Source organism: Salipiger marinus (assembly GCF_900100085.1).
GTDB classification, from domain to species: domain Bacteria; phylum Pseudomonadota; class Alphaproteobacteria; order Rhodobacterales; family Rhodobacteraceae; genus Salipiger; species Salipiger marinus.
The window spans coordinates 1-226573 of the sequence record NZ_FNEJ01000007.1; the positions used below are offsets into that span (position 1 = coordinate 1).

The following is a 226573-nucleotide window of genomic DNA, read 5'->3' on the forward strand; positions in this document are numbered from 1 at the left end:
ACTAAAACGACACCTGCGGTGAACTCTTCGCCCTTAGATATGTCCGGTAAGGCAAGATTACCGGACATATCCAAGGGCGGCAAGTCGCGGCGGTTCATTGCTGACAGACTGGCGCAAAGCGCCGCTGCATGCTAGGGATCTGCGCATGACCCCGCGCGGCCCGCGTCCCGTTCCTCAGCCCCCAAGCTTGCCTCCCGTGCCGCTGCGCGGAGCCTCTGGCGCTGCGGACACGCTGGAGGATCATGCCTTCTGGTCGGGGGCGGCGCTTGCGCATCTGCATCTGGTGCTGGCGCAGCCCGACCTGCCGCAGCCGCTGCTGCGCGACCGGCTGGCGCTGCGCGCGGCAGAGGCCAGCGTCGCCTTTCAGGGCCGCCGGGAAAGCGCGCGCGAGCTGCGCGATGCCCTGCACCTGTTGCGGCCCGGCGATCTGCCCGGCCCGGCGGGCGACAGCTATCAAAGCTGGCGGCGCGCCGTTACGCGCCCCATTTCGGTCGCGGCGCTTCACCGGGCGCTGCCCGATGTCGCGCCCGACCAGCTTGCCGTCTGGCTGGATGCCGGTCAGGGCGGCCCCGTTCCGCGCGCGGCGCTGGTGCTGGAAACCGTGCTGGCCGAAGCGCCGCGCGCGGAAGGCGCCGCGCTGATCCTTGCCGATGCCGCGCTGGCGCAGGCTCTGGGCTGGGATCATCTGCTGCCGCTCTTGGCCGCGGGCCTGACCGCTGGCGATCTGCGCAAGACGGGCGAGCCGCTGCGGCGCGCCTGCCATCGCGCGGTGACCGCCTCGGCGCAGGAGGCGGCGCGTCTGGCGCAGGAGGTCACGCGCCGGGCCGTGCGGCTGCGGGCCGTGGCGCCGAAGCTGCGGGCGAAGCGGGCGGGGGAGGCGGTGGCGCTGTTCCTGGCCCATGACGCGCTGGCGCCCGCTGCCCTGCCGCTGCCGGACCGCGCGGCGCGACGGCTCTGCGACCGGCTGGTGCAGCTTGGCGCGGTGCGGGAACTCACCGGGCGGGACAGTTTCCGCCTTTACGGGCTCTGACCATGGCGCCAGAGGAGCTTGACCGCGACCTGAGCGACCTGCCGGCGGCGCTGCGCTGGCGGGAATGGATGCGCCGGATCGAGGCGGTGCTGTTCGCGAGTGCCGCCCCCGTCGCGCGCGAGGATCTGGCACGTGTCGTGGGGCAGGGGGCGTCCGTCGATCTGCTGGTCGAGGATCTGGCCGCCGATCTGGAGGGCCGGTCGTTCGAACTGGCCCGCGTGGCCGATGGCTGGGTGCTGCGCACCCGGGCGGCCAATGCCCCGGCGATCCGCGCCGTGACCACCGCCCGCGACCAGCTGCCGGATCTGAGCGAGTTCGACCTCGCGGTGCTGGCGGCCATCGCCTATCACCAGCCGGTCAGCCGCGACGGGCTGAAGGACATTTTCGGCAAGGAAATCAGCCGCGACCTGATCGGGCGGCTCTCCGCGCGCAACCTCATCGGCACCGGTCCGCGTGAACCGCGTCGGGGCGCGCCCTATACCTTCGTCACGACGGACCGCTTCCTGATGGCCTTCGGGCTGGAAACCCTGCGCGACCTGCCCGACCCCGAACAGCTGGCGGAGGCGGGGCTGTCGCGCGCCTGAGGCGGGTCAGGGCCGGGCCGCGCGCACGCTGCCGCGCCCCACAAATTCGCCGCTGATCAGCACCTTGGTGGCGGGTTCTGGGCGGGTGGCGATCAGCATGTCATCCAGCAGACGGATCGCCATGGCGCCGATGCGCCGCTTCGGCACCTCTACCGTACTGAGCGCCGGATCGCTCATGGCGCTCATCGGCAGGTTGTCGAACCCGGCGATGGACACGTCATCGGGGATGCGCAGGCCGCGCTCGCGCAGCGCTTTCATGAAGCCGAAGGCGATCATGTCATTGGCGCAGAAATAGGCCTCCGCGACCTCGCGCCCCTCGGCCAGCTGCCGCAGCCCGTCCTGATAGGCGCCCTCCAGCGTCGAATCCACCGACAGGATCAGCGCCTCGTCCGGGGCGAGGCCCAGTGCCGCCATGCCGCGCAGGAAGGCGCTGCGGCGCAGGGCGAAATTGGTCACCTCGGTGTGGCTCGCCACCATGCCGATGCGCCGGAACCCCTGCCCGGCCAGATGGCGCAGCACCGCGAACACCGCCTGATCGTTGTCCATGTCGACAAAGCTGACATCAAGCTGCGGATGATAGGTGTCGATGAACACCATGGGCAGCGGCACCCGGGCCAGCACCTGCACCTCCTCCTTGGTCAGTTCGGTGCCAAGGATGACCGCGCCGCGCACGTCGCCCGCGCGCAGCGTGTCGGCGATGCGGTCCACCTCGGTGCCCTCAAAACTTTCGACCTGCAGCGAATAGTCCCGCCGCGTCGCCTCATAGGACATGCCGTCGATGTAATCGGCGATGAAATGGCTGTGGTCGCGGTTCACCGTGTGGCCATGGCGCGCGATCTTCAGAAAGCGCAGCGTGTTGACGGCATCGGGCCGGCTCCGGTCGGTGCGGGGCTTGTATTTCATCTGCCGCATCGCGCTCAGCACGCGCTTGCGGGTTGCCTCTGAGATGTCGCCCTTGCCGTTCAGCACCAGCGAGGCGGTCGCCGCCGAAACCCCGGCCTGTTCCGCCACCTGCCGCAGCGTGACCGGCTTTTTCGCGTCTGTCGTCATGGCGTGCTGCAGATCCCGTGCGGCGTTTGGTGTTTAGTAAACATCTGGCCAAACGCGCCAAAGCGCAAGCAGGAACCCGGCGGAGATGAGACCAGAAAACCTGTTGAGTGCCGCAAAATTGTTTGTTATCGATTTAGTAAATCAAGAATAAGTTTACTAAATCCCAGGGGAGGAGAGGATGCGTAAGCTTGATGGCCGTCTGGTCATTCTGTCCGTGCTTGTGCTGGTCCTGCTGGGAGCGGGCGGCCTTGTGTCAGGCGGCACCTATCTTTCGCTCTTCAACCTGCAATCCATGGCGACTCAGGTGCCCGAGATCGGGCTGCTGGCCATCGGGGTCATGCTGGCCATGTGCGCGGGCAATGGCGGGATCGACCTGTCGGGCATCGCCCTCGCCAATCTGGCGGGGGTGGCGTCGGGCGTGGTGGTCACGCAGTTTGTGTCGGCGACAGAGGCGCCTTGGCTTTTCACGCTTGCCTTTGCCGCCGGGGCGCTGGTGGTGGGCGCGCTTGGCGGGCTGCTGAACGGGATCATCATCGCGCGGCTTGGCATCACGCCGATCCTCTGCACGCTGGGCACGCAGATGCTGTTCACCGGGCTTGCGGTGGTGGTGTCGGACGGGCGGTCGGTGACCATCGGCTCGCCGGATCCGATGTATGAACTGGGCAATGGCGTGATCCTTGGCGTGCCCTACAGCTTTCTGATTTTTCTGGCCGTGGCGCTGGTGCTGGGGGCGGTGCTGCGCTTTACCCCCTTCGGGATGCGGCTGATGCTGACCGGGGCCAATGCCAAGGCCGCCGATTTCAGCGGGTTTCCGAAAAAGACCATCTTCACCGTGACCTATACCCTGTCCGGCCTGCTGGCGGGCCTGTCCGGGGTCATCATCGCCGCGCGCAACGTCAACGTGAAATGGGATTACGGCACCAGTTACCTGCTGATCGCGATCCTGATCGCGGTGATGGCGGGGGTGCGGCCCGAAGGCGGCTATGGCCGGATCGTCTGCGTCGTGCTGTCGGCGGTGGTGCTGCAGCTGCTGTCCAGCCTGCTGAACTTTATCGGCCTGTCGAATTTTGTGCGGGATTTTGCATGGGGGGCCCTGCTGCTGAGCTTCCTTGCGGTGGGGCGGTTCGGGCTCATCGAAAGCCTTGCCGCCGCAGTTACCTCGGCGCGGTCCCCTCGCGCGTCGAAGGGCTGAGCACGAGGGAACTCTAGGGAGGAGTTGACCATGAAGAAAACCTTGAAACTGGGTGTCGTGGCGGCGCTGCTGGCCTCGGGCGCCACGGCGGCGCTGGCCGAGGGCACCATCACCACCGTCGTCAAGATCAGCGGCATTCCGTGGTTCGACCGCATGGAAACCGGGGTGGAGCTGTTCGCCGAACAGAACCCGGACATGTCCATCAGTCAGGTCGGACCGGCCTCTGCCGACAGCGCGCAGCAGCTGCAGATCGTGCAGGATCTGGTCGCCAAGGGCACCGACGCGCTGGCGGTGGTGCCGATGGATCCGGCGATCCTTGAGGGCATCTTCAAGCGCGCGATGGACCGGGGCACGATCATCGTGACCCACGAGGCCGACAACCAGATGAACACGATGGTCGACGTGGAGGCGTTCGACAATGCCGAATACGGTGCGGCGCTGAACGCGCGTCTGGCAGAGTGCATGGGCGGCGAAGGTAAGTGGACCACCTTCGTGGGCTCGCTGGGCAGCCGCACCCATATGCAGTGGGTCGGCGCGGGCGAGGAGAACGCCAAGCAGCATCCGGGCATGGAACTGGTCGATCCGAATAACGAAAGCTTCGACGACGCCAACGGCACCTATGAAAAGGCCAAGGAGATCCTGCGCAAGCATCCCGACATCAAGGGCTTCCAGACCTCTGCGGGCAATGACGTGCTGGGCGTGGGCCGCGCCATCGAAGAGGCGGGGCTTGCAGGCAAGGTCTGTCTGGTGGGCACCGGCCTGCCGAACCCCTCGGCGTCCTATCTGGACAGCGGCGCCATCACCGCCATCGGCTTCTGGGATCCGCAGAAGGCGGGCATGGCGATGAACGCCGTGGCCAAGATGCTGCTGGAGGGCAAGGAGTTGACCGACGGCATGGATCTGGGCGTGGAGGGCTATAACAGCGTCACGCTCAAGGACGGTCCCGGCGAGGGCAAGCTGCTGATCGGCAACGGCATGGTTCTGGCCGACAAGGACACCTACAAGGACTACCTGTTCTGAGGCTGTCTTATCGTGCGGGGGTGCGGCGTGCCGCGCCCCCGGTCTTTCCGATCAAGAGGCGCATTTCCCCGTGACCCAGAGCGATCTTATGGACCATCCGTTTCTTGAACTGCGTGGCATCCACAAGCGGTTCGGCGGCGTGCATGCGCTGCGCGGCGTCGATCTGACCCTGCGCGCGGGCGAGGCCTATCATCTCTTGGGCGAAAATGGCTGCGGCAAAAGCACGGTCATCAAGATCATGTCCGGCGCCCATGCCCCGAGCGAGGGCGAGATCCTGCTGGACGGGGTGCGGCACGCGGCGCTGAGCCCGATCATGGCGCTGCAGGCCGGGATCGAGACAGTGTATCAGGATCTGTCGCTGCTGCCCAATCTCAGCGTGGCGGAAAACGTGGCGCTTGGCGAACAGCTGGTCGGCGGCGGCGGGCGGATGCTGCGCTGGCTCGACCGGGGCAGGCTGGGCCGGACCGCCGCGCAGGCGCTGCACGAAGTCGGGCTGGAACCCACGCGCGCACTGCTGGCAACGCGGGTGTCCGATCTGCCGCTGGCGCTGCGCCAGCGCGTCGCCATCGCCCGCGCCATCGCGCAGGAAGCGCGGCTGGTCATCATGGACGAACCCACGACCTCGCTCACCCGCCACGAGGTGGAAACGCTGATCGAGGTGGTGGGGCGGCTGCGCGCGCAGAATGTCGCGGTGCTGTTCGTCACCCACAAGCTGGAGGAATGTTACCGCATCGGCGGGCAGGCCATCGTGTTCCGCGACGGGCAATGCGTGGCGCAGGGGCCGATCGCGGGCTACAGCCGGTCGGAGCTGAGCGAACTGATGACCGGGCGCGAGATCGAGGCGCGGCGCTACCGCACGGGCGCGCCAGAGGGTGGCGAGCTGCTGCGGCTGGAGGGGCTGGGTTCGGGCGAAGCGTTTCAGGATGTCAGCGCCGCGCTGCACCGGGGCGAGATCCTTGGCATCACCGGCCTGTCGGATTCGGGGCGCAACGAACTGGCGCTGGCGCTGGCCGGGCACCGCCAGATCACCGAAGGCCGCGTCAGCATGGATGGCGGCCCCGTGCGGCTCGACACGCCCGCGCAGTCCATCGCCCTTGGCATCGGTTATGTGCCCGAGGACCGGCTGGGCGAGGGGCTGTTCATCGAGAAATCCATCCTCGACAACGAGGTGCCGCTGATCCTTGACCGGCTTCTGGGTCCGCTTGGCACCATCGACCGGTCGAAGGCCCGCGCCGCGGCACAGGACATCTCGGCAGAGATGACGCTCAACACCTCCGACATCGACCTGCCTGCGGGGGCGCTCTCGGGCGGCAACCAGCAGCGGGTGCTGATCGGGCGCTGGCTGAGCATCGCACCGCGGCTTCTGGTGCTGCACGGGCCGACGGTGGGCGTGGATGTGGGATCGAAGGACACGATCTATCGCGCGATCCAGTCCATGGCCGAACGCGGCATCGGGCTGATCATCGTGTCCGACGACCTGCCCGAACTGCTGCAGAACTGCGACCGCATCCTTGTGATGACCGCCGGGCGCATCGCCGCCGAGGTGCGCGGCGACGCGGCCTCCGAAGATGACATCTATCAGGCAATGCTGGCCTCCCGTCCGGAGGCTGCGGAATGACCATGACCCGATCCGATCCCCAGACTGCCGCCCGTCCCGGGCTTGCCGAAACCTTCGCCCGCCGTCCCGAACTGGTCAGCCTCTGCCTGCTGGTGGTGATCTGCGTGGCGGTGGCGGTCATCAACCCCGCCTTCCTGTCGCCGGGCTCGCTCATCGACATGGGCCGCGCCTCGGTGGTGACTGGGCTCTTTGCGCTGGGGGTCTTTGCCATCCTCGCGGCGGGGGGCATCGATGTCAGCTTTACCGCCATCGCGGCGCTGACCATGTATGCGCTGACGCTTTTCGTGCTCAACGTCGCGCCGGGCCTGCCCATGGCGGTCATCCTGCTGATCGCGGTGGCGGGCGGCACGGTGCTGGGCGCCATCAACGGCTGGCTCGTGCACACGCTGCGCGTGGCCGCCCTGATCGTCACCATCGGCACGCAATACCTGTTCCGCGGCATCCTGCTGGCCTTCATCGGTACGGTCTGGCTGATGGAACTGCCGCCGCAGATGACCGCCTTCGGCAAGGCCTCGCTGCTGGACTTCACCACCGCCAATGGCGCCACCGTGACGCTGCCGTGGTATTTCCTGACCTTCCCCGCCGCCGCCGTGCTGACATGGCTCATCTTCAACCGCACGCTGATGGGCCGCGCGATCTTTGCCACCGGCGGCAATCCCGAGGTGGCGGCCCGGCTTGGCTATGACCAGCGCACCGTGCATCTGTTCGTCTTTGCCTTTGCGGGCGGGCTCGCCGGGCTTGCGGGCATCGTGCATGTCTGCGCCAACCGCATGGCCAATCCTTTTGACCTCGTGGGCACCGAAATCGGGGTCATCGCGGCGGTGGTGCTGGGCGGCGCGCGCATCACCGGCGGCACCGGCTCGGTCTTCGGCACCGTCACGGGCGTGCTGCTTATCACCGTCGTCAACAACGTGCTGGTGCTGGTGGGCATTCCCTCCACATGGCAGCGCGTCGTTGTCGGTGCCTTCATCCTTCTCGCGGCGGCCTTCTTCGTGACGCGCCGCCGCAAACTGCAACCCCAGATCCGGAAGCAAGCGATATGAAAAAATTCCTCAACACGCCCGAAGCCTTTGTCGACGAGATGCTGGAGGGCATCTACCGCGCGCATCCGCAGGTGACCCATGCCGCAGGCGACCTGCGCTGCTACGTCACCGCCAATCCGGTGCCGGGCAAGGTCGGCATCGTCACCGGCGGCGGGTCGGGGCACCTGCCCACCTTCCTTGGCTTCGTGGGCGAAAACATGCTGGACGGCTGCGCCGTGGGGGGCGTGTTCCAGTCGCCCAGCTCTGACCAGATCCTCGAAGTGACCAAGCATGTCGATCAGGGCGCGGGGGTGCTGTATCTTTACGGCAATTACACCGGCGACATCATGAATTTCGACATGGCGGGCGAACTGGCCGAGCTGGAGGACATCACCACCCGCACCGTCATGGGCAATGACGATGTCGCCTCTTCGGTGGTGGGCGAAGAACACAAGCGGCGCGGCGTGGCGGGGATTTTCTTCCTCTACAAGGCGGCCGGGGCCGCCGCCGCCGAGATGCTGCCGCTCGACGAGGTGGCGCGCATCACCGACAAGGCCCGCGCCCGCACCCGCACCATGGGTGTCGCCCTGTCGCCTTGCATCGTGCCGGAAGTCGGCAAGCCCAGCTTCACCATCGGCGAGAACGAGATGGAGATCGGCATGGGCATCCATGGCGAGCCGGGCATCTCGCGCGAGCCGCTGAAGCCCGCCGACGAGGTGGTGGACGTGATGATGGCGCGCATCTTTGCCGAAACCGACTACAAGAGCGGCGACGAGGTGGCGGTGCTGATCAACGGGCTGGGCGCCACCCCGCTGGAAGAGCTGTATATCCTGTTCCGCCGGGTCTCGATCCTGATGGAAGAGCGCGGCGTGACCATTCGCCATTGCTGGCTGGGGGAATTCGCCACCTCCATGGAAATGGCGGGGGCCTCGATTTCCGTGCTGCATCTGGATGACGAGCTGGAGCCGCTGCTGGCCAAGCCGGTGAACACGCCGTTCTTCAAACATATCAAGGTGTAAGCCATGGCGATGACCGCAGAGCAGACCCGCGCCTTCTATCCCGCATGGGCGGAGCGTTTTGCCGCCGAACGCGAGGCGCTGATCGCGCTGGATGGCAAGGTGGGCGACAGCGATCTGGGCATCACCATGTCCAAGGGCTTTGCCGCCGCGCGTGACGCGGTGGCAGCGCTGGAGGAGGCCACGATCGCCGGACAGATGAAGGCAGCAGGGGCGGCGCTGGCCAAGGCCGCGCCGTCGACCATGGGCACGCTGATGGCGACCGGGTTCCTGCGCGGCTTCAAGGCGCTGGAAAGTGCCGGGCAGTTCGGCACGCCCGAGGCAGCGACCTTCTGGCGCGCCTATGCCGAAGGTGTCGCGCAGCGCGGCAAGGCGCAGCTTGGCGACAAGACCGTGCTGGACGTGCTTGATCCCATCGCCGCAGCGCTGGAGGCCAGCGGCTCCCCGCTGCCGCAGGCGCTGGACGAGGCGGTGACGGCGGCAGCCGCAGCGCTGGAGGCGACCAAGGACATGGTGGCCCAGCATGGCAAGGCTGCCGCCTTTCAGGAGAAATCGCGCGGCCTTCCCGATGCGGGCGGCACCGTTGCCGTGATGCTGGTGGAAGTGATGCGCGACGTGGCCCACCGCCCGTAACGCCGACACGGCACAACGCAACTGCCATGAACGCGCGGGCCGCAGGGTCCGCGCGTTTTGCCATGTGCTGCAGCCGCAGCGGCGCCCATGCTGCATGTGCGAAAAGCCTCATCATATGATCTGATTCGCTCATGCGGAGGGCCGGAAGCGCGCCTGCCGCCCTGAATCCGCGCGGTGACATCTACCTAATGCCCTGAAATTACGCAGTTTTATGTATGATGTGAGTTTTTGTTTGCAGAAAGATGAAATTACATCATTCTGGCGCCAAAGAGGGGGAGTCCGATGAGCGAAGCGCACCGCCATCATGCCATTGCCAATCTGCTGGAAGAGCGGCCCTTCGTTTCGGTGAAGGAGCTTCAGCTGATGCTGCGCGTCTCTGCCGCCACCGTGCGCCGCGACATCGACAAGCTCGACGATGCCGGCGTGGCGCGGAAGGTGCATGGCGGGCTCGCGGCGCTGGAGGGCGGGCGCCAGCGCAAGGCGGTGTCGCTGCCCTTTGTCGAAAACCGCGACATCGCGGTGGAGGCAAAGCGCGCCATCGCGGTGGAGGCGTCAAAGCTGGTGCGCGATGGCAGCCTGATCATCGTGCATGGCGGATCCACCTGTTTCGAATTCGGCACCCGCATCGCCAACCGCAACCTGCGCGTCTTCACCAATTCCATGCCGCTGGCCGCCTATCTCAGCGAACAGGGCACCTGCCAGTTGACGGTGGGCGGCGGCGATCTGCACCGCGAACCCGGCATTCTTTATGATCCGGCGCGGGGCGGCTATGAATTCTACGCCGCGCAATTCTATGTCGGCGCGCTGGGGGTCAGCCAGGACGGGCTCTTGGAAAACCATCCGCTGCTGGTGCGCTTCATCAACGACATGTGCGGGCTGGCCAACGAGATCATCGTGCTGGTCGACAGCCGCAAGTTTTCCGAACGCCCGTCCAGCGTGGCGCTGCCGCTCAGCCGGGTGACGCGGCTTATCACCGATGACGGCCTGTCGGACCGCGACGCCGCCATGCTGGAAGAGGAAGGCGTGGCCTTCAGCATCGCGCCAACGGCACGGGGGGCGGCATGACCGAGGCTCAGGGAACCCCGCTTCTGGAAATGCGCGGCATTTCCAAGACCTTTGGCCCGGTGCGGGCGCTGGCCGACGTGTCGCTGACCGTCTGGCCCGGCGAGGTGCACGCCCTGATGGGGGAAAACGGCGCGGGCAAGTCGACGCTGATGAAGGTGCTGTCGGGCGCCTATGTCGCCGACCGCGGCGGCGAGGTGCGGGTGGATGGCGTGCCGGTGCCGACGGGGGATCCCAAACAGGCCCGCGCGCGCGGCATCGCGGTGATCTATCAGGAACTGTCGCTGGCCCCGAACCTGAGCGTGGCCGAAAACATCTTTCTGGGGCGCGAACCCTCTGCTGGCGGGCTGGTGAACCGGGCGCGCATGTATGACCGCGCCCGCCCGGTGCTGCGGCGGCTTGGTGTGGATTTTGGCCCGGAAACCCGGGTCGCGGGCCTGTCTCTGGGCGAACGGCAGCTGGTGGAGATCGCCCGCGCGCTGGCCTCGGACGCGCGGATCATCGTCATGGACGAACCCACCACCTCGCTGTCCAGCCGCGAGACGGAAAAGCTGTTCGAGGTGATCACGGCGCTGACCGGGCAGGGCATCGCCATCATCTATATCAGCCACCGCATGGACGAGGTGTATCGCCTGTCCGACCGCTGTTCGGTGCTGCGCGACGGCAGCTATGTCGGCACGCTGGACCGCGACGAGCTGTCGGCGCGCAAGCTGGTGGCGATGATGGTCGGGCGCGATCTCAGCTCGTTCTACAAGAAGGACCATGTGGCCAGCGAAGGCGCCCGCAACGTGGTGCTGAAGGTGGAGGGCATGTCGGATGGCAGGCTGGTGAAGGACTGCAGCTTCGAGGTGCACGAGGGCGAGGTGCTGGGCATCTCGGGCCTTGTCGGGTCGGGGCGGACCGAACTCGCGCGGCTGATCTATGGCGCCGATCCCGCCAGCGCAGGCCGGGTGTGGCTGAACGGCACCGACGTGACGCCGCGCAGCCCGCGCGCGGCGCTGGATCACGGCATCGTCTACCTGACCGAGGACCGCAAGTCGCTGGGCCTGTTTCTGGACATGACGATTCAGGAAAACATCTCCATGTGCGTTCTGGAAAAGGATGCAGGGACGGCGGGCACGCTGAATTTCCGCGCAGCGGCCAGCCGCGCGGCCTCGGCCATCAAAAACCTCGCCATCAAGACCCCTTCGGCGAAGCTGCCCGTCGGGGCGCTGTCGGGCGGCAACCAGCAGAAGGTGCTGCTGGCGCGCCTGCTGGAGGCGAAGCCCCGCGTCGTGATCCTCGACGAGCCGACGCGCGGGGTCGATGTGGGCGCAAAATCCGAGATTTACCGGCTGATCGACCAACTGGCCCGCGAGGGGCTGGCGGTGGTGATGATCTCGTCCGAACTGCCCGAGATCGTGGGCGTTGCGGACCGGGTGCTGGTCATGCGCGAAGGCCGGATCGTGGGCGAGGTCCGCGCCGCCCCCGGTCGTCCGGTGGAACAGGAAGAGATCATGACGCTGTCGACGGGAGCCGCCGCCTGACGGCAGCCCCGCGACCGCAAGGGAGGAAAGAATGAGCGACGCGCAAGAGGGAACCGGGGCGGCCAGGTCCGGCGGCACCGCCGCCCGGATGAAAGGCGCCGTCATGGCGATGGGGATGCTGCCGGTGCTGATCCTGCTGGCCATCGGCTTCGAGCTGATGACCGGCAAGTTCCTGTCGGTGAACAACCTGTCCATCGTGACGCAGCAGGCCTCCATCAACGTGGTGCTGGCGGCGGGCATGACCTTCGTCATCCTGACCGGCGGGATCGACCTGTCGGTGGGCGCGGTGCTGGCGGCCTCGGCCATGGCGGCGGTCAGCATGTCGCTGATCCCCGATCTGGGGCTGCTCGGCATTCCGGCGGGGCTGGCCGTGGGGCTGGTCTTTGGCCTCGCCAATGGCTGCCTCATCGCCTTTCTCGGCCTGCCGCCCTTCATCGTCACGCTGGGCTCGCTGACCGCCGTGCGCGGCGTGGCCCGGCTGATGGGGGATGACACGACGGTGTTCAACGCCGATCTGCCCTTTGAATTCATCGGCAACGGCACGCTGTTCGGGGTGCCATGGCTGGCGATCTTTGCCCTGATCACCGTGGTGGTGTCGTGGTTCATCCTGCGCCGCACCGTGCTGGGCACATGGATCTATGCCGTGGGCGGCAATCCCGAAGCGGCGCGCCTGACCGGCATCAAGGTCAGCCTCGTGCTGCTCTTCGTCTATGCCATGTCGGGCCTGCTGTCGGGTCTGGGCGGGGTGATGTCGGCGGCCCGGCTTTACGCGGCCAACGGGTTGCAGCTGGGTCAGGCCTACGAGCTGGACGCGATCGCGGCGGTGATCCTTGGCGGCACCTCCTTTGTCGGCGGGGTAGGGTCGATCTGGGGCACGCTGATCGGTGCGCTGATCATCGCGGTGCTGTCCAACGGGCTGATCCTGACCGGCGTTTCCGACATCTGGCAGTTCATCATCAAGGGGCTGGTCATCATCGCCGCCGTGGCGCTGGACCGCTACCGGCTCAAAGGCGGGGCGCGGACCTGACCGGTCGGCCCCCGGAACACGCTCACGCATCACAGGGAGGAAACCATGCGTAAGATCACCACATTGCTGACGACCGCGACCTGCGCGGCGCTGCTGGCCGCAGGCGGCGCGCAGGCTCAGGACAAGAAACTGGAAAGCATCGGCATTTCGGTCGGCCTGCTGGGCAACCCGTTCTTTGTCGCCACCATCAAGGGCATCGAGGACCGCGCCCGCGAGATCAATCCCGACGTGCAGGTGACCTCGGTCTCGGCGGATTACGACCTGAACAAGCAGGCCAGCCAGATCGACAACTTCATCGCGGCGGAGGTGGACATCATCATGCTGAACGCGGTGGATGCCAATGCCATCGCCCCGGCGGTGAAGCGTGCCAAGGCGGCGGGCATCGTGGTCGCGGCCTTTGACGTGTCCGCCCCCGGTGCCGATGTCACCGTGATGACCGACAACGTCGATGCCGGGCGCAAGGCCTGCCAGTATATCGTCGACAACCTCGAAGGCGGGGCGGGCGACGTGGTCATCATCAACGGGCCGCAAAGCTCGTCGATCATCGACCGGGTGGCGGGCTGTCAGGAGGTGTTCAGCGCCCATGACGGCATCAACGTGCTGTCGGACGACCAGAACGGGCAGGCCTCGCGCGATGGCGGGCTGGACGTGATGCAGGGCATCCTGACCCGCTACGACCATATCGACGGCGTCTTCGCCATCAACGACCCGACCGCAGTTGGCGCGGCACTGGCGGCCAAGCAGCTGGGGCGCGACGAGTTCATCATCACCGGCGTCGACGGCGCCCCGGTGATCGAGGACGAACTGTCCAAAGGCGACGGCTCGCTCATCAAGGCCTCCGCCTCGCAGGATCCGTATGTGATGGCGGGCGAGGCGCTGAAGATGGGCTATGACGTGTTCATGGGCAACACCCCGGCAGAAGACACCGTGCTGCTGGAGCCGGAACTGATCACCGCCGACAACCTTGAAGGCTATCAGGGCTGGACCGACCCGCGCTGACCGCTTCCCCGGACGGTGCCCTGCGGGGCGCCGTCCCTCTCCGGACAGAGGTCCGGACCCCCGGACGTGACAAACCACGAGGAGCAGCGATGACGCTTGCCGCACTCAGACAGGCTGTTCTTGATGCCAATCTCGCCACCGTGCAGCACGGGCTGGTCAAGGCGACCTTCGGCAATGCCAGCGGCATCGACCGCGCCTCGGGACGCATCGCCATCAAGCCGTCGGGCGTGCCCTATGACGACATGACGCCGGACCATATGGTCATCACCGATCTGGACGGCGGCACGCTGGACAACAGATACCGCCCGTCTTCGGATCTGGACACGCATCTGGTGCTTTACCGCGCCTTTCCCACCATCGGCGCGATCATCCACACCCATTCCACCTATGCCACGATCATGGCGCAGGCCCGGCGCCCGATCCCGCCGCTTGGCACCACCCATGCCGATTACTTCCACGGCACCATCCCGGTGACCCGCGACCTGACCCCCGAAGAGATCACCACGCGCTATGTGGAGTCGACGGGCGAGGTCATCGTCGAGACGGTGGGGGCGGGCGATCCGCTGGCGATCCCGGCGGTGCTGGTGGCGGGGCATGGTCCCTTTGTCTGGGGCCGCGACCCCGAAGAGGCGGTGCTGAACGCGCTGATCCTTGAAGAAGTGGCAAAAATGGCGTGGCATGGCGCCGCGCTGGACGCGTCGCCGCCGCCGATCTCGCAGGCGCTGCTGGACCGCCACTTCCTGCGCAAACACGGGGCGAACGCCACTTACGGGCAGTAGACGCTGCCACAGATGTCAAGGGAGGAGCCGTCGATGCCACTGGTCGCCGGAGCAGATTTCGGCACGCTCAGCGTGCGGGTCACCATCATGGACACCCAAAGCGGCGAGATCCGCGGATCCGCCTCTGCGGGCTACCCGCTGCACCGCGATCCCGCCGATCCGCTGGTCGCCCGGCAGTCGCATGACGACCAGATGGAGGCGCTGTGCCGCGCCATGCGGCAGGCCATCGACGCGGCGGGGATCGAGGGCGGGCAGATCGCCGCCTTTGCCGCCGATACCACCGGATCGAGCGTGATCCCGCTCGACGAGCGGCTGCAGCCCTTGGCGGACTATTACCTGTGGTGCGATCACACCGCCCATGCCGAGGCCGCCGAGATCACCGCCCGCGCTCGCGAGGACGGGATCGAGGCCATCGACTGGTGCGGCGGCACCTACAGCCACGAATGGGGCTATTCGAAGCTGCTGCATTTCCTGCGCCATAACCCCGGCCTGCGCGGCCGCGTGGCCACGGCGGCGGAAAACTGCGACATGATCGCGGCCACGCTCTGCGGCATCACCTCTCCGGCGGACATGCCGCGCAGCATCTGCGCCATGGGGCATAAATGGATGTGGGGGGAGCGCTGGGGCGGGCTGCCGCCGCAGGAGTTCCTGTCCCGCGTCGATCCGCTGCTGGACGGGATCAACGACCGCATCACCGGACGCTGGGGCCATTCGCTGCAGCAGGCCGGGCGGCTTGGCACGGACTGGGCCGGGCGGATGGGGCTGGCGGCGGGCATTCCGCTGCCCTTCGGCGCCTTTGACGCGCATTGGGATGCGGTCGGCACCGGCTGTGCTGCGGGGGATGTGGTCAATGTGGTGGGCACCTCCACCTGCATCATCGCGCTGGCCGATCCGGCCAGCGGTCCGGTGCCCGGCATCTGCGGCGCGGTGCCCGGCAGCGTCGTGCCCGGGGTCATCGGGGTCGAGGCGGGGCAGTCCGCCACCGGCGATCTGTTCGAGGCCATCGCGCGGCGCGCGGGCACCGATGTGGCCAGCCTCTGCGCGGGGCTGGAAGACTACGGCCCCGGCGCCAGCGGCCTGATGCGCCTGCCTTGGGACAATGGCGACCGCACCGTGCTGGTGCGTCCCGATCTGGGCGGCATCACGCTGGGCTGGGATCTGGCGCATGGCCCCGCCGACGAGATGCACGCGGCCATCGAAGGCATGGCGCTGCATGTCAGCCTCATCATCGACCGCATGCGGTCGGGGGGTGCCGAATTCACCCGGGTGATCAACGCGGGCGGCATTCCGCAGAAAAATGACGTGCTGAACCAGATCTATGCCGATGTGCTGCAGCGCGAGGTGCATGTGCCGCAGCGCTCGCCGGTGGGGGTGGGGGCCTGCATCTTCGCCGCCATGGCGGCAGGGGCTTTCCCCGATCTGGCCACGGCGCAGGCCGCCATGTGCCCGCCGATGCGCGTCTTTGCACCCCGGCCCGAGCGGGCGGCGGCCTATGCCGAGCTGTCTGGCATGTTCCGCGACGTCTATCAGGCGTTTGGCGCGGGCGAGCCCTGCGATCTGGGCCGGGTGCTGCCGACGCTGCGCCGCTTCCGCCTGGGCCACTGAGACCGGGGCGCGCGGCGGCGGTCAGAGCAGGGCGGCCTTTTCCGGCACGGCGTTCCAGTAGCCGTCCTGTATGACGCGGCGCATCGCTTCGCGCGCCTCCTGCGGCGCGCCAGAGGCGATGGCGGCCACGATGGCGCGGTGGCTCTGCGCCACCTTCTCGCGCCGGTCCGACAGCGCCGCCCCCTGATCCGACAGGAACAGCGAATAAAGCGCTGTCTGCACCAGATCGCCCAGCGACTGCAGGAACCGGTTGCCCGAGAGCCGCAGCACCTCCTTGTGGAATTCGTAATCGGCCAGCGCAAAATCGGCGCGGCTGTCGGCGCGGGCCAGATCGTCGCACAGCTCGTAAAGCTGCGCGCAGGCGATGCGGTTGGTCCGTGCGGCGGCCTGAGCGGCGGCGGCGGGTTCAAAGATCATGCGGATCTCGAACAGTTCCTCGTAGAAGCGCGTCGGGTTCTTGACCGTGGCATGCCAGCGCATCACGTCCTGATCGAACATCGTCCATTCATTGGCGGGCCGGACATGGGTGCCGACCTTGGCCTTGGACTGGATCAGCCCCTTGGCGATCAGCGTCTTCTTGGCCTCGCGCACGACGGTGCGCGAGACGCCGAACATCTCGCACAGGTCGGGATCCAGCGGGATCATGGTTTCCGGCGGGTATTCGCCCGCGACGATGGCGCGGCCCAGCTGATCCACAACAAAGGCCGTGTGGTTGGAGGCGCGTTCGCCCCCGCCCCCCGCCTGCACCAGCGTCATGAGGGAGCGGCGGAGCCAGTCGCTGTTCGTCGTCTTGCCTGCGTTGCCCAAGTCAGCCCTTTCTGGAGGAGGATGAACGCGAAAAGCAGCCCTCCGATCACGATCTTTGTCCACCAGCTGGACAGTGTCCCGTCGAACACGATGTAGGTCTGGATCAGGCCCATGATGAGGATGCCGAAGAAGGTGCCCGCCACAAAGCCGTAACCTCCGGTCAGCAGGGTTCCCCCGATCACCACGGCGGCGATCGCGTCCAGCTCCACGCCAACGGTGGCCAGCGAATAGCCGGCGGAGGTATAGAGCGAGAAGACGATGCCGGAAAGCCCCGCCAGCCCCCCCGAAATGGCATAGGTGCAGATGGTGGTGGAGGCGAGCGGCACGCCCATCAGCCGCGCGGTCTGTTCGCCGCCGCCAAGCGCATAGACGTTCTGGCCGAAGCGGGTGCGATGCGCCACCACGATGCCCACAAGGAAGGTCAGCACCATGACTCCGCCGATCAGCCGGAACCGCCCGCCCGACGGATCGCGCCAGTACAGCCCCTGCAGCGTGTCGTAGAATTCATGGGTGATGGGCACGGATTCCGTCGACAGCACATAGGCGGCGCCGCGCGCAAGGAACATGCCCGCCAGTGTCACGATGAAGGGTGGCATTTCTAGGTAATGGATCAGCGCCCCCATGATCGCGCCAAACACGGTGGCGATGACCAGCGCCAGCGCAAAGGCCATGAGCGGGTGCATCTGCGTGTCCCGCAGCACCACGGCAAGGAAGACGCCGGTAAAGGCGATGACCGATCCGATCGAAAGGTCAATGCCGCCCGACAGGATGACAAAGGTCATGCCGACCGCCGCGATCCCCAGAAAGGCATTGTCGGTCAGCAGGTTGGCCACCACGCGGGTGGACAGCATCGCCGGATAGGCCGAAGCGCAGAGCGCGAAGGCCAGCACGAAGGTGGCGAGCGTGACGAGAAGCGGCAGATGGGTCGAGCGGATCATCGCGCCGCCTCCTTCTTGCGTTTGGGCAGGGTGTCCGCGGTCCCGGGGCGCGGCTGCGGCTGCGGACCCGCCGCGCGCAGCATGTACAGCAGATAGCCGATGCGCGGCGACTGGATGACGAGGATGGCGAGGATCAGCAGCGCCTTGATGACAAGGTTGAATTCCGGCGGCAGCCCCGACAGCAGGATGACCGAATTGATGCTCTGGATGATCATGGCCCCCAGGAGCGAGGCGAGGATCGAAAACCGCCCCCCCAGCAGGGAATTGCCGCCGATCACCACGGCAAGGATGGCGTCAAGCTCCAGCCACAGCCCGGCATTGTTGGCATCCGCGCCCTTGATGTCGGCGGCCACGATGACCCCCGCCAGCGCCGCGCAGAGCCCCGACACAAGATAGACGCAGATCAGCAGCACCCGGCTGTTGATCCCCGCCAGCCGCGAGGAGCGTTCGTTGATGCCGATGGCCTCGATCAGCATGCCAAGTGCCGTGCGCCGCACGAGCGTGATGGCCACGGCGCCCAGCGTCACCCAGATCAGGATCGGCGTGGGCATCCCCAGCACCGTGCCCGCGCCCAGATGGATCAGGCCCTCGTTCATGAAGGTCAGGATGCGGCCTTCGGTGATCAGCTGCGCGATGCCGCGCCCGGCCACCATCAGCACCAGCGTGGCGACGATGGGCTGGATGCGCAGCACCGCCACCAGCACGCCGTTCCAGAGCCCGCACATGCCCCCGGCCAGCAGTGCTGCCAGCAGGGCGGTGCCCCAGCCGTGCCCCTCCACCACCATGGAGGCGGCGACGGCCCCCGCCACCGCCATCACCGTGCCCACCGACAGGTCGATGCCGCGCGTGGCGATGACCAGCGTCATGCCGATGCACAAAAGCGCCACCGGCGCGCCCCGGTTCAGCACGTCGATCAGGTTGCCGAAAAGACGGCCATTGCGGAAATCGATATGGAAGAAATCCGGAAAGATCAGCACGTTCAGCAGCAGGGCAATGGCAAGGATGACCAGCTGCGGGGCGATCCGGCGCAGGATCGCGGATTTGGGACCGGGCATCAGACAGGCTCCGCATGGGGGTGGGGATCGTCGGCGATGGCCTGCACGATCGTGTCGGGGGTGATCTGGTCGCCGGTCAGTTCGCAGATCTGCACGCGGTCGCGCAGCACCACCACCCGGGTGGAATAGGCCACCAGCTCTTCCAGTTCGGAACTGGCGACCAGCAGCGCCATGCCATCGGCGCGCAGCTGGTCGATCAGCGCGATGATCTCGGCATGGGCGCCCACGTCGATGCCGCGCGTGGGCTCGTCAAGGATCAGGAAGGCCGGGTTGGTGGCCAGCCAGCGCGCCAGCAGCGCCTTCTGCTGGTTGCCGCCCGACAGCAGCCGGATCGGCGTGTCGAGGCTGGCGAGCCGGATGTCCAGCGCGCGCACGTAGCGGTCGGCGATCTCGGTGACCTTGGCGCGGGGGATCGGGCGCATCCAGCCCTGCCGCGCCTGCAGCGCAAGGATGATGTTGTCGCGCACCGACAGGTCGCCGACGATGCCTTCGGACTTGCGGTCCTCTGGGCACAGCGCAAAGCCATGCGCCACGGCATCGCGCGGGGTGCGGATGGTGATGTCGGTGCCGCGCAGGCGGATCCGGCCCTGATCGGGCATCACCGCGCCAAAAATCAGGTTGGCGGTTTCGGTGCGGCCCGATCCCAGCAGCCCGGCCAGCCCCACCACCTCGCCTTCGTGGATGTCCAGCGAGAAGGGTTCGATCATGCCGCGCCGTCCCAGATCCGCAACCTGCACCAGCGGCTTGCCGACCGTGCCGGTCTTCTTGCTGTGCACCCGCGCTTCCAGCTGGCGGCCCAGCATCATGGTGATGACCTCGCGGCGGGACACCTCGGCCAGCGCGCAGTCGCCCACCACCCGGCCATTGCGCAGGATCGTGGCGCGGTCGCAGATCTCGAAGACCTGATCCAGAAAATGCGTGATGAAAACGATGGCAAGCCCGCGCGCCTTCAGCTGCCGGATCACCGAGAACAGCAGCGCCACCTCGTCGCGGTCAAGGCTGGCGGTGGGTTCGTCAAGGATCAGCACCTTGCCCGACATGTCCACCGCGCGGGCGATGGCCACCACCTGCTGCACCGCCACGGAATAGGCGGTCAACGGTTCGGTCGGGTCGATCTTCAGCCCGTAGCCCGCCAGCGTCTCCCGCGCCATCGCGTTCATCCGGCGGCGCGAGACGAAGCCGCCGCGCAGCGGCTGACGGCCCAGAAACAGGTTCTCCGCCACCGTCAGGTTGGGCAGCAGGTTCACCTCCTGATAGACGGTGCCGATGCCCAGTTTCTGGCTGGCGGCGGTGGAGGCGGGATTGATCGGCGCCCCGTCCAGCAGCAGCGTGCCCGCGTCGCGCTGATAGGCGCCGGTCAGGCATTTGATCAGCGTGGACTTTCCCGCGCCATTTTCGCCCAGAAGGGCGTGCACCTCGCCGGGGTTCAGCCGCAGCTCCACGTCATCCAGCGCGATGGTGCCCGGAAAGAATTTCGATATGCCCCGCGCGTGCAGCACCGGGCGGACAGGATCTGTCATGATATACCCTCACCGGATGGGGCTTGCAGGCAGAAGAACAACGGCCCGGCGGAACCGGGCCATCGGGCCGGAGGCGAGTGCGCCCCCGGCCCGGACGGGCCTCAGTAGCCCAGGTTCTTCTTCTCTTCATACACCGCCTGATTGTCGTCGGCTGCGGTGTAAAGCTTCGACTCGGTCTGGATCCATTTGGCGGGTTCGGTGCCATTGGCCAGATACGCCTCCAGCGCGTCCAGCGCCGGGCCCGCCATGTTCGGCGTCAGTTCGATGGTGGCGTTCATCTCGCCATTGGCGATGGCCAGATGCGCGTCGGGCACCGCGTCGATGGCGACGATCTTGATGTCCTCGCCGGGCTTCAGCCCTGCTTCCTTGATCGCCTGAATGGCGCCAACGGCCATGTCGTCGTTATGCGCGTAAAGCGCGCAGATCGTGTCGCCCCCCTCGGCCTTGAGGAAGCTTTCCATCACGACCTTGCCCTGCGCGCGGGTGAAGTCGCCGGTCTGGCTGCGCACGATTTCCAGATTGTCCTGCCCGGCGATGCCTTCTTCGAAGCCCTTCTTGCGGTCGATGGCGGGCGAGGATCCGGTGGTGCCCTGCAGCTCGACGATGCGGCAGTCTTCGCCTGCCATTTCCTCGGCCAGCCATTCGCCCGCGACCCGGCCCTCATGCACCAGATCCGAGGTGACGGCGGTCAGATACAGATCTTCGGGCGCGTCCACGGTGCGGTCCAGCAGCACCACGGGAATCTCGGCGTCCTTCGCCTCTTCCAGCACCTCGTCCCAGCCGGTCGCGACCACGGGCGCCAGCAGGATCGCATCCACGCCCTGCGCGATGAAGCCCCGGATGGCCTTGATCTGGTTTTCCTGCTTCTGCTGGGCATCCGCGAATTTCAGCTCGATGCCCCGGCTCTCGGCTTCCTGCCGCGTCACCGTGGTTTCGGCGGCGCGCCAGCCGGATTCCGACCCGATCTGGCTGAACCCGATGGTCATGTCCGCAGCCAGCAGCGCGCCGGGCGACAGGACGAGCACGCTCGCCAGCAATGTTGCTTTGAGTGTCATGTTTTTCCTCCCTGACGGAGCAACCTCCCGCTCCATGGAGTTCATTAAGTAATACTTTATTAGTTTTGTAAACGCTCTTGTCACAGATCCGTGCAAGCGCCCGGAAAGCAATGGCTTGCCGGGCCGCCCGGGCAGGGCAGCGGCGAATCACGGGGGAGTATGGGAGGGGAAAAGGGCGCTCAGGCCCCGGCGATCAGCAGGATGCCATCGGCGATCAGCGCGGGCTTGGTCTGGTCCTCGATCTCGATCACCGACTGCAGCGCGATGCGGGCGCCCCGGCCCTTGGGCGTGACCTCGCCCACCTGCTGCCGCAGCCGGATCCGGGCGCCGACCGGCACCGGCGCGGTAAAGCGCACCCGGTCATAGCCATAGGTGAGCCCGGCGCCGCGCGCCTTGATCCGGAACAGCTGCCGCTGCAGCTTGGGGATCAGCGACAGCACGAACAGGCCATGCGCGATGGTCCGGCCCCCGGGCTGTTCACGCGCCGCCCGCGCGGCATCGACATGGATCCAGTGATCGTCGCCGGACAGATCGGCAAAGGCGGTGATCTGGGCCTGCGTGATTTCGGTCCAGCCGGTCACGCCAAGGCTCTGGCCCCGGTGCGCGGCCATGTCCAGCGGGGTCTCTACGACGATCATGGGGTTTTCCTTCCTAAAAGATGAAAGAATCATATTTACAATTTTTACCTTGCACAAGCCTCTCCCCTTGTGGATGTCCGGGCCGGAATCGAGGGAGGAAGCAGGATGACCGGAAACCTTGGACATCTCCGGGTGCTGGATCTGAGCCGCGTCTTTGCGGGGCCATGGGCCGCGCAGATGCTGGCGGACTTTGGCGCCGATGTCGTCAAGCTGGAACATGTGGCGGGCGGGGATGACGTGCGCCGCATGGGGGTGCCGCATCTGGGGCCGGACGGCGTGCCGTCGGGGGAAACCTCCAGCTTTCTGGCGATGAACCGGGGCAAGCGGTCGGTCGCGCTGGATCTGAAATCCGCCGAGGGGCAGCAGATCGCGCGCCAGCTGATCGCGGGCGCCGATGTGCTGATCGAGAATTTCAAGACCGGCACGCTGGCCCGCATGGGGCTGGATTACCAGAGCGTCGCGCAGCTGAACCCCCGGCTGATCTACTGTTCGATCACCGGCTTCGGCCAGACCGGCCCGATGGCGCATCTGCCCGGATATGACCCGATCTTTCAGGCCATGAGCGGCCTTCTGAGCATGACCGGCAGCCCCGAGGACCAGCCCGGCGGCGGGCCCGCGCTGGTGGGCTATTCCATTTCCGACATCACCGCCGGGCAATATGCGGTCGCGGCCATCCTTGCCGCACTGGCGCATCGCGACGCGGTGTCGGGCGAGGGGCAGTTCATCGACATCGCGCTTCTGGACACGCAGATCCACGCGGCCTCGCATATGGCAATGAATTACCTCTCCTCCGGCAGGCTGCCGCATCGCAACGGCACCGCCTCGCAGATCACCTGCCCGTGGCAGGCCTTTGACTGCGCCGACCGCCCGATCATGATCGCCATCGGCAATGACCCGCAGTTCCGCCGCTTTGCCGAGTATCTGGGGCTGGAAGGCGTGGCGGATGACGCGCGCTATGCCACCAACCTTGCCCGGCTGCAGAACGCCGACAGCCTGATCCCGATGATTGCGGCGCGGCTGGCGGAGAAATCCGCCGATGCCGCCCATGCCGAGCTTGAGGCGATCGGCATTCCCGCTGGGCCGCTCAATTCCATCGAGGACATGCTGCAGATGCCGCAGGTTCAGGCGCGGGGGCTGCTGAAACAGATGGACCACCCCACCGCCGGGCGCATGTCCTATATCGACAATCCGGTGCGCTTTTCGGGGGCGCCCCCCGCCGACCGCCGACCGCCGCCGCTATTTGCCGAACATACCGACGAGGTGCTGCGCGATCTGGGTCTGACCGAGGACCGCATCGCCGATCTGCGCGCGCAAGGCGCGATCCGATGACGGGGGCAGGCATGGACGACTGGATCGACAACAGCCGCATGATCCTTGACAGCGCGCGGGCCATCGTGCCCGCCGACGGATCGCTGGCGCGCATCCGCGGGCTGCGCGGGCAGGGGCCGGGCTTTGATCCCGCGATGGTGGCAGAGGCGGGCGGGCTCGGGCTTTACCTGATGCGCGTGCCCGAGGCGGCGGGCGGGCTGGGGCTTGGCCTGCGCGAAACCTGCGCGCTGATGCGCCTGCTGGGGGAGGGGCTGGTGCCCGAACCGATTGGCGCCACGATCATGGCGGGCGCGCTGCTGGCGGAGGCGTTCCCGGAGCAGGCGGCCAACGGTGATGCGGTGATGGTCACCGCATGGCAGGACAGTCCCGGCACGCTCGACTGGCAGGGCGGCGCCGTGGGCGGGCGGCTGTCGGGGCGCAAATGCGCCATTCCGGGGGCAGGTGGCGCCGATCTGATCGCGGTGCTGACCGGGGCGGGCGTGGCCGTGGTGCCGCGCGACGCGCCCGGCGTCACGCTGCATCTGGAAGAGACGCTGGATGGCGGGCAGATGGCCACGCTGCAGCTCGACGGGGTGCGGGCCGACTTGCATCCCTGTCCCGGCGCGCAGGCGGTGGTGCAGGATGCGGCGCTGGCCCATGCCGCCTATCTGCTGGGCCTGTCGGAGCGCGCCTTTGCCCTGACGCTGGATTATCTGCGGATCCGCGAACAGTTCGGGCGCCCCATCGGCAGCTTTCAGGCGCTGCAGCACCGCGCCACCGATCTGAAAATCCGCATCGAACTGCTGCGCGCGGCCGTGGAAGCGACCGCGGCCCGCATCGATCTTGGCGCGGATCCAACGCTCCGCGCCCGCGACACCGACCGCTGCCTGCTGCGCGGGGCGGAAACGGCGCTGCTGGTCTCGCGCGAGGCGGTGCAGATGCATGGCGCCATGGGCATCACCGACGAGGCCGATATCGGCCTTTTCGTGCGCAAGGCAATGACGCTGGCCCATCTGTTCGGAGCGCCTGCCGCGATCCGGGCCCGGCTGGCGCAGGGACTGGAGACTGCGGCATGACCCCCGATTACACTGCGATGAGCGATGCGGAGTTCCGCGCCCTGATCCGGGATTTTGTCGAGACGGAGTACCCCGACATCCCACGCTTTCCGCTGGAACGGCTGCACTGGGACGTGGTGAAACCGTGGTATCTGAAGCTGTCGCAGCGCGGCTTTCTGTGCCCGACATGGCCGGTGGACCGGGGCGGCATGGGGCTGACCGCAGCCAAGCACCTGATCATGGTGGAGGAACTGGAACGCTTCGGCGCCGCCCGCGTGCATGACATCGGCCCGGTCATGCTGGGCCCATTGCTGCTGAAATATGGCACCGAAGCGCAGAAGGACCATTTCCTGCCGCGCATCCTGTCGGGCGAACATGTCTGGGCGCAGGGCTATTCCGAACCGGGGGCGGGATCCGATCTTGCCGCCGTGCGCTGCGAAGCGGTGCAGCAGGGCGAGGACTGGGTCATCAACGGCCAGAAGACATGGACCACGCTTGGCATGGATGCCAACTGGATCTTCATCCTCGCCCGCACCGACAAGACCGTGAAGAAACAGGCCGGGATCAGCTTCCTGCTGGTGCCCATGGACGCGCCCGGCGTCAGCACCCGCAACATCCTCAACCTGTCCGGCGAGGCGGAGTTCTGCGAGGTGTTCTTTGACGACGTGCGGGTGCCGCTGGATCACATCGTGGGCGAGGTCAATCAGGGCTGGACCGCCGCCAAGGCGCTGTTGGGGCATGAACGGGTCTTCATCGGCGCGCCGCGCCTGTCGGCCAGCGCGCTGGCGCGGCTGGAACATCTGGCCCGGCATATGGGGCAGTGGTCCGATCCGGTGTTCCGCGACCGTTTCGTGGCGCTGCGCTGCGACGTGCTGGACTTGGGCGATCTGTTCCAGACCTATCTGGACCGGCTGCGCGACGGCACCGAAATCGGGGCGGATGTTGCCATGCTCAAGGTCTTCCAGTCCGAACTGTATCAGCGCATCTCGGATCTGACGATGGAGGTGGCAGGCCCCGCCTCTGGCCTGCGCCATCCGCCACAGGGCGACCGGCGGCTGCATGCCGCCGCCACCTATCTGTCGGCGCGTCCGGTGACGATCTTTGGCGGCTCCACCGAGATCCTGCGCAACGTGCTGGCCCGGGCGGTTCTGGGCCTGCCGGGCTGACACAAGTTTCATTGAATCATAGAATTGACTTTTCAATTCATATGACCCAGCATCGGATTTGCGCGACCCTGCCGGGGTCGCGCCCATTCCGGGCAACGGACGTAAAGGGAGGATCTCGTTTGTTTCGCTCAACCATCCTGAAGACCGCGGCACTGGCCGCGGCTCTGGTCTGTGGTCAGGCAGCTTTCGCGGAGGAGGTGACGCTGCCACGCACCATGATCTGGACATCCTACGATCTGGGATCCAGCGGCTATGTCGAGGCTTCGGCCATGGCGGATGCGCTGGACAAGCAGTTCGGCACCACCATCCGCCTGACGCCATCTGGCACCGCCATCGGGCGGCTGCTGCCGCTGGTGCGCGGGCGCGCCAGCTACGGGCTGATGGGCAATGAAATCCTGTTCGCCTCCGATGCGAGCTATGAATTCGCGGCGCGCGACTGGGGCCCGCAGGATCTGCGCGTGCTGCTGGGACGTCCGGCAGGTGTGGGGCTGGTCGCGGGCGGGGATACCGACATCGAGACCCCGGCGGATCTGCCCGGCGTCAGCGTCGGTTTCGTGGAGGCGAGCCCCTCGACCACGCTCAACACCGAGGCGGCGCTGGCCTTTGCCGGACTGACGCCCGATGACGTGGAAAAGATCATGTATCCCGGCTATGGCGCCATGCTTGCGGCCTTTGTCGCGGGCGAGGTCGATGTGGTGCCGGTGACGCCCGCCGTGGCCGCGCTGCGCGAGGCCGAGGCGGGGCGTGGTTTCCGCTGGCTCGACATGCCGGGCGAGGATACCGAAGGCTGGGCCCGCATCAGCGACCGTTCCAGCCTGTTCCAGCCGCGGACCATCACCGTGGGCGCGGGGATCTCCGAAGACAATCCCGCCCAGCTGATGGGCTACAGCTATCCGCAGATCACCACGCTGGCCACGGCGGACGAGGACGAGGTCTATAACCTTGTGAAGGCGCTGGATCTCAGCTTCCCGGCCTACAAGGACGCCAATGCCGACATGCCGCTCTGGGTGCTGGAGGAGTCGGGCACCACGCCGTCTGGCGCGCCCTTCCATCCCGGCGCGATCCGCTACCTGCGCGAGCGCGGCATCTGGGACGACCAGGATGACGCGTGGAACGACAAGCGGATTGCCGCCATCGAGACGACCAAGGCGCTCTGGGCCGAGGCCGTCAAGGAGGCCGATGCCAGCGGCGTGTCCAATGACGACTGGCCGGCCTTCTGGGAAGATTACCGCGCCAGCCACGCCCGGTAATCCCGGATCCCGGGGACGCAGGCCCGGCCCGGTCCGGGCTGCGTCCTGACCGGGCCGCGCGCCCCCGCACCGCCTGTCTTCCGACACTTGCCCACAGGATATGGTCATGTCCCCCGACGCTTCCCCCCACGCCCCGCAGGTCGCCAGATACTGGCGGGCCACGGACACGCGCCTTTCCGGACCCGCGTGGTTCGCGGTGCTGGCCCTGTCCGCCACCGGCATCCTGTTGATCATCAACCAGATCTTCAATCTGCAGGTGCTGGGCTTCCGCCCGATCAGCACCGCCTATTACTACATGGTGCTGGGCCTGTTCATGCCGGTCGCCTTTCTGGGCACGCCCGCGCGCGCGGGCGATGCGACCCGCGTCCGCTGGTATGACTGGGGCCTCGCGGCGCTGGCCTTCGCGGTCTGCATGACCTTCGCGTGGAACACCGATGCCATCCTCTATCAGGGCTGGGAATTCGAGGCGCCGCCCCTCATCATCGTCATGGCGACCGCGCTTGTCCTGCTGTCGCTGGAGGCGGTGCGGCGCTGCGCGGGCCTGCCGCTTTTCATCATCTGCCTGATCTTCGCGACCTTCCCGCTTTATACCGGGCATCTGTCGGGCTTCCTGTGGGGCGCGCAGATGAGCTTCAGCGAGACGGTGCTGAGCCATGCGCTGGGGGTCGAAAGCATCATCGGCATCCCGCTGCGGGTGATCGCGGATCTGCTGATCGGCTTCATCCTGTTCGGCGTGGCGCTGACCGTGTCGGGGGGCGGCACCTTCTTCATGGATCTGGCCAGCGCGCTGATGGGCCATGCCCGGGGCGGCCCGGCCAAGGTGGCGATCCTGTCCTCGGGGTTTTTCGGCTCGCTGTCGGGCAGCGTCATCTCCAACGTGATCTCCACCGGGTCGATGACCATTCCGACCATGAAAAAATGCGGCTACCCGCCCACCTATGCGGCGGCGGTGGAATCCTGCGCCTCCACCGGCGGGGCGCTAATGCCGCCCGTCATGGGCTCCGTGGCCTTCGTCATGGCCTCGTTCATGAACGTGCCCTATGCCGACATCATGATCGCGGCCACGGTTCCGGCGCTGCTGTTCTATCTGGTGCTGCTGATCCAGACCGACTGCTATGCCGCGCGCAACGGGCTGAAGGGCCTGCCGCGCGACGAGCTGCCGAAGCTCTGGCACGCGCTGCGGTCGGGCTGGATCTATCTGGTCAGCCTTGCCGCGCTGGTGGTGCTGCTGCTGGCCACCAATGCCGAGGCGAAGGCGCCATTCTACGTCACCGTGCTGCTGCTGGTCACGGCACTGGTCCGCGCCCGCAAGGACGGGATGCTGGCCCCGCTTGTCGCCATGGTGCTGGAGGTGGGCGCCACCATCGGCATGCTGGTCGGCGTGCTGGCAGGCGTCGGCATGATCGTGGGGGCGCTGGCCATCACCGGGGTCGGCAACGCCTTCAGCCGCGAGCTTCTGCAATATGCGGGCGGCAACCCCTATCTGCTGCTGCTGCTGGGGGCGCTGACCAGCTTCATCCTTGGCATGGGGATGACAGTGTCGGCCTGCTACATCTTCCTTGCCGTGGTGCTGGCGCCCGCGCTGGAACAGGCGGGGTTCAGCCAGATGGCCTCGCATCTCTTCATCCTTTACTGGGCGATGCTGTCCTACATCACCCCGCCCGTGGCCATGGCTGCCGTGGCCGCCGCCTCCATCGCCAAATCTCCGGCGCTGCAGACCGGGGTGCTGGCGATGCGGCTGGGGGCGATCCTGTTCGTGCTGCCTTTCCTCTTCGTGCTGAACCCCAACCTGATCCTAGAGGGCGAGCCGCTCAACATCGCCATCGCCGTGTCGACTGCGGTGCTGTCGATCCTGATGCTGGCCGCCGCGTCGGAGCGCTGGATCTATCTGCTGAACCGTCGCGCCAAGGGCTGGGAGGTGCTGGTGCTGCTGGCAGGCGGGCTGTGCCTGCTGGTGCCCGAACGGCTGACGGATCTTGCGGGGCTGGCGGCGCTGGCGCTGGTGATGGGCGCGGGCTTCGCCACCCGCGCCCCGGCCCCCAAGACCCCCGCAAAGGAGACCGTGCGATGACCCATCCGTTTCAGGTCACCCGCCCCGATGGCTGCCGCCTGCAGGCCCGGCTTGACGGACCCGAGGAGGCGCCCTGCGTGGTGCTGGTGAATTCCGTGCTGACCGATCTTACGGTCTGGGATGCGCAGATCCCCGCGCTTGCCGAGCGCTACCGGGTGCTGCGGTATGACCAGCGCGGCCATGGCGGATCCGACGCGCCCGAGGGGGCGATGGATTTCGACCGGTACGGCGCCGATCTGCTGGCGGTGATGGACGGCGCCGGGGTGGACCGCTGCGCCGTGGTCGGCCTCTCCATGGGCTGTCCCACGGCGCTTGCCGCCACAGCCGCCGCCCCCCACCGCTTCGCCGCGTTTGTGGCGGTGGACGGCGTCGCCAGAAGTGCCCCGGGCCGCGAGGCGTTCTGGGCCGAACGGCGCGACACCGCGCGGCGCGACGGGATGCAGGCCATTGCCGACAGCACCGCGCCGCGCTGGCTGCCCGGCCTTGCCCCGGAGGCGGAGCAGAGCCAGCGCCTGCGCCGGATGATCGCCGCCACGCCGGTGGCGGGCTTTGCCGCCGCGACCCATGCGCTTGGCGCCTATGACCACGCCGCCGCTGCCGCAGCGCTTGCCTGTCCGGTGCTGGCCATCGCGGGGGCCGAAGATGGCGCCATGCCCAAGGCCATGGCCCGGCAGTTCGGAGGACTTCCCGGCGCGCAGACCGCCGTGATCCCCGGGGCAGGCCACCTGCCCAATTTCCAGACCCCCGACGCCTTTACCCGCGTCCTGCTGGCCTTCCTTGACGGCAAGGCCTTCCAGACCACGAAGGAGCCCGCCTGATGTCAGGTCCGCTGTCCCATATCCGAGTTCTTGACCTGAGCCGCATCATGGCCGGTCCATGGAGCGGCCAGACCCTTGCCGATCTTGGCGCCGATGTCATCAAGGTCGAACGCGCGGGCGAGGGCGACGACACCCGCCGCTGGGGCCCGCCCTTTCTGAACGATGCCGAAGGCAGGCCGACGCAGGAGGCGGGCTATTACCTGTCGGTGAACCGGGGCAAGCGGTCCGTGGCGCTGGATCTGAAATCCGAAGCAGGCCGCGAGACGGTGCGCGCCCTTGCCGCGCAAAGCGACATCCTGCTGGAGAATTTCAAGACCGGCACGCTGGACCGCATGGGGCTGGGTTATGACGATCTGCAGAAGGTCAACCCGCGGCTGATCTACTGTTCCATCACCGGCTTCGGGCTGACCGGGCCGCGCGCGGGCGATGCGGCCTATGATTTCATGATTCAGGGCATGGGTGGGCTGATGAGCGTGACCGGCGCCCCGGATGACACCCCCGGCGGCGGTCCGCAGAAGGTGGGGGTGCCCATCGTCGACATCATGACCGGCATGTATGCCTCCATCGGGGTGCTGGCGGCGCTGGCGCAGCGCGACCGCACCGGCAAGGGCGATCACATCGATTTGGCCATGCTCGACGTGTCGGTGGCGATGCTGGCCAATCAGGCGATGAATTACCTTGTGTCGGGGCAGCCGCCGGTGCGCCGCGGCAACCGGCATCCGAACATCCAGCCGCAGAACGTCTATCCGGTGGCCGATGGCCATATCGTGCTGGCCGTGGGCAATGACGGGCAGTTCCGCAAGTTCGCCGAGGCCATCGGCCGCCCCGACCTGCCCGATCTGCCGGAATTTGCCACCAATGCCGGGCGGGTGGAAAACCTGCCCGCGCTGGAAGAGATCCTGATCGAAGCGCTGGCGCGGGGCACGGTGGATCACTGGGTCGCCCTCTTTGCGGCGGCGGGCGTGCCCTCGGGGCCGATCAACACCGTGGACCGGGTGTTCGAGGATCCGCAGGTGCGCCACCGCCAGATGCTGCGCGACATCCCCCATCCGCTGGGGGGCGATCTGAAACAGGTGGCAAGCCCGCTGAATTTCCGCAACGCGCCGCTGGCCTATGACCGGGCGCCCCCGCTTCTGGGACAACATACGGAGGAGGTACTGGACATGCTCGGACTGAAGGAGCGCCAGTCATGAACGACCAGATCAGGACCGGCCCGGCCCAGACCGGGGGCCGCATCAGCTTTCCCGCCCCCGCCGAGATGACCGCAGCGCAGCGCGAGGTCTATGACCAGATCGTGTCCGGACCCCGGGGCGTGCTGGTGGGGCCGCTGCGCGCGGCGCTGCACAACCCCGTGCTGGCGGACCGCTGGCAGCGTCTGGGGCAGGTGCTGCGCTTTGAAACCTCGATCCCGGCGCGGCTGAACGAACTGGCCATCCTTGTGACCGCGCGGCGCTGGAACAGCGATCTGGAATGGACGATCCACGAACGCGACGCCGCGCGCGCCGGGCTTGATCCGCGCTTCGCGGCGGCGATCCGCAGCGGCGGCGCCCCCGATTTCGGCGAGGATGCCGCCGCGCGCGAGGTCTATGAATACACCCGCCAGTTGCAGACGCATGGCAATGTCACCGATGCCGTCTATGATGCCATCGTGGACCGCTGGGGCGAGGTCGGCGTGGTCGAACTGACCGCGGTGATCGGCTATTATTCCATGGTGGCGATGACCCTGAACGTCCACCGCATTCCGCTGCCGGACGGGGCGGGCGACACCCTGCCCGGACCGCATGACACGCTGAGCGCGCTGGCGCCCGCGCGGGAGGGCTGAGCATGTTCTACGATCCCCGCAGCGAAGATCACGGTCTGCCGCATAACCCATGGCTGGCGCTGATCGTGCCGCGCCCCATCGGCTGGATCTCCACCACGTCGGCGGCGGGCGTGCCGAACCTTGCGCCCTATAGCTGTTTCAATGCGATTGCGGGCAGGCCGCCTTTTGTGATGTTTTCGTCTGACAGCCCCAAACACAGCGTGACCAATGCCGAAGAGACCGGGTTTTTCTGCGTCAACATCGCGACTTACCCGCTGCGCGAGGCGATGAACCGCTCCTCCGCGCCCTATCCGGAGGGCACCGATGAATTTGTCGAGGCGGGGCTGACCGCCGTGCCCTGCCGCAACATCCCTGTGATGCGGGTGGCGGAGTCGCCGGTCTCCGTCGAATGCCGCCTGTCGCAGCTTGTCACCCTGACCCCCGCCACCGGCGCCGCCTGCGCCAACCGCATCGCCATCGGCGAGGTGGTGGGCATCCATATCGACGAGAGGGTCCTGCGCAACGGGCTGGTCGATGTGGAGGCGCTGCAACCGCTGGGGCGCATGGGCTATATGGAATATACCGTGCCGCCCCGGTCCTTCACCATGTCCCGCCCGGTGCTGGACGCGCAGGAAAAGGCCGCAAAATGACCGCCACTTTTGACACGCTGACGCTGGAGATCCGCGATCTGGTCGCCACGGTGACCTTCAACAGGCCGCCGGTCAACGCGCAGAACAACCGCCTGCGCGAAGAACTGGCCGAGGTGATCGACGAGCTGGGCGACCGCTCCGACGTGCGCGCCATCATCCTGACCGGGGCGGGCAAGACCTTTTCCGCCGGGGCCGACCTGTCCGAACGCCCCACGCAGGATCCGGGCCGCTACACCGCCCATAACCGCCGGGTGCGCGCCAGCTTCGACTGCCTGCTGGAATGCCCCAAGCCGGTCATCGCCGCCATCAACGGCGCCGCCATCGGCGCGGGCTGCGTTGCTGCGCTTTGCTGCGACATCCTCGTGACCTCGGAGCGGGGGTTTCTGCAGATGACAGAGGTGACGGTGGGTCTGGCGGGCGGGGTCGCCCATGTGCGGCGGCATTTTGGCGAATCCGACGCGCGGCTGCTGATCTACACCGCCCGCCGCATCTATGGCCCCGACCTGCTGCGGATGAACGTCGCCTCTGCCTGCACCGCGCCGGAGGATCTGCTGGACGCGGCATGGACCATCGCTGCAGACATCGCCCGCGCCAGCCCTTCGGCGGTGCGCGCGGCGAAACGGTCGTTTCAGGTGACCGAAGGCATGTCGATCTATGACGCCTACCGGTTCGAGCAGAACCAGACCAAGGCGCTGTCCACCTCCGAAGACAGCGCCGAGGCGATGGCGGCGTTTCGCGAAAAGCGCGCGCCGGTGTTCCGCAGCTGAGCGCGCGCCCCCGGTCGCCGGACCGGGGGTCAGCGCAGCTTGACCTCGATCTTCATCATGTCGCCGCGATAGATGCCATTGGCCAGCAGGATGATGTCGCCATGCTGGTCCACCGCGATCCGCTGCACCTTGGCCACCGGATCGCCGATCGACACGTTGAGCTGGCTGGCGGTTTCCAGATCGGCGGATCCGATGGTGACGATCTGCACCGCATCTTCCACCGTGTGGCCGGGCAGTTCATGCGCCAGCCGCATCGCGGTCAGCCGGGTATAGGCGTCGTCCGGGATCAGCGGGCAGAGCCGTTCGTCCACATAGACATCGCCCAGCAGGAATGCGGTGCCCGCACGGCTGTGACGGCGGCGCAGGTGCCGGTAGGTGGGCGCGGGCGTGCCGATGGCGCTTTCCCGATGCGGCAGCGAGGTGCCGCGTTCATCGCCCAGGATCTCGATCAGCGCATTGTCCCGCGCGATCAGCAGGCCGGACCAGTCGGTCTTGACCTCGCACCACAGGTCGCGGCTGGGGCGTTCCACCACGAAGGTGCCCTTGGCGCGGTAGCGCTCGATCAGGCCTTCACCCTCGATGATGTCCAGCGCCTGCCGGATCGTCATGGTCGCCACGCCGCATTGTTCGGCCAGTTCCTTGACCGTGGGGATCTTGGCGCCCACCTTCCACTCGCCAGTCTCGATCCGCTGCCGGAACAGGCTGGCAAGCTGGATGTAGCGGGACACGTTGCTTTTCTGAAGCGCCCTGACCGTTGCGTTATCTGCCCTCACGGGTGGCATGGGTTGCCCCTTGTTGATCTCTGTCCCCAAGATATAGCCGCCCGGGGCCCCGGCATAAAGCCCAAACCCTAGGTTTTTGACACTTGTGCCGCGCATCGGCGCCTATCCTGCGGAAAACCGGAGCTGGCCTGCGGTGACATCCACCGCGTCGGGCTGGTCGTCCTGCACCATCGTGGCGCTGACGGAATGGCGTGCCTGCCATGCCGCCGCGACCCCGGCAAGCTGCGGGAAATGGCCGCGCCAGTCCGCATCGTTCCAGCGGAAATCAAGCTGCCCCAGCGCGCAGACCAGCGCGATCTGGCCAATGCCGAACGGGGCCCCGGCCAGATCCTGCGCCTCTGTCTCCAGCGCGGTCATGGTCGCCTGAACCTTGGCCTGCCAGCCGGAGGTGATGCCCTGCCACGGCCCCGCCTCGCGCAGAAGTTCGGTCCGCCACAGCAGCAGCATCTCCAGCAGCCCGTCGCCCATGGCCTGCCAGCGCAGCTGCCGGAGGCGCGCGGCGGGCTCCGCCGGAAAAAGCCCGGCCTTCGCCCGCAGATCCAGATATTCGCAGATCACCCGGCTGTCGAAAAGCGCCGGACCGTCGCCGGTGACCAGCGCCGGGATCTTGCCCAGCGGGTTGTCGGCCAGCACCGCCGCATTGGGCGGCAGATGCAGCGCCACGACCGACCGCTGCAGCGCCACCTCCGGCAGCAGGCCGGTTTCGTGCAGGGTGATCATCACCTTGCGGACATAGGGCGACCGGGGCGACCAGTGCAGGGTCATGGTCATCGGCGCGGCCTCCGTGCAGGTTGGTAAGTCATCTTGCGTCAGCCTTTCTGTTCGGTCCTGATCTGGTCCAGCACGCGGGCGACCGGGCCCACGCAAAAGCCGTGGCCCACCGCCTGCCGCAACGCGTCCTGATCGGCCGCAACGGCGGCCTCCTGCTGCGCTGCAGCCCAGTGAAGCGGCCCGCCGCGCCAGCGCGGAAAGCCATAGCCGTTGGTCAGCGCCACATCCACATCCGACGGGCGCTGCGCCACGCCTTCGTCCAGCAGCAGCGCCGCCTCGTTGACGATGGCGGCCAGAAGCTGGCGCTGGATCGTCGCCGCATCCGGCACCTTGGGCGCAATCCCGGCCTCCTGCCGCGCGGCGCCGATCATCGCCGCTACCTCGGAGGAAGGCATGGGGGCGCCGTCGGGGTAGTCATACCAGCCCGCGCCGGTCTTGCGGCCCAGCCGTCCGGCCTCGCAGAGCTGATCGGGAATGGCCACATATCGCGCCTGCGGGTCGCGCTGCGGCGCCTGCCGCTTGCGCATGGCCCATGCGATGTCCAGCCCCGACAGGTCGGCCACCGCAAAGGGCCCCATGGCAAAGCCGAAGTCTGTTGCTGCCGCGTCGACCTGCTCCGGGCTTGCGCCATCCAGCACCAGCAGTTCGGCGCGGCGGCGATAGGCGGCATAGATCCGGTTGCCGACAAAACCTTCGGCCACCCGCGCCACCACCGGCTGCTTGCCAAGATCGCGCGCCAGCCGCAGCCCGGTGGCCAGCGCCACGTCAGAGGTGGCCTGCGCCCGCACCACCTCCAGCAGCGGCATGACATCGGCGGGGCTGAAGAAATGCAGCCCCAAGAGCCGCTGCGGATCGGTAAGCGCCGCGCCCATCTCGTCAATGTCGAGATAGGAGGTGTTGGTGGCCAGCACCGCCTGCGGCGGCAGCGCGGCTTCCATGCGCGCCAGCACCTGCTGCTTGACCGCCATATCCTCGAACACCGCCTCGATGCCCAGATCGCACCCGGCAAGCGCGCGCTCCTCCAGCGCGCCGGTCAGGGCGGCGCGGCGCCCGGCGGCCTCGTTTGCGGAGAGGCGCCCCTTGGCCACGGCCTTGTCCAGATGTGCGGCCAGCCCGGCCATGGCCCGGTCCAGACTCGCCTGATCGCGTTCGACCAGCACGACCGGCAGCCCGGCGGCAAGGAAAGCCCGCGCGATGCCCTGTCCCATGGTGCCGCCGCCCACCACACCCACGCGGCTGATGCGGCGGGCCTGCGCCATATCCAGCCCGTCCACCGTCGCCGCGCGGCGTTCGGCAAAGAACAGATGGCGCAGTGCCACGGCATCCTCCGCCAGCCGCAGGCGCTGGAACACCGCGCGCTCTTCGGCGAGCGCCGCCGCCGCATCCTGCCCGGCGCTGGCGCGGACCAGCCGGATCGCCTCCGCCACGTTGGGGCGGCCTTTGCCGCGCCGCAGCGCCCGCGTCGCCGCCGCTTCGATCCGCTCCGGGGCCTCGGCGGGCGGGGTCAGGTCCAGCGCCCGCCGCTTCGGCTGTGGCGCCTCGGCAAGAAAGGCCAGCGCCCCCTCCAGCAGATCCCCGGTCACGATGCGGTCGATCAGCCCGTCCTCCTGCGCCACGTCCACGGGGATCCGCGCGGCGCTGCAGATCAGCTCGATTGCGCGTGCGACCCCGGCCAGCCGGGGCAGGCGCTGCGTGCCGCCCGCGCCGGGGACAAAGCCCAGCCCCACCTCGGGCAGGCCGACCTGCGTGCCGGGCGCGGCCAGCCGGTAATCGCAGCCAAGCGCCAGTTCGAACCCGCCGCCAAGCGCCACCCCATGCAGCGCCGCCACGACGGGAAAGGGCGCCTCTTCGATCAGGCGGATCACCTGCGGCAGGTCGGGCGGGGCCAGCGGTTTGCCGAATTCGCGCAGATCGGATCCTGCGACAAAGCAGCGGCCCGCCCCGATCAGCACGGCGGCGGTGGCCCCCTGCCGGGTGGCGCGGGCGATCCCCTCGGCCAGCCCGGCGCGGACGGCATGGGATCCGGCATTGACCGGGGGATTGTCGATGTGCAGCACGGCGGTGCTGCCGATCATCTTGAACCGCACGCCGGGGGCGGCTGCTGTCTCTGGCTGCATGTCCACCGCGTCTGTCTCCTTCGGGTCCGTGGGTGCCGGGTCCGGACCTTAAGTCACATTAAGCTAGTTGTATAGTTCAAATTCTTGGCGCATCCTTCGGGCAACGCCATTTCCGGAAAGGACTGCCATGAGACCCTTCGAGCGGCTGCGCGTCATCGACGCCACCCATGTGCTGGCGGGGCCCTTCGCCGCCTATCAGCTGGCGGTGATGGGCGCCGATGTCATCAAGATCGACCGTCCGGGCGAGCCCGATCAGGTGCGCCTGCAGGGGCCGGATGCCGACCTGAGCGCCGCCGAGATGGGCACCACCTATCTGGCGCAGGGGGCGAACAAACGCTCTGCCGCGCTGGATCTGAAAACCCCCGGCGGGCAGGAGGCGCTGCGGGCGCTGCTGCGCGACGCCGATGTCTTTGTCGAGAATTACCGCCCCGGCGCGCTGGCCTCGCTGGGGCTGGGCTATGACGAGATCGCGCGGATCAACCCCCGGCTGGTTTATTGTTCTGTGTCGGCCTTCGGGCAGGACGGGCCGCGCGGGCCGGAAACCGGCTATGACTTCGTGTTTCAGGCGGTGGCGGGGCTGATGGCGCTGACCGGCACCGAAGAGACCGGGCCGCTCAAATCCGGGGCGCCGGTGGTCGATTACGCCACCGGCTACATGACCGCCTTTGCGATCAGTGCCGCGCTGTTTCACCGCGAACGCACCGGGCGGGGGCAGCATATCGACCTTGCCATGTTCGACGCCACGCTGATGCTGATGAGCACCCATGTCACCGCGCTGACCGCAGGCGGCAAGGCGCCCCATCCCGAGGGCAACCGGTTCAACGTGGCGGGGGTGGGCGCCTATGACACCGCCGACGGGCTGCTGATGCTGGGCGCCGCCAACATGCGCCAGCAGAAACGCCTGTGGGAGGCGCTGGACCGGCCCGACATGGTCAAGACCCGCCACGCCGACCGCATCCCCGCCCATGCCGCCGAGGCGGCGGTGCTGCGCGAGGTGATGCTGACCCGCACCGCCTCCGAATGGGAGGCGTATCTGCGCGACCATGGTGTGCCCGCAGGCAAGGTCCGCCCGCTGGAGGAGGCGCTGGCCGATCCGCAGCTGGCGCATCGCGGCGTGCTGCAGCCGCTGCCGCAGCCATTGGGCCGGGCGGGGGAGTATCGCGTGCCAGTGGCGCCCTTCCTGATGTCCGAAGGCAGCCCCAGCGTTTCGACACCGCCGCCGCATCTGGGCGCCCATACCACCGAGGTGCTGGCCGAGGCCGGTTTTGATCCCGAGCGCGTCGCGGCCCTGCTGTCCGAAGGGGCCGCCGTGCAGGGCCGCGCGCCCGGGGCGGATCAATAAAGTTGAAGAATCATATTTATGATTTATAAATCCCCTCACCCGTGCCGACCGGCGCGGGGCGTGACGGAGGAGGAGAGATGATGAAAGCGATAGTTGCAGCGATGGGGCTGACCCTTGCCCTGACCGGGGGCGGCATGGCGGAGACCGGGGCAGTGGAAAAGACGGTGATGAACGGCGAGACGCAGGTGGGCTATTCGGTCCGTGGCGAGGGGCCGCTGGTGGTGATGATCGCCTCCACCGGGCGGGGCGCCGCCGAATTCGGCCCGCTGGCCGACCGGCTGGCCGAACGCGGCTACAAGGTGGCGCTGCCGGAGCCGCGCGGCATCGGGCAGAGCACCGGCAGGCTGGAGGAGGTGAGCTTTCACGATTTTGGCGATGATTTTGCCGCCGTGATCACCGAGGAGGGCGGCGATGCGATCGTGGCGGGCCATGCCTATGGCCAGTGGATCGCCAAGACCATCGCCTCGGACCATCCCGATCTGGTGCGCGGGCTGGCGCTGGTGGCGGGGGGCGCCAAGTCCTGGCCTGCCGAGCTGTCCGACGCGATCACCATGATCAACGACCCCGCCTCCAGCCGGGCGCAGCGCATGGAGGGGCTGATGCTGGCGTTTTTCACCGACGAGCAGACCGCCGAGCCATGGCTGGAGGGCTGGCATCAGGACGTGACGCAGAGCCAGCGCGCCGCCCGCAAGCTGACCGAGCGCGACAGCTACTGGGCCGGGGGCAGCGCGCCGATCCTTGACCTGCAGGCCGGATCCGATCCGTTCCGCCCCGAAAAGTCTCGCAACGAGGTCCGGGACGAGCTGGGCGCCGACCGCGTCACGGTCAAGGTGATCGAGGGCGCGAGCCACGCGCTGCCCGCCGCAAAGCCGGTGGAGACCGCGGATGCCATCGCCGACTGGGCCGATACGCTGCCCCGGCGCTGACAGAGTCCCTGCGGGGCGGGAACGGGGTCTGCGCCCCGCTGTCCTGCCCCGGACAGGTGGCACACAGGGTCACGGACCGGACGGGCGCCCCGGCAGGATCACGGGGCGACCGATCCCTGTTTTGCAGAGCTTCTGCAGATTTTCCGTGACAGACCTGTCTAGTCCTGTCTAGCCTTGCTGAGCAGACAGGGGACAGCATGGCCCAGCCCGAACCCAAGACCAAATCCGAACGCATCGCCCGGGTGCTGGAGGCCGAGATCCGCTCCGGCTTTCTGCATGACGGCGCGGCGCTGTCGAGCGAGACGGCGCTGGTCGCGCGGTTTGCCGTGTCGCGCGCGACGGTGCGCAAGGGGCTGGGGGTGCTGGCGGCCAAGGGGCTGATCCGCACCAAGGTCGGCATCGGATCCTTCGTGACCTATGGCGGTGCTGTGATCGACAACGGTCCGGGCTGGAGCCTTGCGCTGTCCGAGGGCGAGACCCGCATGGGGGTGCGCATCCTGAGCATCACCCGGCAGCCGATGGATCTGGACGCGCCGCAGGTCGCGGCGGCCGAGGTGCTGGCGGTGGACCGGCTGCGCTTTCGCGAAAACACCGGCCGGGCGCTGACGCTGGAACGGTCCCGCGTGCCGTGGCGCGAGGATTTTGCCGCCCTGCTGCGCACCGGGCTGGAGCAGGGCTCGCTCAGCCGCGAGCTGGAGCTGCGGGGGCTGTCGCCCGCCTCGGGGGAGGAATGGGCCAATGTCCTGCCCGCGCTGTCGGTGGCGGATGCGGCGCTGATGGGCCGCAGCGCGGGCGAGCCTATGCTGCGCCTGCGCCGCCTGACCCGCACCGCCTCGGGGCGGGTGGTGGAATATGTGGAAAGCCTGCTCGACCCCGAGCTTTTTGGACTGCACATGGAGTTCTGAGCATGGATGACGCAGCCTTCCTTCGCGCCCGTGCCACGCTGCTGGGTCTTGCCATGGGCGATGCGCTCGGGATGCCCGCGCAGACCCTGACCCGGGCGGAGATCCGCGCGCGCTATGGCCGGATCACCGGCTTTGTGGCGCCGTTTGCCGGGCATCCGGTGTCGCACGGGCTGCGCGCCGCGCAGGTGACCGACGACACCGAACAGACCCTGCTGCTGGCGCGGCGGCTGATCGCCGATCCGGTCGGGTTCGACGAGGCGGGCTGGGCCCGCGACCTGCTGGACTGGGAGGCGGGGATCCGCGCCAAGGGGCTGCAGGATCTGCTGGGGCCCTCTTCGCGCGCGGCGATCGAGGCGCTGCTGGCCGGCGCTTCGCCAGAGGTGACGGGGGCGCGCGGCACCACCAATGGCGCCGCAATGCGCATCGCCCCCATCGGCATCATGACCCCGCCCGAGACTGCCGCGCTGGTGGCGCGGGTGGCGCGGACCTGCCGGGTGACCCACAACACCGGCGAGGCCATCGCCGCTGCCGCCGCCGTGGCCATGACGGTCAGCTGCGGCCTTGCCGGGGCGGATCTGGATGCGGCGCTGGATCCGGCGCTGGCCGCCTGCCGGGCCGGGCAGGCGCAGGGCAATGCCGTGGGCGAGCCCGACATGGCGGGGCGCATCGCGCTGGCGCTGCGGCTGGCAGAGGGCGGCGACGAAGCGGCGCTGATCGCGGGCATCGGCAGTTCCGTGGCCAGCCGCGACAGCGTGCCCATGGCCTTTGGCCTGCTGCGGCTGGCGCGGGGCGATCTGTGGCGGGCGCTGGAACTGGCCGCCAATGTGGGCGATGACACCGACACCATCGGCGCCATGGCGGGGGCGATGGCGGGGGCCTTGGGCGGCAGCGTGCCCGAGGCGGCGGCGGCGGAGCTGCACGCGGCCAATGATCTGGATCTGGACGGGGTGGCGCGGGGCCTGCTGGCGCTGCGCGCAGCCGCCGAGAGGCAGCCATGAGCCTGCTTCTGCAGATGACCGGCCCGGTGATGGATCTGACCTATCACCTGCGCGCGCTGCCCGTCTCGGGCACCGAGGCGGAGGTGACCGGCTTTGCCATGGCCCCGGGCGGAGGCTTCAACGCGATGGCGGCGGCGCGCGCGGCGGGCATGGCGGTGCGGCTTGGCGGCACGCTGGGCAGCGGCCCCTTTGCCGGGATCGTGGCGGCGCGGCTGGCGGATCTGGGCATTTCGCCCGCGCGCCCGCCGCGTGCGGGACTGGATCAGGGCTGCTGCACCGTGCTGCTGGAACCTGATGGCGAACGCAGCTTCATCGCCTTTCCCGGCGCGGAGGGGCATGTTGCGCCCGGGGATCTGGCGGCCATAGATCTGGCGGGGGTCAGCCATGTGCTGCTGTCCGGCTACACGCTGCATTACCCGCAGGCGCGTGCGGCGGTGGCGGAGTGGGTGGCGCGGCTGCCGCGCGCCGTGGTGCTGGTTTTTGATCCCGCGCCGGTGGTGGCGCGGCTGGCGGAGGAGGTGCTGCGCCCGGTCATGGCGCGGGCCGACTGGATCAGCGCCAATGCCGCAGAGGCCGCCGTGCTGACCGGCGAGCCTGACCCCGAGGAGGCCGCGCGTGCGCTGGCCGCAGGGCGGGCAGGGGCGGTGCTGCGTCAGGGCGCCATGGGCTGTCTGCTGGCGACCGGTGGCACGCTCTGCGCGGTGGCGCCGCACCGGGTCACCCCGCTGGACACCAACGGCGCGGGCGACTGTCATATCGGCAGTTTCATCGCGGAACTGGCCCGTAGCGGCGATGCGGCGCGGGCCGCGCGCTATGCCAACGTGGCGGCGGCGCTGTCGATCACCCAAGCGGGGCCCGCGACCGCCCCGGCACGGGAGCAGGTGCTGCCCCTGCTCTGACTTCCCGACACCCGGGCATCCGCACCGGATCCCATCGACCAACACGGAGGACCACCCCATGAAACCAGCACTGCTTTCCCTTCTTGCCCTCGCCGTGACGACGGGGGGCGCCGTGGCGGAGGAGATCCGCGTGCTCAACTGGCAGGGCTACGGCACCGATCAGGAGTTTGCCACCGCGCCTTTTGCCGAGGCCACCGGCCACAGCATCGTGCATGAATATTTCAACTCCGAACAGGAGATGCTGACCAAGCTGCGCACCAATCCCGGCGCCTATGACGTGGTGCTGGTCAATGCGGTCTACACCCAGCAGGCGGTGGCGGAGGGGCTTCTGGCGCCCATCGACACCTCGGGGATGGAGAACTACGCGGGCGTGCCCGACAGCTTTGCCCAGAACCCCATGCTGGTGGAGGAGGGCACGGTCTATGGCGTGCCGTGGACATGGGGCCTGACCTCTTTCGCCATCAACAGCTCGGTCATCGACACCGCCCCCGACAGCATTCAGGCGCTGTGGGATCCGGCCTATGCGGGCCGGGTTTCCATCCGCGATGACGCGGTGGAGGCGCTGCAGCTTGCGGCGCTGGCCACCGGGCAGGACATCAACGACATCCCCGATCTGGAGGCGGCGGAGGCCAAGCTCGCGGAGCTTCTGCCCAACCTGCGCACCTTCTGGAGCAGCGAGAACGACTGGAACCAGTTCATGGCGGCGGGCGAGCTGGACATCGCCAGCTACTGGTCGGGCTCGGCCAGCCGCTCGGCCTCGCTGGGGCTGCCGGTGGAGTTCGTGGTGCCGCAGGAAGGCGCCATCGGCTGGCTCGACGGGCTGTCGGTCCCGGCCACCTCCGAACACAAGGAGGCGGCGCAGCAGTTCATCGACTGGATGATCGATCCCGAGTTCTACGTGCGCTGGGATCAGGACGGCGCCCCCGCCTCCGCCAATGCCGAGGCTGCGGCGGCCCTGCCCGAGGAGGCGTTCAACAAGCGCGTTCTTGGCGATCCGGAAGTGGCGGCGCGCGTCACCTTCCAGACCCCGCTCAGCAACGACCGGCGCGAGACCTATCTGGAGATCTGGCAGCGCCTGAAGGCCGCGCAGTAACCCCGCCGGGCCGGGCCTGCGGGCCTGGCCCCCGCCCCGCAACCGGACGCGAAGGAGACCGGCATGGCCGACCTTGCCGCCGCGATGGATCGCAGGCGCCTCGTCACGCTGCTGAGCCCCGCCTATCTGTGGCTGCTGGTCGCGGTGTTCCTGCCGCTGTCGGCGATGCTGTTCTTCAGCCTGCTGACCGATCTGCCGCAGGATGCGCCGGACTGGGGGCTGACGCTGGACAATTACGGCCAGTTCCTGACCAATCCCACCTATGCGACGCTGCTGTGGAAATCGCTGAAGCTGGGGGTCATGGTCACGCTGGCCTGCATCCTGATCGGCTATCCCTGCGCGCTGGTGCTGGCCCGCACCATCAGGGGCCGCGCGCGCGAGACGCTGTTCCTGCTGGTGATCCTGCCGTTCTGGTCCAATTCGCTGGTGCGGATCTTTTCATGGGCGATCGTGCTGCGCGGCAATGGCGTTCTGGAGCGCAGCCTTGACTGGCTGCTGCCCTTCGACATCCGGCTGAACCTGATGTTCACCACCCCCGCCGTGGTGATCGGACTGGTGCACAGCTATCTGCCTTATGTCATCCTCACCTCCTATCTGGCGCTGCAGGCCATCGACGACGACATCATCGAGGCGGCGCGGTCCATGGGCGCCTCGCGCTGGACGATCCTGCGCCGTCTGCTGTTGCCGCTGTCGCTGCCGGGGCTGCTGGCGGGGGCTGTGCTGGTCTTTGTGCCGGTGGTGGGGTCGTTCATGGAACCGCGCATCCTTGGCGGGCGCATGGGCACCTATTACGGCACGGTGATCGAGGACCAGTTCATCGCCGTCTACAACTGGCCGCTGGGGGCGGCGCTGTCCTTCATCCTGCTGGCCGTGGTGCTGCTGATCATCGCGCTGGCCAGCCCCGTGCTGAAAAGGGCCCGGACATGACCCGCGCCGCACTCCCGCTGCTGGGGCGCCTGTGGCTGGCGCTGATCCTCGTGTTCCTTTACGCGCCGATCCTCGTGATGGCGGCAATGTCGTTCAACGCCTCGCCCTTCTACCAGCTGCCCTTCGAGGCCTCGACGGTCTGGTATGAAAAGATGAGCGCCAACCCGCAGATCCTTGCCGCCGCGCTGCGCTCGGTGCTGATCGCGCTGGCAACGACGCTGATCGCCACGACGCTGGGCACCATGGCCTCCATCGCGCTCTTCCGCTATGACTTTCCCGGCAAGCGGGTGCTGCAGGTGCTGCTGTTTCCCCCCATCGCCATTCCGTGGCTGATCACCGGCACCGCCATGCTGATCTTCTTCTTCGCCGTGGGCATCGGGCGCGGCACGCCCGCCGTCATCATCGGCCATGTCGCGCTGGCGCTGCCCTATGTCATCGTCACCGTCACCGCCCGGCTGTCGAGCTTCGACATCACGCTGGAAGAGGCGGCGCGCTCCATGGGGGCGGGCGCATGGACGGTGCTGCGGCGCGTCACCCTGCCATGGATCGCGCCGGGGGTGGTGGCGGGGGCGCTTTTCGCCTTTGCCGTCAGCTTCGACCAGTTCGTGGTCAGCTATTTCCTGTCGGAACCGGGTGACAGCACGCTGCCGGTCCTGATCTATACCGCCATCCGCAAGGGCTTCACCCCCGAAATCAACGCCATTTCCACGCTCATCATCACGCTGTCGATGACGGTCATGGTCCTTGCCGCCCGCTATTCCAGACTAGGAGGAGACCGCTGATGTCCGGGGTCGAGGTGCAGAACATCACCAAACGGTTCGGTCGCGCGCTGGCGCTGGACGATGTGACGGTCAGCTTTCCCGATGGCGGATTCTTTGGCCTGCTGGGGCCGTCGGGATCGGGCAAAACCACGCTTCTGCGCACCATCGCGGGCTTTCACTATCCCGAGGCGGGGCGCATCCGCATCGGCGACCGCCCGGTGGAACAGGTGCCGGTGGAACAGCGCGACATCGGCATGATGTTCCAGAATTACGCGCTGTTTCCCAATATGAGCGTGGCCGACAATGTGGGTTTTGGCCTGCGCGTGCGCCGCGTGCCCGCCGCCGAGGAACGCCGCCGCATCGCCGAGACGCTGGATCTGGTGCAGCTTGGCGGGCTGGCCGACCGGCGCCCGGCGCAGCTGTCGGGCGGGCAGCGGCAGCGGGTGGCGCTGGCGCGGGCCATCGTCACCAATCCCAAGGTGCTGCTGCTTGACGAGCCGCTGTCGGCGCTGGACAAGTCGCTGCGCGTCGACATGCAGATCGAACTGAAGCGCATCCAGCGCGACATCGGCATCACCACGATCTTTGTCACCCACGATCAGGAAGAGGCGCTGACCCTGTCGGACCGCATCGGCATCCTGCGCGCCGGGCGGATCGTGCAGGTCGGCCCCCCGCGAGAGGTCTATGACCGCCCCGTCGACGCCTTTGCCGCGGGGTTTCTGGGCGAGGCGAACTGGATCCCCGACAGCTGTCTCGCCGGGCTCGATCTGCCCGCCTCCCCGCAGGGGCACCGCTTTGCCGTCCGCCCCGAGGCGCTGGCGATCGGCACGGCGCCAGACCTCGCGCGCAATGCGCTGCGGGGGCGGCTGGTGCAGCGCGTCTTTGCCGGGGCCATGGCCACCTGCCTGATCGAGGTGGAGGGCAGCCCGTGGAAGCTGGTCGCGCGTGACCGCGACATTCCCGATCTGCCTGGCGCGGGGGAGGTCTGGCTCAGCTGGGCGGCGCGCGACACCATCGCGGTGCCGGCATGACCGGCTGGCTTCTGGTCATCGACATGCAGCCGGGCTTTGGCCACCCGGAGAGCCCGTGGTTCACCCCCGGATACGAGGCCTGCGCAGCCCGGATCGACGCGCTGCTGCCCCGCTTTGCCGGGCGCGCGCTCTTTACCCGCTTCGTGCCGCCCGCCGAGCCGGAGGGCGCGTGGCGCGCCTATTACGCCCGCTGGCCCTTTGCCATGGCGCCGGAAAATGCGGGGCTTTGGGCGGTGGATGCGCGCTGGCGGCATCTGCCTTCGGTTGCAAGCCTGCGCTTTTCCAAATGGCGCGAGGCGGAGGCGCTGCTGCCGCCGGAGGTGCCCGTGACGCTTTGCGGTGTGGCCACGGACTGCTGTGTGCTGGGCACCGCGCTGGAGGCGGTGGATGCCGGGCGGCGGGTGGATCTGGTGCAGGATGCCTGTGCCGCCGGATCCGACGCGCTGCACGCGGCGGCGCTGGCGGTGATGGCCGACCGCGCGCCCATGCTGCGGCTGGTCACCACCGAGGCGCTGCTGGCGGGCAGCTAGTCCGCGCGCCGCAGCAGCGGCACCTGCGTCAGCCCCGAGGCATCGGGTCCGCCGCTGCCCGCAAACGGGGTGCCGGCGTAAAAGGCATTGGCCATGGTATTGGCCACGTCGATGCGCAGAAGATGCGCCCCCGCCGCCACCCGCCCGAGGTCAAACCGGAACGGCGCGGCAAAGCGCTGGCCCAGATCGCGCCCGTTGAGCCAGACGCGTGCGGTGCAGGCGACGCCGGGCAGATCCAGCACCAGATCCGCCGCCTCTGCCAGATCAAGCGCCCGTTCATACCGTCCGATGCCGGACACCTCCGCCGCGCCCTGCGCCTGCCAGCCGCGATCCACCCGCACCGGGCGGGCTTCGTTCCCCAGATGCAGGGTCCAGCCGTCCTCCAGCCGCTGCAGCACCGGCCCCGGCGCCCTCCGCATTGGGGAAAGCCGGGCGCTGTCCTGCCGCGCGGGCGCGGGGGTCAGGGTCAGGCAGCGCAGGTCCTGCGGGTCCAGCGGCACGGCGATCCGCCGCGCGGCGCTGTCCATCGCACCGCAGGCGAGCCCGGTCCGCGACAGGATCTCTGCCACAAGGGGCGCGGCGCTTTCGTTGACCAGCACCACGCGCCAGTCGCCCGCCGCATCGCGCCCCGCGACCAGCGCGCGCAGCCCCGGCACCTCTGGCACCACCGGGGCTGCGGCGGACAGGATCTCCGCCAGATCGGCGGGGGGTGCGGTCCAGACCGGCAGGCCAGTGTCGCGCAGCCGCGTCGCAGTCTGCGGTTCGGCAAGGCTAACCGGGCCGGGCAGCGCCACGCCCACTGCGGCACCGGGGCTGTCCAGCGCTGCCAGCCCCGCCTCGTCACAGATCAGCGGGCGGTGCCCCAGCGACAGGATCGCCCGGCACCACGCGCCAAAGGCGGTGGCATGGCCATGCCGGGGCCCTTCGCGCAGGGCGGTCTCGTAGGGATAAAGCAGTAGCACCCGTGCGGGCGGCGTGGCGGCTTCGACAGAGGCGGCAAGCTGCGCCATCTCCTCCGCGATTGCACCCAGCACCGGCCACCATGGCTGCAGGTTGTAGCCGGGCGGGAAATCGAACCGCAGATTGTCCAGAACCGAGGCGCGGCTGTCGCCCGGCCCGGCATAAAGCGCGTGCAGGATGATGCGGCTGGCGCCCAGCAGATGCAGCCGGATCAGCTGGCCGCGCAGCGCCTCTGGCGTCAGATCCCACTGACCGGCGGCCCGCGCTTCGGAGCGTTCCGAGGTGAGGTAAAGCTCGCACCACGCGCCGCGCCGACCTGCGGCCTGCGCCACGCTGTCCCCCAGCAGCGGCGCCAGCTGCGCGCCCAGATTGTTGGCATCCACCGCCGTCTCGTCGCGCCAGCGGTCGATGCCGAAAAAATCCGCCGCTAGCGCGACGCGCGGATCGATGGCGGAAAACCCGCCATTGAGGTCGAAGCTGGCGACATGGGGCAGGATCTCGTGCCCGGTCAGCCGCAGACCAGTGCGGTCGCAGAAGGCGCGCAGCGGGCCAAGAAAGGCCTGCGTCATCATCTGGGTCAGGGTGCGGTAGACCGTGGCACGGATCGGGCCGGTGTCCGGCCCGGTGTCGCGCAGCAGCGCGGCAAGCTGCGGGGCAAGCGGGCCGCTGCGGCGCAGGGCGCGCGCGAGCCCGTCGCTCCATGGCAGGCTGTTGCGCAGGTTGCCCTGCCGTTCCGCCCAGTCATAAAGCCCCGGCGCGGGCTGGTCGAAGAACAGGCAGTCCACCGTGCGGCCCAGATGCGGGCCAAGGGCGTCGGCATAGGGCTCCAGCCCCTGCTTGACGAAGCGCGCGCCCGCCTCCGGCATCAGGTAGTTGATCAGCCGCGACCGGGTGGCGCGGGCGCGGGCAAAGACGGTCCAGCGCGCGCCCTCTGGCAGCGGACAGGTCAGGCGGAAGCTGGCCCCCGCCGGGCCGGTGCCGGTCAGGCGCACCGCCTCCGTCACGTCCACCGGCGGGCCGCTGACCGGCCAGATCACCGCCGCCACCACCGCCCATGCGCCAAATCCCGGCGTGCCGCCGTCATGGATCCAGTGCCGCACCGCCGGGCCAAGGGCTGCGGCCAGCGTGGCGGTGATGCCGCTGATCTGTGCCTCGGGGCCGGGGCTTTCGGCCCAGAACAGATGCTCTTCGCGCAGCGCATCGGCCCCCGCCACGCTGCGCCCGCCCGCCTGTCCGCTGGTCCATGCGTAATCGTCGTAAATCCCGGCGGTCAGGCCAAGCTCGGCCATGATCGCCACCGCGCGGGCATAGGTGGCAAGATAGGCGGGCGACAGATAGAGCGCCCGCGGCATCGACAGCCGCGCCTGAATGAAGATCCGCCCGAAGCCCTGCGCGCGAAACTGCATCAGCTGGCGGCGCAGCTCTGCCTCGGGCGGCAGGTGGTCCCAGAACCAGTAGGCATCCAGCCGGGTGGAGGAAAGCCGCGACATGGGCGCGCTCCGTCAGAAGATGTTGATGCGATGGGCCAGCCGTTTCCAGTCGCGCAGGCGCTGGGGAATGTCGCGGCCCGGGGCGGTGGCGGTGGCATGGATCAGCAGGCTGGTGGCGGCGTTGAGCCCAAGGATGGATTCCAGAAACAGCCCTGTCTTCGACGGCGTGTTGATGACCGCCTCTGTCACGTCATGCGCCCAGTGGCAGTATTCATCGGTGACCACCACCACCGACCGGCCCTGTTCCCGCGCCAGCCGCGCCAGCGTCTCGCATTCGGCGGCATAGGGGATCACGTCGATGATAAGCAGGCAGCTTGTGCCCGGCGCGGGCGGGTCGAGCCATTCCGACAGCATGCTGTCATGGCCTGACAGAAACCGCACGCGGGGCCGCGCCAGCGCCAGCCGCCGCGCCACATCCTCGGCCAGACCGCGCACGGTCTGGAACCCGGTGACATAGACCTCTTCGGCCTCGCGCAGATGCCGTTCGGCGGCCTGAAAGGCGGGGGTGTTGATCTTGGCATAGACCGTGCGCACCGCGCGCAGTTCGGCATTCATCTGCTCCTGCCAGTCGGGGGGCAGATCGGCGCCGTCATCGGGAAAGCTTTCGGCGCTGACCGAATAATGCTGCAGCAGCATCGCCTTGAACTCTTTCATGCCCGCGCAGCCAAAGCGGCGCAGCATCCGGCCCACGGTGATCTCGGCCACGCCCGCCTTCTGCGCGATGGACTTGCCGGTCTCGAAGGAAATCGACGGCAGGTTGAGCAGGAAATACTGCGCGACCTTGGCCTCCTGCTTTGGCAATCTGGGCAGCCCGGCCTCGATCCTGCCTACAAATTCATCAAGTCGGGCCTCCGCATAGGAGGCAAAGCCCTGTGACATGCGCAAACTCTCCATGACAGAAAACTAACATTTGACGAAAAAGACAGTATCGCATCATTTTCTCGACTCAAGGAAAAACCGCAAAGGCCACCTGACAGGGAGACGACCATCATGAAACCGACCCACCTTGCCCTAACGTCCGCGCTTGTGCTTGCCCCCATGGCGGGCGCCGCACAGGAGACGCTGTCGCTTTACAACTGGGGGGATTACATCAACCCCGAGGTGCTGGACGCCTTCACCGAAGAGACCGGCATCGCGGTGACGCTGGACACCTACGGATCGAACGAGGAGATGCTGGCCAAGATTCAGGCGGGCGCCACCGGCTATGACATCGTGTTCCCGTCGGTGCACATGCATGACATCCTGTTCCAGCTGGGCCTGCTGGCCAAGACCGATATCGGGCAGGCGCCGGGTTTCGAGAACATCGACCCGCAGTTCATCCGCGCCAAGACCGACCCCGAGGCCGAATACTGCCTGCCCTATGCCTGGGGCAATGTGGGCATCGTCTACAACAAGGCGCTGGCGGGCGAGATCAGCAGCTGGGAAGAGTTCTTTGCGCTGGGATCCGAGGGCCAGAAGATCACGGTGCTGGACGATCTGCGCGAAACCATCGGCATTGGCCTGATCATGACCGGCAGCCCGGTCAATTCCACCGATCCGGCGGAAGTCGAGGCGGCGGCGGATTACATCGTGGACCATCTGCAGGGCGTCACCGCCTTCACCTATGACAGCGTGCCGCAGGTGATCTCTGGCGATGTGGCGGCGGCGCATTGGTATGTGGGCGCCAACATCTTCGTGGCCGACAATTCCGACACCATCGCCTATGTGATCCCCGAAGAGGGCGCCACGCTTTATCAGGAGGATATGTGCGTGCTCACCTCCGCCCCCAATCCCGAGGCCGCGAAGAAATTCCTTGAATTCTATCTGCGCCCCGAGATTGCCGCGCTGAACGTCAAGCAGCAGATGAACGGCACACCCAACATTCCGGCACAGGATCTGATCCCCGAAGAGATCGCGTCGAACCCGACGATCTACCCCCCGCAGGAGGTGATCGACAGGCTGCAGATCTTCGAGGATCTGGGCCGCGACCTGCAGCTTTACAACACGGAATGGACGCGGATCAAAACCGCGCAGTAACCGGCCCCGCCGGGTCACAGGACGGAAGATCATGGCCGCACCTCTGGAAATCATCAACGCCTGCAAGGTGTTCCGCACGCCGGAAGGCGGCACGATGACGGCGCTGGATGGCGTCTCGCTGAAACTTGCCTCGGCGGAATTTGTCACCCTGCTGGGGCCTTCGGGCTGCGGCAAGACCACGCTGCTGCGCACCATCAGCGGTTTCGAGACGCTGGATGACGGCGACGTCCTGATCGACGGCGCCGCCGTGACCCAGCTGCCCGCCCACCGGCGCCCGGTGAACACGGTGTTCCAGCGCTATGCCCTGTTCGGCCATATGAGCGTGGCCCGCAACGTGGGCTACGCGCTGGAGATCGCCGGGCGCGAGCGGCGCGAGATCGACAGCCGCGTGGGCGAGATGCTGGATCTGGTCGGCCTGTCGGGCATGGGCCAGCGCCGCATCTCGCAGCTGTCGGGCGGGCAGCAGCAGCGGGTGGCGCTGGCCCGCGCGCTGGCGGGCAAGCCCAAGCTTCTGCTGCTCGACGAGCCGCTGTCGGCGCTGGACAAGAACCTGCGCCAGAAGATGCAGCAGGAGCTGAAGGCGATCCAGCGCGAGCTGGGGATCGGCTTTGTCTTCGTCACCCACGATCAGGAAGAGGCGCTGACCATGTCGGACCGCATCGCCGTTCTGGCGCATGGGCGGATCCAGCAGATCGGCGCGCCGTCGATGCTGTATCAGAGCCCCGCCAACCTCTTCACGGCGGAATTTCTGGGCGAAAGCAACCTGCTGCCCGTCACGCTGGAAGGCGGCCATGCGCGGCTCTCTGATGGGCAGGGCTTCGCCTGTGCCCACGCCCCGGGCCGCGCCACGCTGCTGCTGCGCCCCGAAGCGCTGGCGCTGACCGCCCCGGAGGGGCCCGCGCTGCGCTTCAGTGGCACGCTGCGCGAGACCTATTACACCGGCAAGGATCACCAGATCGCGCTGGAGACGCCCGGCTTCGGCATGATCCGCGCGCTGCTGCGCACCGGCGGCACGCTGCCCGAACCGGGATCGCCGCTGACCCTGCACGCGCCCGCCACAGGCCTGCATCTGATCGACGAGGTGGCGCCGTGACCCTTGCCCGCCGCAAGCTTCTGCAGCTGATCGGCCTGCTGGGGGTGCCATCGGTCTTTCTGCTGGTGTTCTTCCTGTGCCCGCTGGTCATCATGCTGATCTATAGCGGGCTGACGCCCGGACTTTACGGCGGGGTGGACTGGGTGTTTTCCCACCTCAATTATGGCCGTATCCTTGGCTGGGCCGATACGCGCTACGAAAAATTCGATCCCGTCTATCTGGCGATCTTCCTGCGCTCGCTGCGGCTGGCGGCGCTGACCGTGCTGGCAAGCCTGCTGATCAGCTATCCGGCGGCGTTCTGGATCAGCCGCATGCGCCCGGCGCGGCGGGATTTTGCGATCTTCCTCGTGACGCTGCCGTTCTTTGTCAGCCTGATCGTGCGGCTTTTTGCATGGGTGCTGATCCTGCGGCCCACCGGCTTTCTCAATCAGGGGCTGATGGGGCTGGGGCTGACCTCGGCGCCGGTCGAGTTTCTTTATACCGATTTCGCCGTCATCCTTGGCATGACTTACGTCTTCATCCCGTTCATGTTCCTGCCGCTTTACGGATCGCTCGAAAAGCTGGACATGACCCAGATCGAGGCCTCCGCCGATCTTGGCGCGTCGCGGCTGCAGACCTTCCGCAAGGTGGTGCTGCCCGCCACCCTGCCGGGGATCATCGGCGGGTCGATCATCACCTTCATCCCGGCCTTGGGCAATTTCATCGTGCCCTCGGTGCTGGGCGGGGCCAAGGTGCTGATGATCGGCAACCTGATCGAACAGCAGTTCCTGTCGGCGCGCAACTGGCCCTTCGGCTCGGCGCTGGCGATGCTGGTGATGACGGCGGTGCTGGTGCTGCTGGTGGTGCAGCTGCGCCTTGCCCGGCGGGAGGGGATGTCCTGATGCTGCGCCGTCTTCTGGGGCTTTATGGCCTGCTGTTCTTTGCCTTCATCTATGCGCCGATCCTGCTGGTGGTGGTCTATTCCTTCAACGCCAACACCGTGAACATGATGGTCTGGGACGGTTTCACGCTGGACTGGTACCGCCAGATCTTTGGCCTGCAGACCACCGTCACCGAAAGCGCCACCTATGTGGACAGTTCCGCGCAGCTTTACGCGGCGGTGCGCACCAGCCTTGTGGTGGCGGTGACCACCTCCGTGCTGTCCACCGTGTTCGGCACGGCGCTGGCGCTGGCGGTGGCGCGCTACCGCTTCCGGCTGGCGGGACTTTACCGCACCGCGATGATGGTGCCGATGATCATGCCCGACATCGTGCTGGGGCTGGCGCTGCTGATCTTCTTCATCACCATCGGCATGAACCTGTCGCTGCTGACCATCATCATCGGCCAGTCCACCTTCCTGATCTCCTATGTCTTCGTCACCGTCTCGGCCCGTCTGGCCGAGGTCGATACCAGCGTCGAGGAGGCCTCTGCCGATCTGGGCGCCACGCCCGCGCAGACCTTCCGCAAGGTGACGCTGCCGGGGATCGCGCCGGGCATCCTTGGCGGCTGGCTGCTGGCCTTCATCATTTCCATGGATGATCTGGTCATCACCTATTTCATCGCGGGCACCGGCGACACGACGCTGCCCGTTCACATCTGGGGGATGCTCCGCCGGGGCATCAAGCCGGAAATCAACGCCATTGCGACCCTGATGCTGCTCTTCACGCTGGGGGTTGCGGCCATCGGGCTTTACTTCAGATCGAGACGCCAGAAATGACCCTGCCCTGCAAACCGCGCGCCCGCGCGCTTGGCCTGCCGCTGCCCGGCACTCCCGGCCCGCTCAACGCCATCACCGACGTGCCCGGGGTGGAGGTGGGCACGACCGAGCTTCTGTCCTCGCGCGAGCCTGCTCTGGCCCGGCGCGGCATTCAGGTGCAGACCGGCGTGACCGCGATCCTGCCCCGGGGCCGCGATCCGGTGCCCCGCCCGGTCTGGGCGGGACAGTTCAGCCTGAACGGCAATGGCGAGATGACCGGCGCGCACTGGATCCGCGATGGCGGCTGGCTGGCCGGGCCGATCCTGCTGTCCAATTCCCATGCCATCGGCCCCTGCCATGGCGCGGCGGTGCGCTGGATGATCGACACCTATGGCGCCACATGGGAGGACAATCACCTTTGGGCCATGCCGGTGGTCGCCGAAACCTATGACGGGGTGCTGAACGACATCAACGGCCTGCATGTGACCGAAGACCATGCCCGCGCGGCCCTTGACGCCGCCCGCCCCGGCCCGGTGGCGGAGGGCAATTCCGGCGGTGGCGCCGGGATGATCTGTTACGAATTCAAGGGCGGCACCGGCACCGCGTCGCGCCGCGTGCCGGTCGAGGGGCAGGAGTTTACCCTTGGCGCGCTGGTGCAGGCCAATCACGGGCTGCGGCCATGGCTGACCGTGGCGGGGCGACCCGTGGGCCCGCAGATGCCGGAGGACCGCATCACCGGCATGACGACCGAGCGCGGATCGATCATCGTGATCCTCGCCACCGACCTGCCGCTGGGGCCGGGGCAGCTGGAACGGCTGGCACGCCGCGCCGCGCTTGGCATCGGGCGGGGCGGCACGCCGGGGGGCAACAATTCCGGCGACATCTTTCTGGCCTTTTCCACCGCCAATGCCATGCCGCTGCCGCAGCTGTCGGGACCGTGGCGGCAGATGACCACGCTCAATGACGAACGGCTGGATCCGGTCTATCTCGCGGCGGTGGAGGCGGTGGACGAGGCGGTGCTGAACGCGCTCTGCGCCGCCGAAGACGTGCCGCTGGCCCGTCCCGCCACCGGCATCTGCCGCGCCATCGACACCACGCGGCTGCAGGCGCTGGTCGCAGGCTGAGACGGGGAAGGGGGGCGCGAGGCCCCCCGCGCCCGCGTCAGGCCTTGACGCGGCGCTTGTCCAGAACCTCGGCAGCCGTGGGCGTGGGCCAGTCGAAATAATCCAGCGTCCCGGCATAGCCATTGCCGCCCATGCGCCCGATGGCATCAAGCCGCGCGTGATCGGAATACTGGGTCGCGGGGTCAAGGATGTCCTCGCGCACATGCGCCATGACGATGCGGCCCAGAATGATCTCGCGCGCGGAACTGACCTCGATGGCCAGATAGCGTTCGCATTCAAAGGCCACCGGCGCCTCGGCGATGCGGGGGCTGGCCACCTTCACGCCCGGAATGGCGGTCAGCCCCGCCATCTCCAGCTCGTCGACCTCGGGGGCAAAGGCGGCAGCGGTGACGGCCATCGCCTCGACATTGGCGCGGTCGACGATGTTGACGGTGAAACATTCCGTCATGCGGATGTTCCACGCGGTGTCCTTGAAGCTGCGGTCGGGCTTGTTTTCCACCCCCAGCGCAAGGATCGGCGGATCGGCGGAAAGGCAGTTGAAAAACGAATAGGGCGCGGCATTGACCACGCCGTCGGGCGACACCGTGGTGACCCATGCGATGGGGCGCGGCACGATGGTGCCGATCATCACCTTATAGGCCTCGCGCGGGGTGAGGGCGGAAAAATCCAGTTCGTGATGGGTCTTGCTCACGGGGCAAGCTCCTTTCCGTAATGTGACAGGATCTCCTGAACGCTTTCGGCTCTGGGAGACAGTTCCGCCCGCCCGGCCACCGCGCCAAGATGATGGCCCATGATCTCGATCGCGCGGGACTGGTCGCCGCTGCGGATCGCTTCGATGATCTGGGAATGCTCGTCCACCGCGCAGTCGGACGAATGGCTGCGGGCATAAAGCGACATGATGAGCGAGCAGCGCAGCACCACCTCGCGCACGTAGCGGGCCAGCACCTCGTTGCCGGTGAGTTCGGCAAGCAGGATGTGAAATTCCCCCGCCAGCCGGATCGAGACCGGGCCATCCTTGCCGCGCGCGGTGTTTTCGCTGCGCACATGCGATTCCAGCTGGTCGAAGCCGCTGCGCGGCATGCGCAGGCACAGCATCCGGATCACCTCGTTTTCCAGACAGCGGCGCACCTCGAAAATCTGCTGCGCCTCCTCGCGCGAGGGTTCGGCGACAAAGGCGCCACGGTTGCGGCGGGTGACCACCAGCCCTTCGTTTTCCAGCCGGACAAGGGCGTGGCGCACGATGGTGCGGCTGACGCCGAACTGGTCGCCCACCGTATCCTCGGGCAGGCGCATGCCGGGTTTCAGCGCCTGTTCGATGATCGCGCGGCGGAGCAGGTCATGCACGGCATCGGTCAGGGTCGTCTTGCTGTCAGTCATGTCGCTCGCTGCTCATCAAAGGTGCGGTCGTCATATCGCATACAGATTTTTCCGTCAATTGGATACAATTTGCTTGATTCAGCGTATCCGGTCCCGCATCAAACTTGCATCGTATCCAATCACAGCGAATCTAAGATACAATCCTCAGGGAGAGGGAGACATGCAGATGAGACGGATTTTGCTCGCATCCGCTGCCATTGCCGCTTTTGCGGGCACGGCACAGGCGGAGACGGTGCTGAAATGGGGCGCCAACCGGGACATCGGATCGCTGGATCCCTATTCCTACGGCGACAGCTTCACCATCAACGTGCTGAACCACGTCTATGAAGGGCTGGTGCGCTACAACCGCGATCTCAAGATCGAACCGGCGCTGGCCACCAGCTGGGAGATCCTAGAGGATCAGATCACATGGCGGTTCACGCTGCGCGAAGACGTGACCTTTCACAACGGCAATCCCTTCACCGCCGAGGATGTCGTCGCCTCGCTGGAGCGGGTCAGCCACGAGACCTCGCCGCTGAAGGGCAATCTGCCCGCCTATGTCAGCGCCGCCGTGGTCGACACGCATACGGTTGATGTCACGCTGAACGGCACCTATCCGCTGCTGCTGAACGACCTGACCAACATCCATATCTTCGACAAGGAATGGATGACCGAGCATGACGCGCTGCTGCCCACCGACATTGGCGCGGGCACCGAAGGCTATGCCACCTACAATGCCAACGGCACCGGGCCCTTTGTGGTGGAAAGCCGCCAGCCCGACGCAAAGACGGTGTTCGTGGTCAATCCCGACTGGTGGGACGAGGCGCAGCACAATCTGGACCGGATCGAACTGACCCCGGTGACCTCTGCCGCGACCCGGGTGGCGGCGCTGCTGTCGGGCGAGATCAATTTCACCAATGACGCGCCGGTGCAGGATCTGCCGCGGCTGGCGGCAGCCCCCGACGTGCAGGTGCTGGAAGGCGTCGACCTGCGCACCGTGATGATCGGCTTCCCCTTCCGCGAGACGCTGAGCACCGGCGCCCCCAATCCGTTTTCCAAGCGCGAGGTGCGCGAGGCGCTCTATCGGGCCATTGATCTGGATCTGATCCACCAGCGGGTGATGCGCGGCAAGTCGCGGATCGCGGGGGCCACGGTCGCGCCCGAGATCCCGGGCTATGTGGAGGCGCTCGATACGGTGCCGGGCTTTGATCCCGACGCGGCGCGGACGGCGCTGGCCGAGGCCGGGGTGCCCGAGGGGCTGGAATTCGAGTTCAACTGCCTGAGCGACGGTCTGGTGAACGAGGAGCAGGTCTGTCAGGCCATCGCCTCCATGTGGTCGCGGATCGGGCTTGCGCCCAAGCTCGACGTGGCGCCGCGCGCGGTGCAGACGCCGAAGCGCACCGGCGGCACCACGGATGTCTATACGCTGGGCTGGGCCACGCTGCCGATGCTCGACGCCTATTCGCCGCTTCTGCAGATCTTCCACACCAAGGAAGGCAATTCGGGCGTGTTCAACTGGGGCGGCTGGTCCTTTCCCGAGCTTGACGCGCTGGTGCAGGCCGCAGGCAGCGAGCTCGACGTGGAGAAGCGCCTGAGCCTTGAGACCGAGGCGCTGCAGATCGTCAAGGACCAGCACATCATGATCCCGCTGCACCAGCAGCCGATGGCATGGGCGGTGACCGGGGAGGTGGCGGAGATGCCGCTCTTTCCGGACAACAAGCCGCGGCTGTGGTTCGCGCGGGTGACCCCCGACGCCTGAGCGCGGCGCTGCGGACCGCCACTGGCGGTCCGCCGGCGAGGGGTTTCGGATCGCCAAAGGCGATCCGACTGGGAAGAGGGGTTTCGGATCGCCTTTGGCGATCCGACCGGGAGAGGAGTTTCGGATCGCCTGCGGCGATCCGACCGGCCGGGGGATTTCATCCCCCGGACCCCCTGAGAGTTTACTTGGCAAGATGAAGGGGCGCGGGCGGCCCAGGGCGTAAGCCGGATCGGAGACAGAGATGATTGCCTTTCTCATCAAGCGCATGGCCAATGCGGCTTTTGTGATGCTGGCGGTGGCCCTGCTGGCCTTTGTCATCTTCCGGTTCTTCGGCGACCCGGTGGAGATGATGGTCAACGAGCAGGCGACGCAGGCCGACCGGGCCGAGCTGCGCGAGCGGCTGGGGCTGAATGACGGATTTGCCACGCAATATGCCCGATTTGTCACCAATGCCGTGCAGGGCGATTTCGGCATCTCCTATCGCAACCAGCAGGATGTGATGGTGCTGATCAAGGACCGCTTTCCCGCCACGTTCGAGCTGGTGCTGGTGGCCACGGTGATTTCGCTGGTGGTGGGCATTCCGCTGGGGGTGATCACGGCGGTGCATCGCCGCTCGCGGCTGGCGCAGGCGCTGCAACTGGGATCCATCGTGGGCGTGTCGCTGCCGAGCTTCGTGGTGGGGATCCTGCTGATCCTTGGCTTTTCCGTCTCTCTGGGCTGGCTGCCCGCCTTTGGCCGGGGCGAGACGGTGCAGATCGGCTGGTGGTCCACCGGGCTGCTGACGCCTTCGGGGCGGGCGGCGCTGGTGCTGCCTGCGGTGTCGCTGTCGACCTTTCAGATCACGCTGGTGATGCGGCTGGTGCGGGCCGAGATGCTGGAGACGCTGCGCAGCGATTACATCAAGTTCGCCCGGGCGCGCGGCGTGCCTGCGGCGCGGGTGCAGTGGCGCCATGCGCTGCGCAACTGCCTGATGCCGGTCATCACCCTGACCGGCATGCAGATCGGCAATCTCATCGCCTTCGCGCTGGTGACGGAGACGGTGTTCCAGTGGCCGGGCATGGGGATGCTGTTCATTCAGGCGGTGACCTTTGTCGATATCCCGGTGATGGCCGCCTACCTGCTGCTGGTGTCGCTGATCTTTGTGGTGCTGAACACCGTGGTGGACATCACCTATGCCTGGGTCGACCCGCGGCTGCGCGATGACAGCGCCCGATCCGGAGGCGCACATGGCTGATCAGGAGAGCCCGATGGACCACACCGCATCCCCCGCCGCCCCGGCGCGGCCCGAGACCGCCGCACGACCGTCGCGCCTGACCCGGCTCAGGGACAGCGACCTTGCGCATTCCTTCCGCGCGCATCCCTCTGCGATGCTTGCCGCCGCGGTGCTGGCGCTGGTCGCGCTGAGTGCGGTGCTGGCACCGCTCATCACCCCGCAGAACCCCTATGATCTGGCGGCGCTGGAGCTGTGGAATTCCGAGATCCCGCCGATCTGGCAGGCGCAGGGCCAGTGGCCCTATCTGCTGGGCACCGACACGCAGGGCCGCGACATCCTGTCGGCCATCCTTTATGGCTCGCGGATTTCGCTGATCATCGGTTTCGCCTCGGTGCTGCTGGCGCTGAGCGTCGGCCTGTCGCTGGGGCTGGTCGCGGGCTATCTGGGCGGCTGGGTCGACAATGTGATCATGCGCGTGGGCGACGTGCTGCTGTCCATGCCCTTCATCCTGATCGCGATCCTGATCACCGCCATCGCCACCGCCTCGCTGCCCGCCGGGCTGCGCGACGTGCTGGCGGCGCCGATCCTGATCTTCGCCATCGCCGTGCCCTCCTGGGTGCAATATGCCCGCACGGTGCGCGCCTCGGCCATGGTGGAGGCGAAGAAGGAATATGTGCAGGCGGCGCGGCTGATCCGGGTGCCGGCGTGGCGGATCATGCTGCACCACATCCTGCCCAACTGCCTGACGCCGATCATGGTGGCGGCGACGCTGAATTTCGGCCTTGCCATCCTGTCCGAGGCGACGCTGTCCTTTCTGGGCGTGGGCATGCCGCCGGACCAGCCAAGCCTTGGCACCCTGATCCGGATCGGCAACCAATACCTGTTTTCCGGCCTGTGGTGGATCGTGGTCTTTCCCTCGGTCCAGCTGTGCCTGATCGTCCTGTCGGTCAACATGATCGGCGACTGGCTGCGCGACGCGCTCAACCCCAAACTCCGGTGATGTGATGACTTCCCTGACCCTCAAGAATGTCCGCCCCATGGCGGGCGCCCTGACCGACCTTTACATCCGCGATGGCCGTTTCGCCGACAGCGCCCCCGAGGGGGCGGAGGTGATCGACGGCGGCGGGCGCATCGTGATCCCCGGTCTGGTCGAGGCGCATACCCATCTCGACAAGTCGCTGCTGGGACTGCCGTGGTATCGCAACGAGGTGGGGCCGCGGCTGATCGACAAGATCACCAACGAGCGCGAGGTGAAGGTCGCTCTGGGGCTCGATCCGCAGGTGCAGAGCGAACGGCAGGCCATCCTGTCCATGAGCCACGGCACCACGCAGATCCGCAGCCATGTGGATGTGGACACGCATCACGGGCTTGCCGGGATCGAAGGCGTGATGGCCACCCGCGAAAAGCTGGCCGGGCTGGTGGAGATCGAGATCGTGGTCTTTCCGCAATCCTCGATGATGCCGCGTTTGGGCACGCTGGAGCTGATGGACGAGGCGCTGGCGCTGGGGGCCGAGGTGGTGGGCGGCATCGATCCCTGCGGCATCGACCGCGATCCGAAGGGGCATCTGGATGCGGTCTTTGCGCTGGCCGAGAAACACGGCAAGCCCGTCGACATCCATCTGCACGAACGCGACGCGCTTGGCGGCTTTTCCATGGAGGAGATCATCGCCCGCACCAAGGCGCTTGGCATGCAGGGCAAGGTGACCATCAGCCATGCCTTCTGTCTGGGCGCGCTGGACCGGGGCTATGTCGCCGGGCTGCAGGACCAGCTGGCCGAGCAGCGCATCCATATCGTCACCACCGCCCCCGCTTCGGCCCCGGTGCCGCTGGTGAAGGAACTGCGTGCGGCGGGCATCCTGACCGGGGCGGGATCGGACGGCATCCGCGACACATGGGGCCCCTATGGCAATGCCGACATGCTGGAACGGGCGATGTTCATCGGGCTGCGCAACAACCTGCGCCGCGATGACGAGGTGGAGCTTGCGCTTGACATCTGCACCTTCGGCGGCGCCGCGATCATGGAGACCGAAGGCTACGGGCTCGGGCCGGGCGACCGCGCCGACTGCGTGCTGGTCGAGGGCGAGACGCTGGCCGAGGCGGTGGCGCTGCGCGCGCCGCGCCCGCTGGTGCTGAAGGGCGGGAGGGTCATCGCGCGCAACGGCACCTGCGTGATCGAGGCGCCGTGATGGGGCGGCGCATCCTGCTGACCGCGCGCTGGGTGATCGGCCATGCGGCGGGCGCGCATGTGATCCACGAACAGGGCGTGGTGGTGATCGAGAACGGCGCGGTGCTGCATGTGGGGCCGTCCTTCGATGGCGAGGTGGCCGAGCGCATTGATTACGGGCAGGCGGTGATCTCTCCGGGGTTTGTCGATCTGGATGCGCTGGCCGATCTGGACACGACCATTCTGGGCTATGACAACGGCCCCGCGTGGAAAAAGGGCCGGGTCTGGCCGGAAAGCTATGTCGCGCGCGGCCCCTACGAGATGTATGGCCCCGAGGAACTGGCCTTTCAGAAACGCCATGCCTTCGCGCATCTGATCCGCAACGGCATCACCACGGCGCTGCCCATCTCCTCGCTGTTCTACCGCGAATGGGCGGAGACGGTGGCGGAATTCGACGCCGCCGCCGACGCCGCCGCCGATCTGGGGCTGCGGGTCTATCTGGGCCCCGCCTATCGCAGCGGCGGGCAGGTCACCGACGATCAGGGCCGCATCACCGCGCTTTATGACGAGGCGCGCGGGCTGGCCGGGCTGGAGGAGGCCGCAGCCTTTGCCGCCCGGATCGAGGGGCGCGCGGGCGGGCTGATCCGTGCCATGTTCGCCCCCGACCGGATCGAGACCTGCACGCCCGCGCTTCTGCAGCGCACCGCCGCTCTTGCCGCCGAACTGGGCGCGCCGGTGCGCCAGCACTGCTGCCAGTCGCCCACCGAACTGCGGCTGGTGCAGGAGCAGCACGGCACCAGCCCCATTGTCTGGCTGGACCGGCTGGGGGTGCTGGGGCCGCGCTGGCTGCTGCCGCATGGCACGCAGGCGACGGAGGCCGATTTCGACCACCTCGCCGCCAGCGGCGCGGCGCTGGTGCATTGTCCGCTGGTGAGCGCGCGCCATGGCAGCGTGCTGCGCAGCTTTGCCCGCTGCCGCGACCGTGGCATCGTGACCGGGCTGGGCACCGACACATTTCCGGCGGACATGATCCTGAACATGCAGGTGGGCATGATGATGGCGCGCATGGTCGATGGCACAGAGGCGGTGCGGTCCGAGCATCTGTTCGACGCGGCGACCCTTGGCGGGGCGCAGGCGCTGGGGCGGTCCGATCTGGGCCGTCTGGCCCCGGGGGCGCGGGCGGATATTGCCGTGATCGACCTGCGCCATGTGCTGCAGACCCCGGACCCGGTGCAGACGCTGATGACCTCCGCCTCGGGGCGCGACACCCGCGATGTCTGGATCGACGGGCGGCGGGTGATGCGGGACGGCGTGATCCCCGGCGTGGACGCGCTGGCCGATGCCGCCCGCGCGCAGGCGCAGTTTGACGGGCTGGTGACGAAATACCCCGACCGCACTGCGGGCCATCCGCCGGTGCAGGACATCTTCCGCCCGAGCTATGAAAGGCGCGACGCATGAGCGACATCGTTCTGGACATCCGCAATCTGCGCGTCGAATTTCCCACCCGCAAGGGGGTGCTGACCGCCGTCGATGACATCTCGCTGCAGATACGGCGCGGCGAGATCCTTGGCATGGTGGGGGAAAGCGGCGCGGGCAAGTCGATGACCGGCATGGCCATCCTTGGCCTGCTGGAACCGCCGGGCCGCATCGCCGCCGGATCCATCCACCTGTCGGGCGACCGGATCGACGGGCTGGACGACCGTGCCCTGCAGGCGATCCGGGGCCGCCGCATCGGCGCGGTCTTTCAGGATCCGCTGACCTCGCTCAATCCGCTGTTCCGGGTCGGCGACCAGCTGGTGGAAACGATCCGCCTGCATACCGGCCTGTCGCGCAGCCGCGCCCGGGCGCGGGCGAAGGATCTGATGCACGAGGTGGGGATCCCGGCGGTGGAGGAACGCATCGACAGCTACCCGCACCAGTTTTCCGGCGGCATGCGCCAGCGCATCGTGATCGCGCTGGCGCTTTGTGCCGAACCGGAACTGATCGTGGCGGATGAACCCACCACCGCGCTCGACGTGTCGATTCAGGCGCAGATCACCGCGCTGCTGCGGCGGCTCTGCCGCGAGCGGGGCACCGCCGTGCTGCTGGTCACTCATGACATGGGGGTGATTGCGGAAACCGCCGACCGGGTGGCGGTGATGTATGCCGGACGGCTGGCCGAACTTGGCCCGGTCGACGAGATCGTGCGCCGCCCGAACCATCCCTATACCAGCGGGCTCATGGGCTCGATCCCGTCGCTGCGCAAGGATGTGGACGAACTGCAGATGATCCCCGGATCCATGCCCCGGCTTGACGCCATCCCGCCCGGCTGCGCCTTCAACCCGCGCTGCACCCATGCGGGCCCCAGATGCCGCCGCGAGACACCGCGGATCGACAGCCCCGGCGCCGCCTGCTGGCTTGCGCTTGAAGGAGAGGTTGCATGACCCAAAGATCCGGAGCCATTCTGGAGGTCGACGCGCTGGAGCGGCGGTTCGACGTCTCCGCGCCATGGCTGAACCGCCTGCTTGAAGGCAGGCCGCGCCGCACGCTGCGCGCGGTGGACGGGGTGGATTTCACCATCCAGCGCGGCCAGACGCTGGCGCTGGTGGGAGAATCCGGCTGCGGCAAAAGCACCATCGCCAAGCTGGTGACCGGGCTGCACGCGCCCTCGGGCGGGGCGATCCGCTTTCACGGCGACCGCGACCGGATGCAGATGATCTTTCAGGATCCCTTTGCCAGCCTGAACCCGCGCTGGCGCGTGGCGCGCATCGTGGCCGAACCGCTGCGGACCCTGCGCCCCGACACACCCGAGCCGGAGGTGACGGCGCGGGTGGCGGATCTGCTGCGCACCGTGGGGCTGAGCCCCACGGACGGCACCAAGTTTCCGCACGAATTTTCCGGCGGCCAGCGGCAGCGCATCTCCATCGCGCGGGCGCTGGCCGGAGAGCCGGAGTTTCTGGTCTGTGACGAGCCGACCTCCGCGCTTGACGTGTCGGTGCAGGCGCAGGTGCTGAACCTGATGAAGCGGCTGCAGCGCGAGATGGGGCTGACCTATCTTTTCATCAGCCATGATCTGAGCGTGGTGCGTCACATGGCCGATGTCATCGCGGTGATGTATCTGGGCCGCATCGTGGAAATCCAGCCGACCGCCGACCTGTTCGCGGCGCCGCTGCATCCCTATACGCGGCTGCTGCTGGACACGATCCCCGATCTGGAGGCGCCCGACCGCAACCGCATCCCCATGGGCGGAGAGGTGCCTTCGCCGGTATCGCCGCCGCCGGGCTGCAGCTTTCACCCGCGCTGCCCGCTGGCCTTTGACCGCTGCCGGACCGAGCGTCCGGAACGCCGCGCCGATGTGCATGACCGCCGCGTCGCCTGTTTTGCCTGCGAAACGCCCGCTGACGGAGCCGCTGCCGATGTATGACGAAACCTTCCTGCGCCACGCCATAGCGCTGTCGGCGCGGGCGATGACCCTGCCGGGCACGGAACCCTTTGGCGCTGTGGTGGTGCGCGAGGGCCGGATCGTCGGCACCGGGCTCAACCGGTCGCGGCTGCACAGCGATCCCACCTCCCATGGCGAGACCGAGGCGATCCGCGATGCCTGCCGCAGGCTGGGCACCGTCGATCTGCGGGGCTGCGCGCTGTATTCCAGCTGCGAACCCTGCCCGATGTGCGTGGCGGCCATGGGGATCGCGGGGATTTCCGTGCTGTATTATGCGGCGGACATGGATCAGGCGGGGGCAGCGCTTGGCGATCTGCCCGAAGCGGCACGGTTTCCCGTCGACGTGGCGCGTCTGGTGCAGGACTGCGGCAGCGACGTGACGCAGCGGCAGATGCCTGCCCATCAGCACCTTGCCGCAGAGGCGGCAGAGGTGCTGACCGGCTGGGCTTCCATGGCGCGCGACAGGGCGCGGACCGGGGGCTGAGCCCCGGCCCGGCCATCGTTCAGATCTGGCCGCCCAGTTCATCCTCGATATGGATGCGGATGATCTCCTCGAACGAGGATTCGGCCCGGAACCCCAGCGCCTCGGCGCGGGCGGTGGTGAAATCGCGGGGCCAGCCTTCGACGATGGCCATGATCGCGGGATCGGGTTCGGGACGGATCAGCGCCACCGCCTTGTCGCCCGCCACCTTGCGCAGCGCCTCGATCTGTTCGCCCACCGTGGCCGAGAGCCCGGGCATCGACAGCGCCCGCCGCGCCCCCAGCGGCGCCAGATCCATGGTCGCGGCATGGATCAGGAAACCCACGGCGGCACGCGGGCTGGCATGCCAGTGCCGCACGTCCTCGGGCACCGGCAGCACCGCTTCCTTGCCCGCCAGCGGTTCGCGCAGGATGTTGGAGAAAAAGCCCGAAGCCGCCTTGTTGGGCAGGCCGGGGCGGATGCAGATCGTCGGCAGCCGGATCGCAATGCCGTCCAGAAAGCCCTTGCGCGAATAATCCGACAGCAGCAGTTCGCCCACCACCTTCTGCACGCCATAGCTGGTGCGCGGGGTGCAGAAGAATTCGTCGTCGATCTTGTCGGGGAAGGGCGCCCCGAACACCGCGATGGAGGAGGTGAAGACCACGCGCGGCCGGTAGCCTTCGGCCTGATGCGCGGCGCGGATCGCCTCCAGAAGCTGCCGGGTGCCATCAAGGTTGACCGCATAGCCCTTGTCGAAATCCACCTCGGCCTCGCCCGAGACGATGGCGGCCAGATGGAAGATCACGTCGGGCCGGTCGGCCACCAGCCGGGGCGCCGTGGCGGGATCGGCGATGTCGGCGGCATAGCGGGTGCAGGGGCCGGAAAACCCGGCAGGCGCCGCGGGTTCGATCACGTCGACCAGCGTCAGCGCGGTGATGGCGGCGCCGCCCAGCTGTCCCTCCGCGACAAGTCGGGCGGTCAGTTTGCGGCCCACCATGCCAGCGGCGCCAAGGATCAGGATATGCATGTGGTTTGGTCCTTCATTGTCTCAGAACGCGCCCAGAAGGCGCAGCACGGAATAGGCATCAAGGCTGATCCCGGCATCGGGCACCGGGGCCAGCCTGTCAAGAAAGCCCGGATCCTCGGCCGCCTCGGCAAACTCCGCCGCCGACAGGCACGCCATCTGCCGCGCCCCCTGCGGCAGGTGCAGCCGGACCGGATCGGCGGTGAGGTTGGCAAGCCAGATCTCGGTCTCGCCGGGGGTGCCCACGGCCAGACCCAGCACGCGGGCGGGATCGGAGCTGTCGACGCGCCGCAGCGGCTGGCCCCGAAGCCGGGCCAGCCCGCGCAGCGGATGGAACAGCGGATAGAGCCCGCCATGATCGTCATACCATGGCTGCGGGAACCGGGTCGGGACATGGACCGCGCCAAAGGCGCCGACCGGCGCACCAAGCGCCACCGCTTCGGCCCCGCCGGTGGCGAACTGCGCCAGCGCGCCCAGCGTCCATGCCGCCCCCAGCAGGCCGCGCTGGCGCGGATCGTTGAAATTCATCGCCTGCCGGATGTTGTCGGGGTTGTCCTTGGGGGCGGCGCCATAGGGATTGGCGCGCATCCCCATGGCCGAGGGCCCCACCGCAAAGGGCAGCGGGCGGGCGATCTCTGCCGCGCTGCGGGCGATGGCGGGCAGCGCTTCAAGGCTTTCCATCACCGACCGGTCGTCCCCGGCATGCACCATCGCCGAGGTGGTGAAGCTGACCAGATCAAGCGCGTCCACCGGCGGGCGCTTGCGGTTCAGTTCGGTGAAATAGCTGAACATGCCGCCGCCAAGCCGCGCGCCGGGAAAGGCCTGCCGCGCCACCTGCGCCAGCGCCGCCGCATCGGGCGCCTCGGGCCAGACGCTGCCCGGCAGGGTGCATTTCAGGTCGGGCGCGGGCGACAGCAGCACGGTGGCAAAAGGCGCGCCAAGCCCGGCCACGGTGGCGCCAAGCGCCGTCACCTCGGCCTCGGCCCCGGCATCGTCGGTGGCGGCGATCACCGCCTCCAGCCACGGCTCCGCCCCAAGGGCCTGCGCCACGTCCAGCTGTGCCTGCAGGCTGGCGCGGTCATGGCCCCGGCGCGGATCGTGATGGCAGAGCAGATGCGCCGGGCCAAGCGCGCGCAGCGGATCGGCGCAGGTCAGCGCCGCCGCCGCATCGCCGGGATCAAGCCCCATGCCAAGCGCGGGCATCCGCCCCGCCTCCCTGCCCAGATCCAGCGTCACGCCTTCGGCGCGGGTGGCGGCGCCCGCCGCCCCGGTGATCCGCAGGGTGATCTTCTGTTCCAGTCGCGCGCCCGGCTCCAGCTCATAGGGCCATGGCAGCGCCAGCGGGCGGACATAGGTCTTGTAGGAGGCATCGGTCCAGTTGCGCTGGTCCTCCATCTCGAAGGTGTCGCCTTCCATCAGGCAGTGCACGCGGTGGCCTTCGGGGCTGACATGCTCCAGCGCGCGCAGATCCATCATGGGCTGCACCGGGTCGATGAGGTCGGGGAACCGCCCCTCCACCTGCCGCCCGTCCACATGGGTCAGCGTCACCGGCCCGCCCGCCACGCCCGCGATGGGATGCAGGATCACAAAGCCGGTGCGGTTGGTCAGGAACGGCGTTTCGGCGGCGCCGCTGCCGGTGAAGGTCAGCGTGCCATCGGCCCGGCCTTCGATCCGCGCCTCATAGGCGAAGGCCTGCCCGGGCTCCGCGACGCGGGCGCGGTAGGTGACCACGAAGCGGTCGGGCTCCTGCTGCACCTCCAGCGCGTCAAGGGTGGGGCTGTAGGTGCCCCAGTCCTTGTCGCGCACGATGTAGGACACGGCGCGCAGCACCTCTGCCCCGGCGAAGCGGATGTCGCGCAGGTTGCCCGCCTCCAGTTCGGCGCTCAGCGGTCCGGCGGTCAGCAGGCGGGGCGGCGGCACCTGTTCTTCGGTGCCATAAAGCGCCACGGCGCGGGAGGGGGTCGGGGTCATGGGGGATCTCCTTGTCTGCGGGCGCGGCCTCAGCGGGCCGAACGCCAGTTGAACAGCCGCTCCGCCAGCAGCGCGAGAATGATGATGGAACCGATGGCCGTGCCCTGCCAGAACGGCGAGACCCCCATCAGGTTCAGCCCGTTGCGGATCATCACCATGATCAGCACGCCGATCAGCGTGCCGATGATCGAGCCGCGCCCGCCGTAAAGGCTGGCCCCGCCGATCACCACGGCGGCGATGGCATCAAGCTCCATCTGGTTGCCCGCCAGCGGATCGGCGGACAGGATCTGTGCGATGGAAAAGGTGATGGCCACCGCCGCCAGCGCGCCCGAGATGACGTAAGGCAGGATCGAATAGCCCAGCACGTTCAGCCCCGCCGCCCGCGCCGCCTCGCGGTTCGATCCCACGGCATAGATGGTGCGCCCGCCCTTGGTGTAGGTCAGATAGGCCCATGCCGCGAGATAGAGCAGCAGCAGGAAGATCACGTTGGCGGGGATGCCCAGCACCGTGGTGTAGACGATGGCCGACAGGCTTTCGGGAATGCCGGAAATCGCGGTCTGCCCGGAAAAGATATAGGCCAGACTGCGCCCGATCGCCATCATGCCCAAGGTCACCACAAAGGGCGCAAGCCCGAACACCGCGACCAGCACGCCCGAGATCAGCCCGATGAAGGCCCCCGCCGCCACCGCCGCCGCGATGGCCAGCGGAATGGGCAGGTCGCGCAGCGCCAGCCCCAGCACGATGCCGGTCAGCCCCGCGACCGACCCCACCGACAGGTCGATGCCGCCGGTCAGGATCACGAAGGTCATCCCCACCGCGACGATGCCGATGACCACGGACTGGTCGAGGATGTTGAAGATGTTGTTCTGGGTCAGGAAATAGGGCGACATCAGCGACAGCCCCACCGCGATGACAAGCGCAAGGCCCAGCATTCGGACTTCCAGCGTGCGGATCAGGCGGCCCGGCAGGGCAGGGCGGGCGGCGGTGGGTGCGCTCATGCGGCGTCTCCTTCGATGTCGTCGCTGTCCCGGGTCAGGCGGCGCACCTGCGCCGCGATCTGTCCGGGGTCGGGCAGGGGGGTGTCGGCGGCGGCGGTCAGACCGATCCAGCCCAGATCATGGCCGCGGGCATTGCGCAGCGGCACCAGCAGCGTGGCAAGCGCGCCGTCCGTCACGATGCCCTGCGCGCGCGCCGCAAGGGCGCGGGGGATGGGGGTGTCCCGAGGGTGCAGCGCCTCTCCGGCGCGCAGGTCAAGCGGGGGCGCCGTGGCGGCGGCGGCGGTGCCAAGGCAGATCAGCGAGTCCTCTTCCAGAAGCGCCCACCACGCGAAGGCGCCATGCTCCCGCGCCAGCGTTTCCAGCAGCGCGCGGTTGCGGGTGGTGGAACTGCGCGGCGCGGCCAGCAGGGTCAGCTTTTCCTCGGTCAGGATCGGCGTCGGCAGATCGGCGATGGTGATGCCGTCGCTCATCACCACCACCCGTTCGGTGACGCCCAGCAGTTCCTCGAAATCCGAGGAGATGACCACCACCGCCACGCCCTGATCGGCGATGTCGCGCAGGATGCGGTAGATCGCGCTGCGGGTGCCGATGTCGACGCCCTTGGTCGGCTCGTCAAGGATCAGCACCTCGGGGTCGATCAGCAGCCAGCGCGCCATGATGATCTTCTGCTGCATGCCGCCGGAAAAGGTCAGCAGGCTTGCGTCCATCCGATCGGTGGGCAGGCCAAGCTGGGCCAGAAGCGTGTCCACCCGGTCCTGCCGCTGCCGGTAGCCCAGACCAAAGCCGCGATGGCGGCCCAGATGCGCCAGCATCAGGTTCTCGCGCACGCTGAGATCGGGCACGATGTTCTGCGCACGGCGGTCTTCGGCGACAAAGCCGATGCCCTGCCGGATCGCATCCACCGGCCTGCGCAGCGCGATCTCGCGCCCCTTCAGCCGGATCGTGCCGCCGTCGCGCGGACGCAAGCCGAACAGCGCCTCCATCGCTTCGGAGCGGCCCGCGCCCACCAGCCCGCCAATGCCCAGAATCTCGCCCCTGTGGACGGTGAAGCTGACATCGCGCACGATGGGCCGGGCGGAGAGGTTCGTCACCTCCAGCACCGGGTCGCGCGCGCCGCCGCGCCGGTCGAGCCCCGGCGTGGCATAGATCGCCCCCAGATCGCGCCCGACCATGTGGCGGATGATGTCGGTCTGGGTCAGCCGCGCGGTGTCGAGGCTGGCGGCGACGGTGCGGCCTTCACGCAGGATGGTGACGCGGTCGGTGACGGTGAACACCTCCTCCAGCCGGTGCGAGACAAAGATCAGCGCATGGCCCTGTTCGCGCAGCCGCGCGAGGATGTCGAACAGCCGGTCCACCTCCGACGGCGACAGCGAGGCGGTGGGTTCGTCAAAGATCATCAGATCGGCGTCAAGCGCCAGCGCCTTGGCGATCTCGACCAGCTGGCGCTGCGCGGCGGAGAGGCGCCGCACCTCCTGATCCAGCGGCAGCGCGTGGTCGCGCCCCAGCCGGGCAAGGATGTCACTGGCGCGGCGGCGCATGTCGGGAAAGGACAGGCGGCCCGGACGGCCCAGTTCTGGCAGGAAGATGTTTTCCAGCACCGACAGATCGGGCGCGAGGCTGGTTTCCTGCGCCACCAGCGCGATGCCGGAATCCAGCGCCTCGCGGGTGGAGCGGGGCGACAGCGTGCGGGCCCGATACAGCAGCTCGCCGCTGTCGCGTCCGACATGGCCGCAGATGATCCGCGACAGCGTGGATTTGCCCGCGCCATTTGCCCCCAGCAGGCCATGCACCTCGCCCGCGCGCACCTCAAGGCTGGCATCGGACAGCGCCTGCGTGCTGCCGAACCGCTTGGCGACCGACCGGGCGACCAGCGCCGGGCCGCTGTCCGGGGCGGACATCGGATTGCTCATGCTCGTCTCCGTGGAAAGGTCCGGCACCGGGGAAGCCGGTGCCGGAACGGCGTCGCTCAGCTGTCGCCCAGCTCGCCTGCAAAGACGGTTTCGGTGATGGTCGGCAGCATCTCTTCGATGTTCTGGTCGGTCACCACCACGATCGGCACGAGGATTTCCTTTTCAGGCGTTTCGCCGTTCAGATGGGCGAACAGCGCCTTGGCGGATTCCTCGCCCATCAGATGCGGCTGCTGCATGCCGGAGGCGACGATTTCCCCCGATTGCAGCATCGGCACAAATTCCGGAATGCCGTCAAAGGCCGCCACCAGCACCTCGCCCTGACGCCGTGCCGCCTTGATCGCGCGCAGCGCGCCGATGGCGGGCTGGTCGGTCTGCACAAAAATCCCGCGCATGTCGGGATTGGCGGTCAGCATGTCCTGGGTAAAGCGGAAGGTCTCGTCGGCGGTGTAGGACTGCATCTGCTGCAGGCCCGCCTCCTTGGCCACCCCGGCTTCGGTCATCGCGTCCTTGAAGCCCTTGGTCCGGGCCTGTCCGTTCAGCCGCGCCTGACTGATCGCCACGATGCCGACCGAGCCGTCTTCCCAGCCGCGTTCCTTCATCGCGGCGGCCAGCGCCTCTCCGGTGCCATGCGCGCCTTCGTAATTGTCGGAGATGATGAAGGACACATAGGTGCCGCTATTGGTGCCGATATCGGCGATCACCACCGGGATCCCCGCCTTTTCCGCAAGGCTCAGCACGCTGGGGGCGGTGGAACTGTCGGTCGGCGACAGCACGATGCCTGCCACCCCGCGCGCAATGGCATCCTGCGCGTTCTGAAGCTGCTGCTGCGCGTCATTGTGCGAATCCAGCGCCTGAAAGCCGTAACCTTCGGCGGTGGCCACCTTTTCGACGCCCTTGGACAGGTAGCGCCAGAACGGCAGGTCAAGGCCGGGTGTCAGATAGACGACCTCCTTGTTCTGCGCGGCGGCGGGCATGGCCCCGCCCAGTGTCAGGCTCGCCGCGGTCAGGGCCGCTGTGGCGACCCCCAGAATATGACGTCTCTTGAACATGGTGTCTCCTCCCGTGGTGGCCCCTCCTCCAAAGGGCCCGTGATGGCGGCCTTGTGGGGCCTGCCTCTGGGTGCGCCGCCTGCGGCGCGCCCGGTGTCAGGATCCCGCCCCCGGCGACGCGTCGCGTTCGGAAAGCAGGGATCGTGTGGTGGTGTAGATGCGGTCCTCGTGCCGGGCAAAAGCGGCGCGGGTGCGGGCGGCGTCGCGCGCCTCCAGCGCGGCAAGGATCTCGGCATGGTCGGACAGGCTGCCCGCGATGGCACCGGGCCGCGACACGATGCGGCGGCGATACTCCATCATATAGGTGTAAAGGTCGGTCACCACGTCGCTCAGCAGGCTGTTGCCGCTTTCGCGATAGATGGCGACGTGAAATTCGCGGTCCGCGATCAGAAACCGCAGCGGATCCTCCAGACAGCCCTGCTGCGTGACCAGCGACCGGCGCAGATCCTCCAGCACCCGGTCCGAGATCCGCGCCGCAGCCTCCCCCACCACCTGCTGTTCGATCAGCAGCCGGGCCGCGTGCACCTCATCCACGTCATAGCGGTTGACGTCGATCTGCCGCATCATCCCCACGGCCATGGCGCCGATGTCATCGGTCAGCACCTTGGTGCGCGCGCCCTGACTGACCGCAAGGATGCCGCGCGCGGCCAAGGTCTGGATCGCCACGCGCACGGTTTCGCGGCTGACCGACAGGGCGGCGGCAAGGTCGCGTTCGCTGGGCAGTTCATCGCCCGGCGCCAGCAGCCCCGAGCCGATCATCGCGGCGATCTTTTCCGCGATCACGTCTTTCATGGTGAGCCGCCGCATGTCGCGCCCGATCTCGCTGGCACTGTCGAGCAGCAGCTTCTGGACATTTCGCACTGCCGCACTCCCCCCTGCCGCGCAGATAGACAACTGGTCCGGTCACCATGCCAGCTAAGGTGAGTCTGCTGCGGCTGTCAATTCCGCAGCGTTGCGGGGACACGCAGCGGTCAAGCTGCGCCGGCGCGAACGACAACAGCCCCAGCCCATCGGGCCGAGGCTGTTGCACAGAGATGAAAGCGGGCGTTACTGCGCGGCGCGGATCGCCGGATAGGCCTGCCGGAACCTTTCATAGGCGGCGTCGAACTCCGCCCGCAGCGCGGGGTCCGGCGCGATCTCCTCGCGGATGGCGGGCTGGGTCATCACCTCTTCGATGGTGCCGTCGCCCACCGCCAGCATCGCCAGCCGCGCCGCGCCAAGGGCTGCGCCAAATTCGCCGCCGCTTGGCAGATCCAGCGTGACGTTCAGCGCCGTGGCGATCAGTTTCAGCCAGTAGCGCGATCCGGTGCCGCCGCCGATGGCCATCAGCCGGTCCAGCCGCAGCCCGGTGCCCGCCAGCGCGGCCTGACTGTCGCGCAGCCCGAAGGCGACACCTTCCAGCACCGCGCGGGTCAGATCGTCGCGCGTGGTCTCGGCCCCGAGCCCGGTGAAACTGCCGCGGATTTCCGCATCATTATGCGGCGTGCGCTCTCCGGAGAGGTAAGGCAGGAACCGCACCCGGCCCGGCGCGCGCAGCGTGTCCCCCAGCGAGGCGGTCAGATCCTTGGGCGGCGTGCCGGTGATCCGCGCCAGCCAGTTGAGGCTGTCCGTCGCCGACAGCATGACCCCCATCTGATACCAGCGCCCCGGCACCGCGTGACAGAAAGTGTGCAGCGCCGTTTCAGGCGCGGGCCGGTAGCCGTTGCGCGCCGCCAGCAGCACGCCCGAGGTGCCAAGCGAGACAAAGCCCTGCCCCTCGTCCATGGCGCCGATGCCGCAGGCGGCGGCGGCATTGTCCCCCGCCCCGGCGGCCACCACCACGGGGCCAGTCAGGCCCCAGCGCGCCGCAAGCTCGGGCTTCAGTTCGCCGCCGGGCTGGCAGCCCTCCAGCAGGTCGGGCATCTGGTCGCGGCGCATGCCGCCTGCGGCCAGCAGCGCCTCGGACCAGTCGCGCGCGCCGGTATCCAGCCACGAGGTGCCCGCGCTGTCGGACATGTCGGCAAAAAAGCCCCCCGTCAGGTAGAAGTTCAGATAGGCCGCAGGCAGCAGCACCTTGGCGATCTTGGCAAAATTCTCGGGCTCGTACCGCCGCAGCCAGTCAAGCTTGGGCGCGGTGAAGCCCGGAAAGACGATGTTGCCGGAAATCTGGCGGAAGCCTTCGGCGGCGTCCAGCGCCGCCGCCTCGGCATGAGAGCGGGTGTCGTTCCACAGGATGCAGGGCCGGATCACCGCGCCCTCCGCATCCAGCAGCGTGGCGCCGTGCATGTGGCCCGCCACCCCGATCCCGCGCAGGTCGGCAAAACGCGGATGCGCCGCGCGCAGATCCCCGATCGCGCCGTCCAGTGCGGTGATCCAGTCGCCCGGATCCTGTTCGGACCAGCCCGACCGGGGATGATCCGCCGTATAATGCCGTTCGGCAGCGCCAATCGGCGCGCCTTTTTCGTCCATCAGCAGGGCGCGCAGCCCCGATGTTCCCAGATCAATGCCCAGATAGACCATGTCTTTTCCTCCCGGCGGCAAGCTCAGCGCGGCGCATGCCGCAGGGCGCTGAGGGCCGCATACATGTGTGACATGTCCGCGAGCACCTCCTCCGCGCCCGCCTGTCTGAGGGTATCTGCGTGCACCTCGCGCCGTCCGTCAAGATGCGTGCCGCCGGTAAAGCCGATGGCGCGCATTCCGGCGGCGCGGGCGGCCTTTACCCCATGCGGGGAATCCTCGATGACCACGCAGATTTCTGGCGGCACGCCAAGCTCGCGCGCGGCCAGAAGAAACAGATCCGGCGCGGGCTTGCCCTGCGCCACCTGATCGGCGCTGAAGCCGCGGTCCTCGAAATAGGGGGCAAGTCCCGACAGGCGCAGCGTCGTGGCAAGGCGCAGCAGCGATCCCCCGGTGCCGATGGCCATGGGCACCCCTTCAGTGTGCAGCTGCTGCAGCAGGTCGGGCACGCCGGGAATGCAGCTGAGCCCGGTTTCATAGGAGGCAAACAGGCGGCGTTCGAAATTCGCCGAAAACTCCGGCGGGCAGGGCGCGCCGGACCGGCGTTCCACATAGTCATGGATGACGCTGATCGACACGCCCAGAAACCGCGCGCCGATCTCTTCGGGGGTGGCATCCGCAATCCCCAGCGCCCGCATCTCGGCGGCGACCGCCGCCAGAGACTGCGGTTCGCTGTCCACAAGGCAGCCGTCTAGATCGAAGATGATGGCCTGCGCCTGCGTCATTGCCTGTCCTTTGCCTGTCTCTGCCCTGCCGCGCGCCGTCTCAGATGCGCTGTTCGGTCTCGCGGTCAAAAAGATGCACGTTCACCGGATCGATCAGGAAGCCGATCTCGGTTCCGGGCCGCACCATGATGCGGTCCTTGACCACGGCGTCAACCAGATCGGTCCCTGCGCGGGCAAAGATCTGCGTCTCTGACCCGGTGGGCTCCACCACCACCACGCGCACCGGCACGCCACCTTCGCCCACGCCGATATGTTCGGGGCGGATGCCATAGGTCACCTTCTGCCCGTCCTGCGCAGAGGTCTCCGGCAGCGGCAGGACCAGCCCGCCCTCCGAGACGAAGCGCTTTGCCCCGTCGCGCATGGCGATCTGGCCATGCACAAAATTCATCGACGGCGAGCCGATGAACCCCGCCACAAAGACGTTCCGGGGCCGGTCATACAGATCCAGCGGCGCGCCGATCTGTTCGACCCGGCCATCGCGCATCACCACGATCTTGTCGGCCATGGTCATGGCCTCGATCTGGTCATGGGTGACATAGACGATGGTGGTTTTCAGCCGCTGGTGCAGTTCCTTGATCTCGACCCGCATGGTGACGCGCAGCTTGGCATCAAGGTTCGACAGCGGTTCGTCGAACAGGAACACCTGCGGATCGCGCACGATGGCCCGGCCCATGGCGACCCGCTGCCGCTGCCCGCCCGACAGCTGCTTGGGGTAGCGGTCCAGATAGCGGTCCAGATCAAGGATCTTGGCCGCCTTGGTCACCTTGGCGTCGATTTCGGCCTGCGGGCGCTTGGCCATCCGCAGGGGGAAGCCCATGTTTTCCGCCACGGTCTTGTGCGGGTAAAGCGCGTAGCTCTGGAACACCATGGCGATGTCGCGCTCCTTGGGGGGCACGTCATTGACCACGCGCCCGCCAATGGCGACGGTGCCGCCGCTGATCTGCTCCAGCCCCGCCAGCATGCGCAGCAGGGTGGATTTGCCGCAGCCCGACGGGCCCACCAGCACGACAAATTCGCCGTCCTCGATGTCGACGCTGACGCCATGCATGACCTGCAGGCTGCCGTAGCGCTTGACGACATTGTCGATCTTGACCTCTGCCAATGTCCTGTTCCCCTATTGCGGCAATGCGATCTGCATCTTCACGTCGGCCGGCGGCGCGGATGCGGCGATTTCGAAGGCGCGGACGCTGTCCTCGAAATCAAAGGTTCTGGTGATGAGCGGTTTTACGTCGATGGCGCCAGAGGCCAGCATCGCCACGCAGCGCGGAAAGGCATGGGCGTAGCGGAAGATGTTCTCGACCCGCGCCTCGCGCACCATGGCAGCGCCCGCGTCATACAGGATGGGATCGGGCTGGCCGCCGATCATCACCACGCAGCCGCCGGGGGCCAAGGGCTCGAACACGCCCGCCGCCGCCTTGGGCGAGCCTGTCGCCTCGAACACGATGTCGGCGCCCCAGCCTTCGGTCTCGGCGCGCACCTGTTCGGCAAGCCGGCCCGGCTGTGCCGGAACCGGCACGATGGCCCGGCTGAGCGAGGCGGCGATCTCCAGCTTCTTTTCGGAAAGGTCGGTCACATAGACCCGCGCGCAGCCTGCGGCCAGCGCCGCCAGCGCCGTGACCAGCCCGATGGGCCCCGCCCCCAGCACCACGGCGATGTCGCCCGGACGGACCCGCGCCTTGGTCGCGGCATGCACCCCCACGGCCAGCGGTTCGACCATCGCGGCCTCGGCAAAGCTGACAGTGTCGGGCAGCTTGAAGGTGAAGGCGGCGGGATGCACGCAGGTCGGGCGCAGCACGCCATGCACCGGCGGCGTCGCCCAGAAGCGCACGGCGGGATCGACGTTGTAAAGACCAAGCCGGGTCGCCCGGGAATTGGGATCGGGGATGCCCGGCTCCATGCAGACGCGGTCGCCCACGGCCAGATCCTGCACCTCTGCCCCGGTTTCGATCACCGTGCCGGAGGCTTCGTGGCCAAGGATCATCGGCGCCTTCACCTCGAACTGGCCGATCTTGCCATGGGTGTAATAATGCACGTCCGATCCGCAGATGCCCACGGTGTGCAGCTTGATCCGCACGTCGCGCGGACCCAGCACCGCCTCGGTGCGGTCGATTTCGGGGAAGTCGCGCAGCGACAGCTCGTCTTTGCGTTCGAGAACGAGAGACCTCATGGGTTAGCCTTTCGTGATGATAAGGACGGCCACCGCAAGGGCAATGGCGTTGGAAATCCAGATGGAGGGGCCAAAGGGTTCGATGAAGCGGAACCAGACCAGCGACAGGGCCACCCAGATCACCACGGAAATGAACAGCCGGTCAAACCAGTTGGTCTGGATCGGCAGGAAGCCGGTCTTCTCCTCCTCGGGGGGGGGCGGCTCGCTGTCGCGCAGATCCAGCTTTTCGTCCATGTCGGGGGGAATGGTCATGATCTTATCCCTTCACGGCGCCAAAGGTCAGGCCCGCCACGATATGTTTCTGCACCAGACCGAAGACGATCAGCGCGGGGATCAGGGTAAAGACCGAAATCGCCGCCATGATCCCCCATTCGGTGCCGGTGGTGGTGACATATTCCGACAGGCCGGTGGTCAGGGTGCGGGCGTTGAAATTGGTCAGGGTCGCGGCCAGCAGGTATTCGTTCCACGCAAAGACCCAAGTCAGGATCAGCGTGACCGCAAGGCCGGGCCGGGCCAGCGGCAGCACAACTTCGGTGATCACCTTCCACGGGCTTGCGCCATCGACATAGGCGGCCTCGTCCAGCTCCTTTGGGATGCCGTCCACGGTGGGGCGCAGCGTCCAGATGGCGAAGGGCAGGTTGAAGGTGCAGTAGACAAGGATCATGCCGATCCGCGTGTCCAGCAGGCTGAAATCGCCGATGCGGTAGACCTGCGTCATCAGCAGGAACAGCGGCAGCAGGAACACCGCCGGGGGCGCCATGCGGTTGGTGATGGTCCAGAAAAAGATGCTTTCCTTGCCGCCCATGTCGAAGCGCGACAGCGCGTAGCAGGCGAAAAAGCCCAGCACCGTGCAGAGCACCGCATTGCCGGTGGAGATCACCAGAGAATTGACCATGTAGCCGCGCAGGGTGCGGTCGTTCAGCACGTCGATGTAGTTCTGCCAGTAGAAGCTCTTGATCAGGATGTCAGGGGTCGAGAACAGGTCGACCGCCGGTTTCACCGAGATCACGAACAGCCAGTAGATCGGGAACAGCGTCAGAAAGCTGACCACGATCCAGAACAGCGAGTAGAGCCATGGGCGGTTCTTGCGCATCGTCTCAGGCTTTCTTGTTGCGGGGTGCGATCAGGCCGACATACAGCAGCCAGCACGCCACGATGGTGAGGTAGAGGACGACAACCGAGATGGCCGAGCCATAGCCGTAATTCGTCCGCGGAAAGACCTCCTTGAAGATGTGCACGCCGACATAGCGGGTCGCGGATCCGGGGCCGCCGCCGGTCAGCATCAGCACCTCGTCGACGGTGCGCAGCGCGTCCATCAGCCGGATGAAGACGGTGGCGAGGATGGCCGGGCGGATCATCGGCAGCGTGATGTGCCAGAAGATCTGCCGCTTGTTGGCGCCGTCGATCTGCGCCTGTTCGAACGGGTCGGGCGGCAGCGACACCAGTGCCGCGATCAGCGTCAGCGTCACCAGCGGCGTCCAGTGCCAGATGTCCATGATGACGGTGGTCACGAAGGCGGCGATGGCGCTTTGCCCGATGTTGAGATCATAGCCGAACCAGTTGTCGAGCAGGTTGGGCAGGATCCCGATGGAGGGCGTGGTCATCAGCTTCCAGATCGAGCCCACGATGATCGGCGCCATGATGAGCGGCAGCGTGTGGATGGTGCGGAAGATCGCCTTGCCGGGGAAGTCCTTCATGAAGGCCTGCGCCAGCATGTAGCCGAGGATCAGCTCGGAGATCACCGCGAAAAAGACGAAGGCTGCCGTCACCCCGAGCGAGGCCAGAAACTGCGCGTCGAAGACCACGCGGCGGTAATTCTCGGCCCAGTTGAACACCATGTCGGGATTGACCGCGAACGGGTTCCACTGGTGGAACGAGACATAGAGCACGTAGATGAAGGGGAGCACGCCGAAGAAGAACAGCACCAGCAGCGTCGGTGCAAGCAGCAGCCATCCCAGTTTGGTGGAATGCATCGGATGGTCCTTGTGTGGCAAAGGGGTGCGGCGGTCCTGTGTCCCGGCGCCCGGATGCGGCGGGGAAACGCGGGCCGCCCGAAGGCGGCCCGGCTGCGGCATGCCCCTGCGGGCGTGACGTTTACTGACGATATCCGAGGTCGGTCAGTTCCTGCTCGGCCTTTTCGGCCATCTGGTCGAGCCCGGCATCGGGTTCGATGCTGCCGGTCAGGATCTCGTAGAAGATCGGGGCGACCGCCTCGCGCAGCTGCGCATGGAAGGGATAGGCGGGCGCACCGGCGAACAGACGGCCCTGATCCTTGAGCATGTCGTAATAGCCGCCCAGTTCGGTGTTCATGTCCTGAACGCCGGCATCGTCATAGGTGGCGGTATGGGTGATGCGCGGGGCCGCGACCGCCCAGCCGGGCTGCACCGATTCCTGCCCGATATACTGCAGGAACAGCAGGGCGGCATCGCGGTTCTTGGACGTGACCGGCAGGCCGAAGGCGCCGCCGTCGTAATAGCCGATATAGCCTTCGCCGGACTCGGCGGCCTCCATCACGCCATCCTGCAGCGGCGGCAGTGCCACACCGACATTGCCCACCACGCGCGACTTGGTGTCATCCGAGGCGATCCACGCGGCGTTTTCGCCATAGACCAGCCCCTGAGCGGCGCGCCCGGCGGCGAAGGTGGTCGCCACCTCGGTCCATGTCGACTGCACCGATTCCGGCGGCGCGATGTCGCGCATGTGCAGCCACCATTTCAGCGCGGCCTTCGCCGCGTCGGAATTCATCGCCCCGCCGTTTTCCACGGTGGCGGCATAGTTGTTGTCGGGATCGATCCCCCAGCCATAGACGCCGAAGGTCGGGGCGACGGATTCCACATATTCATACCACGAAGCCGGATGGCCGGTATGGGCCTGCGCCGTCGTGCCCCACAGATCCATGTCGTGATCCTCGCCCCACTGGGTGAAGAACTCGGCAATCGCCTGATAGTCCTCATGGGTGGTGGCGGGGGCAAGATCCTTGCCGGTCTTTTCCTTGTAGGCCGCCTGAACCTCGGGATCGCTGAACAGATCCGTGCGGTAGAGGTAGATCTTGATGAAGGCTTCCATCGGGATCCCGTAAAGATCCCCGTCATCGCCGCGGAAATAATCGGCGAAGGTGGTGAAATCGGCCTCGTCGAAAGACGGCGCCTTCAGGTCCGGGTTTTCCTCCAGCGCCTGTGTCACGTTCACCAGAAAATCGCGGGCCAGATAGGCGTAAACGATGTCCTGCTCGATATAGACCATGTCATAGATGCCGGTCCCGGCCTCCATGTCCTTGATGGCCTTGTCATACATCTGGTCCCACGAGGTGGTTTCGATCTCGACCCGGATGCCGGTCTTTTCCTCGAATTCGGGGGCCAGCACGTCGCTGATGTAATTGGATGGCGGCGTGGCCTCGGTCACCCCGCGCAGGGTCACCCCTTGGAACTGTTCTCCGGCCTTGGCCCAGAATTCATCATCCTGCGCAAAGGCGCTTCCGGCCGCAACGGATAGGGCAAGCGCCGACACGCCCAGCCTGACTGCAAAGCTCATGGTTATCCTCCCTAAGAAATTCGGTTTGGCGCCGCCCTCCGCAGCAGCTGCGGCTCCTCTCCGCGATGCCTCTCCCGACGTCACCAATACAAATGTATGGGCTCCCATTCAAGTGAAATATTCATATGTAAATCATACGAGACAGATGTATTGTCTGGTGATGCCGTCAGGGATGCTGCTAGTCTGGACGCCGCTCGAATGATGGGAAGTCGGAATGCTCAAGGAAAAAGAGGACGAGGCGTTCTCGTTCGTCAGCGAAGTTTGCTGGCATTATTACATCAACGGCATGACTCAGGCCGAGATCGGCACGGCGCTTGGCGTCACGCGGCTGCGCGTCAATCAGGCGATCCAGAAGGCCAAGGCGCTGGGGATCGTGAAGGTGCAGATCGAATCCCCCTTCCTGCCCCGGGTTGAACAGCAGAACGACCTGCGCGCGGCGCTGGGGCTGGATCAGGTGCTGATCGCGCCCGCCAACCGCGACCAGTATGATTTCCACACGCCCGTCGGCGCGGCGCTGGCCTCTTTCCTGTCGCGGCATCTGGAAACGGCGGGCTGGCAGAAGATCGGCGTGTCCTGGGGCATGACGCTGCAGCGCGCGATCACCCACATGGCGCGGCAGAATTTCCCGGATCTTGAAATCATCTCGATGATCGGCGGCACGACCAAGGGCGCGATCTTCAACTCCTTCGGCATCGCCTCGGGGTTTGCCGAACGGCTGGGGGCGAGCTATTCGCTGCTGGCCGCGCCCATCTTCCTGTCCGAAGGCATCGACCGCGAGGCGTTTCTGGGGCAGGAAATCTTCCGCGAACATCTGGCCAAGTTCGAACAGCTTGACGCGGCGATCCTGACCGCCAGCGACATTTCGGCCCGCTCCTATCTCGTGTCCTCGGGCCTGCCTTCGACGGACCATGCCGAACGCCTGCTGCAACTTGGGGCGATCGGCGATGTGGTGGGGCGGTTTCTGGATGCCGAAGGCCATAGCGTCACCAACGATCTGGACGCGCGCACCATCGGCATCACGCTCGACACGCTGGCGGCGATTCCCGAAAAGATCCTCGTGGCCGCCGGTCCGCACAAGGTCAACGTGATCCGCGCCGCCGCGCGGCACGGGCTGGTGACCATGCTGATCACCGATGACGTGACCGCCGATCTGCTGCTGGCCACCGCCTGAACCCGCGCAAACCCCCGTCCTGCAAGGGCTCTGACCTGTGCCCCGGGTCAGAGGTGGGCACCTGTGCCCGCGCCTTCCAAAAACCTGCCGCGCGTAAAGAAATCATTTGTAAGTCCTGCGATGCACTTGTAACCTTCGCTGTGTTCGGGGTGTCTCTGCCTGCCCCGACCCTGCCCCCGTGGGCAGATCCCCGGTTGGGAGGCCGGGGCCGCAGATGGAGCCACAAGGGAGGAGCTGCATGGGACAGCTGGGGATTCACTCGTTCGTCTGGACGGGTGGCCAGACGCAGGACGATCTGGAACGCGCGCTGGAAAAGACGGCGGAACATGGCTACCGCGCCATAGAATTTGCCTATCTGCGGCCCGAACTCTTTGACCTTGACCGGCTGGCGCAGCGGGCGCAGGCGCTGGATGTCGCCATCGGCGTGACCATGGGCCTGCCCGCCGACAAGGACGTCTCGAGCGAGGATCCGGACCGGGTCGCGGCGGGCAAGGCGATGCTGCGCGACGCGGTTCAGGCGGTGCGCGACATCGGCGGCACCAAGCTGGGCGGCATCCTGTTTTCCGCCCACATGAAATATGACCGCCATCCTACCGAAACCGGCTGGAAGAACAGCGTCGAGGCCATCGCCGAAACCGCAGAGATCGCCAAGGCCGCAGGCGTCGATCTGGTGCTGGAAATCGTCAACCGCTTCGAAAGCAACCTGCTCAACACCACGGCGCAGGGGCTGGCCTTTCTTGACGCCACCGGCTCCGATCATGCGCGGCTGCATCTTGATACGTTCCACATGAACATCGAAGAGGCGAACCCCGCCGCGGCGATCCGGCTGGCGGGGGACAGGATCGGCTATTTCCATATCGGGGAAAGCAACCGCGGCTATCTGGGCTGCGGCACCATCGATTTTCCGCTGATCTTCGACGCGCTGCTGGAGATCGACTACCAGCGCGACATCGTGTTCGAGAGTTTTTCCAGCGCCGTGGTGGATGGCGCCCTGTCGCGGGCCTGCGCGATCTGGCGCGACACGTGGACGGACAGCGATCCGCTGGCGGCCCATGCCAAGGGCTTCATCGAACGCGGCCTTGACGAGGCACGCCGCCGCCGCGCCACCACCGCGCAGGCCTGACATGAGCTTCCCTGCCCCGGACAGCCTTGGCCCCACGCTTTGCGTCGGGGAGATCCTTGTGGAGATCGTCGCCACCACGCCGGGCTGCGGCTTTCGCGCGCCGCAGCCGCTGATCGGGCCCTATCCCAGCGGCGCCCCGGCCATCTTCATGTCGCAATGCGGCAGGCTGGGCGGGGCTGCGGCGCTGGTGGGCTGCGTCGGCGATGACGATTTTGGCCAGCTCAATCTGGACCGGCTGCGGCAGGACGGGGTCGAAACCGGCGCCATCGGCATCGATCCGGAGTATCCCACCGGCAGCGCCTTCGTGCGCTACCGACCAGACGGGCAGCGGGATTTTGTGTTCAACCTTGCCAAATCCGCCGCCGCGCGCTTCGGCTGGACCGCCGGAACCGAAGCGCTCTGCGACCGCGCCGGGCATCTGCATGTGATGGGCACAGCACTTGCCATGGCAAGCGCGTGGGAGGTGATCGACCGCGCCCTGCCCCGGATCAAGGCGCGGGGCGGCAGCGTGTCCTTTGATCCCAACCTGCGCAAGGAACTGCTGCGCGACCCCGACATCCTGCCGCGCTTCGCGCGCATGGTCGCGGAGTGTGATCTGCTGCTGCCCTCGGGCGCCGAACTGCAGCAGGCGGCAGGGGTGGAGGATGCCGAGGCGGCGGTTGCGGCCCTGCTGCAGGGCGGCGTGGCCGAAATCGCGCTCAAGCAGGGCGAGGCGGGCGCCACCGTTTACCGCCGGGACGCGCCCCCGGTCCATTCCCAGGCCTTCGCGGTGGAAGAGATCGACCCCACCGGCGCGGGCGACTGTTTCGGCGGGGCCTATGTGACCTGCCGCAGGCTGGGCCTGCCGGTGGCCGAGGCGCTGACCTATGCCTGCGCCGCCGGGGCGCGCAACGTCACCCGGCGCGGTCCGATGGAAGGGGCAGGCACGCGCGCCGAACTGGATGCGTTCATCGCCGCCACGGGGTATCGGGCATGACCGCGCTGGCGCTGACCGATCTGGCGCGGCTGCGCGGCCAGCGCGGCCTGACCTCGGTCTGTTCCGCCCATCCGCTGGTGCTGCGCGCGGCGCTGCGGCTGGGGCGCGCCACCGGCGAGACCGTGCTGATCGAGGCGACCTGCAATCAGGTGAACCATCGGGGCGGCTATACCGGCATGACGCCGCACGATTTTGCCGGGCTGGTGCGGCGTCTGGCGGCAGAGGAGGCGCTGCCTGCGGAGCGTCTGCTGCTGGGGGGCGACCATCTTGGCCCCAATCCGTGGCGCGACCGCCCCGCCGCAGAGGCGATGGAGGAGGCGGAGGCGATGGTTGCCGCCTATGTGGCGGCGGGCTTCGGCAAGATCCATCTGGATGCGTCGATGGGCTGCGCGGGCGAACCCGACGCGCTGGATGACGAGACGACGGCGGCGCGCGCCGCGCGCCTTGCCGCCGCCGCCGAACGCAGCGCTGCCGCCGCAGGCCTGCCCGCCCCGCATTACGTGCTGGGCACCGAGGTGCCGCCCCCCGGTGGGGCCGATCACCTGCTCGACCGGGTCGACCCCACCGCCCCCGAAGCGGCACACCGCAGCATCGCGGTGCATCGCCGGGTCTTTGCCGAGGCGGGGCTGCAGGCGGCCTTTGACCGCGCCATAGCGCTGGTCGTCCAGCCCGGGGTGGAATTCGGCAACCGCAACGTCATCCGCTATGCGCCCGACCGCGCGCAGGCGCTGAACGCGGTGCTGCGCGCCGAGCCGCAATTCGTCTTTGAGGCGCATTCCACCGATTATCAGGGCCCCGAGGCGCTGGCAGCGCTGGTGCGGGACGGCTACGCGCTGCTGAAGGTCGGGCCAGAGGTCACCTTTGCGCTGCGCGAGGCGCTTTACGCGCTGGATCTGATCGCCTCGGATCTGCTGCCCGGCTATGGCGCCCGCCCGCTGCTGGCCGCGATGGAGGGGGCCATGCTGGCGGCACCCGGACCCTGGCAGCGCCATTACGGCACCGGGGCAGAGGCGCGCCTGCTGCGGCATTATTCGCTGTCCGACCGCATCCGCTATTACTGGCCCGCGCCACAGGCGCAGCACGCGGTGGACCGGCTGCTGGCCGCGCTGCGCGGCCAGCGCCTGCCGCTGCCGCTGCTGCGCCAGCACCTGCCCGCAGCCTTGCATCTGGCCGATGTGCCGCTGGATCCCGAAGCGCTGCTGATCGACCGCGTCATGGCGGCGCTGCGCCCCTATTCCGCCGCCTGCCTGCAGCGCGGCGCCCCCCTTCCGGCCTGAGGCCGGATCACCAGACGGAGGAAAATCCATGTCTCTCGACCAGTTCCGCCTCGACGGCAAGACGGCCCTGATCACCGGCGGCAACCGTGGCATCGGGCTTGCCATCGCGCGGCTTTTTGGCGAGGCGGGCGCCACCTGCGTGCTGACCAGCCGCAGCCAGACCCCCGGCCTTGCAGCCCTGCTGGAGGCACATCCCGACCGCTACCGCTGGGTGCAGGAGGATGTCACCGACCCCGAGGCTGGTGCCCGTCTGGTCGCCGCCACCTGCGAAGCGTTTGGCAGGCTCGACGTGCTGGTGAACAATGCCGGGGTCGCCGCCAATGGCAATTTCCACGAATTCGACGACGCGCAGCTTGACTACATCATGGGCACCAACCTGATCGCGCCGTTCCGCATCGCCCGCGCCGCCGTGGCGCAGATGCTGGCGCAGGGCGGCGGCGGCACGGTGGTCAATGTCGGCTCAATCTCGGGCTATGTCGCCAACAAGCCGCAGCTGCAGGTCGCCTACAACTCCTCCAAGGCGGCGATCCACCAGATGACCAAGACCATGGCCTTTGAATATGCCGCGCGGGGCATCCGGGTGAATGCCATCGCACCGGGCTATGTGGTTTCCGACATGACCAAGGGCGGCATCGCCAATCCTGACTGGAACCGCATCTGGACCGAAAACACGCCCATGGGCCGCTTTGCCGAACCCGAGGAAATGGCCACCTGCGCGCTGTTCCTCGCCGCTCCCGCCTCCAGCTACGTGACCGGGGCAATCCTCGTCGCGGATGGCGGCTACACCACGCATTGACCACACAACGCGGGGCCGGACCGGCCCGCCAGAGGGAGGATTGACATGACACAACTGGACGGAAAGGTGGCCGCCGTCACCGGCGCGGCCTCGGGGATCGGGCTCGCCTCGGCGGAGGCGATGCATGCGGCGGGGGCGACCGTCGTGCTGGTCGACCGCGACGCCGCCGCGCTGGAGCGGATCACGACCCGGCTGGGCGCGCGCGCCATCGCGCAGGTGACCGATCTGCTGGACCCCGAAAGCTGCGACGCGATGGTGCCGCAGGTGCTGGAGAAGGCGGGGCATATCGACATCCTGCACTGCAACGCGGGCAGCTATATCGGCGGCGATCTGACCGAAACCACCACCGCCGCGATCGACCGGATGCTGAACCTCAACGTCAACGCGGTGATGAAGAACGTGCACGCGGTCGTGCCGCACATGACCGACCGGGGCAGCGGCGACATCGTGGTGACCTGTTCCGTCGCGGGGCATTCCGCGATCCCGTGGGAGCCGGTCTATTCCGGGTCGAAATGGGCGATCACCTGTTTCGTGCAGACCATGCGCCGCCAGCTCTTCCGGCACGGGATCCGCGTCGGGCAGGTGTCGCCCGGTCCGGTGATCTCTGCCCTGCTGGCGGACTGGCCCGAAGAGAACCTGCGCAAGGCCAAGGAGAATGGCAGCCTGATCGAGCCCGAGGAGGTGGCAGAGGCGGTGATGTTCATGCTGACCCGCAAACGCACGGTGACGATCCGCGACGTGATCGTGCTGCCGACGAATTTCGACATCTAGGGGGTGGGCATGTCTGATCTTTCAGGGCTCACCGCCCTCATCACCGGGGCGGCGGGGGGCATCGGCACGGCCATGGCCGAAGGCTTCGCCCGCGCCGGCGCGCGTCTGGCGCTGGTGGATCTGCGCGACACCTCCGATCTGGCCGCAAGGCTGGGGCCGGAGCATCGCGCCTTCACGCTGGATCTGGAGGATCCGGAGGCGATTGCCTCGGTCTGTGCCGGGATCGGCGCGGAAATGGGCATCGACATTCTCGTCAACAATGCCGGGCATGGCGTGATCTTTGCCGCCGCAGATCCGCAGGTAGAGGTCTGGGACCGCACCATGCGCATCAACCTGCGCGCGCCGTGGCTGCTGTCGGCGGCGGCGCTGCCCTATCTGCAGCGGTCGGGGCGCGGGCGGGTCATCAACATCTCGTCGCAGGCCGGGGTGGTGGCGCTGGACGAACATGCCGCCTATGGCGCCAGCAAGGCCGGGCTGATCCTGCTGACGCGGGTGCAGGCCTTTGAATGGGCGCGGCACGGGGTGACGGTGAACGCCATCGCCCCCACCGTGGTCGACACGCCCATGGCGGTGATCGGCTGGTCCGGCGAAAAGGGCGACAAGGCGCGCGCCGAAATCCCGGTGGGCCGCTTCGCCAAACCGCGGGAGATCGCGGCGGCGGCGCTCTATCTTGCTTCCGAAGATGCGGCCATGGTCACCGGCGAGACGCTGATGGTCGATGGCGGCTATACCATGCGCTAGGCCGGGTCCGGGCCCGCGTCACGCGGGCTCGGTCCTCCGGGCCTCCAGATCGACCCGCTGTTCGGCGCTGTCGAACAGATGCAGCCGCGCGCGGTCGGCCCACAGATCCAGCGCATCCCCCGGGCGCCCGTCAAAGCCGCCATCGGTCTGCACCACCAGCCCGGTGCCATCGGGCAGATCCACATGCAGGTTGCTGAGCCCGCCCAGCCGTTCGATCAGCCGCAGCGTGCCGGACCACGCGAGCCCGCCGGGACGGGCGGGCCCCAGCGCGATATGTTCGGGGCGCAGGCCCAGCACCATGCCCTCGGCAGCCTGCATCCCCGGCAGCACGGAGCCGCCCGGCAGCCGCAGCGCGCCGGATCCGGCCTGCAGCGGCAGGAAATTCATCTTCGGCGCACCGATAAAGCCCGCAACGAACATGTTGGCGGGGCGGTTGTACAGGTCCATGGGCGCGCCCACCTGTTCGATCCGCCCGTCGCGCAGCACCACGATCTTGTCGGCCATGGTCATGGCCTCGGTCTGGTCATGGGTGACGTAGATCATCGTCGCCTGCAGCCGCTGGTGCAGGCGCATCAGTTCCAGCCGCATGTTCACGCGCAGCGCCGCATCAAGGTTGGACAGCGGCTCGTCAAACAGGAAGATTTTCGGATTGCGCACGATGGCGCGCCCGATGGCGACCCGCTGGCGCTGACCGCCCGACAGTTCGCGCGGGCGGCGGGACAGAAGATGGCCCAGTTCCAGCACCTCGGCGGCCTCCCGCACCATGCGGGCGCGGTCCTCCTTGGGCAGTTTCGCCACCCGCAGGGCAAAGCCCATGTTCTCTTCGACCGTCATGTGCGGATAGAGCGCGTAGCTCTGGAACACCATCGCCAGCCCGCGATCCATCGGTTCGCTGTCATTCTCGCGCTGCCCGTCGATGAGCAGATTGCCCGAGCTGATCGGCTCCAGCCCGGCGATCATCCGCAGCAGGGTGGATTTGCCGCAGCCCGACGGGCCGACGAACACCACGAATTCGCGGTCCCTCACCGTCAGGTCGACGCCCTTGATCACCTCCAGCCCGCCAAAGCTCTTGCGCAGGCCCTTCAGCTCCAGATCAGCCATGTCGTCTCTCCCTCCCGCTGTCCGGCGCAGCCTGCCGGACGATATGCGCCATGCCCACCAGCCCCGCCGCATCCCCCAGCGCCGCGCGCAGCAGGGGCGTGTCGCGGTAATCGGGCATGGCGGACTGCGCGATTTCCGCACGGATCCGGGGCGCGAGCAGGTCAAAGCCATTGGCCAGCCCGCCGCCCATCACCAGCATGTCCGGCGCGTAAAGATGCAGCAGATTGGCAAAACCCCGGCCCAGCCAGCGCGCATGCCCCGCCACCAGCCGCAGCGCCAGCCGGTCGCCGCCGCGCGCCGCCTCGATCACGTCGCGCCCGGTGGGGGGCGCCGCACCTTCGGGCGCGCCGCGCCGCTGCTCTGCCGCGCGCCGCCCCAGTGCCGAGCCGGAGGCCAGCGCCTCGAAACAGCCGCGCGCGCCGCAGGCGCATTCGGGGCTGTGTTCGGCGATCTTCATATGGCCGATCTCTCCTGCCAGACCGCCGCGCCCGCGCAGAATATGGCCATCAACGATCACGCCACCGCCAATGCCGGTGGAGACGGTGATGAACACCAGCGACTGTGCCCCCTGCCCCGCCCCGAACAGCTGTTCGCCTAACGCTGCGGCATTGGCGTCATTCTCCAGCAGCACCGGCAGGCCCAGCCTTTCCCCCAGCAGCGCCGAGGCGGGCACGTTGCGCCAGCCCTGCAGCGTTGGCGGCGCCAGCATCACGCCGCGCGCGGCATCCAGCGGGCCGGGCGCGCAGAGCCCCGCCGCGCGCGGCGCCGGTCCCTGCGCCAGACAGGCGGCGGCCAGAGTGCAGAGCCCGTCCAGCACCGCGCCGACCCCGTCCCGCGCCGGGGTCGCGCCTTCGGCCATGGCCAGCACGGATCCATCCCCGGCCACCAGCGCCGCACGCATCCGCGTGCCGCCAAGGTCAAAGGACAGGACGGGCGCGGCGGTCATGCCTGCTGCACCCCGAGCCCGCGCAGCCAGCCGAACCGCGCGGCAAGGTCGTCCGCGCCAAAGGCGAGCGAGCCCATCACCACGGTGTCGGCCCCCGCCGCGCGCAGATCCGGCACGGTGGTGTCGCGGATGCCGCCATCGGCGGCCACCCGCACCCGCCCCAGCCCCTGCGCCGCCAGCGTCTGCCGCAGCGCCCGGATCCGGGGCACGGCCTCGGGATCGAGCCCCGCGCCCTTGATGCCGATGCGCGTGCCCATCAGCGTCACCATGGCCACGCGGGGCAGGAACGGATCCAGCGCCGCCAGCGGCTGGTCCAGCGTCAGGGCCACGCCCCCCGCCGTGCCGCGCGCTGCCAGCAGATCCAGCGCGGCCAGCCCCTCGGCGCCGGTTTCGGCATGGACGGTGACCAGATCGGCGCCCGCCTCGGCGAACTGGCGGGCCTGATCCACCACGATGTCGCCCTGCGTCATCAGATGCACATGCACCGGCGCCTGCGCCACATCGGCGATGCGGGCGACGAGATCGGGAAAGAACAGGAACCCGGGGGTGAAGCGGGCATCGGCCACGTCGACATGCAGGATGTCGCCATAAGGCGCGATGCGGGCCATATCCCGTTCAAGGTTCAGCAGATCGGCGGACCAGAGCGAGATCTCGGCCAGAAGCCGGGTCCGGGGAAGCGTGTCGAGAAACAGGGTCATGACCGTCCTTCAGTCAAGTTGGGCAAGAAACTGCGCGATGGCGCGGGCGGCGGCCTGCCGGTGCGCCTGTGGATCGGCGGCCTTGTCGGGCAGGGGCGCCAGCGTCGCGCGCGGCAGGCGGCGGGCCAGATCCTCGGCCAGCGCGGCGGGGTGGATCAGGTCGCGCGGCGCACACAGCACGAGGGCGGGCAGGTCCAGCGCCGCAATCTGCGCCCCGGTCAGGCCGGGATCATCCGCCGCCAGCGCGGCCAGAACCTGGGCAAATTCCGCAGCATCGGGCCGGGTGAAATAGCCGCGCAGCGAGGCGAGATTGTCCGGAGAGGCGGCCATGTCGCGGGCAAGCCTGCTGTCCTCGAACCCCTGCCCGGCAAGCAGAAGCCGCGCCGCCTCGGCCACGGGCGCCATGTTCGCCGCCATGGGGCCCACGCCCCATGCCGGACGCAGCAGGATCAGCCCGCGCACCCGCCCCGGATCCGCCACCGCCAGCCGCAGCGCCAGCGCCGCGCCCATCGACACGCCGCCCAGCACCAGCGGCGCCCGCGCCTCGCGCGCCAGCAGCGCCTCAAGATCGGCGGCGAACTGCGCGAAACCCCAGCCGCCTAGGCCCTTGGGCGAGGGGCCATGGCCGCGGCAGTCCAGCGTCAGCCGGGTGGCGGGCAGGCTGTCGGGCCAGAGCGCCGCCACCTGCCCCGCATCGCCGCCCAGCCCGTGCTGGACCAGCGCCAGCGGGCCGGATCCGGCGCGGTGCACGGCCAGCGGCAGGCCATCGCGGCAAAGCGGCGCGGTCATGCCAGCCACGCGGTCAGGCGCCGCGCGGTCTGCGCCACCTCGGCCTCGGCGATGCCATGGGTGACCAGCGCGCCGTCATAGCCTGCCGCCGCAAGGCGCCGCACAAAATCCGGAAAATCCACCGCACCATCGCCGGGCGGCACCACGCGGCCCTCGGGCGTGCGGTCCTTGGCATGGGCAAGGCCCAGCATCGGCGCGGACTCGTCCACCGCGCGGGCCACGATCTCGCGCACCTCGGCGGGGGAGCCGTGGTCAAAAAGATTGGCGGGATCAAGGATGAGGCGCAGCCGGTCGGTGCCCAGATCCTGCGCGAGCCGCAGCGCGTCCCCGACGCTGCGGACCACATTCGCCTGCTCCGGCTCGATCCCCAGCACCACGCCCGCGTCTTCGGCCATCTCGGCCAGCTCAGCCATGGCGGCGCGCATGTCGCCCCATGCCTCGGGGGTGGTGTTGTCGGGATGGGGCGCCCATTGATCGGCGGCATTGCGACTGCCGGTGCAGAGCGTCACCATCGGAATGCCCGCCGCCGCCGCGCAGCCGATCACGCCGCGCAGCCGGGTCACGCCGGACTGGCGGGTGGCCGGATCGGGATGGGCCAGATTGCAGGTGCCCGAGAGCGCGGGCAGCGCCACGGCACAGGCCGTGGCCGCCGCACGGAGGGAGCCTGACACGCCCTCGGGCACCACCTCGGGCACCGGGTCCAGCCCGGCGCAGGCGAGGTTGAACTGCGCGGCGGCAAAGCCTGCCGCGCGCACCTGCATCAGCACGGTGTGCGGATCGTGTCCGGCAAAGGTCTTGGCAAAGATCCCCGCCTGCATCACACCGCCCCCGTCACATCGGCCAGCGCCACCCGTGCGCCGCCCTGCCGGACGGAACTGGCAATGGCCACCATGGCGCGGATCGAGGCGATGCCGTCTTCGACGCCTGCGCCGCGCATCGGCGCGCCCTGCAGGATGGTGTCGGCAAAACCTTCAAGCTGGCGGCGGAAGAAATGCCCGTCGGCGGCCAGCGGCATGCGGGTGGTGGCGTCTTTCTCGTGAAAGATCTGCACTTCGGACGACCGGAAATACCACGGGTTGAAGGTCTTGGCGAGGATGGAGCCATGTTCGCCATACATCTGGAAGCCCTCGTGCCAGTCCATGCGCACCGCCACCGTCAGGTCGAGATGCCCCAGCGCGCCATTGGCGAATTCCGTCTCGACGAACCAGCACCACATCCCCGCCCGTTCCAGCAGGCGCGCGGTGACGGCGGTGATCTCGCCACACATGAACCGCGCGGTGTCCACCAGATGCGACCCATGGGCCAGCATGTAATACTGCCGCTTGTCGGCCTTGGGGTCACCCGCAGGCCTGCGCGCCTGCGCCGACAGGATCGGTTTGGGCTGCACGGCATCGGTGTTGGTGTAGCGGTGGGTGCTGTCGCAATACCATGCCTTCAGGGCGATGATCTGGCCCATCTCGTCGCGCACGAAATCGCGCGCCGCCTCCAGCGCGGGATCAAAGCGTTTCATGTGGCCCACCTGCAGGATCCGGCCACTGGCCCGCACGGCGGCGGCCAGCGCCTCGCCCTCTTCCACGGTCACGCCGATGGGCTTTTCGCAGAGCACATGTTTGCCCGCCTCCAGCGCGCGCAGGGCGGCGGGCACGTGAAACGCGTCAGAGGTGGCAATGATCACCGCATCCAGCGCGGGATCGGCCAGCATCTCGTCATAGTCGGCAAAGGCATGGCCCGGCTGGTAGGTGGCGCGCATCCGCTCCAGCAGGTCGGGGGCGGCATCGCAGATCGCGTGCAGGCGGGCATTGCGCGCCTTCACGCAGGATTCGAAATGCGCGAACTGCGCGATGGGGCCGCAGCCAAGGATCCCGACATGAAGCTCGGTCATCACAGGCCCTCCGCCGCCAGCATCTGGCGCAGCACGCGGTGATTGGTGGCCACCGCCGCGGCGGGATCGCGGCCCGCCGTCTCGGATTCCTCCTCCAGCACCAGCCAGCCGGTGAAGTGGGGCGCGCGGGCGGCAAGCCGCGCCACCTCGGCCACGTCAACGACCCCCTGCCCCAGCATCGCCCAATCACCTGCGGCATCCACGTCCTTGAGGTGGACGTAGCGGATGCGGTCGCGCCAGCGGGTCATCGCCGCCGCCACGCTCTGGCCGCCGCGCAGGATATGGCCGGTATCGGGCACCCAGCCGACCCGCGGATCCATCCGGTCAAACAGCGCGGCATAATCGGCCTCGTCAAAGATCAGCGTGTCATGGTGCGAACTCGGATGCACCGCCAGCGCCACGCCCTCTGCCGCGGCCGCCTCGAAACAGGCGTCATAGACCTGCGCCGCGATGTCATGCTTTGCCGCGCGCGGGCCGGGGGACATCACCGTGGCCGATCCCATCGAGATCAGCGCGCCTGGAAAGCGCGCCACGAAGCGCGCCGTCTCGCGCATCCGCGCCACATCCGCCGCGACCTGCGACGCCTCGCAATAGCCGCTGGCGGAGGCTGTGGCATAGGCGACCAGCGTCAGCCCCGCGCGGTCAAGTGCGGCGGCAAATCCGGCGGGATCGTCGATATAGTGCCCGATCATCTTGTCGGTGATCTCGATCCCCGTATAGCCCGCCGCCGCAATCGCCGCGAGCAGGTCATCCGGCCCGCCGGTCCAGCCCGCCCCGAGCATTTCCCATGTGAAGGTCTGGCAGCCCAGTCTGAAGTCTTGTCCCATGATCATTCCTTGATCCCGCCTTGGGTCAGCCCTTCGATGATGTGCCGCTGGAAGATCAGCACAAGCAGGATGAGCGGCGCGGTCACGACGGCGGAGGCCGCCGCGATGTCGCCCCAAGGCACGAAGTAAAGATTGGTGAAATTCGCGATCCCGACGGGGATCGTCTGGTGGTCGATGTTCGAGGTGAAGGCGAGCGCGAACAGGAATTCGTTCCACGCGGTGATGAAGGCCAGCAGCCCGGTGGTCACAAGGCAGGGCAGCGACATGGGCAGGATGATGAACCAGTAGGTGCCAAGCGCGCCCAGCCCGTCCATCCGCGCCGCCTCGTCGATCTCGCGCGGCAGGGTTTCGAAATAGCCATACATCACCCATGTGACCAGCGGCAGCACCAGCGCGAGGTAGACCAGCACAAGGGCGGCGTAGGTGTCGAGAAGCTGCAGCGTGGAGGCGAGGATATAAAGCGGCCCGACAAGGGTGATCTGCGGAAACATCGACACCGACAGGATCACCAGCAGCAGCCCGTAGCGCCCGCGGATGTTGAGCCGCGACAGCGAGAATGCCGCCAGCGAGCCGAAGGCAAGGCAGAGCGCGGTGGTGGACAGCGACACGATCAGCGAATTCAGCACATAGCGGTGCAGCTGCTTTTCGAAGAAGACGTTGTAATAATGCTCCCATGTGAAGGGATCGGGGATCAGGGTCGGCGTGCCCGAGGTCAGCGCCTTGTCCAGCTGGAACGAGGTCGCGAACTGCCACACGAAGGGCGAGGCGGACCAGAGCAGGATCATGAGCGCCGCCAGATACAGCCCGGCGCGGCGCAGCAGGGCGGAAGGGGAAGTCAGGGTCATGTCACCCTCCGGATCGTGCGCACCAGCCACAGGCACAGGATGCCCGCTAGCACCGCCTCGGTGAGGAACATCGCGGTGGACACGGTGGAGCCATAGCCGAATTCCAGCGTGGAAAAGAGCTCCTTGTAGGCCAGCGTCGACAGCGTCTCGGTGCTGTCGGCGGGGCCGCCGCCGGTCAGCACATAGACCAGATCGAACACCCGGAACGCGTCCAGCGCCCGGAACAGCCCCGCGATCAGCAGCGTCGGCATCAGCAGCGGCAGGCGGATCGACCAGAACACCGTCCAGGGCCGCGCCCCGTCCATGCGCGCCGCCTCGGTCAGGGATTTCGGGATGGTCTGCAGCCCGGTCAGCAGCAGCAGCGCCATGAAGGGCGCGGTTTTCCAGACATCGGCGATGATCAGCGTGGTCAGCGCGGTGTCGGGATCGCCATACCAGTTCACCTTGGCGTCGATCAGGCCAAGCTGCAGCAGGATCCAGTTCACCACGCCGTTCTGCCCGTCAAAGAGCCAGCCGAACATCTTGGAGGTGACCACCGTCGGCATCGCCCATGGCACCAGCATCGCCGCGCGCACAAGACCCCGGCAGGGAAAGCGTTCGTACAGCACCAGCGCCATGCCAAGCCCGATCAGCGTTTCCAGAACCGTGGAGGCGAAGGTGAACCAGACCGTGTGTCCCCATGCGTTCCAGAAGCGGCTGTCGGACAGAAGCCCCGCGTAATTGTCGAACCCGACAAAATCCGACTGCCGCGTGATGAGCGAGGTGTTGGTGAAGGACAGCCGCAGGCCTTCGAGGATCGGCCAGAAGGCGACCGCCCCGATGGCGACAAAGGTCGGCAGCAGCAGCAGCCACGGCCAGACCCAGCGCGGCAGGGCCGGGCCGGGGCGGGCAGACAGGTCTGCCCGCGCCACGGAAGATCGCGCCACGCCCACGGGATCAGCCGACAATCTTGTCCAGCTGGTCCGACAGCGCGGCCATTTCCCGCTCGACCTCGCCATTGACCAGAGCCTTGGACAGGCCCGACTGCAGCGCCAGCGTCACCTTGGCATATTCCGGCGTGACCGGGCGCGGCGTGGCGCCGGTGAAGACCGGGCGCAGCGTCGCCATGAAGGGCTGCTGTTCGTTCAGATCGGCATCATCGAACAGCGCCGGGCGGCTTGGCCCAAGCCCGAAATTCAGCGCGATGCGCTTCTGCTGCTCGGGCGCCGACATCCACGACATGAATTCCCATGCCGCGTCACGCTCCTTGGTGTTGGCGTTGAGCCCCAGCTGGTAGCCGCCAAGGCAGGAGGCGCTTTTGCCGCCCGCAAAATGCGGCAGCGGCCCGGCGCCGACCTTGCCCACGATCTCGGAGACCGAGGGATCCTGCGCGATGGGCCAGACATAGGACCAGTTGCGCAGGAACATCGACCGCCCCGCCGTGAAGGGCTGGCGCGACGGCTCCTCGTCCCAGCTCAGCACGTCGGCCGGGCTGATCCGCGCGGTGTTGATGGAGTCGTAAAGGAACTGGATGGCCTCGATGGCGGCGGGCTCGCCAATGCGGGCGCTGCGCCCGTCTTCCGCAAGGATGCCGCCCTTGTTGGAGGCGATGGCCTCCACCGCGTCGCAGACCAGAACCTCCGCCTGCTTGCCCTGCCACAGGAAGCCGAATTCGGTATCGCCCGCCTCCATCGCGGCCTTGCCGATGCGGGCCATCTCGTCCCATGTGGCAGGCACCGTCTCGCCATACTGGTCCAGCAGATCCTTGCGGTAATACAGCATGCCGGTGTCCATGAACCACGGCAGCGCGGTCAGCTTGCCATCCCATGTGCAGGCGGCGAGCGTGCCCTCGAAATATTTCGAGGTCATGTCGGCATCGACGAATTCATCCAGCGGCAGCGCCCAACCGGCAGCGGCAAATCCCGCGATCCAGATCACGTCCTGCGAAAACACGTCCGGCGTGCCGTTGCCCCGCGCCAGCTGCTGCACCAGCCCCTGATAGACCTCGGTCGAGGAACTGGGCGGCGGCAGCTCGATATAGCGGACCATCACCCGGTCCTGGCTTTCGTTGAAGCTGTCGACCAGATCGCCAAAACTCTCGCTGCCGAAGAACGAGGCGGTGGCAAAGCTGATCTCCTTGCGGCCTGCGGCGCGGGCCCGGCCCGGCAGACCCAAGGCTGCGGCCCCCAGACCGGCGGCGCCGGTCGACAGAAAGCTGCGGCGGTCAAATCTTGTCACATGGGCAGGCCCGGAACGGCCCCCCGACGGCGGGTTCGAAACTGTCATCTCATTCCTCCCAAAGCGATGGCCTCCCAACCATCGATTTACTCACGTTTCTAAATTTTTTGTCGCGCGTCAACAAATAAAAATCTACAAGACAAGAAGAGCGCCGCAGATGCGGCAGCAGGTTCTGGCCACGAGGGAGGAAAGCTTGGGTCTGACAGAGCAAAAAGAGCTGCGCATCGGCGTGGTGGGCTGCGGCAACATCTCGGCCATCTACATGAAGAACGCGAGCCTGTTCCGGCGCCTGCGCATGGTGGCCTGTGCCGATCTGCGGCCAGAGGCGGCAACGCTGCGCGCCAAGGAATTCGGGCTGCGCGAGATGCCGCTAGAGGCGATCTTTGACGCGCCCGACATTGACCTTATCCTGAACCTGTCGGTGCCCGCCGCGCATCACGAGGTGTCGATGCGCGCGATCCGGTCCGGCAAGCACGTCTTCACCGAAAAGCCGCTCTGCGCCTCGGCGGCAGAGGCGCGCGCGCTGCTGGATGCGGCGCGGGCGGCGGGGCTTGTGGTCGGGGCGGCGCCCGACACCTTCCTTGGCGCTGCCGGGCGCCGCGCGCGGCAACTGATCGACAGCGGCGCGCTGGGGCAGGTGGTGACCGGCACCGCCTTCATGTTAGGGCGGGGCATGGAACACTGGCATCCGAACCCTGCCTTCTATTACCAGCCCGGCGCGGGGCCCGTGCTGGACATGGGGCCCTATTACCTGACAATGCTGACCTATCTTCTGGGTCCGGTGCGGGCAGTGACCGCCGTCACCTCCTTTGGCGCCAAGACCCGGACCATCACCGCGCCGGGGCCGCTGCAGCACAGCACGTTCGAGGCGGGCACCCCCACCACCGCGCTGTCGCTGCTGGAATTCCGCTCCGGCGCCATCCTCAGCTTCGGCGCCTCGTGGGACGTGTTCCGCCATTCCAGCGCGCCCCTCGAACTGCATGGCACCAGCGGGTCGCTGCGCCTGCCTGATCCTGACAATTTCGGCGATGTGGTGGCGCTGTCACCGCAGGGCGCGGACTGGGTCGCCCATGCTTCCGAAGGCACGCCCTTTGGCACCACCAATTACCCGGTGGAGGCGCCGGACCGCGCCAATTACCGCGCGCTGGGTCTGGCCGAGATGGCCGAGGCCATGGAAATGGGCCGCCCGCCACGTGCCGATGGCGCGCTGGCCTTTCACGTGCTGGAAGTGCTTGAAAGCATCCTGCATTCGGGCGAGACGCGCCGCCGGATCGAGATCACCTCCTGCCCGGACCAGCCCGCGCTGCTGGACGAGGCGGCGGCAGAGGGGCTGCTGCGATGAGCCGCCCGCCGCTCTCCCCCGGCGCGCGTGCCACGCTGGCCGCGCAGGCGCAGATGCCAAGCCCGCCCTTCGAGCAGATGTCCGCCCCCGAGGCCCGCGCCAGCTTTGACGCAGGCTGGCCCGCGCTGCAGCTGCCGCCCGATCCGGCGCTGGCCGAAGGGCCGGTGCCGCTGCTGCTGGCCGACCGTCCCGCGCTCTGCTGGCGCGGCGCCGGGGCGCCCGCCACCGGGGCCCGCGCCATTCTTTATCTGCATGGCGGTGGCTGGGTGGTGGGCAGCCCCGCCTCGCATGCCGCGATCTGCCAGCGGCTGGCGGCGGCCTGTGGCGCGGTGGTGATCTGCCCGGACTACCGTCTGGCGCCCGAACACCCCTTTCCGGCAGCGGCAGAGGATGCCATCGCCTGCCTTGCCGCCCTGCCGCAGGTGGCGGCACAGCTTGGTCTTGCCCCCGACCGGATCATCGTGGCCGGGGACAGCGCGGGCGGCAATCTGGCGGCGGTGGCAGCCCTGGCCGCCGCCCGCGATCCCGCGCTGCCGCAGCCCCGGGCGCAGCTGCTGTTCTATCCCAACACCGATGCGGGCCAGACCCATCTCAGCTATCGCCGCTTTGCCGAAGGGTTTGGCCTGTCCGCGCGCACCATGCGCTGGTTCCGCGATCACTATGCCCGGCCCGAGGATCATGCCGACTGGCGCCTGTCGCCGCTGCGTGCCGATCCTGCGGGCACCGCTCCGGCCTTTGTCGCCTTGGCCGGGGCCGACATCCTGCATGACGAGGGCCGCGCCTATGCCGAGGCGCTGACCGCCGCTGGCACCCCGGTCGAAACCCGGCTCTGGGAGGGGCATCTGCACGGCTTTCTCAGCCATTGCCGCCATGATCCCGCAGCCCTTGAGGCACTGGCCGCAGCGGCGCAGTGGCTTGACCGGCAAGGCATCTGACCGCGCTCAGGCCGAGGCGCGCATCACCAGTTTGGCGGGCAGCTGGGTGGAACTGACGGTGCCGCGCGGTGTCTCACCGGACAGCAGCGCCAGCAGATGCGCGCTGGCGGTGCGCGAGATGCCTTCGTAATCCTGCGCGATGGTGGTCAGCGACGGCGCGCTGTAACGGCTGAGCGGGTGGTCATCATGCCCGGCCACGCGCAGGTCATAACCTTCGCCATGGCCGACCCGCAGCCCCGCCTCATGCGCTGCGGCGATCACGCCAAAGGCAAGCCGGTCATTCGCGCAAAGCAGCGTGCGCCCGGGCAGGCCTGCGGCGATCAGCGCCTGCATCCGTTCGAACCCGACCCGTTCCAGATCCCATGGCGTTTCGGTCTGGCTTTCCAGCACCAGCGGCGTGGCGCCATGGGCGCACATCGCGGCCAGATAGGCGGCACAGCGTTCGCCGGTGCCGGGATTGACGGGGGGCGTGTTGATATAGACCGGCGCCTCTCCGGAGCGGCAGAGGTAGTCCACCATCGTGCCGATGCTCTGGCGGTTGTCATTGCCCACGAAAGAGGCCATGCCGCCGATGGCATTGTCCAGAAAGATGCACGGGGTCGCCTCGACGAAGCGCTGCATCGCCTCGGCATCCGAGGCAAAGCCAAGCGGCGCGATCAGCGCGCCGCCCACCCGCAGCGACTGCAGCGTGCGCAGCGCCTCCACCTCCAGATCGGGCTGGCCATGCGGCGAGATGGTCAGCGGCCAGTAGCCTTCGGCGCGCAGCAGCAGTTCCAGCCGGGTGACCAGCTGGGCATAGAACGGGTCGGTGATGGCGGGCACCACGATGCCGATGGTCCGCGTGCGCTTGCGGTTGAGGTTGCGCGCGTACAGGTTCGGCTGGTAGTCGGTTTCCTCCAGCTTGGCGGTGATCAGCGCCCGGGTGGAGGGCTTGACGCTTTCCGGATCCTCGAAGAATTTCGACAGGGTCGGGCGCGACACCCCGCAGGCCCGGGCAAACGCCTCCATCGTGCGCGGTGGGTCCTCCTTCATCCGGTCTCTTCTCCGCGTGGCTTGGGCGTTGAAGTTACCGTAAAGAAAATTTTCAGGCGCGCGTAAAGATCTTTCGTCCGGGACCAAGGATTTCCCGGGATGCAGGATCAGGCCGCGCCCAGCTCCAGCGCGTCGCGCCAGCCGGTGCGCGCGGCAAGCGCCAGACAGGCCTCGAGGCTTTCGACCGCGCCATAGGTGTCGACGGAGCGCAGCGAGGCGGCGGCGGCGGCATGGGCATAGGCCAGACAGTCGCGCAGCGCCACGCCCCGGTGATGGCCGCAGAAGAACCCGGCGGCAAAGGCATCGCCCGCGCCATTGGTGCCCTTCACCTCGGTCTGCGGAAACCGCGTGGAGGGATGGGACTGCACCCCGCCGCTGCGGTCCAGCGCCACGGCACCGCCGGGGAAATGCGCCACCGCGATTTCCATGCTGCCAAGCTCCATCACCCGGCGCAGCGCCGCGATCACCCCCGGCACCGAGGTGGCCCCGCCCTGCACCGTCTGCAGATCGGCGAAGGCGCCGATTTCGTAATCATTGACCACAAGGTAATCCAGATGCGGCAGGCAGGGCAGGATCAGCCGCCGCAGATCGTCGCGCGGGATGCTCATCACCTCCATGTTGGTGCGCAGCCCGGCGGCGCGCGCCTTTTTCAGCACGCTGACCCAGCCGCTGGGATCGCCCTGCCACGGACCGTCGAGCCTCGCATGGGTGCCGGGCAGCCCCAGATGCAGCATCCGCGCCGTCACGCCGTCAAAATCGAAATGGTCGGGCGTCAGATGGTCGCTGGCATCGGCTTCAAAGATATGGGTGCGCCTGCCGTTTTCCGCAGAGGTAAAGGCCATGGTGCGATGCGTGCGCAGGGCGGGATCGACGTGAAAGCGCGAGATGTCGATGCCGTGGTCGGTGGCGACGCCGCGCAGCAGCCGCCCGTCCGGATCCTCGCCGCAAAGGCCCACCGTCGCCACCGGAATCTCTGGCGCCAGCCGCCGGATGTCGACGGCAAAATTGCACCCCGCCCCGCCGCCCTGCGCATTGGCGGACAGGATCCGCGTTGCCGTCTCCTCCTCCGGCCAGCGCGGCAGCACCATGTTGTGATCGACGCACCATGTTCCGCCGGTGATGAACCCGCTGCGACTGCTGCTCATGGTCTCTTGCCTCCTTCCCTTGTCCTTGTCCGCTTGGGGCGGGACGCCGCACCGGGCGCCCCGCAGCCGCGCTCAGGCGGCGCTTTTCAGCACGGCTTCGGTGATCTGGCCGTCTTGGTCGAGCGGGCGGCTCGGGGTGATGCCCTTGGACTGCAACGTGCCGTGATAGGCGCGGGTCGCCTCTTCGGAGCCGATCTCGCCATCGGCCACGGCGCGCATCATGCGCACCATCTCGCGCGGGTCGTCGGCAAGGTTGATCTTGCGCCCGAACAGCGCCACCCGCGCGCCGTAGCGTTCGATCTGCGCGATCAGTTCCAGACAGTCGCGCGTGGTGCCCGCGCCGCCGCCCAGCACCCCCACGATGACCGAAGGGTCATAGCTGACCAGTTCCTCCAGCGCCTTGGGGCCGTTATAGGCGATCTTGAGGAATTCGGGCCGCTCGCGCCGGGACAGGCCCGCCATGCAGCGCATCATCGCGTCATTGACGTAACCGGGGATGTCCTCTGCAGACAGGCCGCAGTCGACATTGGGATTGAACACCTCAAGGAAATAGCGGAACCCGTTGGACTGCGCATCGGCGCGGAAGGCGGCGAAATGCTCCAGCGACAGGTAATCCGCGTCCAGATCGTTGTTGAAGGTGATGGAGTAAAGCCCCAGATCGCAGCCAAGCCGCTTCGCCTCGGCAAGGTTCGCGCTGCGGAACGGGCGCGAGGGCTGGCTGGCATAGCGCGCGCCCCGGAACACCCAGACATCGGTGGTGTCATTGGCCCGGATCGCCGGGGTGACGCGGCTTGATCCGTAGACGCCGCGCTCCTGCAGCGCCTCGAGGTTCGACACCGAGGTCAGCATCACGTCGACCACATCCTGCGCCACGATCGCCTCGATGCTGTCAAGGAATTCGGGCCTTGTGCGGAAGGCGCCGGGGCTGCCATCGGCGTTGCGGTGCGGACCGCAGGATTTGATCGACGGGCCCATGTCGCCGTCCTTGGCATCGGCGATGACAAAATCGCCCTTGCGGTAGTCGCAGCTGCGGATGCGCGCCAGTTTCTCGTCCAGTCTCAGCATGTCTTGGTCCTTGAAAGGTTGGGGGTTAGCGGTCCTGCCGCCCGGCGGGCGGCTCCATGGCGCCGGTCATGATCGCCACGGCGTCGGACATGGACATGTCCGATGGCCGGACCACCGCGACGCGGCGGCCCAGCCGGTGAATGTGCACCCGGTCGGCAATCTCGAACACATGCGGCATGTTGTGCGAGATCAGCACGATGGAGATGCCGCGCGCGCGCACGTCCCGGATGAGGTCAAGCACCTTGCGGCTTTCCTTGACGCCAAGCGCTGCGGTGGGTTCGTCAAGGATCACCACCTTGGATCCGAAGGCACAGGCGCGGGCCACGGCCACGCCCTGCCGCTGGCCGCCCGACAGCGTTTCGACCACCTGATCGATGTTCTGGATGGTCATCAGCCCCAGTTCCGACAGGTGCCGCCGCGCCTCTTCGCGCATCCGCGCCCGGTCCAGCAGCCGGAAAAGGCGGCCGCGCAGCCCGGGCACGCGGTATTCGCGCCCCAGAAACAGGTTGTCGACGATAGTCAGCGCCGGGGCCAGCGCCAGCCCCTGAAACACCGTCTCGATCCCCCGGGCGCGGGCGTCCATCGGGCTGTGAAAGCTGACCCTTTCGCCGCCGAGATAAATCTCTCCGGCATCGGGGCGCACCGCGCCCGCAAGGGCCGAGATCATCGTGGATTTGCCCGCGCCATTGTCGCCGATCACCGCCAGAATCTCGCCCGGCATCAGGTCGAAATCGGCCCCGTCCATGGCCACGACCCGCCCGAAGGATTTGACCAGCCCGCGCGCCTTCAGCGCAGGCTCCGTCGCGGCGGAAGCTGTGGGTCCGGTCATGTCGAGATCCTCCGCAGCCACTGGTCGAAGGACACCGCGATGATGATGAGGAAGCCGATGGTGAATTCCTGCCACAGCACGTCGAGCCCGGCGAGCGCCAGCCCGTTGCGGAAAAAGCCGACGATCAGCGCCCCGATCAGCGTGCCGATGATCGACCCGCGCCCGCCGAACAGGCTGGTGCCGCCGATGACCACGGCGGTGATGCTGTCAAGATTGGTCATGGCACCCCCCAGCGGGCTGATCGCGCCGATCCGCCCGATCAGCAGCCAGCCCGCAAAGCCGCAGATCGCGCCCGCAATCAGATAGACGGTGAACAGCACCCGGCGCGTGCCGATGCCGGAAAGGCGCGCGGCGTTGGCATCATTGCCCACGGCATAGATGTGGCGGCCATAGGCGGTGCGGTTCAGCACATACCACAGCAGCCCCGCCAAGAGCAGCATCAGCAGCGAGCCGATGGTGAGGCGCGCCGCCCCCATGCGCAGCGACTCGCCGGTCCATTGCAGGATCGGGGCGGCGGCCTCGATCTCCTGCTGGCGGATGGTTTCGCCCCCCGACCAGAACTGGATCAGCGCGTTGAACACGCTCCATGTGCCCAGCGTGACGATGAAGGGCGGCAGGCGGATCAGCGTGACGAAAAACCCGTTGAGCGCGCCGCAGGCCGATCCCACGGCGATGCCCAGCGACAGCGCCAGCCCCGGCGGCAGATCCTGATCCATCGCAAGCCGCCCCATGGCGACGGAGCTCAGCACCACGATGGCCCCCACCGACAGGTCGATCCCGGCGGTCAGGATGATCAGCGTCTGCGCCAGCGCCACGGTGCCGATGATCGTGACCTGCTGCAGCACCAGCGACAGGTTGAAGGGATGGAAAAAGCGCTCTCCGACCACGGACGAAAACACCGCCAGCCCCAGCACGAGCACGAAGAGCGGAATGATCGTCGGATTGCCGTGCAGGACGTTGATCATCCGGCGCGACAGGCGGGGGTCGGTGGTCGCGAAGGTCGGCAGGTCATCGCTGGCCATGTGAGGGATCCCGGCTTGTGGAAAGGGGTGCGGGCCCGCCGTGGCGGACCCGGCGGCGCATCAGCCCCAGCAGAGCGCGAGCGCGTCCTCGCTGGGGATGGAGTCGAGCCCCTCCACCGGCCTGTCGGTCACCAGCGTGACCCCGGTATTGTAGAAATCGAGCCCTTCGGACGGCGCGGGCAGGGTGCCGTTGCGCGCATGGTCCACCACCGCCTCGACCCCCAGCGCGGCCATCAGCAGCGGAAACTGCATGGAGGTGGCGCCGATCACGCCATCCTGCACGTTGCGCACGCCCGGACAGCCGCCATCGACCGAGGTGATCAGGACCGATCCGTCATCCTTCCCGGCCCCCTTCAGCGCCTCCCACGCGCCTGCGGCGGTGGGTTCGTTGATGGTGTAGACCACGTTGATGTCGTAGTCCTTCTGCAGCAGCGTCTCCATGCCGTCGCGCCCGCCCACTTCGGAGCCGCCGGCCATCTCGTGCCCGATGATGCGCGGATCCTCCTCGTCGCCGCGCCGGTCGGGGTTCTTGATGTCGATGCCGAAACCCTGCATGAAGCCCTGATCGCGCTTCACATCCACCGTGGGCTGGCTTTCATGCGCGTCGAGAAAGGCAATTTTCGCCTCCTGCGCCGCCGTCTCTCCCAGCGTGCCCAAGGCCCATTGCCCGATCATCTCTCCGGCAAGGAAATTGTCGGTGGCAAAGGTGGCATCCGCCGCGTCGATCGGTTCCAGCGGCGTGTCGAGCGCGATCACCAGAATCCCCGCATCGCGCGCCTTCTGCACGGTGGGCACGATGGCCTTGGTGTCGCTGGCCAGCAGCAGGATGCCGTCCGCCCCGGCGGCGATCAGGTTTTCGATGGCGGTGATCTGCGTGTCGTTGTCGCCGTCATACTTGCCCGCGAAGGCCTGAAACCTGACGCCCAGCTCCTCCGCCTTGGCGGCTGCCCCCTCGCGCATCTTGGCAAAAAACGGGTTGGTGTCGGTCTTGGTGATGAGCCCCACGAGAATGTCGTCATCCTGTGCCCAAGCGGTCGGGGCAGCAAGCATCAGGGCTGCGGCGGACCCTGCGGCCCCCAGCCAATTCAGCGTTTTCATGATGTCCTCCCAATGTGCGCAACTCCTCCTTGCGCCTCATCAGTGGGCAGAGCGAGATAACTTCTGTCAATATGAATCCATATATGGCCTTACTTATGTAAAGTGTTTATCATAAGAGGCGGATGCCAAAATCCGGTTCGCTGTCAGGTGGTTAAATGGACAAGATCGCACGGGATCCGATGTATCGCCTGCTGCTCGACGGGCCGCCGCGCAGCAGCCGCGAGCTGGAACAGGCGCTTGGCCTGTCGCGCGTCACCGCCGCGCAGAGAATCAGGGCGCTCGCCTCTGAGGGGCTGATCGTCGAGGATGGCACCATGGCCTCGGGCGGGGGACGTCCGGCGCGGACATGGCGGATCAATCCGCATTACCGCAACCTGCTGGGCGTCGATATCGGCGAGGAGATGGCCCGCGTGGTGCTGTTCGACTGCGGCTGCGGCGTGCTGGACGAGGCGCTGCTGCCCGTCGATCTGCGCGCCGATCCGGCACAGACGCTGGAGGCGCTCGCCCGCGTGGCGGACCGGCTGGCCCGCAGCCCCAAGGCCACCGCAAAGGTGGCGGGGCTGGGCATGGCCCTGCCCGCCCCCATCGATTATCGGCAGGGTCGCGTCGCCAAACCTTCGGTCATGCATGGCTGGGACCAGATCGACCTGCGGGCGTTGCTGTCGGCCCGGCTGGGCCTGCCTGTGGCGCTCGACAATGACGTGAACCTGATGTGCATGGCCGAACAGCGGCTGCACTGGCCCGACGCGCGGCATGTCGTGTTCATCAAGGCGGGCACCGGCATCGGCTGCGGCATGATCACCGACGGGCATCTGCTGCGCGGCGCCTTCGGGACATCGGGCGATATCGGTCATATCCAGCACACGCCGCAGCCGCACCAGCTTTGCCGCTGCGGCAAGGAAGGCTGCGTGGAGGCCCATGCGGCAGGCTGGGCCATCGCCCGCGACCTGCGCGCGCTTGGCCATGACTGCCACGACGCGCGGGATGTCATGCAGCTTTACGCCCGGGGGGCGCCAGAATGCCGGGCGCTGGTCAATGCCAGCAGCCGGATCATCGGCACGGTCAGCGCCGATCTGGTCGCGGTGCTGAGCCCGGAACTGCTGGTGCTGGGCGGCACGCTGGCCGGGGCAGGAGAGGCGATGCTGGCGGGCATCCGCGAACGGGTCTACCAGCGCTGCCTGCCGCTCGCCACCGAACGGCTGCAGATCTGTCTGGCGCGCGGCGATGCGCGGCTTGGCACGCAGGGGGCGGCGATGCTGGTGCGGCAGATCCTTACCGACCCCCGCTGAAGCGCCTGCCGTTCAGAACAGTTCGGCCAGCCGCCGCAGCAGGGTCTGGCTGACCACCGGCTTTGCCAGATGCGGCGCGTCGCGCAGCGGCGGCTCGGTGGCGGCACGGTTGCTATAGCCGCTGATGACCAGAAACGGGATGCCGCGCTCCTGCAGCGCCGCAGCGATGCGCAACGAGGACTCGCCGTTCAGATTCATGTCAAGCGTGGCCGCATCCAGCGCCTCGCCCTCGACAAGCGCCAGCGCGCGCGGAATGTCGGGCACCGGCCCCAGCACCACGCAGCCTTCATCCTCGAGGATCATCTGAAGCTCCATGGCCAGCAGCATCTCGTCCTCCACGACGAGGATCCGCCGCCCGGAGAGCGCGGACAGGTCTGTGGCTTTGTCGGTCATCGGGTCATCCCTGTGGAAATCTGATAAGGGCGACGAAACCGGCGGGCTCTGGCAAAAGTTCCACCGATCCGCCCAGTTCATAGGAACAGGCCTGCCGGATCAGGCGGCTGCCAAAGCCCTTGGCCACCGGGGCGGTGACCTTGGGGCCGCCGGATTCCGTCCAGACCAGCCGCACCTCCTGCCCGGTCTCGGTGGGCTGCAGGCGCCATGTCACGTCAAGCTGGCCATTCTCCACCGACAGCGAGCCGTATTTCGCGGCATTGGTGGCCAGTTCATGCAGCACAAGCGCCAGCCCCAGCCCCTGCTTGGGCGTCAGCAGCAGCTCGGGGCCGTCGATGACCAGCTTGCGCCGCCCCTGCCCGCCATAGGCCGACAGGGACTGACGGGCCAGCACCGCCAGATCGGCGGAGTGCCAGTGCGTTTCCAGAAGCTGGTCATGAGCATGGCCAAGCGCCTGCAGCCGCCCGATGAACCGGTCGCGGAACTGCTGCACCGTCATGTCGGCGGTGCCGGGCTGCCGCGCCAGCGCCTGCACCACGGCAAGCGTGTTCTTGACCCGGTGGCTCAGTTCATCGGTCAGAAGCTGGCGCTGCGCCTCGGCATCCTTGCGGGCGCTGACATCGCGGAACAGGACCCCCAGACGCGGGCCGCCCTTGGCGCCCACCGGAAAGGCATAGACATCGAAATAACGGTCGAGCACGTCCGACGGCGCCTCGAACCGTTCCGCCTGTCCGCTGCGCGCCACGCGCCCGTAATAGTCGAACCAGTGCGGCTCCAGATCGGGCACCAGCATGCGGGCGGTCTTGCCCACCACGTCGCGCAGCCGGGTCTGGCGTGCAAAGGCGGCGTTGACCCCGACGATGCGGTAATCGACCGGCCTGTCGCCTTCGAAGATCATGTCGATGATGGCAAAGCCTTCGTCGATGGAATCGAACAGGATCTGGTAATTCTTCTGACTTTCCCGCAGCTCGCTTTCCATCCGCCGCCGCGCGGTGATGTCCACGAAGGTCAGCACCACACCGTCGATCCGGTCCTCGACGGTGCGATAGGGCCGCAGCCGGATGATGAACCATGTGCCGTCCCCGCTCTGCACTTCGGTTTCCAGCGGCACCAGATCCTCCAGCACCCGGCGCGCGTCGCGGTCCAGCGCGTCATAAAGCAGGCGGCTGGTGAAATCGGTGATGCTGCGCCCGATATCCCTGTCGGTGATGGTAAAGAGGCCCGTAAGCGGCGGGGTGAACATGCGGATGCGCAGCGCGGTGTCCAGAAACAGCGTGCCGATATCGGTGGCGGCGATCAGGTTGCGCAGGTCGCCATGCGCCTCCGACGTGCTTTCCAGCTTGCTTTTCAGCTCGGCATTGACGGTCTGCAGCTCTTCGTTCAGCGCCTGCAGCTCTTCCTTGGAGGTTTCCAGATCCTCCGAGGTGGAGCGGTATTCCTCGTTCATGGAGTGCAGTTCCTCGTTCGAGGCGCGCAGATCCGCCAGTGCAGCGTCCTGTTCGGCGCGGCTGGTGGCCAGCGCCGCCTGCGCCGCGCGCAGTTCCGCCTGCAGGCGCCGCGCGTCGGTCTGCCCCGGCAGCGCCGCCTGTTCCAACGCTGCGGTGTGCATCAGCCCCGGCGTGCCATCCCGCCCCCGGGCCTGCGGCGCCCCCTGCCGGTCCTGCGGCGGGGGGGCAAGCGGCGCCTGCGGCAGGCTCGGCATGCGCGTTTCGCCCTGGGGCCGCGCGCGATAGAGCCGCGCGTCACGGTGCAGCGGCGCAAAAAGGCTGGGCAGGCAGTCCGCCGTTTCAGCCGTGCCCAGAAACAGCGCGCCACCGGGGCGCAGGCCGTAATGAAAGAGCCGCAGCAGCTGGTCCTGCACCGACCGTTCCAGATAGATCAGCAGGTTGCGGCAGCAGATCAGGTCCAGCCGCAGGAAGGGCGGATCCTTCAGCACGCTGTGAGAGGAAAACAGCACCCTCTCGCGCAGATCCGTGCGGATCCGGTAATGGGTGCCCTCGTCGATGAAGAACCGTGCCAGCCGCTCTTCGGACAGGTCCGCCTCGATGGATTTGGGGTAGCGGCCTTCGCGGGCGGTGGCGAGCGCGCCTTCGTCCAGATCGGTGGCAAAGATCTGGACCGGCACCCGCAGGCTGCGGCGTTCCGCCTCCTCCACCAGCAGGATGGCAAGGCTGTACGCCTCTTCGCCGGTGGCGCAGCCCGCCGACCAGATCCGCAGCCCGCCCTTGGGGGTATTGTCGAAAAGCGGTGCGATCACCTCGCGGCGCAGCGCCTCGAAACCGGGCTCGTCGCGAAAGAAATGCGTGACCGAGATCAGCAGATCGCCGAACAGCTCCTGCGCCTCTTCGGGATTGGTGCGGATCAGCGTGGCATAGCTGCCCATGCTGGCGACGCGACAGACCTGCATCCGGCGCAGCACCCGCCGCAGCACGGTCGCGCGTTTGTAAGTGGAAAAATCATGGCCGGTGCGCGCGCGCAGCAGCCCGATGATGCGGCGCAGGTCATGGGCCACGCCCTCCTGATCCAGCGTGCGCATGGCCTGATGGCTGCGCGCCACCTCGGCGATCCGTTCCGCCAGACGGTCGAGCGGCGCGATGACGCTTGCCACACCGGTGGCGATGGCATTGCGCGGCATCGACGGGAATTCCGCCTCGGCGGGATCCTGCACGAAGATCACGCCGCCCGATTCCTGCACGGCGCGCAGCCCGTTCGATCCGTCAGCCCCGGCGCCGGTCAGCACGACCGCCATGCCATCGCCGCGCGCCTGCGCCACGGAGCGGAAGAACATGTCGATGGGCGCGCGCCGTCCGCGTGGCTGGCTGAACTCCCGCGCGGTGACGCTGTCGCCGGTGATGACCAGTGCTCGGTCGGGCGGGATCACATAGACCCGGTCGGGCAGAAGGGTGGGGGTGTCGTTCACCTGATGCACCGGCATCGCGGTGCAGGCGGACAGGATCTCGGCCATGGCGCTGGGATGTTCGGGCGCAAGATGCAGGATGACCACATAGGCCAGCCCCAGATCCTCCGGCAGCTGACGGAACAGCGTCTGCAGCGCCTCCACCCCGCCCGCAGAGGCGCCGATTGCGCAGACGGGCACATATGTCTTGGCAGGGGGCAGGCTGTCGGTGTTCATCGGCGATGACCTTCGAGGGGCGGCGGGACCGTCCTTTCCCCCATGCCACAGACGCCCGGGGCGCGCGGCCGCTCGGGCGGTGTCCACATGCGGCGAAGGCCGGTAAGCGGCAGAGGCGGGGCGCGGCGGCCCCGCCCCCACAGGGTCAGAGCGACTCTGCGGTCTGCTGCATCCATGCCCGGTGGCGCTGTTCGTCGGTCAGCGCCTTTTCAAAGAAGGCCCGGGTCTTGGGCAGCGCGTCGGGGTGACCCACGGCGCGTTCATAGGCGGTGACGGTGTCATCCTCGTTGGTCTTCATCGCCTTCAGGATGGCGCCATTGCCCATCAGGTCGGCCAGCGCGATCTTGCCCGTGGTCAGCATCTGTTTCATGTCGCCCTCTGCGGGCGCCTCGACGCCAAGCTCGGCGGCAATCTCGTTGAGCACCACAAGATGCTGGTGGTGATCCTGCAGGAACTCCTCGACCTGCGCAGACAGCGCGCTGTCGCTCAGCCGCTCCACGGTGCTTTTATAGGCCGCGATCGCGTCATGTTCGAGGATGATCAGATCGGTCACCAGCTTTTCGATGTTGGATTCATGTCCGACGGTGGTCGCCATGAGCGTGTCTCCTTTGGTGAAGTATCGGTGAGAAACTGCCGCCCTGCGGCAGGATCAGACCCTCCGTGGCGTGCGGTTCTGTCTGGAGGATGCCGGGGAAACAGGCCGAGGCGGGCAATGTTCCCGAACCGTCGGTTTTGTCGTGGGATCCCGCCGCAGCGGGCCTAGCCCCGGCCGGTCAGCCGGATCGCGCCGGGGCGGATCGGCGCGGGCATGTCGCCTGCAGCGGGGGCGGTGCTGGGCATCCGCAGTTCTTGGCGCGGCATGATGGACACGTCATGGATGCGCCAGCTCAGACCCAGCAGCGCGCGTTCCTCCGCCTCGATCCGGGCGGTCAGCCCTTCTTCCTGCCGGGGCACGACAAAGACGGTGCCGGTCAGGAACCGCCCCTCCTGCCGCAGCCGCAGGCGGGACGAGGCGACCCAGTCCAGACCGTCCACATGGTCGCGCACCTCGCGGATCAGCGGCTCGAAGGCGCTGTCATCCAGCGTGCGCGGCATCTCGTCGACCAGATCGCGGATCGCGGCGCCGGTATGTTTGACCCCGTCGTGCAGCACGTCGACGGCGATGATCAGCGCGGCCACCGCATCGGCCCACCACCAGCCCATGCCGATGCCCACCACCCCCAGTGCGGCGGCAAGCCCGGTCATCCAGTCGGCCTTGTTCATCAGCGCGTCAGAGAGCAGGATCTTGTCATGCAGGCTGTGGGCCAGCTTCAGCTTCATCCGCCCGAAAATCACCGGCAGGATGACGCTGTAGATCAGCGCCGCGATCATCAGCCAGCCGAACCAGATCGTGACCCCGAAGATCCGCACGGTGCCGATGGTGGGATGTTCGGTCTTGATGAGCGCCATGGCCGAATCCACGATCAGAAAGCCCCCCACCGCCGCCAGAGCGACGGCGCTGACCAGATAGCCGATGGACAGCCCGCGGATGAAGCCGAAGGGGAAGCGGTCGCTGGGCGCGCGCGCCTCGAACCAGACCGAAACCAGAAAAGCCAGCGGCGGCACGAAGCTCAGCAGATCCTCGACCCATGCCGTCTTCATCGCCTGACTGTTGCCCAGCGAAAAATAGATGGCGGTGACGATGCTGGCGAGCACGGCAAGCCAGACAAGCTGCAGGCGGCAGGCCCGGCGCAGCGCGCGGCGCTGCGGCTCCGGCAGGATGGAGGCACCTTTGGTCATCGCGCGCCCTCCAGCAGATCGGGAACCGCGGCTTCCTGCCCGCGCAGAAACTGCTCCAGCTCGAAGAGCCACGCGTTTTCGCCGCGTCGCAGGGCAAGGACATGCTCGCGCCGGGCAAGGTCGATGCCGGTGGGCGCCATGCCCGCCGCAGCGACCCGCCAGTGCGGCAGGGCGATCAGCGTGGCGCTGTCGGGATCATGCACCGGCAGGCCGCCCCTGTCGCGGATCGCCTGTTCCACCACCAGATCCGGCGGCACATAGACCGGCTGCCCGTCCAGATCGTCGGGCGCGCTGCGGGCGTCGGGGGCGGCCACCACCAGCCGTTCGGTGAAATAGGCATAGGTTGGCGCTGCGACATTCTGCGCCACAACCGAGGCGCGGGAAAAGCCGCCGATGGCGAGATTGGCCTTGCCCTGCTCGACCGCCTGCAGCGCCTCGAAGGGCGGGAGGCGCAGCCAGTCTACCCTCACCGCCAGCATCTGCGCGAACCGCTGCACCAGCGTCACCTCGACCCCGGAGGGGTTGTCTCCGCCCGCCACCACCCATGGCGGATTGTCAGAGGCCGCCACCACCATCCGCCCCGCCCCCCGGACCGAGGCGAGCGTGCGGTCGGGATCACGCGGAAAGGCCCGCGCGCCATTGCCCCAGAGCAGAAGCGGCGCGGCCAGAGAGCCGGCGACAAAGGCCCGGCGGCGCAGCTGGGGCATCGTTTCGGGGGGAAAGGGGTCTGGGGTCATCTGCGGTCTCCATGCGGCGGAAGGTGGCGCGCGCCTGTCCTGTTCAACCGCCTGCCTCTGCACCTGTTCCCCGGCAGGGCCGGGTCACTCGGTCGGGGGGCGGGGGGTAGCGGCCTCTGCCGGGGCGGCGGGATCCGGGCGGTCGTCGGCGATCAGCCGGGCGCCGCGCTCATAGGTCAGGTAGCGCCAGAGCCATTGCACCGACACCAGCGTCCGGTTGCGGAATCCCACCAGCAGATAGACATGGATGACCGCCCAGCCCAGCCATGCGAACCAGCCGCGCCAGCGCACGCGCCGCCCCTCGAACACCGCCGCATGGCGCCCCACGATCGCGGTATTGCCGCGGCTGTGATAGGTGAACGGCGCGGGGGCGGTGCCGGTCTGCAGATGCCGCACCAGTTCGCGGCCCAGATGCTGCCCCTGCTGCTTGGCGACCTGCGCAAGCCCGGGCAAGGGCCGCCCGTCCGGCCCGGGGCAGGCGGCGATGTCGCCAAGCGCATAGATGCCGGGATGGCCCGGCACGGCCAGCGTCGGGTCGACGGCTATCCTGCCGCTGCGGTCGGTTTCACCCAGATCCCGCGCCAGCGGCGAGGCGGCGACCCCCGCCGCCCAGATCACCGCGCCCGCAGGCAGCGCCTGCCCCGCCACGGTGACCCCCTCCGGACCCACATCCTCGACCAGCGCCCCGGTGCGCACCGTCACGCCCAGCCGGGCCAGCCGCCGCGTGGCAAAATCCGAAGCCTCTTCGGAAAACCCCGCCAGCAGGCGCGGCCCCGCCTCGATCAGGGTGATGCAGGTCTGCGCGGGGTCGATATGGCGGAAATCACGGGCCAGCGTGTGGCGGCTGAGTTCGGCGATGGATCCGGCCAGTTCCACCCCGGTGGGCCCGCCGCCGACAATCACGATGCTGAGCAGGCGGCGCACCTCTTCGGGGTCGGGGCAGCGTTCGGCGCGCTCGAAAGCCAGCAGGATCTGCGACCGGATGCGGCGCGCATCCTCAAGGCTTTTCAGGCCCGGCGCCCATTTCGCCCAGTCATCATGGCCGAAATAGCCATGGGTGGCGCCGCTGGCCACCACCAGCAGGCGAAACCCGATCTCTTCGCCCGACCGCAGCCAGAGCTTGCGCGCCTCGGGATCAAGCCCGGACACCTCGCCCATCAGCACCCGCACCGACCTGCGGCGGCGCAGGATCTTGCGGATGGGTTCGGCGATCTCTGTCGAAGACAGCGCCGCCGTGGCCACCTGATAGAGCAGCGGCTGGAACAGGTGGTGGTTCTGCCGGTCGATCACCAGCACGTCGCGCCCGGCCTTGCCCAGTTCCTCGGCCAAGGCCAGCCCGGCAAAGCCGCCGCCGATCACCACGACCTCGGCGGTGCGGTCCACCGCATGGGCGTGTTCCGCGGTCTCGGTCTGCTCTGCGTGTTGCATGTCATCCTCGCTCGGTCTGACCGGCTAACCCGGTGGGGCCCGCGATGTTCCTGACCCGGGGCATTCCGCCTGTCGCGGCGGCGGGCGGGAACACAGCCGCAGCGCGGCTGTTGAAGGCCCATCTCGCCCGGCACCGGCAGCCTGCCGCAGGCCGGGCGCGACAACCCTCACTCTGCGCAGAGGCGCAAGGAGACCGTCATGACCCTGAAGACTTCCGGCCCCATCCACAGGCCCCGCCCCCAGCCGGGGCTTTTCCAGACGCTGGCGCTGGCCGGGGCGCTGGCAGGCGTGGCGGGCTATGCCATCTGGACCACAGCCCGCAGGCACGGCGCAGGTGCCGTGCATCCGCCCGATGACGCACCGGGCCGCACCGCCACCCGCAGCCGCTTCGGGCGGCACGCGGTGACCGGGCGCACGGTGACCATCGCCCGCCCCCGGCAGGAGGTCTACGAGTTCTGGCGCGATTTCCGCAACCTTGAAGGCGTGATGGAAAACGTGACCCAGATCGAGGCGGAGGGCGCCATGACGCGCTGGACGATCCGCGGCCCCGCCGACACCCACCTGCGGGTCGAGACCGAGACCGTCAGCGACCGCCCCGGCGAACAGATCGCGTGGCAGTCCACGCCCGGCTCGCAGATCGAGACCAAGGGCAAGATCATGTTCCGCGACGCGCCCGGGCGCCGGGGCACCGAGGTGGAGGCGATCATCGCCTATGTGCCGCCCGGAGGCCGGGTCGGGCAGATCATCGCCAAGCTGTTTCAGGCCGAGCCCGCCATTCAGGGCCGCCGTGACCTCAAGCGTCTGAAGATGCTTCTGGAAACCGGCGAGGTCGCCACCTCCGCCAACCGCAAATCCGCCTGAGGAGAGTTTCATGCGCGCACTCACATGGCAGGGAAAGCACGACGTCCGCGTCGAGACCATGCCCGACCCGGAAATCGTCAATCCCCGCGACGCCATCATCGAGGTCACCTCGACCGCGATCTGCGGATCCGACCTGCATCTTTACGACGGGGTGATCCCCGGCATGCTGGCGGGGGACATCCTTGGCCACGAATTCATGGGCCGCGTGGTCGATACCGGCCCCGGCAGCACCCTGCAGAAGGGGCAGCGGGTGGTGGTGCCTTTCACCATCTCCTGCGGGTCGTGCTTTTTCTGCAGCCACCAGCAATACGCGGCCTGCGACAATTCCAACCCGGCGGAAAAGCAGGACGTGTCGGAAAAGCTTTATGGCCATGCCACGGGCGGGCTCTTCGGCTATTCGCACCTGACCGGGGGGTATCCCGGCGGTCAGGCGGAATATGTCCGGGTGCCGTTTTCCGATGTGGGGCCGATCGTCATTCCCGACGGGATGGAGGATGACGACGTGCTGTTCCTGTCCGACATCCTGCCCACCGGCTGGATGGCCGCTGCCAATGCCGATATCGGGCCGGATGACACCGTGGTGGTCTGGGGCTGCGGGCCGGTGGGGCTCTTTGCCATCCAGTCGGCGCTGGCCATGGGCGCGGCGCGGGTCATCGGCATCGACCATTATCCGAACCGGCTGGCGCTGGCGCGCAAGCTGGGCGCGCAGGTCATCGACTACACCCAGACCCATGTGCTGGAGGCGCTGATGGAGCTATCGGGCGGGCTTGGCCCCGATGCGGTGATCGACGCCGTCGGCATGGAGGCGCATGGCTTTGCGCCCGACACGGTGATGGACAACTTCAAGCAGACCGTGGGCGTGGGCGCCGATAGCGGGCACGCGCTGCGCGAGGCGCTGATGGCGGTGCGCAAGGGCGGCCGGGTGTCGGTTCCCGGCGTCTATGGCGGCTTTCTGGACAAGTTTCCGCTGGGCGCGCTGATGGAAAAGGGCCTGCAGCTGCGCACCGGGCAGACGCATGTGCAGAAATACACCGCCGAGCTGCTGCGCCGCATTCAGGAGGGCGAGCTGGACACCACTTTCCTCATCTCGCACCGCCTGCCGCTGGAAGACGCGGCCCGCGGTTATGACAACTTCAAGACCAACCAGAACGACTGGACCAAGGTCGTGCTGAAGCCCGGCCTGCAGGTCTGAGACCACCGGGGGGCGGGGCAGTTGCCCCCGCCCCCCATCGGGCAGCTCCTGCGGCGGGTGGTGCTGCGGCCCGCCACAGGGCGGGGATCAGGCGGTGTCGCGGCGGACCAGCTTGTTGAACCGGCTGGTCGATCCGTCCGCCGTCTTTTCCTGATAGAGGAAGGCAAGGTTGTTCTGCTCGAACACGCGAAAGAACTCGTCCCAGTTGATGGGGTCCAGCCGCTCCTCGCGTTCGTTGAAATCGATGCGCAGCACGCCGTCCTCGCCGGTGCCCCGGACAAGCGCCGGATTGCCGTCGCGGGCCTCGGCCCAGCGGCGGATCGTGTCGTGATCGGTCGTGGTGGTGGATGTGGTCATGGCGGTCTCCTTTGGGTGATGCGGCGCCGTGGCGCGGGACGGGTCAGACGCCAGCGCCACGGGGCAGGAACCGGCCACGCGCCGCTCTGTTCCGAGCCGGGACAGCCCCTGCCGCCGCCTGCGATTTTCCGCGCGTCCCGGCCCGGCGCGGAGAAACTTCAGGAACATCCGACTGCTGATGCTGTTCAGGCTGCCATCAGACACAGCGAACAGCGCGAGGGGTCATGACGACATATCTCATCACAGGCGGCTGCGGTTTCATCGGCCGCGCCCTCACCCGCGAGGTCTTGGCACGGGGCGCCGAGGTGCGGGTGCTGGATTCTCTGGTGCCGCAGGTCCATGGCGACACCCGGCCCAGCCTGCCCGATGTGGAGTTCATCGAAGGCGACATGCGCGATGCCGATACGGTCCGGCGCGCGGTCAGGGGCGTGGACGGCGTCTTTCACCTCGCAGCCGAGGTGGGGGTGGGCCAGTCCATGTATGAGATCGCCCGCTATACCGGGGCCAATGATCTGGGCACCGCCGTGCTGCTGGAGGCGCTGATCGCCGAACCCGTGCCCCGTCTGGTGCTGGCCTCGTCGATGAGCGTCTATGGCGAAGGCCTCTATCGCAGCCAGAGCGGCGAGACGGTGACCGATGCCCGGCGCAGCGCCGCCGATCTGGACGCGGGCCGCTGGGATCCGGTCGATGCCTCGGGCGCGCCGCTGCTGCCGCTGCCCACCCCCGAGGACAAGCCGGTGGATCTGGCCTCCATCTACGCGCTGACAAAGTTTGCGCAGGAACGCGCCGCGATGATCTTTGGCGCGACCTATCCGACGGAAACCGTGGCGCTGCGGCTTTTCAACGTGTTCGGCCCCGGTCAGGCGCTGTCCAACCCCTATACCGGCGTGCTGGCGAATTTTGGATCCCGGCTGATCAATGGCAGCCGCGCCACGGTGTTCGAGGACGGGCGGCAGATGCGCGACTTCGTGCATGTCGATGACATCGCGCGGGCCTTCCGTCTGGCCATGGACCAGCCCGCCGCCGCCGGGCATGTGCTGAACATCGGCAGCGGTCACGCCTATTCCATCGCCTCCGTCGCCGAGATGCTGGCCCATGCGCTGGACCGGCCCGAGCTTGCCCCCGAGATCCTGAACCGCGCGCGGTCAGGCGACATCCGCCACTGTTTCGCCGACCTCACCAAGGCGCGCGACCTGCTGGGCTTCCGCCCGGAAAAGCGGCTGGAGGAGTCGATGCCGGAACTGGCGGCATGGATCGCCGCCGAAACCTCGGTCGACCGGGGTGCCGAGATGCGGCGCGAACTGGAAGAGCGGGGGCTGGTCAGATGACCGATGCCGCCAGCCAGACCGCCCCGCTGGGCTTTGTCGAATGGTTCCGCATGGGCGACCACGCCCATGCCGAAACCGCCATCGCCATGATGCGCGCGGCGGGCGTGCGCCGTCTGCGGACGCAGTTTTCATGGGCCGAATATCACATGGAGGGGGCCGAGGCATGGTATGACTGGCTGATGCCCCAGCTGGGCGACGCCTTCGACCTGATGCCCTGTTTCCACTACACGCCGCCGTCGCTGTCGCGCACCGGGCGGAGTTCCGGCGCACCGCACCGGCTGCGGGATTTTGCGGATTTTGTCGATCTGATCCTGACCCGCCATGGCCGCCATTTCGAGGCGGTGGAGCTGTGGAACGAACCCAACAACCTGCTGGACTGGGACTGGCGCGCCGATCCCGACCACTGTCTTTATTCCGAGATGATGATCGACGCGGCGCACTGGGTGCGGGCGCGCGGCTTTCCGGTGGTGCTGGGCGGGCCAAGCCCGTTCGATCCGATCTGGCTGGACCTGATGGGCCAGCGCGGGCTGCTGGCGCTGGTCAATGCCGTGGGCGTGCACGGCTTTCCCGGCACGTGGGACAGCGAGGCGGGCGCATGGCAGGGCTGGGAGGCGCAGCTGGCCTCCGCCCGCGACATCCTTGACCGCTATAATCCCAAGGCCGGGCTCTGGATCACCGAAGCCGGCTATTCCACATGGGCCCATGACGAGATGGAACAGGTGCGGCAGTATCTGGCCGCCCATGACGCGCCCGCCGACCGGCTCTACTGGTATGCGTGGCGCGACATCGCCGACGAGATCGCGGTGCAGGAAGGCCACTGGTTCGACGCGCGGCACTATCACATGGGCGCGGTCGATGCCGCGAACCGCCCGAAACTTCTGGCCCGGCTGCTGACCGAAGGTGGCGCGGCGCGGGCCCGCCATGTGGCGGCACTGGCCGCCCCTTCCCTGCGCCGGACTTGGGCGCGCCCGGTGGTCATCACCGGCGGCTGCGGCTTCATCGGCACCAACCTTGCCGAAAGCTTTCTGGCCGAGGGCGAGGAGGTGCTGCTGCTCGACAACCTGTGCCGCCCCGGGGTGGAGCAGAACCTTGAATGGCTGCGCGACACCTACGGGGCGCGCGCGGCGGTGCATGTGGCCGACATCCGCCATCCGCGCTGCGCCCCCGCCGGGCTGGAGGAGGCGCGCGCCGTTTTCCATCTTGCGGCACAAACGGCGGTGACCACCAGCCTTGCCCATCCGTCGGGCGATTTCGAGGTGAACGCCCGCGGCACCGTCAACCTGCTGGAGGCGGTGCGCGCCACGGGGCGGCGGATTCCGGTGATCTATGCCTCCACCAACAAGGTCTATGGCGATCTGGAGGATGTGGCGCTGGATCATCTGGCCGAAGGCTATCTGCCCGCCGATCCCGCCCTGCGCGCGCGCGGCATCGGCGAGGACCGTCCGCTGGATTTCCACACGCCCTATGGCTGTTCCAAAGGCGTGGCAGAGCAGTATGTGCTGGATTACGCCCGCTCTTACGGGATGCAGAGCGCGGTGCTGCGGATGAGCTGCATCTACGGCCCCCACCAGTTCGGCACCGAGGATCAGGGCTGGGTCGCACATTTCCTGCTGCGCGCGCTGGCGGGCGAGCCCATCACGCTGTTCGGGGACGGCGATCAAGTGCGCGACATCCTGCATGTGTCCGATGCCGTGGCCGCCTATCGCGCCACGCTGGACCGGATCGACGCGATTTCCGGCCGGGCCTTCAATCTGGGCGGCGGGCCGGAAAATGCCGTCAGCCTGAACCGGCTTCTGGCCGAAATCGGCAGGCTGCAGGGTGTGGCGCCGGAAATCACCCATGACCGCACCCGCACCGGCGACCAGCGCTATTTCGTGGCCGACACCCGCGCCCTGACCGAGGCCACCGGCTGGCAGCCGGTCGTGGGCTGGAAAGACGGCGTCGCGTCCTTGCGCGACTGGCTGGCCCGGCACCGCCTGCCGCAGACCCCCGACATCCGAACCAGACGGAAGGTTTCCGCATGAAAGTTGCACTCGTCAATCCGCACTGGACCTATGAGGGCAGCATCTATTTCGGCTGCCGCGACCCGCATCTGCCGCTGGAGCTTGGCTATTCCCGCGCCCTGCTGGACCGCGACGGCCATGAGGTGCTGATGCTCGACGGTCAGCTTCAGGGGCTGGACAACGCCGAACTGGCCCGCCGGGTGGCGGAATTTGCCCCTGCCATGACCGTGGTGACCACCGCGCCCACCTATCTGTTCTGGCGCTGCGCGCAGCCCGAACTGCGGGTGCCCGCCGAGTTTCTGGACCATCTCGCCGGGCGCGGCGGGCGCGAGGTGGCGGTGGGGCCGCATGGATCCGCGACCCCCGCCCCGACCCTGCGCAAGCTGGGGGTGGATCTGGTGATCCGCGGCGAATGCGAAGAGGTGGTGGCCCGGCTTGCGAGCAGCAGCGACTGGTCCGAAATCCCCGGCACCGCCCGGCTGGAGGAGGGCCGCGTGGTGCTGTCGGGGGCGCAGGCGATCAGCCGCTTCACCGATCATGCTGCCCTCTCGTGGCCTGCCGACTGGATCGGGCGCCACACCCATCACCACCACCGCTTCGACAGCGACAGCCCCCGCCGGGGCGCGGGCGCCGAGGTCGAAGCCTCGCGCGGGTGCCCCTATGAATGCAGTTTCTGCGCCAAGATGGACTTCCGCGATGGCTACCGCCGCCGTGATCTGGAGCCGCTGCTGCAGGAGATCGACGCGCTGATCGCGCAAGGTGTCGGCTATCTTTATTTCATCGACGAGATCTTCCTGCCGCAGACCGCGCTGCTGGAGGCGCTGGTGGCGCGGGACGTGGTCTTCGGGATCCAGACCCGGATCGACCTGTGGAAACCCGCGATGCTGGATCTGCTGGGCCGCGCGGGCTGCGTGTCCATCGAGGCGGGGCTGGAAAGCCTGACCGTGGAGGGCCGCGAACAGCTGGCGAAACGCTGCCGGATGGACACGCCGGAACTGGCCGAGCGCCTGATCGAGGCGCGGCGGCACGTGCCCTTTGTTCAGGCCAACCTGATCGGCGTGGTCGAGGATGACCCGGCGCTGGTGGAGCACTGGCGCGGCCATCTGCTGGGGCATGGCGTCTGGGCCAACGAACCGGTGCCGCTTTACCCCTATCCCAGCTCGCCCAGCTACCGGCAGCTTTGGGGCGCGCCCGACGATCAGGCATGGGAACGGGCGCACCGCCATTACCTGCAGGCCTTCCGGCAGTTCAGCGACATTCAGGATCAGCAGCCGCTGCCCCTGCCGGAACTGGAGCGCACATGCGGGTGCTGATGACCTGCGATGCGGCGGGCGGCGTGTGGACCTATGCGCTGGATCTGGCGCGCGGGCTGCGGCGGCAGGGCATCGCCACGGTGCTGGCGGGCTTCGGCGCGCCGCCCTCCGCCGCCCGGATGGCCGAGGCGCGTGCGGTGGCCGATCTGCGCTGGACCGGGCTGCCCTTGGACTGGACCGTGCCGGACCGCGCCGATCTGGCCGCCGTGGCCCCCGCGCTTGACGCGCTGGTGGCAGAGACCGGCGCGGATGTGCTGCAGGTCAACGCCCCGTCGCAGGCGGCGGGGCTGACCACCCGCGCCCGCGTCATTGCGGTGACCCATTCCTGCGTGGTCACATGGTTCCGCGCGGTCCGGGGCAGCGACGTGCCGCCCGCATGGCGCTGGCAGCGCGATCTGAACGCCGAAGGCATGGCGCGCGCCGATCAGGTGCTGGCCCCCAGCCGGGCGCATGCGGATCTGACGGCGCGCTGCTATCCCGCTGCGGACCCGGTCGGCGTGGTGCCGAACGCCATCGCACCCCCCGCACCGGGCCTGCACCGCCAGCCCTTCGTCTATGCCGCCGCCCGCTGGTGGGACGAGGGCAAGGATGCCGCCACGCTCGATGCTGCGGCGGCGCTGACTGACTGGCCGGTGCTGGCCTTTGGCCCCGTCGCGCGCGACGGCGTGGCGGCGGCGGCGTTTCATCATGCCAAGGCGCAGGGCAGCCGCCCCCATGCCGATCTGCGCCGCGCCGCCGCCGAGGCGGGGATCTTCGTCTCTCCCTCGGTCTATGAACCCTTCGGGCTTGCCGCGCTGGAGGCGGCGGCGGGCGGTGCCGCGCTGGTGCTGTCGGACATCCCGACCTACCGCGAGATCTGGGCGGATGCGGCGCTGTTTGCCCCGCCCGGCGATGCCGCAGCCTTTGCCGCGCGGATCAATGACCTGTCCCGCAACGACCAGCTGCGGGCGCGGCTGGCCGAGGCGGGGCAGCGCCGCGCGCGGCAGTTCTGCCCGGACCGGCAGGCGCGGGCGATGGCGGCGCTGTTCGGGGCGCCACACCAAGAAAGGAAGCTGGCCTGATGCGTTTCGTCTTTTACACCCATTCCCTTGTCTCTGACTGGAACCATGGCAACGCGCATTTCCTGCGGGGCGTGATGGGCGATCTGGTGGCGCGGGGGCACGAGGCTTTGGCGCTGGAACCGCAGGGCGGCTGGAGCCGCGAGAACCTGCGCGCCGATCAGGGCCCCGGGGCGGAACAGGCGTTTTTCACGCGGTTTCCGGATCTGCGCGCGCAAAGCTACGATGCCAGCTTTGACCATGCCGCGGCGCTGGACGGGGCGGATGTGGTCATCGTCCATGAATGGACCGATCCCGCGCTGGCGGCGCGGATCGGCGCGCTGCGGCGCGAGGCGGGGTTTCTGCTGTTCTTCCATGACACCCATCACCGCGCCGTCTCCTCGGATGCGGATATGGCGGGGCTGGATCTGGGCGGCTATGACGGCATCCTCGCCTTTGGCGAAACCCTGCGGCAGCGCTATCTGGCGCGCGGCTGGGGCCGACAGGTGTTCACATGGCACGAGGCGGCGGATGACCGGCTGTTCCGCCCGCTGGACGCACCCGTGGAGGGCGACCTGATCTGGATCGGCAACTGGGGTGATGACGAACGCACCGCCGAGCTGGAGGAATACCTGATCCGCCCCGCCGAGGCGCTGGGGCTGCGCGCCACGGTGCGCGGCGTGCGCTACCCCGACAGCGCCAAGGCCCGGCTGGCCGAGGCGGGGCTGGAGTTTGGCGGCTGGATCGCCAATGCCGAGGTGCCGCACGCCTTTGCCCGGCACCGCGTCACCGTGCATGTGCCGCGCCGCCCCTATGTGCAGTCGCTGCCCGGCATTCCCACCATCCGCCCGTTCGAGGCCATGGCCTGCGGCATCCCGCTGGTCTCTGCCCCTTGGGACGATGCCGAAGGGCTGTTCCGTCCGGGCACCGATCATCTGGTCGCCCGCGACGGCGCCGAGATGCAGCGCCATCTTCGCGCGGTGCTGGGCGATCCCGCGCTGGCCGACAGCCTGCGCCGCGAGGGGCTGGCCACGATCCGGGCCCGGCACACCTGCCGCCACCGCGTCGACGAGCTGTTCGGCATCATCGAAACTCTGGCGCCCGGACGCGCCGCGCTGGCAACGGAGGCCGCGGAATGAAGATCGCGTTTTATGGATCAAGCCTGCTGTCCTCGTACTGGAACGGGGCTGCCACCTATTACCGGGGCCTGCTGAAGGCGCTGTCCCGGCTGGGCCACGACATCACCTTTTACGAACCCGATGCCTTTGACCGGCAGGCGCATCGCGACATCTCCCCGCCGGACTGGGCCCGGGTGGTGGTCTACCCCGCCACGCCCGAAGGGCTGGAAACTGCCGCCCGTCAGGCGGCGGCGGCGGATATCGTGGTCAAGGCGTCGGGCGTGGGGTATGCCGATGACCTGCTGCTGGAGCGGGTCATGACCCATGCCGCCCCACACGCGCTGCGGGTGTTCTGGGATGTCGACGCGCCCGCGACGCTGGCCGCGCTGCGGGCCGCGCCGGATGATCCGCTGCGCCGCTGCCTGCCCGATCTCGACATGGTGCTGACCTATGGCGGCGGCGATGCGGTGGTCGCGGCCTATCGCGGGCTGGGGGCGCGCTGGTGCGTGCCGATCTACAACGCGCTGGATCCCGACACGCATTTTGCCGTGGCGCCGCAGGACCGCTTCGCCGCAGCCCTGTCCTTTCTGGGCAACCGGCTGCCGGACCGCGAGGCCCGCGTGGCGGAGTTTTTCCTGAAACCCGCAGCCGACCTGCCCGATCTGGAGTTCCTGCTGGGCGGCTCGGGCTGGGATCCGCAGCAGCTGCCCGCCAATGTCACCCATCTGGGCCATGTCGGCACCGGGGATCACAACCGCTTCAACTGCTCGCCCATGGCGGTGCTGAACATCAGCCGCGACAGCATGGCCGCCACCGGCTTTTCGCCCGCAACCCGTGTGTTCGAGGCGGCAGGCGTCGGCGCCTGCCTGATCACAGATTACTGGGAGGGGATCGACGCCTTCCTTGCGCCCGGATCCGAGGTGCTGGTCGCCCGTGACGGGCGCGACGTCGCCGAGATCCTTGTGGGGCTGACGCCGGAGCGCGCCCGCGCCATTGGCGCTGCGGCGCAGGCGCGGCTGCTGACCGATCACACCTATGACCACCGCGCGCGCGAGGCGCATGCCTGTTTTCTGCGCGCCGCCCAGTCCAGAAAGGTTGCCGCCGAATGACCGCGCCCATGGATATCGTCATCTTCGGCCTGTCCCTGACCTCGTCCTGGGGCAATGGCCACGCCACCACCTACCGCGCGCTGATCCGGGGGCTCGCCGATCAGGGGCACCGGGTGCTGTTTCTGGAACGCGACGTGCCGTGGTATGCGGCGCAGCGCGACCTGCCGGATCCGCAGTTCTGCGAGCTGGAGCTTTACGACGATCCCGAACAGGTGCTGGCCCGCCATGCCGACCGGCTGCGCGCCGCCGATGCCGTGATCGTCGGATCCTATGTGCCGGACGGGATCGGCCTGATCGACCGGCTGGCGGCGATGGATCTGCGGCGCTTCTGCTTTTATGACATCGACACGCCGGTGACGCTGGCGCGGCTGCGGCAGGGCGAGGAGGAATATCTGGCCCGCCGCCAGATCCCGCTCTTTGATCTTTATCTGTCGTTCAGCGGCGGACAGGTGCTGAACGAGCTGCAGCGCGACTGGGGCGCGCGGCGCGCCGAGGCGCTGTTCTGTTCGGTGGATGCGCAGCGCTACCACCCCACCGACGAGCCCAAGATCTGGGATCTGGGCTATCTTGGCACCTACAGCCCCGACCGGCAGGTGCGGCTTAACGAGTTGCTGATAGAACCCGCCCGCGCCCGGCCCGACCTGCGCTTCGTCGTGGCGGGGCCGCAATATCCCGACAGCCTCGACTGGCCCGGCAATGTCGACCGCATCGACCATCTGCCGCCCGAAAAACACGCCTCGTTCTACAGCCGCCAGCGCTTTACCCTGAACGTGACGCGGGATGACATGATCGCGGCGGGCTGGTCGCCCTCGGTCCGGCTGTTCGAGGCGGCGGCCTGCGCGACGCCGGTGATCAGCGATCCATGGCCGGGGCTGGACGGGCTTTTCCCCGAGGACGAGGCGATCCTGATCGCGCGCAGCCGCGACGACGTGCTGACCGCGCTGTGCAAGCCCGAAAAGGCCGCCTGCGCCATCGGCCAGACCGCGCGCCGGATCGTCGCCACATCCCATACCGGGGCCGCCCGCGCCCAAGACCTGCTGCGCGCCCTGAGCCCCGGGGCCGGTGCGCGCCCCCCGCGTCATGAGCCCTTTCTGGAAGGATCGACCCAATGAGTCCCATGTCAGCCAAGCGGCGCCTGAACATCCTTGTCACCGGCGGGGCCGGATTTGTCGGATCGCATCTGTGCGACGCCCTGCTTGCGGCGGGGCACCACGTCACCTGTCTGGAAAGCTTCCTGACCGGATCGCGCGCCAATATCGCCCCGCTGCTGAACCACCCCCGCTTTGCGCTGGTGGAAGGTGATGTCTGCACCCCCTATGCCCATGAGGAACGGCTGGACCGGATCTACAACCTTGCCTGCGCGGCCTCCCCCGCGCGCTATCAGGCCGATCCGATCCACACCATGATGACCTGCGTCAACGGCGCCGCCAACATGCTGGCGCTGGCCGAAACCCATGGCGCGCGCTTCCTGCAGGCCTCGACCAGCGAGGTTTACGGCGATCCCGAACAGCACCCGCAGCACGAGGATTACCACGGCAATGTCAGCTGCACCGGGCCGCGCGCCTGTTACGACGAGGGCAAGCGCGCCGCCGAGACGCTGTGTTTCGACATGCAGCGGCAGGGCCGGGTCGATGCCCGCGTCGCCCGCATCTTCAACACCTATGGCCCGCGCATGCAGCGCGATGACGGGCGGATCGTGTCGAACCTGATCGTGCAGGCGCTGTCGGGGCGGGATCTGACCATCCACGGCACCGGGCGGCAGACGCGGTCCTTCTGCTTTGTCTCGGATCTGGTGCTGGGCCTGCAGCAGCTGATGGAGCTGGAGCCGAACCCGGTGCAGCCCGTCAATCTGGGCAATCCCGACGAATACGAGATCCTCGATCTGGCGGAACAGGTGCTGGACATGACCGGATCGCCGTCGGGTCTGGTGTTCCGCCCGCTGCCCGAGGATGACCCGCGCCGCCGCCGCCCGGACATCTCGGCAGCGCGGCGTCTGCTGGGCTGGCAGCCCGAGGTGCCGCTGCACGAGGGGCTGGGCGCCACGATCGCACATTTCCGGATGCAGCTGGACGTGGCCACCCCCCGCCCCGTCCCACCGCAGCCGCCCCGGCGGCGTGCCGAGCAGCCGGATGACCCATGGATCCAGCATCAGGGAGCCGCCGAATGACAGAAACCGCACAGACCGCCCTGCGCGACCGGATCACCGGGCTTGGCCCGTGGTTTCACAACCTGACCATCGGGGGGGTGCAGACCGCTCCGGACCATTTTCTGGGGGATTACCCGCGCCTGAAATGGGAAGGGTTCCGCCATGTGCTGCCCGAGGATCTGCAGGGGCGCAGCGTTCTGGACATCGGCTGCAATGCCGGGTTCTTCGCGCTGGAGATGAAGCGGCGCGGCGCCGGGCGGGTGCTGGGCATCGACAGCGACCCGCATTACCTGCGGCAGGCGGAATTCGCCGTCGCCGAGGCGGGCGAGGATATCGAACTGCGGCAGATGTCAGTCTATGACATCGGCAGGCTGAAGGAACGCTTCGATCTGGTGCTGTTCATGGGGGTGTTCTACCACCTGCGCCACCCGCTGCTGGCGCTGGACATGATCCACGAGCATGTGGCCGATGACCTGCTGCTGTTCCAGTCGCTGATGCGCGGCGCGGCAGAGGAAGGCCCGGTAGAGGCGGATTATCCCTTTGAGGAAACTTCGCTTTTCGACCGGCCCGACTTTCCCCGGCTGCATTTTGTCGAACACCGCTATTCGGGGGATCCGACCAACTGGTTTGTCCCCAACGGTCCCGCCATCGCCGCCATGCTGCGCAGCGCGGGCTTTGCGATCACGGCCCGCCCCGAACCGGAGGTGTTCCTGTGCCGCCGCAGCGCCCGGCCCGAAATGGTGCCGCCGCCGCCGCTGTGACGGCGCCTCCCCTGCCTTATGGCCGGAGGGGCGCGTGCCGCGCGGTCAGCCGGTCTGGTTCAGCAGCACGCCCACCGTCGGCAGGTCATCGTCGCGCCGGGCCTGCGCCTTGCGATATTCCGCCGGGGAAAAGCCACGCTCCGCCCGGAGCGTGCGGGCAAGATGCGGGCCGTCGCAGAACCCGCTGGCCAGCGCGATGTCGGCGATGGCATCCGGGGTCGTGCGCAGCCGCAGCAGCGCCCGGTCCAGCCGCAGATCAAGATAGATCTTGGCCGGGGTCTGCCCCAGATCCTCGCGGAAGCGGCGTTCCAGCGTCCGCCGCCCGACCTGCAGCTGATCCGCCAGCGTTGCGACCGGCAGCGGTGTTTCGATGTTCTGCGGCATCCGCAGGATGGCGCGCTTGACCAGCGCGTCGCGCGGGGTGCGGGCGATCTGCTGTCCGGGCTGCGCCTGCTCGCCGCGCAGGGCCGCATCGATCATCATGATGTTCAGGCTTTTGATCGCGGCGTTCTGCCCGACATGGCGCGAGACCAGAAAGGCTGCCAGATGCGCCGCGCCATGGCCGCCGGAACAGGTCAGCCGGTCGCGGTCCACCACGAAGATCTGGTCCGACACCGGCTGCACCGCCTCGAAGCGGTCGACAAAATCCTGATGGTGAAACCAGCTGACGCAGCAGCGATAGCCGTCCAGCAGGCCCGATTCATGCAGCAGGAACACCCCCGTGCAAAGCCCGACCAGCGGCGTTCCGGCATGGGCGCGCGCTTGAAGATAGGCGCGTTCGGCGGGGTTCAGCGCAGAGCGGTCATTCATCACCCCGCCCACCACCACCAGATAATCCGGCGCCGCCGCCCGCCGCAGCAGCGTGTCAGGCGTGACCTTGACCCCGCAGCTGGACCGGATCGGCGCCAGCGTGTCCGACAGCACCGACCAGTCGCACAGGATCGGGCGCGACTTGTCCGCCTCGTCGGCGGCAAGCCGCAGCACGTCGACAAAATTGGCAAAGGCCGACAGCGTGAAGTTTTCCGCCAGCAGGAACGCCACGCTCAGCCGCTTGCGGGATGTGGTCCGGGACAGGGGATCGGTCTGGCGCATGGCGCGATCATACAGGCTTTGTGACGCAAATCTACCGACATCGAACCGGCGCGACGCTTAGCCCTAGGCGGCAAGTTTTCCCCAGAAGGTGCCGCCCATGTCCCATTTCAGTGCGTTCAGCCTGCTGAAACACGCCTTCTTCGGCAACAAGGGCTGGACCGAGCAATGGCCCGACAGCCAGCCCAAGGCCGAATATGACGTGATCATCGTCGGCGCGGGCGGGCATGGTCTGGGTGCCGCCTATTATCTGGCCAAGGAGCACGGCATCACCAATGTCGCGGTGATCGACAAGGGCTGGCTGGGCGGCGGCAATACCGGGCGCAACACCACGATCATCCGGTCGAACTATCTTTATGACGAAAGCGCGCGGCTTTACGATCACTCCGTCGATCTGTGGGAGAACCTCAGCCAGGAACTGAATTACAACGTCATGTATTCGCGCCGGGGCGTGCTGATGCTCGCCCATAACGTGCATGACGTGCAAAGCTTCAAGCGGCACATCCATTCCAACCGGCTGAACGGCGTCGACAACCGCTGGCTGACCCCGCAGGAGTGCAAGGACTACTGCCCGCCGCTGTCGATTTCGCCCAAGGCCCGCTATCCGGTGATGGGCGGCGCGCTGCAGGAACGGGCGGGCACGGCGCGGCATGATGCCGTGGCATGGGGCTATGCCCGGGGGGCCGCGATGCGCGGCGTCGACATCCTCCAGAACTGCCCGGTCACGGCGATCCGCCGCCATCCCGATGGCTCGGTCGCGGGGGTCGAAACCGCCAAGGGTTTCATCCGCGCAAAGAAGGTGGCGGTGTCGGCTGCCGGTCACACCTCGGTCGTGATGCAGACCGCAGACGTGCGCCTGCCGCTGGAAAGCTATCCGCTGCAGGCGCTGGTGTCGGAACCGATCAAGCCGGTCTTTCCCTGCGTGGTCATGTCGAACGCGGTGCATGCCTATATCAGCCAGTCCGACAAGGGCGAGCTGGTGATCGGCTCGGGCACCGACCAGTATACCAGCTACAGCCAGCGCGGCGGCCTGCCGCTGATCGAACATACCGTGGCCGCGATCACCGAGGTGTTCCCGATCTTCAACCGCATGCGGATGCTGCGGAAATGGGGCGGCATCGTCGACGTGACGCCGGACCGCTCCGCCATCATCTCCAAAACCCCGGTGCCGGGGCTTTATGTCAACTGCGGCTGGGGCACTGGCGGGTTCAAGGCGACACCGGGCGCGGCGCATACCTTTGCCTGGACCGTGGCCAAGGATGAACCGCACCCGATCAACGCGCCCTTCACCATGGAGCGGTTCCGCACGGGCCGCCTGATCGACGAGGCGGCCGCCGCCGCCGTCGCGCATTGAGGGACTGACCAATGCTGCTGATCCATTGCCCCTATTGTGACGAAACCCTGCCAGAGGCCGAATTCGCCTATGCCGGTCAGGCGCATGTCCTGCGCCCGCAGGATCCGTCCGCCCAGACCGATGAGCAGTGGGAAGAGTTCCTGTTCATCCGCGAAAACCCCAAGGGGCCGCATTTCGAACGCTGGCGGCATCAGCACGGCTGCGGGCGGTTCTTCAACGCGGTGCGCGACACCGTGTCCGACAAGTTCCTGACCACCTACCGGGCGGGCGCACCGCGTCCAGACCTTGCCAGCCTGACGGAGAGCCTGACATGAGCCGCTATCGCGTTGCGGGCAAGGGCCGCGTCGAGACTGCCCAGCCGGTGGACTTCACCTTTGACGGCAGGCGCATCCGGGGCCTGCGCGGCGATACCGTCGCCTCGGCGCTGCTGGCCAACGGCATCCACCTGATGGGCCGGTCGTTCAAGTATCACCGCCCGCGCGGCCCCGTCGCCGCCGGATCGGAAGAGCCCAATGCCCTGATCGGCACCCGCCGCGGCAAGGGCCAGTTCGAGCCCAACACCCGCGCCACCGTGCAGGAGATCTGGGACGGGCTGGAGACAACCTCGCAGAACAAGTTCCCGAGCCTGACATGGGACATCGGCGCGGTGAATGACGCCGCCTACATGCTGTTTTCCGCAGGGTTCTATTACAAGACCTTCATGTGGCCCAAAAGCTTCTGGGACAAGGTCTATGAGCCGTTCATCCGCGCCGCCGCCGGTCTGGGCGTGTCACCCAGCGAAGAAGATCCCGACAGCTATGCCTCGCGCTATCTGCATTGCGACGTGCTGATCGTCGGCGCCGGTCCTGCCGGGCTTGCCGCCGCCCGCGCCGCCTGTGCCGAAGGGCTGCGGGTCGTGCTGGTGGACGAGAACTCCGAAGCGGGCGGCACGCTGCTGTCCGAACCGCAGGCGCGCATCGGCGGCACACCGGCATGGGTCTGGCTGGCGCAGGAGCTTGCCGCGCTGCGGGCTGCGGGCGTCAGGGTGATGACCCGCACCACCGCCATCGGCTATTACCACCAGAACATGATCGGCATGGTCGAAAAGCTGACCGATCATCTGCCGCAGCAGCCCGCCGACACGCCGCGCGAACGCATGTGGCGGGTGCGGGCCAAGCGGGTGGTGCTGGCGCAGGGCGCGCTGGAAAAGCCGCTGGTGTTTCACGGCAATGACCGCCCCGGCGTGATGCTGGCCGGATCGGCGCAGACCTATCTCAACCGCTATGGCGTGCTGGTGGGCCGGCAGCCGGTCGTGCTGACCTCGCATGACAGCGCGTGGTATGCGGCCTTTGATCTGGCCGATGCGGGCGCCAAGGTGCAGGCGATCGTCGACACCCGCGCCACCGTGCGGCCCGATCTGCGGGCCGAGGCGGACAGGCGCGGCATCCCGGTGAAGCTGTCGCATACCGCCACCGCCAGCAGCGGGCGGCTGCGGGTCGCGTCGCTGCGCATCAACCCGGTGCTGAACGGCACGGTGGGTGCCGCCGCGACGATCCGCTGCGACGCGGTGCTGATGTCCGGGGGCTGGACGCCGTCGCTGCATCTGTTCTCGCACACGCGCGGATCGCTGGCATGGGACGAGGATCTGACCACCTTCCTGCCGAAGGACACGCCCGAGGATTGCGTGATCGCCGGGGCGAGCCGCGGCCTGTGGGGGATCGCGGCGGCGCTGCAGGACGGCGCCGAAAAGGGCCGCGCCGTGGCGGCGGACCTGGGCGCTGCGGGGATCGCGCGGGCCTATGAGGTGCAGGACGACCGCCCCGGACAGGGCGAAAGCCGCAGGGAACTGCCGACCGACCGCGATCCGGGCCGCGCCAAGGCCTTTGTCGATTACCAGAACGACGTGACCGCCAAGGATCTGCGGCTGGCCGTGCGCGAGGGCATGCGGTCGATCGAGCATGTCAAACGCTACACCACCAACGGCATGGCCACCGATCAGGGCAAGATGTCCAACATCAACGGGCTGAACATCGCCGCCGACGCGCTTGGCAAGGCGCCGCCGCAGGTGGGTCTGACCACCTTCCGCCCGCCCTATACGCCCACCTCGTTCGGGGCCTTTGCGGGCTATCATCGCGGCGCGCATTTCGAGGTGACGCGCAAGACCCGCATCGACAGCTGGGCCGAGGACTACGGCGCGGTGTTTGAACCGGTGGGGCAGTGGCGGCGCGCGTGGTATTTCCCGGAAGCGGGCGAAAGCATGGACGATGCCGTGCGCCGGGAATGTGTGGCCACCCGCGCCTCGGTCGGCATGTTCGACGCCTCCACCCTTGGCAAGATCGAGGTGGTGGGCCCGGATGCGGTGGAATTCATGAACCGCATGTATACCAACCCATGGACCAAGCTGGCGCCGGGCCGCTGCCGCTATGGCCTGCTTTGCGGCGATGACGGCTTCATCCGCGACGATGGCGTGATCGGGCGCATGACCGAGGACCGCTTTCACGTCACCACCACGACCGGCGGTGCGGCGCGGGTGCTGACCATGATGGAGGATTACCTGCAGACCGAATGGCCGGATCTGCAGGTCTGGCTGACCTCGACCACCGAACACTGGGCGACCATCGCGCTGAACGGCCCCAATGCCGCCAAGCTGCTGGCGCCGCTGGTCGACGGGGTCGAGCTGACCGAGGCGGCCTTCCCGCATATGTCCTGCGTGGACTGCACCGTGGCGGGCATGCCTGCGCGGCTGTTCCGCGTCAGCTTTACCGGCGAGATCGGATTCGAGGTCAACGTGCCCGCCCCCATGGGCCGCAGGCTGTGGCAGATCCTGTGGGACGCGGGCCAGCCCTATGACATCTGCGCCTATGGCACCGAGACGATGCACGTCCTGCGCGCCGAAAAGGGCTATATCATCGTGGGTCAGGACACTGACGGCACCGTCACGCCCCATGACGCGGGGCTGAGCTGGGCCGTGGGCAAGGCCAAGCCGGATTTTGTCGGCAAGCGCGGGCTGGCCCGGCCCGACCTGACCGCCAAGGGCCGCAAGCAGCTTGTCGGCCTGCTGACCGAGGATCAGTCACGGCTGGAGGAGGGCGCGCAGATCGTGTTCGACCCGAACCAGCCGCTGCCGATGAAGATGGTGGGCCATGTCACCTCCTCCTATCACTCGGACGCCGCCGGACGGCCCATCGCGCTGGCGCTGGTCGAAGGCGGGCAGGACCGCATGGGCGAAACCGTGCACATCCCCATGCACGACCGCGTGATTGCCGCCAAGATCACCGGCATGGTCTTTGTCGATCCCGAAAACGCCCGCCTGAAACTCTGAGGTGACGACGATGAACGCCCCGATATCCTCTTTCGCGCCGGGCCTGATGGCGGAAACCTCTGCCGCGCGGGTCAGCGTGGCGGCCCCCGTCGCGCGGTGGTCGCTGCGCGCCCGGGACGGGCTTGCCGCCCTTGGCGATACGCTGGGTCTGGTGCTGCCGCCGCGCATCGGCCAGCGCGCCGCTGCGGGCGAGGTGCAGGTGATCTGCCTTGGCCCCGATGAATGGACGCTCCACGCCCCCGAAGCGCTGGCGCCCCGCATCGAGGCGGGGTTCGCCGCGCTTTACGCCACGCATCCGCACAGTCTGGTAAACGTCTCCGGACGGGAGCTGAGCCTTGTGCTGGAAGGTCCGCGCGCCGCCGAGCTGCTGACGCTGGGCTGCGCCCGCGACATTGACAGCATCGCCCCCGGCGAGGGGCGGCGCACCAATTTCGACGGCGTCACCGTGCTGCTGTGGCGTGACGGCCCCACCCGCTTTCGCATGGATGTGTGGCACAGCTTCGTGCCGCATGTTTTCCACCTTCTCGACACCGGCTGCCGCGAGCTTGCCGCCGAGCCCCTCTGATAAGGACTGCTCCCATGTTCGACACGCTTCCCAAGACTTCCCTGTCTGACGATGTGATCGCCGCCGCCATCGCGGAAGAGCTTGACCGGCAGAAGACCCAGATCGAACTGATCGCGTCGGAAAACATCGTGTCGCCCGATGTGATGGCGGCGCAGGGATCGGTGCTGACCAACAAATATGCCGAAGGTTATCCGGGCAAACGCTATTACGGCGGCTGCGAATTTGTCGACAAGGTGGAAGTGGTGGCCATCGACCGGCTGAAGCAGCTGTTTGGCGCGGCTTATGCCAATGTGCAGCCGCATTCCGGCGCGCAGGCCAATCAGGCGGTGTTTCTGGCGCTGCTCGCCCCCGGCGACCGCATCATGGGCATGTCGCTGGCCCATGGCGGCCACCTGACCCATGGCTCGCCGGTCACCATGTCGGGCAAATGGTTCGACGTGGTCTCCTATGAGGTCGATGCCGACACCCACCTGATCGACATGGACAAGGTGCGCGCGCTGGCGCTGGAAACCCGGCCCAAGCTGATCCTTGCCGGGGCCTCCGCCTATCCGCGGCAGATCGACTTTGCCGCCTTCCGCCGCATCGCGGATGAGATCGGCGCGGTGCTGATGGTGGACATGGCGCATTATGCCGGGCTGATCGCGGCGGGGCATTATCCCAACCCGGTGCCCCATGCCCATGTCGTGACCTCGACCACGCACAAGACGCTGCGCGGGCCGCGCGGCGGCGTCATCCTGACCAATGACGAGGCGCTGGCGAAAAAGATCAACTCGGCGGTGTTCCCGGGCAATCAGGGCGGGCCGCTGATGCATGTCATCGCCGCCAAGGCGGTAGCTTTTGGCGAGGCGCTGGATCCGTCGTTCAAGACCTATGCCGGACAGGTCATCGCCAACGCGCAGGCGCTGGCTGCGGTGCTGAAAGCGGGCGGGCTGGGCATCGTGTCCGGTGGCACCGACTGTCACATGGTGCTGGTGGATCTGCGGCCCAAGGGCGTGACCGGCAAGGTGGCGGAAATCGCGCTGGAGCGGGCGGGACTGACCTGCAACAAGAACGCGATCCCCAACGACCCGGAAAAGCCCTTTGTCACCTCGGGGATCCGGCTTGGGTCTTCGGCGGGCACCACGCGCGGCTTCGGCACCGCTGAATTCGAACAGATCGGCACGCTGATCCTGCGGGTTCTGGATGCGCTGGCCCTGTCGCCCGAGGGCGATGCCGAGGTCGAGGCGGCGGTGCGCGCCGAGGTGCGCGCGCTTTGCGACGCGCATCCGATCTATGGCGGCTGAGGGGCGGTTCCGCACCCGGTAAGGCCCCTGCGCCGGGGCGTCAGCGCTCCTGCGCGCGCAGCCGGGGCAGCCGCTGCGCAAAGCCGCGCTGCACCGCCGCGATCAGGGCGGGCGGGAAACCCTGCGGCATCTCGGCGCTGGCCTGCGCAAAGGCCTGCGCCGCCCCGGCGGCGATCTCGTCGAAGATCTGCGCGATCTGCTGGCGTGAAAACCCGGCAGCGAGCCCGGTTTCGACAAAATGCCTGCCATGCAGATCCGACACCTTGTAATGGCGCCCCCTGCCCGCGCGCATCGCCAGCTTCATGTCCTTGACCTGAAGCTGTCCGGCCTCCAGCGTGGGCTGCACCGTCAGCACGTCATAAAGCGGCGTCATGCTGAACCGCCCGCCCGGCATCAGCGCGATGCTGAAGTTCTTGGCGTGACCGTCGGTGGCGCCGATCAGCCAGAACAGGATCGTGGCCTTGAAGAAATCGGCGCGGTCGCGCAGCGGCGTGTCGCTGCCCTGCAGCAGGTCGCAGATCTCGACGATGCCGGGGCCGCCTTCGTTCTGGTATTTGCGGGTGGGCGGCACGGCCAGCGCCTGACAGCAATCCTCCTGCGGCAGGCGGATCAGGCGGCCATCGCGGGCGCGCAGCCGGTCGAAGCGGTCGATCACCAGCGCCTTGGTATCGGCAAAATGCAGAATGCGGGTGCGGGCCACCGGCAGTCCGAACCCCGCCATCAGCCGCAGGCAGAAATGCTCGTTCTCGACGCTGTCGGTCAGATCCATGCCATTGGGCAGGGTGCCGATGGCGGGCTTGAGGATATGCGTCGTGGGGGTGGATCCGCTGGGTTCGATCCACTGGCCGTCATGGAACAGCAGCGCGGTCTTTTCCTGCGCCCCCGCCACCGAGATACGGAACTCCGTCTCGCGCCGGAGACCAAGCGGGGTGTGGTGCAGATCGCTCAGCAGGGCCGCGATCTGCTCTTCGGCAAGCGGCGTGCCGGTCAGCGCCCGCCCCTCCCCCGGGCTTTCGCCTTCCGGCAGGAACTGCAGCGCGCCGACGCAGTCGCGCCCGATCCGCGCCAGCAGGCTGTGGGCATCCAGCCCCTCCGCCCCGACCCGCTCTGCCACGCGGCGGCGGATGTCGTCGCTGTCGGGCAGCAGGTTTTCGAACACCGCGATGACCGGGGGGCCGGTATAGCGTTCGGGGCGCAGCGGCAGCGCGCGCGAGATCGGCAGCCGGTTCTCCCATGCCAGCCAGTCGGCGGCATAGGTGAAGGCGAAGGCGCCGTCGGGCGCGCGCAGATACTGGCCGACATGGCGGCGGTTCATGTAGACGTCGAGCGGCGCATAGACGCGCTTGCGCCCCATCAGAAGATGTCCTCCAGATCGTCGCGCGACATCTTGCTGCGCGGGACGATGTGCAGTTCAAGGTCAAGGGCGGCAAGCAGGTCGAAGACCGTCTCGACCTTGGCGCCGCTGGCGCTGGTCTCGATCATCGAGACGGTGCGCTGCCACAGGCCGGCACGCGCGGCAAGGTCCGCCTGCGTCAGGTTCTGGGCGCGGCGCGCGGCGCGCAGGATGTGGCCAAGGTCTTTGGTGGTGCGGGCGATCTGGTCCATGGGCGGAATCCTTTCGCCACAGAACATGAGGCCTGGATCATATTCCGTCAATATGTTGTCGGGATCATAAGTCAGATAAATGATCTGTAGATCATAAATCCGTGCCGGACTGTCGGCCTTGCGGCAGGCCGGCGGGGGCTGCCGTCTTGCGGGCTGCCGCGTCTTTGGCCAGACTGCCCCGGGGGAGACGCGGGTCAGCGCCGGGGAGTTTGCCATACGTGCAGCCCCCGCCAGCCCAGACCCTTGCACCGCACAGGACAGAGGAGCGGCAGGATGGACAAGGCGCGTTTTGACAGGGGGCTGGCGCAGCGCAAGGCGACGCTGGGGGCGGAATACGTGGAACGGTCGCTGGACAATGCCACCGCGTTTTCGAAAGACTTCCAGACCCTGCTCACCGAATATTGCTGGGGCGCGGGCTGGGGGGATGACACGCTGTCGCCCAAGACGCGGTCCATGCTGAACATCGTGATGCTGGCGGCGCTGAACCGGATGCAGGAATGGGAGCTGCATTTCCGTGGCGCGCTGACCAATGGCGTCAGCATTGACGAGCTGAAGGCGATCATCACCCATATCTCGATCTATTGCGGGGTGCCCGTGGGCGTCGAATGCCACCGCATCGCCAACCGCGTGCTCGCCGAAGAGGGGCTGCAGGGCTGATCCTGCCCCCGTAGGCGCGCAGATGGATCACCCGGGGCGGCGCGTCTGCCCCGGACGGCGGTCGCGCGCCTTGCCTCCTCCTCCGCTCGCTGCCGCTTCGGACCCGTCTGGTCCGCAGCTGTCGGGCGCGGTGCGGTCGAGCTTTGGCACAGCCATTATGCATGACTGACATGTTGGTGGGTTGACAGTGATTTCGCAAACTGTAACTTCCCGCCACGTTGCTGCCCAAGAGGAGGAGTGCGCTGCATGGACGGAGGAATCTCCAACCCCGCCGGGACTGCCGAAAGGCTTGCCCAGATGCTGGCGGCCCTGCCCGATCTGGCGCGGGACGCGCTGGTGGATCCGGTGCCGCCGCGCAACCTCAATGACTGGTCTGCCCTGCCGCCGGAAACCCCCGCCGCCCTGTTCTGCCCGCGCTCTGCCGAGCAGGTCGCGGCGATCCTTGCTGCGGCCAATGCCGCGCGGGTGCCGGTGGTGCCGCAGGGCGGGCTGACCGGGCTCTGCGGCGGCGCCCGTCCCATCGCGGGCGGCATCGCGCTGTCGCTGGAAAAGATGACGGGCATCGAAGAGATCGACGAGGCCTCCGCCACCATGACCGTGCTGGCAGGCACCCCGCTGGAACTGATCCAGCGCGCCGCCGCCGAACGCGGCCTGTTCTTTTCGCTTGATCTGGGCGCGCGCGGATCCTGCGCCATCGGCGGCAATGCCGGCACCAATGCCGGCGGCAACCGGGTGATCCGCTACGGCATGATGCGCGATCTGGTGCTGGGCGCCGAGGTGGTGCTGCCCGACGGCACCATCGTCAACGCCCTGTCGAAGCTCATCAAGAACAACACCGGCTATGACGTGCGCCAGCTGTTCATCGGATCCGAAGGCACGCTGGGGGTCATCACCCGGCTGGTGCTGAAGCTGCATCCGGCGCCGGGCTGCACCCATGCCGCGATCTGCGGCCTGTCCGATTACGACAAGGTGGTGGATCTGCTGCGCGGCGCCCGCCGCAAGCTGGGCCCGACCCTGTCCGCCTTCGAGGCGATGTGGCCCGATTACTGGGAGGTGGCCTGCGCCGTGCCCGGCGTGCGCGATCCGCTGGAGGCCCGCCATGCCCATACCGTGCTGATCGAGGCGCAGGGCACCGACGAGGCCATCGACGGCCCGCGCTTCATGGCGTTCCTCGAGGCGATGTTCGAAGAGGGCATCATCGAGGATGCCGCGATCTCGCAGAGCCTGTCCGACGTGCAGGCCTTCTGGGGCGTGCGCGATGCCTGCGCCGAATTCAAGACCACGCTGGGGCCGCATCACGCCTATGACGTGGGCCTGCCCACCGGACAGATGGACGGTTTTGCCCGCGCCTGCCGCGCGGCGGTGGCCGAGGCGGTGCCGGGGGGCCGGTCGGTCTATTATGGCCATATCGGCGACGGCAACCTGCATCTGCTGGCATGGGTGCCCGGGGCGGCGCCACAGCCGGGAGAGGCGCTGGACGAGGCGGTCTATGCCACCGTGCGCGCCTTTGGCGGCTCTGTCTCCGCCGAGCATGGCATCGGCACCACCAAGAAGAAATATCTGGAATTCTCGCGCAGCCCCGAGGAGCTGGATTTGATGCGCCGCGTGAAGCGCGCGCTTGATCCCAACGGCATTCTCAACCCCGGCAAGGTGATCGACGCATGACCCTGCTCCGGGCAATCGAGGCGCATTTTGAACGCGCCATCCTCGCCATCATCCTGTTTGCGCTGGTGGCGATCCTCGCGGCACAGGTGGTGTTCCGCTACCTTGTCGGATCGCCGCTGGTCTGGTCCGAGGAGCTGGCGCGGTATCTGCTGGTCTGGTGCACCTTCATCGGCGTCAGCCTTGCGGTGCGCGAAGGGCGCAACATTTCCGTCGACCTGCTGCCGGTGATGTGCGGCGCGCGCTGGCTGCGCGCCTTTGCGGTGCTGGCGCTGGTGGGCTCTGCGGTCTTTTTTGCGCTGATGGTCTGGTATTCGGTGCCGCTGACCCAGCGCATCGCCAAGATCGGGCAGGCCTCGCCGGGGCTGGGGCTGCAGATGTGGCTGGTCTATGCGGCGGTGCCCGTGGGGCTGGGCATGGCCTTCCTGCGCGCGCTGCAGGCGCTGTGGCTGATGTCGCGCGGCGCGCCGGTGCCGGGGACCACCCCGGGCGCGCCTGCCACCGTGATCCAAGAAGACGTGTAGGGGACCGCGCCATGCTTGCCATCTATTCACTGGGCTTTTTCCTTCTCGTCCTGCTGCTGAGCATCCCCGTGGCCTTCGGGCTGGGCTTTGCGGCGCTGCTGCCCGGCTGGCTGGGCGCGCCCACCAATCCCGGTCAGGTGGTGCGGTCGGTGGTGACCGCGCTCGACAGTTTCCCGCTGCTGGCGGTGCCGCTGTTCATCCTTGCGGGCGAGATCATGACGCAGGGCGGGCTTGCCAAGCGGCTGTTCAGCTTTGCCGATGCGGTGTTCGGCCGGTTCCGGGGCGGGCTTGCCATGTCCACGGTCGCGGCCTGCATGCTGTTCGGGGCGATTTCCGGCAGTTCTCCGGCGACGGTGGCGGCCATCGGGTCGATGGCGGTGCCGCTGCTGGTGCATCGCGGCTATGACCTGCGATTTGCCACGGCGCTGGTGACGGCGGCGGGAACGCTGGGGGTGATCGTGCCGCCCTCCATCCCGATGATCATCTACGGCATGTCGGCGCAGGTGTCGGTTTCGGCGCTGTTCATCGGCGGCATCGGCCCGGCGCTGGTCATCGGCGGGCTGCTGATGGGCTATGCCCATTTCTATGGCCGCAAACATGCGGCGCGCATCACCTCTGACGCGGGGCGGGTCAGCGCGCTGAAGGCGTTCCGCGAAAGCTTCTGGGCGCTCATCGCCCCGGTCTTCGTGCTGGGCGGCATCTATGCGGGCGCCTTCACCCCCACCGAGGCCGCCGCCATCGCCTGTGTCTATGGCGCCGTCGTCGCCATGGTGATCTTCCGCGAACTGACCTTCCGCGACATGGGCCGCGTGCTGGTGAATACCGGGCTGACCATCGCGCCCATCCTCATCATCGCAGGCACGGGGGCCGCACTTGGCCGCGTGCTGACGCTGCTGCAGGTGCCCGCCGCCATCGGCGATTTCATCGGCGGCGCCATCGATGACCGGCTGATCCTGCTGCTGCTGATCAACATCATCCTGCTGGGCGTGGGCATGGTGATGGAAACGCTGTCGGCCATCATCGTGCTGACCCCGATCCTGCTGCCGGTGCTGGCCCCCTATGGCGTCGATCCGGTGCATTTCGGCCTGATCATGGTGGTGAACCTTGCCATCGGCTTTGCCACCCCGCCGGTGGGGGTGAACATCTACGTCGCCTCCGGCATCACCAAGCTGTCGGTCATCCAGATCTGCCGTGGTCTGGTGGTCCCGATCGCCCTGCTTATCGTCGGCCTGATGGTCGTCACCTATTGGCCCGGGCTCACGCTCTGGCTGCCAAGTCTCGGCGGCTGACCGCCGCCGGGGACCACATCCCAAGGGAGGACACACCAATGACCCTGAAGTCGCTTTCCATCTCCGCGCTGCTGGCGCTTGGCACGGCGCTGCCCGCTGCCGCCGCCGATTACACCATGATCCTTGCGCATACGCTCAGCGACAAGACCCACCCGCTTTATCAGGCCTTCGACAAGATCGAGGCGGATCTGGAAGAGAAGTCCGGCGGCCGCATCGACGTGCAGCAGCAGGGCGGCGGCGCGCTTGGCGGCGACCGCGAGCTGATGGAATCGCTGCTGCTGGGGGATGTGCAGCTTGTGCCGACCTCCACCTCTGGCGCGGTGCAGTTCGTGCCGGAATTCGCGGCCTTCGAAATTCCTTACGTCTTTCCGACCGACACCGCCCGCCTGCGCACGATCCTGAACGACAGCGAGTTTTCGGCCTTCATCGACGAAAAGCTCGCCGAGCAGGGGATGAAATTCGGCCTGTTCCACAATGCGGGCTTCCGCCAGCTGACCACCTCTGGCGTGGCCGTGCGCAGCCCCGAGGACATCAAGTCCAACAATTTGCGCATCCGCGTGCCGGAGAACCCCTATTCGGTGGCGACCTGGGAAGCCATCGGCGCGGCGCCGACCCCCATCGCCTTCCCCGAGCTTTACGGCGCGCTGCAGCAGAACGTGGTGGACGGGCAGGAAAACCCCTTCGGCCACATCCTGTCGCAGCGGTTCTACGAGGTGCAGAGCTATCTGACCACGACGAGCCACATCCTGCTGGCCAACGTCAACCTGATCAACAAGGAATGGTATGACAGCCTGCCCGAGGATCTGCAGCAAGTCGTTGACGAGGTGATGGCCGATGCCGCCGCCTTCGAATGGGACGTGCAGGACGAGATGCTGAGCGAGCAGCGCGCGCAGATCGCCGAGCATCTGGAGATCATCGACCTGACCGAGGAGGAGCTGCAGCAGTTCCGCGACGCCACCGCGCCCATTCAGGACATGGTCCGCGAAAATATCGGCGACGAGACCGTGGATTCGCTGCTGAGCGCCATCGAAGCCAACTGAGCCAAGTCAGGCGCGGCGGGATCCCTCCCGCCGCGCCCTCCCCTGCCCCGCGGGACGGGCTGTCAGAACCCTTCCAGCACGATCTTGCCGCGCGCGGTCCCGCTCTCGATCAGGGCGTGGGCCTTTTTCAGGTTCTCGGCATTGATCGGCGACAGCGTGTCGGTCAGCGTGGTGCGGATGCGCCCGTCATCCACCAGCCGCGCGATCTCGTTCAGGATGCGCCCCTGTTCGCCCATATCCGGCGTCTGATAAAGCGCGCGGGTGAACATCAGTTCGTGATGGATCGACACCGCCTTGCGCTTGAACAGCATCACGTCGAACCCCTTGGGATCGTCGATCAGCGCGAAACGGCCCTGCGGCGCGATCAGCTCGGCGATCTCGGGGATGTGCTGGTCGGTATGCGTGGTCGAAAACACGAAGGCAGGCGCGCCAAGACCAAGTGCTGCGACCTGTGCCGCCAGCGGCTGCGAATGATCCAGCACGTGATGCGCCCCCAGGTCCCGCGCCCAGTCCTGGGTTTCGGGGCGCGAGGCGGTGGCGATCACGGTGAGGTCAGTGCATTGCCGCGCGATCTGCACGGCGATGGAGCCCACCCCGCCCGCGCCGCCGATGATCACGATGGCTTCCGCCGCGCCGGGCACGGGGCGGGTCACGTCCATCCGGTCAAACATCGCCTCCCATGCGGTCAGCGAGGTCAGCGGCAGCGCTGCGGATTCCGCCCAGCTGAGCGAGGTGGGGCGATGACCGACGATGCGTTCATCCACCAGATGCAGTTCGGCATTGGTGCCGGGGCGGATCAGCGAGCCGGCATAAAACACCTCGTCCCCCGGCTGGAACAGCGTCACCTCCGGCCCGGTGGCGCGCACGATCCCGGCGGCATCCCACCCGATCACCTTCCAGTCGCCGCTCTCGGGCGCGGTGCTGCGGCGGATCTTGTAATCGACCGGGTTCACCGACACCGCCTTGACCTCGACCAGCAGATCGCGCCCTTCGGGCCGGGGGTCCGGCAGGTCGATGTCGACCAGCGCTGTGGCTTCGGTGATGGCGCCGGGGATCTGATATCCAACAGCTTTCATGGCATGTCTCCTGCTTGCATGCCGCAGACCTAAGACTTACCCTCGGCCCTGCGCAATACGCACAAAGATTGATGATAGTGTCAGAAAGGATACCGTCTTGAGCAAGCTCCGCCATTCCCGTTTCGACTGTGCGCCGGGCTGTGCGGTGGAGGCGGCGATCAGCCTGATCGACGGCAAGTGGAAATGCGTGATCCTGTTTCACCTGACCGACGGCACGATGCGGTTCAGCGAACTGCGCCGCGCCATCCCCGGCGTGACGCAGCGCACCCTGACCAACCAGCTGCGCGAGCTGGAGGCGGACGGGCTGATCCGCCGCGAGGTCTTTGCGCAAGTGCCGCCCAAGGTGGAATACAGCCTGTCGGATCTGGGCCGCAGCATGACCCCGGTTCTGGCCGCGCTGAAGGCATGGGGTGACGCCAATCTCGACCGGTTCGCCATGGCGCAGCCCGAGGCCTGAGCGCGCCATGGCGGGATGGGGCGTGCCTCAGCCGAAGATCGCGTGCTGCTCCATCTCGGGCCAGATCGCCTCGGGCAGATCCTGCGCAAAAAGGTCGAAATTCCGCGTGAGGCTCGCAGGCTTGGCCGAGCCGATCAGCACGCTGGCCACCACCGGGCTTTTCAGCGGAAAATGCAGCGCCGCCGTGGCCAGCGCCACGTCATGACGGGCGGCCACGGCTTCCATCGCGGTGACGCGCGCCATGATCTCGGGCGGGGCCTCGTGGTAGTTGAAGGTGGCGCCGGGCCGCGCGCCGGTGGCAAGGATGCCTGAGTTGAACACGCCACCCACCACCATCGCGGTGCCGCTTTGCTCGCAAAGGCCCATCAGCCGGGCGCTGGCGCTGCGATCCAGCAGCGAATGCCGCCCCGCCATCAGCAGGCAGTCCAGCGGCACCCGGTCCATCACGTCAAGACAGGCCTGAACCTGATTGACGCCAAGCCCGTAAGCCTTGATGTGGCCATCGCGCTTCAACTCCTCCAGCGCCCTGATGCCGCTGCGGCTGAAGCTGTCCAGATGCGCGGCATAGCCTTCGGCGTCAAAACTGTCGGGCTCCAGATCATGCACATAAAGAATGTCGACCGAGGGCAGACCCAGACGCTGCAGGCTGTCTTCCCAGCTGCGCAGGATCCCGTCATAGGAATAGTCATAGGTGATCGAGAAGGGCAGCGCGCCGACATAGCCGGTGTCGGGCAGCGGACCCGAGGTCACCGGCTCCAGCAGGCGCCCGACCTTGGTGGACAGCACGAAACTGTCACGCGGCTTGTCCTGCAGGAAATCCCCGACCCGCCGTTCCGACAGGCCCTGCCCGTAAAACGGCGCGGTGTCGAAATAGCGGATGCCGCCATCCCATGCCGCCTGCAGCGTCGCCATGGCCTGCGCCCGTTCGACGGGACGATAAAGGTTGCCGATGGGCGCGGCCCCGAAGGACAGTTCGGTCAGGTCCAACCCGGTGGATCCAAGTTTGCGCGTCTTCACTGAGACTCTCCTTGTCACGCCGGGCCGCCACCCTGCGGCGGGCCCGGGCTGTTGCAACAGGCAGTATAGCGGACCATGGCGGAGCGTCGACGGCGTTTCGTCAGATCTGACATGAAGATACCCATGCAAGCGTCTGATCTTGCGGGAAAGTTGCCGCAATAGACCGCTTCGGTGACGCGCCGCGTCCGCCCCTGCGTGCGCAAGGGCCGCCCCTGCCCCGGCGGCCCGCGGGGTCAGGATCCTGAAAACGCTTGCGCGAATCCGAGTCAGCCTGCAATAGTCACGGAAAAGGGCGACCAAACGCCGGATTCCGTGAACACGCTACGGACGCAAGAGGGCAGATGAGCAGAGCCGAGACCCACGAAGACCTTAACGCGGTCATTCGTCAGCATTCCGAAATGCTGGCCGCACAGTTGCATTCGCAGCGGGAAAGCCTGTTTCCGCCTGATGCCTCCAAGGCTATGCGGAAATTCACCTCCGGGGAAGCGGCGGCGCTGCTGGGGGTCAATGATTCCTACCTGCGCAAGCTGCATCTGGACGGCAAGGGCCCCTCGCCCGAGATGTCTTCGGGAAACCGGCGGCAGTATTCGGTGGAAGACATCCAGAACCTGCGGATCCTGCTGGAAAAAACCGCGCGCAAGCCCGGGGATTACCTGCCCGGCCGCCGCGAGGGCGACCATCTGCAGATCATCGGCGTGATGAATTTCAAGGGCGGCTCGGGCAAGACCACGTCTTCCGCGCATCTGGCACAGCGGCTGGCGCTGAAAGGCTACCGGGTGCTGGCCATCGACCTTGACCCGCAGGCCTCGCTGACGGCGCTGCACGGGGTGCAGCCGGAATTCGACCTGCTCGACGGCGGCACGCTGTATGATGCGATCCGCTATGAAAACCCGCTGCCGATCACGCAGGTCATCCGCCGGACCTATATCCCCAATCTCGACCTGATCCCCGGCAACCTTGAACTGATGGAATTCGAACACGAGACGCCGCGCGCGCTGGCCCGGGGCAATGCCGGGCTGTTCTTCTTCCGGGTCAAGGAGGCGCTGGCGCAGGTCGATGACCGCTATGACGTGGTGGTGATCGACTGCCCGCCGCAGCTTGGGTTCCTGACCATGTCCGCGCTCTCTGCCGCCACCGGCGTGCTGGTCACCATCCATCCGGAAATGCTCGACGTCATGTCCATGAGCCAGTTCCTGCGGATGACGGCCGATCTGATGGATGTGATTGCCGACAGCGGCGCCGACATGTCCCATGACTGGATGCGCTATCTGCTGACCCGTTACGAGCCGACCGACGCGCCGCAGAACCGCATCGTGGCCTTCCTGCGCACCATGTATGGCGACAAGGTGCTGAACGCGCCGATGCTGAAATCCACCGCAATTTCCGATGCGGGCCTGACCAAGCAGACGCTTTACGAGGTGGAGCGCAGCGCCTTCACCCGCACCACCTATGACCGCGCCATCGAAAGCCTGAACGCGGTCAATGACGAGATCTCGCAGCTCATCCAGAAAACATGGGGGCGCCCGTGACCGACAGCAAGAAACGCCGCCTGTCCATGCTTGACGGGCTGGCCAGCACCGGAGCCCCCGCCACGCCGGGCAGCATGATGTCCAGCAACCGCGCGCTGCGCTCTGCCCGCGATGCGGTGGACGCGCATCACGTCTGGGATCTGGACCCCGCCGAGATTGACGATGACCGCTTCGCCGACCGGCTCGATCCGCAGGATGTGCTGGATTTGCGCGCCTCCATCGAACAGAACGGCCAGACCGTGCCGATTCTGGTGCGGCGCCACCCGACCGAAACCAACCGCTATCTGCTGGTCTATGGCCGCAGACGGCTGGAGGCGATCCGCGGCTCCGGCAAGCTGGGCAAGGTCCGCGCGCTCATCGCCTCGCTCGACGACAGTGCTGCGCTGCGCGCGCAGGTCTCCGAAAATACCGGCAGACGGGATCTGAGCTATATCGAGCGGGCGCTTTTTGCGCGGGAACTGCTCGACAGCGGTTTCGGATCGCAGGCGCAGATCGCCGAGGTGCTGAATGTCACCCGCTCCGCCGTGTCCATGGCGGTGTCGGTCGCCAAGACCGTGGGCCCCGATCTCGCGCGGGCGATTGGCCCCGCGCATGGCATCGGCCGCCCCAGATGGGAGGCGCTGGCCAAGGATCTGGCCGAAACCCGCCCCGACCCCGCCGATCTGAGCCAGATCGCGCAGGCGGCGCGCGACGCGGCGGCAGGTGGTGCGCGGACCGACGACAGCGAAGAGCCCGACACCGATCCGTCGGTCGCGGCCTTTGACGCCGTGGTACGGCATCTGAAAAAGGGCAGTCCCGCACGGCGCGGCACCAAGGCGCGGGCAAAGACCACGCCGCTGGTGATCGGCGGCAGCGTTGCCGGGACGGTCAGGAAATCCAACGGGGCGGTCCGTCTGGACCTGACCACCGTGGAGGAGGGTTTTGCGGACTGGCTGGACGGCCAGGCGCAGAGCCTGATTGAGGAGCTTCACGCGCGCTGGAAAAGCGGGTCGTGAGCAGAGGCAGAGCAGCAAGAAAAAGGAGGCACGGCACAGGCTAAAGAAAAGGTCCCGCAAAGCTTGCGCTCCACGAGACCCAGACTTTGATCTTAGCACTTTCAAGGTAATGGGCCAGCGCATGAACCGCAAGTCTTAATGGATTCGCGGAACAGCTTTTCTATGCCTTCGTGAAAAAATCATGGACTACATTCCCCTTTCGCCGTTTATGCGGCCGATGACGCTTGCCCATTTGCGCGGCGTCCCCCCTGCAGAGGCGCCCGCCCCTGACAGGACCGCCAACAAATGGGCGATTCTGCGCGACCTGTCCAAGGCGCAGGCGGCCTTCGGGATCACCGAACGCGACCTGACGGTGCTGCAGGGGCTGCTGAGCTTCTGCCCAGAGACCGAGCTTGCCACGGGGAAGGACATGGTGGTGTTCCCCTCCAACAAGACGATCTGCGAGCGGCTGAACGGCATGCCCTGCTCCACCATGCGGCGGCATCTGGCCCGGCTGGTGGAGGCCGGGCTGCTGATCCGCCGCGACAGCCCGAACGGCAAGCGCTACATGCGCAGGCTTGGCCCGGAGCGCGTGGCCTTCGGCTTTGACCTCTCCCCCCTGCTCCGCCGCGCGACAGAGATCACCCAGACAGCAGATGCGGTCCGGGAGGCAGAGACCCGCCTGCAGCATCTGCGCGAGGTGGTCAGCCTGATGCGCCGCGATCTGGCAGCCCTTGCCGAATTTGGCGAAGACCTGTTCCCGGGCCTCGGCCTCTGGGATCAGCTGCGCGACCGGGCGGCGCTGACGGCACGCGCGCTGCGGCGCAAGCTAACGCTGGACGATCTGGCGCAGCAGAAGCGCGATCTTGAAACGCTTCTGGACGCCGCCCGTCAGCAGATCGACGGCGTTGATGCAGCGGAAATGGACACCACTGACGCCCGGAATGAGCAGCACCAACAGAGATCACAAATAGACTCTCTTGATCTTGAACAGGGCATGGAAAGCGGCACCGAGTGCGGCGTCTCGTCGGCGGGCGAGAGTGATGTGACGGAAGACAGGCCCAGACCAAGCCTGCCGCTGCGGCTGGTGCTGGCCGCCTGCCCCAGTCTCCGGACCTTCTATCCGCAGGAAATCCGGCACTGGCACCATCTGCACGATGCGGCCTGCAAGCTGCGCGCGTTCATGGGCATCAGTCCCGCCGCCTGGAATGAGGCGCAGCGCCATATGGGGCCGGAGCAGGCTGCGATCACGGTTGCCGCGATTCTGGAACGGGTGGCCGAGATCAGATCACCCGGCGGCTATCTGCGCGCGCTGACCGCGAAGGCCGCTGCGGGACATTTCAGCAGTAGTCCGATGATCATGGCGCTGTGCAACAGGCCGCAGGCGGCATGAGACAGGGCAGGGGAGGCATGTTTCCGAAACGCAGGGAGGTCGGGCGCGGGGGAATGCCGGGCCCGGGCCGGTTCACAGCTGTGAACTTGGCCCAGTGCTGCCTGATTTCACATGTTCACAGCTGTGAACTTTGCGCTGTCCGGTCAGACCCGAGCCACTACCAGCCCCTACAGACCGGAGGCTTTGGTCAGGTTGACGCGGAACCTGTCGCGGCGGCGCTGATAGCGCCGGGTCATCTCGGCGCTGGAATGGCCAAGCTGTTTCTGCACATAGCGCTCGTCGACCTCGGCGCTGCTGGCAAGCCCCGCGCGCAGGCTGTGGCCGGAAAACAGCGCCAGCCGTTCCTTTTCGGGAAGCTCGGGGCGCAGCCCGGCATCGCGCACCGTCTGCTTGACCAGCCGGGCCACATGTTTGTCAGACAGCCGCTTGGGCGTCGCCTTCAGCCCGTTGCGCGACACCGATACAAAGACCGGGCCAAAGTCGATCTTGGCGAAATGCAGCCACTGGCTCAGCGCGTGAACCGGGCAGGTCATTGGCGCGCTGCCTCGGGCAATCTCCACCTCGCGCCAGCCGGTCTTGCCGCGCAGGGTGATCAGCACGCCCTCTTCCAGCAGATCGACCCAGCCGCCGCTGTCGGGCGTGTCGTCCTTGTGAACATCAAGGCTGACGATTTCAGATCGGCGCAGCCCGCCCGCAAACCCCACCAGCAGCATGGCGCGGTCGCGCAGCCCGCGCAGGTCATGCGGCAGCGTTGCAAGCATGGCGCGGATATCCTCCGCCAGAACCGCCTCTTTCTGCACGGGCGGTCTGGCATGGCGGCGACGGATGCCCGCAAGAACGCTGGCGATGTGACGGTCCTTGCGGTCCATCCGGGCACCGCGCTGCGCGTAGCCCCAGGCCAGACCGGACAGCCGCCGCTCGATCGAGGAGACCGACAGCCCCACCGTCCTGCCCTGCCCCGAGGCGAGATCGGCAAGATAAAGCCCGATCATCTCGGGCGAGGGGGGCAGGGGGTCAGCGCCGCGCATCCGGCACCAGCGGCCAAAATGCGTCCAGTCGGCGGCATAGGCTTTCAGGGTGTTTTCAGACGCCGACTGGCGGGCATAATCCCGTGCCGTATCCACAAGCCGGTCAAGCCCACCCGATCCGGCCACATGGGCGGGAAGGACAAGTTCTGCATCTGGGCGCGGCGGATCCTCCGGAGGATCTGGTGACTCAAGCGGCAATGATTTGGATTTTTCCGTTGTCATTTTTGCTCCATTAGTGGAATCTAACGATTTGATATCATTACATTCATCTTCTTGTTTCATTACCGGATTATAGTTTCATTATCGGACACAAGATATCTTTTTCTTGGTTTTGGCCATGGCGGACCAAACAGACATCTGCGTCGTTGACGATGCCGCTTGGGAGCGCGCCGTTGCGCGAGAGGCGGTGGTCCGTCGGCTTGTAATGAATGGCAGCCCGGACCGCGCAGAATTCCTCTCGGCTTGCCGGAAACTTGGGCTCAACAGATCCCGCCTCTACGAGCTGATCAGGGCCTACAAAACGCGCCCGGTCACCAGCTCTTTGGTGACGGCTCCGGCTGGATCCCGTTCAGGAAGTCGGCGGCTGCCGGACGAGATCGAAGTGGTTATTTCAGAGGCGATCGAGAGCTTCTTCAAATCGAGCCAGAAGCCGAGCATTCACGCCCTGCAAAAGGAAGTGCGCAGGCTTTGCAATCATCGGGGCCTGCGTGCCCCCTGCTGGACCTCGCTGCGGAACCGTGTGGCGGCGTTGGACCCGGCGGGCCTCACTGCCGCCCGCGAGGGTGCGAAGGCTGCTCGCAATCTTTATCACCCGGTTCCTGGCGCCTATCATGTCAAAAGAATATTCGAGGTGGTCCAGATCGATCACACGCTGGTTGATGTCATCGTCGTGGATCGTGCCTACCGTCAGCCCTTGCAGCGCCCCTGGTTGACGCTGGCCATCGATGTCGCGAGCCGCATGGTCGCCGGGTTCTATCTGACATTGGAGCCGCCGTCGACATTGTCTGTCTCGCTCGTCATTCAGCACCTGGTTCAACCGAAGCTGGATTGGCTTGAAGGTCTTGGCATCAAGGCAAGCTGGCCAACGGCGGGGCTGCCGGAGAGTATTCATGTCGACAATGCCAAGGAGTTTCGTTCGAAAGCGCTCCGGCGCGGGGCTGAAGAGCATGGGATTTCGCTGCAGTATCGTCCGATCGGCGCACCACATTACGGTGGTCATATCGAACGGTTGATCGGCACCATGATGGGTGCCGTGCATCTGCTGCCCGGATCAACCTTCAGTAACATCCAGGACCGCGGCGCCTATAACTCTGCAGCCAAGTCGGTCATGACGCTGGATGAGTTGGAGCGTTGGCTCGCCTTGGAAATCACCCGTTACCATGCAGAGCGGCATCGGTCCCTTGGCATTCCACCGATTGCGGCCTGGCAGGAGGCCTACGGGCGACGCGATATGCCTCTGCGGCAGCCATACGACCCGGAAGGGTTCCAAATCGATTTTCTGCCCAGTGTCGAACGCATGGTGCGTCGCGATGGTATCCATCTCTTCGGCCTGCGGTATTGGGACAATATCCTGAGCCTTTGGGCGGGCAGAGGCGACCGGCAGTTGCGTGTGTCCTACGATCCGCGCGATCTGTCGACGGTGTTCGTGCGGGGGCCGGATGGTCAGCGATACCCGGTGCGGTTTGCCGATCTGCGCCATCCTCCGATCACCTTGGCCGAGCATCGCCGCGCACAGGCTGTTTTGAGGGAGCGGGGGCGGTCGCTAGAGGACGAAGAGCTGATTTTCGCGGTGATCGAAGAGCAAAGAGCACTTGTCGATGCTGCTACCGGCAAAACCCGGAAGGCCAGACGGTCCGCAGAACGGCGCGACAGGGCGCTGTCCGGCGTCGAGCCCGCCGCGATCGAAGAAAAGATCCCTGATCATGCGGAAGCCTGCGACATCCTCGATGTGCCCACGTTCGAAGTGGAGGAATGGTCATGACCAGGGCAGGGGGGTGCCCGCATCTCGATCCGGCGTATCGGAAGTTCGCGGCGCTCCCGGATGACGAACGTATCGCCTGGATCCGGGCCGACCGCTGGATCGGCTTCGATCAGGCTGGCTTGGCGCTTTCGCGTCTGGAAAACCTGTTGACCTACCCGCCGCGCGACCGGATGCCCTGCTTGCTGATCTATGGCGACACTGGCATGGGAAAGACCAAGATCATTCGCAAGTTCGAGCGCGCGCACCCGACAAAGTTCTGTCAGGTGACCGGCGTGGATCACCGTCCAGTCGTGGTTGCTCAAGTGCCGTCCGAGCCGATCGAACGAGATCTCTATCGTGAATTGCTGTCCAGTATGGGCGCGCCGGCAATGGCCGGGGGCACATTGGCCCGCGAGAAAGATGTCTGCCGCTCGCTGCTGCGAACGGTCGGGGCGAAGATGATCATTCTCGACGAGGTGAACGGCATGCTGGCCGGCACTTACCGGCAACAGCGGATTTTCCTCAATGCCATACGGTTCCTCGCCAACGACCTGCGGATTCCCCTGATCTGCGCAGGGACCGACCTTGCCCGCCAGGCACTGCTGACGGATGCGCAATTGGCGGAACGGTTCGAAGCGTTTCACCTCAAGCCCTGGAAGAACGATGCCGTCTTTGCCGGACTTCTGAAAAGCCTCGGGCACATCCTGCCGCTGCGTGAGCCGTCCGATCTGACGGGGACCGCGACCAGGGCACGGGTTCATGCGCTGACCTCTGGTGTAACGGCGCGCATATTCCGTTTGATCGAGACCGCGGCGGAAGCAGCCGTTCACTCTGGCCGGGAGAGACTCGACGCCAAGAGTTTCGGGGACGATCTGGTGCTGCCGCTGGTGTCGATGACGCAGAGCAATCGCCGTCGCTCGCGCCAAGCCACGCAACCCCAGGCTTCGGCATGACAGCAGCGATCCGGCTTCCCGTTGCGCCGCGCCCTTTCCGGGACGAATTGCTCTCCTCTTGGATGGTCCGGGTTGCCTCTCGCTATGGTTTGGAGGTGCCAGAGGTGACGACGCATTTGGTAGGGCAGGGGGGCAGAGCCCCGGATTTGCGGAAAATCGACGATATAAGTCCCGATCGCGGTTTGCTCAGGCTTTGGGCGCGAGGTTGTCGGATCGATTCCGCGCGGCTCGAACGCCTGTCTCTGAAATCCAGATACCCGGACCGCCTGCAGGACTGGTTTGTAGATGGGGCAGGGGGCGTAGTACCTGCTTGCCTGGCTTGTTTCGATGCCGATTTGGCAGCAGGGCGTGACAGCCATATGCGGGCCGAATGGCAGCTAGCGGAGCGGGTCGTCTGCCCATCGCACAAAGAAATGCTACGGGATCGCTGCCCCGACTGTGGATGCTATCTGCGGATCTCGTTCAGAATGCGCGGCGGCCGGTTGCGCCCATTCTGCCGAAAATGCGATGGCCTGATCACCGGAAGGGGAGGGGAGGCGGCGGTTCGTTCGGCCGTTGAATTCGCCATTGCGGTTCTCAGTCTGCAACGGCGGGCCGGACGGATCGTCAGAGGGGAGGCGGATCTCCTCGCGCCTCTAGCTCAGGCAATTTGCACTTTGTGGGCGCCGCTTGATCGCATGGACGCGGCCCGCCCGGTCTTGGCGCTCTGGTTCGATCAACCCGGATGGCATTGCCCTTTCGAGGTCCGGGCCGTCGTGGGCACCCCCGCGCCGCTGAGGCGCCTGCCGGTTCGGTGGCGTGCGCTGACGCTGGTTGTGCTGCGGGACCTGTTCGGAGCTGCGCTTGTTTCAGACGGCACGATGCCGGAGGCGGCCTCCAGATTGTTCAGGCGCGTCGCGCCAACGCCATATCTGAGCCAGGAGCGGGCGTCAGGGATCAGCAAAGGAATGACCCATGCTGCCCGGGGCAATCGTGGAGTCCAGAGATTGAGCAAGAGCCCGGTCCACCGATTAAGTGGAAACTTTGAAGGCGAGAGGGCTGATTTCGGGTGAATCCACCCATGAAACTAAAACGACACCTGCGGTGAACTCTTCGCCCTTAGATATGTCCGGTAAGGCAAGATTACCGGACATATCCAAGGGCGGCAAGTCGCGGCGGTTTGGAGGAAGTACTGTGCTGAAAGCGCCGCGTATGGTTTGACTGGGGAATGGCTTCTGCTCGCGCCGCGGTCTTAGGCAAACGTGAACCCACATCCGCAAGCACCGCAGCACGCAGTCCAGCGCTCAGGCGATGAACCGATCAGCGATCTGGCTGAATTGTTCAACGCCCCGAGGCCGACTGTCTATCGCGTCCTGCAACGGAGACCGGGTGCCGATGCACCTTTAGCCGCAATGTAGCGGACCTTCCTGCAGTTCGCGCCACCTGCCCGGGATCTGCGGCAGAGAAAGAGGCCGCTCCGCAGACGCCGTTCAGATGAACGCTCCATGTGCCGGTCAAGAATGCTCCGTCAGCCTCCGGCATCGCACTCAAATGGTCAGCCGTTCCAGAACCGCTTCGACGTCCTCAAGGAAGGCCGACCAGTCGCCATCTTCGTCGATACCGTTCATGTGCATGAGGAAGAGCCCCTCCACCGCCAGAAAAGCGACGCGCGCGGCCTGCGCGGCCTCCGAGTCTCCGCCGAGCCGGTCGAAGATGCCGCGATACCAGTCACGCGTCTCGCGTCGATTGGCCGGGTTTTCCAAGTAATTTACCAGCAGCCCTGCCATCTTGGCATTCATCGCCTGTTGTGAGGCTCTGGTCGCCGCGATGTAGCGTCTGACGAAGGCCACGGGGTCGTCCTCTGCAGTCTCTCCCAGCATGACATCGAACTGACTGGTCCAGCGGTCGATCAGGCCGCGCACAAGCTCGTCCTTGCTGGCAAACGAATATTGCACCCCGCCCTTTGAAATCCCCGCCGCCTGCGCGAGCGCTCCGATCGTCAACGCCCCCCCGCCGCCTGCGCGCACGATCTGTTCGGCCTCATCCAGCAAACTCTCACGCGAAATCGTCGGCTTTCTCCCCATGGGGTCTCCTTGGTTGGTCATCTGGAGTTTCAAATCCATACGTATGTATTTATATAGATTTCTGCAACACGACTCTCAGGTGAACCATGTCGACCCCTCTGCCCGATCCGAAACGCTGGCTGGTGCTGCTGGCAGTGATGCTCGCCTTCCTGCCGGTGGTACTGGACATGACGATCCTGCATGTGGCGGTGCCGACGCTCACGCAGGCACTTGAGGCCTCCAATACACAGGTGCTGTGGATCATCGACATTTATCCGCTGCTCATGGCCGGGCTTCTGGTGCCGATGGGCACGCTGGCCGACAGGGTCGGGAACCGGCGCATCCTTCTGACCGGACTGATGATTTTCGGCCTCGCCTCGGCACTTGCGGCCTTTGCCCCGAATGCGCCCCTGCTGATCGTGGCGCGGATGCTGCTGGCGCTTGGCGGGGCGATGATCATGCCCTGCGTGCTTGGCATCATCCGGCGCACCTTCGAGGACGAGACCGAGCGCGGCCTTGCGCTTGGGCTTTGGGGAACCGTCGGCGCGGCCGGTGCGGCCGTGGGGCCGCTGATCGGCGGCGCGCTTCTGGGGCATTTCTGGTGGGGGTCCGTCTTCCTGATCAATGTTCCGGTCATGATGATCGTCCTGCCCGCGTGCTGGCTCCTGCTGTCCCGGCGGGAGGAGATAACACACCGGCCTTGGCCCATCGGGCAGGCGGTGCTGCTGATCCTTGGGATGTTCGCTACCGTCTATGCGATCAAGGCCGGGTTCGCCGCGAAGCAGCCGCTGGCCATCGTCATGCTGGTCCTGACCATCGGTGTTGGTCTGCTGTTTCTCTTTATCCGCATGCAGCTGCGCAGCCCTGCCCCGATGCTCGACCTGTCGCTGTTCTCGCGCCCGGCCATCGTCGCGGGGATCATCATGGCCATCGTGGCAAGCGGATCACTGGCGGGGGTCGAGCTGACATTGGCACAGGAACTGCAGTATGTACTGGGCAAGACGCCCCTTCAGGCGGGCCTCTTCATGGTTCCGATCATGGCGGCTGCGGCCCTTGGCGGTCCGGTTGCAGGCTGGCTGTCAGCTCGCTTCGGGCTGAGGCCGGTGGCCTGCCTGTCGCTCGCCATCTCGGCGGGCGCGCTTGCGGGACTTGCGGTCACGAATTTCCACGATCCCGGACCGATCGTCCCGGTGCTGTTAGCAAGCTTGGGGCTTGCGCTGAGCATCGGGCTTACCGCCTCTTCCATCGCCATCATGGGCGCTGCCGATGCAAGCGAAGCCGGTGCCGCAGGTTCGCTCGAGGCGACGGGCTATGAACTGGGCAGCGGTCTGGGGATCACCCTGTTCGGCGTCTTCATGTCGGTGGTCTTCGGGCGCAATCTCGTCCTGCCCGATGGCCTGCCCGACCGGTTGGCCGACCAGGCCGGTCTTTCCATGGGCGACGTCTACATCACCGCCCAGCAGCTCGGAGCCGACCAGGGCGCAGCGATGATCGCCGCTGGCAAGGCCGCGTTTTCCGTGACCCATTCGGTTCTGCTGACAACCGCCGCCGTGCTGATGGGCCTGCTGACAATCCTGGTCTACGTTCTGCTTGCTGACGCGCGCACAGTCCCGGCAGGCTCTCACTGAGCGCATCTAACGGTGGGGGGCGCGCGTTTCTGGCGCATGGTCAGACGGACCTGATCTTTTCAGGCCTCATGGTGCTTGCAGGACCACGCATGGACCCGCCCCGGCTTGCCCGGAGGGCCACATTCCCAAAGTACAGCTTTTTGACCGCCGGTGGGTCTCCGGCTCTGCAGGCGGCTTGGCACGCGACTAAAAGCGGGTCGGGTGCTGACGATCTGGAGGGGCGTTGCTTCGACCGGGTCCGCATGTCAGAGAGGCCGCCTCCTCAACCAAGAGCCGACTCGAATATGTTCCTTTCAGAGACTGACCGCGACACGTTGATAAAAACCCTGAACGCCAAATCTCCAGAGCTTGTTCAGGCCCGTATGGCGAATGCCCTGCTTCTACTGGCGGAAGGTCTGAGCACTGAGGATGTCGCGGGTCTTCTTTATGTGGATGAGGCAAGCGTCGCCGGGTGGAAGGAGCTATTTTCCAAACGCACCCCGAAAGCGGCCTGAAGCGGTTCTGTCATGGCCTCATATCGGTGCGGGATCCTGAGACGGCATTGACCGGATCACCCCCCGCATTTTGCTATGGCGCCCGCAACTACATGCGGGCCAGAAGATCGTCGCGCGCGGAATCGCAATGTTCCTGCACCGCGCGGACCGCCTGATCGATGTCGCGCGCGCGGACAGCTGCAACGATGCTGCGATGCTGGCGCACGATGTCGGCGATCCGTTCGGGGGTCTGCGCGAAGCGGTGGCGCAGGCTGATGACCAGATCCCACCCCTGATCCAGAATGTATGACGCCTCGGGATTGTCCGCGACCTGGGCGATATGGCGGTGAAACGCCTTGTTCGTTTCGGACAGGGTAATGTCATTGCCGGTGGTCGCGGCGGCGGCATGGGCCTCGCACAGGCGCTCCAGGTCTTCCAGTTCTGCGGAGGTGATCTTTTCGGTCGCGCGCCGGATCAGCAGGCTTTCGATTGCGGCGCGGGTGTCGTGAATGTCGGCCACGAATTTTGGCGTGACCGTCCGCAGGACCGCGCCCTTGTGCGGTTCCAGCCTGACAAGCCGTTCACCCGCAAGCTGCAGCAGCGCCTCGCGCACGGGGATGTGGCTGGTCCCGTAGCGCTTGCTGAGCTCGTCCACCCGAAGGCGCGATCCCGGCGCCAAGTCTCCCAGAACGATGTCGCGGCGAATGGCAGCCAGCAGGCGTTCCGAGATCGTTTCGGACATGCGGTTCGAAGTGACCACCGGGTATCTCCAACTTGTTTTTCGGCTCCAAGCCTACTGCACCCGAGGTTGTTACAAAAGCAGGTTGAACCAGTTTAGATATTATATATAATATGAACTGTGCCCCGAGCACGACGGTGGCGAGGAGGCCGCCGGAGACAGAATTTCAGGGAGGAGATTCCGATGTCCGAGTCGAACATCGAGACACCACGTGACGGAGCCGCGCTGCTGCGCCGCCGCAGGCTGCTGCAGTTGATGGCGGCGGGAACGACGATGGCCTTGGTTCCGGGCGTCAGCGCGATGCGCGCAACAGCCCAGACCGCAGCGCCGAAGGGCGGTGTCCTGCGGGTTTCGGCGCCGTTCAACCCGTCGAGCCTTGATCCGGTCACCAGCGGCGCGGGATCGGATCACATGATCCTCTATTCGCTTTACGACACGCTTGTGGATTTCGAACCCGAGACCCTGCAACCCGTGCCGGGCCTGTCCACCGAATGGGCGTTCGAGACGCCGACGCGGCTGGTGATGACCCTGCGCGAGGGCGTCAAATTCCATGATGGCACGGATTTTGACGCCGAAGCGGTGAAGGCCAATCTCGACCGCGCCCTGACCGATCCGCGCTCCACCGCCAAGGGCGACCTTGCCTCGGTCGAGTCGGTCGACGTGGTCGAGACGCATGTGGTCGCGATCAACCTCAACCGGCCCGACAGCGCGCTGCCGCTTATCCTTGCGGACCGTCCCGGCATGATGGCCTCGCCGACCGCGTTCGCCGAGGAGGGCCGGAATTTCGACCGGACCCCGGTCGGAACCGGACCGTTCTCTTTCGTCAGCTGGAACGATGGCGACGCGGTCGAGATGGCGCGCTTTGACGGCTACTGGGACGAGGAGCTTCCGCATCTCGACGGGATCGTGTTCCGGGTCATCACCGATCTGAACACCGGGCTGCGGTCGGTGATCGCGGGCGAGTCGGATTTTGTCTACCGGCTCAATCCGCAGCAGAAGCTTGTGGCCGACCGGATGGGCGACAAGGTGGTGGTGCGGACCTCGCCGACCGTGGCCAATTACCACATCGTTTTCAACTACGCGAAACCGCCGCTGAACGACGTGCGGGTGCGGCAGGCGATCAACTATGCCGTGGACCGGGAGGCGTTCAATCAGGCGGCCCTGCTGGGGCTTGGCACCGTGGCCCAGACCATGCTGCCGCCAGGATACTGGGCGCATGACGAAGCGCATGACGGCTTCTTCACGCATGATCCCGACAAGGCCCGGGCCCTGCTGGCCGAGGCCGGATATGCGGACGGCGTGCAGCTTCAGTATTACAGCAACGCGGACCAATCCTCGCAGCAGCGCGCCGAGATCATCATGGAGCAGCTCCGGCAGGTCGGGATCAACTGCGTGCTGACCACCGGATCGAATTCGGACATGTTCCAGCGCTTCATGGTCCGGGGCGAAGGCGATGCGATCATGGTCAACTGGACCGGACGCCCTGACCCGGTCCAGTGCTTCCTGTTCGTCTATGGCGAGCAGGGCGCCAACAATCCCGGCAAGGTGCCGCCGCCGCCGGAAATGGCCGAGGCCGTCGCGGAGGCGCAGGCCGCCGTCAGTCAGGAAGACCGCAAGCCGGCGTTTTCGCGGATCGAACAGGCGGCGCTTGAGCACGCGCTGTCCTGCGAGGTGGCTTTCGTACCCGCCATCGAGGTGCACAGCCCGAAAGTCGGCGGCTATCAGCCCAGCCTTCTGGGCAAGCCGAAATTCAACCGGCTCTATCTCGAAAGCTGAGACATCGGGGGGCTCCGCCTTGGCGCGCAGCCCCCCGGTCCTGAAATCTGTCGGCTTTGCCGCAAGAGAATAGACATATGAAAATCACCGGGTTCAAAGTGCTGCACGCTGCCTCGGGCTGGCGTGTCACCTCCTTTCTGAAAGTCGAGACCGCCTGCGGGGTGGTCGGCTGGTCGGAATTCAGCGAAAGCGTCGGCACCCGTGGCCTGTCGGCGACCATCCTCGCGCTGGGGGAGCGGCTGATCGGGCATGACCCCCGGCTGGTCGAACGTGCGGCGGTCGAACTGCACACCATGGTCGTGCCGGCATGGAGCGGCATCAACCAGCATGCGGTTGCGGCGATCGTGAATGCGCTGCTTGACATCAAGGGCAAGGATCTGGGGGTTCCCGTGCATGCGCTGTTCGGCGGTGCGGTGCGCGACCGGCTGCCGCTTTACTGGTCGCATTGCGCGACCTACCGCGTCCGCTATCCCGACAGTCTGGGGGTTCCGGCGCTGACCGATTTCGATCAGCTGCAGGATGCCGCCGCCGAGGCCGCGCGCCGCGGCTTTCGCGCGCTGAAGACCAACATCATGATGCTGGAGGACGGGCGGCTGGCCAATTACCGGGCCGGGTTCGGGTCGACTCCCGGCTATCCCGCGCTCAATCCGGTGCCCGAGGTGTTCAGGGTGCTTGACCAGCAGCTGGAGGTGATGCGCGCCGGGGCCGGTCCGGACATGGAAATCATGCTGGACGCCAATTTTAACTTCCGTCCGGAGGGCTATCTTCAGCTGATCCGCGCCGTGCGGCCCCACAATCTGGCATGGCTGGAGCTGGACTGTTACGATCCGGATGCGGTCGCGCGGATGCGGCAGGAGGCGGGATTTCCCATCGCGACCGGCGAATCCCTTTACGCCCGGCGCAGCTATCGCCCCTTCCTTGAGGCCGGAGCCATGGACGTGGCCGTGGTGGACGTGCTGTGGAACGGCGTGCTGGAGGGGCTGAAGATCGCGGCGCTGGCGGACGCGCACGAGATCAACGTGGCACCCCATAACTTCTACGGTCATCTTGCCGACCATATCAGCGCGCATTTTGCCGCCATGATCCCCAATCTCCGCATCATGGAGATGGATATCGACGATGTGCCGTGGAAGGGCGAGTTCGTGACCCATCAGCCCGTCATCACCGAAGGCCATCTGATGGTGCCGCAGCGACCGGGCTGGGGCACCGATGTGGACGAGGCTGCCGTGGCACGGCACCCGGTGACTTGGTGACGACATGACATCCCCCGAGCAGATATCAGCGGCCCCCGCCCGCCCGAGAACCGATGCAGCCCCCCTGCTGGACGTGCGCGGATTGGGCATTTCCTTTGCCGGGCCTGACAAGCGCATTTCGGTGGTCCGCGACGTGACCTTTTCGGTCGCGCCCGGGGAATGCGTGGGGCTTGTCGGCGAAAGCGGTTGCGGCAAGACCGTGACCGGGCTCGCCCTCATGGGGCTGCTGCCGGTGCATGGCAGCCGCTTCGAAGGCCAGCTTCTGCTGGACGGCGAAGATCTTCTGACGCTGAGCGAGGCCCAGTGGCGCAAGCGGCGCGGGCGTCGGCTTGGCATGATCTTTCAGGAACCGATGAGCGCGCTGGACCCGGTCTTTACCATCGGCGAACAGATCGGCGAGACGCTGCGGACGCATTTCCGGATCAGCCGCCGCGAGGCGCGCGACCGCGCCATCGAGGCGCTGGAGGCGGTGGGGATTTCAGAGCCGGTCCGCCGCCATGATGCCTATCCGCACGAGCTGTCGGGCGGGATGCGGCAGCGGGCGATGATCGCGATGGCGATCAGCTGTGAGCCGGCCCTGCTGATCGCTGACGAGCCGACCACCGCGCTCGACGTGACGGTGCAGGCGCAGATCACGGATGTGCTGGGCGAGCTGAGCGCGCGGTCCGGCATGGCGATGCTGTTCATCAGCCATGATCTGGGGCTTGTGTCGCAGACCTGCAGCCGGATCGTCACGATGTATGCGGGCGAGGTGGTCGAGATGGGCGAAACCGATGACGTCCTGCTGAAGCCCCGGCACCCCTATACTTCGGGTCTGCTCCGGTCGCTGCCCTCCTTCACGCAGCGCAAGGGGCGGTTGCCCTCGATCCCGGGGCGGGTGCCGCGTCCGGGCGATTTTCCCGAAACCTGCCGGTTTCAGGACCGGTGCGCCCATTCCCGCGAAGGCTGCCTGACCCGTCAGCATCTGCTGCGGGTGGGGGAACAGCGCTTTTCCCGCTGTCACCGCAGCGAAGATCTGGATTTGCCCGGGGTTCTGTCGTGACCGACCTTACTTCAAAACCGCAAGGCCCCATCGTGTCGACGCGCAACGTGTCGGTGCGCTTTCCCGTCGGGCGGGGCAGGGTGCTGACCGCCGTCGACGACGTGTCGATCGAGATCCGCCGGGGCGAGACCTTCGGGCTGATCGGCGAATCCGGCTCGGGCAAGTCGACCATTGGCCGGGCCATCGTCTGTCTGGAGCGTCCGTCCGAGGGCACCATCCTGCATGACGGCCGCGATCCCCACGCGCTGCGCGCCTCCGAGCTGCGGCGGCATCGCAGGCAGTATCAGATCATCTTTCAGGATCCGAATGCCGCGCTTGATCCGCGCATGACGATTCTGAAATCGATCCGGGAACCGCTGGATGTGGCGGGCGAGGGCAGCCGCGCGGACCGCGACCAGCGGGCGCGCGATCTGATGAACCGGGTCGGGCTGGGCGAAGGGTTTGCCGATCTTTATCCGCACCAGCTGTCGGGCGGCCAGAAACAGCGGGCCTGCATCGCGCGCGCCCTGACGGTGCGCCCCTCGCTCATCGTCTGTGACGAGGCGGTGGCGGCGCTCGACGTGTCCATTCAGGCCGATATCCTGAACCTGCTGGCCGAACTTCAGCAGGAATTTGGCCTGACCTACCTGTTCATCACCCATAACATCGGCGTGGTGGAGCATATCAGCGACACGATTGCGGTGATGTATCTGGGGCAGATCATCGAGATCGCGCCTGCGGACCGGCTGGCGGAGCATTTTCTGCATCCCTACACGCAGGCGCTGCTGTCGGCGGAACCGGTCGCGCTGCCCTCCGGCATGCGGCCCGATCACCGCATCGTTCTGGAGGGAGAGCTTCCCAGCCCGATGGATCCCCCCTCCGGCTGCCGGTTCCGCACCCGCTGCCGTTTTGCCACCGGGATCTGTGCCGCCGAGGCGCCGAAGCTTCGCGAACTCGCGCCCGGCCACCGCACGGCCTGCCACCATGCCGAAACCTTCCGTCTGGACCCGAACCTGAAGGAGGGGTCGCAATGAACATGCAGCTTGTCCGTTTTCTGGGCTGGCGCGCCGTGCAGGTGCTGCCCGTCCTTGCCATGGCGACGCTGGCCATCTTTGGCCTGATCCAGCTGGTGCCCGGGGATCCGGCGGCCACCATCGCCGGGGAATATGCGACCGCCGAGAATATCGAGGCGATCCGCCGGGATCTGGGGCTCGACCGTCCGCTCTGGGAGCAATACGGCACATGGCTCTGGAACGCCCTGCAGGGCGATCTGTCCAATTCGCTGCTGACCGGCCTTCCGGTCCTTGACGAGGTGGCGCGGCGGCTGCCGCCCACGCTCTTCATCGCGGTCTTTGCCCTGCTGATCTCGATCTGCATCGGCGTGCCGCTGGGGATCCTTGCGGCGACGCGGGCCGACAGCGCGCTGGACCGCTTCGTGACCAGCGTCGCCTCGCTGGGGGTGGCGGTGCCCAATTTCTGGCTGGGCATGATCTTTGTCAGCATCTTCGCGCTGGGGTTCGGCTGGTTCCCGACCACCGGAGCCCGCCCGATCTCCGAGGATTTCTGGGGCGCGGTGCATCACGCGGCACTGCCCGCCGCGACGCTGGCCACCGCGGGCATCGCCGAGATCGCGCGCCAGCTGCGCAGTTCGCTGATCGAGGTGCTGCAGTCGCAATATGTCCGCACCCTGCGCGCCAAGGGCCTGTCCCCGGCGCGCATCCTGTGGAAACACGGGCTGCGGAATGCCGCGCTGACGCTTCTTACCGTGATCGGGCTGGTCTTCAACCATACGCTTGGCGCGACCGTCGCGACCGAGGCCGTCTTTGCCATTCCGGGGGCGGGGTCGATGATCGTGAACGCCGCCATCAACAAGGATTTCCCGGTCCTTCAGGGCGCGGTCTTCGTGCTGGTCCTGATCGTGATCTCCATGAACCTGATCATCGACCTGCTCTACACGGTCCTTGATCCCCGGGTGAAGAAAGACTGATCCCATGGCCTCCACACCCGACATCACCCCGCAAGGCGCCACTGCTTCCGTCCTGTCGTGGCTGCGCCGCGATCTGCGGGCGGCGCTGTGCCTCGGCTATCTGCTGGCGCTGGTCATCGCATCGGTCGCAGCCCCGCTGATCGCCCAGCATTCTCCGATCGAGCAGTCCATGGACATGCTCGCGCCGCCCTCGGGCGCACACTGGCTTGGAACCGACGATCTGGGGCGCGATGTCTTCGCCCGCATGGTCTATGGCGCCCCGATGAGCCTTTACGCCAGCATGGTCGCCGTGGGCGTGGGGCTGGCGCTGGGGCTGCCGACCGGCATGCTGGCTGGCTATCTGGGGGGCCGGGTCGATACGGTCATCAGCCGGATCATCGACACGCTGCTGGCCTTTCCCGGGATCATTCTGGCCGTCGCCGTCACCGGCGCGCTTGGCATCGGGTTGACCAACGCGATGATCGCGGTGGGCATCGTCTTTGCTCCCAACATCGCCCGCCTGATCCGCATCCAGACCATCGTGGTCAAGAACGAGCTTTACGTCGATGCGGCGCGCAGCTTCGGGATGCCGGTGCGCGGCATCATCCTGCGCCATATCGTGCCCAATGCCATCCAGCCGATCATCGTGCAGGTGACGGTGATGCTGGCGGGGGCGCTGCTGGCCGAGGCAAGCCTGAGCTTTCTGGGGCTCGGGGTGCAGCCGCCTTGGCCAAGCTGGGGCCAGATGCTGGCCCGCGGCTACACCTACATGGAGATCGCGCCCGAGCAGATGTACGCGCCGGGCATCGCGATCCTGCTCACGGCCCTGGCCTATAACGGCCTTGGCGAATCCCTGCGCACGCGGCTCGACCCGACCAGCCGCAGCCGGCGCTGAACACCTCCCGACACAAGGAATGGAAACATGAAGATCGGATTTATCGGCTTGGGAGTCATGGGCGCGCATATGGCCCGGCATCTTGTCGCAGCCGGGCATGACGTGACCGTCTACAACCGGACCGCCGCCAAGGCGGAGGCTTGGGTGAACGACAATGGCGGGCGGTCTGCCGCCACGCCCGCAGCCCTTGCCGAAGGGCAGGAGATTGTCATGGCCTGCGTGGGCAACGATGCCGACCTGCTGGACGTGACCACCGGCCCGCAGGGTGCCTTTGGTGCCATGGCCTCCGGCACCGTCTTTGTCGATCACACCACCGCCTCGGCGGATGTGGCGCGCCGTCTGCAGGCCGAGGCTGCGGAGCGCGGCATCGGCTTTGTCGACGCGCCGGTCTCGGGGGGCGAGGCCGGGGCCCGGGACGGGGTGCTGACGGTGATGTGCGGCGGCGATCAGGCCGATTATGACCGCGCGGAACCGGCCATTGCCGCCTTTGCACGGGCCTGTCGGCGGATGGGCCCCTCTGGCGCGGGGCAGCTGACGAAGATGGCCAACCAGATCTGCATTGCCGGGCTGGTGCAGGCGCTGTCGGAGGGCATCCATTTCTCCCAATCTGCCGGCCTCGATGTCGATGCGATGCTGGATGTGGTGTCCAAGGGCGCCGCAGGCTCGTGGCAGATGCAGAACCGGGGCGCCACGATGAACCGCGGGGAATTCGACTTCGGCTTTGCGGTGCGGCTGATGCGCAAGGATCTGGGCATCTGCCTGTCGGAGGCCCGCCGCAACGGCGCCACCCTGCCGATCACGGCCATTGTCGACCAGTTCTATTCCGATGTCGAAGCGGCGGGGGGCGGCCATCTGGACACCTCCAGCCTGCTGACCCGCCTGACGCAGAGCAGGGGCTGAGCGCATGAGAATTGTCGCCACAAGCCCGCTGCATCCCGAGGCCGAGGATCTTCTGCGGCAGACGCATGACTATGTCGCGGCCCCGGATCCGCGCCCCGAAACGCTGCGCGACTGGATCGGGGCGGCGGACGGGATCATCGTGCGCAGCAAGCTGCCGCCGGACATCTTTGACGCAGCACCCCGTCTGAAGGCCTGCGTCCGCCACGGCGTCGGGCTTGATTTCATCCCGGTCGAGGCTGCCACGGCCAAGGGCATCCCGGTCGCCAATCTGCTGGAGGCCAACCGGCAGGGCGTTGTCGAATATGTGGTCGGGGCCGCGCTGTCGTTGGCACGGGATTTCACCGGGCTGGACCGGCGCCTGCGCCGCGACGGCTGGCAGGCGCGCGACGGTTATCACGGGGTCGAGCTTGCGGGGCGCACGCTTGGCGTTGTCGGCTGCGGACGGATCGGACGCGGCGTGGCCGACGCGATGCGCGCCGCCTTCGGCATGCGGGTGATCGGCTATGACACGGCGCCGCCGCGCCCCGGCGACACGATCGAGCAGGTGAGCCTGCGCGCGGTGTTCGAACAGGCCGATGTCATCACCCTGCATCTGCCCTCCACCGCAGAGACGCGCGATCTGATCGGTGCGGATCTGCTGTCGCGGATGCGACCGGGGGCGCTGCTTGTCAACGCGGCGCGCGGCGATCTTGTGGACGAGGCGGCGCTGGTCGCAGGTCTGGCGCAGGGGCGTCCCGCCGCGGCGGCGATCGACGTGTTCCGCACCGAACCGCCCGAGGCGGATCATCCGTTCCTGACCGCCCCCAACCTGCTGCTGACACCGCATATCGCGGGCGGCACGCAGGAAAGCCTGCTGCGGATGAGCCTGCAATCGGCAGAGGCCATGCTGAGGATCCTGCAGGGGCAGCGTCCGGACTCGCTCGTCAATCCCAGCGTCTGGGACCAGCATCTGACAAGGCTGGGCGCCGGAACCTGACCGGATTTCCCTGCAGGCGTGGAACTTAGCGCCTGCGGGGCAGGCGGTGATCCGGGCTATTTCCGCATCGGAAAGCCTCCCTCGGGGCAGGGGTCGCCGCGGGACCGGAAGTCGCGGCGATAGGCGGAGGGGGTGGTGCCGGCGGTCTGCCGGAACTTCCGCGCCAGATGCGCCGCGTCATGGAAGCCGCACTGTTCCGCGATGGCCGACATCTGCTGGTCGGTCCGGGCCAGCAGGGTTGCCGCGCGCCCGATCCGCAGCCGCGTCACATAGGCGCTGACCGACAGCCCGGTGCTGCGCCGGAAAATCCGCTGCAGCTGGCTTTCGGTGACATGGGCCAGCGCGCAGAGCGGCGCGCGTCGAGGTTCTTGTGCAGATAGGCCAGCACCGCCTCCATCCGCCGCTGGTCTCGCGGCAGGCCTTCGGGCGCCAGTGCCGTGGCGGACAGGACCCGCCAGTCGGTCTGCTGCGACAGGTCGAGCAGGATCCCGGTCAGCCGCAGCGCCCGCTCTGCCAGCGGCAGGTTCGGGCCGATCAGCGCCAGATCGCCCTCGGAATAGGGGCCACGTCGCTGCCCACGAACCGCGTGCCCCGGCTGCCCAGCGTCAGCGTCAGTTCGTATTCGGGATGGCTTTGATGCTTTAACCGCCCCCCGGCGCCACGACCAGCTCGGTCTTCCAGTCTGCGCAGGACTTCACCAAGGCTTGCGGCAGCGGAGCGTCGGTGAAGACGCTTTGGATTTGCGACAGAGAGGCAATTCGGATCGGCGCGCTCCGGTGCAGTTTCGAGTGATCCGAAACGAGGAAGGTCTTGCGCGAATGGCGCAGGATTGCCTGACTGACGCCAACCTCCTGCACGTCGAAATCCAGCAGGTCGCCGTCGAGGTCGATGGCGGAACAGCCGATCACCGACAGATCGAACTTGAACTGCCGGATTGTCTCGGTGGCAAGGCTTCCGATCAGGCCGCCGTCGAAACGGCGCAGGCTGCCCCCGGTGACGACGACCTCGCAGGCAGGGTTCAGCGCAAGCGTATTCGCGACGTTCATGTTGTTGGTGACCACAAGCAGCCCACGATGCTGAAGCAGCTCCTGCGCCACGGCTTCGGTCGTGGTGCCGATGCTCAGGAACAGCGAGATGTCGTTGGGAATGCGCGCGGCACAGGCGCGCGCAATGGCCTGCTTGCCCTCGGCATGCAGGCTGCGCCGTTCCTCGTATCCGATATTCGCCGTGCCCGACGCTGGAATGGCGCCGCCATGCACCCGCTCGAGCTTGCCGTTCTCGGCCAGATCGGTGAGGTCCCGCCGGATGGTCTGGAGCGTCACCCCGAAATGCTGCGCAAGGCCCTCGACGGTGACCTTGCCGTCCTTGCGGGCGATCTCGAGGATTTCTGTGTGGCGAAAGTTCTGCGACATGTCCGGGCCCGTGCTGATGGCGAAAACTGGCACGCTGCCTTGCGCGGCGCAACCCTGCCGCGTCCCTTACCCTGCTGCGGATGTATGCGCGGTTATGTGCGGTTTTGCCAAAAAACGAAAGAGAGCGAAAGTTTATTCTTGCTTTCTCGAAAGAAACCGCGCACAAATCCGGCACGCCAGCGTGAGGAGGAGACTGTGCGGGGCATCGATCACACGAAGGAGGGGCGGTCCGGCATGGTCGATCTGTTCGTGATCGGCGGCGGGATCAACGGCTGCGGCATCGCCCGCGACGCGGCGGGGCGGGGCTATTCCGTGACGCTTGCCGAGATGAACGATCTGGCCTCCGCGACCTCTTCGGCCAGCACCAAGCTGTTCCATGGCGGGCTGCGCTATCTCGAATTCTTCGAATTCCGTCTCGTCCGCGAGGCGCTGATCGAACGCGAGACCCTGCTGCGCGCCATGCCGCATATTTCCTGGCCGATGCGCTTCGTGCTGCCCTGGCATCCGTCGATGCGCTTCGAATCCGAAACGCCCGCATCGAAGCTGCTCACCTTCGTGATGCCGTGGATGAAGGGCCGCCGCCCCGCCTGGCTGATCCGGCTCGGGCTCTTCATGTATGACCACCTTGGCGGGCGGAAGATCCTTCCGGGCACCACCTCGCTGTCGCTGAAAGGCAGCCCCGAGGGCGCGCCCCTGCAGGACCGGTTCGAGACCGCTTACGAATATTCCGACTGCTGGATCGAGGATTCCCGGCTGGTCGTGCTCAACGCCCGCGACGCCGAAACGCGCGGCGCGCAGATTCTGACCAGAACCAAGGTGATCTCGGCGGACCGCAGCGGCGATCACTGGGAAATCCTGACGCAGGATGCGACCGGCGCGCAGCACAGGCACCGCGCCCGGATGATCGTCAACGCGGGCGGGCCGTGGGTGGGCGAGATCCTGCGCGGCACCATCCGCGCCAACAGCCGCGAGGGGGTGCGCCTTGTGCGCGGCAGCCACATCGTCGTGCCGCGGCTGACCGAACACGACAAATGCTATTTCTTTCAGGGCACCGACGGGCGGATCATCTTCGCCATCCCCTACGAGACCGATTTCACCCTGATCGGCACCACCGACAAGGATCACCCCGACCCCGCGCAGCGCCCCGAATGCACGCCCGGGGAACAGGACTATCTGCTGGCCTTCGCCAACCAGTATTTCAAACGCCAGCTTGGCCGCGAGGACATCGTCTGGACCTATTCCGGCGTCCGGCCGCTTTATGACGATGGCGCCAGCAGCGCCACGGCGGCGACGCGGGATTACACGCTGAAGCTGGAGCAGAACGGCGCGCCAATGCTCAACGTCTTCGGCGGCAAGATCACCACCTATCGCCGGCTCGCCGAAAGCGCGCTGGACAAGATCGGCGTCGCGCTGGGGCGCGAGACCGCGCCTTGGACGGCGGGGGTGCCCCTGCCGGGCGGCGATTTCCCGGTCGACGGCGTCGACAGGCTGATCCGCGAGGTGCAGGCCGCGCACCCGTTCCTGACGGACGCCTGGGCCCGCCGCCTTGTCCGTGCTTACGGCACCGAGGCGGCCACGATCTGCGAGGGTGCCGCTACGGAACACGATATGGGCCGCGCGTTCGGCGCTACGCTGACCGAGCGCGAAGTGCTCTGGCTCATGCGGAAGGAATACGCCCGGACCGCCGAGGATGTGGTCTGGCGCAGAAACAAGCTGGGGCTGCGCCTGAAGGAGGATCAGGTCGCCGCGCTCGACGACTGGATGAGCCGCGAGCAGGCGCGATACGCCGCCGCGGAATAAGAGGAGATGCCGCGCGCCCGACGGGTGAAGCGGTCACAGGGAGGATGCGATGACGCTTGAACTTCAAGGCGTGTCGAAGGTCGTCGAGGGGCAGGTTCATATCCACCCCACCGACCTGACGCTGGACAACGGCACGATGAACGTGCTGCTTGGGCGGACCGCTGCGGGCAAGACCTCGCTGATGCGGCTTATGGCCGGACTCGATGCGCCGACCACCGGCAAGGTGATCTGGCAGGGCGCTGACGTGACGGGGATGCGCGTGCAGGACCGCAAGGTGGCGATGGTCTATCAGCAGTTCATCAACTACCCGTCGATGACGGTCTATGACAACATCGCCTCTCCGATGAAGCTGATGGGCGTGAGCAAGTCCGAGATCGACGCCCGCGTGCGTGAAAGCGCCGATCTGATGAAGCTGACGCCAATGCTGGACCGCAAGCCGCTGGAACTGTCCGGGGGACAGCAGCAGCGGTGCGCGCTGGCGCGGGCGCTGGTGAAGAACGCGGGGCTGGTGCTGCTCGACGAGCCGCTGGCCAATCTCGATTACAAGCTGCGCGAGGAGATGCGGGTCGAGATTCCCAAGATCTTCGAGAAATCCGGCGCCATCTTCGTTTATGCCACGACCGAACCCGAAGAGGCGCTGCTGCTTGGCGGCAATGTCGCCACGCTGCATGAGGGGCGGATCACCCAGTTCGGCCCGACGCCGCAGGTCTATCGCCAGCCCGTGGACGCGACCACGGCGGGGGTGTTCTCCGATCCGCCGATGAACTTCCTGCCCGTGTCAAAGACGGGGGGCCGCCTGATGTTCGGCGACGGACAGGGCACCGAGGCCAAGGGCAAGCTCGCGGAGCTGCCCGACGGGCGCTATACCGCCGGGTTCCGGCCCAACCATCTGGAAATCCGCCGCCACGCGCCCGATGCGATGAAGTTCACCGCGAAGCTGACCGTGACAGAGCTGACCGGCTCGGAAACCTTCGTGCATCTCGATCACCACGGCGAACGCTGGGTCGGCCTGATCCACGGCGTGCACCAGTTGACGCTGGGCGCCGATCTCGACCTCTGGCTCGACGCCCGGCATGTCTACATCTTCGGCGAGGACGGTGCGCTGGTCGCGCCCGCCGCCTATGCGCTTGCGGCCTGAGGGGGGCTGATCATGGCACGCATCACGCTCGACAATCTTGCCCATAGCTACAAGCCGCAGCCCGTGTCCGAGGACGATTTCGCGCTGAAAGAGCTGAACCACGACTGGATCGATGGCGAGGCCTACGCGCTGCTCGGATCCTCCGGCTGCGGCAAGTCCACGCTGCTGAACATCATCTCCGGCCTGCTGCACCCGTCGCAGGGGCGTATCCTCTTCGACGGCAAGGACGTGACCCACGCCCCCACCGCCGAGCGCAACATCGCGCAGGTGTTCCAGTTCCCGGTCGTCTACGACACCATGACGGTGCACGATAATCTCGCCTTTCCGCTGCGCAACCGGGGCCGCGACGAAGCCTATGTGGCCGAGCGGGTGGGCGAGATCGCCAAGATGATCGGCATGGAACACATGCTGAAGCGCAAGGCGCGCGGCCTTGGCGCGGACGAGAAGCAGAAGATCAGCCTCGGGCGCGGCATGGTGCGCAAGGACGTCAACGCGCTGCTCTTCGACGAGCCGCTGACGGTGATCGACCCGCACATGAAATGGGAGCTGCGCACCCAGCTGAAACGCCTGCACCACGAGTTCGGGCACACGATGATCTATGTCACCCATGACCAGACCGAGGCGCTGACCTTCGCCGACAAGGTGGTGGTGATGTATGACGGCCGCGTGGTGCAGATCGGCACCCCCGAGGAGCTGTTCGAGCGGCCCGAGCATACGTTTGTGGGCTATTTCATCGGCTCGCCCGGGATGAACGTGATCCCGGCGCAGGTGAGCGGCAACACGGCGGTGGTCAATGGCTCGGAAATCCGCCTGACGCGCGGGTATAGCGGTCTGTCGGGCAAGGTCGAGATCGGGGTGCGCCCCGAATTCGCGCGCCTCAGCCGTGACGAGGGCCTGCCGGTCAAGATCCGCCGCGTCGAGGACGTGGGCCGCCACAAGATCGTGCGCGCCGATTTCTTCGGGCAGGATCTGAACGTCCTCGCCGGAGAGGACGAGAGCATTTCGCCCGACATGACCCGCGTCACCTTCGATCCGGCGCATGTGAACGTCTACGTCAACGACTGGAGGGTGCCGGGCGCCGCCTGAGCACCGAAGGAGCGCGGGAGACGCCCCGGGGAGGAAACAATGAACAAGACACAGAACAACAAGGCGTGGTTTCTCGTGCTGCCGGTGCTGCTGCTGGTGGCCTTCTCGGCGGTGATCCCGCTGATGACGGTGGTGAACTATTCCGTGCAGGACACCTTCGGGAACAACCAGTTCTTCTGGGCCGGGCTCGAATGGTTCGAGGAGATGCTGAACGACGAGCGCATCTGGAACGCGCTGCGCCGCCAGCTGACCTTCTCGGCGATCATCCTTGCCATCGAGATTCCCTTGGGCATCTTCGTGGCGCTCAACATGCCGAAAAAGGGCTTCTGGTCCAGCTTCGTGCTGGTGATGATGTCGCTGCCGCTGCTGATCCCGTGGAACGTGGTCGGCACCATCTGGCAGATCTTCGGGCGGGTGGACATCGGCCTGCTGGGCTATACTCTGGCCAAGCTCGGGGTGGATTACAACTACACCCAGAACATCTTCGACGCCTGGGTCACGATCATCGTCATGGATGTCTGGCACTGGACCTCGCTGGTGGCGCTGCTGGCCTTTGCGGGCCTCAAATCCATCCCCGACGCCTATTATCAGGCCGCGCGGATCGACCAGGCCAGCCGCTGGAAGGTGTTCCGCTACATCGAGCTGCCCAAGATGATGGGCGTGCTGATGATCGCCATCCTGCTGCGCTTCATGGACAGCTTCATGATTTACACCGAGCCTTTCGTGGTCACCGGGGGCGGGCCGGGCAACGCCACCACGCTGCTGTCCATCGACCTTGTGAAGATGGCCCTCGGGCAGTTCGACCTCGGCCCCGCCGCCGCCTTCTCGCTGATGTACTTCCTGGTGATCCTGGCGATTTCCTGGGTGTTCTACACCGTGATGACCAACCTCGACAAAAAGGGGATGTAAGATGACCGACACCGCCATCCCCGAAAAGCTCACCGCCGGAGGCGCCAATACACGCCCCCGCTTCCGGGTCAATTCCCGCGCCGTGGTGATGACGCTCTATCTCCTGTTCCTGCTTCTGCCGATCTACTGGCTGCTGAACATGAGCCTCAAGACCAACGCCGAGATCCTGGGCGACTTCTCCCTCTTCCCGCGCGAGCTGACCTTCCAGAACTATGTGACCATTTTCACCGATGCGAGCTGGTACATGGGCTATGTCAACTCGCTGATCTACGTGGTGATGAACACGGTCATCAGCCTCGCGGTGGCGCTGCCCGCAGCCTATGCCTTCAGCCGCTATCACTTCATGGGCGACAAGCACCTGTTCTTCTGGCTGCTGACCAACCGCATGGCGCCGCCTGCCGTCTTCGCTCTGCCCTTCTTCCAGCTCTATTCCTCGGTGGGGCTGTTCGACACCCATATCGCGGTGGCGCTGGCGCATTGCCTGTTCAACGTGCCGCTGGCGGTGTGGATCCTCGAAGGCTTCATGCGCGGCGTGCCCAAGGAAATCGACGAGACCGCCTATATCGACGGCTACAGCTTCGGCGGCTTCTTCATCAAGATCTTCACCCCGCTCATTGCCAGCGGCATCGGGGTCGCGGCCTTCTTCTGCTTCATGTTCTCTTGGGTGGAACTGCTGCTGTCGCGCACGCTCACCACGGTGGACGCGAAACCCATCGCCGCGATCATGACCCGCACGCAGGGGGCATCCGGCATCGACTGGGGGCTGCTGGCAGCGGCGGGCATTCTGACCATCATCCCCGGCGCGCTCGTGATCTATTTCGTGCGCAACTACATCGCCAAGGGCTTTGCCCTGGGCCGAGTCTGAAGGAGCCCTGACATGGACTGGATGGCATGGACCTGGCCCACGGCGGCCTTCTTCGCGATCATCGCGCTGCTCTTGGTGATCTTCACCGTGCTTGCGGTGAAATTTCCCGAAACGCCGCGTGTCGGCATCCTGCGCACCGAGACCACGCGCGGAGACCGGCTTTTCGTCACGCTGCTTGGCAGCGCCTTCATCAATCTCGCCTGGCTGGGGCTTGTCGGAGTCGACACCCAGCCCTGGGCTATGGCCGTCTGTCTCGTCTATGCCGCAGCGGTGTTCCGCTGGGTCTGACGATGCATCCGCCGACCCCGCGTAGCCGGGGCGGCATATTCCAACGGGTTCAAAATGGGAGGAGAACCATGAACTTTAGAAACACCACCGCGATGGCGCTGGCGATGACCCTGATGGGCACCGCCGCCTTCGCCGACATGGAGGCCGCACGCGCGTTCCTCGATGCCGAGATCGGCGACCAGTCCGCGCTCACCCGCGAGGAGCAGGAAGCCGAGATGCAGTGGTTCATCGACGCCGCCGAGCAGTTCCGTGGCATGGATATCAAGGTCGTCTCGGAAACCATCACCACGCACGAATATGAAAGTCAGGTGCTGGCCAAGGCATTCTCGGACATCACCGGCATCAACCTCACCCACGACCTGATCGGCGAGGGCGACGTGGTCGAGAAACTGCAGACGCAGATGCAGTCGGGCGAGAACATCTATGACGCCTATGTCAACGACTCCGATCTGATCGGCACCCACTGGCGCTATCAGCAGGTGCGCAACCTGACCGACTGGATGGCGAACGAGGGCGCGGACGTGACCTCGCCCACGCTGGATCTGGACGATTTCATCGGCACCGATTTCACCACGGCGCCGGACGGCAAGCTTTATCAGTTGCCGACCCAGCAGTTCGCGAACCTTTACTGGTTCCGCTACGACTGGTTCAACGACGAGAAGAACAAGGCCGATTTCAAGGAAGCTTATGGCTATGACCTCGGCGTTCCGGTGAACTGGTCCGCCTACGAGGACATCGCAGAGTTCTTCACCGGGCGCGACCTGTCGCACATGGGCGTCGACTCCGAAGTCTATGGCAACATGGATTACGGCAAGAAGGACCCGTCGCTCGGCTGGCGCTACACCGATGCGTGGCTGTCCATGGCCGGTGCCGGATCGAAGGGCGAGCCCAACGGCCTGCCGGTCGATGAATGGGGCATCCGCGTCAACGAGAACTCGCAGCCCGTGGGCTCCTGCGTGGCCCGTGGCGGCGCGACCAACGGACCCGCAGCGGTCTATGCGGTGACAAAGGCCATCGAGTGGCTGGAGAAATACACACCGCCCGCCGCCATGGGCATGACCTTCTCCGAGGCAGGCCCAGTCCCGGCGCAGGGCAACGTCGCCCAGCAGATGTTCTGGTACACTGCCTTCACCGCCGACACGGTCAAGCCCGGCCTGCCGGTGATGAACGAGGACGGCACGCCGAAATGGCGCATGGCCCCCTCGCCGCACGGCGTCTACTGGGAAGAAGGCACCAAGATCGGCTACCAGGACGTGGGCAGCTGGACGCTGATGAAATCCACCCCCGAGGACCGCGCCAAGGCGGCATGGCTTTATGCGCAGTTCGTCACGTCGAAGACCGTGGACACCAAGAAGTCGCATGTGGGTCTGACCTTCATCCGCGACAGTTCGATCAACCACGAGAGCTTCACCGAGCGCGCGCCGAAACTGGGCGGCCTGGTGGAATTCTACCGCTCGCCCGCGCGGGTGGCATGGTCGCCGACCGGCACCAACGTTCCCGACTACCCCAAGCTGGCGCAGCTGTGGTGGCAGAATATCGGGGACGCCATGTCCGGCGCGAAGACCCCGCAAGAGGCGCTCGACGCGCTCTGCGCGGATCAGGAGCGGGTGATGGAGCGTCTCGAGCGCGCCGGCATCCAGGGCGACATTGGCCCGAAGCTCAACGAGGAGCAGGACCCGGAATACTGGCTGTCTCAGGAAGGCTCGCCCAAGGCCAAGCTCGAGAACGAGGATGAAGAACCCAAGACCATCTCCTATGACGAGCTGATCAAGAGCTGGCAGTAAACCTGCCGCGCCGGGGCCATGTGCTGGCCCCGGCATTCCCTCCCCCCAGACATTCCGACCAACCGAAAAGGCTCCCGGCCTCACGGGAAAGGCTTGCCATGCGCCATATCCTCGCCATCGACCAGGGCACCACGTCCACCCGCGCCGTCCTCTTTGACGAGAAGATGCGCATCAAAGCTTCGGCGCAGGAAGAGTTCGCGCAGCATTTCCCCGCCTCGGGCTGGGTCGAACACGACCCGTCGGACCTGTGGTCCACCACCGCCGCGACCTGCCGCGCCGCCATCGAACGCGCGGGCGGCGCCGAGATCGCCGCCATCGGCATCACCAATCAGCGCGAAACGACTCTGGTCTGGGAGCGCGCCAGCGGGCGACCCATTCACAATGCCATCGTCTGGCAGGACCGGCGCACCGCCGACCTGTGCCGCCGCCTGAAAGCCGAGGGCTTCGAAGAAACGGTGACGGACCGCACGGGCCTGCTGCTTGATCCGTATTTCTCGGCCACCAAGATCGCGTGGATTCTTGAGCATGTCGACGGCGCCCGCGCCAGGGCCGAAGCCGGAGAGCTGCTTTTCGGCACCGTCGACAGCTGGCTGGTGTGGAACCTCACCGGCGGGGCGGTGCACGCGACCGATGCGACCAATGCCGCGCGGACCATGCTCTACGACATTCACAAGGGGCGCTGGTCCACCACCATCTGCGACCGGCTGGGCATTCCCGCCGCGATGTTGCCCGAGGTGCGCGATTGCGCGGCCGAGTTTGGGATGACGCGCCCCGATCTCTTCGGTCGGCCCATCCCCATTCTGGGGATCGCGGGAGACCAGCAGGCGGCGACCGTCGGGCAGGCCTGCTTTCGCCCTGGCATGATGAAATCCACCTACGGCACCGGATGTTTCGCCCTGCTGAACACCGGCGACACGCCCGTTCGCAGCACGCACCGGCTGCTGACGACCATCGCCTACCAGCTGGACGGCAAGCCGACCTACGCGCTCGAAGGGTCGATCTTCATCGCCGGGGCTGTGGTGCAATGGCTGCGCGACGGGCTGATGATCGTGCGCGAGGCCTCCGAGACGCAGAGGCTGGCGGAGCGCGCCGATCCGGCACAGGAGCTGATCTTCGTTCCTGCCTTCACCGGGCTCGGCGCGCCTTACTGGAACGCAGAGTGCCGGGGCGCGGTCTTTGGCCTTACGCGTGGCTCGGGCCCTGCGGAAATCGCCCGTGCTGCGCTGGAGTCGGTCGGCTTCCAGACCCGTGACCTTCTGGACGCGATGCGCGCCGACATGGGCGGCAGGTTCGAGACGGCGATGCGCGACAGTCCTGATGCCATCCTTCGGGTGGACGGCGGCATGAGCGCCTCGGATTACGCCATGCAGTTCCTCAGCGACATCATCGGCGCGCCGGTGGATCGGCCTCAGGGGCTCGAAACGACGGCGCTCGGGGCCGCGTGGCTTGCCGGGCATCGGGCCGGGATCTACCCTGACGCGGAGCGCCTGTCGGAGGACTGGACCTGCGGCACCCGTTTCACCCCGTCCCTGCCCACCGCGCTGCGCGAAACCCGTCACGCCGCATGGCGCAGGGCGGTCGAGGCGACGCTGTCGGTCTGAACAGGGGCTGGATGGACCGTATCCCTCTGGCGGGGGCCGTCTGACGGGAAGCTGGGGATGGTCGACCTTACGTTCACACCCCAGATCGAGATTCTGTCCGTCGAGGACGCACCGCGGCGTCGGCACTGGAACGACGGGGACAAGGTCCGGGTGGTCGAGGAAAGCCAACTGGGGCATCGGCAGGTTGAGCTGCTGCCGGTTTCGCGGACACGAAGACAAGATCGTGACCAAGGAACCGGAGAGTGGATATGACGAGACGGCGAGTTCAAGATCGAGGCCGTAAGGTTGGTGACGGACCGGGGCGTTGCGGTGGCGCAGGCCGCCCGTGACCTGGATGTGGCGGAGAGCGTTCTGCGCCGCTGGATGCGGGAGCTGACCGCTGCGCCTGCGGCGGCCTTTGCCGGGAACGGCCAGATGCGGGCCGATCTGGCCGAGATTGCAGCCCTGAAGAAAGAGGTCGCCCGGCTCCGGCGGAGCGTGACATCCTCAGGAAAGCGGCAGCTTTTTCGCACGGGAGGCGACATGAGGGTCGCCTTCGTCGCCAAACACCGCCACATCTGGCCCGTCAGCTGGCTGTGCGACGTGCCGGATGTGTCACGATCCGGCTTCCATGCCTGGCTCAATCGTCCGACCAGCGCCCGCGAGATCCATGACGCCCAGCTCGTCACGGCGATCGAGACGAGCTTCAAGGCCAGCTACCGGAGCTACGGGGCTCGCCGCGTCTGGCGCGATGTGCTGCAGGAAGGACTGGCCTGAGGCCTTCACCGGATCGAACGGCTGAGGCGGATCAATGCCTTGCGGGCACGGCCCAAGCGCCGCGGAAAGCCTAGGCTCAGGATCCATTGATCTGCTTGAGGTCGCCAAGCCTGCCTGATTCAAACCCCCGAACTGACGGGGGTGAAGATGAGCAACCTTTTTGGCTGACCGACGAGCAGATGGACCGGCTCCGGCCATTCTTCCCGAAAAGTCATGGGAAGCCGCGTGTCGATGACCGGCGTGTTCTGAGCGGCATCATCTTCATCAATCGCAATGGCTTGCGCTGGTGCGACGCCCCACGGGAGTATGGCCCGCCGAAGACGCTCTACAACGGCTGGAAGCGATGGGGCGACAGGGGGGTGTTCGCCCGGATGATGGAGGGGCTGGCCTCCGACGGCGGCGAGGAGAAGGTCGTCATGATCGACGCGACCTACCTGAAGGCGCACCGCACGGCTTCGAGATTGCGGGCGAAAAAAGGGGCCCTGCGACCAGCGAGGGCGTCTGATCGGTCGCACCAAGCACCACGGGTGGCATGAACACCCAACTCCACGCAGTCACCGACGCCGTTGCGCTTCTTCATGACCGCGGGCCAAGTGAGCGACGATACTGGCGCGGCGGCCTTGCTGGGCAGCCTGCCTGCCGCTGAATGGCTGATTGCCGACCGGGGATATGATGCCGACTGGTTTCGGGATGCTTTGAAAGACAAGGGGATACGCCCCTGCATCCCGGGCCGGAAGTCGCGCGCTGAGACCGTCCTCTACGACAGGCGCCGCTATCGCCGCCGCAACCGGATAGAGATCATGTTCGGCAGGTTGAAGGACTGGCGCCGCGTCGCAACCCGCTACGACAGGTGCGCACAAACCTTCCTCTCCGCCGTCGCTCTCGCCGCGACTGTCATCTTCTGGCTTTGACGATCAATGAGTCTGGAGCCTAAGCGAAGAGCCCAAAACGTCTGATGCTGCAACACGCATGAATGGCACATCCAGCGAATGGTGCTGCGACAGCAATGGATCTTCCACAGCCTGCCGTTCGATCAAAAACTGGAAGCATGCATGATGCTTCCCTCGCGATCGGTGCTTCGACCCCGCCGCCGCGGATCAGTTCGGTATTCTCCTCTTCGACGCAGGGCGTGAAGGAGCGACCGGATTTTGATTCTGGACATCGGCGAGTCTGGACATCGAGGGGTCCGTCAGAATCAAACGGACCAGTTTCCGGGGATCAAGGCAAGGCGGCTTCGGCGGGCGGGCAGGTATGGAAACCCCGGCTCGACAAGGCGGCGCGATGCCTTTCCCACTTTCCTGCGCATGGTGCCGCTCTGCCAGCTGCATGTCACGCCGACACATCCGGAACCCTTGATCCCCTGCCGCACGCAGCGAAGGGTGGATCTGGCAGCGGATGTGCCGGACACTGCAAGGATTGACCGCCTGCGCTTTGGCCCGTGGCTCCATGTTGACCCGGGTGAAAGGTGATCTGAGCCGGATCGGGGTGGCGCGGGAGGTGACGGGCGATTTCTTCGCCAGCCGCGATGCAGACGTGCCGCTGTCGGACGTCGCCTGCGCGCTGCTGTCGCAGCAACGCAGGGCGGCGGGCAGCTTGGCGGGCTGTTCGATGCCGAGATCGCCCCCAGGAAGGTGATCCAGAAAGTGACCGATCGCGACAGCGGCGAGCTCTCCTGCCACGAGTCAGGGCCTGTCGGGACGAGGGCAACCGCCCCGGCACCACTTTGGGAGATCTCGCGCGGCTTTCTCCGGCCTTCCGGGGCGGGCAGCAACTGTCCGAAGGGTGTTCGCTTACGGCGGGCAATGCCAGCCAGCTGTCGGACGGGGCCTCTGCTGCGGTGGTCATGGAGGAGGCGGAGGTCACGCGCCGCGGGCTGATCCCGCTGGGCCACCATGTCAGGAGTGCGGTCGCCGGGTGCGATCCGGATGAAATTGGGGATCGGCCCGGTCCATGCGGTGCCCAAGCTGCTCGCCGCGCATGGGGGAGTTCAGCGAGGCGTTCGCCAGCCAAGTCCTGGCCAGCGCGGGCGCTGGAACTGCCGATGGATCGGATGAACGTCAATGGCGGCGCGATTTCGATCGGACACCCCTATGGCATGTCGGGCGCCCGCATGGTCGGCCACGCGCTGATCGAGGGGTGGCGGCGGGGCGCGCGCCATGTCGTCTGCACCATGTGCATCGGCGGCGGCATGGGGGCTGCCGGACTGTTCGAGGTGCTCTGATCCCAAGTCTGCGGCCCGCTGCCAGATCTCGGGCTGCGGGCCGGACCCGTCGCCGCGACAGGGCCCGTTCAGTCAGGACGGTCCGGCGGGGCGGTCCTGTCCCATCTTTCCCGAGCGACGCGCGGCGAAGCGCGCCAGCGGCGGGCCAAAGATCAGGACGATCAGAAAGCGCAGCGTCTGCAGCGCCATGACCAGAGGCAGATCGACATTGCTTGACGCTGCGATGATCGCGACGGAATCCATGCCTCCCGGACTGGTGGCGAGATAGGCGGTGACCGGATCGATCCCGAGCCAGAAATGCAGCAGGGCCGCAAGGCCGCCGCTGAACATCATCAAGGCAAGGATCGCCCCCAGAATCTTTGGCAGCGCCTTCCACGCATGGGTCAGCACCTTGAGGCTGAAGGCGAGGCCGATCCGCCAGCCCAGCACGGCATAGGCCAGCGCCAGATACCATTCCGGCAGCTGGAACTGCCCCGGTTCCATGAAGTTGATGACGATGCCGATCACCATCGGCACCAGCATCTGTCCAGCGGGAACCCGCATCACCTGTCCCAGCCAGCTGCCACCAAGGATGACGGCGGCGGTCAGCGCCAGCGCGGGCAGATCCAGCGGCGGAAACCAGATGGTCTGCATCACGGCGGTGCCCCCGCCCTCGCTCCAGAGTCCGGCCAGCAGCGAGGCGGCCAGCGCCACAAGGATCACGCGCAAGTATTGCATGAAGGCAACAAGCCGGACATCGGCGCCGAAGGCTTCGGCCATCAGGGTCATCGCCGTGGCGGCCCCCGGCCATGACCCCCAGATCGCGGTGGTGCCGGGCAGCACGTTCCAGTGGCTCAGCATCAGCCCAAGCGCGGCGCTGGCCATCAGGATCAGCAGCACGACGCCAAGATAGATCGGCCATGCCTCCGCCAGACGCGCAAACACGTCAGGGGAAATCGAGGCGGCGACCAGCACCCCGATGGTGGACTGGGCGATGTGAAAGGGGATCTGCGGGATCGACAGCGCAAAGCCGCGCGCCCCGCAGATGATGCCCGCCAGCATCGGCCCCAGCAGCAGCCCCGCCGGAATGCCAAGCAGGTCCATGCCGGTTCCGAACAGCAGCGAAAGCGCGATCAGCACTCCCCATTTCCGTACCGGGCTCGTCATCATCGGCGGCAGTCCTTCCTGCTGGGATCATCTGCCGCCATCCGGAGGCGGCGACAGCGCAAGCGCGGCCCGGACCGGTCGCGTCCCGCGCGGGTCCACAAAGCCGAAGGACGCGGGGCGCGCGGCGGGATCAGGGGCATGAGACACCGTCTAGGAGAGTTTCCCCCGGCGGGAAAGCCGGAATGCCCTTGTCCCGCAGCCTGGTCTGCCCGGTGCGCCGTCGTGCCGTCCGCCGCTGCGGGGCAGGGTCGAGGATGGCAGAGGGAACAGGCGTTTAGAAATTGGAACATGTCCCGTTCCTCAAACTTCCGCAAGGATGCTCATGATTTAAGCAGATGCAGGCGGATCGCGGTGGTTTCGCAGGAAGTTTAGACCAGATTGCGTGTCTTTTGATGTCTCGCACACAGCGCGGTTGATATCCGTTTCGAGATAGTGCCAATAATGGTACATGTTCTAAAATGGGGAGGATCGAACTCGTGATCTCAAAAAACAATAAACCGCTGAAAGCACCCGTCGCTGTCGCCCTTGCTCTGGGCAGCTTTGCCACCTCGGCCATGGCCGAGGATTTCCGGATGCTGGCCAGCTGGGACAGCTCTTATCCCATCGTGCCGCAGGTCGCGGATGTCTTTGCAGAAATGGTGTCCGAAGCCTCGGGCGGCGACAGCACCATCGCGCTGACCGGGCCAGAGGCCGTGCCGCCTTTCGAGCAGCTTCAGCCGGTGTCGGCGGGTGTCTTCGACATGCTGTTCACCTCGGGCGCCTATCACTCGAACGAGATCGCTGTCGGCATGGTCATGGATGCGGTGCAGGCCGATCCCGCCGCGCGCCGCAGCTCCGGCGCATGGGACATGGTCGATGCCGCCTATCAGGAGATGGGGCTCAAGCTCATCGCGCTGCCGACCTTGCCCAATGGCTACAACATCCTGCTGCGCGACCCGATCGGCGACAGCTGCGATTTCAGCGGCCTCAAGATCCGCGGCAGCGCCACCTATACCTCGCTGATCCAGTCTCTGGGCGGCCAGCCGGTGGTTCTGCCGCCCGCCGAGATCTATTCGGCGCTGGAAAAGGGCGTGGTGGATGGTGCGGCATGGCCGGTGATCGGCGCCATCGACTATGGCTGGTATGAGGTCGCCGACTATTTCCTGCGTCCGGCCTTTGGCACCGCCACCTATATGGTGCTGATGAACCTCGACAAGTGGACCAGCCTTGAGGAGGCCGAGCAGGCGCTGCTGCTTGAGCAGGGCGAGGCGCTGGAGGTCCGCGCGATCGACACGCTGGCCGGGGTGGCCGAGGCCGAACAGACGGCGCTGGAAGAAAAGGGCATGCAGCCCACGCAGATCTGCGGCGATGCCGCCGACACCATGGAACATGACTGGTCCGAAGGGGTCTGGGCGCTTGGCGTGGAGAAGGGCGGCGAGACCATCGAAAGCCTGAAAGCCACCGTCACCGAGGCAGGCATCAACTTCTGATCCGCAAGAGCCACGGCACGCGGCTGCGTCCGGATCCGTCCGGGCGCGGCCTTGTTCCGGCTGTGCGCCAACCACGCCAAGGAGGCGTTTCAAGATGACGACCGAACCCCAAGCGCCCCCGCCGTCCCGGGCATGGCGCCTTCTTGACCTCGTGGTCGGGCTGGGGGCCTGGGCCGGGGCGCTTTGCGTGACGGGGATCCTCGTCAGCTATTCCATCGAGGTCTTCATGCGGTATCTGCTGAACGCGCCGACCTCTTGGGCAAGCGATTTCGTGAAATACTTCCTGTGCGGGGCGGTTTTTCTGGCCATGCCGCAGCTGACCCGCGAGGGTGCGCATGTCTCTGTCACCGTCTTCAAGGGCAAGCTGCCCGCACGGAGCGAGGCGCTCGCCGCCCGGCTCGGGCTGCTGATTTCGGCGGCGGTCTGCCTGCTGGTGGGCTGGCTGGCGCTTGAACAGACCATCTACAACTTCTCGCGCGGCATCGACACCATGTCGCTGATCGCGATCCCGAAATGGATCGTGGCCGCGCCCATCACCTTTGGCTTTGTCGTCTCCGGACTTGTCCTGCTGGCTCAGGTCCTGCGGCTGGATGCCGCCATCACGGAGGCCGCACGATGATCACCGGCATCACGGCGGTTTTTGTGCTGACCGGCGCGCTGCTGCTGCTTTTTGGCACCGGCCTTCCGATCTTTGTCACCTTCCTCATCGTCAATGTCGCGGGCACCTTCCTGCTGCTTGGCGTCAACGGCTTCACGCTTCTGGCCAATTCGATCTACGACACCGCCACCACCGGCTCGCTGACCGCCATTCCGCTGTTCATCCTGCTCGGAGAGCTGCTGTTCCGTGGCAGGGCGCTGTCGGTGATGTTTTCCTCCATTGAGGTTCTGGTGGGCCGGGTCCGCGGGCGCCAGTTCGTGCTGGCCGTGGTGCTGTCGACCGTGTTCGGCGCGCTTTCTGGCGCGGCGATGGGGGTCGCGGCCATGCTGGGCAAGACGGTGCTGCCGGGGATCAGGGCGCGGGGCGGCTCGTCTTCGCTGGCCATGGGCGCCATCGTCTCGGGCGCGTCGCTGGCGCCGATCATTCCGCCCTCGCTGCTGGCGATCATCGTCGGAACGCTGGCGGGGGTTTCCATCGGTGACATGCTTGTGGGCGGCATCGTGCCCGGGCTGATGATGGCCGCGCTTTTTGTGATCTATATCCTGATCCGCATCCGGCTTGACCCGTCGCTGGACACAGATGGCGAGGATCTGCCCCCGGAGCGGGGCAGCGGCGCGGTGCCGAAGGCGCTGCTGGCGCTGGCGCCATTTACGCTTATCGTGGGGTCGATCATGGGCTTCATCATGGCGGGCATCGCCACGCCGTCCGAAGCAGCGGCCACCGGCGTTCTTGGCGCGCTGGTCACCACGATGATCTATGAGCGGCTCAGTTTCACCGTGTTGCGGGATTCGGTGCTGTCGGCGACCAAGATCTCGGCGATGATCCTGCTCATCATGGCCTCGTCGAAGATGTTCAGCCAGCTTCTGGCCATGAGCGGCGGCATCTCGGCCATGACGGCGATGATCAGCGCGATGGACCTGCCGGGCTGGGCGATGCTGCTGGTGCTGATGGCCTTTCCCTTCATCATGTGCATGTTCATCGACCAGACGGCGCTGATGCTGATCGTGGTGCCGATCTATTCGCCGCTGGTGGCGCATTACGGCTTCGATCCGCTGTGGTTCTGGCTGATCTTTCTGGTGAACATCACCGTGGGCGGCATCACGCCCCCCTTCGGCTACGTGCTTTTTGCGCTGCAGGGCGCGGCACCGGACGAGCCGATGACGGCGATTTTCCGGTCGGCCTGGCCCTTCGTCGGGATCTTCATCATCGGCATGCTGATCATGGCCGTTTTCCCGCCGCTGGTCACCTTCCTGCCCTCGCTCGCGCGCTAGCGCGGGCAGGCGCCTTCGGCACGACAAAAAACTGCGCCCCGAGGGGCGCAGTTTTTCCGTGTCGCGATGGCCCCTGGATCAGCGCGGCAGCGCGCGGGCCGCAGGTGTGGTGAGGCTGTCCAGATGATCCAGCGCCGCGTCGCTGTCGATCACCGCGCCATAGCGCATGGCGATGTCGAAAAGCGCGATGGCGTGGCTGGCCTGCGCGCGGTCAAAACAGCCGTCCGCGATGGCCGCCACCCTGAACCCATGGCTATAGGCATCCACCGCGCTGGCCCGCACGCAGCCAGAGGTCGTGGTGCCGGTCAGCAGCACGCTGTCGCAGCCAAGGCGGCGCAGATGGGTCGCCGTGGGCGCCCCGAAAAAGGCCGAAGGCTTGCGCTTGTAGACCATGATGTCGCGGGTCTCGGGCAGAAGCGGGGTCACGATCTCGTTCGCGTCGCGATCCTGCGGCGTGGCGGGCACCTGTTCGGCGGTGCGCGAGTTCTTCCAGCCCCAGCTGCCCAGATCCCACGCGTCGCCCCGGGCACGACCGGTGCTGTAAAGCACCGGCACATCCCGCGCCCGCGCCGCCATGCAAAGGGCCGCGATCCGGTCGATGGCCTGCCAGCTTTCGGCGCCGCAGGAGTTCGGCCAGCGCCGGATGCTGTCAAGGATGTCTTCGCCCGGCTGGTCCCCGGCAAATCCCCAAGAGACGTCGATGACCACCAGCGCGGGCCGGCTGCCCAGACCTTCGGGGCCGGTCAGGCCGGTCTGCGCAAGGCGGTCCTTGTCGGCGGCGGACAGGTACTCTTCCCAGATCATCGGCGGCTCCCGGGCATCAGGTCCGGTCGCCGGTCCGCACAGCCTTTCGGCAGGGCGAACATGGCGGCGGGCAGGGTGGCGATCCAGTCGGCCAGATCGGCGGCGGGCAGGGGGTCGGCATATTTGGCGTGCAGATCGCAGAGCGCCATGGCGTGACTGGCCTCCCATGCGTCGAAACACGCATCTTCGGCGATGGCGACGCGCAGGTTCAGGCTGAAGGCGTCGATGACCGTGGCGCGCAGGGCGCCCGCGCTGGCGCCCCCGGCGACCACAAGGCCATCCACGCCCAGCAGGTTGAGAAAACTCATCAGATCGCTGTCGAAAAAGGCCGACGGCGCCTGCCTGCGGATCACGATGTCGGTGGGGGCGGGGGAAAGCGCCTCGGCGAAATCGGTGTCGTTCAGCGGATCGGCCCCGGCAGGGCGTCCGTCTTCCTGTGGTCGGTCCCAGCCATCGGCGCGGGTGGCGCCGGTGGCGTGGATCACCGGCAGGCCCTGCGCCCGCGCCGCCGCCACCAGCGGCTGCACTGCGGCAAGCGCCGCTGTGGCAGACGGGATGGCGGCCAGATTGCCCCGGTTGAAGCCCACCAGCAGCAGCGCCGGACGTGCGGGCAGGGTGCCGCGCACGCCATAGCCAGCCGCGGCAAAGACCTTGCCATCCCGTTCGGTGATGAAATCCTCCCAGATCCGGCGCGTCATGCGTCACCTGCGGGGAAAAGACCGGCGTAATGGCGGGCGACACCACCGGGGGTGGTGATCCAGATGTCGTCGCGATGCTGCAGGATATGCGCCAGCGCCCGCCGCAGCGCCCGGAGGCGATAGGGATGACCGATCACGAAAGGATGCAGCACGATGGTGTAGCACAGCGGGTATTTGGCGCTTTGCAGCAGCATCTCGTCGAACTGGTCGACCATCATCCGTTCGAAACTGGCCGGACCTTCCTGCCGGAAAGCCATCACCGGGCTGTCGTTCAGCTCGATGGAATAGGGCACGGACAGGATCGGCGCGCTGCGGGTGCGCATCCAGAACGGCTGGTCATCCGCTGGCCAGTCAAGCACGTAGCTGAAGCCCACCTCGCGCAGCAGATCCAGCGTGATGTCGGTCTGCGCCAGATAGGGGCCAAGCCAGCCTGCGGGCGCCGTGCCGGTATAGGAGGTGATCGCGTCATAGGCTTCGCGGATCAGCGCCTCCTCCTCCTCGGGCGGCAGCAGGTCCTGCCGTTCGGCATTGCTGCGGCCATGGCCGATGAACTCGTCGCCGCGCGCGATCATCCGGTCGGCGATCGCGGGGCAATGGTCGAAAAGCAGCGAGTTGAAGTTATGCGAGGCGGGCAGGCCCATCTCGTCCAGCAGGTCGAACAGATACCACTGCCCGACCCGGTTGCCGTAATCGCGCCATGCGTAGTTGCGGCTGGTCTGCGGCGCGCCCACCTGCGCGGAATCGCTGCCGAGCCCGTCGCGAAAGCTGAAGATCTCGATGTTGTTGCAAATCGCCACCGACAGGCGCTTGCCGCCGGGCCATGAAAAATCGGGGCGCTCCGGCAGGGGGCTGTAGGCGTAGCGGTCGTGATGCTTGAGGCGGATCAGGCTCATGCGGCGGTCTCCCGGACCGAGGCGCGGATGGCGGGGGCCGCGGCCAGCGCCGCGCGGACGATGTTGCGATAGCCGGTGCAGCGGCACAGGTTGGAGGACAGCACCTCGGTCAGTTCCTCGTCGCTCATGTCCGGATCCTTCTGCAGCGCGCCGGTGATGAGCATGAGGAAACCCGGCGTGCAGAAGCCGCATTGCAGCGCGTGATGGTCGATGAAGGCCTGCTGCAGCACCGACAGCCCGCCCTCGGGGGCAAGCCCCTCGACGGTGCGCACCTCTGCGCCCTCGGCCTGAACCGCAAACATCAGGCAGGAACGGACCGGCGCGCCGTTAACCATGACGGTGCAGGCGCCGCAGACCCCATGTTCGCAGCCGACATGGGTGCCGGTCAGGCGGCAGTCCTCGCGCAGCGCGTCGGCCAGCGTCTTGCGCGGCACGCAGGCGATGGTGCGGGGGACGCCGTTGACGGTAAGGGTGATCGTGGTCTTGTCTGACATGGGTGTGGTCCTCATGCGGGGTCTGCCAGCGCGAGGGTCCGCAGGCGGGCGGCCTCAAGCGCGCGGGTGATGACGGTGCCGGTCAGATCCCTGCGGTATTCGGCGGAGGTGGTGGCATCTTCCATCGGATCGACGGCGCGCATGGCGGCTTCGGCGGCGGCGGCCATGGCCGCCGCGTCAAAAGCCCTGCCGATCAGCGCCGCCTCGGCCTCCGGCAGCCGCCGGGGATGGTCTTCGATCCCGCCGATGCCGATGCGGGCGGCGGTGATCCTGTCATCCTGCAGGTCGATCACGCAGAGCGCCATGCCAAGCGCAAAATCTCCGGCCCGCCTGTTGAATTCGTAAAAGCCCCAGCTTGCGGACGCCTCGGGCAGCGGCAGGCGCACCTCGGTCAGGATCTCGTCCGGGTCGCGGGTGGTGCTCATCGGGCCGTCGCTCCAGTCCCGGGCGGCGACCTCGCGCGGGCCATCCGCCGAAAGCAGGCAGACCGTGCCGTCCAGCGTCGCGGTCACGAGGCACCATTCCGAAGAAGGATCGGCGTGGCTGAGCGAGCCGCCGAAGGTGCCGCGCTGGCGGATCGGGTAATGGGCGATATGCGCGGCGACGCAGGCCAGCAGATCCCCCAGCGGCGCCGGGGCGGCCCGCGCATCGTGAAAGGTGGCATGCCGGGTCAGCGTGGGGATGACAAGGCTGTCGCCCTCGACGCGCGGCCTGTCCAGACCGTCAAGGGCGTTCAGGTCGATGAGTTCGGTGGCATAGGCAACCCTGAGCGCCATCATGGGCACAAGGCTCTGCCCGCCCGCAAGGATCAGCGCGCCGTCATCGGCGCCATCGCGCAGGCGCTGCGCGGCATCCTCAAGGCTTGTGGGCCGGTAATAGGTGAACGGCGCGGGTTTCATCGCTGCGCTCCTTTGCCTTCTGTATCGGTTTCACGGGGAAGTCGGGCGGTCCAGTGGTCCCAGCCGCGCCGCAGCGCCGCAGGCGCGGGCGTTCCTGCCAGCGCGATCTCGCCCGGCGACAGCGGGGTGACGGGACCAAGCGACAGCGCCGTGGTCAGGGTTTCGGCCTCGCGGCAGGCGTGGATGCAGCGGAACACGACATCCTCGGCGCTGGTGCCCGTCACCAGCACGCCATGGCCGCGCAGCAGCACGATGCGTCCGGGGCCAAGCGCGCCAGCAAGGTCTGCGGCCTGCTCCATGGTCGTGACCAGCATGTTGGTGTCGCCAAAGCTCTTGCGGCTGTCCCAGAGCGGTACCTCGGCCCCCATCCATGCTCCGGTCTGGCTCAGCGCGACCAGCGGGCGGCCCCCCATGCAATAGGGCAGGAGCGGGGCGGCGTGGTGGTGGCAGCTGGCCTGCGCGCGGGCATCGGCCCGGAACACGGCGGCATGGATGAACCGCTCGGAAAAAAGCGGGGCATCGGTTGCCTCCAGCGGCGCGCCGTCAAGGTCGAAGGGCAGCAGGTCGGCGGCGGTCAGGCGCGCGGGGGCGCCGGCGCGGCCCAGCCAGAAGACGCCCGGGTCGGTGGGATCCCGCAGGGCGACATGGCCGAAGACATCCATCACGCCTTCATGGACAAGGATGCGTGTCGCGGTGACGATCTGCTCCAGCAGGGCATCGGGGCGGGTGAGGGTCATTCGGGGCCTCCCGGTCTGGCCGCGCGGATGGCGGCGTGCAGCGCCTGCACGCTGATCGGCGCTTCGGAAATTTCGATGCCCAGATCCTCCAGCGCATGCTCCACCGCCGAGGCGATGGCCGCCGCCGTGGGGATCACCCCGCTCTCGCCCACGCCCTTGACCCCCAGAGCATTGAGCGGGCTCGGGCTTTCGGTATGGGCGATCTCGATGACCGGCATTTCGGCGCTGGTCACCAGCAGATAGTCGGCAAGGCTTGCGGTCAGCGGCTGCGCCTGATCGTCAAAGCACATCTTTTCATAAAGCGCGTTGCCCAGCCCATGCGCCAGACCGCCAAGGATCTGGCCATCGACCATCTGCGGGTTGACCATCCGGCCGCAGTCATGGGCAAGGAAAAGCCGCGCCACATGCACCGCGCCGGTTGCCTCGTCCACCTCGACCTCGGCGGCAAGACAGCCATTCGCGAAGGCCATGCCTTCGATCAGCACGCGTTCGGTGGCCTGCAGCCCGGGCGTGTCGATCCCCGGCAGCCGGTAGCCCGGCAGACCTTCGGATGCGGCGGCGATCTCGGCAAGGGAAAGCCCCTCGCCGCTGTTGCTGCCTGCCACGATCACCAGGTCCGCCGCGATGTCCAGATTCTCCTCCGGCATCTGCAGCAGATGTGCCGCGACCTGCAGCACCTTTCTGCGCACCACCCGTGCGGCCGCATCGGCGGAGGCGCCCGCGACAACGGTCTGGCGGCTGTTGAACCCCCCGAAGCCATAGGGTTCGCGCGTGTCGCCCAGCGTCAGGTCGATGGTCGAGGGATCGCGGCCAAGATGTTCGGCAACGATCTGCGCCAGCGCCGTGCCAACCCCCTGTCCCATGGCGGCGGCGCCGGTATTGACCTTGATCCGCCCGTCACGGGCGACGCGGATCGTGACCGTTTCGTAGGGTCCGCGGCCCGTGCCTTCGACATAATTCGCAAGGCCGAGGCCAAGCCGCTTGCCCCTGGCGCGGGCCTCCCGGCGGCGGTCCTCGAACCCGTGCCAGCCGATCCCCTCCAGCGCGGTGGCCTGCGTGCGGGGATAGTCACCGCTGTCGAGGATGACCGGCTCGCCGGACCGCAGCTTGAGCGGGCGTTCGCAGGGCATCCGGTCGGGGGTCACGAGGTTGCGGCGGCGGATTTCGGCCCGGTCGATCCCGCAGGCGCGCGCGCCCGCATCCAGCAGCCGTTCCATCACATAGGTCGCCTGCGGCTGGCCCGCGCCGCGCACCGGCGTGACGGGGGTCTTGTTGGTCACGGTCACGATGATGTCCAGATCATAGGCCGGAACCTCGTACATCAGCGGCAGCATCATCCCCGAGGCATAGGGCACGTTCAGCCCCCGCGCCGTCCACGCGCCATGGTCGTGCAGCAAGGTGCCGCGCAGCCCCCGGATGCGGCCATCCGCCTCCAGCGCCATCTCGACCGTCCAGAGCTGCTCGCGCTCCTGACAGGCGGCTAGAAAATGCTCGCGCCGGTCCTCGACCCAGCGCACCGGGCGCCCCAGCGCCTGCGCCGCCGCCGCGACGGCGATTTCTTCGGGATAGGTGACAAGCTTCGGGCCGAAAGCGCCGCCAAGATCGGGGGCGGTCACCTCGACCTCCGCGTCATCGCGGGCGAGCAGCGTGCAGATATGCCGTTTGAGCGCATGGGGTGTCTGGGTCGAAGACCAGACCGACAGCCGCCCGGTCATGGCATCCGGCGCGGCCAGCACGCCACGGCCTTCCATGGAATGCGCGCCGCCGCGGTCGATGCGGAAGCGGCGGGACATCACATGCGGGGCGCCGTCAAAGGCGGCGGCGATGTCGCCGTAACTGAACCCGAAACGGGCCAGCCGGTTATGCGGCAGATGCGCATGCGCCTTTGGTGCGTCATGGCGCGCGGCGTTTTCCAGATCGGCCACCGGCTCCAGCGGGTCAAGATCAAGGTCGATCATCTCGGCCGCGTCCTCGGCCTCGGCGCGGGTTTCCGCCACGACCATGGCCAGCGCTTCTCCCACATAGACCGTCTCGTGCTCCGGCAGGATGGGTCGGTCCAGCGCGAAGGCGATGGAGGAAGAGGGCAGCCCCGTGACCAGCCGCTGCCCGCCGGGCAGCAGGGCGGCAAGATCCCGCGCGGTATAGACCGCGACCACGCCGGGCATGGCGCGCACCTCCTCCAGATCGGCGGTGCCGATGCGGGCATGGGCATAGGGGCTGCGCAGGAAGGCGGCATGCAGCCCGCCGGGGCTGGCGATGTCGTCAAGAAAGCGGCCCTTGCCCGACACAAGCGCGCGGTCCTCGCGCCGGGGAACGGACTGCCCGACAAGCGGGGCATTGGACTGGGTCATATGGCGTCTCCAGCCCTCGCGGCATCGTACTCGGCGATGCGGGCCCTGAGGTATTGCGGCGTCACCGGCAGACGGGTGACAAGCCCCGGACGCTGCAGCGCGTCGTCGATGGCGCAGGCGATGGCGGCGCCAGCGCCGGTCACACCGGCCTCGCCCGAGCCCTTGATCCCCAGCGGATTGAGCGGCGAGGGCGCGTCCTGCAGGATCTGCACCCGGCAGTCGGGCATCTCTGCCGAGGTCGGCATGAGGTAATCGGCGAAGGTGACCGACAGCGGCTGGCCCTGATCGTCAAACCGGAATTCTTCCAGCAGCGCCCCGCCCAGACCCTGCGCCAGACCGCCGACGATCTGGCCTTCGATCATGGCCGGATTGATGGCGCGGCCCACGTCATAGGTGATCCAGTAGCGGTCGAGCCGGACATGCCCGGTGTCTCTGTCGATGATGACCAGCGCCACATGCGCGCCATAGGGGTAATTCATGTGCTTGTTGTGATACCACGCCTCGGCGGCAAGGCCCGGATCGCGGTCGCCGCGTTTCGGTGACACCGGATCAAGCGCCGCCGCGATTTCGGCCAGCGTCACGCTGGCGTCGCTGGTGCGGCAGGTGGCGATGCCCCCGTCGATGTTGATCGCGTCCGGCGTGCAGTCCAGCAGGCTTGCCGCCATCTCGCAGGCCTTGGCGCGCACGGTTTCGGCGGCGCGGCGGGTGGCCTCGCCGGTCATCACGGTGACGCGGCTCGCATGCGCGCCCCAGCCATGAGAGATGCGGTCCGTGTCGCCATGGATCACGCGGCAGGCCTGATAGTCGGCGCCAAGCGTATCCGCAGCGATCTGGGCGACTGCGGTTTCCATGCCCTGACCCAGTGAGGCGGCGCCGGTGACGATTTCAATGCCGCCGTCAGGATGCACCGTCAGGCGCACCAGTTCAGACGGACCAAGGCCGCTTTTCTCGACAAAATAGCCCAGCCCCACGCCCACGCATTCGCCTTTGGCGCGGCGTTCGGCCGCCTCCGCGCGCAGCGCATCCAGCCCGCAGAACTCGGCGGCCTTGCCCAGCAGGCCTTCGTAATCGCCGCTGTCGAGGATCACGTCGGATTCCAGCGCCGTCATGTGCCGGTCAAAGGGCATTTCCGACGAGGCGATGAAGTTGCGGCGGCGCAGATCCAGCGGGTCGAGGCCGGTTCTGGTGGCGATGGCATCCATCAGCCGCTCGCGCACGAAGGTGCTTTCGAACCGCGAGGGGGCGCGATAGGTGGCGGCGGGGGTCTTGGCGGTCAGCCGGAAATGGGCGCGGGCCGCATAGGCGGGCACGCGGTAGGGGCCCAGCAGCAGGCCGATGCTCATGTCGGCCACGCGCGCGCCATGGGTGCGCACATAGGCGCCCTGATCGTGGTGCAGCGTTTCGTCGATGGCCAGAAGCCGCCCCTCGGCATCCACCGCCGCGCGGATCAGGTGCTGCTGTTCGCGCGACTGGTTGGCGGCCATCATGTGTTCGCGCCGGTCCTCCACCCATTTCACCGGACGACCGAGCCGCATGGCGGCAAGGCAGACCAGAATGTCCTCGGGATAAAGCTCGCCCCGGATGCCAAAGCCGCCGCCGACATGCGGTTCATGCAGCGCCACCTGCGACGGCGACAGGCCGAACATTTCGGCCAGCCGGTCGCGGTTCCAGTGCGGGCGCTTGGTCGCACCCCAAAGGTCCAGCCGTTCGCGGCCATGATCCCACGCGGCCAGCGCGCCGCGCGTTTCCATGGGGATGCCGGAATGCCGACCGATGGCCAGATCCAGCTCCACCACATGCGCGGCCCCGGCAAAGGCCGCATCCACGTCGCCATAGCCCTTGGTCAGGGTCAGCGGCGCGCTGCTGTGGCCGGGCGCAAACTCCCCCGGCTCGGCGCGCGCGTCAAGGATCGGGGCCATATCCTCGTCGATTTCGGCAAAGACCGCCTCGGCGGCGTCCTCGGCCAGATAGGGATCTTCGGCAAAGACGATGGCCACCGGCTCGCCGACATAGCGCACCCGGTCCTTGGCAAGGCAGGGCTGGGTGTAGGGATCAAGCCCTTCGATCTTGGTGGCGCGGAAGGGGATATGCGGCAGGTTGCCCAGATCCTCTGCGGTCCAGACCGCGGCGACGCCGGGCATGGCGCGCGCCGCAGAGGTGTCGATTCCGGCGATCCGGCCCACCGCATGGGCCGACCGCACGACGCGCGCCCAAAGCTGATGCGGCACATCCATGTCGCCCACGAACCGACCGGCGCCCAGCACCAGCGGGCGGTCCTCCAGCCGGGTGACGGCGCGCCCGATATAGGCCGAGCGGCGCGGCGGGTGATTGTGATCCTGTGGCAGGCGGGGAAGGGAGTGGTCTTGCACGGTCAGTGGTCTTTGCGAAGTTCGGTGAGGGATGCGCGCGGGCTGCGCAGGGTCCAGACGCCAAAGGCGACGAGCCCGGCGCCGAGCGCCAGCGCGACAAGGTTGGACGAGATCAGCAGCAGGGCCCCGATGGCCAGCGCGGCCCTTGTCGGGGTGCCAAGACGGCTGCGCCAGAAGCCTTCGGCGGCGATTGCCAGCGCCAGCACGGCGACCAGCGCGCGCAGCGCGTCGAAAAAGATCTCCGGCACGCTGCCCTGAAGGATGACGCCGGGGGCATACATGAAGGTGAAGGGCAGCACGAAGGCGGCGACCGCCAGCTTGCAGGCCGTGGCGGCGATGCCGATGGGATTGGCATCGGCGATGGCGGCGGCGGCATAGGCGGCCACCGCAACCGGCGGGGTCATGGCAGAGAGCACGGCGAAGTAGAGCAGGAACAGATGCGCCTGCAGCAGCGAATAGCCGTAATCGCTGACCAGTGTGGGGGCAACAAGGGCGGCGGCCAGCGCATAGGCGGCAGGCGTGGGCATGCCCATGCCCAGCAGGATCGTCATGCCTGCGGCAATTACCAGCGTCAGCAGGTCGTTCGATCCGGCGATCAGCACCAGCAGTTCGGACACCTTGCCGGCAAGGCCGGTCATGGTGATGCCGCCGATGACCATGCCCGCTGCGGCACAGGCGCCGGTCACGGCCACCATGCTCATCGTGGTCTGTGCGATGCCGTCGATCAGAGCCTTGAGTGAGAAGCTTTTCCAGCGGAACACCCATGTGCCAAGCAGGGCGACGGTGCCGTAAAGCGCCACATAGGTCGGGCTGAAATGCATCACCAGCGCGCCGGTCAGCACCACCAGCGGCACGATGAAGGGCCAGCCGTCGCGCAGCACCTTGCCCGCGCGGGGCAGGTCATCAGGATCGAGATTGCCCACCCCCAGACGGCGCGACCGCAGGTCCACCTGCAGGAAGACGGAGATATAATAAAGAATGGCAGAGATGAGCGCGGCAAAGACGATCTCGAGATAGGAGATGCCGGTAAATTCCGCCATGATGAAGACGGCGGCGCCCATCACCGGCGGCAGGATCGACCCGCCGGTGCTGGCGGCGACCTCGATGGCGCCAGCGAGGCGCGGCGAATAGCCGAGCTTCTGCATCACCGGGATCGTCACCGAGCCGGTCGTCACCACATCGGCGGTGGGGCTGCCCGACAGCATCCCGAAAAGCCCCGAGGAAACGACGGCGACCTTGGCGGGCCCGCCGTTATATCTGCCGGTCAGCGCGGCGGCGAGACCGAAGAAGAACTGCCCGCCTCCGGCCTTTTCCAGCAGCGTGCCGAAAAGCACGAACAGGAAAGCATAGGTCGCGGTCACCTGCACCGGTGCGCCAAAGATGCCGTCCGTGGTGAAGACGGTGATGTCGAGGAAATGGGCGAAGCTGATATAGCCATGCCGCAGCGGACCGTCAAAATGATGGCCCCACAGGTTATAGGCCATGAAGATCAGCACGATGCCGGTCAGGCCCATGCCGACCGTGCGCCGCGCCGCCTCGAGCGAGAGCAGCAGGATGCCATAGCCGAAGATCCAGTAGCTGAGCGGCAGCGGATCAAAGAGGGTGATCCGCTGGGCGATGGCATCCATTTCGACCGAGAAGAAGATCAGGCAGGCAAGGCTGAGGCCCGACAGGATGAAATCAAGCAGGCTCGGACGGTCGGTGCGCGCCGCGGGCGTCGCGCCCACCAGCAGGAAAAGCAGCGTCAGCATCATCGACAGAAAGATGATGGTCCGGGCCAGCACGTCCCAGGACGACATCGTTGCCGCATAGATCGTGAAGGCCGCAGTGAGCACGGCAAAGCTTTTGGTCACGAGGCCGAGCGGCCCGTCGAGGCGCCGGCGCGGGCCGGTTCCAAGCGTCGCGTCGATGGCACGCTGCGCAAAGGAGGGGGGAGGGGACTGGAGGGTCATTCTGTCGCCTTGCATCCGGGGGCAGGAGGGGCAGATCGGCGGGGCCGGTGGACCAGCCCCGCGCGGAGCTTACATCAGGCCAGCTTCTTTATACGCGCGGATGGCGCCCGGGTGGAACGGAACCACGCTCTGGTCTTTCATGCCTTCGGGGGTGAACCGCGCCATCGCGGCGGACACGGCGGCCATCGCATCGGGATGATCGAGCATCGCCTTGGTCACCGTATAGGCGGCTTCCTCGTCCAGATCCTCGGTGGAGAAAAGGATGATCGAGGTGGTCACCGTCTGAACGTCGCCGCCCTCGCCGGGGTTGGCCTCCGCCGGGATCGTCCACGGCTTGAGCGAGAACTTTTCAATCACCGCCTCTGCGGCATCGTCGGGCACCGACAGCAGCTTGAGCGGCGTGGCTTCCGACATCTGGGTCAGCGAGCTGTGCCCCTCGAACAGCGTGTTGGCCAGCATGTCGACGCGGCCATCCCGCATCAGCGTGGTCTGCTCGCCGGAGGCCTGAAACTGGACCGACCCGCCCCAGTCCTCGATATCCTCGATGCTGACGCCAAGCGCTGTCAGCGTCTCTTCGGTGATGGCCGAGGTCAGCAGGCCCTTGCGGTTGAAGACAAGACGCACCGGCGGCTTCTTCTCGGCGAGATCGGCAAGGCTTTCCAGCCCGTATTCCTCGGCGAAATCGGCGCGGGCAATCCACCAGACCGGCGCCCAGTCATAGAGCACGGCCAAGGCGGTCAGGCCCTCGACGGGTTCATTGAACGGTTCGGTGCCTGCGGCGGCGAATGCAAGGTCGCCGTCATTGGCCATGCCAAGCGCGCAGGCGCCGGACTGGACCTGCACCACATTGGCAAGACCGCCCGAAGACGTCTGATAGGTGATGGTCGAGCCGGGGGCTTCTGCCTTGACCGCAGCATCAAGCCCGGTGCCCACCAGAGACCAGAGGCCGCCGGGGCTTGCGCCGCAGACCGACTCGTTGATGGTCTGGGCCTGAGCGGGAAGCGCTACCCCGAGAGCAAGGCTCGCTGCCGCTGAAAATTTAAGAATATTCATGGTCCTACCCTGTTCAGCTTGTTGAGTGTGACCGGCAGGTTGGCATGGCCGGTCGTGGACGACGTTGACGTCCTGACTCGAGCGTGACCTAAAAATGAACCCAACCGCAAGAGAAATTCCAAAATTGGAACTAAATTCAAAATGAGAATTGCACGCTCCGCGCCCGCCTGCCTGTTTAACAAGCGGACGGGCGGGGCGGGGTCACGATGGGAGGGGGATCAGGGGATCAGGCCGTTCTCGCGGTCGACCGTTTCAAGCAGCTTGCGCAGATAGGCCGCCGCCTCGCGGCCCTTCAGCGCCTCGCGCCACATCTGGTCGATGGTGCGCTCGTGCAGGGCGATGGCCTCGTCGGTATTGGTGATCATCGCCACGCCAAGCCGCACGTTGGGCTGCTCGCCAAGACGGAAGGGGCTGATGGACAGGGTCTTTACGTCGCCCTTGCGGAAGATCTGGAAAGAGCTGTGCGGCAGGGTGCCGGTGACAAGGCCGACCTGAATCCCGATGGGTTCGCCTTCGATCAGGTCGATGAAATGCTGCACCTCGCGACGCGCGCGGGCGCGGCGTTCGGTCAGGTCATCCGGCGGCACGAAGGGCTGGCCGACAAAGCCGGACCGCAGCAGGCGCACGATGTCATGCGCGGACATCAGATTGACGATGGTGGGGCGCCGCGCAAGGTAATTGGCCTTGCGTTCCTTGAGGATCTCGATGATCCGCTCGATGTCCACCAGCGTCTGGTCGCGGTGGTCCGCGCTCTCCGGCACGCTTTCCTTCAGCAGCCGTTCGAGGGATTCGTGGAAGTCATCCGAGGCCAGCAGGTAAGAGATCGGCCCCGCCAGCACGATGATCTGGTTCGCCTCGGTCTCTAGCTGGCGCAGGCGTTCGAAATAGGTGACGGCAGAGGAGATGTATTCGATCTCCACCCCCAGAAGCGTCGGAAGCGACACGTCGAGCAGTTCCGCAAGCCCGATCAGCGTCTCGATCTTGACCACCTCGCCCTTTTCGAAGCGATAGACCGCCGTCCGCGAGATGCCGATGCGGCTGGCCACTTCATCGGCGCTCATCCCCGAGCCGAGTCGAAATGCCCGCAGCCTTTGGCCGATTTCATCATATCGGAGCGTCATATGGTTCCTCGTTCCAGTTTCTGAAGCGGAAGCATTGATCATGTCCTGGGGCAACGAAAAAGTCTTGTGGCGCGGGCGCCTTGCCGATCTGTTAAAAAAGTGGGATTTTGCCCACAAACGGTATGGAGGCATGGATGGACTGGCTCAACAGCGGCATCGCCGCGCTGCGCGGCGCTCTGGATGCGGGACAGGTGACGGCGGAGGCGCTGGTCGAGGCGCATCTGGACCGGATCGCGCGCCGCGACGGTGACATCCGCGCCTATGTGCATGTGGATTTTGACGAGGCGCGGCGGGCGGCACAGGATCCGGGCCAGGGGATTCTGTCCGGCATTCCCTTTGGCGTGAAGGACGTGCTGGATGTGGCGGGCATGCCCTGCGAACAGGGCAGCGCGCTTTATCACGGCCATGTGCCGCCGTTTGACGCGGGCTGCGTCGCCATGCTGAAGCAGCAGGGCGCCATCGTGCTGGGCAAGACCGCGACCGCCGAATTTGCGGGCACCGCGCCCGCCGCTACGGTCAACCCGCTGGATCCGGCGCGCAGCCCGGGAGGGTCGTCAAGCGGATCGGGCGCTGCCGTGGCGGCGGGCATGGCGGTGTTTGCGCTTGGCACCCAGACCGGCGGATCGATGCTGCGCCCCGCCGCCTTCTGCGGTGTCGCGGGGTTCAAGCCGACCTTTGGCGCATGGCCCGTGTCGGGCATGCTTCCCGCCGCCCAGTCCTTCGACACTGTCGGCGCCATTGCCCGCAGTGCCGATGATCTGGCTTGGGTGCATGCGGCGATGATGCGGCTGCGGGCGCCGTCGCTTCCGGGGGCGCTGCCGGTGATCGGGCTCTACCGGACGCATCTGTGGGACACGGTTTCGGCCGCCTGCGCCAAGGCCTTCGACCGGGCAGAGCAGGTGGTGCTGCAGGCCGGTGGCAGGGTCATCGACCTGCCGCTGGCCCCGGGTTTTGCCGAACTGACCCAGCACCGGGTTGTCGTCAATGCCTTTGAACGCAGCGGAAACACCGCCTGTTACGCCGGAGATCTGGACCGTGTCCGGCCCGAGACCCGCGAGGTCATGGCGCGCGGCGAGGCTCTTGACGGGGAAACTTACCTGCAATCCCGCCGGGCGCTGGACGCGGCCCGTGCCTCGCTTGACGCGCTTTTCGGGGAGGCGGATGTGCTGCTGACGCCGGTGGTGCCGGATGTCGCGCCCGAGGGGCTGGGCTGGACCGGCGACCCCCGGCTGCAGGAGCTGTGGAGCACGCTGCGCTGTCCTGCAATTGCCGTGCCCTTTGGTCATGCGCCGTCGGGGCTGCCGCTCTCGGTCCAGCTGGTGGCGCGCCCCAACGAGGACGCGCTTCTGCTGGATGCCGCGCGGCAGCTTGAGACGCTGCGGGACCGCTGATCAGCGGTCCTGCTGCTGAAAGCGCGCGGCGAAGCTTTCGAAGAACTGCGCCGACAGCTTGCGCGAGGTGGAGGCGATCAGCCGGGATCCAAGCTGGGCCAGCTTGCCCCCCAGCTTCACCTCGACCTCGTAACGCAGCAGCGTTCCGGCGGGATGCTCGTCAAGAAAGATATGCGCCTGCCCCTTGGCGAACCCTGCGACGCCGCCCTTGCCCTCGCCGCCCAGCACGAAACTTTCCGGGGGCCGCTCTTCGCTGAAGCTGACGGTGCCTTTGAAGGTGGCCTTCACCGGCCCGATCTTGGTGGTGACGCTGGCGTGGAGCGTGTCGTCGCCTTCGGCCACAAGCTCGGTGCAGCCGGGGATGCAGTCCCGCAGCACGTCGGGGTCGTGAAGGGCCGCCCAGACGTCGTCTCTGGGGGCGGGCAGGATGTGGTCTTCTGAAAGCTGCATGATTGAGCACCTGAGATGTTTCAATTTTGGTTCGTGACCCCTCGATTATTTTATTATTGAAACCCAGAAAAGAGTATAATACCAAAAATGGAACGCCTGACCGCCATTCGCGCGGCGCCGGGCCCATGAAAAAGACGTTGCATGGCCCGTGGCGGCCCCAGAGCCGCCCGACAGCCATGGTTAGAGAGGAACTGATGACCCGGGCTTCCCAGAATATGCTCACGCGGCTGACCCCCGAGATGGTCGCCACCTATACCGAGGCCGGGTTCTGGTCGGAGGACACCATCTACGACTGCGCCAAGGCTTCCGCCACCCGGACGCCGGACCGCATCGCGATCCGCGACGCGGGGCTGGCGCTGGCTTATGGCGATCTGGTGGCGCTGGCCGATGGCTTTGCCGCGCGGCTTGCAGAGGCGGGCCTGCGTCCGGGCGACCGCGTTGCCGCGTGGATGTCGAGCCGCTGCGAACTTGCGGTCCTGCTTCTGGCCTGCGCGCGCCAAGGCTATGTGCTCTGCCCTTCGCTGCACCGCAATCATACGGTGGCCGAGATCACCGGGCTGGTCGAGCGGATGCGTGCCAAGGCGCTGGTCGTGGAGACGGGCTTTGGCGCCGATGCCGAGCGCGAGGACGTGACGCAGACCGCCGCCGCCGTCACCGACCTGAAACTGACCGTGGTGCTGGACGCGCCGCAGCCCCGCAGCGTTGCCGATCTGGCCAAGGCGCTTGGCTCTGCCGCAGGCGATCCGGTCAAAAGCCACGGCTGCGACATCGTCTATCTTGCCTTCACCTCCGGCACGACGGGCGAGCCCAAGGGCGTCATGCATTCGTCCAACACGCTGCTGGCCAATGCCCGCGCCATCGCGGCGGACTGGAACATCGGACCCGAGACGGTGACCTACACGATGGGACCGCTGAGCCATAACCTTGGCTTCGGGGCGCTGATCCTGACGCTGCTGGCGGGGGGCGAACTGGTGGTGCATGACATGCCGCGCGGCGCCAGCCTGCTGACCCGTCTGGAAGATCTGGGCGCGACCTTTCTCTTTGGCGTGCCCGCCCATGCCATGGATCTGCTGCAGGAACTCGACAAGGCCGCCGAGGCCGGGCAGAGCCCGCTTGCCGGGCTGCAGGGCTTCCGCATTTCCGGCGCCGCCGCGCCCTCATGGGTGGTCGAACGGCTGTCGGCGCATGGCATCAAGGCACAAAGCGGCTATGGCATGACCGAAGCCTGTTCGCATCACTACACCCTGCCCAATGACCCGGCAGAGCGCATCACCGGCACGAGCGGGCGCGCCTGCCCGGGCTACGAGATCAGGATCTTCGACCCCGCCGATCCCGACCGTCCGCTTGGCGTGGGCGAGGTCGGCCATATCGGTGGCCGGGGCGCAAGCCTGATGATGGGGTATTTCGACGATCAGGCCGCGACCGAAAAGGCCTTCAACCGCGATGGCTGGTTCATGACCGGCGATCTGGGGCGGATGGATGCCGAAGGCTACCTGACCCTTACCGGGCGCCTCAAGGAAATCATCATCCGGGGCGGGCACAACATCCACCCGGCGCGGATCGAGGCGCTGGCCATGCGGCATCCGGAGGTGGCGCGCGCCGCCGCCGTGGGGGTGAAGGACGAGCGTCTTGGCGAAAAGGTCTGTCTTGTGGTGATGCCGCGCAGCAGCACGCCCATCGACCCGCAGAGCCTGCTGCATCATCTCGACGAGATGGGCCTGTCCAAATATGACATGCCGGAGTATTTTCTGGAGGTGGACGAAATTCCGCTCTCCGCCTCGGGCAAGATGCTCAAGCGGGCGCTGCTGCCCCATATCGAGGCGGGCAGGCTCACGCCGCAGCCCATCCGGTTCAAGACCCCCGCCTGATGCCCGATTATCTGGCCCGGCTCCAAGAGGAAATGCGCCGCCCGCCACTGCATCGCTGGCTGGGGCCGGAGGCGGTGCGCGCCGATGGCTCCGAGGTGGAGGTGCGTCTGCCGTTCCGCCCGGAATTTGCCGGAGGGGTTGAGCCGGTTTTTGTGCATGGCGGCATCATCGCCACGCTCTGCGACCTGACCGGCCATGCCGCGGCGGCATGTGCCGTGGGCCGGTCGGTGCCCACGGTCACGCTGGGCGTGGATTATCTGCGGCCCGCGCCGGGGGTCGACCTGCGCGCCGTGGGCAGTCTGCGCAGGCTGGGCCGGTCGCTGGCCCGGGTCGATGTCGAGATCTTTGCCGCCGACAAGCTTGTCGCCTTGTCCCGCACCACCTTCGCCATTCCCGAGGAGAGACCATGAAAGCTGTCGTGATCGAAGAATTCGGACCGCCCTCCAAGGCAAGCCTTCAGGATCTGCCCATGCCCGAACCGGGTCCGGGGCAGCTTCTGATCGAGGTCGAGGCGGCGCCGGTCAATTTTGTCGACAGCCTCGTCTTTGGCGGCAGCTATCAGTTCCTGCCGCAGCGTCCGTTCACCCCGGGCAAGGGTCCGGCGGGGAAGATCCTTGCGCTTGGCGCCGGGGTCGAGGGGTTCAAGACCGGTCAGCGCGTGCTTGGCATGGCCGAGCATGGCGGCTACGCGCAGGCGGCTCTGGTGCCTGCGGCGGATTCCTATGTGCTGCCCGACAGTGTCAGCAGCGAAGACGCGGGCGTGCTGTCGCTGGCGTTTGACACGGCATGGACGGCGCTCTTCGAACAGGGCCGCATGCAGCCCGGCGAGACCGTGCTGGTGCTGGGCGCCACCGGCGCCGTGGGCAATGCGGCGATGCAGCTGGCCAAGATCAAGGGCGGCAGGGTGCTGGCCGCCGTGTCCTCGCCCGACCGCGCCGAAGAGGTGATGCGCTACGGCGCCGATGGCATCATTGATCTGTCGCAGGAAAACCTGCGCGACAGCCTGCGCGCGCAGGTCCATGCCCAGACCGGGGGCAAGGGCGCGGATGTGGTGATCGACCCGCTGGGGGGCGACATCTTTGATGCCGCCCTGCGGGCGGTCGCGTGGCGGGGGCGCGTCGTGGTGGTGGGCTTTGCCGCCGGACGGATCCCGACGATCAAGGCCAATTACCTGATGCTCAAGAACATCGAGGTCAGCGGTCTTCAGGTCAGCGATTACCGCAAGCGCCGCCCCGACATTCTGGATGCCGCCTTCCGCGAGATCCTCACGCTGGCCGCCGAGGGGCGCATCCTGCCCGGCCCGCGCAAGACCTATCCGCTTGAAGACTTCGCCACCGCGCTGGACGATCTGCTGGAGCGCCGCGCGCGGGGCCGGGTGCTGCTGCTTCCGAACGGGAGCGCGGCATGAGCCTGAGCGAAAGAACCCCCGAGGTGCTGGTGGCGGGCGGCGGCAATGCGGCGCTCTGCGCCGCCATCGCCGCCCGTCGCGCCGGGCGCCGGGTGCTGGTGGTCGAAGCCGCGCCGAAATTCTATCGCGGCGGCAACACCCGCCACACCCGCAACATGCGCTGCGCCCATGACAGCGCCACCGGCACCCTGACCGGACCCTATCCCGAAGAGGAATTCTTCGACGATCTGCTGCGGGTCACCAGCGGCAATACCGACGAGGCGCTGGCCCGCCACATGATCCGCGAGTCGAAATCGATGCTCGACTGGATTCAGGAACAGGGCGTGCGGTTCCAGCCTTCGCTGGGCGGCACGCTCAGCCTCGGGCGGACCAACTCCTTCTTCCTTGGCGGGGGCCGGTCCATGCTCAACGCGCTCTACCGCACCGCCGAAGCTCTGGGGGTAGAGGTGGTGTATGACGCCGAGATCGTGGCGCTCGACATCGCAGACGGCACGTTCCGGGCTGCCACGGTGCGGCATGACGGGCAGGAGCATCGCATCGCGGCGCCCGCCTTTGTCGCCGCCTGCGGCGGGTTTCAGGCCGATCTCGACTGGCTCAAGGAGGGCTGGGGCGAACGCGCCGGGAATTTCCTGATCCGCGGCACGCCCTATAACCGCGGCACGGTCACGCGGATGCTGATCGCGGCGGGGATGCAGCAGATCGGCGATCCGACGCAGTGCCATGCCGTCGCCATCGATGCGCGCGCGCCGCAATACGACGGCGGCATCATCACCCGGCTCGACTGCGTGGTGTTTGGCATCGTGCTCAACAAGGAATGCCGCCGCTTCTACGACGAGGGCGAGGACATCTGGCCCAAGCGTTACGCCATCTGGGGGCGGCTTGTCGCGGACCAGACCGACCAGACCGCCTATATCGTCTTCGATGCGCCCAACCTGACCCGCTTCATGCCCTCGCTGTTCCCGCCGGTGATGGCGGACACGCTGCGCGAGCTGGCGGGCAAGCTTGACCTTGATCCCGAGGCGTTCGAGGCGACGATCACGGAGTTCAACCGGCATGTCGTGGGGGGCAGGCCCTTCACCCATGCCGAACCCGACGGCAACCGGACCGAAGGGCTGCAGATCGAAAAGACCAACTGGGCGCAGCGGATCGAAACCGCGCCCTTCTACGCCTATCCGGTCAAGCCCGGCATCACCTTCACCTATCTTGGCGTCCGCGTGGACGAGCAGGCGCGCATCCTGTGCGCCGATGGCACGCCCAGTTCCAACATGTTCGCCGCAGGCGAGATCATGGCGGGCAATGTTCTGGGCCAAGGCTACGCAGCCGGGATCGGCATGACAATTGGCAGCGTCTTCGGACGCCTCGCGGGGCAGGGGGCCGCGCAGCATGGAACATAGGACAGACGCGCTCGCCGAGGCCGAGCGCCTGATGACGGTCTGCAATTCGTGCCGCTACTGCGAGGGGCTTTGCGCGGTCTTCCCGGCCATGGAAGAGCGGCGTTCCTTCGCGGATGCGGATCTCGAATATCTCGCCAATCTCTGCCACAATTGCGGCGCGTGTTATCACGACTGCCAGTTCTCGCCGCCGCATGAATTCAACGTCAATGTTCCGCTGGTTCTGGCGCAGGTGCGCAATGACAGCTACGGCCACCACGCCTGGCCCCGCGCGCTGCAGCCGATGTTCCGCCGCAACGGGTTCAAGATCGCCGTGGCGACAGCGCTGACCGTGACGCTGTTCCTGCTGGGGATGTTCGCGATCAACGGCCCCGATCTGGTGTTTTCGGCCCATCTGTCGCCGGAAAACTTCTACGCCCTGATGCCGCATAACGTCATGGTGGCCCTGTTCGGCACGGCCTTCCTGTTCATGTGTGTCGCCATCGTCATGAGCGCGCGAAGCTTCTGGATCGCGACCGAAGGCCGGGATCCGGACTACCCCACCGGCCCCATCGACATCGCGGGGGCGGGCCACGATGCGGCCACGCTGCGTTATCTGGGCGGCGGCGGCGAGGGCTGCATGAACGCGGACGAGGCGCCGGATGACGACCGCAAACTCTGGCACCACCTGACCTTTTACGGCTTCCTGCTGTGTTTCGCGGCGACCTCGGTCGCGACGCTCTATCACTACCTGCTGGGACGCGAGGCGCCCTATCCGTGGTGGGATCTGCCGGTGGTGCTGGGCACGCTCGGGGGGCTGGGGCTGGTGGCGGGGCCGGTCGGCCTGCTGCGGGCCAAGCTGCGCAGGCTTCCCGACCTGACCGACCGGACGCGGCATGACATGGATTTCGCCTTTATTTCCATGCTCTTCGCCACGGGCCTGACCGGGCTTCTGCTTGTCGCACTGCGCCAGACCCCGGCAATGGGTGTGCTGCTTGCCCTGCATCTTGGCGTCGTGATGGCCCTGTTCCTGACCATGCCCTACAGCAAGTTCGTGCATGGCGTTTACCGCGCCATGGCGCTGGTCCGGCACCGGCGCGAACAGCGCCGCCACACCGCGGGCTGAGCAGGCGTGCGCCCTCGGCCGGGGCGCACCATGCCAAGAGGGACTCAGCCTGTCCTGCATCGATGGTGCGTCCTGCCCGTAAGCAGCAAGCCCTCCGCCGCGGTTTCGGCTGCGGTCGCTTCCGTGGGCCTTTCACAACCAGATGTCCTGCCTTCCGAGTCCGGACCGCCGGCAGCTGGAGCTTCCCGGCTTTGACACGACTTCGCTTGCACATCCGAGCATCCGAGGAGCGGTCTGCGCATTCGGTCGAAAATAGCCCGACTTTGGCGGCATTGAACAAGGCTGTACCACAATCTGCTGTAAGCTGCCGCGTCGCGCGCAGGCTGCGCTGCCGAGCGTCTTGTTTTCGGCAGGATGCGATGGCGGGGCTGGCGTAGTCTGGTCTTTGACCAGACGAGGACGGGAGAGGCGGATCATGCGCGAAAGCGGGGCGACCGGCGGCAGGGCCCGGCCTGACGCGGCGGAGGTCGGGCAGCTGACAGAGATCTGGCGCTATCCGGTCAGTTCGCTGGCGGGCGAACGGCTGGCCTCGGCAAGTCTGACCTCTGAGGGCGTCGAGGGTGACCGGGCCTGCGGTATCTTCGCGCGGGACAATGGCGCGAATATCTATCCGGCCCGGGATGCCCGCTGGAATGCGGCGCCGCTGGCTTCGGCGCGTCTGGTCGACGGACGCCTTGAGATCAAGGCGGGGGGCGGGGCGTGGATGGCCGCGCCCGCGGCTGCGGAGCGGCTGACCAAGGTCTTCGGCCATGGGGTCGAGCTGCGCGCCTATGGGGACGCAGATCAGCCGCGCTACGGGCGGGCTCCGCTGCATCTGCTGAGCCAGCAGGCGCTGGACAGCCTGCGCCGGCATCTGCCCGGCAGCGCGATCGACGCGCGCCGCTTCCGGCCCAATCTTCTGGTCGATCTGCCGCATCTTGCCGGGGATATTCCGGAATACGCGCTGCTGGGGCGGGAGTTCACCTTGGGCGGGATGCGGCTGCGCGGCACGGTGCCCTGCGGGCGCTGCGGCTTCACGACGCTGCCAGCGGGCGAGCTTCCGCAGGATCCGGACATCCTGCGCGCCCTTGTCCGCCAGTATGACCGCAATTTCGGCATCTATTGCGAGGTGCTTGAGGAAGGCGTGATCGAGCTGGGGGCGACGCTGCGGCTTGCGGCGATGCCCAAGCGGGTCGTGATCGTCGGCGGCGGGCAGGCGGGCGCCACCTCCGCCCGGGCGCTGCGGCGGCTTGGCCATGCTGGTCCGATCCGGATCCTCGCCGAAGAACGCCATCTGCCCTATGAACGGCCGCCGCTCTCCAAAGCCGGAGCACCGGCGGCAGTGATCCTTGGCGCGGAGGAGGCGGCGCGGTCGGAGATCACCGTGGATCTCGGCACTCCCGCCGCTGCGCTGGATCTGCAGGCACGACAGCTTGAGACGGCGGAGGGCGAGGTCATCCCCTATGACACGCTCATTCTGGCGACCGGCGGGCGCGCGCGGCGGCTGCCCGGCCTGAACCGGGGCCATGGCCGGGTGCACGCGCTGCGCCTGCGCGAGGATGCGGAACGCCTTTGGCAGGTGCTGCAGCCGGGGGTGCGGCTTTTCATCCTCGGGGGGGGCTGGATCGGGATGGAACTGGCCGCGGCGGCGCGGAGGGCCGAGGCCGAGGTTGACCTGTTCCTCAGGGGCGACAGGCTTGCCCCGCGGGTGCTGCCCGGCATCGTCGCTGATGCGCTTGCGGAACTGCACCGCGCGAACGGCGTCCGGCTGCATTTTGGCGCGGGCCCGGCCTTTGAGGAACACGCGGACCGCATCGCCTGCCGCAGCGGCGGGCAGGATCTGAGCGCGGATCACCTGCTGGTCGCGATCGGCATGGTGGCCAATGACGGGATTGCCCGCCGGGCGGGGCTGGACTGCGCCGACGGGATCATCACGGACGAAAGCGGCGCCACGCGCGATCCTGCGGTCTTCGCCATCGGCGACGTGGCGCGTCCGCCGGCGGGCCGGATCGAATCCTGGCAGAATGCCGAGCGGCAGGCCGAGGCCGTCGCCCGCCATATCCTTGGGCTAAGCCCGTCCCCATCGGAGCCGCCGCGCTTCTGGTCCGAGCAGTTCGGGCGGCGGCTGCAAATCATCGGCCGCCCTTCACCTTCGGCGCCGCTGGTGACCGAGGCCGAGGGGTTCTGGGACTTCGGCCAATTCGCCATCGGCCTTGACCGCCCCGAGCAGATTCACCGCGTCGCCCGGCGGATGAGGGAGGCCCCCCGCGCCAGCACGACAGCCGCCCCGGTCGCGCCGGTGGCGCGGAGGCGGCATCGCCTCTGCGCCTCGCACGAACTGCCCGAGGGGGCGCTGGTGCGGATCGAGCATCCGGGGCACGGGCCGCTTTGTGCCACGCGCCAGAACGGTCGCGTCCATGTGACCGACGACCGCTGCCCCCATGCCGTCGCCGCCCTGTCCGAGGGCTTCGTGGACGGCGGGCGGCTGATCTGCCCGCTGCATTTCGCCGAATTCGACCTGACGGATGGCAGCCCGCATCACGCCCCCGAAGGCTGCGGCGCGCTGCGGATCCACCCGGCAACGGAGCAGGACGGCCAGATCCTCGTCGATCTGCCGTGCTGAACACCAAACAGCAAAGGGGCCAGAAATGACCGAGATCGTAGACATGCTGGCGCGCCGCGGCAGGCTTGAGCAGGCCTTCATCGGCGGCGACTGGGTCACGCCGCAGGGGCAGGCCACATGCGAGGTGGTGAACCCCGCGACCGAGGCCGCGCTCTGCCGCATCCGTCTGGGCACTGCCGCCGATGTCGACCGCGCGGTGACGGCGGCTGCCTCGGCCTTTCCGGGCTGGAGCGACAGCGCCCCCGCCACCCGCGCGGCCTTGCTGGCCCGGATCGAGACGCTGATGGACGCGCAGGCAGAGACGCTGGCCGAGTGCATGAGCCTCGAGATGGGGGCGGCGCGCAGCTATGCGCGGAGTGCTCAGGTGCCGCTTGCCATGGCCCATGTGCGGACCGCGCGCGAGGTTCTGGAGGGGTTCGAGTTCCAGTCGCCGCGCGGGACCACCGCGATCCGGCACGAGCCGATCGGCGTCTGCGCGCTGATTACCCCGTGGAACTGGCCGCTCTACCAGATCACCGCGAAGCTCGCCCCGGCCCTCGCCGCAGGCTGCTGCGTGGTGCTGAAACCGTCCGAGCTGGCGCCGCTCAGCGCGCTGCTGCTGGCCGACCTGATCGCGGAGGCGGGCTGTCCGCCGGGCGTCTTCAATCTGGTGCAGGGCGACGGCCCCGGCGTCGGCGCCGCGCTGGCAGCACATCCCGGCGTGGACATGATCTCGATCACCGGCTCCACGCGGGCCGGGATCGAGGTTGCGCGCGCCGCCGCCCCGACCCTCAAGCGCGTGACGCAGGAGCTGGGCGGCAAGTCGCCCAATCTCCTCCTTCCGGATGCCGATCTTGCGCGCGCGGTGCCACCGGGCGTGGCGGCGGCCATGCGCAATCTGGGGCAGTCCTGCAGCGCGCCCACCCGGATGATCGTGCCGCGCGCCGCGCTGCCGCAGGTCGAGGATCTGGCGCGGGAGGCTGTGGCGCAGATCGTGGTCGGCGATCCCTTCGACCCAAAGGCGACGCATGGCGCCATCGCCAACCGCGCGCAGTTCGACCGCATCCAGACCATGATCGGCGTCGGCATCGACGAGGGCGCGCGCCTTGTCACCGGCGGCCCCGGACGGCCGGACGGGCGGGAGACCGGGTTCTTCGTCCGGCCCACGGTCTTTTCCGACGTCCGCACCGACATGCGCATCGCGCAGGAGGAAATCTTCGGCCCCGTCCTGTGCCTGATCCCCTATGACGATGTGGACGAGGCCGTGCGCATCGCCAATGACACGCGCTTCGGCCTTGGCGCGCATGTGCAGGGCACCGACCCCGCGCAGGCGCGGGCTGTCGCGGGGCGCATCCGTGCGGGGCAGGTGCATCTGAACTATCCCGCATGGGATCCGCACGCGCCCTTTGGCGGCTACAAGCAGTCGGGCAATGGCCGCGAATACGGGCGCGAGGGGATGCTGGAATATCTCGAGGTGAAATCCATCCTCGGCTTTTATGCGCCCGCAGCGTCCTGACCGCAGATTGCGCCGCGTCAGGCCCCCACATCGCCATCATCGGCTGCCTGCCGCGCGGATTCGGCACCGAACGCCTCGGCCAAGGGGCGAGGCTTGAGCCAGAACAACAAGGCCGCAGCCAAATGGCGGCCATCCCCAGCAGGAGCCCCGCAGCATGTCGAACCTGATCGCCATCGATCCGAATCCCAGCTTCGTCCCCAAGGAGTCGCAGGCCGCGCCAGAGCGTCTGATCTCGGGCACGCCCAGCTTCAAGTCCTGGCCGCAGGATGCCTCGCGCGGGGAGAAGGTCCTGACCGGGGTGTGGGAGGCGACGCCGGGCGAGACGCATTCGATCAAGGGCACGATGTTCGAATACTGCCACATCCTGTCGGGCCGGATCGAGATCGAGGAGACGGACGGCGCGACGCAGGCCTTTGGGCCGGGCGACAGCTTCGTGATGAAGCCCGGCTTCGTCGGCGTCTGGCGCACGATCGAGACCGTCCGCAAGATCTATGTGTGCGTCTACGACTGACCGGTCGGTGCGGCAGCATATGCCATGGTCACGTCGCATTACGGTCGATCCTGCCGCAGGATCGGCGGATTCGACAGGATGTCCGCCCCTGGCGGGTCAAGCATGAGAGACGGGCAGCCCCAAGGCGCGGCCCCTTCCTCTTCAGCGGAGTGTCAGCCCAATGAACGAGATCACCCACGCCCAGCCTCGCCCCGCAGGATCCAAGCCGGAGCGGACCGCATGATGACCCGGCCCGTGATCGTCCCCCCTGCCACCCCCGCCCCCGAGACTGGCGCCGAGATCGCGCTGTCCGTGCGCGGCCTGACCATCGCGCTGCCGAAAAGCATGGAGCGCCGCTTCGCCGTGGAGGATGTGTCCTTCGACCTCCGTCGCGGCCAGATCCTCTGCGTGGTGGGCGAATCCGGGTCCGGCAAGTCGGTGACCGCGAACACGCTTCTGGGGCTCTTGCCGCGGGCGATGAAGACCACCGCCGGGTCGATCACGCTGGAGGGGCGCGAGGTCATCGGCATGGGCGCCGAAGATCTGCGCGATCTGCGCGGGCGGGTCGTTTCGATGATCTTTCAGGATCCGCTCTCGGCGCTGAACCCGCTGATGACGGTCGGCGCGCAGGTCGACGAGGCGATGGCCGCCCATGGGATCGGCACCCCCGACACGCGCCGGACCAGCACGATCGCGCTGCTGCAGGAAGTGGGGCTGCCCGACCCCGCGCTGATGTATCATCAGTATCCGTTCCGCCTGTCCGGCGGGCAGCGCCAGCGGGTGATGATCGCGATGGCGCTGGCGCTGGAGCCGACGATTCTGATCGCGGACGAGCCGACCACCGCGCTCGACGTGACCACGCAGGCGCAGATCCTGACGCTGATCCGCGACATCCAGCGCCGCAAGGGCATGAGCGTGATGTTCATCACCCATGATTTCGGCGTTGTCGCCGAGATCGCCGACAGCGTGGTGGTGATGGAAAAGGGCCATGTCGTCGAGGAAGGCCCCGCCGACCGGGTGCTTCGCGCGCCGCGTCACGAATATACGCAGCGGCTGATCGCGGCGGTGCCCCATCTGCGCGGCGACGACCGGCCCAAGCCCGCAGGCGCAGAGGAGCCGCCGGTGCTGGAGGTCAGGAACCTTGTGAAGACCTATGCCAGCGGCAGCGCGCTTCTGCGCACCCGCCGGGTGGTGCCAGCGGTGCAGGACGTCTCGTTCCGGCTGGCGCGCGGCAGCACGCTGGGGATCGTGGGCGAAAGCGGGTCGGGCAAATCCTCGCTCGGGCGGCTGCTGGTCCGGCTGATGGAGGCCGATAGCGGGCAGATCCTGTTCGAGGGCGAGGACATCGCGCCGCTGCCTGAACCCAAGTTCCGCAGCTTCCGGCAGAAGATCCAGATGATCTTTCAGGATCCCTTCGCCTCGCTCAATCCGCGCATGACGGTCGGCACGATCCTGACCGTGGGGCCCATGGCCTATGGGGTGAAGGCCAGCGATGCCCGCGCGCAGGCGCATGAGATGCTGCAGCTCGTGGGACTGGATCGGGGGGCCTTCGGGCGCTATCCGCACGAATTCTCGGGCGGGCAGCGCCAGCGCATCGGCATCGCCCGCGCGCTGATGTTCCGGCCCCGCCTTCTGGTCGCGGACGAGGCGGTCTCGGCGCTCGACGTGTCGATTCAGGCGCAGATCCTCGAACTGCTGGAACGCATCCAGCGCGAGACCGGCGTCTCCATGGTCTTCATCACGCATGACCTGCGCGTGGCCAGCCAGATCTGCGACGAGATCGCGGTCATGCACAAGGGCCGCATCGTCGAACACGGGCCGCCCTCACAGATCTTCATGTCCCCCCGCTCGGATTACACGCGCGAACTGGTGGCCGCCATTCCGGGAGAGGATTTCCAGCGCGGCGCGGCCGCGGTGGCACTGACCTGACAACGACAACAAACGCCTAACAACATGGGAGCCGACAAGATGACCAAGGACCTCAAGACCCAGCTTTCACGGCGCCACGCGCTTGGCATGATGGGGGCAGGCGCCGCCGCGCTGTTCACGCCCAATCTTCTGGGCAGGCCCGCCTTTGCGCAGACGCCGCCCGACAGCCCCACGGGGCGCGTGATCGTCGGCCTGTCGCAGGAGCCCACCGTCTTCAACCCGCTGATGCCCAAGATCGAGGTGGACGACAACGTGCATTTCTCGATCTTCGACGCGCTGTTCCGCATCGACGCGACGGGCGAGATCGTGCCCAACCTCGCGACCGAAGTGCCGACGCTGGAAAACGGCGGCATTTCCGAAGACGGGCTGGAATGGCGTGTCCGCCTGCGCGAGGATGTCAAATGGCACGACGGCGAGCCGTTCACCGCCGAGGACGTGAAATTCACGCTGGAGCTGATCGTCGATCCCGACTTCCGCGCATGGCGCACCAGCGGCCACGATCTGGTGCGCGACATCACGGTTGTCTCCCCGACCGAGATCAGCTGGCGGATGGAAGAGGCCTTCGCGCCCTACCTGTCCTTCCTGACCGAAACCTTCATCGTGCCCGAGCACATCCTTGCCGCAGCCGAGAATCCGAACGAGGCGCCCTTCAACCAGAAGCCCATCGGCACCGGTGCCTTCAAATGGGGCGAGCGGACCGCGGGCGACAACCTGACCCTCGTCGCCAATCCCGACTATCACGGCGACGGGCCCTATATCGAAGAGCTGATCTTCCGCTACATCCCCGACATGACGGTGCTGTTCACGCAGTTCCAGAGCGGATCCATCGATGTGGTGGGCCGGTCTTACATCACGCAGGACAATTACGAGGCGGCCCAAGCCCTGCCGGACCGTCAGGTCGATCTGGTTCCGGCGCCATCGGTCGAGTCGATCTACCTCAACCTCGAGCGGCCGCAGTTTCAGGATCCGGCCGTGCGTCAGGCGCTTTATCACGCGCTCGACCGCGCCTCGATCATCGACGTGCTCTATTACGGCCTGCCCAAAGCGACCGAAACCTTCATGCCGCCGCAGTCCATGTATTATCATGATGGCCTGCCGTCGCAGGAGTTCAATCTGGACCGCGCCCGCGAGATCCTTGACGAGGCGGGCTGGATGCCCGGTTCTGACGGCGTGCGCGAGAAGGACGGCGTGCGGCTGGAATTCACCAACTCGACCACGACCGGCGCGCATCTGCGCGAGCAGACGCAGCAGTTCGTCCAGCAGACCTTCGCCGAGATCGGCGTGCGGATGAACATCGAGAACATGCCCGCCGCCGTGATGTGGGGCGATCACTGGGTTCTGTCGCAGTTCGACACGGTCATGGTGGGCATCACCTACCTGATCGCCGCCGACCCGGACGTCACCAACCGCTTCCACACCGATGCCATTGCGGCGCAGGGCGGAAACGGCTCGAACACCGGCCAGTATTCCAACCCCGAGGTGGATGCGCTGCTCGAAAAAGGCGCCCGCACCTTCGATCCCGAAGAGCGCAAGGCCATCTACCGCGAGGCGCAGGAGATCATCCGCGGCGAGCTGCCGTTCCTGCCGCTGTTCTCCTACACGCAGGTCTATGGCCGCAAGGCGGGGCTGGAGGGGTTCGTGCCCAACACCAACACCCGCAGCGAAACGTGGAACGCCGCCAGCTGGTACTGGAGCTGACGACCGCCGCTGCCCGCGCGTCGCGCGCGGGCAGCCTGCGCTGGCGACGGCGCGCCCGCTAGTCCCGCAAGGAGGGGAACATGGCTGCATTCCTGCTCAGACGCCTGCTGCAAAGCATCGTGCTGCTGGGGATCGTCTCGATCATCGGCTTCACGGTCCTGAACCTGATCCCGGGCGGCCCCTTGGCGCAATACGCGCTTGATCCCGGCATGACCGAGGCCGACCGTCTGCGGATCGCCTCGCAGATGGGCCTCGACCGGCCGCTTTACGTGCAATACCTCGAATGGGCCTCGCGCATGCTGCAGGGGGACTGGGGCACGTCCTATCGCGACGGCAACGCGGTGCTGACCGTGATCGCCCGCCATGTTCCCGCGACACTGCTGCTGATGGGGTCGTCCACGGTCATCGCGGTGGGGGTCGGCACTTGGATCGGCATCCGGGGCGCGACGCATCGCAATTCGGCGCTGGATTACATGTCGACGGTCGGGGCGATGATCGCGCTGTCGATCCCGACCTTCTGGTTCGGCCTGATCGGCATCTACGTCTTCTCGCTGCGGCTTGGCTGGCTGCCCTCGGGCAACATGTACACGATCGGCGACGGCTCGGTGCTGAACATGCTGCACCATCTCATCATGCCTTCGGTCGTGCTGGCGCTGGTCCATATCGCGATCTGGAGCCGCTTCATGCGCTCGGCCACGCTGGACGCGATCAGTCAGGAATTCGTCAAGACGGCGCGGGCCAAGGGCGTGCCCGAACGGCGCGTCGTCATGAAACATGTCGTGGGCAACGCGCTGCTGCCGATGATCAGTCTGGCGGGCGTGCAGGTGCCCTCGCTGCTGACCGGCGCGCTGGTGACCGAAACCGTGTTCAGCTGGCCCGGCATGGGGCGGCTGTTCCTCGATAGCCTGAGCTACAGCGACTATCCGGTGGTGATGGGCCTGCTGATGTTCTCGGCCATCCTGACGATTGTCGCCAACTTCATCGCCGATGTCACCGTGGCATTGGTCGATCCGCGCATCCGCCTTGCCTGATGGCCGGCACCGGGAAACGAAAGGCTGCACCATGACCGCGATGACGGCATCCCTCCCTCCCCAAACGCGCTGGTGGCAGAGCCGCGTCGTGCGGCGCTTCACCCGCAACTGGCTGGCGCTTCTGGGGCTGGCCATGATCACCCTGCTGACGCTGGCCTGCATCTTCGGGCCGGCGCTGCTGCCCTACGATTCGCTTTACGTCGATCTGCGGGCGCGCTTTTCAGCGCCCCTGACCGGGGATCACTACCTTGGCACCGACCCGCTGGGGCGCGACATCGCGGCACGGCTGCTGATGGCGGGGCGCATCTCGCTGATGGTGGGCTTCTTCGCGATGCTGCTGGCGACGCTTCTCGGCACGCTGGTCGGCGTCATCGCGGGCTATAGCGGCGGCTGGGTCAACGCGGTGCTGATGCGGACGGTGGACGGGTTCCTGTCCTTCCCGACCATCTTCCTGCTGCTGGCGCTGGCGGTCGCGCTGCAGCCCACGCCGGTGATGATCACCCTCATCATCGCCCTGACCGGCTGGATGGAGGTCGCCCGCATCGTCGAGGCCGAGGTCCGCTCGCTCAAGGAGCGGGAATTCGTGATGGCAGGCCGGATGCTGGGGCTCAGCCGCACGCATATCATGTTCCGCGAGATCCTGCCGAACGCCATGGGGCCGATCATCGTGGCCGCCACGCTGACCGTCGCCCGGGCGATCCTGCTGGAAGCCTATGTCAGCTTCCTCGGCTTCGGCATCCAGCCGCCGCTGCCCAGCTGGGGCAACATGCTGAACGGCGCGCAGCAATATCTGGGCACGGCGCCTTGGCTTGCCATCATCCCGGGCGCGGCGATCACCATCGCGGTGACCAGTTTCAACTTCATCGGCGACGGGCTGCGGGACGCGCTCGACGTGCGCAACGACACTCTGTGAAGGAACGCCCCATGACCGACGCGACGCAACGCGCCCGCAAATCGACCCCCTACTGGTGGGAGGCGGCGCCCGTCCGCCCGCTGCCCGAACAGGCGCTGCAGAAACAGGTCGACGTGGTCATCCTTGGCGCCGGATATGCCGGGCTCTCCGCCGGGCTGACGCTGGCGCGGGCGGGCCGCTCGGTTGCTGTCTTCGACGCGATGAATCCGGGCGAGGGCGCGTCGTCCCGCAATGGCGGCATCACCTCGGGCAGCATCCGGCCGGGCTTTGCCAAGCTGACCCGCAGGTTCGGCGAAAAGACCGCGCTCGCCATCGAGGCCGAGGGCAAGCGCGCGCGCGAATTCCTGTATGACTTTCTGAAGACCGAGGAGATCGACTGCGATTTCCGCCTGACCGGCGCGTTTCGCGGTGCCTTGGGCTTTGACCAGTATGACGTGATGGCCCGCGCCGCCGAGACGCTGGCCAAGCGGCTGCAGATCGACACCTATGCCGTCCCCCATGGCGAGCAGCGCGATTATATCGGCACGGAATTCTACCGGGGCGGGGTCGCGCGGATGGACATTGGCGGGCTGCATCCGGCCAAGTTCCATGCGGGCCTGCTGCGCGTCACGCGGGCGGCAGGGGTGGCGGTGCATTCCCACACGCCGGTGACCGCCATCACCCGCGACGGCGCCGGGTTCGAGGTGACGACCCGCGCGGGCAAGATCGCCGCGCGGCAGGTGCTGGTCTGCACCAACGGCTATACCGACGGCGCGGCGCCCTTCCTGCGCCGCCGTCTGGTGCCGGTCCGCAGCCGGATCATCGTGACCGACCCGCTGCCCGCGGATCTGATGGACCGCCTGATGCCCAAGCGCATGATGATGAGCGAGAACAGGCAGTTGGGCTTCTACTACCGGCCCACGCCGGACGGCAGCGCGATCCTGCTGGGCGGGCGCGACAGCAGCTTTGCAGGCGATCCGGTGGAGCCGATGCTGCGCCTGCGCGCGGGCCTGACCGAGCTTTTCCCCGAGCTGCGCGATGTCGGCTACACCCATAGCTGGTTCGGCAACGTGGCGATGAACCGCGACATGCTGCCCCGGATGTTCGAAAAGGACGGCGTGCTTTATGCCAGCGGCTTCTGCGGCTCTGGCGTGGTCTGGGCACCGTGGCTGGGTCGGCGCGCGGCGCAGCGGCTGTTGGGCGAACGGATCGAGGAGCCCAGTGCCTTCGACATGCGCCCGCCCGCCGCCGTGCCGTTCTTCAACGGCAGGCCGTGGTTCATGCCCGCGATCATCAAGGGCTTTGCGCTGCAGGACCGTCTCGCCCTGTCGCGGGCGATACGGTAAGGGACGGTCATGGCTACCCTGCTTCTGACCAAGGCGCAGGTGCGCCAGCTGCTGCGGATGACGGATGTCATCACGGCGGTGGAGGCGGCCTTCGGCGCCTTCAATTCGGATCAGGTCGCGCAGCCGGATTATATGGGGCTGCACCTGCAGCCCAAGGGCGCGGAGATCGATTTCAAGGCCGCGCTTGACCGGGCGGGGCAGATGGTCTCGCTCAAGGCGTCCTCGGGCGGGTTCCGCGACAACCCTGCGCAGTTCGGGCTGCCGAACGGGATGGGCACGGTCCTGCTGTTCGACGCCCGCAATGGCGCGCTCGTCTGCGCGATGGATGGCAGCCTGCTGACCGGCTACCGCACCGGCGCGGCGGGGGCGGTGTCGGCCCGGGCGCTGGCGCGCCGCGATGCGCGCCGGGTCGGGGTGATCGGCACCGGCACGCAGGCGCGCATGCAGATCCGCGCCCTGCGCGAGGTGCTGCAGATCGAGACGGTGCACGCCGCCAGCCGCAGCGCCGAGGGGCTCGCGGCGTTCTGCGCCGAGATGCAGGAGGCCTTCGGCCTCACCGTCCTGCCGGGCAGCCCGCAGGAGGTGGCCGAGGCTGCCGACATCCTTGTGACCACCACCCGCGCGACGGGCGTTGTCGTCCAAGCGGGCTGGGTGCGGCCCGGCACCCATGTCATCGCCGTCGGCGCAGATCAGGCTGGCAAGCAGGAACTGGACCCCGAACTTTTCCGCGGCGCGCGCATCGTGGTCGACAGTTTCGCCCAATGCGCGGCCAAGGGCGATCTGCAGCACGCCCTCCGCGATGGCACGGCCGAGGGGCCGCAGACCGAACTGGGCGAGATCCTGCTAGGCCAGCAGCCCGGACGCAGCGATGACGCGCAGATCACGATCTTCGACAGCACCGGCATGGCCATTCAGGACACGGCCACCGCCGCCGCACTCCTGTCTCGGGCCCGGGCGCAGGGCATCGGCACTCTTTTTGATTTTCTCGGGCAGGACGGCTGACGGATGGAACAGGATCTGACAGAAGCGCCAACGCTTCAGGACATTCTGGCGGCGCGGACGCGCATCGCCCCCCATATCCGTCGGACCCCGATCCTGCGTGCGGACCGGATCGAGGCCGCGGCGGGCTGCAGGCTTTATCTCAAGCCCGAGACGCTGCAGATCACCGGCGCGTTCAAGCTGCGCGGCGCGCTGAACACGGCGCTGCAGCTGAGCCCGGAACAGATCGCGCGCGGCTTCATCTCCTCCTCCTCGGGCAATCACGCGCAGGGCCTGTCCTATGCCGCGCGGATGCTGGGCACGAAGGTGCTGCTGGTCCTGCCGGTGGGCACGCCCGCGCTGAAGGTCGAAAATACCCGCGCGCTTGGCGCCGAGGTCATCCTGTTTGACGGCGACAACGCCGCCCGCTGGCGCGAGGTCTACCGCATCGCCGCCGAAAACGGCTACGAGGTCATCCACGGGTTCGAGGATCCGCGCGTGATGGCGGGGCAGGGAACCATCGGCTGCGAAATCCTCGAAGATCTGCCCGAGGTCGAGACCGTGCTGGTGCCGCTTGGCGGCGGCGGGCTCATCTCGGGCGTGGCCACGGCGATCAAGGCGCTGCGGCCCAAGGTGCGGGTCGTGGGGTGCGAGCCCGCGCTGACGCCGAAATATCACCGCAGCCGGGCAGAGGGGCAGCGGGTGTCGCTGCCGCTGCGCGACACGATCGCGGACGGCCTGAGGATCAGCGTGCCCGGCCGCAACCCTTGGCCGATCATCGAGCGCCATGTCGACGAGATCGTGCTGGTCGGCGAAGAGGATATCGTCGCGGGCATGAAGGCGCTGGCCAGAGATGCCAAGCTGATCGCCGAACCCGCCGCCGCCATCGCGATCGGGGCGCTGCTGGGGGGCGCGGTCAGCGTCCGGCCAGATGAAACGGTCTGCGCGATCCTGACGGGCGGAAACTGGGGCCTTGCCGATCTGGCCCGCGTGTTTGGCGCGTCAGGCCCGGGATCATGACCGAACCGACCCACGCCCGGTTCCGCCGCACACCCGATACCGCCGCCCCCGTGCGCTTGGCCAAGCTTCTGGCCCGGCATTCCGGGTGGACCGCCAGAACACGCTGCGCGCCGCCAGGACCGGGCGCGGGCTTTGACCAAAAAGGCGCAGGGATGATCGGGATTCGCGCAGATCCTCTCTCGCGCCAGCGGCGGATTTGGGCGAACCTGCCCGGGACGGACGCAGGGCGCGTGGACGGACGCATCAACAGGAGGCACAGATGAGCGAAGGTGCGGGACGGCCAGAGGGCAGGGCAGGGCAGGGCCCTGATGCCGCGTCGAACGACCAGGTGCTGCAGCTCGACAGTTTCGAGGTGCAGGTGGTGCCGATCACCCAGCAGCTGCGGCCATTCCTGCACGAACTGACGGTCAGCGTGCGCTGGCCGCATCGCGACAGCGACCTCGATTTCCTGATCCGGCAGGGCGAGGGGTATCTTGCGCTGGACGAGATCGGGCGCCCCGTCGGGTCGGCCATGCATTTCCCCATGGGCAAGGATTTTGCGCTTCTGGGCATGATGGTCACGCCGCCGCGTCTGCAGGCCCGGGGCGGCGGGCGGTTCCTGCTGCGCACCATCATGCGCGACTGCGCCGGGCGCGACATGCGCCTGAACGCGACGCGCTCGGGCTACCGGCTCTACCGTGAGGAGGGGTTTCTTGATGTCGGCAAGGTCTGGCAGCATCAGGGGCTGGTTGGCGAGGTGCCCGTCCCGGATCCGCTGCCCGGGGTCGAGATCCGCCAGATCACTCCGCAGGACCGCGCCGCCATCGAGGCGATGGACGCCTATGCCTACGGCGCGGATCGCGGCCCGATCCTTGCCGCCCTGATGCAGGCGGGGCATGGGCTGATCGCGCTTTGCGCGGGCCAGCCCTGCGGCTTTGCGCTGGTGCGGCAGTTCGGCAAGGGGCAGGTGATCGGCCCTCTGGTTGCAGAGGATGAACGGATGGCCGTCGCGATGACCGCGCGCCTTCTGGACGGCGCGCGGGGATCCTTCATGCGCATGGACACGCCTTTCCCGGGCACCGAGCTGCGGGCGTTCCTGACCGCGTCGGGCATGACGCAGTTCGACACGGTGACCGAGATGCGCGTCGGCCCGCAGCGGCGGGCCGAGACGGGACTGGTGACCTTTGCGCTGGCCGCCCATTCCTTGGGCTAGGGGCGGTCAGGCCAGCCGGTCTTTCAGCCGGAACCACAGCCCCGCCAGCGGCAGGAACCACGGCTTGCCGTTGAGGGCGGGCACGGCGGGCCAGTCCATCCCTTCCAGCGGGTTGGTGTCCGTGCGTCCCATCGCCTGATCGGCCAGCACCTGCCCCAGCAGGGTCGACAGCTGCGCGCCATGGCCGGAATAGCCCATGCCGTAGATCATCCCGTCCGCCTGTCCCGCGCGGGGGAAGCGGTCGCGGGTCATGCCGACAAGCCCGCCCCAGCAATAGTCGATCTGGATCCCGGCCAGATGCGGGAAAATCTCTGCCATCGCGGCGCGCAGGATCCGCCCGGATTTGGCGTCTGAACGCTGGTCCGACCGCGCAGAAAACCGCGCCCGTCCCCCGAAGATCAGCCGGTTGTCGGGCGAAAGACGGAAATAATTGCCGATGAGGCGCGAGGTCACGCAGGTCCGGTGGCCGGGCAGGGTCGCTGTGACCTCGGCGTGGCTCAGCGGTCGGGTGGCGATGAGGAACGACGCCATCGGAATCATGCGCTTGCGGAAATGCCCCAAGGGCGCGCCCGGCACCTGCGCGCTATAGGCCCCGGTCGCGGCGATCACGCGCTCGGCCTTGATCTGCCCGCGCGGGGTGTCCAGCGTCCAGCCCGTGCCCGACCGGCTGCGCCCGGTGACGGGCGCGTTTTCCCAGATGCGGGCGCCGTGGCGCTGCGTGGCCTCCGCCAGCCCGTGCAGGTAGCGGCCCATATGCATCATCGCCGATTTCTCGGACAGCATCGCGCCATGGAAGGCGTCGGACCCGATCTCTCCGGTCAGCGCGTCCTTGGACAGCCAGCGCGTTTCGGGATCCACCTCGCGCGCCAGAAGCTCCTGATTGGCGCGCAGCCCCGCGACATGGCCCGGCTTTGAGGCGAGCTTCAGCTTGCCCGCGCGGCGGAAATCGCAAGAGAGTCCCTCTTCCTCGATCAGCTCGGCGATCATGTCGATGGAGCGGTCATAGGCGTGATAGAGCGCGCGCGCCCGCTCGGGGCCCAGATGGGCCACCGCATCCGCATAGCCATGGGCGATGCCGTTGTTCAGGTGCCCGCCATTGCGCCCCGATCCGCCAGCCCCGACATGGCTCGCCTCAAGCACGGCGACCGTGACCCCCGCCCGCGCCAGCCTGCGGGCCGCATTGAGCCCGGTGAACCCCGCGCCAATTACCGCCACGTCGAAACGGCCCTCGACGGGCCCCGCCTCCGCGCCAGCGAAGACGGGAGCGGTGTCGTGCCAGTAGGACAGCATCTTCATGCGCTAGAGACCCAGAACGCCGGGCAGGCCCGAGATGTCGGCGATCTCGGTATAGCCGTAATAGGGATTGGCAGGCTCGTGGCCGCGATTGACCCAGACCTTGTTGGCAATGCCAAGGTCATGCGCCGTCATCAGGTCGTAGCGGAAGGAGGAGGACACGTGCAGCACATCCTCGGGGCCGCAGTTCAGGGTGTCGAACATATACTCGAAGGCCCGCATGTGCGGCTTGTAGGCGCCAGCGCTTTCCGCCGTCAGCACATGCGCGATGGGGGCGCCAAGCTTGGCGATGTTATGGGGGATCTGGTCGTTCATCGCATTGGTCAGGGCGACCAGCGGAAATTCCTCGGCCACGCGGGCAAGGCCTGCGGGCACGTCCGGGTTGGGGCCCCAGCTTGGCACGCGGGTGTAGATCTCTGCCGCCACGGCGGGATCGAAGGGCAGGCTGTTGCGCTTGCAGGTGCGCAGCAGGGCGTTGTGAACCACCTCGGCATAGGGTTTCCAGTCATGCAGCACCTCGTCCAGGCGATAGGCCGAGAAGTCGCGGATGAACACCTCCATCTGCTCGGGCGAAAGCCGGTCGCCGTAGTGGTCGCGCGCCGCCCCGGCCATGTCGAATTAGATCATGGTGCCGTGACAGTCGAAGGTGACGAATCTGGGGCGGAAGGTCATGGTCGTCTCCGGTTCAGGATGATGGCCCATCATCACGGCCTTTTCGCGACGGGACTCGCTGCGTTCGCCCGGGCCAAGGCAGGAAATTGCGTTTCTCGGGCCAGTAGCGGCACGGCCTGCCGGTGGACGGGAGAAGTTGGCTGTTGCCACGGCGCGGGCTGGGGCATGGTCAGGATGCCACGCAGAAGGATGTCGCCTTATGAAGTCCCCGATCCCGACCACTGAGACAATGCTGGCCCGGCTTGTCGGTTTCGACAGCGTCTCTGGCCGCCCCAATGCGCCGATCATCGGCTTCGTGCAGGACTGGCTGGCGGGGCAAGGCCTGCGCGCCCATGTGCTGCCCGGACCCGAGGGAGACCGGGCCAACCTCTTTGTGACGATCGGGCCAGCTGACCGGCCCGGCTATGTTCTGTCGGGCCATCTGGACGTGGTGCCTGCGACCGAACCGGGGTGGCAGGGTGATCCCTTCACTCTGCGGTCTGACGGCGCGCGGCTGATCGGGCGCGGCGCCTGCGACATGAAGGGCTTCGTGGCGGCGATGTTGGCCATGGCCCCCGAGCTTGCGGCGATGGATCTGCGGGCCCCCGTTCACCTTGCCCTGTCCTATGACGAAGAGCTTGGCTGCCGCGGCGTGCGGCATCTGCTGTCCGCGCTGCCGGAGCTTTGCGCGCCGCCTGCGGGCGCGATCATCGGCGAGCCGTCGAACCTGACACCGGTGCTGGCGCATAAGGGCAAGGCGGCGGTCCGGCTGGTCGCACGCGGCGTGCCCGGCCATTCCTCGCGCCCCGATCTGGGGGCGAATGCCATCCACGCCCTTGTTCCGGCGCTGGCGGCAGCGGTGGCGCAGGCCCGCGCGCTGGAGGCCGGCCCGCAGGATGACCGCTTCGCGCCGCCCTTCTCCAGCCTTCAGGTGGGCACCGTCGCGGGCGGGCAGGCGCTCAACATCATTCCCGACGCGGCCACCGCCGAGATCGAGGCCCGCGCCATCGCGGGGGTGGAGCCGCTGACCCTGCTGGACCCGGTCCGCGCGGCGGCAGGGTCGGCGGGGGTCGAGGTTCAGGATCTGGCGCATTATCCGGCGCTGGCGCTTGATCCCGGCCATCCGCTTGCGGCGCTGGCCCGCGATCTGTCGGGCCGGGCGACTCTGGGCGCGGTAAGCTACGGAACCGAAGCGGGGCTGTTCCAGCAGGCGGGCATTCCCGCCGTCATCTGCGGGCCCGGCGATATCGACCGCGCGCACAAGCCCGAGGAATATCTGACCCGGGACGAGCTGGCAGAAACCTGCGCCATGATCCGGCGCTTGGGCGAGCATGCCTGCGCCTGACCGCATATTCTGCGGCATCTGCCCGCTGGCGGGACGCAAAGCTGCGACGGCCTGCCCGGATCGAGCCGAAGATGCCGCAGCCTCTCGCCTATCCTTGGGGAAACACCACAGAGAATCCCGCAATGACCCAGTTTGACACCCCCGATCCCGTCGCCATCGACCTGGTGCGCTTCGAGACCGCCCATCTGCCCGGCGCGCTGGCCCTGTCACAGGCGGTCGGCTGGCCGCACCGGGCCGAGGACTGGGCGCTGACCCTGTCGGTCTCACAGGGGGTCGCGGCGGTCGTGGACGGGCGGATCATGGGCACGGCGCTCTGCTCGCTGCACGGGCCGGTCGCCACGCTGAACATGATCATCGTCGATGCGGCCCTGCGCGGGCGGGGCATCGGCCTTCGCCTGATGGAGGCGATCATCGACCTTGCCGGGGATCGCGAGCTGCGTCTGGTCGCGACCGAGGAAGGCAAGCCGCTCTATCGCAAGCTGGGGTTCGTCGATGTCGGCCGGATCCTGCAGCTTCAGGGTATGTCCAAAGCCGCCCCGCCGGAACGCGCCGTGGAGGCTGGCCCCGCCGATCCCGAGCTTCTGGCGCGGATGGATTTCGAGGCGAGCGGGATGGCGCGGGCCGCGCTGCTGGACCGCATCGCCCGCGAGGGCAGGACGCTGCGCACCGAGGGCGGCTTTGCCCTGCTGCGCGCCTTTGGCCGGGGCCATGTGCTGGGCCCGGTGGTCGCGCGCGATCCGGGTGCTGCGCGCGCGCTGATGGCAGCCGGGGCCAGTCACCTTGCGGGCAGCTTCCTGCGGATGGATCTGCCCGAGGCGGAAAGGCTTGCCCCCTTCGCCGAAACGCTCGGGCTGCGGGCGGCGGGCGGCGGAACCGCCATGGTCCGCGCCGCCTGTCCGCGCGCGCCCTCCCCTTACCAGACATATGCCCTTATCTCGCAAGCCCTTGGCTGAGCGCAGGAGTTCTTCATGCTGACCCGTCCCCCCGCCGCCAATTCGCTGGTCGAACTCGACCGGCGGCACCTTGTCCATCCCGTCTCCTCCTTTCGCGGGCACGAGGCGCGCGGCGTCCGGCTTCTGACCTCGGGGCAGGGCGCGACGGTCACCGAGTCCGAAGGGCGGCAGCTGATCGACGGCTTCGCGGGCCTGTGGTGCGTGAATGCGGGCTACGGGCAGGAGAGCGTGGTCGAGGCCGCCGCCCGCCAGATGCGTCAGCTGCCCTATGCCACCGGCTATTTCGACCTTGGCACCGAAGCCCCCATCCGTCTGGCCGCCGCCTTGGCCGAGCGGGCGCCGGGGGATCTGGACCATGTCTATTTCACGCTTGGCGGTTCGGACGCGGTCGACAGCACGATCCGCTTCATCCGCTATTACTGGCATGCCCGCGGAATGCCGGGACGCGACCAGTTCATCTCGGTCGCCTCGGGCTATCACGGCTCGACCAGCATGGGCGCGGGACTGACGGCGCTGCCGCTGTTCCATGACGGCTTTGGCGTGCCCCATGACTGGCAGCACAGGATCGCCTCGCACGACCTTTACCGCAATCCGAACGGCGCGGATCCGGCGGCGGTCATCGCGGCGTCGGTGGCGGAACTGCGCGCCAAGGTGGCCGAGATCGGCAAGGACCGCGTCGCCGCCTTCTATGTCGAGCCGATCCAGGGCTCGGGCGGGGTGCTGGTGCCGCCGCCGGGCTGGATCGCCGCCCTGCGCGCGGTCTGCGCGGAACTGGGCATCCTGTTCGTTGCGGACGAGGTCATCACCGGCTTCGGGCGCACCGGCCCGCTTTTTGCCTGCGAGGACGAGAGCATCGTGCCCGACCTGATGACGGTGGCGAAGGGGCTGACCTCTGGCTATGCGCCGATGGGCGCGGTGCTGATGTCCGATCACGTCTATCAGACCATTGCCGATTTCGCCGGGGCCAAGGCTGTCGGGCATGGCTTCACCTATTCCGCGCATCCCGTTTCGGCGGCTGTCGCGCTGGAGGTGCTGTCGCTTTATGAAGGCGGCCTGCTGGAGAACGGGCGGGTGATGGGCGACCGGCTGCAGTCGGGCCTGCGCGGGCTCATGGATCACCCGCTGGTCGGGGACGTGCGGGGGCGCGGGATGCTCGCCGCGGTCGAACTGGTCACCGACAAGGCGGCGAAAACCCCGCTTCCGGCAGAGCTGGGCGCCGCGACGCGCCTTTTTGACCGGGCTTGGGATCAGGGGCTGATCGTCCGGGCCTTCCCGCAGGGCGTTTTCGGCTATGCGCCGCCCCTCTGCTGCACGGCAGAGGAAATCGACCAGATCGTGGCGCGGACCCGCAAGGTGCTGGACCTGACGCTGGACGATCCCGAAATCCGCGCGGTGCTGGGCTGATGGCGCTTCTGTTCGTGTCGACCCCCGCCCGCCTGCCGGTCTGGCAGCAGATGTTCGATGCGGCTGGCCTGCGCATGATCGCGGGCGAGGCTGCCGTCACCGACCCGGCCGAGGTGACCGCGATCGCCTGCTGGATCCCGCCCGCAGACCTGACGCGCTATCCCAACCTGCGTGTGGTCCTGTCCGTCGGCGCGGGCGTCGATCATCTTCCGCCCCTGCCCGAGGGCGTGGCGCTGGTCCGCACTCTGGCGCCCGGGATCGAGGCGATGGTGCGCGACTGGGTGGTGATGGCGACGCTGATGCTGCATCGCGACATGCCGACCTACCTGCAGCAGGCCCGCGCGGGACTGTGGCAGAGCCAGCCGGTGCGGCTGGCCTCCAGCCGGAGGGTGGGGATCATGGGCATGGGCCGGATCGGGGGTCTGGTGGCCACCAGCCTCTCCGCGCTTGGGTTCGAAGTTGCCGGACTGTCGCGCAGCGGACGCGACGGGGCGGTGCCGGTCTATCCCACCGCGCGGCTTGATGACTTTCTGGCCCGCACCGATCTGCTGGTCTGCCTGCTGCCGCTGACCGCAGAGACGCGCGGAATTCTGGGGCGGCAGGCTTTTGCCGCGCTGCCGCGCGGGGCGGGGCTTGTCCATGCCGGGCGTGGTGCGCATCTGGACCCTGCGGCGCTGCGGGACGCGCTGGATGAGGGGCAGCTGTCGGGCGCGATGCTTGATGTCACGGATCCCGAACCCCTGCCGCCGGATCACTGGATGTGGCGTCATCCGCGCCTTGTGATCACCCCCCATGTCGCCGCGCAGACCGATGCGGCGGAGGGTGCGCAGCACGCCATCGCGGTCATGCGCGCGCTGCAGAGCGGCGCAGCGCTGCCGGGGCGGGTGGATGTCGCCCTTGGCTACTGACGAAGGTCAGGCCTGATCGTCAAAGAGCCGCGACAGCGGGATGTGCTGCTTGGAAAACGGCGTCTTCAGCACCACGAAGCTGAAAAACTTGTCGATGCCCAGATCGCGGTCGATCAGCCCTTCGACGATCAGCTGGTATTCGTCGATCCCCGCCGTCACGAACTTCACAAGGTAA

The 226573-nt window shown here is 67.2% G+C and carries 206 protein-coding genes and 4 pseudogenes (1 of these 210 cut by a window edge); 132 read left to right on the forward strand and 78 right to left on the reverse strand.

Annotated elements, in window-relative coordinates:
- Positions 1–145 precede the first annotated feature (145 nt).
- Both BLR51_RS09145 and scpB read left to right on the forward strand, forming a co-directional pair.
- Entirely contained in the window at positions 146–1030 is an 885-nt protein-coding gene (locus BLR51_RS09145) for a DUF1403 family protein (protein ID WP_089846131.1), read from the forward strand.
- Positions 1031–1032: 2 nt separating this feature from the next.
- Positions 1033–1614, forward strand: a complete 582-nt coding sequence (scpB, locus tag BLR51_RS09150; RefSeq protein WP_089846133.1) for an SMC-Scp complex subunit ScpB — start codon at positions 1033–1035, stop codon at positions 1612–1614.
- A 6-nt stretch (positions 1615–1620) separates the two neighbouring features.
- On the opposite strand, the gene BLR51_RS09155 is transcribed toward scpB, so the two are convergent.
- Positions 1621–2664, reverse strand: coding sequence for a LacI family DNA-binding transcriptional regulator (locus BLR51_RS09155; RefSeq protein WP_089846136.1), 1044 nt, complete (start codon positions 2662–2664; stop codon positions 1621–1623).
- A 178-nt stretch (positions 2665–2842) separates the two neighbouring features.
- On the opposite strand from BLR51_RS09155, the gene BLR51_RS09160 reads away from it, so the two are divergent.
- From BLR51_RS09160 to BLR51_RS09215, 13 genes and pseudogenes are all read left to right on the forward strand, one after another.
- Positions 2843–3856, forward strand: coding sequence for an ABC transporter permease (locus tag BLR51_RS09160; RefSeq protein ID WP_089846138.1), 1014 nt, complete (start codon positions 2843–2845; stop codon positions 3854–3856).
- A gap of 30 nt (positions 3857–3886) precedes the next feature.
- The gene (locus BLR51_RS09165) at positions 3887–4876 is read left to right on the forward strand and encodes a substrate-binding domain-containing protein (protein ID WP_089846140.1); all 990 of its coding nucleotides are present in this window, start codon (positions 3887–3889) and stop codon (positions 4874–4876) included.
- Between the two features lie 70 nt (positions 4877–4946).
- Complete coding sequence (locus tag BLR51_RS09170) at positions 4947–6494, forward strand: sugar ABC transporter ATP-binding protein (protein ID WP_207543598.1); 1548 nt, start codon at positions 4947–4949, stop codon at positions 6492–6494.
- Complete coding sequence (locus BLR51_RS09175; protein ID WP_089846144.1) at positions 6491–7537, forward strand: ABC transporter permease; 1047 nt, start codon at positions 6491–6493, stop codon at positions 7535–7537. The genes BLR51_RS09170 and BLR51_RS09175 overlap by 4 nt, the downstream gene beginning before the upstream one ends.
- Entirely contained in the window at positions 7534–8535 is a 1002-nt protein-coding gene (locus tag BLR51_RS09180) for a dihydroxyacetone kinase subunit DhaK (protein ID WP_089846146.1), read from the forward strand. The genes BLR51_RS09175 and BLR51_RS09180 overlap by 4 nt, the downstream gene beginning before the upstream one ends.
- 3 nt (positions 8536–8538) lie before the next feature.
- Entirely contained in the window at positions 8539–9165 is a 627-nt protein-coding gene (locus BLR51_RS09185; RefSeq protein WP_089846149.1) for a dihydroxyacetone kinase subunit L, read from the forward strand.
- 282 nt (positions 9166–9447) lie between these two features.
- Complete coding sequence (locus BLR51_RS09190) at positions 9448–10230, forward strand: DeoR/GlpR family DNA-binding transcription regulator (RefSeq protein WP_089846151.1); 783 nt, start codon at positions 9448–9450, stop codon at positions 10228–10230.
- Positions 10231–10298: 68 nt separating this feature from the next.
- Positions 10299–10739 (forward strand): annotated as a pseudogene (locus BLR51_RS28645) (ATP-binding cassette domain-containing protein); the annotation flags it as partial.
- 330 nt (positions 10740–11069) lie between these two features.
- Positions 11070–11753, forward strand: a pseudogene (locus BLR51_RS28650) (ATP-binding cassette domain-containing protein); the annotation flags it as partial.
- A 31-nt stretch (positions 11754–11784) separates the two neighbouring features.
- The gene (locus tag BLR51_RS09200) at positions 11785–12780 is read left to right on the forward strand and encodes an ABC transporter permease subunit (protein WP_089846155.1); all 996 of its coding nucleotides are present in this window, start codon (positions 11785–11787) and stop codon (positions 12778–12780) included.
- A gap of 45 nt (positions 12781–12825) precedes the next feature.
- On the forward strand, positions 12826–13779 hold the full coding sequence (locus tag BLR51_RS09205; protein WP_089846157.1) for an ABC transporter substrate-binding protein: 954 nt from the start codon (positions 12826–12828) through the stop codon (positions 13777–13779).
- 89 nt (positions 13780–13868) lie between these two features.
- Entirely contained in the window at positions 13869–14558 is a 690-nt protein-coding gene (gene araD, locus BLR51_RS09210; RefSeq protein WP_089846159.1) for an L-ribulose-5-phosphate 4-epimerase AraD, read from the forward strand.
- A gap of 33 nt (positions 14559–14591) precedes the next feature.
- Positions 14592–16163 (forward strand): ribulokinase, encoded by a 1572-nt coding sequence (locus BLR51_RS09215; RefSeq protein WP_089846161.1) that lies wholly within the window; start codon positions 14592–14594, stop codon positions 16161–16163.
- Positions 16164–16184: 21 nt separating this feature from the next.
- Here the strand turns inward: BLR51_RS09215 and BLR51_RS09220 are convergent, their stop codons facing one another.
- From BLR51_RS09220 to BLR51_RS09245, 6 genes are all read right to left on the reverse strand, one after another.
- A complete protein-coding gene (locus BLR51_RS09220; RefSeq protein ID WP_089846162.1) occupies positions 16185–16919 on the reverse strand; it encodes a FadR/GntR family transcriptional regulator in 735 nt (244 codons plus the stop codon).
- Entirely contained in the window at positions 16916–17908 is a 993-nt protein-coding gene (gene yjfF / locus BLR51_RS09225; protein ID WP_207543599.1) for a galactofuranose ABC transporter, permease protein YjfF, read from the reverse strand. Before yjfF ends, BLR51_RS09220 begins: the two co-directional genes overlap by 4 nt.
- Positions 17905–18963, reverse strand: a complete 1059-nt coding sequence (locus BLR51_RS09230; protein WP_089846164.1) for an ABC transporter permease — start codon at positions 18961–18963, stop codon at positions 17905–17907. Before BLR51_RS09230 ends, yjfF begins: the two co-directional genes overlap by 4 nt.
- Positions 18963–20483, reverse strand: a complete 1521-nt coding sequence (locus BLR51_RS09235; RefSeq protein ID WP_089846166.1) for a sugar ABC transporter ATP-binding protein — start codon at positions 20481–20483, stop codon at positions 18963–18965. The genes BLR51_RS09230 and BLR51_RS09235 overlap by 1 nt, the downstream gene beginning before the upstream one ends.
- A gap of 101 nt (positions 20484–20584) precedes the next feature.
- Positions 20585–21538 carry a galactofuranose ABC transporter, galactofuranose-binding protein YtfQ gene (gene ytfQ, locus BLR51_RS09240; RefSeq protein ID WP_089846169.1) on the reverse strand — a complete coding sequence of 318 codons (954 nt, stop codon included), beginning with the start codon at positions 21536–21538 and terminating at the stop codon, positions 20585–20587.
- Between the two features lie 179 nt (positions 21539–21717).
- Positions 21718–22176, reverse strand: a complete 459-nt coding sequence (locus tag BLR51_RS09245; protein ID WP_089846171.1) for a MaoC family dehydratase — start codon at positions 22174–22176, stop codon at positions 21718–21720.
- Between the two features lie 105 nt (positions 22177–22281).
- Here BLR51_RS09245 and BLR51_RS09250 point away from each other — a divergent pair, with 105 nt between their 5' ends.
- The 10 genes from BLR51_RS09250 (at position 22282) to BLR51_RS09295 (ending at position 33062) form a co-directional block, all read left to right on the forward strand.
- Positions 22282–23505, forward strand: coding sequence for a CaiB/BaiF CoA transferase family protein (locus BLR51_RS09250; protein ID WP_089846173.1), 1224 nt, complete (start codon positions 22282–22284; stop codon positions 23503–23505).
- Positions 23502–24560 (forward strand): acyl-CoA dehydrogenase family protein, encoded by a 1059-nt coding sequence (locus BLR51_RS09255; protein WP_207543600.1) that lies wholly within the window; start codon positions 23502–23504, stop codon positions 24558–24560. Before BLR51_RS09250 ends, BLR51_RS09255 begins: the two co-directional genes overlap by 4 nt.
- Positions 24557–25705, forward strand: coding sequence for an acyl-CoA dehydrogenase family protein (locus tag BLR51_RS09260; protein WP_089846175.1), 1149 nt, complete (start codon positions 24557–24559; stop codon positions 25703–25705). Before BLR51_RS09255 ends, BLR51_RS09260 begins: the two co-directional genes overlap by 4 nt.
- 119 nt (positions 25706–25824) lie before the next feature.
- A complete protein-coding gene (locus BLR51_RS09265; protein ID WP_242656692.1) occupies positions 25825–26955 on the forward strand; it encodes a TAXI family TRAP transporter solute-binding subunit in 1131 nt (376 codons plus the stop codon).
- A 106-nt stretch (positions 26956–27061) separates the two neighbouring features.
- Positions 27062–29026, forward strand: a complete 1965-nt coding sequence (locus tag BLR51_RS09270) for a TRAP transporter permease (RefSeq protein WP_089846179.1) — start codon at positions 27062–27064, stop codon at positions 29024–29026.
- The gene (locus BLR51_RS09275; protein ID WP_089846181.1) at positions 29023–29844 is read left to right on the forward strand and encodes an alpha/beta fold hydrolase; all 822 of its coding nucleotides are present in this window, start codon (positions 29023–29025) and stop codon (positions 29842–29844) included. Before BLR51_RS09270 ends, BLR51_RS09275 begins: the two co-directional genes overlap by 4 nt.
- Positions 29844–31037 carry a CaiB/BaiF CoA transferase family protein gene (locus tag BLR51_RS09280; protein ID WP_089846183.1) on the forward strand — a complete coding sequence of 398 codons (1194 nt, stop codon included), beginning with the start codon at positions 29844–29846 and terminating at the stop codon, positions 31035–31037. The genes BLR51_RS09275 and BLR51_RS09280 overlap by 1 nt, the downstream gene beginning before the upstream one ends.
- The gene (locus BLR51_RS09285; protein WP_089846185.1) at positions 31034–31666 is read left to right on the forward strand and encodes a carboxymuconolactone decarboxylase family protein; all 633 of its coding nucleotides are present in this window, start codon (positions 31034–31036) and stop codon (positions 31664–31666) included. Before BLR51_RS09280 ends, BLR51_RS09285 begins: the two co-directional genes overlap by 4 nt.
- A 2-nt stretch (positions 31667–31668) precedes the next feature.
- Positions 31669–32295, forward strand: coding sequence for a flavin reductase family protein (locus BLR51_RS09290; protein WP_089846187.1), 627 nt, complete (start codon positions 31669–31671; stop codon positions 32293–32295).
- Positions 32292–33062, forward strand: a complete 771-nt coding sequence (locus BLR51_RS09295; protein WP_089846189.1) for an enoyl-CoA hydratase/isomerase family protein — start codon at positions 32292–32294, stop codon at positions 33060–33062. Before BLR51_RS09290 ends, BLR51_RS09295 begins: the two co-directional genes overlap by 4 nt.
- A gap of 29 nt (positions 33063–33091) precedes the next feature.
- Here BLR51_RS09295 and BLR51_RS09300 read toward each other — a convergent pair whose 3' ends face one another.
- From BLR51_RS09300 to BLR51_RS09310, 3 genes are all read right to left on the reverse strand, one after another.
- A complete protein-coding gene (locus BLR51_RS09300) occupies positions 33092–33790 on the reverse strand; it encodes a GntR family transcriptional regulator (RefSeq protein ID WP_242656693.1) in 699 nt (232 codons plus the stop codon).
- A 156-nt stretch (positions 33791–33946) separates the two neighbouring features.
- Complete coding sequence (locus tag BLR51_RS09305; protein WP_242656694.1) at positions 33947–34615, reverse strand: glutathione S-transferase family protein; 669 nt, start codon at positions 34613–34615, stop codon at positions 33947–33949.
- A gap of 38 nt (positions 34616–34653) precedes the next feature.
- Positions 34654–36732 carry a 3-hydroxyacyl-CoA dehydrogenase NAD-binding domain-containing protein gene (locus tag BLR51_RS09310; RefSeq protein WP_089846191.1) on the reverse strand — a complete coding sequence of 693 codons (2079 nt, stop codon included), beginning with the start codon at positions 36730–36732 and terminating at the stop codon, positions 34654–34656.
- Positions 36733–36859: 127 nt separating this feature from the next.
- Here BLR51_RS09310 and BLR51_RS09315 point away from each other — a divergent pair, with 127 nt between their 5' ends.
- The 10 genes from BLR51_RS09315 to BLR51_RS09360 all read left to right on the forward strand — a co-directional run bounded on the left by BLR51_RS09315 (position 36860) and on the right by BLR51_RS09360 (position 46144).
- Positions 36860–38074 (forward strand): CaiB/BaiF CoA transferase family protein, encoded by a 1215-nt coding sequence (locus tag BLR51_RS09315; RefSeq protein ID WP_089846193.1) that lies wholly within the window; start codon positions 36860–36862, stop codon positions 38072–38074.
- A gap of 80 nt (positions 38075–38154) precedes the next feature.
- Positions 38155–39000, forward strand: coding sequence for an alpha/beta fold hydrolase (locus BLR51_RS09320; RefSeq protein WP_089846572.1), 846 nt, complete (start codon positions 38155–38157; stop codon positions 38998–39000).
- Positions 39001–39197: 197 nt separating this feature from the next.
- Positions 39198–39905: a GntR family transcriptional regulator gene (locus tag BLR51_RS09325; protein WP_089846195.1), complete on the forward strand. Its 708-nt coding sequence runs from the start codon at positions 39198–39200 to the stop codon at positions 39903–39905.
- Between the two features lie 2 nt (positions 39906–39907).
- Positions 39908–40903, forward strand: coding sequence for an ADP-ribosylglycohydrolase family protein (locus BLR51_RS09330; protein WP_089846197.1), 996 nt, complete (start codon positions 39908–39910; stop codon positions 40901–40903).
- A complete protein-coding gene (locus tag BLR51_RS09335; protein ID WP_089846199.1) occupies positions 40900–41802 on the forward strand; it encodes a PfkB family carbohydrate kinase in 903 nt (300 codons plus the stop codon). The genes BLR51_RS09330 and BLR51_RS09335 overlap by 4 nt, the downstream gene beginning before the upstream one ends.
- A gap of 58 nt (positions 41803–41860) precedes the next feature.
- The gene (locus BLR51_RS09340; protein ID WP_089846201.1) at positions 41861–42895 is read left to right on the forward strand and encodes an ABC transporter substrate-binding protein; all 1035 of its coding nucleotides are present in this window, start codon (positions 41861–41863) and stop codon (positions 42893–42895) included.
- Between the two features lie 63 nt (positions 42896–42958).
- A complete protein-coding gene (locus BLR51_RS09345; protein ID WP_089846203.1) occupies positions 42959–43822 on the forward strand; it encodes an ABC transporter permease in 864 nt (287 codons plus the stop codon).
- On the forward strand, positions 43819–44604 hold the full coding sequence (locus BLR51_RS09350) for an ABC transporter permease (RefSeq protein WP_089846205.1): 786 nt from the start codon (positions 43819–43821) through the stop codon (positions 44602–44604). Before BLR51_RS09345 ends, BLR51_RS09350 begins: the two co-directional genes overlap by 4 nt.
- Positions 44604–45614 (forward strand): ABC transporter ATP-binding protein, encoded by a 1011-nt coding sequence (locus BLR51_RS09355; RefSeq protein WP_089846207.1) that lies wholly within the window; start codon positions 44604–44606, stop codon positions 45612–45614. The genes BLR51_RS09350 and BLR51_RS09355 overlap by 1 nt, the downstream gene beginning before the upstream one ends.
- Positions 45611–46144: a cysteine hydrolase family protein gene (locus tag BLR51_RS09360; protein WP_089846210.1), complete on the forward strand. Its 534-nt coding sequence runs from the start codon at positions 45611–45613 to the stop codon at positions 46142–46144. The genes BLR51_RS09355 and BLR51_RS09360 overlap by 4 nt, the downstream gene beginning before the upstream one ends.
- Here the strand turns inward: BLR51_RS09360 and BLR51_RS09365 are convergent.
- Together BLR51_RS09365 and BLR51_RS09370 are read right to left on the reverse strand one after the other, a co-directional pair.
- A complete protein-coding gene (locus BLR51_RS09365; RefSeq protein WP_089846212.1) occupies positions 46141–48594 on the reverse strand; it encodes a hypothetical protein in 2454 nt (817 codons plus the stop codon). The genes BLR51_RS09360 and BLR51_RS09365 overlap by 4 nt on opposite strands.
- A 12-nt stretch (positions 48595–48606) precedes the next feature.
- Entirely contained in the window at positions 48607–49473 is an 867-nt protein-coding gene (locus BLR51_RS09370) for a MurR/RpiR family transcriptional regulator (protein WP_089846214.1), read from the reverse strand.
- 111 nt (positions 49474–49584) lie between these two features.
- Between BLR51_RS09370 and BLR51_RS09375 the strand changes: the two genes are divergently transcribed.
- From BLR51_RS09375 to BLR51_RS09395, 5 genes are read left to right on the forward strand one after another with little or no spacing between them, the layout of a single operon-like run.
- Positions 49585–50610, forward strand: coding sequence for an ABC transporter substrate-binding protein (locus BLR51_RS09375; RefSeq protein WP_089846215.1), 1026 nt, complete (start codon positions 49585–49587; stop codon positions 50608–50610).
- A gap of 31 nt (positions 50611–50641) precedes the next feature.
- The gene (locus BLR51_RS09380) at positions 50642–51703 is read left to right on the forward strand and encodes an ABC transporter ATP-binding protein (protein ID WP_089846217.1); all 1062 of its coding nucleotides are present in this window, start codon (positions 50642–50644) and stop codon (positions 51701–51703) included.
- Positions 51700–52584 (forward strand): ABC transporter permease, encoded by an 885-nt coding sequence (locus BLR51_RS09385; RefSeq protein WP_089846219.1) that lies wholly within the window; start codon positions 51700–51702, stop codon positions 52582–52584. Before BLR51_RS09380 ends, BLR51_RS09385 begins: the two co-directional genes overlap by 4 nt.
- Entirely contained in the window at positions 52584–53399 is an 816-nt protein-coding gene (locus BLR51_RS09390) for an ABC transporter permease (protein WP_089846221.1), read from the forward strand. The genes BLR51_RS09385 and BLR51_RS09390 overlap by 1 nt, the downstream gene beginning before the upstream one ends.
- Positions 53396–54502: a DmpA family aminopeptidase gene (locus BLR51_RS09395; RefSeq protein WP_089846224.1), complete on the forward strand. Its 1107-nt coding sequence runs from the start codon at positions 53396–53398 to the stop codon at positions 54500–54502. Before BLR51_RS09390 ends, BLR51_RS09395 begins: the two co-directional genes overlap by 4 nt.
- A gap of 37 nt (positions 54503–54539) precedes the next feature.
- On the opposite strand, the gene BLR51_RS09400 is transcribed toward BLR51_RS09395, so the two are convergent.
- Positions 54540–55193 carry a flavin reductase family protein gene (locus BLR51_RS09400; protein ID WP_230796708.1) on the reverse strand — a complete coding sequence of 218 codons (654 nt, stop codon included), beginning with the start codon at positions 55191–55193 and terminating at the stop codon, positions 54540–54542.
- On the reverse strand, positions 55190–55879 hold the full coding sequence (locus BLR51_RS09405) for a GntR family transcriptional regulator (RefSeq protein WP_089846226.1): 690 nt from the start codon (positions 55877–55879) through the stop codon (positions 55190–55192). Before BLR51_RS09405 ends, BLR51_RS09400 begins: the two co-directional genes overlap by 4 nt.
- Positions 55880–56045: 166 nt before the next feature.
- Between BLR51_RS09405 and BLR51_RS09410 the strand changes: the two genes are divergently transcribed.
- The 8 genes from BLR51_RS09410 to BLR51_RS09445 all read left to right on the forward strand — a co-directional run bounded on the left by BLR51_RS09410 (position 56046) and on the right by BLR51_RS09445 (position 64899).
- Complete coding sequence (locus BLR51_RS09410; RefSeq protein ID WP_230796706.1) at positions 56046–57617, forward strand: ABC transporter substrate-binding protein; 1572 nt, start codon at positions 56046–56048, stop codon at positions 57615–57617.
- A 241-nt stretch (positions 57618–57858) separates the two neighbouring features.
- Positions 57859–58851, forward strand: coding sequence for an ABC transporter permease (locus BLR51_RS09415; RefSeq protein ID WP_089846230.1), 993 nt, complete (start codon positions 57859–57861; stop codon positions 58849–58851).
- 13 nt (positions 58852–58864) lie between these two features.
- Positions 58865–59830: an ABC transporter permease gene (locus BLR51_RS09420; RefSeq protein ID WP_089846232.1), complete on the forward strand. Its 966-nt coding sequence runs from the start codon at positions 58865–58867 to the stop codon at positions 59828–59830.
- 4 nt (positions 59831–59834) lie between these two features.
- Positions 59835–61016, forward strand: coding sequence for an amidohydrolase family protein (locus BLR51_RS09425; RefSeq protein WP_089846234.1), 1182 nt, complete (start codon positions 59835–59837; stop codon positions 61014–61016).
- Positions 61016–62452, forward strand: coding sequence for a chlorohydrolase family protein (locus BLR51_RS09430; RefSeq protein ID WP_089846236.1), 1437 nt, complete (start codon positions 61016–61018; stop codon positions 62450–62452). Before BLR51_RS09425 ends, BLR51_RS09430 begins: the two co-directional genes overlap by 1 nt.
- The gene (locus BLR51_RS09435; protein ID WP_089846238.1) at positions 62449–63417 is read left to right on the forward strand and encodes an ABC transporter ATP-binding protein; all 969 of its coding nucleotides are present in this window, start codon (positions 62449–62451) and stop codon (positions 63415–63417) included. The genes BLR51_RS09430 and BLR51_RS09435 overlap by 4 nt, the downstream gene beginning before the upstream one ends.
- A complete protein-coding gene (locus BLR51_RS09440; RefSeq protein WP_089846240.1) occupies positions 63414–64397 on the forward strand; it encodes an ABC transporter ATP-binding protein in 984 nt (327 codons plus the stop codon). The genes BLR51_RS09435 and BLR51_RS09440 overlap by 4 nt, the downstream gene beginning before the upstream one ends.
- On the forward strand, positions 64390–64899 hold the full coding sequence (locus BLR51_RS09445; RefSeq protein WP_089846243.1) for a nucleoside deaminase: 510 nt from the start codon (positions 64390–64392) through the stop codon (positions 64897–64899). Before BLR51_RS09440 ends, BLR51_RS09445 begins: the two co-directional genes overlap by 8 nt.
- A 19-nt stretch (positions 64900–64918) precedes the next feature.
- Here the strand turns inward: BLR51_RS09445 and denD are convergent, their stop codons facing one another.
- The 14 genes from denD to BLR51_RS09515 all read right to left on the reverse strand — a co-directional run bounded on the left by denD (position 64919) and on the right by BLR51_RS09515 (position 80746).
- Positions 64919–65902, reverse strand: a complete 984-nt coding sequence (gene denD / locus BLR51_RS09450) for a D-erythronate dehydrogenase (RefSeq protein ID WP_089846247.1) — start codon at positions 65900–65902, stop codon at positions 64919–64921.
- Positions 65903–65923: 21 nt separating this feature from the next.
- Positions 65924–67870, reverse strand: coding sequence for a D-apionate lactonase family protein (locus tag BLR51_RS09455; protein WP_089846249.1), 1947 nt, complete (start codon positions 67868–67870; stop codon positions 65924–65926).
- A 29-nt stretch (positions 67871–67899) separates the two neighbouring features.
- Positions 67900–68868: an ABC transporter permease gene (locus tag BLR51_RS09460; protein WP_089846251.1), complete on the reverse strand. Its 969-nt coding sequence runs from the start codon at positions 68866–68868 to the stop codon at positions 67900–67902.
- Positions 68865–70778 (reverse strand): sugar ABC transporter ATP-binding protein, encoded by a 1914-nt coding sequence (locus BLR51_RS09465; RefSeq protein WP_089846253.1) that lies wholly within the window; start codon positions 70776–70778, stop codon positions 68865–68867. Before BLR51_RS09465 ends, BLR51_RS09460 begins: the two co-directional genes overlap by 4 nt.
- Before the next feature lie 56 nt (positions 70779–70834).
- A complete protein-coding gene (locus BLR51_RS09470) occupies positions 70835–71827 on the reverse strand; it encodes a substrate-binding domain-containing protein (RefSeq protein ID WP_089846255.1) in 993 nt (330 codons plus the stop codon).
- 96 nt (positions 71828–71923) lie between these two features.
- Positions 71924–72688 carry a FadR/GntR family transcriptional regulator gene (locus BLR51_RS09475; protein WP_207543601.1) on the reverse strand — a complete coding sequence of 255 codons (765 nt, stop codon included), beginning with the start codon at positions 72686–72688 and terminating at the stop codon, positions 71924–71926.
- A 186-nt stretch (positions 72689–72874) separates the two neighbouring features.
- Positions 72875–74326: a xylulokinase gene (gene xylB / locus BLR51_RS09480; protein ID WP_089846257.1), complete on the reverse strand. Its 1452-nt coding sequence runs from the start codon at positions 74324–74326 to the stop codon at positions 72875–72877.
- A gap of 23 nt (positions 74327–74349) precedes the next feature.
- On the reverse strand, positions 74350–75048 hold the full coding sequence (locus tag BLR51_RS09485) for an HAD family hydrolase (RefSeq protein WP_089846259.1): 699 nt from the start codon (positions 75046–75048) through the stop codon (positions 74350–74352).
- 40 nt (positions 75049–75088) lie between these two features.
- On the reverse strand, positions 75089–76150 hold the full coding sequence (locus BLR51_RS09490; RefSeq protein WP_089846261.1) for an ABC transporter ATP-binding protein: 1062 nt from the start codon (positions 76148–76150) through the stop codon (positions 75089–75091).
- A 12-nt stretch (positions 76151–76162) separates the two neighbouring features.
- Positions 76163–77215: an NAD(P)-dependent alcohol dehydrogenase gene (locus BLR51_RS09495; RefSeq protein WP_089846264.1), complete on the reverse strand. Its 1053-nt coding sequence runs from the start codon at positions 77213–77215 to the stop codon at positions 76163–76165.
- 3 nt (positions 77216–77218) lie between these two features.
- Positions 77219–77467, reverse strand: a complete 249-nt coding sequence (locus BLR51_RS09500; protein WP_207543602.1) for a DUF2160 family membrane protein — start codon at positions 77465–77467, stop codon at positions 77219–77221.
- A gap of 4 nt (positions 77468–77471) precedes the next feature.
- The gene (locus BLR51_RS09505) at positions 77472–78308 is read right to left on the reverse strand and encodes a carbohydrate ABC transporter permease (protein WP_089846266.1); all 837 of its coding nucleotides are present in this window, start codon (positions 78306–78308) and stop codon (positions 77472–77474) included.
- 4 nt (positions 78309–78312) lie between these two features.
- The gene (locus tag BLR51_RS09510; protein WP_089846268.1) at positions 78313–79188 is read right to left on the reverse strand and encodes a carbohydrate ABC transporter permease; all 876 of its coding nucleotides are present in this window, start codon (positions 79186–79188) and stop codon (positions 78313–78315) included.
- Between the two features lie 121 nt (positions 79189–79309).
- Positions 79310–80746, reverse strand: a complete 1437-nt coding sequence (locus tag BLR51_RS09515; RefSeq protein WP_089846270.1) for an extracellular solute-binding protein — start codon at positions 80744–80746, stop codon at positions 79310–79312.
- Between the two features lie 214 nt (positions 80747–80960).
- Here BLR51_RS09515 and BLR51_RS09520 point away from each other — a divergent pair, with 214 nt between their 5' ends.
- From BLR51_RS09520 to BLR51_RS09550, 7 genes are all read left to right on the forward strand, one after another.
- Positions 80961–81917: a sugar-binding transcriptional regulator gene (locus tag BLR51_RS09520; RefSeq protein ID WP_089846271.1), complete on the forward strand. Its 957-nt coding sequence runs from the start codon at positions 80961–80963 to the stop codon at positions 81915–81917.
- Positions 81918–82155: 238 nt separating this feature from the next.
- On the forward strand, positions 82156–83040 hold the full coding sequence (locus tag BLR51_RS09525) for a sugar phosphate isomerase/epimerase family protein (protein ID WP_089846273.1): 885 nt from the start codon (positions 82156–82158) through the stop codon (positions 83038–83040).
- A gap of 1 nt (position 83041) precedes the next feature.
- Entirely contained in the window at positions 83042–84016 is a 975-nt protein-coding gene (locus tag BLR51_RS09530) for a tagatose kinase (protein ID WP_089846275.1), read from the forward strand.
- Entirely contained in the window at positions 84013–85293 is a 1281-nt protein-coding gene (locus BLR51_RS09535; RefSeq protein ID WP_089846277.1) for a D-tagatose-bisphosphate aldolase, class II, non-catalytic subunit, read from the forward strand. The genes BLR51_RS09530 and BLR51_RS09535 overlap by 4 nt, the downstream gene beginning before the upstream one ends.
- A gap of 28 nt (positions 85294–85321) precedes the next feature.
- The gene (locus BLR51_RS09540) at positions 85322–86089 is read left to right on the forward strand and encodes an SDR family NAD(P)-dependent oxidoreductase (RefSeq protein ID WP_089846279.1); all 768 of its coding nucleotides are present in this window, start codon (positions 85322–85324) and stop codon (positions 86087–86089) included.
- A gap of 45 nt (positions 86090–86134) precedes the next feature.
- Positions 86135–86860 (forward strand): SDR family oxidoreductase, encoded by a 726-nt coding sequence (locus BLR51_RS09545; RefSeq protein ID WP_089846280.1) that lies wholly within the window; start codon positions 86135–86137, stop codon positions 86858–86860.
- A 9-nt stretch (positions 86861–86869) separates the two neighbouring features.
- Entirely contained in the window at positions 86870–87601 is a 732-nt protein-coding gene (locus BLR51_RS09550; RefSeq protein WP_089846283.1) for an SDR family oxidoreductase, read from the forward strand.
- A gap of 18 nt (positions 87602–87619) precedes the next feature.
- Here BLR51_RS09550 and BLR51_RS09555 read toward each other — a convergent pair whose 3' ends face one another.
- Genes BLR51_RS09555 through BLR51_RS09600 form a run of 10 tightly spaced genes read right to left on the reverse strand, consistent with a single transcriptional unit; the run spans position 87620 to position 96954 of the window.
- Entirely contained in the window at positions 87620–88702 is a 1083-nt protein-coding gene (locus BLR51_RS09555; protein ID WP_089846285.1) for an ABC transporter ATP-binding protein, read from the reverse strand.
- Complete coding sequence (locus BLR51_RS09560) at positions 88695–89648, reverse strand: ROK family protein (protein WP_089846287.1); 954 nt, start codon at positions 89646–89648, stop codon at positions 88695–88697. Before BLR51_RS09560 ends, BLR51_RS09555 begins: the two co-directional genes overlap by 8 nt.
- Positions 89645–90346 (reverse strand): ribulose-phosphate 3-epimerase, encoded by a 702-nt coding sequence (locus BLR51_RS09565; protein ID WP_089846289.1) that lies wholly within the window; start codon positions 90344–90346, stop codon positions 89645–89647. The genes BLR51_RS09560 and BLR51_RS09565 overlap by 4 nt, the downstream gene beginning before the upstream one ends.
- Positions 90347–90355: 9 nt before the next feature.
- Positions 90356–91135 carry an alpha/beta fold hydrolase gene (locus BLR51_RS09570; protein WP_089846291.1) on the reverse strand — a complete coding sequence of 260 codons (780 nt, stop codon included), beginning with the start codon at positions 91133–91135 and terminating at the stop codon, positions 90356–90358.
- Positions 91132–91953 carry a sugar phosphate isomerase/epimerase family protein gene (locus tag BLR51_RS09575; protein WP_089846292.1) on the reverse strand — a complete coding sequence of 274 codons (822 nt, stop codon included), beginning with the start codon at positions 91951–91953 and terminating at the stop codon, positions 91132–91134. The genes BLR51_RS09570 and BLR51_RS09575 overlap by 4 nt, the downstream gene beginning before the upstream one ends.
- Positions 91953–93017, reverse strand: a complete 1065-nt coding sequence (locus BLR51_RS09580) for a Gfo/Idh/MocA family protein (protein ID WP_089846294.1) — start codon at positions 93015–93017, stop codon at positions 91953–91955. Before BLR51_RS09580 ends, BLR51_RS09575 begins: the two co-directional genes overlap by 1 nt.
- Positions 93017–93844, reverse strand: a complete 828-nt coding sequence (locus BLR51_RS09585) for a sugar phosphate isomerase/epimerase family protein (protein WP_207543603.1) — start codon at positions 93842–93844, stop codon at positions 93017–93019. Before BLR51_RS09585 ends, BLR51_RS09580 begins: the two co-directional genes overlap by 1 nt.
- 2 nt (positions 93845–93846) lie before the next feature.
- Positions 93847–94689, reverse strand: coding sequence for a carbohydrate ABC transporter permease (locus tag BLR51_RS09590; protein WP_089846295.1), 843 nt, complete (start codon positions 94687–94689; stop codon positions 93847–93849).
- Positions 94686–95636 carry a carbohydrate ABC transporter permease gene (locus BLR51_RS09595; RefSeq protein ID WP_207543604.1) on the reverse strand — a complete coding sequence of 317 codons (951 nt, stop codon included), beginning with the start codon at positions 95634–95636 and terminating at the stop codon, positions 94686–94688. The genes BLR51_RS09590 and BLR51_RS09595 overlap by 4 nt, the downstream gene beginning before the upstream one ends.
- Entirely contained in the window at positions 95626–96954 is a 1329-nt protein-coding gene (locus BLR51_RS09600; RefSeq protein WP_089846299.1) for an ABC transporter substrate-binding protein, read from the reverse strand. The genes BLR51_RS09595 and BLR51_RS09600 overlap by 11 nt, the downstream gene beginning before the upstream one ends.
- A gap of 109 nt (positions 96955–97063) precedes the next feature.
- Here BLR51_RS09600 and BLR51_RS09605 point away from each other — a divergent pair, with 109 nt between their 5' ends.
- Complete coding sequence (locus tag BLR51_RS09605) at positions 97064–98248, forward strand: Gfo/Idh/MocA family protein (protein WP_089846300.1); 1185 nt, start codon at positions 97064–97066, stop codon at positions 98246–98248.
- Complete coding sequence (locus BLR51_RS09610) at positions 98245–99183, forward strand: alpha/beta hydrolase (protein WP_207543605.1); 939 nt, start codon at positions 98245–98247, stop codon at positions 99181–99183. Before BLR51_RS09605 ends, BLR51_RS09610 begins: the two co-directional genes overlap by 4 nt.
- Positions 99184–99189: 6 nt before the next feature.
- Here the strand turns inward: BLR51_RS09610 and BLR51_RS09615 are convergent, their stop codons facing one another.
- From BLR51_RS09615 to BLR51_RS09640, 6 genes are all read right to left on the reverse strand, one after another.
- Entirely contained in the window at positions 99190–100215 is a 1026-nt protein-coding gene (locus tag BLR51_RS09615) for a LacI family DNA-binding transcriptional regulator (protein ID WP_089846302.1), read from the reverse strand.
- 107 nt (positions 100216–100322) lie between these two features.
- Positions 100323–101360, reverse strand: coding sequence for a carbohydrate kinase family protein (locus BLR51_RS09620; protein ID WP_089846304.1), 1038 nt, complete (start codon positions 101358–101360; stop codon positions 100323–100325).
- A gap of 72 nt (positions 101361–101432) precedes the next feature.
- The gene (locus BLR51_RS09625; protein WP_089846306.1) at positions 101433–102425 is read right to left on the reverse strand and encodes a beta/alpha barrel domain-containing protein; all 993 of its coding nucleotides are present in this window, start codon (positions 102423–102425) and stop codon (positions 101433–101435) included.
- Between the two features lie 25 nt (positions 102426–102450).
- Positions 102451–103254, reverse strand: a complete 804-nt coding sequence (locus BLR51_RS09630) for an ATP-binding cassette domain-containing protein (RefSeq protein ID WP_089846308.1) — start codon at positions 103252–103254, stop codon at positions 102451–102453.
- Positions 103251–104276: an ABC transporter permease gene (locus tag BLR51_RS09635; RefSeq protein ID WP_089846310.1), complete on the reverse strand. Its 1026-nt coding sequence runs from the start codon at positions 104274–104276 to the stop codon at positions 103251–103253. The genes BLR51_RS09630 and BLR51_RS09635 overlap by 4 nt, the downstream gene beginning before the upstream one ends.
- 60 nt (positions 104277–104336) lie before the next feature.
- Positions 104337–105374, reverse strand: a complete 1038-nt coding sequence (locus BLR51_RS09640; protein ID WP_089846312.1) for a sugar ABC transporter substrate-binding protein — start codon at positions 105372–105374, stop codon at positions 104337–104339.
- Positions 105375–105529: 155 nt separating this feature from the next.
- Here BLR51_RS09640 and BLR51_RS09645 point away from each other — a divergent pair, with 155 nt between their 5' ends.
- Positions 105530–106663: an ROK family transcriptional regulator gene (locus BLR51_RS09645; protein ID WP_089846314.1), complete on the forward strand. Its 1134-nt coding sequence runs from the start codon at positions 105530–105532 to the stop codon at positions 106661–106663.
- Between the two features lie 12 nt (positions 106664–106675).
- Here BLR51_RS09645 and BLR51_RS09650 read toward each other — a convergent pair whose 3' ends face one another.
- The 6 genes from BLR51_RS09650 to BLR51_RS09675 form a co-directional block, all read right to left on the reverse strand.
- Positions 106676–107056, reverse strand: a complete 381-nt coding sequence (locus BLR51_RS09650) for a response regulator (protein WP_089846316.1) — start codon at positions 107054–107056, stop codon at positions 106676–106678.
- Positions 107057–107060: 4 nt separating this feature from the next.
- Positions 107061–110189, reverse strand: coding sequence for a chemotaxis protein CheB (locus BLR51_RS09655; protein WP_089846318.1), 3129 nt, complete (start codon positions 110187–110189; stop codon positions 107061–107063).
- A 145-nt stretch (positions 110190–110334) separates the two neighbouring features.
- The gene (locus tag BLR51_RS09660) at positions 110335–110784 is read right to left on the reverse strand and encodes a ferritin-like domain-containing protein (RefSeq protein WP_089846320.1); all 450 of its coding nucleotides are present in this window, start codon (positions 110782–110784) and stop codon (positions 110335–110337) included.
- Between the two features lie 164 nt (positions 110785–110948).
- Positions 110949–111968, reverse strand: coding sequence for a cation diffusion facilitator family transporter (locus BLR51_RS09665; protein WP_089846322.1), 1020 nt, complete (start codon positions 111966–111968; stop codon positions 110949–110951).
- On the reverse strand, positions 111965–112705 hold the full coding sequence (locus tag BLR51_RS09670) for a transporter substrate-binding domain-containing protein (protein ID WP_089846324.1): 741 nt from the start codon (positions 112703–112705) through the stop codon (positions 111965–111967). The genes BLR51_RS09665 and BLR51_RS09670 overlap by 4 nt, the downstream gene beginning before the upstream one ends.
- An 84-nt stretch (positions 112706–112789) precedes the next feature.
- Entirely contained in the window at positions 112790–114133 is a 1344-nt protein-coding gene (locus BLR51_RS09675) for an NAD(P)/FAD-dependent oxidoreductase (protein ID WP_089846326.1), read from the reverse strand.
- Between the two features lie 198 nt (positions 114134–114331).
- On the opposite strand from BLR51_RS09675, the gene BLR51_RS09680 reads away from it, so the two are divergent.
- Together BLR51_RS09680 and BLR51_RS09685 are read left to right on the forward strand one after the other, a co-directional pair.
- Positions 114332–114994: an SRPBCC family protein gene (locus BLR51_RS09680; RefSeq protein ID WP_089846328.1), complete on the forward strand. Its 663-nt coding sequence runs from the start codon at positions 114332–114334 to the stop codon at positions 114992–114994.
- 10 nt (positions 114995–115004) lie between these two features.
- A complete protein-coding gene (locus BLR51_RS09685) occupies positions 115005–116186 on the forward strand; it encodes a zinc-dependent alcohol dehydrogenase (protein ID WP_089846330.1) in 1182 nt (393 codons plus the stop codon).
- A gap of 87 nt (positions 116187–116273) precedes the next feature.
- On the opposite strand, the gene BLR51_RS09690 is transcribed toward BLR51_RS09685, so the two are convergent.
- On the reverse strand, positions 116274–116543 hold the full coding sequence (locus BLR51_RS09690) for a hypothetical protein (RefSeq protein WP_089846332.1): 270 nt from the start codon (positions 116541–116543) through the stop codon (positions 116274–116276).
- Positions 116544–116767: 224 nt separating this feature from the next.
- Between BLR51_RS09690 and BLR51_RS09695 the strand changes: the two genes are divergently transcribed.
- Genes BLR51_RS09695 through BLR51_RS09735 form a run of 9 tightly spaced genes read left to right on the forward strand, consistent with a single transcriptional unit; the run spans position 116768 to position 127358 of the window.
- Positions 116768–117871: an NAD-dependent epimerase/dehydratase family protein gene (locus BLR51_RS09695; protein ID WP_089846334.1), complete on the forward strand. Its 1104-nt coding sequence runs from the start codon at positions 116768–116770 to the stop codon at positions 117869–117871.
- Positions 117868–119895 carry an NAD-dependent epimerase/dehydratase family protein gene (locus BLR51_RS09700; RefSeq protein WP_089846337.1) on the forward strand — a complete coding sequence of 676 codons (2028 nt, stop codon included), beginning with the start codon at positions 117868–117870 and terminating at the stop codon, positions 119893–119895. The genes BLR51_RS09695 and BLR51_RS09700 overlap by 4 nt, the downstream gene beginning before the upstream one ends.
- Positions 119892–121187 (forward strand): TIGR04295 family B12-binding domain-containing radical SAM protein, encoded by a 1296-nt coding sequence (locus BLR51_RS09705; protein WP_089846339.1) that lies wholly within the window; start codon positions 119892–119894, stop codon positions 121185–121187. The genes BLR51_RS09700 and BLR51_RS09705 overlap by 4 nt, the downstream gene beginning before the upstream one ends.
- Positions 121175–122248 (forward strand): glycosyltransferase family 4 protein, encoded by a 1074-nt coding sequence (locus BLR51_RS09710; RefSeq protein WP_089846341.1) that lies wholly within the window; start codon positions 121175–121177, stop codon positions 122246–122248. Before BLR51_RS09705 ends, BLR51_RS09710 begins: the two co-directional genes overlap by 13 nt.
- Positions 122248–123363, forward strand: coding sequence for a CgeB family protein (locus tag BLR51_RS09715; RefSeq protein WP_089846343.1), 1116 nt, complete (start codon positions 122248–122250; stop codon positions 123361–123363). The genes BLR51_RS09710 and BLR51_RS09715 overlap by 1 nt, the downstream gene beginning before the upstream one ends.
- Positions 123360–124451, forward strand: a complete 1092-nt coding sequence (locus BLR51_RS09720; RefSeq protein ID WP_089846345.1) for a CgeB family protein — start codon at positions 123360–123362, stop codon at positions 124449–124451. Before BLR51_RS09715 ends, BLR51_RS09720 begins: the two co-directional genes overlap by 4 nt.
- 8 nt (positions 124452–124459) lie before the next feature.
- Positions 124460–125563 carry a CgeB family protein gene (locus BLR51_RS09725; RefSeq protein ID WP_242656695.1) on the forward strand — a complete coding sequence of 368 codons (1104 nt, stop codon included), beginning with the start codon at positions 124460–124462 and terminating at the stop codon, positions 125561–125563.
- A gap of 5 nt (positions 125564–125568) precedes the next feature.
- Positions 125569–126618, forward strand: a complete 1050-nt coding sequence (locus tag BLR51_RS09730; RefSeq protein ID WP_207543614.1) for a UDP-glucuronic acid decarboxylase family protein — start codon at positions 125569–125571, stop codon at positions 126616–126618.
- Positions 126615–127358, forward strand: a complete 744-nt coding sequence (locus BLR51_RS09735; protein WP_089846349.1) for a TIGR04290 family methyltransferase — start codon at positions 126615–126617, stop codon at positions 127356–127358. Before BLR51_RS09730 ends, BLR51_RS09735 begins: the two co-directional genes overlap by 4 nt.
- Before the next feature lie 45 nt (positions 127359–127403).
- On the opposite strand, the gene BLR51_RS09740 is transcribed toward BLR51_RS09735, so the two are convergent.
- Positions 127404–128450: a GlxA family transcriptional regulator gene (locus BLR51_RS09740; protein ID WP_089846351.1), complete on the reverse strand. Its 1047-nt coding sequence runs from the start codon at positions 128448–128450 to the stop codon at positions 127404–127406.
- 97 nt (positions 128451–128547) lie between these two features.
- Between BLR51_RS09740 and BLR51_RS09745 the strand changes: the two genes are divergently transcribed.
- From BLR51_RS09745 to glyA, 5 genes are read left to right on the forward strand one after another with little or no spacing between them, the layout of a single operon-like run.
- Positions 128548–129801, forward strand: coding sequence for a sarcosine oxidase subunit beta family protein (locus BLR51_RS09745; RefSeq protein WP_089846353.1), 1254 nt, complete (start codon positions 128548–128550; stop codon positions 129799–129801).
- Between the two features lie 11 nt (positions 129802–129812).
- Positions 129813–130115, forward strand: a complete 303-nt coding sequence (locus tag BLR51_RS09750; protein WP_089846355.1) for a sarcosine oxidase subunit delta — start codon at positions 129813–129815, stop codon at positions 130113–130115.
- Complete coding sequence (locus BLR51_RS09755) at positions 130112–133102, forward strand: sarcosine oxidase subunit alpha (RefSeq protein ID WP_089846357.1); 2991 nt, start codon at positions 130112–130114, stop codon at positions 133100–133102. Before BLR51_RS09750 ends, BLR51_RS09755 begins: the two co-directional genes overlap by 4 nt.
- Before the next feature lie 10 nt (positions 133103–133112).
- A complete protein-coding gene (locus BLR51_RS09760; protein WP_089846358.1) occupies positions 133113–133667 on the forward strand; it encodes a sarcosine oxidase subunit gamma in 555 nt (184 codons plus the stop codon).
- Between the two features lie 14 nt (positions 133668–133681).
- On the forward strand, positions 133682–134950 hold the full coding sequence (glyA, locus tag BLR51_RS09765) for a serine hydroxymethyltransferase (protein ID WP_089846360.1): 1269 nt from the start codon (positions 133682–133684) through the stop codon (positions 134948–134950).
- A 40-nt stretch (positions 134951–134990) separates the two neighbouring features.
- Here glyA and BLR51_RS09770 read toward each other — a convergent pair whose 3' ends face one another.
- Both BLR51_RS09770 and BLR51_RS09775 read right to left on the reverse strand, forming a co-directional pair.
- On the reverse strand, positions 134991–136304 hold the full coding sequence (locus tag BLR51_RS09770; RefSeq protein ID WP_089846362.1) for a type II toxin-antitoxin system HipA family toxin: 1314 nt from the start codon (positions 136302–136304) through the stop codon (positions 134991–134993).
- Positions 136304–136555, reverse strand: a complete 252-nt coding sequence (locus BLR51_RS09775) for a helix-turn-helix domain-containing protein (RefSeq protein ID WP_089846366.1) — start codon at positions 136553–136555, stop codon at positions 136304–136306. The genes BLR51_RS09770 and BLR51_RS09775 overlap by 1 nt, the downstream gene beginning before the upstream one ends.
- 273 nt (positions 136556–136828) lie before the next feature.
- On the opposite strand from BLR51_RS09775, the gene BLR51_RS09780 reads away from it, so the two are divergent.
- From BLR51_RS09780 to BLR51_RS09800, 5 genes are all read left to right on the forward strand, one after another.
- The gene (locus BLR51_RS09780; protein WP_089846368.1) at positions 136829–137212 is read left to right on the forward strand and encodes a carboxymuconolactone decarboxylase family protein; all 384 of its coding nucleotides are present in this window, start codon (positions 136829–136831) and stop codon (positions 137210–137212) included.
- Positions 137213–137458: 246 nt separating this feature from the next.
- A complete protein-coding gene (locus BLR51_RS09785; RefSeq protein WP_242656696.1) occupies positions 137459–138877 on the forward strand; it encodes an FAD-binding oxidoreductase in 1419 nt (472 codons plus the stop codon).
- Positions 138874–139398: a TRAP transporter small permease gene (locus BLR51_RS09790; RefSeq protein ID WP_089846370.1), complete on the forward strand. Its 525-nt coding sequence runs from the start codon at positions 138874–138876 to the stop codon at positions 139396–139398. The genes BLR51_RS09785 and BLR51_RS09790 overlap by 4 nt, the downstream gene beginning before the upstream one ends.
- Positions 139399–139409: 11 nt before the next feature.
- Positions 139410–140687 carry a TRAP transporter large permease gene (locus tag BLR51_RS09795; protein ID WP_089846372.1) on the forward strand — a complete coding sequence of 426 codons (1278 nt, stop codon included), beginning with the start codon at positions 139410–139412 and terminating at the stop codon, positions 140685–140687.
- 38 nt (positions 140688–140725) lie between these two features.
- Positions 140726–141727: a TRAP transporter substrate-binding protein gene (locus tag BLR51_RS09800; protein ID WP_089846373.1), complete on the forward strand. Its 1002-nt coding sequence runs from the start codon at positions 140726–140728 to the stop codon at positions 141725–141727.
- A 62-nt stretch (positions 141728–141789) separates the two neighbouring features.
- Here BLR51_RS09800 and BLR51_RS09805 read toward each other — a convergent pair whose 3' ends face one another.
- Positions 141790–142803, reverse strand: coding sequence for a zinc-binding alcohol dehydrogenase family protein (locus BLR51_RS09805; RefSeq protein WP_089846374.1), 1014 nt, complete (start codon positions 142801–142803; stop codon positions 141790–141792).
- 97 nt (positions 142804–142900) lie between these two features.
- Here BLR51_RS09805 and BLR51_RS09810 point away from each other — a divergent pair, with 97 nt between their 5' ends.
- Positions 142901–143260 carry a winged helix-turn-helix transcriptional regulator gene (locus BLR51_RS09810; RefSeq protein WP_089846376.1) on the forward strand — a complete coding sequence of 120 codons (360 nt, stop codon included), beginning with the start codon at positions 142901–142903 and terminating at the stop codon, positions 143258–143260.
- A 27-nt stretch (positions 143261–143287) separates the two neighbouring features.
- Here BLR51_RS09810 and BLR51_RS09815 read toward each other — a convergent pair whose 3' ends face one another.
- Positions 143288–144277 (reverse strand): aldo/keto reductase, encoded by a 990-nt coding sequence (locus tag BLR51_RS09815; RefSeq protein ID WP_089846378.1) that lies wholly within the window; start codon positions 144275–144277, stop codon positions 143288–143290.
- 341 nt (positions 144278–144618) lie between these two features.
- Between BLR51_RS09815 and repA the strand changes: the two genes are divergently transcribed.
- From repA to repC, 3 genes are all read left to right on the forward strand, one after another.
- On the forward strand, positions 144619–145806 hold the full coding sequence (gene repA / locus BLR51_RS09820) for a plasmid partitioning protein RepA (RefSeq protein WP_089846380.1): 1188 nt from the start codon (positions 144619–144621) through the stop codon (positions 145804–145806).
- Entirely contained in the window at positions 145803–146801 is a 999-nt protein-coding gene (repB, locus tag BLR51_RS09825) for a plasmid partitioning protein RepB (protein ID WP_089846586.1), read from the forward strand. The genes repA and repB overlap by 4 nt, the downstream gene beginning before the upstream one ends.
- A gap of 181 nt (positions 146802–146982) precedes the next feature.
- Entirely contained in the window at positions 146983–148173 is a 1191-nt protein-coding gene (gene repC / locus BLR51_RS09830; RefSeq protein ID WP_089846382.1) for a plasmid replication protein RepC, read from the forward strand.
- A gap of 167 nt (positions 148174–148340) precedes the next feature.
- Here repC and BLR51_RS09835 read toward each other — a convergent pair whose 3' ends face one another.
- Complete coding sequence (locus BLR51_RS09835; protein ID WP_089846383.1) at positions 148341–149423, reverse strand: tyrosine-type recombinase/integrase; 1083 nt, start codon at positions 149421–149423, stop codon at positions 148341–148343.
- 115 nt (positions 149424–149538) lie between these two features.
- Between BLR51_RS09835 and BLR51_RS09840 the strand changes: the two genes are divergently transcribed.
- The 3 genes from BLR51_RS09840 (at position 149539) to BLR51_RS09850 (ending at position 153166) form a co-directional block, all read left to right on the forward strand.
- Complete coding sequence (locus BLR51_RS09840) at positions 149539–151182, forward strand: TnsB C-terminal domain-containing protein (RefSeq protein WP_089846385.1); 1644 nt, start codon at positions 149539–149541, stop codon at positions 151180–151182.
- Positions 151179–152114, forward strand: coding sequence for a TniB family NTP-binding protein (locus BLR51_RS09845; RefSeq protein ID WP_242656697.1), 936 nt, complete (start codon positions 151179–151181; stop codon positions 152112–152114). The genes BLR51_RS09840 and BLR51_RS09845 overlap by 4 nt, the downstream gene beginning before the upstream one ends.
- Positions 152115–152176: 62 nt before the next feature.
- Entirely contained in the window at positions 152177–153166 is a 990-nt protein-coding gene (locus BLR51_RS09850) for a TniQ family protein (protein WP_242656706.1), read from the forward strand.
- 474 nt (positions 153167–153640) lie between these two features.
- On the opposite strand, the gene BLR51_RS09855 is transcribed toward BLR51_RS09850, so the two are convergent.
- On the reverse strand, positions 153641–154198 hold the full coding sequence (locus BLR51_RS09855; RefSeq protein WP_242656698.1) for a TetR/AcrR family transcriptional regulator: 558 nt from the start codon (positions 154196–154198) through the stop codon (positions 153641–153643).
- Between the two features lie 65 nt (positions 154199–154263).
- Here BLR51_RS09855 and BLR51_RS09860 point away from each other — a divergent pair, with 65 nt between their 5' ends.
- The gene (locus BLR51_RS09860) at positions 154264–155784 is read left to right on the forward strand and encodes an MFS transporter (RefSeq protein WP_089846394.1); all 1521 of its coding nucleotides are present in this window, start codon (positions 154264–154266) and stop codon (positions 155782–155784) included.
- A 284-nt stretch (positions 155785–156068) separates the two neighbouring features.
- On the forward strand, positions 156069–156278 hold the full coding sequence (locus BLR51_RS09865; RefSeq protein ID WP_089846588.1) for a hypothetical protein: 210 nt from the start codon (positions 156069–156071) through the stop codon (positions 156276–156278).
- Between the two features lie 88 nt (positions 156279–156366).
- Here the strand turns inward: BLR51_RS09865 and BLR51_RS09870 are convergent, their stop codons facing one another.
- Positions 156367–157017, reverse strand: coding sequence for a GntR family transcriptional regulator (locus tag BLR51_RS09870; RefSeq protein ID WP_131821806.1), 651 nt, complete (start codon positions 157015–157017; stop codon positions 156367–156369).
- A 162-nt stretch (positions 157018–157179) separates the two neighbouring features.
- Between BLR51_RS09870 and BLR51_RS09875 the strand changes: the two genes are divergently transcribed.
- The 8 genes from BLR51_RS09875 (at position 157180) to BLR51_RS09910 (ending at position 165783) form a co-directional block, all read left to right on the forward strand.
- The gene (locus BLR51_RS09875; protein ID WP_089846398.1) at positions 157180–158772 is read left to right on the forward strand and encodes an ABC transporter substrate-binding protein; all 1593 of its coding nucleotides are present in this window, start codon (positions 157180–157182) and stop codon (positions 158770–158772) included.
- Between the two features lie 77 nt (positions 158773–158849).
- Positions 158850–160025 carry a mandelate racemase/muconate lactonizing enzyme family protein gene (locus BLR51_RS09880; protein WP_089846400.1) on the forward strand — a complete coding sequence of 392 codons (1176 nt, stop codon included), beginning with the start codon at positions 158850–158852 and terminating at the stop codon, positions 160023–160025.
- A 4-nt stretch (positions 160026–160029) separates the two neighbouring features.
- Positions 160030–161067, forward strand: coding sequence for an ABC transporter ATP-binding protein (locus BLR51_RS09885; protein WP_089846402.1), 1038 nt, complete (start codon positions 160030–160032; stop codon positions 161065–161067).
- Positions 161064–162080: an ABC transporter ATP-binding protein gene (locus BLR51_RS09890; protein ID WP_089846404.1), complete on the forward strand. Its 1017-nt coding sequence runs from the start codon at positions 161064–161066 to the stop codon at positions 162078–162080. Before BLR51_RS09885 ends, BLR51_RS09890 begins: the two co-directional genes overlap by 4 nt.
- Entirely contained in the window at positions 162077–163033 is a 957-nt protein-coding gene (locus BLR51_RS09895) for an ABC transporter permease (RefSeq protein ID WP_089846406.1), read from the forward strand. Before BLR51_RS09890 ends, BLR51_RS09895 begins: the two co-directional genes overlap by 4 nt.
- A gap of 4 nt (positions 163034–163037) precedes the next feature.
- The gene (locus BLR51_RS09900) at positions 163038–163907 is read left to right on the forward strand and encodes an ABC transporter permease (RefSeq protein ID WP_089846408.1); all 870 of its coding nucleotides are present in this window, start codon (positions 163038–163040) and stop codon (positions 163905–163907) included.
- A 27-nt stretch (positions 163908–163934) separates the two neighbouring features.
- Positions 163935–164807, forward strand: a complete 873-nt coding sequence (locus BLR51_RS09905) for an NAD(P)-dependent oxidoreductase (protein WP_089846410.1) — start codon at positions 163935–163937, stop codon at positions 164805–164807.
- A 4-nt stretch (positions 164808–164811) separates the two neighbouring features.
- Entirely contained in the window at positions 164812–165783 is a 972-nt protein-coding gene (locus BLR51_RS09910; RefSeq protein ID WP_089846412.1) for a hydroxyacid dehydrogenase, read from the forward strand.
- Between the two features lie 56 nt (positions 165784–165839).
- Here the strand turns inward: BLR51_RS09910 and BLR51_RS28155 are convergent, their stop codons facing one another.
- Positions 165840–166241, reverse strand: coding sequence for a helix-turn-helix transcriptional regulator (locus tag BLR51_RS28155; RefSeq protein WP_089846414.1), 402 nt, complete (start codon positions 166239–166241; stop codon positions 165840–165842).
- A gap of 183 nt (positions 166242–166424) precedes the next feature.
- On the reverse strand, positions 166425–167195 hold the full coding sequence (locus BLR51_RS09920; protein WP_089846416.1) for a DeoR/GlpR family DNA-binding transcription regulator: 771 nt from the start codon (positions 167193–167195) through the stop codon (positions 166425–166427).
- A 234-nt stretch (positions 167196–167429) separates the two neighbouring features.
- Here BLR51_RS09920 and glpD point away from each other — a divergent pair, with 234 nt between their 5' ends.
- The 11 genes and pseudogenes from glpD to BLR51_RS28455 form a co-directional block, all read left to right on the forward strand.
- Positions 167430–168995, forward strand: coding sequence for a glycerol-3-phosphate dehydrogenase (gene glpD, locus BLR51_RS09925; RefSeq protein WP_089846418.1), 1566 nt, complete (start codon positions 167430–167432; stop codon positions 168993–168995).
- A 49-nt stretch (positions 168996–169044) separates the two neighbouring features.
- On the forward strand, positions 169045–170133 hold the full coding sequence (locus tag BLR51_RS09930) for an ABC transporter ATP-binding protein (RefSeq protein ID WP_089846420.1): 1089 nt from the start codon (positions 169045–169047) through the stop codon (positions 170131–170133).
- A 12-nt stretch (positions 170134–170145) separates the two neighbouring features.
- Positions 170146–171219 (forward strand): ABC transporter ATP-binding protein, encoded by a 1074-nt coding sequence (locus tag BLR51_RS09935; protein ID WP_089846422.1) that lies wholly within the window; start codon positions 170146–170148, stop codon positions 171217–171219.
- A gap of 39 nt (positions 171220–171258) precedes the next feature.
- Positions 171259–172128 (forward strand): carbohydrate ABC transporter permease, encoded by an 870-nt coding sequence (locus tag BLR51_RS09940; protein WP_089846424.1) that lies wholly within the window; start codon positions 171259–171261, stop codon positions 172126–172128.
- A gap of 1 nt (position 172129) precedes the next feature.
- On the forward strand, positions 172130–172993 hold the full coding sequence (locus BLR51_RS09945; protein ID WP_242656699.1) for a carbohydrate ABC transporter permease: 864 nt from the start codon (positions 172130–172132) through the stop codon (positions 172991–172993).
- A 12-nt stretch (positions 172994–173005) separates the two neighbouring features.
- Positions 173006–173281, forward strand: a complete 276-nt coding sequence (locus tag BLR51_RS09950; protein WP_089846426.1) for a DUF2160 domain-containing protein — start codon at positions 173006–173008, stop codon at positions 173279–173281.
- A gap of 68 nt (positions 173282–173349) precedes the next feature.
- Positions 173350–175065 (forward strand): ABC transporter substrate-binding protein, encoded by a 1716-nt coding sequence (locus BLR51_RS09955; RefSeq protein WP_089846428.1) that lies wholly within the window; start codon positions 173350–173352, stop codon positions 175063–175065.
- A gap of 98 nt (positions 175066–175163) precedes the next feature.
- Entirely contained in the window at positions 175164–176666 is a 1503-nt protein-coding gene (glpK, locus tag BLR51_RS09960) for a glycerol kinase GlpK (protein ID WP_089846430.1), read from the forward strand.
- Positions 176667–176936: 270 nt separating this feature from the next.
- Positions 176937–177497 (forward strand): annotated as a pseudogene (locus BLR51_RS09970) (IS3 family transposase); the annotation flags it as partial.
- A gap of 20 nt (positions 177498–177517) precedes the next feature.
- A complete protein-coding gene (locus BLR51_RS28450; protein ID WP_278184857.1) occupies positions 177518–177958 on the forward strand; it encodes a transposase in 441 nt (146 codons plus the stop codon).
- A gap of 24 nt (positions 177959–177982) precedes the next feature.
- A pseudogene (locus BLR51_RS28455) lies at positions 177983–178333 on the forward strand (IS5 family transposase); the annotation flags it as partial.
- A gap of 186 nt (positions 178334–178519) precedes the next feature.
- Here the strand turns inward: BLR51_RS28455 and BLR51_RS28545 are convergent.
- Positions 178520–179101 carry a hypothetical protein gene (locus BLR51_RS28545; RefSeq protein WP_207543617.1) on the reverse strand — a complete coding sequence of 194 codons (582 nt, stop codon included), beginning with the start codon at positions 179099–179101 and terminating at the stop codon, positions 178520–178522.
- 44 nt (positions 179102–179145) lie between these two features.
- Here BLR51_RS28545 and BLR51_RS28700 point away from each other — a divergent pair, with 44 nt between their 5' ends.
- Positions 179146–179643, forward strand: a complete 498-nt coding sequence (locus tag BLR51_RS28700) for a thiolase family protein (RefSeq protein ID WP_511229353.1) — start codon at positions 179146–179148, stop codon at positions 179641–179643.
- Positions 179644–179715: 72 nt separating this feature from the next.
- On the opposite strand, the gene BLR51_RS09990 is transcribed toward BLR51_RS28700, so the two are convergent.
- Positions 179716–180762, reverse strand: coding sequence for an AbrB family protein (locus BLR51_RS09990; RefSeq protein WP_242656700.1), 1047 nt, complete (start codon positions 180760–180762; stop codon positions 179716–179718).
- A 503-nt stretch (positions 180763–181265) separates the two neighbouring features.
- Between BLR51_RS09990 and dctP the strand changes: the two genes are divergently transcribed.
- The 3 genes from dctP (at position 181266) to BLR51_RS10005 (ending at position 184187) form a co-directional block, all read left to right on the forward strand.
- A complete protein-coding gene (dctP, locus tag BLR51_RS09995) occupies positions 181266–182258 on the forward strand; it encodes a TRAP transporter substrate-binding protein DctP (protein ID WP_165616785.1) in 993 nt (330 codons plus the stop codon).
- A 94-nt stretch (positions 182259–182352) separates the two neighbouring features.
- Positions 182353–182877, forward strand: coding sequence for a TRAP transporter small permease (locus BLR51_RS10000; RefSeq protein WP_089846441.1), 525 nt, complete (start codon positions 182353–182355; stop codon positions 182875–182877).
- Positions 182874–184187 carry a TRAP transporter large permease gene (locus tag BLR51_RS10005; RefSeq protein WP_089846443.1) on the forward strand — a complete coding sequence of 438 codons (1314 nt, stop codon included), beginning with the start codon at positions 182874–182876 and terminating at the stop codon, positions 184185–184187. The genes BLR51_RS10000 and BLR51_RS10005 overlap by 4 nt, the downstream gene beginning before the upstream one ends.
- A 78-nt stretch (positions 184188–184265) precedes the next feature.
- Here the strand turns inward: BLR51_RS10005 and BLR51_RS10010 are convergent, their stop codons facing one another.
- The 11 genes from BLR51_RS10010 to BLR51_RS10060 all read right to left on the reverse strand — a co-directional run bounded on the left by BLR51_RS10010 (position 184266) and on the right by BLR51_RS10060 (position 197600).
- Complete coding sequence (locus BLR51_RS10010; RefSeq protein WP_165616786.1) at positions 184266–184991, reverse strand: isochorismatase family protein; 726 nt, start codon at positions 184989–184991, stop codon at positions 184266–184268.
- Positions 184988–185689 (reverse strand): cysteine hydrolase family protein, encoded by a 702-nt coding sequence (locus tag BLR51_RS10015; RefSeq protein ID WP_089846447.1) that lies wholly within the window; start codon positions 185687–185689, stop codon positions 184988–184990. The genes BLR51_RS10010 and BLR51_RS10015 overlap by 4 nt, the downstream gene beginning before the upstream one ends.
- A complete protein-coding gene (locus tag BLR51_RS10020; RefSeq protein WP_089846449.1) occupies positions 185686–186582 on the reverse strand; it encodes a polysaccharide deacetylase family protein in 897 nt (298 codons plus the stop codon). Before BLR51_RS10020 ends, BLR51_RS10015 begins: the two co-directional genes overlap by 4 nt.
- Positions 186579–187076 carry a (2Fe-2S)-binding protein gene (locus tag BLR51_RS10025; RefSeq protein WP_089846451.1) on the reverse strand — a complete coding sequence of 166 codons (498 nt, stop codon included), beginning with the start codon at positions 187074–187076 and terminating at the stop codon, positions 186579–186581. Before BLR51_RS10025 ends, BLR51_RS10020 begins: the two co-directional genes overlap by 4 nt.
- 11 nt (positions 187077–187087) lie before the next feature.
- Entirely contained in the window at positions 187088–187975 is an 888-nt protein-coding gene (locus BLR51_RS10030; protein WP_089846453.1) for an FAD binding domain-containing protein, read from the reverse strand.
- Positions 187972–188712, reverse strand: coding sequence for a class II aldolase/adducin family protein (locus tag BLR51_RS10035; RefSeq protein WP_089846456.1), 741 nt, complete (start codon positions 188710–188712; stop codon positions 187972–187974). Before BLR51_RS10035 ends, BLR51_RS10030 begins: the two co-directional genes overlap by 4 nt.
- Complete coding sequence (locus BLR51_RS10040; RefSeq protein WP_089846458.1) at positions 188709–191063, reverse strand: xanthine dehydrogenase family protein molybdopterin-binding subunit; 2355 nt, start codon at positions 191061–191063, stop codon at positions 188709–188711. The genes BLR51_RS10035 and BLR51_RS10040 overlap by 4 nt, the downstream gene beginning before the upstream one ends.
- Entirely contained in the window at positions 191060–193432 is a 2373-nt protein-coding gene (locus BLR51_RS10045) for a xanthine dehydrogenase family protein molybdopterin-binding subunit (protein WP_089846460.1), read from the reverse strand. The genes BLR51_RS10040 and BLR51_RS10045 overlap by 4 nt, the downstream gene beginning before the upstream one ends.
- A gap of 2 nt (positions 193433–193434) precedes the next feature.
- Positions 193435–195384 (reverse strand): TRAP transporter permease, encoded by a 1950-nt coding sequence (locus BLR51_RS10050; RefSeq protein WP_242656701.1) that lies wholly within the window; start codon positions 195382–195384, stop codon positions 193435–193437.
- A 69-nt stretch (positions 195385–195453) separates the two neighbouring features.
- The gene (locus BLR51_RS10055; protein WP_089846462.1) at positions 195454–196437 is read right to left on the reverse strand and encodes a TAXI family TRAP transporter solute-binding subunit; all 984 of its coding nucleotides are present in this window, start codon (positions 196435–196437) and stop codon (positions 195454–195456) included.
- A gap of 218 nt (positions 196438–196655) precedes the next feature.
- Positions 196656–197600 (reverse strand): helix-turn-helix domain-containing protein, encoded by a 945-nt coding sequence (locus tag BLR51_RS10060; protein ID WP_311135836.1) that lies wholly within the window; start codon positions 197598–197600, stop codon positions 196656–196658.
- A gap of 92 nt (positions 197601–197692) precedes the next feature.
- Here BLR51_RS10060 and BLR51_RS10065 point away from each other — a divergent pair, with 92 nt between their 5' ends.
- Positions 197693–198949 (forward strand): amidase, encoded by a 1257-nt coding sequence (locus tag BLR51_RS10065; protein WP_165616787.1) that lies wholly within the window; start codon positions 197693–197695, stop codon positions 198947–198949.
- Here the strand turns inward: BLR51_RS10065 and BLR51_RS10070 are convergent, their stop codons facing one another.
- A complete protein-coding gene (locus BLR51_RS10070; RefSeq protein ID WP_089846467.1) occupies positions 198950–199399 on the reverse strand; it encodes an SRPBCC family protein in 450 nt (149 codons plus the stop codon).
- A gap of 194 nt (positions 199400–199593) precedes the next feature.
- Here BLR51_RS10070 and BLR51_RS10075 point away from each other — a divergent pair, with 194 nt between their 5' ends.
- From BLR51_RS10075 to BLR51_RS10150, 16 genes are all read left to right on the forward strand, one after another.
- Positions 199594–201267, forward strand: coding sequence for a class I adenylate-forming enzyme family protein (locus BLR51_RS10075; protein WP_207543607.1), 1674 nt, complete (start codon positions 199594–199596; stop codon positions 201265–201267).
- A complete protein-coding gene (locus BLR51_RS10080) occupies positions 201267–201677 on the forward strand; it encodes a PaaI family thioesterase (RefSeq protein ID WP_089846469.1) in 411 nt (136 codons plus the stop codon). The genes BLR51_RS10075 and BLR51_RS10080 overlap by 1 nt, the downstream gene beginning before the upstream one ends.
- On the forward strand, positions 201674–202675 hold the full coding sequence (locus tag BLR51_RS10085) for an NADPH:quinone oxidoreductase family protein (protein ID WP_089846471.1): 1002 nt from the start codon (positions 201674–201676) through the stop codon (positions 202673–202675). The genes BLR51_RS10080 and BLR51_RS10085 overlap by 4 nt, the downstream gene beginning before the upstream one ends.
- A complete protein-coding gene (gene tcuA, locus BLR51_RS10090) occupies positions 202672–204069 on the forward strand; it encodes an FAD-dependent tricarballylate dehydrogenase TcuA (protein WP_089846475.1) in 1398 nt (465 codons plus the stop codon). Before BLR51_RS10085 ends, tcuA begins: the two co-directional genes overlap by 4 nt.
- A complete protein-coding gene (gene tcuB / locus BLR51_RS10095) occupies positions 204059–205171 on the forward strand; it encodes a tricarballylate utilization 4Fe-4S protein TcuB (protein ID WP_089846478.1) in 1113 nt (370 codons plus the stop codon). Before tcuA ends, tcuB begins: the two co-directional genes overlap by 11 nt.
- A gap of 415 nt (positions 205172–205586) precedes the next feature.
- Positions 205587–207773, forward strand: coding sequence for an FAD-dependent oxidoreductase (locus BLR51_RS10100; RefSeq protein WP_089846480.1), 2187 nt, complete (start codon positions 205587–205589; stop codon positions 207771–207773).
- A 25-nt stretch (positions 207774–207798) separates the two neighbouring features.
- Positions 207799–209268 (forward strand): aldehyde dehydrogenase family protein, encoded by a 1470-nt coding sequence (locus tag BLR51_RS10105; RefSeq protein ID WP_089846482.1) that lies wholly within the window; start codon positions 207799–207801, stop codon positions 209266–209268.
- 154 nt (positions 209269–209422) lie between these two features.
- Positions 209423–209779: a cupin domain-containing protein gene (locus BLR51_RS10110; protein ID WP_089846485.1), complete on the forward strand. Its 357-nt coding sequence runs from the start codon at positions 209423–209425 to the stop codon at positions 209777–209779.
- A 219-nt stretch (positions 209780–209998) separates the two neighbouring features.
- Positions 209999–211687, forward strand: coding sequence for an ABC transporter ATP-binding protein (locus tag BLR51_RS10115; RefSeq protein WP_242656703.1), 1689 nt, complete (start codon positions 209999–210001; stop codon positions 211685–211687).
- A gap of 39 nt (positions 211688–211726) precedes the next feature.
- Complete coding sequence (locus BLR51_RS10120; protein WP_089846598.1) at positions 211727–213385, forward strand: peptide ABC transporter substrate-binding protein; 1659 nt, start codon at positions 211727–211729, stop codon at positions 213383–213385.
- An 80-nt stretch (positions 213386–213465) separates the two neighbouring features.
- Positions 213466–214416 carry an ABC transporter permease gene (locus BLR51_RS10125; RefSeq protein WP_089846486.1) on the forward strand — a complete coding sequence of 317 codons (951 nt, stop codon included), beginning with the start codon at positions 213466–213468 and terminating at the stop codon, positions 214414–214416.
- Between the two features lie 40 nt (positions 214417–214456).
- On the forward strand, positions 214457–215329 hold the full coding sequence (locus tag BLR51_RS10130; protein WP_207543616.1) for an ABC transporter permease: 873 nt from the start codon (positions 214457–214459) through the stop codon (positions 215327–215329).
- Positions 215330–215340: 11 nt separating this feature from the next.
- On the forward strand, positions 215341–216654 hold the full coding sequence (locus BLR51_RS10135) for an NAD(P)/FAD-dependent oxidoreductase (protein WP_089846488.1): 1314 nt from the start codon (positions 215341–215343) through the stop codon (positions 216652–216654).
- A 9-nt stretch (positions 216655–216663) separates the two neighbouring features.
- Positions 216664–217656, forward strand: a complete 993-nt coding sequence (locus BLR51_RS10140; protein ID WP_089846489.1) for an ornithine cyclodeaminase family protein — start codon at positions 216664–216666, stop codon at positions 217654–217656.
- 3 nt (positions 217657–217659) lie between these two features.
- A complete protein-coding gene (locus tag BLR51_RS10145; RefSeq protein WP_207543608.1) occupies positions 217660–218652 on the forward strand; it encodes a threonine ammonia-lyase in 993 nt (330 codons plus the stop codon).
- A gap of 259 nt (positions 218653–218911) precedes the next feature.
- Entirely contained in the window at positions 218912–219844 is a 933-nt protein-coding gene (locus tag BLR51_RS10150; protein ID WP_089846490.1) for a GNAT family N-acetyltransferase, read from the forward strand.
- 6 nt (positions 219845–219850) lie between these two features.
- On the opposite strand, the gene BLR51_RS10155 is transcribed toward BLR51_RS10150, so the two are convergent.
- Both BLR51_RS10155 and BLR51_RS10160 read right to left on the reverse strand, forming a co-directional pair.
- Entirely contained in the window at positions 219851–221140 is a 1290-nt protein-coding gene (locus BLR51_RS10155; protein WP_089846491.1) for an NAD(P)/FAD-dependent oxidoreductase, read from the reverse strand.
- Between the two features lie 3 nt (positions 221141–221143).
- Positions 221144–221749, reverse strand: coding sequence for a haloacid dehalogenase type II (locus BLR51_RS10160; protein WP_242656704.1), 606 nt, complete (start codon positions 221747–221749; stop codon positions 221144–221146).
- 259 nt (positions 221750–222008) lie between these two features.
- On the opposite strand from BLR51_RS10160, the gene argE reads away from it, so the two are divergent.
- From argE to BLR51_RS10180, 4 genes are all read left to right on the forward strand, one after another.
- Positions 222009–223133 carry an acetylornithine deacetylase gene (gene argE, locus BLR51_RS10165; RefSeq protein WP_207543609.1) on the forward strand — a complete coding sequence of 375 codons (1125 nt, stop codon included), beginning with the start codon at positions 222009–222011 and terminating at the stop codon, positions 223131–223133.
- A gap of 122 nt (positions 223134–223255) precedes the next feature.
- Positions 223256–224086, forward strand: a complete 831-nt coding sequence (locus BLR51_RS10170) for a GNAT family N-acetyltransferase (protein WP_089846492.1) — start codon at positions 223256–223258, stop codon at positions 224084–224086.
- A 15-nt stretch (positions 224087–224101) separates the two neighbouring features.
- Positions 224102–225490 carry an aminotransferase class III-fold pyridoxal phosphate-dependent enzyme gene (locus tag BLR51_RS10175; protein ID WP_089846494.1) on the forward strand — a complete coding sequence of 463 codons (1389 nt, stop codon included), beginning with the start codon at positions 224102–224104 and terminating at the stop codon, positions 225488–225490.
- The gene (locus BLR51_RS10180) at positions 225490–226398 is read left to right on the forward strand and encodes a 2-hydroxyacid dehydrogenase (RefSeq protein WP_089846495.1); all 909 of its coding nucleotides are present in this window, start codon (positions 225490–225492) and stop codon (positions 226396–226398) included. The genes BLR51_RS10175 and BLR51_RS10180 overlap by 1 nt, the downstream gene beginning before the upstream one ends.
- Before the next feature lie 6 nt (positions 226399–226404).
- Here the strand turns inward: BLR51_RS10180 and BLR51_RS10185 are convergent, their stop codons facing one another.
- Positions 226405–226573: the 3' portion of an Lrp/AsnC family transcriptional regulator gene (locus tag BLR51_RS10185; RefSeq protein WP_089846497.1), read on the reverse strand. 326 nt of this gene lie beyond the right edge of the window; 169 of the gene's 495 nt are visible here — the last part of the coding sequence; its start codon lies off the right edge, out of view — the gene reads right to left on this strand; its stop codon occupies positions 226405–226407.

What these genes read in the sequence shown, in the direction of transcription:
- BLR51_RS09145 (WP_089846131.1), top strand. Translation starts at nt 146, where the DNA reads ATGACCCCGCGCGGCCCGCGTCCCGTTCCTCAGCCCCCAAGCTTGCCT.
- scpB (WP_089846133.1), top strand. Translation starts at nt 1,033, where the DNA reads ATGGCGCCAGAGGAGCTTGACCGCGACCTGAGCGACCTGCCGGCGGCG.
- BLR51_RS09155 (WP_089846136.1), bottom strand. Translation starts at nt 2,664, where the DNA reads ATGACGACAGACGCGAAAAAGCCGGTCACGCTGCGGCAGGTGGCGGAA.
- BLR51_RS09160 (WP_089846138.1), top strand. Translation starts at nt 2,843, where the DNA reads ATGCGTAAGCTTGATGGCCGTCTGGTCATTCTGTCCGTGCTTGTGCTG.
- BLR51_RS09165 (WP_089846140.1), top strand. Translation starts at nt 3,887, where the DNA reads ATGAAGAAAACCTTGAAACTGGGTGTCGTGGCGGCGCTGCTGGCCTCG.
- BLR51_RS09175 (WP_089846144.1), top strand. Translation starts at nt 6,491, where the DNA reads ATGACCATGACCCGATCCGATCCCCAGACTGCCGCCCGTCCCGGGCTT.
- BLR51_RS09180 (WP_089846146.1), top strand. Translation starts at nt 7,534, where the DNA reads ATGAAAAAATTCCTCAACACGCCCGAAGCCTTTGTCGACGAGATGCTG.
- BLR51_RS09185 (WP_089846149.1), top strand. Translation starts at nt 8,539, where the DNA reads ATGGCGATGACCGCAGAGCAGACCCGCGCCTTCTATCCCGCATGGGCG.
- BLR51_RS09190 (WP_089846151.1), top strand. Translation starts at nt 9,448, where the DNA reads ATGAGCGAAGCGCACCGCCATCATGCCATTGCCAATCTGCTGGAAGAG.
- BLR51_RS09200 (WP_089846155.1), top strand. Translation starts at nt 11,785, where the DNA reads ATGAGCGACGCGCAAGAGGGAACCGGGGCGGCCAGGTCCGGCGGCACC.
- BLR51_RS09205 (WP_089846157.1), top strand. Translation starts at nt 12,826, where the DNA reads ATGCGTAAGATCACCACATTGCTGACGACCGCGACCTGCGCGGCGCTG.
- araD (WP_089846159.1), top strand. Translation starts at nt 13,869, where the DNA reads ATGACGCTTGCCGCACTCAGACAGGCTGTTCTTGATGCCAATCTCGCC.
- BLR51_RS09215 (WP_089846161.1), top strand. Translation starts at nt 14,592, where the DNA reads ATGCCACTGGTCGCCGGAGCAGATTTCGGCACGCTCAGCGTGCGGGTC.
- BLR51_RS09220 (WP_089846162.1), bottom strand. Translation starts at nt 16,919, where the DNA reads ATGACGCTGGTGCAGGCGGGGGGCGGGGGCGAACGCGCCTCCAACCAC.
- yjfF (WP_207543599.1), bottom strand. Translation starts at nt 17,908, where the DNA reads ATGATCCGCTCGACCCATCTGCCGCTTCTCGTCACGCTCGCCACCTTC.
- BLR51_RS09230 (WP_089846164.1), bottom strand. Translation starts at nt 18,963, where the DNA reads ATGCCCGGTCCCAAATCCGCGATCCTGCGCCGGATCGCCCCGCAGCTG.
- BLR51_RS09235 (WP_089846166.1), bottom strand. Translation starts at nt 20,483, where the DNA reads ATGACAGATCCTGTCCGCCCGGTGCTGCACGCGCGGGGCATATCGAAA.
- ytfQ (WP_089846169.1), bottom strand. Translation starts at nt 21,538, where the DNA reads ATGACACTCAAAGCAACATTGCTGGCGAGCGTGCTCGTCCTGTCGCCC.
- BLR51_RS09245 (WP_089846171.1), bottom strand. Translation starts at nt 22,176, where the DNA reads ATGATCGTCGTAGAGACCCCGCTGGACATGGCCGCGCACCGGGGCCAG.
- BLR51_RS09250 (WP_089846173.1), top strand. Translation starts at nt 22,282, where the DNA reads ATGACCGGAAACCTTGGACATCTCCGGGTGCTGGATCTGAGCCGCGTC.
- BLR51_RS09255 (WP_207543600.1), top strand. Translation starts at nt 23,502, where the DNA reads ATGACGGGGGCAGGCATGGACGACTGGATCGACAACAGCCGCATGATC.
- BLR51_RS09260 (WP_089846175.1), top strand. Translation starts at nt 24,557, where the DNA reads ATGACCCCCGATTACACTGCGATGAGCGATGCGGAGTTCCGCGCCCTG.
- BLR51_RS09270 (WP_089846179.1), top strand. Translation starts at nt 27,062, where the DNA reads ATGTCCCCCGACGCTTCCCCCCACGCCCCGCAGGTCGCCAGATACTGG.
- BLR51_RS09275 (WP_089846181.1), top strand. Translation starts at nt 29,023, where the DNA reads ATGACCCATCCGTTTCAGGTCACCCGCCCCGATGGCTGCCGCCTGCAG.
- BLR51_RS09280 (WP_089846183.1), top strand. Translation starts at nt 29,844, where the DNA reads ATGTCAGGTCCGCTGTCCCATATCCGAGTTCTTGACCTGAGCCGCATC.
- BLR51_RS09285 (WP_089846185.1), top strand. Translation starts at nt 31,034, where the DNA reads ATGAACGACCAGATCAGGACCGGCCCGGCCCAGACCGGGGGCCGCATC.
- BLR51_RS09290 (WP_089846187.1), top strand. Translation starts at nt 31,669, where the DNA reads ATGTTCTACGATCCCCGCAGCGAAGATCACGGTCTGCCGCATAACCCA.
- BLR51_RS09295 (WP_089846189.1), top strand. Translation starts at nt 32,292, where the DNA reads ATGACCGCCACTTTTGACACGCTGACGCTGGAGATCCGCGATCTGGTC.
- BLR51_RS09305 (WP_242656694.1), bottom strand. Translation starts at nt 34,615, where the DNA reads ATGACCATGACCCTGCACTGGTCGCCCCGGTCGCCCTATGTCCGCAAG.
- BLR51_RS09310 (WP_089846191.1), bottom strand. Translation starts at nt 36,732, where the DNA reads ATGCAGCCAGAGACAGCAGCCGCCCCCGGCGTGCGGTTCAAGATGATC.
- BLR51_RS09315 (WP_089846193.1), top strand. Translation starts at nt 36,860, where the DNA reads ATGAGACCCTTCGAGCGGCTGCGCGTCATCGACGCCACCCATGTGCTG.
- BLR51_RS09320 (WP_089846572.1), top strand. Translation starts at nt 38,155, where the DNA reads ATGAAAGCGATAGTTGCAGCGATGGGGCTGACCCTTGCCCTGACCGGG.
- BLR51_RS09325 (WP_089846195.1), top strand. Translation starts at nt 39,198, where the DNA reads ATGGCCCAGCCCGAACCCAAGACCAAATCCGAACGCATCGCCCGGGTG.
- BLR51_RS09330 (WP_089846197.1), top strand. Translation starts at nt 39,908, where the DNA reads ATGGATGACGCAGCCTTCCTTCGCGCCCGTGCCACGCTGCTGGGTCTT.
- BLR51_RS09335 (WP_089846199.1), top strand. Translation starts at nt 40,900, where the DNA reads ATGAGCCTGCTTCTGCAGATGACCGGCCCGGTGATGGATCTGACCTAT.
- BLR51_RS09340 (WP_089846201.1), top strand. Translation starts at nt 41,861, where the DNA reads ATGAAACCAGCACTGCTTTCCCTTCTTGCCCTCGCCGTGACGACGGGG.
- BLR51_RS09345 (WP_089846203.1), top strand. Translation starts at nt 42,959, where the DNA reads ATGGCCGACCTTGCCGCCGCGATGGATCGCAGGCGCCTCGTCACGCTG.
- BLR51_RS09350 (WP_089846205.1), top strand. Translation starts at nt 43,819, where the DNA reads ATGACCCGCGCCGCACTCCCGCTGCTGGGGCGCCTGTGGCTGGCGCTG.
- BLR51_RS09355 (WP_089846207.1), top strand. Translation starts at nt 44,604, where the DNA reads ATGTCCGGGGTCGAGGTGCAGAACATCACCAAACGGTTCGGTCGCGCG.
- BLR51_RS09360 (WP_089846210.1), top strand. Translation starts at nt 45,611, where the DNA reads ATGACCGGCTGGCTTCTGGTCATCGACATGCAGCCGGGCTTTGGCCAC.
- BLR51_RS09365 (WP_089846212.1), bottom strand. Translation starts at nt 48,594, where the DNA reads ATGTCGCGGCTTTCCTCCACCCGGCTGGATGCCTACTGGTTCTGGGAC.
- BLR51_RS09370 (WP_089846214.1), bottom strand. Translation starts at nt 49,473, where the DNA reads ATGTCACAGGGCTTTGCCTCCTATGCGGAGGCCCGACTTGATGAATTT.
- BLR51_RS09375 (WP_089846215.1), top strand. Translation starts at nt 49,585, where the DNA reads ATGAAACCGACCCACCTTGCCCTAACGTCCGCGCTTGTGCTTGCCCCC.
- BLR51_RS09380 (WP_089846217.1), top strand. Translation starts at nt 50,642, where the DNA reads ATGGCCGCACCTCTGGAAATCATCAACGCCTGCAAGGTGTTCCGCACG.
- BLR51_RS09390 (WP_089846221.1), top strand. Translation starts at nt 52,584, where the DNA reads ATGCTGCGCCGTCTTCTGGGGCTTTATGGCCTGCTGTTCTTTGCCTTC.
- BLR51_RS09395 (WP_089846224.1), top strand. Translation starts at nt 53,396, where the DNA reads ATGACCCTGCCCTGCAAACCGCGCGCCCGCGCGCTTGGCCTGCCGCTG.
- BLR51_RS09405 (WP_089846226.1), bottom strand. Translation starts at nt 55,879, where the DNA reads ATGACTGACAGCAAGACGACCCTGACCGATGCCGTGCATGACCTGCTC.
- BLR51_RS09410 (WP_230796706.1), top strand. Translation starts at nt 56,046, where the DNA reads ATGAGACGGATTTTGCTCGCATCCGCTGCCATTGCCGCTTTTGCGGGC.
- BLR51_RS09415 (WP_089846230.1), top strand. Translation starts at nt 57,859, where the DNA reads ATGATTGCCTTTCTCATCAAGCGCATGGCCAATGCGGCTTTTGTGATG.
- BLR51_RS09420 (WP_089846232.1), top strand. Translation starts at nt 58,865, where the DNA reads ATGGACCACACCGCATCCCCCGCCGCCCCGGCGCGGCCCGAGACCGCC.
- BLR51_RS09425 (WP_089846234.1), top strand. Translation starts at nt 59,835, where the DNA reads ATGACTTCCCTGACCCTCAAGAATGTCCGCCCCATGGCGGGCGCCCTG.
- BLR51_RS09430 (WP_089846236.1), top strand. Translation starts at nt 61,016, where the DNA reads ATGGGGCGGCGCATCCTGCTGACCGCGCGCTGGGTGATCGGCCATGCG.
- BLR51_RS09435 (WP_089846238.1), top strand. Translation starts at nt 62,449, where the DNA reads ATGAGCGACATCGTTCTGGACATCCGCAATCTGCGCGTCGAATTTCCC.
- BLR51_RS09440 (WP_089846240.1), top strand. Translation starts at nt 63,414, where the DNA reads ATGACCCAAAGATCCGGAGCCATTCTGGAGGTCGACGCGCTGGAGCGG.
- BLR51_RS09445 (WP_089846243.1), top strand. Translation starts at nt 64,390, where the DNA reads ATGTATGACGAAACCTTCCTGCGCCACGCCATAGCGCTGTCGGCGCGG.
- denD (WP_089846247.1), bottom strand. Translation starts at nt 65,902, where the DNA reads ATGCATATCCTGATCCTTGGCGCCGCTGGCATGGTGGGCCGCAAACTG.
- BLR51_RS09455 (WP_089846249.1), bottom strand. Translation starts at nt 67,870, where the DNA reads ATGACCCCGACCCCCTCCCGCGCCGTGGCGCTTTATGGCACCGAAGAA.
- BLR51_RS09460 (WP_089846251.1), bottom strand. Translation starts at nt 68,868, where the DNA reads ATGAGCGCACCCACCGCCGCCCGCCCTGCCCTGCCGGGCCGCCTGATC.
- BLR51_RS09465 (WP_089846253.1), bottom strand. Translation starts at nt 70,778, where the DNA reads ATGAGCAATCCGATGTCCGCCCCGGACAGCGGCCCGGCGCTGGTCGCC.
- BLR51_RS09470 (WP_089846255.1), bottom strand. Translation starts at nt 71,827, where the DNA reads ATGTTCAAGAGACGTCATATTCTGGGGGTCGCCACAGCGGCCCTGACC.
- xylB (WP_089846257.1), bottom strand. Translation starts at nt 74,326, where the DNA reads ATGGTCTATCTGGGCATTGATCTGGGAACATCGGGGCTGCGCGCCCTG.
- BLR51_RS09485 (WP_089846259.1), bottom strand. Translation starts at nt 75,048, where the DNA reads ATGACGCAGGCGCAGGCCATCATCTTCGATCTAGACGGCTGCCTTGTG.
- BLR51_RS09495 (WP_089846264.1), bottom strand. Translation starts at nt 77,215, where the DNA reads ATGAGGTCTCTCGTTCTCGAACGCAAAGACGAGCTGTCGCTGCGCGAC.
- BLR51_RS09500 (WP_207543602.1), bottom strand. Translation starts at nt 77,467, where the DNA reads ATGACCATTCCCCCCGACATGGACGAAAAGCTGGATCTGCGCGACAGC.
- BLR51_RS09505 (WP_089846266.1), bottom strand. Translation starts at nt 78,308, where the DNA reads ATGCGCAAGAACCGCCCATGGCTCTACTCGCTGTTCTGGATCGTGGTC.
- BLR51_RS09510 (WP_089846268.1), bottom strand. Translation starts at nt 79,188, where the DNA reads ATGCATTCCACCAAACTGGGATGGCTGCTGCTTGCACCGACGCTGCTG.
- BLR51_RS09515 (WP_089846270.1), bottom strand. Translation starts at nt 80,746, where the DNA reads ATGAGCTTTGCAGTCAGGCTGGGCGTGTCGGCGCTTGCCCTATCCGTT.
- BLR51_RS09520 (WP_089846271.1), top strand. Translation starts at nt 80,961, where the DNA reads ATGCTCAAGGAAAAAGAGGACGAGGCGTTCTCGTTCGTCAGCGAAGTT.
- BLR51_RS09525 (WP_089846273.1), top strand. Translation starts at nt 82,156, where the DNA reads ATGGGACAGCTGGGGATTCACTCGTTCGTCTGGACGGGTGGCCAGACG.
- BLR51_RS09530 (WP_089846275.1), top strand. Translation starts at nt 83,042, where the DNA reads ATGAGCTTCCCTGCCCCGGACAGCCTTGGCCCCACGCTTTGCGTCGGG.
- BLR51_RS09535 (WP_089846277.1), top strand. Translation starts at nt 84,013, where the DNA reads ATGACCGCGCTGGCGCTGACCGATCTGGCGCGGCTGCGCGGCCAGCGC.
- BLR51_RS09540 (WP_089846279.1), top strand. Translation starts at nt 85,322, where the DNA reads ATGTCTCTCGACCAGTTCCGCCTCGACGGCAAGACGGCCCTGATCACC.
- BLR51_RS09545 (WP_089846280.1), top strand. Translation starts at nt 86,135, where the DNA reads ATGACACAACTGGACGGAAAGGTGGCCGCCGTCACCGGCGCGGCCTCG.
- BLR51_RS09550 (WP_089846283.1), top strand. Translation starts at nt 86,870, where the DNA reads ATGTCTGATCTTTCAGGGCTCACCGCCCTCATCACCGGGGCGGCGGGG.
- BLR51_RS09555 (WP_089846285.1), bottom strand. Translation starts at nt 88,702, where the DNA reads ATGGCTGATCTGGAGCTGAAGGGCCTGCGCAAGAGCTTTGGCGGGCTG.
- BLR51_RS09560 (WP_089846287.1), bottom strand. Translation starts at nt 89,648, where the DNA reads ATGACCGCCGCGCCCGTCCTGTCCTTTGACCTTGGCGGCACGCGGATG.
- BLR51_RS09565 (WP_089846289.1), bottom strand. Translation starts at nt 90,346, where the DNA reads ATGACCCTGTTTCTCGACACGCTTCCCCGGACCCGGCTTCTGGCCGAG.
- BLR51_RS09570 (WP_089846291.1), bottom strand. Translation starts at nt 91,135, where the DNA reads ATGACCGCGCCGCTTTGCCGCGATGGCCTGCCGCTGGCCGTGCACCGC.
- BLR51_RS09575 (WP_089846292.1), bottom strand. Translation starts at nt 91,953, where the DNA reads ATGCAGGCGGGGATCTTTGCCAAGACCTTTGCCGGACACGATCCGCAC.
- BLR51_RS09580 (WP_089846294.1), bottom strand. Translation starts at nt 93,017, where the DNA reads ATGACCGAGCTTCATGTCGGGATCCTTGGCTGCGGCCCCATCGCGCAG.
- BLR51_RS09585 (WP_207543603.1), bottom strand. Translation starts at nt 93,844, where the DNA reads ATGGGACAAGACTTCAGACTGGGCTGCCAGACCTTCACATGGGAAATG.
- BLR51_RS09590 (WP_089846295.1), bottom strand. Translation starts at nt 94,689, where the DNA reads ATGACCCTGACTTCCCCTTCCGCCCTGCTGCGCCGCGCCGGGCTGTAT.
- BLR51_RS09600 (WP_089846299.1), bottom strand. Translation starts at nt 96,954, where the DNA reads ATGACAGTTTCGAACCCGCCGTCGGGGGGCCGTTCCGGGCCTGCCCAT.
- BLR51_RS09605 (WP_089846300.1), top strand. Translation starts at nt 97,064, where the DNA reads ATGCGGCAGCAGGTTCTGGCCACGAGGGAGGAAAGCTTGGGTCTGACA.
- BLR51_RS09610 (WP_207543605.1), top strand. Translation starts at nt 98,245, where the DNA reads ATGAGCCGCCCGCCGCTCTCCCCCGGCGCGCGTGCCACGCTGGCCGCG.
- BLR51_RS09615 (WP_089846302.1), bottom strand. Translation starts at nt 100,215, where the DNA reads ATGAAGGAGGACCCACCGCGCACGATGGAGGCGTTTGCCCGGGCCTGC.
- BLR51_RS09620 (WP_089846304.1), bottom strand. Translation starts at nt 101,360, where the DNA reads ATGAGCAGCAGTCGCAGCGGGTTCATCACCGGCGGAACATGGTGCGTC.
- BLR51_RS09625 (WP_089846306.1), bottom strand. Translation starts at nt 102,425, where the DNA reads ATGCTGAGACTGGACGAGAAACTGGCGCGCATCCGCAGCTGCGACTAC.
- BLR51_RS09630 (WP_089846308.1), bottom strand. Translation starts at nt 103,254, where the DNA reads ATGACCGGACCCACAGCTTCCGCCGCGACGGAGCCTGCGCTGAAGGCG.
- BLR51_RS09635 (WP_089846310.1), bottom strand. Translation starts at nt 104,276, where the DNA reads ATGGCCAGCGATGACCTGCCGACCTTCGCGACCACCGACCCCCGCCTG.
- BLR51_RS09640 (WP_089846312.1), bottom strand. Translation starts at nt 105,374, where the DNA reads ATGAAAACGCTGAATTGGCTGGGGGCCGCAGGGTCCGCCGCAGCCCTG.
- BLR51_RS09645 (WP_089846314.1), top strand. Translation starts at nt 105,530, where the DNA reads ATGGACAAGATCGCACGGGATCCGATGTATCGCCTGCTGCTCGACGGG.
- BLR51_RS09650 (WP_089846316.1), bottom strand. Translation starts at nt 107,056, where the DNA reads ATGACCGACAAAGCCACAGACCTGTCCGCGCTCTCCGGGCGGCGGATC.
- BLR51_RS09655 (WP_089846318.1), bottom strand. Translation starts at nt 110,189, where the DNA reads ATGAACACCGACAGCCTGCCCCCTGCCAAGACATATGTGCCCGTCTGC.
- BLR51_RS09660 (WP_089846320.1), bottom strand. Translation starts at nt 110,784, where the DNA reads ATGGCGACCACCGTCGGACATGAATCCAACATCGAAAAGCTGGTGACC.
- BLR51_RS09665 (WP_089846322.1), bottom strand. Translation starts at nt 111,968, where the DNA reads ATGACCAAAGGTGCCTCCATCCTGCCGGAGCCGCAGCGCCGCGCGCTG.
- BLR51_RS09670 (WP_089846324.1), bottom strand. Translation starts at nt 112,705, where the DNA reads ATGACCCCAGACCCCTTTCCCCCCGAAACGATGCCCCAGCTGCGCCGC.
- BLR51_RS09675 (WP_089846326.1), bottom strand. Translation starts at nt 114,133, where the DNA reads ATGCAACACGCAGAGCAGACCGAGACCGCGGAACACGCCCATGCGGTG.
- BLR51_RS09680 (WP_089846328.1), top strand. Translation starts at nt 114,332, where the DNA reads ATGACCCTGAAGACTTCCGGCCCCATCCACAGGCCCCGCCCCCAGCCG.
- BLR51_RS09685 (WP_089846330.1), top strand. Translation starts at nt 115,005, where the DNA reads ATGCGCGCACTCACATGGCAGGGAAAGCACGACGTCCGCGTCGAGACC.
- BLR51_RS09690 (WP_089846332.1), bottom strand. Translation starts at nt 116,543, where the DNA reads ATGACCACATCCACCACCACGACCGATCACGACACGATCCGCCGCTGG.
- BLR51_RS09695 (WP_089846334.1), top strand. Translation starts at nt 116,768, where the DNA reads ATGACGACATATCTCATCACAGGCGGCTGCGGTTTCATCGGCCGCGCC.
- BLR51_RS09700 (WP_089846337.1), top strand. Translation starts at nt 117,868, where the DNA reads ATGACCGATGCCGCCAGCCAGACCGCCCCGCTGGGCTTTGTCGAATGG.
- BLR51_RS09705 (WP_089846339.1), top strand. Translation starts at nt 119,892, where the DNA reads ATGAAAGTTGCACTCGTCAATCCGCACTGGACCTATGAGGGCAGCATC.
- BLR51_RS09710 (WP_089846341.1), top strand. Translation starts at nt 121,175, where the DNA reads ATGCGGGTGCTGATGACCTGCGATGCGGCGGGCGGCGTGTGGACCTAT.
- BLR51_RS09715 (WP_089846343.1), top strand. Translation starts at nt 122,248, where the DNA reads ATGCGTTTCGTCTTTTACACCCATTCCCTTGTCTCTGACTGGAACCAT.
- BLR51_RS09720 (WP_089846345.1), top strand. Translation starts at nt 123,360, where the DNA reads ATGAAGATCGCGTTTTATGGATCAAGCCTGCTGTCCTCGTACTGGAAC.
- BLR51_RS09725 (WP_242656695.1), top strand. Translation starts at nt 124,460, where the DNA reads ATGGATATCGTCATCTTCGGCCTGTCCCTGACCTCGTCCTGGGGCAAT.
- BLR51_RS09730 (WP_207543614.1), top strand. Translation starts at nt 125,569, where the DNA reads ATGTCAGCCAAGCGGCGCCTGAACATCCTTGTCACCGGCGGGGCCGGA.
- BLR51_RS09735 (WP_089846349.1), top strand. Translation starts at nt 126,615, where the DNA reads ATGACAGAAACCGCACAGACCGCCCTGCGCGACCGGATCACCGGGCTT.
- BLR51_RS09740 (WP_089846351.1), bottom strand. Translation starts at nt 128,450, where the DNA reads ATGCGCCAGACCGATCCCCTGTCCCGGACCACATCCCGCAAGCGGCTG.
- BLR51_RS09745 (WP_089846353.1), top strand. Translation starts at nt 128,548, where the DNA reads ATGTCCCATTTCAGTGCGTTCAGCCTGCTGAAACACGCCTTCTTCGGC.
- BLR51_RS09750 (WP_089846355.1), top strand. Translation starts at nt 129,813, where the DNA reads ATGCTGCTGATCCATTGCCCCTATTGTGACGAAACCCTGCCAGAGGCC.
- BLR51_RS09755 (WP_089846357.1), top strand. Translation starts at nt 130,112, where the DNA reads ATGAGCCGCTATCGCGTTGCGGGCAAGGGCCGCGTCGAGACTGCCCAG.
- BLR51_RS09760 (WP_089846358.1), top strand. Translation starts at nt 133,113, where the DNA reads ATGAACGCCCCGATATCCTCTTTCGCGCCGGGCCTGATGGCGGAAACC.
- glyA (WP_089846360.1), top strand. Translation starts at nt 133,682, where the DNA reads ATGTTCGACACGCTTCCCAAGACTTCCCTGTCTGACGATGTGATCGCC.
- BLR51_RS09770 (WP_089846362.1), bottom strand. Translation starts at nt 136,304, where the DNA reads ATGGGGCGCAAGCGCGTCTATGCGCCGCTCGACGTCTACATGAACCGC.
- BLR51_RS09775 (WP_089846366.1), bottom strand. Translation starts at nt 136,555, where the DNA reads ATGGACCAGATCGCCCGCACCACCAAAGACCTTGGCCACATCCTGCGC.
- BLR51_RS09780 (WP_089846368.1), top strand. Translation starts at nt 136,829, where the DNA reads ATGGACAAGGCGCGTTTTGACAGGGGGCTGGCGCAGCGCAAGGCGACG.
- BLR51_RS09785 (WP_242656696.1), top strand. Translation starts at nt 137,459, where the DNA reads ATGGACGGAGGAATCTCCAACCCCGCCGGGACTGCCGAAAGGCTTGCC.
- BLR51_RS09790 (WP_089846370.1), top strand. Translation starts at nt 138,874, where the DNA reads ATGACCCTGCTCCGGGCAATCGAGGCGCATTTTGAACGCGCCATCCTC.
- BLR51_RS09795 (WP_089846372.1), top strand. Translation starts at nt 139,410, where the DNA reads ATGCTTGCCATCTATTCACTGGGCTTTTTCCTTCTCGTCCTGCTGCTG.
- BLR51_RS09800 (WP_089846373.1), top strand. Translation starts at nt 140,726, where the DNA reads ATGACCCTGAAGTCGCTTTCCATCTCCGCGCTGCTGGCGCTTGGCACG.
- BLR51_RS09805 (WP_089846374.1), bottom strand. Translation starts at nt 142,803, where the DNA reads ATGAAAGCTGTTGGATATCAGATCCCCGGCGCCATCACCGAAGCCACA.
- repA (WP_089846380.1), top strand. Translation starts at nt 144,619, where the DNA reads ATGAGCAGAGCCGAGACCCACGAAGACCTTAACGCGGTCATTCGTCAG.
- repC (WP_089846382.1), top strand. Translation starts at nt 146,983, where the DNA reads ATGGACTACATTCCCCTTTCGCCGTTTATGCGGCCGATGACGCTTGCC.
- BLR51_RS09835 (WP_089846383.1), bottom strand. Translation starts at nt 149,423, where the DNA reads ATGACAACGGAAAAATCCAAATCATTGCCGCTTGAGTCACCAGATCCT.
- BLR51_RS09840 (WP_089846385.1), top strand. Translation starts at nt 149,539, where the DNA reads ATGGCGGACCAAACAGACATCTGCGTCGTTGACGATGCCGCTTGGGAG.
- BLR51_RS09845 (WP_242656697.1), top strand. Translation starts at nt 151,179, where the DNA reads ATGACCAGGGCAGGGGGGTGCCCGCATCTCGATCCGGCGTATCGGAAG.
- BLR51_RS09850 (WP_242656706.1), top strand. Translation starts at nt 152,177, where the DNA reads ATGGTCCGGGTTGCCTCTCGCTATGGTTTGGAGGTGCCAGAGGTGACG.
- BLR51_RS09855 (WP_242656698.1), bottom strand. Translation starts at nt 154,198, where the DNA reads ATGACCAACCAAGGAGACCCCATGGGGAGAAAGCCGACGATTTCGCGT.
- BLR51_RS09860 (WP_089846394.1), top strand. Translation starts at nt 154,264, where the DNA reads ATGTCGACCCCTCTGCCCGATCCGAAACGCTGGCTGGTGCTGCTGGCA.
- BLR51_RS09865 (WP_089846588.1), top strand. Translation starts at nt 156,069, where the DNA reads ATGTTCCTTTCAGAGACTGACCGCGACACGTTGATAAAAACCCTGAAC.
- BLR51_RS09875 (WP_089846398.1), top strand. Translation starts at nt 157,180, where the DNA reads ATGTCCGAGTCGAACATCGAGACACCACGTGACGGAGCCGCGCTGCTG.
- BLR51_RS09880 (WP_089846400.1), top strand. Translation starts at nt 158,850, where the DNA reads ATGAAAATCACCGGGTTCAAAGTGCTGCACGCTGCCTCGGGCTGGCGT.
- BLR51_RS09885 (WP_089846402.1), top strand. Translation starts at nt 160,030, where the DNA reads ATGACATCCCCCGAGCAGATATCAGCGGCCCCCGCCCGCCCGAGAACC.
- BLR51_RS09895 (WP_089846406.1), top strand. Translation starts at nt 162,077, where the DNA reads ATGAACATGCAGCTTGTCCGTTTTCTGGGCTGGCGCGCCGTGCAGGTG.
- BLR51_RS09900 (WP_089846408.1), top strand. Translation starts at nt 163,038, where the DNA reads ATGGCCTCCACACCCGACATCACCCCGCAAGGCGCCACTGCTTCCGTC.
- BLR51_RS09905 (WP_089846410.1), top strand. Translation starts at nt 163,935, where the DNA reads ATGAAGATCGGATTTATCGGCTTGGGAGTCATGGGCGCGCATATGGCC.
- BLR51_RS09910 (WP_089846412.1), top strand. Translation starts at nt 164,812, where the DNA reads ATGAGAATTGTCGCCACAAGCCCGCTGCATCCCGAGGCCGAGGATCTT.
- BLR51_RS09920 (WP_089846416.1), bottom strand. Translation starts at nt 167,195, where the DNA reads ATGTCGCAGAACTTTCGCCACACAGAAATCCTCGAGATCGCCCGCAAG.
- glpD (WP_089846418.1), top strand. Translation starts at nt 167,430, where the DNA reads ATGGTCGATCTGTTCGTGATCGGCGGCGGGATCAACGGCTGCGGCATC.
- BLR51_RS09930 (WP_089846420.1), top strand. Translation starts at nt 169,045, where the DNA reads ATGACGCTTGAACTTCAAGGCGTGTCGAAGGTCGTCGAGGGGCAGGTT.
- BLR51_RS09935 (WP_089846422.1), top strand. Translation starts at nt 170,146, where the DNA reads ATGGCACGCATCACGCTCGACAATCTTGCCCATAGCTACAAGCCGCAG.
- BLR51_RS09940 (WP_089846424.1), top strand. Translation starts at nt 171,259, where the DNA reads ATGAACAAGACACAGAACAACAAGGCGTGGTTTCTCGTGCTGCCGGTG.
- BLR51_RS09945 (WP_242656699.1), top strand. Translation starts at nt 172,130, where the DNA reads ATGACCGACACCGCCATCCCCGAAAAGCTCACCGCCGGAGGCGCCAAT.
- BLR51_RS09950 (WP_089846426.1), top strand. Translation starts at nt 173,006, where the DNA reads ATGGACTGGATGGCATGGACCTGGCCCACGGCGGCCTTCTTCGCGATC.
- BLR51_RS09955 (WP_089846428.1), top strand. Translation starts at nt 173,350, where the DNA reads ATGAACTTTAGAAACACCACCGCGATGGCGCTGGCGATGACCCTGATG.
- glpK (WP_089846430.1), top strand. Translation starts at nt 175,164, where the DNA reads ATGCGCCATATCCTCGCCATCGACCAGGGCACCACGTCCACCCGCGCC.
- BLR51_RS10000 (WP_089846441.1), top strand. Translation starts at nt 182,353, where the DNA reads ATGACGACCGAACCCCAAGCGCCCCCGCCGTCCCGGGCATGGCGCCTT.
- BLR51_RS10005 (WP_089846443.1), top strand. Translation starts at nt 182,874, where the DNA reads ATGATCACCGGCATCACGGCGGTTTTTGTGCTGACCGGCGCGCTGCTG.
- BLR51_RS10010 (WP_165616786.1), bottom strand. Translation starts at nt 184,991, where the DNA reads ATGATCTGGGAAGAGTACCTGTCCGCCGCCGACAAGGACCGCCTTGCG.
- BLR51_RS10015 (WP_089846447.1), bottom strand. Translation starts at nt 185,689, where the DNA reads ATGACGCGCCGGATCTGGGAGGATTTCATCACCGAACGGGATGGCAAG.
- BLR51_RS10020 (WP_089846449.1), bottom strand. Translation starts at nt 186,582, where the DNA reads ATGAGCCTGATCCGCCTCAAGCATCACGACCGCTACGCCTACAGCCCC.
- BLR51_RS10025 (WP_089846451.1), bottom strand. Translation starts at nt 187,076, where the DNA reads ATGTCAGACAAGACCACGATCACCCTTACCGTCAACGGCGTCCCCCGC.
- BLR51_RS10030 (WP_089846453.1), bottom strand. Translation starts at nt 187,975, where the DNA reads ATGAAACCCGCGCCGTTCACCTATTACCGGCCCACAAGCCTTGAGGAT.
- BLR51_RS10035 (WP_089846456.1), bottom strand. Translation starts at nt 188,712, where the DNA reads ATGACCCTCACCCGCCCCGATGCCCTGCTGGAGCAGATCGTCACCGCG.
- BLR51_RS10040 (WP_089846458.1), bottom strand. Translation starts at nt 191,063, where the DNA reads ATGACCCAGTCCAATGCCCCGCTTGTCGGGCAGTCCGTTCCCCGGCGC.
- BLR51_RS10050 (WP_242656701.1), bottom strand. Translation starts at nt 195,384, where the DNA reads ATGACCCTCCAGTCCCCTCCCCCCTCCTTTGCGCAGCGTGCCATCGAC.
- BLR51_RS10055 (WP_089846462.1), bottom strand. Translation starts at nt 196,437, where the DNA reads ATGAATATTCTTAAATTTTCAGCGGCAGCGAGCCTTGCTCTCGGGGTA.
- BLR51_RS10060 (WP_311135836.1), bottom strand. Translation starts at nt 197,600, where the DNA reads ATGATCAATGCTTCCGCTTCAGAAACTGGAACGAGGAACCATATGACG.
- BLR51_RS10065 (WP_165616787.1), top strand. Translation starts at nt 197,693, where the DNA reads ATGGACTGGCTCAACAGCGGCATCGCCGCGCTGCGCGGCGCTCTGGAT.
- BLR51_RS10070 (WP_089846467.1), bottom strand. Translation starts at nt 199,399, where the DNA reads ATGCAGCTTTCAGAAGACCACATCCTGCCCGCCCCCAGAGACGACGTC.
- BLR51_RS10075 (WP_207543607.1), top strand. Translation starts at nt 199,594, where the DNA reads ATGACCCGGGCTTCCCAGAATATGCTCACGCGGCTGACCCCCGAGATG.
- BLR51_RS10080 (WP_089846469.1), top strand. Translation starts at nt 201,267, where the DNA reads ATGCCCGATTATCTGGCCCGGCTCCAAGAGGAAATGCGCCGCCCGCCA.
- BLR51_RS10085 (WP_089846471.1), top strand. Translation starts at nt 201,674, where the DNA reads ATGAAAGCTGTCGTGATCGAAGAATTCGGACCGCCCTCCAAGGCAAGC.
- tcuA (WP_089846475.1), top strand. Translation starts at nt 202,672, where the DNA reads ATGAGCCTGAGCGAAAGAACCCCCGAGGTGCTGGTGGCGGGCGGCGGC.
- tcuB (WP_089846478.1), top strand. Translation starts at nt 204,059, where the DNA reads ATGGAACATAGGACAGACGCGCTCGCCGAGGCCGAGCGCCTGATGACG.
- BLR51_RS10100 (WP_089846480.1), top strand. Translation starts at nt 205,587, where the DNA reads ATGCGCGAAAGCGGGGCGACCGGCGGCAGGGCCCGGCCTGACGCGGCG.
- BLR51_RS10105 (WP_089846482.1), top strand. Translation starts at nt 207,799, where the DNA reads ATGACCGAGATCGTAGACATGCTGGCGCGCCGCGGCAGGCTTGAGCAG.
- BLR51_RS10110 (WP_089846485.1), top strand. Translation starts at nt 209,423, where the DNA reads ATGTCGAACCTGATCGCCATCGATCCGAATCCCAGCTTCGTCCCCAAG.
- BLR51_RS10115 (WP_242656703.1), top strand. Translation starts at nt 209,999, where the DNA reads ATGATGACCCGGCCCGTGATCGTCCCCCCTGCCACCCCCGCCCCCGAG.
- BLR51_RS10120 (WP_089846598.1), top strand. Translation starts at nt 211,727, where the DNA reads ATGACCAAGGACCTCAAGACCCAGCTTTCACGGCGCCACGCGCTTGGC.
- BLR51_RS10125 (WP_089846486.1), top strand. Translation starts at nt 213,466, where the DNA reads ATGGCTGCATTCCTGCTCAGACGCCTGCTGCAAAGCATCGTGCTGCTG.
- BLR51_RS10130 (WP_207543616.1), top strand. Translation starts at nt 214,457, where the DNA reads ATGACGGCATCCCTCCCTCCCCAAACGCGCTGGTGGCAGAGCCGCGTC.
- BLR51_RS10135 (WP_089846488.1), top strand. Translation starts at nt 215,341, where the DNA reads ATGACCGACGCGACGCAACGCGCCCGCAAATCGACCCCCTACTGGTGG.
- BLR51_RS10140 (WP_089846489.1), top strand. Translation starts at nt 216,664, where the DNA reads ATGGCTACCCTGCTTCTGACCAAGGCGCAGGTGCGCCAGCTGCTGCGG.
- BLR51_RS10145 (WP_207543608.1), top strand. Translation starts at nt 217,660, where the DNA reads ATGGAACAGGATCTGACAGAAGCGCCAACGCTTCAGGACATTCTGGCG.
- BLR51_RS10150 (WP_089846490.1), top strand. Translation starts at nt 218,912, where the DNA reads ATGAGCGAAGGTGCGGGACGGCCAGAGGGCAGGGCAGGGCAGGGCCCT.
- BLR51_RS10155 (WP_089846491.1), bottom strand. Translation starts at nt 221,140, where the DNA reads ATGAAGATGCTGTCCTACTGGCACGACACCGCTCCCGTCTTCGCTGGC.
- BLR51_RS10160 (WP_242656704.1), bottom strand. Translation starts at nt 221,749, where the DNA reads ATGGCCGGGGCGGCGCGCGACCACTACGGCGACCGGCTTTCGCCCGAG.
- argE (WP_207543609.1), top strand. Translation starts at nt 222,009, where the DNA reads ATGAAGTCCCCGATCCCGACCACTGAGACAATGCTGGCCCGGCTTGTC.
- BLR51_RS10170 (WP_089846492.1), top strand. Translation starts at nt 223,256, where the DNA reads ATGACCCAGTTTGACACCCCCGATCCCGTCGCCATCGACCTGGTGCGC.
- BLR51_RS10175 (WP_089846494.1), top strand. Translation starts at nt 224,102, where the DNA reads ATGCTGACCCGTCCCCCCGCCGCCAATTCGCTGGTCGAACTCGACCGG.
- BLR51_RS10180 (WP_089846495.1), top strand. Translation starts at nt 225,490, where the DNA reads ATGGCGCTTCTGTTCGTGTCGACCCCCGCCCGCCTGCCGGTCTGGCAG.